We start from the raw sequence: 225,551 nt of genomic DNA on the forward strand, positions 1-225,551 counted from the left end.
GACTGCGCTCCGCCAGTGGACGTGCGCGGCCAATTTTAGGTAACAGCTGTGCGGTATCTTTCGCGCTCTGCTGTGCCACCTGCTCAGCCTTGCGCCAGACGTCCGTGAGGGATAATCCTTCGTCGGCCGCCGCACTCAGCGCCTGGCTAAACGGGTGCAGCACATCGACCAGCGTTTTGTCGCCAGGCTTGGCTTTGCCAAAGTGCATCACCCCGGAGCAAGCCTGTGATACCGCCAGCGCAACCTGCGCGGCATCCGGTTTTTCGTTGTTTCCGATAGTGATGCCCAGCGTATTCAGAATAACGCCCCAGATTGCTCCGGACGTACCGCCAGCTTCATCTGCCCAGGCGTCTGCGGCGGATTGCAGTAAAGTTCCGGCCCCGGCGCCTTGTTCCTGCGCATTTTTCGCGGCGATGCGCGCAGCGACAACCCCGCGTTCCATACCGATACCGTGGTCGCCATCGCCGGCCACGGCGTCAATGCGCCCAAGCTCTTCGGCATGATCAATAACGGTTTGCGCCACGGCGTCAATCATCTTCATGACCTTGACGGCGGCTTCTCTCGATGCCGGGCTGCCCTGCGGAATTTTTACCGCGCCGCTTTGTTCCAACTGCAACGGATCGAGCGGTTTGTGCGGAAGTACGGAACCGCGGCTAAAGGCTGGCGTGGTGGCGGGAGCGAGCCACAGGGCTTCCAGCTCGTCATCAAACCAGACGAAAGTCATCGACATCCCGGCCATATTGAAGCTGGTGACAAACTCGCCGATCTGGACATCGGCAATCACCACTTCCGCATCCTGCAACCGCTGTTGAACGTCATGCCAGAATACGAACAATTCTTCATACTTGACCGAGCCAAGGCCGTTAATAATCACGCCCAGGCGCGCACCTTTGGTTTGTGAGATGGCTTGCGGACGCTCTTCCAGCAGGGTGTCGGTCAGCATACGCGCCAGTTCGCTCGACGATACGGTGTCCAGTTCGCTGATGCCCGGTTCGCCATGAATCCCCATGCCGAAGCCCATTTTCCCTTCCGGAACGGTGAATAACGGATGTTCCGCGCCGGGGAAGGTACAGCCGCTAAAAGCCAGACCCAGTGAGCGGGTTTGTTCATTGGCGCGGCGGGAGATGGCCAAGACATCGGCCAGCGAATCACCGCGTTCAGCCGCGGCGGCAGCGGCTTTAAACACCACCAGATCCCCGGCCACGCCGCGGCGTTTCTCTTTTTCAGCGAGAGGCGCGCTGGAAACATCATCGGTGATGGCGATGGTTTCGCAGGGAATGCCTTCGGCGCGTAAACGTTCGCAGGCCAGACCGAAATGCAGAACATCACCGGCATAGTTGCCGAACATCAACAGTACGCCGCCGCCGTTATTGGCGGCGCGCGCAACGGAGCAGATTTGCTGGGCGGAAGGAGAGGCGAAAAGATTGCCCATTGCCGCACCGTGGGCCAGCCCCTGACCTACCAGCCCGGCGAACGCGGGATAATGCCCTGACCCGCCGCCTACGACGATAGCGACGCCGCCCGGTTTACTTTGGGTATTACGCACCACGCCGCCAGGAACCTGCCGCACCATTGAGGCATGCGCACTGACAAAGCCCGCCACCATTTCTTTCGCGAAGTCTGACGGTCGGTTAAAAATCCAGGTCATTTTTTCTTCTCCAGATGATGTGCATTTATTACCCCAGCCGCCATTTCTGGCCTTTGTATAACCATCACAAATGAACGCTAGCAGATCACTTGAATCAATCAAATGTTCAGTGGGTGTATTTGTGATCATGGTCGTGATTTGATGAATAAAGCTATTTTTTGCGTATTTCCCCCTTTTTAAGCCGCGTTTTTCTTGCTAAACATTATTACATGCGAACATGTAGTGAACTTTAGTTCGGTTTTGCGATCGGGAATCCCAGCCCAAACCAATCACATGAGCAATTACTGATCATAAGTTCAATGCGAACACTGTAATCCATGAGGTAAAAAATATGTTGAAAGTCGCAATCGGTGCGGATGACGCCGCTACCGGACTTAAAAACCTGGTGAAAGAACATCTGGAACAGAGAGATATTGAGGTCGTCGACTTTAGCCACGACGTGGCAGGCAATGACCAAATTTATCCGGACATCGCCTTCAATCTGGCTTCTGCGATACGCGAGGGCACATTTGAGCGCGGGATTTTGTTTTGCGGTACCGGTATCGGTATGGCGATTGTGGCCAATAAAGTTCCCGGCGTTCGTGCGGCGCAATGTCATGACGTTTACTCGGCCGAGCGCGCCCGCAAAAGCAACAATGCGCAAATCATGACGCTGGGCGCTCGCGTGGTGGGGAGCGAGCTGGCGTTAATGCTGGTCGACGCCTGGCTTGCCGCCGAGTTTGAAGCCGGGCGTTCCGGGCCGAAGGTGAAACGTATCGATTATTACGAAACGCTCATTCACCCGGACGATGCGGCCCGAGTAGATAAATAAAGGAGCCATCGCGATGACTATTCTGGAAAAACTCAAAGAAGTGACGACTGTCGTTGCGGACAGCGGCGATATTACCGCTATTCGCGAATATCATCCGGAAGACGCGACGACTAATCCGTCACTCATTTTGAAAGCCACCGCGCAGCCGCTTTATCGCCCGCTCATCGAGCAGGCCATTGCGTGGGCCTGCGCGCAGGGCGGCACGGCGCAGACGCGCCTGATCAACGCCAGCGATAAACTGGCGGTTAACATTGGCCTGGAATTGCTGCGCCAGGTGCCGGGCAAAGTCTCTACCGAAGTTGACGCCCGCCTCTCCTTTGATCGTGGTTTATGCGTGGCAAAAGCGCGCAAGCTGATTCGTCTGTATGAAGAAGAAGGTATCGATCGCTCTCGCGTGCTGATCAAACTGGCATCGACCTGGCAGGGGATCAAAGCGGCGGAAGAGCTGGAGCGTGAAGGCATCCACTGTAACCTGACGCTGCTATTTTCATTTGCGCAAGCGCGCGCCTGTGCCGAAGCGGGCGTATGGCTGATTTCACCGTTTGTCGGGCGAATATACGACTGGTATCGCGAGCATAATCTGCTGGGAGATGAAGACCCGCAAAACGATCCGGGCGTTATCTCCGTCCGCAATATATATGATTACTACAAGAAACACCGTTACCCGACGGTGATTATGGGCGCGAGCTTCCGTAAAACGGAACAGATTATCGCTCTGGCCGGATGCGATCGCCTGACAATTGCCCCCGCGCTGTTGGAAAAGCTCAACCAGATGGACGGCGATCTCGCTGTTGCGCTGGTGCCTCCGCTGAAAGGCGAGATACCGCCGTCGCCGCTGACCGAAGCAGAGTTTTACTGGCTGCACAATCAGGATCCGATGGCTGTCGATAAGCTGGCTGAAGGTATCCGTTTATTTGCTCAGGATCAGGAGAAACTGGAATCGATGCTGAGCGAACTGCTGGCAAAACAGGAGGCGGCGAATGTCATCGCGTAAGACGCTGGCTAATGCTATTCGTGCGCTGAGCATGGATGCAGTACAGAAAGCCAAATCCGGCCACCCGGGCGCGCCGATGGGGATGGCCGACATTGCCGAGGTGCTGTGGCGTGATTTCCTGAACCACAATCCGCACAACCCGTCCTGGGCCGATCGTGACCGCTTCGTGTTGTCCAACGGTCACGGCTCCATGCTGATTTACAGCCTGCTGCACCTCACCGGCTATGACCTGCCGATGTCTGAGCTGAAAAACTTCCGCCAGTTGCACTCCAGAACGCCGGGACACCCGGAAGTGGGTTACACCGCCGGAGTGGAAACCACCACCGGGCCGTTGGGGCAGGGGATTGCCAACGCGGTGGGGATGGCGATTGCCGAAAAAACGCTGGCGGCGCAGTTCAACCGTCCGGGCCACGACATCGTCGATCACTTTACTTACGCCTTTATGGGCGACGGCTGCATGATGGAAGGCATCTCGCACGAGGTGTGCTCGCTGGCCGGTACGCTGAAGCTGGGTAAACTGGTGGCGTTCTACGATGACAACGGTATCTCCATCGATGGTCACGTTGAGGACTGGTTTACCGACGACACGGCGCAGCGTTTCGAAGCCTACGGCTGGCACGTGGTGCGCGGTATTGACGGCCACGATACTGAAGTGATTAAACGTGCGCTAGAAGCGGCCCGCGCGGTGACCGAAAAACCGTCGCTGCTGATGTGCAAAACCATCATCGGTTTAGGTTCGCCGAACAAGGCCGGCACCCATGACGCCCACGGCGCGCCGCTGGGCGACGCGGAAATCGCTCTGACCCGTGAAGCGCTGGGCTGGAACCACGCGCCGTTCGAGATCCCGTCTGACATCTACGCGCAGTGGGATGCGAAAGAAGCCGGCCAGGCGAAAGAAGCGGCCTGGAATGAGAAATTCGCGGCCTATGCGAAGGCGTTCCCGCAGGAAGCGGTTGAATTTACCCGCCGTATGGAGGGTGACATGCCGGCTGACTTCGACGCGAAAGCGAACGAATTCATCGCTAAGCTGCAGGCTAATCCGGCGAAAATCGCCAGCCGTAAAGCATCTCAGAATGCGCTTGAAGCGTTCGGTCCCTGGCTTCCTGAGTTCCTCGGCGGTTCCGCTGACCTGGCGCCGTCTAACCTGACCCTGTGGTCCGGTTCTAAGCCGATTAACGAAGATACCGCGGGTAACTACATCCATTACGGTGTGCGCGAGTTCGGTATGACCGCTATCGCGAACGGTATCTCCCTGCATGGCGGTTTTCTGCCGTACACCTCCACCTTCCTGATGTTCGTGGAATATGCCCGCAACGCGGTGCGTATGGCGGCGCTGATGAAACAGCGTCAGGTGATGGTCTACAACTGGTACAAATACGTGGGCCTGAACGGCGCCATCGTGGGGATGACCACTTTCGGTGAGTCGGCTCCGGCAGAGCAACTGTTCGCGCTGTACGGTTTTACGGTAGAAAACGTGGTGGAAAAAGCGAAAGCGTTGCTGACGTAAGTCAGCCTCCGATCGCTCTGGATGCAGATATCCTGATAAACACGGGCTGATTTATCAGGATGGCAAAGCAAGAAACATAACGCTGGCAGCCCTGTTACGATAAGTAAGGAAGGATCAGCATGAACAAGCTTGTGATTGGAGTGAATACCGCGATGTTCGATGGTCTGGAAACGGACGTCGCTTTTAGTACGATAAAAAAAGCCGGATTTCGTTATGTAGAACTGGCCTACAACCAGGGCTACGTTGGCGATATGCCGCCAGCGCTTTTTGGTGAAGACAACGCCCGGCATATTCGTGAACAGCTGGAAAAACACCAGCTACGCACTCACTCGCTGGGGGCGACGATGAATATCGGGGCCGTGGATGCGGTTGCCGAATTTAGCCGCCGTATCCGCTTCGCCAATATGATTGGCGCAAAATGGATAAATATCTGTGTCGGCAGAAGCGCCGATCGGGCGCGGATTATCGCGAATCTGCGCGAACTCGCACCTATTGCCAGTGAAAATGGGTGCGTTATCTGCCTGGAAAACGGCGGCGATCCGAATTATGACGTTTTTCGTTTGGCCGACGATGGCTTTGCGCTGCTGGAAGCCGTCGGTAGCCCGGCGGTGGCTTTCAACGTTGATGCGGGTAATATCGTTTCGCTTTGCCCTGACGTGGATCCTATCGAACAGGCTATTGCTATGTTGCCGGGGGCGCAGCACTGCCATCTGAAAGATTTGCAAGTTTGCGATGGCGAAGTGCATTTCACGCCGATGGGGTATGGGCAACTGAATTATGTTCCGATGCTGAAAGAGCTGGCCGCCCTTGCTATTCCCTGTAGCCTGGAAATTCCGTTACGAATGCATCGCCAGCGCGACAGCTATCCTGTGCGCGGCGATTCGCCCATTGATCCAGCGCGGAGCCTTGAGGTACTGATTCAGTCTCGCGAGATGCTGGAAAAATGGCTTGGTTACGCTTTGCATGATGAGTAAATAAAAATCGCGCCTGAGATTAAATTCTTCGCAAAAAATGCGAGCTTATGGGCGCAATATTTTCTCTTTGAATATCGGAGGTTATTTTTTCATACATTGAGAAGGGTATGAAAACCAAGCGGTTATGGTCCTGGGAAATTATGGAAAATGGAATAATCCATATTGTGTGATTAATATAAGTTAACTAGCTGTTCTTTTGTTCAAATAAATTAAAACTTGTAACTAATGTTCATAGATTACTTAAGCTTCATTAATTAATTGCGTTTTATTTTCTTAACGATTTTTAAAACTGAAGGTTAATTATGTCTGACTCTACATTGATTCCATCACCAAATACAAAGAAGCCAACGAATTACCGCTGGGTTATCTTTGCAACGATGTTCTTCTTATTAGCCGTCAACCTGATGGATCGTATTACATTATCTATCGGGATGCCCTATATAAAAGAGGAATTTGATCTTTCACCTACCACTCAAGGTTTGATTCTTAGTAGTTTTTTTTGGTCTTACGCCCTGCTACAGGTACCGGGAGGTTGGTTACTGGATCGCTACGGCCCACGTAAAGTTATCACCGGCGCGCTGTTTGGCTGGGGGTTCTTCCAGGCCATTATCGGTCTGGCGACCGGCGGGATTAGCCTGATTCTTGCCCGTATCGGCTTGGGCGCAATGGAAGCGCCGGTTTCTCCCAGCGGCGCAAAACTGAGCTCCACCTGGCTGACGCAGTCGGAAAGGGGCCGCGGTGCGGTTATCATGGATTCCGGTAGCCCACTGGGCGTGGCGGTTGGCGGCATCATTGTCGCACACCTGATTGTGCTGCTGGACTCCTGGCGCATCACCTTCGTACTGGTCGGGATCTTTACCATGCTGCTGGGCTTTCTCGCATGGAGAGTTCTGCGCGACCGCCCCTCCGATCATCCCAAAGTGGATCAAAAAGAGGTGGAGTACATTGCCGCAGGTAACGTCAATAGCGCCACGGGAGTGGATGACTCCACGCCGACGAAAGGGCTGGGAATCAGCTGGTTTACCATGGTTGCCATCATGATTGGCCGCGCATCGTGGGGCATGGTGTACTGGGGATTGTTGACCTGGGGGCCGAGCTATCTGGCGCAGGCGCAAGGTCTGCAACTGGCCTCTATCGGTAACTCCACGTTCCTGATCTTTATCATGGGTACGCTGGGCTGCTTGTTTAGCGGTTTCTTCGTTGACTTCCTGGTGAAAAAAGGCGTCAGCCATAACGTGTCGCTGAAAAGCCTGCTTTCCGTATCAGGCATCGTCGGCCTGGGCGTGCTGTATGCCCTGTCGACGGTCACCAACCCCGATCTTGCCGTTGGTCTGCTCTCCGTCGCGGCATTCTTTATGATGTTCGGCAGCCTGTACTGGAGCTTCCCGGCCATCCTGGCGCCGAAAGATCGCGTAGGTCTGGTTGGTGGGCTGATGAATATGGCTAACAGCTGCGCCGGAATTCTGGTGCCCATCCTGGTTGGCGTTATTCTACAGGCTACTGGTAGCTATGAAAGTGTATTGCTCTATTTCGCCATCTGTGCCGGGTGCTATACCCTCGGAACACTGTGCATTAACTTCAATAAATTGCCGATTAAAAACGGCCAATTATCGTTCCAGAAATAAGGTGTCAAGAAGCATTGGGTTTCTGATGCGGACGAATAACTATTAAATACAGGATACTGATATGTCAGTTATATTACGAGTGGAGAAAGTCCCGCAGGTGTTGGCGGAAGCGTTAGCGCTCGACCACACGTTGTATGAATACAGTCAATTGTCAGCAGAAGAATTACATGCCATCGCCGGGGAAATTCAGGTGATATTAGCCAGTGGGGAGTCGAAAGTTGAAGCCGCATTGATTAATCAATTGCCGCAATTAAAATTAATCGCCGTATTTGGTGTCGGCTATGACGGCGTGGATATCCACGCCGCATTTGAACGGAATATTCAGGTCACTAACACACCGGATATTTTGACCGATGATGTTGCTGATTTGGGTATGGCTTTGATGTTAAACGTATCAAGGAGAATTAACGGCGCGCAAAAATTTATTGAGCGCGGCGGCTGGCAGTCTGGATCTTACCCACTGTCGACTAAAGTAAGCGGAGGGCGGTTAGGCATTGTTGGTTTTGGCCGCATTGGCCGTGCGGTCGCCAAAAGGGCGAAGGGTTTTGCCATGCGCATTGCCTGTTTTGATCGGTATCCCGTTGAAAGCAGCAAGGTGACGTATTATCCCGATTTGGTTGAGCTGGCGAAAAATAGCGATGTGCTGATAGTGTGTGCGAGCGCGGGTAAAGATAGCATGAAGCTAATCAATCGCGACGTACTCGCGGCGCTTGGACCGAACGGTATTTTAATTAATATCGCCCGAGGCAGCGTGGTGGATGAAGACGCGCTGGCTGAGGCCATCACCCAGGGAACGATTGGCGGAGCGGGTCTGGATGTTTTCGCCAACGAACCCCACATACCGCAAGCGTTGCTTAATCGTGATGATGTGGTGGTCACGCCGCATGTTGGTAGCGCAACGCACGCAACGCGTACGGCGATGGCGAAACTGGTGATGGATAATATTGCGGCGTTTTATTCCGGTCAGGCGTTGCTGACGCCGGTGCCGTGGCCGCGGTAAGAGAAAATCGCCCGGTAGCGCAACGCTTACCGGGCTTTCGCGCGTAAGTGCATCAGGTTTTTATTGGCGCGAACGCCAGCAATTAAAAGGGGGCCCTTGCGGAGCCCCTTACTGTATGCGCTGAGGTATCAACGCAGCGCTTCGCGCCAGGCGCCTTGCAGAAACTCACGGCACTGCCGTTCGTTATCCCACAGGTCGTCCTGGTCAGTGGTGCGCATTTCGACGGCGAGGGAAATCGGGCCGAATTCCTTCGGCAGTTCAAGGTTCATCGCGGTTCTAATGATATGCGCAGCCGTAGCGGTAGTGAGGAATCCTGGCTCGCCGAACTTCATATGATAATCGCCATAGCCTTGCGCCTGCGGGTCAAGGATCGCGTTGGCGAGATGCAGCTGTGAAATTAGCGGCGCCGCCAGCGCCAGTGATTCAGCGAGATCTTCCTGATTCAGCGCGACGTGGGCGCTGTCCCAGGCGAGATACAGTTTCGGGCAGTCTGGCCGTAGCGCCTTCATCCACTCCACGGTTTCATCGGTAGGGCCAATCAACTGGCATTTGTGCGCAAAGCGATCGAGCGGCTCCACCTGCAACAGCATATTGTCATACTGACCGACGACTTCGCCGATGCGTACCAGCGCCTCACCAAAGCCCTTTTTCGCCTCGTCGCGGCGCGCATCGCCGGGATCGCCGCCGCTCACCAGCGAAAGTTTGCTCGTGCCGCATTCTGCTGCCAGCTGTACCAGCTCACAGGCGCGGCGAATGGATTTTTCGCGCAGCTCAGAGTCCAGACTGCTGAGGTTCAGATTGTCTTTGAGTAATTCGAACGTCAGCCACTGAGTCACGTTTAATTGGTTCTGTTCCGCCACCGTGCGGATGTTTTTGGCGATTTCCGGCTGATGAATAATACCGGTTTCAAAACCCCGGTAATAACCGATGTCGGCGATTTCGCGGATGACATGCAAAATCGCTTTTTCATCATTGGCGAGCGGAAAGAAAATCTCTGCAATGTGCGCGGAAGGATACAATGTGGTGGTCATAATAATATCGCTGCCTCCTCATGAGATGGGAAAAAGTACGTCTGATGCGTGGTTGTGGTGCGTGTAAAAAAACTTCAGGGTGGAATGAACATTTTAATTTCTATTGAACATATGAACAAGCAGGGAACACCAGAAAATCCAGAAGTTTGACCTTGGTCGCACTTTACAACAGCGGAAGGTTTTGATTTCAACTCATTGAAAAAAAATTGTTTTGGCTTTTTTGATGCTCGACGCGGGTGATCGCAAGGAATAAGGAATTAATTTTGAAGGTGATTCAATAGTTATATCATTGTTCAAATGATTGGGTTTGCTGTTTTGTTATTTTGAATGAGATGGGCAACATTGATTGATGAGGCAACACGGCAACCGGTGTCATTACGGCGGCACAAAGGCTTTCCGGCACGCACCCGGATCATTTGTCGGGCTGTTCCCAACAGTTTCAGCGCCGACTCATACTTTATCCGGTATCGCCACAGTAACTGGCGGAGCCGCCAGCTTGTGTTGTTAGCGTGTCTTATTTAACGCTATACGCGACGGATGATATTCCCCGCTAAAATATTGCCATATATTATGTCATTTTGTTGATTTGTTTTATTTTTCTTTACAAATTAAACACATCTATTTTCTTGACAAAATAACGCCGCTGTTTTTATCTTTGAGCAGGAAATGGTTGTTAATAGCGCATGCTGAAGAAATAAAGATTTTTATTACTTATTATGTCGTTAGCATTAAGGTTTATGATCTGTGGGATTTGATGAATGCACGAAACCTCTTATCCAGACAAGGTCACTGCAACAGTAATTAATGAGGTATTTTAAATGAATGCTAAACGGTGGCTATATACTGTGTTTTTTTTGATGAGTATATTTTCGATAAGTACATTCGCTAAAGAACGTGAAAATTACCTGTATACTTCTTCTGATGATTTAGCAAAAATTTATCCTTTATTAACCCGCCAGGACATTACCGGGGTACAGATTGTCTATAACTGGAAGCGGTTGGAAGTCGCGCCGGGGAAGTATGATTTTTCCGTGATAGAAAAGGATCTTACTCTACTGCGGAAAATCAATAAAAAAATGTTTTTGCAGATTCAGGATCGTTTTTTTGAACCGCAAGCCCGTTATATCCCACAATATTTGTTAGACGACCCTCAATATGCTGGTGGCCTGGTGGAACAACAGGATAATCCGGGAGAAGGTAAATCGCAGGCTATAGGGTGGGCGGCGGTTCAATGGAATGATGCGTTGAGAAAACGTTATCAAAAATTGATTTCTGCCTTAGCGCAGACATTTGATGGCAGAATTGAAGGTATAAACTTACCTGAAACGGCGATTGATATAGATATCAAGCATGATAAAACGGGTTTTAGCTGTGATAAATACTATGCGGCTACGCTTGATAACTTAAAATTCACTCGCTCGGTGTTTAAAAAATCTCATGTCGTACAATATGTGAATTTTTGGCCGTGCGAATGGGACAACGATCATAAATATATGTCTCGCCTTTTCCAGTTCGCGAAAGATAATAATATAGGTCTGGGTGGACCGGATATTGTCCCTCATAAAAAGGCACAGATGCACAACTCATATCCTTTTTTTAATCGCTATAAAAATAAACTACCGTTAGTTGCCATGGCAGTACAGGAACCGACATTAACTTATATTAATCCGGTCACGCATAAAAAATTTTCCAAGGAAGAGTTTGTTGATTTCGCTGAAAATTATCTGGGAGCAGACATTATCTTCTGGAGCGTTGATTCGCCATGGTTGAGTGGAAAAAATTGAGTGAAAATTAGATCCAGACGCAGCGTTACGTTTTTTGTACAATTTGGCGTTGAATGTTCGATATCCCTCTTTCTCCTTTCATACGTGGTTTAACGGCAAGAGGTGACGAATAATGAATCGTGGTGAACTAGAACAGTTGCTGACCGATTATCCGTTAGTTAAGAAAATAAGGAATCTGGCGACGGTCGATTGGTTTAATCCCCTGATCACAACGTTACAGGAAGGGTTGCCCTTTGTCGGTCTTACCGCTACTGTGAACTGCACCAACACACCTCATATAACATTCAATGCGGGTAGATGTAAATTAGAGGATAACCAATTGTTTAAAATGCAAAAAACAGACACCAGTAGATGTCTGCTTCTTTTAAATTGGCTCCCCTGACTGGACTCGAACCAGTGACATACGGATTAACAGTCCGCCGTTCTACCGACTGAACTACAGAGGAATCGTGTGAACGGGGCGCATGATATCCGGCACCTGATGCACTGTCAATGGCAAAGTCGGCGGTAATTGTCTGACTGTTTAGGCAGTGTACAGCGCTTTCTTCACCGTGGTTAATACGTAACGGGCGCGCGATAATCGGCGCTGTTTTGCCACGCTTTGAGGCGGGTTAACGGATCCTGGCGATAAAACCCTTTAAAGCACTGGTATAGCGCGGGGAATCGTTCATCCAATAATGCCGGCGCGCTGAAGAAATACTCGGAGAGTACGGCAAAACATTCGACCGGGTCTTGAGCCGCGTAGGGATCCATGCTGGCCGCGTCTTCTCCGACTAAATCGATTTCCTCCTGCAAAGATTCCATCGCGGCATGCAACTGCTGTTCCCACTGCGCGACATCACGCAGGGCAATCGGCGGAACGCCGGTAGCGATGCCGCCGCCGCGGAGATCCAACTTGTGGGCGACTTCGTGAATAACCAGGTTAAATCCGGAAAGATCGAACGAGTCCTGAATTTCCTGCCAGTTAAGTACAATCGGCCCCTGGTCCCAGCTTTGTCCGGACTGTACTATTCTGCCGGTGTGAACCAGCCCAATATCGTCCTGCCATTCGTCATCCACCGTGAAAGGACCAGGATAGATCAGCACTTCGTGAAAGCCATTCAGGCACTCAATACCCAGTTCCAGGATCGGCAAAGAAAACAGTAACGCGATGCGCTGCTGCATTAATTCGGTTAGCGTCAATCCCTGTAATGGGATCAGGCGTTTCAGTTTCAGGAACTGATCCGCGATATTTATCAGCCGCGACTGCTCCTTGTCGCTTAACGGAGCGAGTAGGGGAATCGCCACCGCAGGCTGCCAGCGATCCAGCGCTTCAACCTGAAGTTCATTTGTTTTCCACGGCCACTTAATCATTGCTGTTGCTCGCTAAGTCATCACTTGAATCTAAAGACGATAGCTAATGCTGTTAAAATGCCTTAAAAGAGGGCATTATAGCAGCCTCTTAGACGGAGAGATGCCGGAGCGGCTGAACGGACCGGTCTCGAAAACCGGAGTGGGGGCAACTCCACCGGGGGTTCAAATCCCCCTCTCTCCGCCAACATTCAAACAGTTACATGAATGTCTTTCTGTGACAATTACCACGCTGAAGAAAATTCTTATAAGATCGCAATATCGCTTCCATCTTTAGTGTGATGGTTTGCTTTTGCTTACTTTCACAGTCCAAGCTACGCCGTGGCAACCCTTTCTTCATAACATAATCGCGTGCGGCACATCCGATTTTTTTCAATCATGTTTATAAATCGCGGCGCACCAGTACCCATAGCCCTGTTCACTTTCCTTCGTCCATCCCTGTTGTTTCAGCTGTTTCGCGCGGATAATTTATTATACCGTGCCGCATAAGTATAATTTCCATGGTCAGGCGCTTCTTTGTGAAAATTAACGGGGCGGTATGTGCCAGCCGCTAAAATAGCAGATTTCTGGATGATGACCAGGCCGGGTTGAGCCGTTATTGGTTGACGTCACGATCTTGCGAAGTTCAAAAAGTGTGATTTTTTTAACAGATTCACGCTTGAATTTTTCATCAATGCCGCCATCTTGATCAACGGACAAGCGATGCTTGCCTGATAGGTTGAGCTTTTGAATGTATCTAGCATATTCAGGAGGTTAATTATGGCACTGAGAACCTTGTCATTGTTCCCTGATGTTTCCGGTTCGCTCTTTTCCGATCGTTTTAACCGTATCGATCGGCTATTCAGCCAGTTAACTGGCGATACCCCGCTGTCGGCAACGCCGTCGTATGATATCCGGATGTTAGGCGACAACCGGTATGGGATCACGTTGAGCGTGCCCGGTTGGAAAGAGGACGAACTGGAGATAAAAACGGCGGGCGGCCGACTGACCGTGACGGGTAAACGTGAAGAGAAAAGCGAATCTGAAGAGGAAGGTTGGCTCCATCAGGGTATTAGCCGCGCCGACTTCAATATCAGCTATTCGCTGCCCGAACATGTGAAGGTGCAGGGGGCCGCGCTGGAAAACGGATTATTGACCGTTGAGCTTTATCAGGAAATTCCTGAAAGTGAAAAGCCGCAAAAGATAGCGATAGAAAGTCGCGGGAAGGCCATTGAACATCAGGCCTGATGATTATTACAGGCGGTCATGTCATTGTTCTGTATGAATATAACGTTATCCGTTGAATAAACGTTGTTAGAAGGAATGCCGGTCGGCCAGGCTGACCGGCATTTTTTTGCGTCGAGCTATCGGGCGATACGGTTGACATATAAATTTGTCGGATTGTCCGGGGTGTACTAATTTCATAGTTAATCATTACGTTACGGAGACTAATATGGGATTTTGGCGCATTGTGTTTACTATCATTTTACCTCCACTGGGCGTGGCGCTTGGGAAAGGGATAGGTTGGGCGTTTATCCTGAATATTATTCTGACGCTGTTGGGATATATCCCGGGCCTGATTCACGCGTTTTGGGTACAGACGAGAAATGACGGTATTTGAATAAGGCCTATACCGGGCGGCATGAGTCAGTCTTATCTATAAAGACATGATATTTAGCCATGTTTTACCACTAACGGGTGACGCTATCGGCGTTACCCGTTTTATGTTGCAGCCTGTCAGAATAGCCCGTTTGAGACTATTCAGTATGCAAGCAAAAATGCTATTCTGATCACATATCGTTGTCGCCATTCGCGGGGTAACACGCCTCGCAACTACCCTTGCATCATCGCTTTTATCTTTGCCGTTGGCGGTAGCCGGTAGCTGGCATTTGCTCTTTCATTCGTTAAATATTATAACCGCATGGTTTGTGTTGGCATGGCGTTTTGCCGTTCGAAGTGCGGATGTAGCAGTTATCTTTGTGGTATCGGGGAATCAAGATGGTTGATGTGCTTATCAAGGCCTTCTCGTTTGTTTTTGTCATCATTATCGGATATCTGCTGAAACAGCGCGGTGTATTACAACGTTCCGACAGCATCGCCTTGTCCAAGATCATGATGAATATTACCTTGCCGGCGGCGGTCATCACCGGGTTTGCCAGCTTTCAATTCGATCACTCGCTGTTGATCCTGGTGGCGCTGGGGCTGGGGTGTAATCTTATACTGATGGGGGTGGGGTATTGGATTGCCCGAAAAGGCCCTGATGATAAGAAAGCCTTTTATATGATCAATTCGCCAGGCTATAACATCGGTTGTTTTACCCTGCCTTATGTTCAGAGCTTTCTTGGGCCGGCCGGTATTGTCGCCACCTGCCTGTTTGATGCCGGGAACTCCATTATCTGTACCGGCGGCAGCTATGTCGCCGCCTCGCATGCCACCGGGCGTAGCGCCGGTCTGAAAAGCACGATTAAACGGCTATTTTCCTCCGTTCCGTTTGATGTTTACATGCTGCTGCTGCTTGCGGCGCTATGCGGTTTGCATCTTCCTAGTCAGATAACGTTGATCTCCTCGACCATTGGCAACGCCAATCCATTTCTTGCCATGTTGATTATCGGCATGATGCTGGAAATCAATATTAACCGGGCAGCGCTGGCGAATGTTTTTAGGGTGCTGGTTCTGCGCTACAGCATCGCTTCCGCATTCGCCGTTCTGTTTTACTACTACACGCCGTTGCCGCTGGAGATTCGCCAGGTGCTTGCCGTGGTGGTCTTTTCGCCGCTATCGTCACTGGCGCCTTTGTTTACCTCAAGGTTCAGCGGGATGTTCGCGTCCGTCTCCAGTTTTACCAATTCATTATCGGTCATCATCAGTATTACAATCATTACCACGCTGCTAACGTTGATGCAGCCATAAAAATCAGCAGGATACCTGAGCCGAAGTGAAACGCGCCTATGGCAAAGAAAGCCGGTGAGGCAACGTCAATTTGGCAGCGCCGTATAAACGGCGCTATTTATCCGATTTGATTACCCGGTTACGCCCTTGTTGTTTAGCCTGATAGAGCGCGATATCCGCGCGGTTTATTAAGGCATCCAGCGTTTCATTCTGCTGATATTCCGCTACGCCGCAGCTGATGGTGATATGAATCGTTTCGTTCTGAAACGATACCATTGTTGTTTCAATGTCATGCCGTAGGGATTCAGCTCGCTGTAGCGCATTTTCAAGATCGCAGTTATCCAGCAGCACGACAAATTCTTCTCCACCCCAGCGGCAAACCTGATCGCTATGGCGTGTGGACTGTTGCAGTATCTTCGCGATTTTTTGCAAGACTAAATCGCCGACGCCGTGTCCGTAGCGATCGTTAACCGTTTTGAAATGGTCAATGTCGAGAAGCAGTATGGAGATAGGCTGATGTTGCGCCAGCCGTTTATTGCTCAAACGTTCAAAGGAATAATCGAACGCCTGGCGATTCATAATGCCCGTCAGCTTGTCGGTCGTCGCCATCTGTTCCAGGCGACGCTGATAGCCACCGATGGTCAGCCATAGCAGGACAAGAAACAGCATACTGACGGTGATGCTAATCCCTAGGTTTTTTATCAGCGTATCGAACAACTGCCGCTCACTCGGATGGTTGCTTTGCTCGACCATTAAATACCAGCCAAACTCGGGGATCAGCCGGGTATTAAGAAATATGGGCTTATTTTGTTGCGAGTAATATTCATACGCGCCGCCGGGCATCGTGAGAATCGAGGTGGCGATCGATGCCAGCCCTGGCTGCTGTTGAATCTTCAGCGGGCGGTCATACGTTAAACCGTGTAACGTTACATTGCCGGTTTGATCAATAAAATAAATCGTGCGGTTGTAACGCTGCTCATATTTTTCAAGCAGGAGTTTGACCCGTTCAACGGGAATACCAATGCCGGTAACGCCGATGAAGTTGCCTTCATAGTCCATCACTTTGTGGTTAATAAAGATATCCATATGGGTGCGGTCTTCGGGATCGGTATTGATATCAATGCGGTAGGGTGTTTGGTCCGACAGGGTTTGAGCCTGAAAAAACCATTGGTCCTCGGGGGATTGCGCTGAAATGATGCGCTGAATTCGTTGAGGGTCGTAAAAACGTTTCGTTTTGTCCGAAGCAAAAAAGGAAAATAAGGTATCGAAGCGGCGATCAATCTCTTTCAGATAGCGAATCATCGCCTGTGAATCGCTTTCGTCATGAAGCACCCAGTCGCGGACAAAGGTATCATGCGCCATCAGCGATGAGATGAAGATGGGTTTCAGAAGGTCTTGCTGAATTTCGGAATACACGTTATCGCTGGTCAGAGGGAGCGTATTTTCTTTTATTTCGTCCTCTAGCGATTTTTTGGCGACTTCATAACTACTCCAACTGATAATCAGAAATGCGGCGAGCAGCATAACGGCAAATATCACAATTGCCCGGGTTTTATTTAGCCAGCGGGAGTGGGTTATCAATCCTATCAGCAAAGCAGTGCTCCTGATGCTGTCAACTAACGATAGGCAGGCAAAAACTTATCATTTACGTTATGGCTGCCGGTAAAAACCTTTATATTGAAGTTAAGCAGGCATGATAGGAAACATCAACAAAAAGCTCGCCCGAATGCAGCGATTTAGCGAGGCGATCGTAGAAGATGGGGAAAAAAGAGTGAATGATAAATAAGCGTTCGTTTTTAGCTGGTTATTGACCATGCGAAGAAATAAAAGTACGACATGAACGGGTGATATTTTAACGGATTATCGCGCATAGATCCGCTATGGCTGGAAGTAATGTAATGATTTGTATTTTATTGTGGTCTTACTCAATATCACTTGTGAAGACTGATAAAAGAGTGATATCAATTAACGTTGGTTACGGTAATTAAATCGGGTTGGCAATGACAACGGAAAGAAGAGAAAATAAGCAGGGCGGCCCAACTGCACTTTTATTTATTAATCAAAACGCGAGAAATGGTGATTCATCAAAGTCGCATGTGGTTCAATTATTACAATCGCATCATATAGCGGTTATTGAACCCGGCGAACAGGCGCTTGGCTCCTGCGGCGATATTATTCTCGCCCATGCTAATGATGTGGATTTTGTTATTATCGGTGGCGGCGATGGCACATTAAACTCGGCGGCTCAGGCTCTGGTAGATACCGGGTTGCCATTGGGCGTACTGCCATTAGGCACGGCAAATGACTTTGCGCGTACCCTGGGGATCCCAAGGGATTTGAAGCTGGCGGTGCAAATTATCGCGGCGGGAAATTTAAGGTCCATCGACCTGGGTGAAGTGAACGATCATCTGTTCTTTAATGTCTCCAGTATTGGGTTTTCGGCGGCACTGGCCCGCGGGTTATCGGCAAAGTCTAAAAAGCGCTGGGGAACGCTGGGGTACGCGCTGGCGGCGTTTAAATTGCTCAAGCAGAGCCGTCCTTTTAGGGTCGAAATTGAGCACGACGGGATTAAAGAGCGGGTCAGAACCGTTCAGGTTTCGGTGGGCAATGGCCGTTTTTACGGCGGCGGCATGACGGTGGAACAGACGGCCGCGCCTGACGATGGCCGGTTTGACGTCTATAGTCTGGAGATCTCCCACTGGTGGGAAATGCTGGCGCTTGTCCCTTTTCTGCGGCGGGGAACGCACGGGCGCTGGCGCAAAGTCCGCACCTTTTCCGCCACTCGCTTAACATTGCATACTGCCAAACCGCATGATATCAATGCCGACGGCGAACTCATTGGAAAAACGCCCGCGACATTTATCCTCAGGGAAAAAGCTATTCGCGTATTCGCTCCCCAAACCGGGGTAATTAATTAAACTTATATAAGTGCTAACGATGCAAACTATTATTTCCGCAATACTGGCTTTCTTTTTATTTGAACCGCTTGAAAACGAATTAAATCGCTATGCGGAATCTATCAATATGCCAAAAGAAACCGCGCAGCAGGTAATTTCATGTTTAAAGTCAGAGACGCCGAAAATTGTTGAGAAGGTTCGGTCAGATCTATGGTGGACAACGACGGCTATCCTTTCAATTTGGACGGGGGTGTCCGATGTTGAACAGATAATTACCGAGGCCGCGCCGAATTGTGTTGCGCCATTTAATAAAGTTAATAAATTAACCTGACCGATAACAATACCCTGATTCAATGTGATGAAAATTCAGGCCGGCAATCGAATTGACTGGCCCGAATTTTACTCATTTAATTTTATTCGTTATTTAAAAATGCGGAAACGTTCTTCGTCAGGAATGTAGGTTTTTTCACCCGCCGGTTGCTCAATTGAGCCAAACGGCATTTGGGCGCGTAATTTCCAGCTTGCCGGCAACTGCCACTGTTTTTTCACATCGTCATCAATCAGCGGATTGTAGTGCTGCAATGAGGCGCCCACTTTTTCCTGAGCCAGTGCGGACCACACGGAAAATTGCGCAATCCCGGTCGAATGTTCCGACCAAACGGGGAAATTATCCGCATACAGGGCAAATTTTTGTTGCAGATCTTCAATGACCTTGGTGTCTTCAAAGAACAGCACCGTACCGGCGCCCGCCGCGAACGACGCCAGCTTTTTCTCGGTTGGCGCAAACGACTCTTCAGGAACGATTTTTTTCAGCTGCTGCTTAACGATATCCCAGAGTTTTTCGTGCTGTTCACCGAACAAAATGACGACGCGGGAACTCTGGGAATTAAACGATGAGGGGCTTTGCTTAACGGCTTCGGTAACGAGCGAGATAACCCGATCTTCTGATATTGGCAATGTTTTACCGATGGCATAGATAGAACGACGATTCTTAATGGACTGCAAAAAAGCGTTACTCATGGTTGGTTCCTCTTCGCATGATTGCTTACTTCTAGCGTGTGGCACGGTTGCGTGTCGTATTAAATATATTAGTCGCCGCAGACTTCGCAGTCGGGATTTTTAAGCAATTTTATTTCACGAAACTGCATAACCATGGCATCGAGCATCAGCAGGCGGCCCGTGATAACCTTACCGTACCCGGTTAGCAACTTGATGGCTTCCATCGCCTGTAAACTGCCGATGGTGCCCACCAGCGGCGCCATTACGCCCGCTTCGACGCAGGTTAGCGCATTGTCGCCAAACAGCCGGCTGAGGCAGTGATAGCAGGGTTCGTCTTTCTGATAGGTAAAGACGCTGATCTGGCCTTCCATACGAATGGCCGCCCCGGAGATCAGCGGTTTTTTCAAATGAAAGCCAATGCGATTCAGGCGATCGCGGATAGAGACGTTGTCGGTACAATCAAGCACCGCATCGTGCTTCGCCACCAGCGCGCATAAAGCATCATCATCCAGGCTGGCATTGATCGCATCAAGCGCAAGGTGAGGGTTGATTTCCGTCAGGGCAATGCGCGCAGACTCCACCTTGGGCATCCCGATGCGGGCGTCGTGGTGTAGTACCTGACGCTGAAGGTTGGAGAGCGATACCGTATCAAAATCCAGCAGCGTCAGGTGTCCAACGCCCGCCGCCGCCAGATACTGCGCCGCCGCGCAGCCCAGTCCGCCGAGTCCGACAACCAGTATTCGCGCGGCTTTCAATTTTTCCTGGCCGTCAAAATCAAAGCCGCGCAGCACAATCTGGCGATTATAGCGCAGCGCCTCTTCATCACTGAGTTCCGGCAGCATGGTTAATGGCCTAATAGCGCATTGAAAGGTTCAATTTCGACCCATTCACCGGCCTCGACACGGCCGCGATCGGCCTCCAGCACGATAAAGCAGTTAGCCAGGCTAAACGAACTGAACACATGCGAACCCTGATGGCCGGTCGTTTTGACTTCCCATTCACCCTGGGCGTTACGGCTAAAGATCCCGCGCTGAAAGTCGGCTCGTCCCGGTGATTTTTTCAGCTCGCTGGTGGTTTTCACCCGCAGTCGGGCGGGAAAATGCCACTGTGAATGCCCTGATAAACGGGCTAACAGCGGTTGCACCAGTTGATAGAATGTCGCCACGGATGAAACCGGATTACCCGGCAGGCCGCAGAACCAGGCGTTGTGCAGTTTTCCAAAGGCGAAGGGTTTGCCGGGCTTGATGGCTAATTTCCAGAAATGGATGTTGCCCAGCTCTTCCAGTATCGTTTTGGTGTAATCCGCCTCGCCAACGGAAACGCCGCCGCTGCTGATGACCAGATCGGCGCTGCTGTCGGCTTGCCGGAACACGTTTCTCAAGGCGCTGGGATCGTCACGGACGATACCCAAATCGTTGACCACGCAGCCCAGTTGTTCCAGCATTAAGCGCAGAGCGAAACGGTTGGTGTCGTAAATTTGTCCGGCTTGCAGCGGTTGGCCGACGGGCTGGAGTTCATCGCCGGTCGAAAAAATAGCGACTTTCAGGCGGCGGAATACCTCAACCTGCGCGATCCCCAACGATGCCAGCAAAGGCAATTCCGCCACGCTCAGCTTGGTGCCGGCAGGCAATACGCTGGCGCCTTGACGGATATCCTCCCCCGCCAGACGAATATTCTGCCCTGATTTGACCTCACGGAGAAAGCGAATGCCCGCCTCGCAGACTTCGGTATGTTCCTGCATAACAACCGTATCAGCGCAGTCGGGAATCGGGGCTCCCGTCATAATGCGGATACAGGTTCCTGCCGGCCATTCACCGTCAAACGGCGCGCCGGCGAAGGATTTCCCGGCTAGCGGAAGCGGGGCGGCGGCGGACAGGTCCGCATAGCGAATGGCGTAACCATCCATCGCGGCATTGGCGAACGGGGGAACATTTATTGGCGAGGTGATTGCTCGGGCGGTAATTCGGCCTGTTGCGTCATACAGTGAAACGACCTCCGTTTCCGCTATTGTTTCAAGCTGGGAAAACATCTTTTCTCGCGCTTGTTCGAGCGTCAATAAACCTGGGTTAACGTTTTCCATCTGTACTCCATTATTTCATTTATCGCATTTCTGCCGGCAGGCGGAAATGCGTATTTTATGCCAATATTATGTCAGAGAACGCCGTCCCCTTCATCTTTCTGGAGGCGCGGCGCGTTGGCTTTTCTCACTGATTTATACTGTTTGTTTATGTTAATTAACTTAATGTTATAAAAGAAATTTTTCGAAGTTGCGATTCAGTTTCCGCTTTACATCCTACAGTGCGCTAAATATAGTCAAAAAAACGAGTTTAATGACAAACGGTTATTTGCCTGCCTGTCTGCGCGACTATTTTCGCATTCCGTTTTATATGGAGACCCACTGTTAATGACACAAACACGGCATCATCATGCGCCGCTTTCCGATCCTGCGTCAGGCTTTTTTTTGCCGGATGAGCAGGTATTATCTGTACGCGATCTGAGCGTTTATTTTGAACAGCAAGGCCAGCGGACTGATGCGGTGCGTGACTTAACCTTTGCGGTGAACAGAGGGGAGACGCTGGCGATTGTGGGGGAATCCGGATCGGGGAAATCCGTGACGTCGCTGGCGCTGATGCGGCTCGTCGAGCAGGCCGGCGGCGTTATTCACCGGGGGGAAATGCTGCTTCGCAAGCGAGACGGCCAGATATTGAATTTGAGAACCACGGCTCAATCACAGATGCGCAGGCTGCGCGGCGCCGATATGGCGATGATTTTTCAAGAGCCGATGACATCATTGAATCCGGTATACCCGGTCGGCGAGCAGATTGCCGAGTCCATCCGTCTGCATCAGGGCAAGGATCACCGCGCCGCTAAGCGTGAAGCATTACGCATGCTGGATTTGGTGCGTATCCCGGAAGCGCGCAATGTGCTGGATCGTTACCCCCATCAGCTTTCCGGGGGCATGCGTCAGCGGGTAATGATTGCGATGGCGCTCTCCTGCAAGCCGTCGCTGCTGATTGCCGATGAGCCGACAACGGCGCTGGATGTCACCATTCAGGCGCAGATCCTGCAACTTATCCGCGTATTGCAGCGGGAAATGGATATGGCGGTGATCTTCATTACCCACGATATGGGCGTGGTGGCGGAGGTCGCCGACAAGGTGCTGGTGATGTATCGCGGGGAGAGCGTTGAAACGGCAACCGCCACCGAGATTTTTACCGCCCCGCGGCATCACTATACCAAAGCGCTGCTGGCGGCGGTGCCCAAGCTGGGCTCGATGCGCGGGCGGCCCTATCCGGCAAAATTTCCGTTGCTGAACCGGGATTCATCGTTGACGGACGACAACGAGCCGCAGAATACGGTGCCGCCGCATGCCGCGCCCATTCTGCAAGTGAAGGATCTGGTTACCCGTTTCCCGGTTCGCAGCGGGATTTTGAACCGCGTTACACGGCAGGTTCATGCGGTGGAAAACGTCAGTTTTGATCTGTATCCGGGGGAAACGCTGTCGCTGGTGGGCGAGTCGGGCTGCGGGAAGTCCACAACCGGCCGTTCGTTGCTGCGGCTGGTGGAAAGTCAGAGCGGCACCATTATTTTTAACGGACAGCAGATTGACCGTCTGGCCGGTCCGACGCTACAGCACCTGCGGCGGGATATTCAGTTTATTTTTCAGGATCCCTACGCGTCGCTGGATCCCCGGATGACGGTCGGTTTTTCCATTATGGAGCCTTTATTGGTTCACGGCGTGGCGAGCCGTCAGGAGGCGGAGAAACGTGTGGCGTGGCTATTGTCCCGCGTCGGTCTGGCGCCTGAACACGCCCGGCGTTATCCCCATGAATTTTCCGGCGGACAGCGCCAGCGTATATGTATCGCCAGGGCGCTGGCGCTGAACCCCAAAGTGGTGATCGCCGACGAAGCGGTTTCGGCGCTCGATGTCTCTATTCAGGCGCAAATCGTCAATTTAATGCTTGAGCTACAGCGTGAATTCGGCGTCTCTTTTTTGTTTATTTCGCACGATATGGCGGTGGTGGAGCGAATCAGCCACCGGGTGGCGGTGATGTATATGGGGCAGATCGTGGAAATTGGCCCGCGCAGCGCGGTGTTTGAGCACCCCCAGCATCCTTATACCCGTAAGCTGATGGCGGCGGTTCCCGTTGCCGACCCATCCCGCCGCCATCGTGAACAGGTTTTATTGGTTGATGAAGTACCGAGCCCGATCCGGGCAATAGGCGATGAACCTACCACCGCGCCTTTAGTGCAGGTTGGCGAGCGTCACTTTGTCGCTCATCACCCGATTGCTGGCGCTTATTGACAGGGATTCACAAGGAGAATGTAACACGATGAAGGTTATCACTTTTAAACGTAAATGGTTACTTGCTGCCGGTGTCGCCGCTGCCATGGCAACGGCGCCAGCCTGGGCGGCCAAGGATGCGGTTATCGCTGTCGCATCGAACTTCACTACGCTGGATCCTTACGACGCCAATGACTCGTTGTCCCAAACCGTCGCCAAATCGTTCTATCAGGGGTTATTTGGTTTCGACAAGGATATGAAACTGGTCAATGTGCTGGCGGAAAGTTATACCACCAGTCCGGATGGTCTGGTTTATACCATCAAGCTGCATCCGGGCGTGAAGTTCCACGATGGGACGGATTTTAATGCCGAAGCGGTGAAGGTGAACCTGGATCGCGCCAGTAACCCGGAGAACCGACTGAAGCGCTATAACCTGTTCAAGATGATCGATAAAACGGAAGTGGTCGACGGGCAAACGGTAAAAATCACGCTGAAAACGCCGTTCTCCGCGTTTATCAATAACCTGGCGCATCCGGCGGCGGTGATGATTTCGCCTGCGGCGTTAAACCAATACGGTAAAGAGATCGGTTTCCATCCCGTCGGTACCGGTCCGTACCGCTTTGTGGTCTGGAATCAGACCGACTACGTCAAGGTTGAGAAATTCGCCGGTTACTGGAAGTCGGGCCAGCCTAAACTGGATAGCATAACCTGGCGGCCGGTCGTGGATAACAATACCCGCGCGGCGCTGCTGCAAACCGGTGAAGCGCACTTTGCGTATCCTATCCCTTTTGAGCAGGCCAAAGTGCTGGAGAAAAACGATCGGCTGGAGCTGGTCGCGTCGCCGTCTATTTTGCATCGCTATATCAGCCTCAACGTGACGCAGAAGCCGTTTGATAATCTCAAAGTACGTCAGGCGCTTAATTACGCCATCAACAAAGACGCGCTGATTAAAGTGGCGTTTTCCGGCTATGCAACCCCGGCGGAAGGGCCGCTGCCGCCCAGCATCGATTACGCGGTGAAGTACCAGCCGTGGCCTTACGATCCGGCTAAAGCCCGTGAACTGCTGAAAGAAGCCGGTTATCCGAATGGCTTTACCACCACGCTCTGGTCGTCGCATAACCACAGCACGGCGCAAAAAGTGTTGCAGTTTACCCAGCAACAGCTGGCGCAGGTCGGCGTCAAGGTTCAGGTTACCGCGATGGACGCCGGGCAGCGCGCCGCCGAGGTAGAAGGGAAGGGCGTGAAAGAGACCGGCGTGCGGATGTTCTATACCGGTTGGTCGGCCTCAACCGGGGAAGCGGATTGGGCGCTGTCGCCGCTGTTTGCGACGTCATCCTGGCCGCCGGCGCTGTTCAACACGGCGTTTTACAGTAATCAACAGGTCGATGCCGATCTGGCCGGCGCGTTAAAAACCACCGATCGGGCGGAAAAACAGAAACTGTATAAAGATGCGCAGGATAAAATCTGGGCAGATGCGCCCTGGATTTTCCTGGCGACCGAAAATCTGGTGTCAGCGAACAGCAAGAATCTGACCGGGTTTTATGTCATGCCGGATACCGCCTTCAGTTTTGATGATGCGGATCTAAAAGAATAAATCAGCCGGCAGTGACCCGGGGCGGTAGCCGCTATCGCCCCGAATTTTTGCTAAATTCCACTCACAGGAGAGCAAGTCGCATGTACGTGGAAACTTATCCATGTTGAATTATTTTATTAAACGGTTACTGGGGCTGATCCCCACCTTATTGATTGTCATGGTGCTGGTTTTCCTTTTTGTCCACCTGTTGCCGGGCGATCCGGCGCGTTTGGTCGCCGGGCGGGAAGCCGATGCCGCGGTGATCGAACTGGTTCGTCAGGATTTGGGGCTGGACAAACCGCTACCGCAGCAGTTCTGGCATTTTTTCACCAATGTGCTTCAGGGCGACCTGGGCAAATCGATGGTTTCCAAAAGACCGGTGACGGAAGAGATCGCCACCCGCTTTATGCCGACGCTGTGGCTGACCGTCAGCAGTATGGCGTGGTCGGTGATTTTCGGTATGACGATCGGCGTGGTCTCCGCGGTGTGGCGTAATGGCTGGCCTGACAGAATCGGCATGACGCTAGCGGTTTCCGGCATTTCCTTTCCGGCATTTGCCCTCGGCATGCTGTTGATGCAGGTGTTTTCCGTGGAGTTGGGCTGGTTGCCCACCGTCGGCGCGGATACCTGGCGGCACTACATTCTTCCCTCTATTACGTTGGGAGCCGCGGTCGCCGCGGTGATGGCCCGTTTTACCCGCGCGTCTTTCGTAGAGGTGATGCAGGAAGATTACATGCGTACCGCGCGTGCCAAAGGCGTGCGGGAATCGCTGGTGGTGGTGAAGCATGGTTTACGCAATGCGCTGATCCCGGTTATCACCATGATGGGGCTACAGTTTGGTTTTTTGCTCGGCGGATCGATCGTGGTCGAGAAAGTCTTTAACTGGCCGGGACTGGGGCGGTTATTGGTCGATTCGGTGGAGATGCGTGATTATCCGGTGATTCAGGCGGAAGTCCTGCTGTTTTCCCTGGAGTTCATTCTTATCAATTTGTTGGTCGATATGCTGTATGCCGCGATTAACCCTGCGATTCGTTATAAATAAAGGATGGTGAATGAAAAACTGGCGACGTAAAGCAGTGTTGTCGGCTATGCCGGTGATTAAGGAAGATCAAATTCGCACGCCGTGGCATGAGTTCTGGCGGCGTTTCCGTCATCAACATGTGGCGATGCTGGCCGGTATATTTGTGCTGCTGCTGATTATTATTGCCCTGTTTGCGCCGTATCTGGTTCCCTTTGATGCGGAAAATTACTTTGATTATGACCGCTTGAACGAAGGGCCGTCCCTGATGCACTGGCTTGGCGTGGACTCGTTGGGGCGGGATATTTTCAGCCGCATTTTGCTGGGCGCGCGGATTTCGCTGGCCGCGGGCATCCTCTCCGTGTCAATCGGCATGTTGATCGGCACGGCGCTTGGCCTGTTGGCCGGATATTATGAAGGATGGTGGGATCGGGTGATTATGCGCATCTGCGATGTGTTATTCGCGTTTCCCGGCATTCTGCTGGCGATTGCCGTGGTGGCGATCATGGGCAGCGGCATGGCGAATGTGATTGTCGCGGTGGCTATTTTCAGCGTTCCCGCGTTTGCCCGTCTGGTGAGGGGGAATACGCTGGTATTGAAGCAGCAGACCTATATTGAGTCGGCCCGCAGTATCGGCGCCTCCGACTGGACGATTATCTGCCGGCATATTCTCCCCGGGACCGTGTCCTCTATCGTGGTCTACTTCTCCATGCGTATCGGCATGTCGATCATCACGGCGGCCAGTCTCTCGTTTCTGGGACTCGGCGCGCAGCCGCCGACGCCGGAGTGGGGCGCAATGCTCAATGAGGCCCGTTCCGACATGGTGATTGCGCCGCACGTGGCGATCTTCCCCAGCCTGGCCATTTTCCTGACGGTGCTGGCGTTCAATCTGCTGGGGGATGGGTTGCGCGATGCGCTGGATCCGAAGCTGAAAGGCTAGCCGGTTGAGCAAACGATGCGAATAAAAAGCGAGGTTGATGATAAGGCGTTAACCGATAAACCATAAAGCCATTTTGTCAGCGGTTTGAAGCGCGGCCTGAGCCGCGCTATTCTGTGGAGAGAAAAATCAGAACGAGGTGCGTTTGTAGCTACGGTACTGCGGTTGCCAGAAGTTGTGCTCGATGGCTTTTGCCAGCGCATCGGCGGAGGTCACCATGGCTACCCCCTGTAACTGGGCCGCTTTACCGACTTCCAGCGCGATGCGTTTCGATACGTTCTGGATATCCTCGATATCCGGTAGTAACGCGCCTTCGCCATCGTTCGCCAGCGGCGAGCAATCTGCCAGTGAGCGGCTGGCCGCCATCAGCATACCGTCGGTAATGCGGGTTGCGCCCGATGCCAGCACGCCGAGACCGATGCCCGGGAAGATAAAGGAGTTATTGCACTGGGCAATGGGGTAAACCTTATCCTGATAGTTAACCGGCGCGAACGGACTACCGGTGGCGACGAGCGCGGCGCCGTCCGTCCAGCGGATGATGTCTTCCGGGCGGGCTTCCACGCGAGACGTCGGGTTAGACAGCGGCATGACGATAGGACGCGCGCAGTGCTTGTGCATCTCACGGATGATCTCTTCCGTAAACAGACCCGGCTGGCCGGAAACGCCGATCATGATGGTTGGTTTGGCGTTGCTGACCACTTCCAGCAGCGAGATCGCGTCGCTGGTGACGTCCCAGTGAGCCAGTTGCTCGCTTTTCTGCACCAGCTTGCTTTGGAAGTCGAGCAGGTTCGGCAGCTTATCGGTCAACAGACCGAAACGGTCAACCATAAATACGCGGGCGCGGGCTTCGTCTTCACTCAGACCTTCCGATTTCATCTGCGCGACGATTTGTTCCGCGATACCGCATCCGGCAGAGCCGGCGCCGAGGAAGACCACGGTCTGGTCGCGTAGCTGGCTGCCGGCAGCGCGGCTGGCGGCAATCAGGCTGCCCAGCGTGACGGCGGCGGTTCCCTGAATATCGTCGTTAAAGCTACAGATCTCGTTACGGTAGCGGTTCAGCAACGGGGTGGCGTTTTTCTGGGCGAAATCTTCAAACTGCAACAGCACATTCGGCCAGCGGCGTTTCACCGCCTGAATGAATTCATCCACAAATTCATAATATTCGTCATCGGTGATGCGCGGATGACGCCAGCCCATATACAGCGGATCGTTCAGGCGTTGCGGGTTGTTGGTGCCGACATCCAGCACGACGGGCAGCGTATAGGCCGGGCTGATGCCTCCGCAGGCGGTATATAGCGACAGTTTGCCAATGGGAATACCCATACCGCCGATGCCCTGATCGCCCAGGCCCAGAATACGTTCGCCGTCGGTGACCACGATGACTTTGACGTTCTGTTTGGTGGCATTCTGCAGCATATCGTCGATATTGGCGCGGTTGGGGTAAGCGATAAACAGGCCGCGAGCCCGGCGGTAAATATCGGAGAAATGCTCACAGGCTTCGCCCACGGTCGGCGTGTAGATGATGGGCATTAATTCGCTGAGGTGTTCGTCCAGCAACCGGTAGAAAAGCGTTTCGTTGGTGTCTTGTATATTGCGCACATAGACGTGCTTTTCGATATCGTTTTTGAATTCCTGACATTGACGCCAGGCGCGTTCCGCCTGTTCTTCAATTGTTTCGACCGCTTCCGGCAATAAACCATGAAGATTAAAGTTGGCGCGTTCTTCTTCTGTAAATGCGCTGCCTTTATTCAGTAGGGGAAATTCAAGAAGTATTGGACCAGCATAAGGGATGTAGAGGGGACGCTTGCTTTCATATTCTAATTCCATGACTTTTTTACTCTTTTGGTGACGGAAACGAATTTAGGTGATAATGCGAAATTATTGCAGTCCCGATCTTAAATTACCCGTAAGATATGTACAGATAATGTTAATTAAAATAGTTACATATGACTTGCATCAAAAAATATAAAAAGCTGTAACGATTCAACAGCTTTTAATTAACGTCTTTCTTAATGCGATTATTAATCGACGAAATGTAATGTGACATTTTTACAGCCTAGCTCAGTTAATATGGCTTTGGACATCGTCCATTGGCTTATAACGGCGTTACGGCGTTCGACAACGGCAGCGCGGCGTATTTCCGTGTGTTTTGCGCCAGCCAGATTCATCAGATTAAGCGCGGCCTGCAACGGGGGAAGGCTGGGATTGAATGCCGCATTTTCGGCGTAACGACCGCTATAGATAGCGCCGTCGGCCGTTTCCAATGCGACGCCGCTTATGGCCTGACTGTATGGCGCGTGGCTGCGGTTGGCGGCATCCAATGCGGCAAGGGTTAAAGGGTCATTATCCGGCAGCGTATAGGCGTGGTTGATTTCATCCATTAGCAGCGAGCTGACGTTCAGATCGACCGGGCCAAACGAGTCAGGAAGATAATGGCTGAGCAGCGTAGGTTGACGCCCCGGTAATTGAATACGCAAAGAAGACGCGGCGTTCAGTTCATTCATAAACTGCCGGCAGTGGCCGCAAGGCGTGTAGTTCACCGTTATCGAACGCAGCCCCCGCTCATTGCGCAGCCAGGCGTGGGTGATGGCGCTTTGTTCGGCATGTACCGTCTGTTGCAATTGCATCCCGCTGAATTCCATATTGGCGCCGAAATAAAAATTGCCGCTCACCCCCTGAACTACCGCGCCCACGTGGAAATGAGAAATGGGCGTCAGCGCGCAGGCGGCTGCCAGCGGTAACAGCGCAAAAGCCAGCTCATTGCTATCTAACCGGGCGGCATCGCTCAACATTTTCACCTCGCCGGCGGTCAGCATGGCGGTAAAATCCTGCCCGTCCAGAATGGGTTTAAGGGCGGATTGCAAACGGGTCGGCAACTGTTGAAAGGCGTCATTGAATCGTAGATGCATGGCGGTTTATCTCCTTGAACCAATACAGGGCACCATAATAGGAAGGCGATAGCGAATAATATAGTGATGTATATCTCGTTATTTATGAAATGATTGAAACAAATATTATCGATATGAGGTTTAGATCACATATTAGCGGAAGGTTACCGCGATTGGCGCGGGATGACGGAACGGTCTTCAAGGTTAAAGGGCCAAGCCCCTTAACCCATGTGGAAAGCCGGACGGTTATTTAAAAAACGCCAGCAGGATAGGAAAAATGAAGGGGGCGAGCAGCGAGGTAATAATCCCGCAGATGACCAGCGCCAGTGAGCTGAATGCCCCTTCCTGAAAATCGACCTCGGCGCAGCGTGCGGTGCCCAAGGCGTGTGAGGCGGTACCCATCGACAGACCGCGCGCCGCTTTGGTTTTAATGCCGACGCGATCGAACAGGCTATGGCCGGTTACGGCGCCCACGATACCCACGAAAATCACACAGACCGCGCTGATGGCGGGAATGCCGCCGATCGAACTGGCTACCGCCATGGCGATCGGCGTCGTCACGGATTTCGGCAGCACGGAGGCGGCGATTTCCGTCGATGCGCCCAGCCATAGGGCGACCAGCGTCCCGGAGATGATGGCGGCGACGCTGCCGATAAAGCAGACGCTGATGATGGATTTCCAGCGCGCCCGAATCTGGTGAAGCTGCTCATACAGCGGGAAGGCCAGGGCGACGACGGCGGGTTGGAGCAGATTGTTGAGCACTTCGCTGCCCTTAAAGTAGTGCTCATAAGGAATATGCAATAGCAGCAGCAAAGGGATGATAATGGCCATCGAAACCAGTAACGGGTTCAGCAACGATATTTTTGTCCACGCCGCCAGCTTACGGGCGGCAAAAAAGACCAACAGCGTCAGTGGCAATGACCACCATATGTAGGCGAGCATTATTCTTTATCCTTGGGTAATAACTCTTTTTCGCCAGCGATAGCATGTTCTTTCTGCATAAGCTGCGTACTGAAACCGACGACGATCATTGCAAAGAAGGTGCTGACCAGACAGGAGATGACAATCGGGCCGAACTGTTGGCTGAGCAGATCGTAATAGTTCATGACGCCCACTCCGATCGGCACGAACAGCATCGCCATATGGCGAATAAACATATGGCAGCCGGGCCTGACCCAGTCTGACGGCAGGATCTGTGAAGCGAGAAGCGCGAATAAAACCAGCATGCCAATGATGCTGCCGGGAATAACAATCGGGAGTAGCGCGGATATCGCATTGCCTGCCAATAGGCAGAGATAAATCAACGCGAAGGCACGTAAATACTGCCAGCAAAGAGTGATCGCATTACGCATGGGAAAGTCCTGATTAACTGATGGGATAATCATAACGCTAATATAATTAGTGTGCCACCGATCACAACTTCTCCGTCTCCATTAATGGGATCGCCGCATTAATCAGGGGATATTTTGTTCATTGGTTAAATAGATCTCGCTCGGATACCGCCTCGGCGATTGCATCGGTAAGCCGGCGCAACTGCTCCGGTTGAATAATAAACGGCGGCATAAGATAAATGAGTTTACCGAATGGACGGATCCATACGCCGCGCTCAACGAAAAAGTGTTGTAGCCGCGCCATATTAACCGGGCGGCGTGTTTCCACTACGCCAATTGCGCCCAGCACGCGCACATCCGCCACCGCGGGGGCATCGGATAAGGGCGTCAGCGCCTGGCGCAACTGTTGCTCGATAGCCGTGACCTGCTGCGGCCAGCGGTTCTCCGCCAGCAGCGCCAGGCTGGCGTTGGCCGCCGCACAGGCCAGCGGATTGCCCATAAAGGTCGGGCCATGCATAAAGCAGCCCGCCGCGCCGTTACTGATGGTCTCCGCCACCTGCCGGGTGGCGAGCGTGGCGGAGAGCGTCAGGTAGCCGCCGGTCAGCGCTTTCCCCAGGCACATAATATCCGGCGCGATCCCCGCATGTTCACAGGCGAACAGCTTGCCGGTCCGGCCAAATCCGGTGGCGATCTCATCGGCGATCAGCAGAAGGTTGTATTGGTCGCAGAGTTCCCGTACCTGTTGCAGGTAACGCGGATGATAAAAGCGCATGCCGCCCGCGCCTTGTACGATAGGCTCCAGCACGATCGCCGCCACCTGCTGCGCGTGTTCGGCCAACTGAGCGCGCAGCGGGGCGATATCCTCTTCGCGCCAGACACCGTCAAACCGGCACTGCGGCGCGTCGACGAACAGATGTTGGGGCAGATAGCCCTGATACAGGCTGTGCATCGAGTTTTGCGGATCGCAGACCGACATCGCGCCGAAGGTATCGCCGTGATAGCCGTGGCGCAGCGTCAGAAAACGCTGACGATTTTGTCCGCGCGCCTGCCAGAACTGCAACGCCATTTTTAGCGCCACCTCGACGGCTACGGAGCCGGAATCCGCCAGAAACACGCATTCCAGCGCCTCGGGCGTGATCTCCACCAGTTGCCGGCAAAGCGCCACCGCCTGCGGGTGGGTGATACCGCCGAACATCACATGCGACATCTGCGTCATCTGCTGCTGCAGCGCCTGATTGATGGCCGGATGGTTATAACCGTGGATCGCCGCCCACCAGGAAGACATGCCGTCTATTAGACGGCGTCCATCATCAAGCTGGAGCTCGGCGCCCTCGGCGGCGACAACCGGATAGCAGGGCAACGGCCGGGTCATTGATGTGTAGGGATGCCAGATATGGCGTTGGTCAAAGGCGAGATCGGCAGGGGTCATCATCATCTTACGTAAACTAAAATAGCACTGAGTTGGTTGACAGTATAAAGGGTTAATTTAAACTGACGAAGTGTTTTTATTTTGGAGATGCCAACATGGCAGACCGCATTCACTGGACGCTTGAGCAAGCGCAGAATCTCTTTGATAAGCCCTTTCTGGAACTGATGTTTGAAGCCCAGCAGATCCACCGCCGGCATTTTGATCCCCGGCAGGTGCAGGTGAGTACGCTGCTGTCGATTAAAACCGGAGCCTGCCCGGAAGACTGTAAATATTGTCCGCAAAGCTCCCGCTACCACACGGGAATTGAAACCGAACGGCTGATGCAGGTGGAGCAGGTTCTGGCCTCCGCCCGTCAGGCGAAAGCCGCGGGCTCGACCCGTTTCTGTATGGGTGCCGCCTGGAAGAATCCGCATGAGCGCGACATGCCGTATCTGGAAAAGATGGTGCAGGGCGTAAAAGAGCTGGGGATGGAAACCTGTATGACGCTGGGAACGCTGAACGGCGATCAGGCGGAGCGTCTGGCTTCTGCCGGTCTGGACTTTTACAACCATAATTTGGATACCTCGCCCGAGTTCTACGGCAACATTATCACCACCCGCAGCTATCAGGAGCGGCTGGATACGCTGGATAAAGTGCGCAACGCCGGTATCAAAGTGTGTTCCGGCGGCATTGTCGGTTTGGGGGAAACGGTACGCGACCGCGCGGGGCTGCTGGTGCAGTTGGCTAATTTGCCCAAACCGCCGGAAAGCGTGCCGATCAATATGCTGGTTAAGGTAAAGGGGACGCCGCTGGCCGATAATGAGGATGTCGATCCATTTGATTTCATTCGCACCATTGCCGTTGCCCGCATCATGATGCCGACGTCGTACGTGCGCCTGTCCGCCGGACGCGAGCAGATGAACGAACAGACGCAGGCGATGTGTTTTATGGCCGGCGCCAACTCCATATTCTATGGCTGCAAGCTACTCACTACGCCCAATCCCAAAGAGGATAAAGATTTGGCGCTGTTCCGCAAGCTGGGGCTGAATCCGCAGCAGACCGAGATCGAATACGGGGATAATCAGCAACAGCAGCGGCTGACGCAGCAGTTGACCACCCACGCCGATACGGACCAGTTTTACAATGCAGCCGTATAAAACAGTGCCGCCGTATAAAACAATGCAGCCGGATAAAACAGTGCCGCCGTATAAGGGACATCGCCGCTGCAAGGCGGACAAAAAAGGGCGGACGAACCCATGAGTTGGCAGCAGCGTATTGCGTTGGCGTTGGAAAAGCGCCGTCAGGATGACGCCTATCGGACGCGGCAAGCGAATCAGGGAGGGAATAGCCGCTGGTTGGAACTGGACGGACAGCGCTACGTCAACTTTTCCAGCAATGACTATCTGGGCTTGAGCCGTCACCCTGACATTATCCAGGCCTGGCGGCAGGGGGCCGAGCGCTATGGCGTCGGCAGCGGCGGTTCCGGCCATGTCACCGGCTATACCGAAGCCCACGCGCGGCTGGAACAGCAACTGGCCGACTGGCTGGGGTATCCGCGCGCGCTGTTGTTCATTTCCGGTTATGCGGCGAATCAGGCGGTGGTGGCGGCGTTGACGCAGACGGGGGACCGTATTCTGGCCGACAGGCTGAGTCATGCCTCGTTGCTGGAGGCCGCCGCGCACTCGCCGGCGACCTTGCGGCGTTTTACCCACAATGATGAAGAATCGCTGCGGCAATTGTTGGCAAAGCCGGTCGCGGGGCAAACGCTGGCGGTAACCGAAGGGGTATTCAGCATGGATGGCGATACTGCGCCGCTGGCGCAACTGCATGCGCGGTGTCGTGAACATGGCGCATGGCTAATGGTGGATGATGCGCACGGCATTGGCGTACTGGGAGATGAAGGCCGCGGGAGTTGCCGGCAGCAGGGCGTGGCCCCCGAACTCTTGATCGTCACCTTCGGCAAGGCCTTTGGCGTCAGCGGCGCCGCCGTGTTATGCGCGGATCCGCTGGCGGAATATCTGCTGCAATTTGCCCGCCATTTAATTTACAGCACCGCCATGCCCGCCGCGCAGGCCTGCGCATTGAGCGCGTCGCTGGCGTGTATTCGGCGGGGCGAGGCGTTGCGCGAGCGGTTACGGCGCAATATTGCTCTGTTCCGCGCCGGTTGCGATGCTTCCTCTTTCCAACTGATGAACTCCCAGTGCGCCATTCAGCCGCTGGTGGTCGGCGATAATGCCCGCGCATTGGCGTTGATGGCGCGTATCCGGGAGCAGGGATTGTGGGTCAGCGCGATGCGTCCTCCTACGGTTCCTCCGGGCAGCGCCCGTCTGAGAATTACGCTGACGGCGGCGCACCAGCCGGAAGATATCGAACGACTGTTAACGGTGCTGCGCCATGCTGTCTGAAGCGCACGATAAACAGGCTATTGCCCGGGCCTTTGGCCGAGCGGCCAACAGCTATGACCGCTTCGCCGCGCTGCAACGCGCCAGCGGCGAGCGCTTACTCAAGATGGTCGCGGCGCACAGCGGCTCGCAGGTGCTGGATGCCGGCTGTGGCACCGGGTATTTCAGCCGCAGCTGGCAGCAGATGGGTAAAACGGTAACGGCGCTGGATCTGTCCGCCGAGATGCTGGCTCACGCCGCTGAACAGCGCTCCGCCACGCGCTATGTGCTGGGCGACATCGAAAATCTGCCGCTGGCGGATAGCAGTGTGGACATCAGCTACAGTAATTTGGCGGTGCAGTGGTGCGATGATTTACCCGCCGCGTTGGCCGAACTTTACCGGGTTACCCGTCCGGGCGGGGCGATCGCCTTCTCCACGCTGGCGGAAGGTTCGCTGATCGAGCTGGATCAGGCCTGGAGATGTTTGGACGGCACCCGCCGGGTCAACCGGTTTTTGCCCGTGTCCGTCATCGACGCCGCCTGCCGACCCTATCGCTATCAACGCCATCAGGAGTGTGTCACCTGCTGTTTTCCTGATGTGCCGGCCTTACTCAAATCGCTGAAAGGTATCGGCGCCACCTGGTTGCATCAGGGGCGTACGCCCGGTTTGCTCAGCCGCCAGCGCCTTGAGGCGCTCGCCACGGCATACCCATCGCGGCGGGATGGCTATCCGCTCAGTTATCAACTGGTTTATGGAGTAATTTATCGTGACTAGACGCTGGTTTGTGACGGGTACCGATACGGAGGTCGGCAAAACGGTGGCCAGCAGCGCGTTGCTGCAAGCGGCTAATCAGGCGGGATATCGCACCGCCGGGTACAAGCCGGTGGCCTCCGGCTGCGATATCACGCCGGACGGGATACGTAACGGCGATGCGTTGTCGCTGCAGGCTAACAGCAGCGTGCCTCTCGACTATCAGTCGGTCAATCCGGTGGCGTTTGTTGAGCCGACGTCGCCGCATATCGTCAGCGCCGCGCAACAACGGCCGATTAAACTGGCCGAGCTTTCCGCCGGACTACGCGCGTTGGAAGCGCGGGCCGACTGGCTGCTGGTGGAAGGGGCCGGAGGGTGGCTGACGCCGCTGTCGGAGCGGGAAACTTTTGCTGACTGGGTGGCGCAAGAGCGGTTGCCGGTGATTCTGGTTGTCGGCGTAAAACTTGGCTGCATTAACCACGCCTTGCTGACCGCCAGCGCCGTCAGACAGGCCGGGCTGACGCTCGGCGGCTGGATTGCCAACGATATTTCGCCGCCGGGAAAACGGCATCGGGAGTACCTGCTCAGTTTGCAGCAGCGGTTGCCCGCGCCGATGCTGGGGGAAATTCCGCATCTGGCGAACCCCCTGGCGCGGAATTTGGCGCAGTATGTCGATCTGACGCTGCTGGCGTAACCTAAACATCCATTTCAGTCATCTAAATTAAACAGAGGATAGCGATAATAGTAAGTTTTTATCACTATCCCTCTACTGATAATTCGCCTCGTATTTATCATCGTTCGATAGAAAAAAACATCTTGAAATTCGCACTTTAGCTCTTGACAACCTTGAGTCTGCGCTTTTCCGTTCATTCCCGCCTTTACCGTTTTTAGCCTAATATTTATCAGATAAATTGCAGAAAAAAGGTGAAGAAAATCGATATCGCCACCGCCGTTATATGACGGTTGTGTTTCGGCAACTCAGGGCGGATGCGGGGTTGTGGGAGTTATCCACTATTTCTGTGGATAACCGTGTGCATTAGAGATAGAAAAGCCATGCCAGGCGAGATTTGGCGCGGGTTCCCGCCAGGTTGACGTTATTCTCTGCTTTTTCATTAATTCTTTTTTTATCATCGCGTTATTTAAAATCAAGTCCCTTTACCGTCGATAGCGCGCAGTTGCATAAATTAACAGCGGCGGCCACGCCGACACTTTAAACGCAATCACGAATCTGGGGATAAATAGCCATATTTTCACTGGTGAATTGATACTTGATGTGCTAGCAAATCCGTTCGTCGATTAATCATGCTTTCAGACAATAATTTCCTTGATGCTGTTTTTATATCCAGTATCATAAAGGTGGCAAAGTTCACGATTGATTTTCATAATAGCTGAGTGTCAATGACGGCCGTCCGGTTCCACTCATTTGCCATCCGTCCACCCATCCACGAGAAACGTATTCGACTATGAGTAAAGTATTCAAACTGAATTCCGAATTTAAACCGGCGGGCGATCAGCCGGAAGCCATTCGTCGTTTAAAGGAAGGATTAGAGGATGGATTGGCGCATCAGACGCTGCTGGGCGTTACCGGATCGGGTAAAACCTTTACCATCGCCAACGTGATTGCCGATCTGAATCGCCCCACCATGGTGCTGGCGCCCAATAAAACGCTGGCCGCCCAGCTTTACGGCGAAATGAAAGGGTTTTTCCCGGATAACGCGGTGGAATACTTCGTCTCTTATTATGACTACTATCAGCCCGAAGCCTATGTGCCGAGTTCCGATACCTTCATAGAGAAGGATGCGTCGGTTAACGAACATATTGAACAGATGCGGCTCTCGGCGACCAAAGCCATGCTGGAACGGCGTGATGTGGTGGTGGTCGCCTCGGTTTCCGCCATTTATGGTTTGGGCGATCCCGATCTGTATCTGAAGATGATGCTGCATCTGACGCAGGGAATGCTTATCGACCAGCGTGCGATTTTGCGGCGGCTGGCGGAACTGCAATATACCCGCAACGATCAGGCGTTTCAGCGCGGGACTTTCCGCGTACGCGGCGAAGTGATTGATATTTTCCCCGCCGAGTCTGACGACATCGCGCTGCGTGTCGAGCTGTTTGATGAAGAGGTGGAACGCCTGTCGCTGTTCGATCCGTTGACCGGGCAAATTATGCATACCGTGCCGCGCTATACCATCTATCCTAAAACGCACTATGTGACGCCGCGCGAACGTATTTTGCAGGCGATGGAGGATATCAAGATTGAACTGGCCGACCGCCGCAAGGTGCTGCTGGCGAACGATAAGCTGGTGGAAGAGCAGCGACTGAGCCAGCGGACGCAGTTTGATCTGGAAATGATGAACGAGCTTGGTTATTGCTCGGGCATCGAAAACTATTCCCGCTATCTGTCCGGGCGCGGTCCCGGCGAGCCGCCGCCGACCCTGTTTGACTATCTGCCGGCCGACGGGTTGTTGGTGGTCGACGAATCGCACGTCACCATTCCGCAGATTGGCGGTATGTACCGCGGCGACCGGGCGCGCAAAGAAACGCTGGTGGAGTACGGCTTCCGCCTGCCGTCAGCGCTGGATAACCGGCCGATGAAGTTTGAAGAGTTCGAGGCGCTGGCGCCGCAGACCATTTATGTGTCGGCGACGCCGGGCAACTATGAACTGGAGAAATCCGGCGGTGACGTGATCGATCAGGTCGTTCGACCCACCGGCCTGCTGGATCCGGTCCTGGAAGTCAGGCCGGTGGCCACCCAGGTGGACGATCTGCTGTCGGAGATCCGTTTGCGCGCCGCCGTGAATGAACGGGTGCTGGTGACGACGCTGACCAAACGCATGGCGGAGGATTTGACGGAGTATCTGGAAGAGCACGGCGCGCGGGTACGCTACCTGCACTCTGATATCGACACGGTGGAGCGTGTTGAGATTATCCGCGATCTGCGGCTTGGCGAATTCGATGTGCTGGTGGGCATCAACCTGCTGCGCGAAGGTCTGGATATGCCGGAAGTCTCGCTGGTGGCGATTCTGGACGCCGATAAAGAAGGTTTTCTGCGTTCCGAACGTTCGCTGATTCAGACCATCGGGCGTGCGGCGCGTAACCTGAATGGTAAAGCCATTCTGTACGGCGACAGAATTACGCCGTCCATGGAACGGGCGATTAGCGAAACGGAACGCCGCCGTGAGAAACAGCAGGCATACAACCTTGAGCACGGCATTGTGCCGCAGGGGTTGAATAAGAAAATCGCCGATATTCTGCAATTGGGCCAGCCGACCCACAAAGGCAAAGGCCGGGGCAAGAAAGCCGCCGAATCCGACGCGGGCTATCAGTTAATGACGCCGAAAGCGCTGGAACAGAAGATTCGCGAACTGGAAAGCAAAATGATGATGCACGCGCAGAATCTGGAGTTTGAAGAAGCCGCCGAATTGCGCGATCGGGTACAGGCCTTACGGGCGCAATTTATCGCCGCGTCCTGACGTCCTGAGGAATGCGGCGGGATGATGACAAACCGCTTTTAAGCGCCTTGCGCCGGGTGAATGCCGCCGTACCGCATAGCAATAGCGGCATTCCGGCGCATAAGCGCCTTATATATTAGGCGTGATCTATATCAATTTATCCCCGATTTATTAATTGGGTTATATTGGTCTGGCGCATTGATTAAATATATCTTGCAAATATTGTTTGCCAGATAAACGCTAAAACTATTTCCGCTAATCATCAATAAAAATTATCCGTTAAATATGTCTAATGATTTTTATTAAATCCCTGCTGATATTTATATAATACGTCGGGTGAAAGCATTGTTGTGTAATATTTATCATATTACTCGATCTTATTCATACCGAATGGGTACTCAGATATGTTCGTCATACTTCACGTTGCATGTACGTTGGCTGCATTACTCGGTCCTTCCCTTGCCGCGTGACTCAGCCTGTGGCTTCGCCCCTTCGGGGCCAGCGCAAGCGGCGTTCAAAACGCCATGCGTTTTGTCCTGCAACTCGAATTATTTAGAGGATATATAACGCTAACTAGATAAAAATATATTAATTCTGTGACGATGATAACAATTAATGGCAAGGATGAAATAAATTCAAATAATAATTGAAAGAAATCATGAATAGAGAGATTTTTTTCTCCAGTTTAATTTTCAAAGCGTATACCTAATCATCATATATTGAGATTTGGGATCGTTTAATTTCTATATTACCGTGATAATAACATGAGGGAAATATCATGACGCTTGAGAAAAAAATAACCCGACGCGAGGCCATAACGGGAGGGATAGCCACCGCCGGAGTCGGCGCGCTTTCACTGATGGGCGCGGCGGGCATCGCACATGCGGCGCAGCCCGCTGGCGTAGCGACGGCCGCACAGTCGGCGGGCGGCGAAGCTGAATTCGACACCGTTATCCTCGGCGCCGGTTGCGCGGGCATGGTTTGCGCCATCCATGCCGCGGAGTTGGGCTTAAAACCGATTCTGGTCGAAAAGATGTCGCGGCCGGCAGGGAATTCCCTATACGCAGGCGGAATTTTTCTGGGATTGAGTACCCGGTTTCAAAAAGAACAGGGCGTCAATGCCGAGGATAGCGAGCAGCTTTTTTATGACGACATGATCAAAATGTCGCAGGGCAAAGGCGACCCGGTATTAACGCGCTACTTTGTCCAGCACTGCAATTCCGCTCTGGAATGGCTTTCCGACGTCGTTGGTATCAAGTGGGCGAAAATAGAAACCGAAGCCTATCCGGCGCGAGGACGCAGCCATGTGGTCGACGGTCCCTCGAAACCGGGCGGCTCGCAGTTGGTGATACAACTTTTTGAGCAGCTAAAAACCAGGGGCATTCCCGTATTAACCAATACCAAGGCGCTGGAACTGCTTACGGATAACCAGTTTGCCGTCACGGGCGTTAAGGTTGTCGACAATGAAGGTATTAAATACCTTAAGGGCAAATACGGGGTGGTGATCGCCACCGGCGGTTTCCACGCCGCGGAAGATCTGGTCACCACCTATATGGGCGGATGGGCGGCGCAGATGCCGATCCGGGGATCGCGAATCATTACCGGGGAAAACCTGAATCTGACGCGGCCGCTATACGCCAAAATGGTCAATATTGACCAGTTCCACGCCGGGCCGATTTACGGTAGCGCCAATCCTTCCATTCTGGTGAACTATGGCCCGCTGGTGACGAAAGAGGGTAAGCGCTATATCGACGAAGTGAATACCTATGTCCGCGTCGCCAAGGAAACCGCCCGGCAGATAAAAGAAAATCTGGCCTTTATTATTATTGATGATGCGTCCAGAGAATCCTCCTCGACGGTGAAAGAGCGCTTTGCCCGGTACGAAAGAAACAAGGCGCCGGTGTATCAGTCCGATACCATTGAGGGTCTGGCTAAGGCGGCCGGTATCGATCCCCAGGCATTGGTTGCCACCATCAAAGGGTACAATGACGCCATCAGTAATCAGCGCACCGGCGAACTGAATCCGCCGCTGACGCTGGAGAACCCGCGGCGCATCGACAAAGCGCCTTTTTATGCCTTTCCATTCCAGGGCGGCATGACGGCCACGTTCGGCGGACCGCTGGTGAATGTAAAAACCGAAGTGTTGAATGGCGAAAGAAAAACTATCCGCGGGCTGTATGCCATCGGCAACTCCATCGGCGGACTGTTTTACGATGACTATATCGTGGGCGCGCAGCTTACCGCCGCCACCATCTTTGGCATCACCTGCGCCGAGGAATTGAATAAAAAACGTCAGGCCGGGGTGAAAGCGGCATAATCTCCGCCATCTTGCTCTGAGCATAAGAAACGGGCGGCGGCTGGCGCTTTATTGTCGCTCGTTATCGATAATTGACCGGGTACAGTGTGAAATGGACGCTGCCGGAGCGAAGCGGTAAATTAATTGCGTAGCGTAACCGGCAGAATGCTGTTGGTTACGCTACGCTAACTCGCGTTGTGTGTGCGAATTTTGTCGCCGCATACTGATGGATTTCATGATGTTAAAATACAAGGAGGCCTCATTATGAACATCGCTATACCCGGCGTAGACGTGTTGTTTGTCGCGGGTTTCGGCCCCATAGCCAAATCGCTGTCGGACAGCTATGCGCTTTACGTCGACACGCTACGTCTGCCATTGAAGCCGCTGGAGGGCAACAGCGACTATCTGGTGACCGATAAGCTGGAAGGCGTAAAACACTTTTCGCTATGGCCGCTGGAACAGGCCAGCCAATCCTGTTTCGGTCAGGATCGGTGGCCGTCAGATCTGCCGGTGCCGCAAAGTTGGCTGGAGTTTGACGTCGCCGACGTGGCCGGGGCAACGCAGGCAATCAAACAGCAGGGCTACCGGCTACTGGTTGATAACCGGCTGGAACCCTGGGGACAGCAGGTAACCCGGTTTCTCAGCCCCGAGGGCATACTGATTGGCGTAACTTATACGCCCTGGCTGCGTGAGTCCGACTGATCATCACCATCTTAAGACGATGTGCCGCGCTAGGTCGTCAATCCTTACTCTGCTCTCTGTCTGAACCCGTCAGCCCGGACCGTTGTATACGCCGGGCGGCTTCCGCCATCAGCGTTTTGCGATCGATTTTGTTGGTGCCGGCCAGCGGAAAGCGGTCAACCAGCCAGATATGGCGCGGATGCAGATAGGCGGCGCCGTGCTGTAGCGTGAATGCTTTGAGCGCTTCGCCGTCGATCTGTCGGCCGGCGCGCAATATCACCCAGGCCACCGGTTTGCAGCCTTTAATCTCGTCGGCCACCGGCACCACGCAGGCCTGCTGTACCGCCGGATGGCGCTCCAGTAGCTGTTCGACTTCGCTCGGATAGATATTTTCCCCCCCGCAGACGAACATATCATCATGTCGGCCAATAAAGGTGAAGAACCCGTCTTTGTCCTGACGGAAGACATCGCCGGTAATGTAATAGCCGTCCGCGGTAAAAGGGGCGGGGATGTCCGGCCGTTGATGATAGCCGAGCATCAGCGCCGGGCTTTTCATCTCCAGCACGCCGTAATTGGACAGTTGTCCGTCTTCGGCGCGCAGCCGCAGTTGAACCTGGGGATGTGGATAGCCGGTCGCCAGCGGCGGCAGCGGCAATCCTTGCGGGTGCGGGCCGAAAACCACCGGGCCGCCTTCGGTGGTGCCGTAGGCATTGATAATGCGCGCCTGCGGCAATAACTGACGGATTTGGTTTATCAGGCTGGCGCTCACCGGCGCCGATCCCATGCGCACCACGCGCACGCAGGATAAATCGCTTTGCGCCAGCAAGGTCTTCTCCCGCAGTATCATGGCGATCATCGGCGGTACGGCCGTCAGCCAGCTACAGCGATAGTCGTGAATGGCGCGCAGGTAGGCCGCTGCGCTGAACTGCGGCAATATGACGGTGGTAACGCGGCTAGCCAATGACAGCAGGATCAGCGCCAGCGCGTTCATATGATAAAACGGGGCGGCAATGAGTACCCGCTCATCATGCAGTTCACGCGCGGCCAGCCGGGTTCGCACCACCCACAGGTGGCTGTCGTGGCTTAGCTTGACCCCTTTGGGGAGCCCGCTGGAGCCGGAAGTATACAGCAGCAACGCGATATCATCCGGCCGGGCCTGCCACGGCGTCAGCGCGCCCTCATCGTAAAACGCGGCCAGGCTGTCGTCGCTGAAGCTGATGCGCGGCAGCGGACTGGCGATCCGCGCCAACTGTTCGCCGTCGCCGAATAGAAAGATCGCGCCGCTGTCTTGCAAAATGTGTTCAATGGCGTCGGCCGGCAGTTTGATATTGATCGGTACCGCCACCAGCCCGGCACGCATGATCCCCAGCAGCGCGGCGATATATTCCGCCGAGTTGAGCGCCAGAATGGCGACTTTGCCGCCGGAAAGAAAACCACGCGCCAGCAGGGCGCGGCCAATGGCATCGGCCTGACGATTGAGTTGCGCGTAGCTAAGCGTCTGCGCCGGACCGTCGTCGCGCGGGGCAATGAGCGCGACCTGCTCGCTGTCGCTGAATTCACTAAACAGAACGCCAAGATTGTGATTGTTCATGGCAGAAACTCAAACAGGCAATTAAACGCGGGCAGCGCCACCAGCAGCCGCTCAGGTTGTTCATTAAGCGGTAGTCCCAGGGCGTGAGCCTGTCTGGCGATCTGCTCACGATTGCCGCCGTGAAAACGCAACGCGGCAAACTGACTCTCACGCGCCGGATCCGGCGTAAGCAGACGCTGATAGCGCTTGGCGTAGTCGTCATGGTTGAGAAAAGCCAGTTCAAAGCCCGCCTGCAGCGTCCCCAGCGCCTGATAATGCCGGGCCAGCGGCGCAGGATCGTCGGTGACGACGGTGAGTCGGCCGATGTGCGTCACGCCATTGGGATGGTGTCGCCATTCATCGCGCCAGACCAGTTCAGCGGTGTGATGCTGACAGAAATAGACCCGGCCTGCGCTGAAGGTGCCTGCCGCCAGATGGGCGGTGCTAAAACGCGCCTGCCGTTGCTGTCCGTCGATATCCACCGGGCGGGAGAACGAGCGTACCGGCTGAGCGGTAAAACCGGCCTGGCGGATGGCCGCCACGCTGGCTTCAATATCCTGGCTGGCGAACACCATCCCGTCGAGCCCGGCCGGGCCTGCCAGCAGTTCCTGACGCTGTACCGGCTCGCCGGGCGGCAGCCCGAGGATTTCCAGATAGTGGCCGGCAAACATAACGAGATGATTGATGGACCCCATTGAGTGATACCCGCGCGGCGTCAGGATGAAGCCCAACTGACGCAGTATCGCCGCCGCTTGGTCGGTTGCAAATTGCGCATTAAGCACCAGATGGTCGAGAGATAAACGCATCGTCCGCTCCTCAGGCCGCGGGGGTGGCATAAAGACCGCGCCCGCTGGCAACCAGCCGTCCTTCGCCGTCATATAGCTCGGCTTCGGCGCAGGATACCTGTTTGCCGGTTTTGATCACCCGTCCGCGGGCGGTGAGATCGCCCCGGGCCGGACGGTGATAGTCCACATGCAAATTCAGCGTCGGCACACCCCGACCGGTAAAGAAGACCAGCGCCCAGTCCGCCGTCAGATCGATAAGCGCGGCGAGGATCCCGCCATGCGTGTATCCTCCGGCGGAATTGACCACCCACTCTTCACGCCAGCGCGCGGTTAATTCGATTTCCCCCTTGCCCAGGGCGGTCACTTCCAGACCGAGCCACTGGTGATAGGGACCCTGCAATAGACGCGCCTGAACATCGGCGGCGCTCAACGGTATGGATTCTGTCATTTGCGTTACCCTCAATTGTTATATTGCCACTAAGGCGTGACGATGATTTTGCCCAGCACTTCCCGATCGCGGATCAGCCGGAGTCCCTCGCTGGCCTGTTCCAGCGGCAGGATCCGATCGATCAGCGGTTCGATTTCGCCCTGCGCCACCATATCCAGCAGGGCGCTCAGGTTATCGGCATAGAAGCTGTTGGAACCCTTGATCGTCAGCTCGAAACTCCAGACATAACGCAGGTCTTCCTGCGGGTCGTAACCGGCGGTCGCGCCGCACACCAAGAGAAGACCGCCGCGCTTCAGGCAGCGTAATGAAGGGCGCCAGGTATCGCCGCCGGTGAAGTTGATCACCACGTCCACGCCGCCTTCATTGCTACGGCGCTGCGGTTTGCCGTAGGTGGCGATGGCCCATTTGGAGAAGTCGGTTTCCCGGTAGTTGACCACATGGTCCGCCCCCAGCGCGCGCAGCGCTTCGGCTTTTGGCGTGCTGCCGGCGCAGGCGATGACTTCGGCGCCCAGCCGCTTGGCCAGCACCACACAGGCGCTGCCGACGCCGCCGCTGGCGCCGAGGATCAGTACGCGGTCGCCCGCTTTGATGGTGTTGTGGGTAATCAGCATGCGGTGCGCGGTGCCATAGGCGACCGGCAACGCCGCCGCTTGGGCAAAGCTGACGTTGTCCGGCAGCGCAATCAACTGAGCGGCGTCCGCCAGCGCATATTCGGCCATGCCGCCATCGACCATCTCGCCCATCAGCCCCACGGACGGCTTCAGCGGATTGACCAGTACGCGATCGCCAATCCGCCAGCCTTCGACGTCGTCGCCGATGGCGCTGATGGCGCCCGCCAAATCCAGGCCGGGCACCACCGGCAGCGGCACGCTAATGCCCGGCATCCCGCGTACGGTAAACACGTCGTGATAGTTAAATGATGACGCGCCCACGCGGATCACCACATGCCCTGGCTGCGGCGTCGGCCTCGGATGGTTGTCGATCACCTGTAGCCGATCGAGGTCGCCATGCTGCGTGACTACCAATGCTTTCATGGTATTGCTATTGCTCACGTGATTTCTCCTGCTGGTATGGGTTATTGGGCCAGGGGTTGAATGGATTTCGCCTGTTGATAGGGACCGGTGACGAATAGGTCATCGCTCAGTTGGCCGGTGATCGCACCGCTTTCGACGAATACCTTGTGCTGCAATTTCAGCGTATCGATATCCGCCGGTTCAAACGACACCCGGTTCATGCTCTCCCAACGGCTGACATAGACTTCAGCGTCTTTCTGCGGCAGGTTGGCCTTTTGCTGTAGAATTTTGACTACTTCATCCGGGTGCGCCTGTCCCCAGCTCAGCGTGTCGCGCAGCGAGGCAATCACGCGGGCGACGGTATCAGGCTGCTTGTCGATCAGGTCGCTGCGTACGGCGCCGATGCCGATGTAAGGAACGGCGTCGCTGTGGGTGAGTTTGCGCCACTCATCGGCAAAGCTGCCCAGCGGTTTAACGTGCAGCTCATCCAACTGCGCGATGGTCACCGAGCGCAGGGCCGCGGCATCGACCTGCTTTTGCGACAGGAATTGCGCCAGCCGCGATTCGTTGCCGCCGACCAGCGAGAAATCCGCCGGTTTGATATCGTAGTTGCCGGCCAGTATGGCGCCAGCAATCACCGCCACGGACGAGCCTGCCGGAGACATGCCGATCTTTTTGCCTTTCAACTGGGAGAGTTGCGTAACGGGCGAATCGGCCGGCGCCACGAACTGCACGTCGGCTGGCTGGGTGGCGGCAAAGATTTTCACCGGCACGCCCTCGGCCGCGGTGCTGAGGATCCCCGCCAACGGGGCGCCGAACGCCAGATCGATGGAGCCGGAGGCCAGCGCTTTTACCGGCGCATTGACGTCCGGGAAGTGAATAAATTCGGCATCGATGCCGTGACGAGCCAGGAAATCGGTGCTTTCCAGCACCGCGCCATAGCCGAGACTGACGCCGCTGGTCCAGTAACCGATACGTACTTTTTCCGCCGCGGCGATATTTTGGGCAAACAGCGTCCCGGCGACCAGCAAGGCCGCAGTAATGATGTTCTTCATCGCATTATTCCTGTGTGAGTTTTTTCCAGCGGAACAAACGGCGTTCCAGGGGTTTCAGAATGCCGCCCTCAAGCAGCAACATGAGCGTGACCAACAACACCGTCCAGGCAAATACCTGATCGGTTTGCACCAGATCGCCGGCCTGACGCAGGCGATAACCGATGCCATTCGACGCCCCCAGCGTTTCGGCCACCAGCGATACGCGCCAGCCGAAGCCGAAGGCCAACCGGGCGCCGGAGAAGAAGTAGGGCAGAATGGTCGGCAGATAGATCTTCATCAGCGTTTGCCAGCGGTTCATGCGGAAACTGCGCGCCAGTTCGACGTACTGAGATTCCACGGTTTGCGCCCCTTGCCAGACATTGGTCAGGATCAGCGGCATGGCGGTCATGAACACCACGAATACCGTCGTGGCGTTGGAAATGCCAAACCAGATGATGGCGAAAATGGCCCAGATGGCTGACGACACGCTATTAAATACCGCCAGCAACGGTTCGAAGAAACGGGCCAGACGGCGGCTGGCGCCCAGCGCCAGTCCCAGCGGCGTGCCGATCAGGGTGGCGAAGGCAAAGCCCATCACCACGCGCGACAGGGTAACGCCGATGTCATTCAGCAACGTGCCGTTGCGCCACAGCAGTTGCAGCGCCAGCCAGGTTTTTTCCGGACCGGGCAGGATAAATGACGGCATCCGCAGCGCGGCCAGCCACCATATCAGCAAAAACAGCGCCAGCAGGATCAGACGCTGCGCGACCAGCGAGGACAGAGAACGAGTACGCGACATATCAAATCTCCAGACGCAGCAGGCGAATTTGCTCGCTGACCACCTGGCTGGTGGGCAAACGCGGGCGCGGCAGATCAATCGTCTGAATGTGATGAATATGTCCGGGGTGGGGTTTAAATATCACCACCCGGTCGGCCAGTACCACCGCCTCTTCCACATCGTGGGTCACCAGCACGATCGACATGCCGGTCAGACGCTGAATGCGCAGAATTTCGTCATGCATCGAGCCGCGCGTTTGCGGATCGAGTTTAGAAAAGGGCTCGTCCATCAGCAGGATTTCCGGCTCGGTAACCAGACTGCGCGCCAGCGCCACCCGGCTACGCATGCCGCCAGATAACTGATACGGCCAGTAGCGGATAAAATCGGCCAGGCCGACCAGTTGCAGCGCATCCGTTACCCGTCGGCGCCGCTCGGCCTGGCTGAGACGCAGATTCTCCAGACCGAAATTCACATTCTGCTGTACGGTGCGCCAGGGCAGCAGGCGATCCTCCTGAAACAGATAACCGATGCGCTGCCAGTTGCGGAAATGCGCGGCGTCTTCGCCTTGAATGGTCAGCGAGCCGCTATCTGCGCTCAGCAGACCGGACAGAATATTCAGCAGCGTGCTTTTGCCGCAGCCGGAGGGGCCAAGCAACGCCAGGATCTCGCCCTGATGCAGGGTTAAATCAATGCCGCTCAGCACCTGCAACGCGCCGAACGCTTTGCTGATGCCTTTGGCCTGTATCAGCGGTGTGGTCGGCGCCAGCGTCAGCGGCGATGTGGCTTGTAACAGCGCGCTCATAGTTGCAGCCTCCGTTCCAGAATCGGCAGCACGGCGCCGTCCCGGCTCAGGGTGGCGTAGACCTTTTCCAGCGTCATCGCCTGGAAGGTTTCGATATGGCGGCGGGCGATCAACTCAACCCGTTTGCTGTCACCCTGACTAAAGGCTTCAATCATGGCGTTATGGTCGTGTTTGATTTCCGGTTTGGTTTTCTGCACGTTGAATCCCAGCGCCACCAAACGCGACATCTCATCCATCAGGGTCGATAACGTGCGGATCAAATGGTTGTTGCCGGAGGCTTGCGCGATGGCCAGATGAAAACGCTTATTGGCATTCATAAAGGTATCGATCTGCTTTGAAAGCGGAGCCTGGATCTCTTCGCGGCAAGCGGCTTCCAGCCGGCGCAGTAAATCAATATCGATGCGGCCCACCGCCAGGCGGGCCGCCAGTGGTTCAAGCTGGGCGCGGATGGTGAAAATCTCTTCCACGTCCTGTACGGAGATAGGCGCTATCTTATATCCCTTGCGCGGACGCGACTGGATGAGGTTCTCATGACACAGACGCGCCAACGCCACGCGGCAACTGCTTTTACCAATGGCGTAACGCTCCATCAGCATCTGTTCGGTGACCATAGCGCCGGGCAACAACCGGCAGCACAAAACATCGTGACGAATACGCAGCCAGGCGGAGTCGCCCTGTGACAATGCGCTATTTTTTTCTGATGAAAGCGTAACCATCTGAGGATCCTTAATACAGTCTGTGAGCAGCTCACAGGTGAAGGCTAGGATGCTTAACTAGAGACAGTTTAGGAAGCAGGCTAATTATTAGCCAATAAGAAATTTGGCTATGGATATGAGGAAAAAACATCAACTGAGCAGCCTACGTCAGGAAAAATCGAACGCAGACTCGATTGTCATCCGCGAGGTATCGCGCATTTTCTGGATGCTTGCCGTTCATCAATCGATGAATGGCAAGACGATATCGGGAGTTGGCGGGAACGGGCTACTATACCGGGTTACCTCATGAATCCGGCTTTAAAGGGATAACCTTGGATTCACGTAATCCGACGTCGGGCGTTGGCGACGCCGATAAGATGGGGGCGTCAGAGCCTGTAGGACTGAACTCCGCCGTGTTCATCATAGACTTCCGTCAATGCGGATAATGCTTTTTCAATGGCGGCGTAGAGCAACTTTCTGTCGTGACGATAGGCGATATCGGCCGCTTCCAGCGGTTGCTGGATCAGAATGCAGCCGTCAGGCGCCGCCGCCGGGCCGGGCGGCATAATAATGCCATTAATGCGCCCCCGGCCAATGTGCTTTTCCATCATTTCCAGTTTCTGTTGCAGCGTCATACCGGCAGCGCTTGGGCTGAGCTCGCGGCCGAGATTATCGATATAGATAATCGGCGCGGCGGTGTGGCTCAGGGCAAGGCTGAGATCGTCGAGCAGCAGCGGCGGCATCAGGCTGGTCAGGAAACTGCCGGGGCCAATCAGAATCAGGTCGGCATCGGCAATGGCTTCCAGCGCTTCCAGGGGAGCGGTGACGGCGGGAAACAGCATTAGATCCTGCGGCAGGGTGGGGAGCTGATCGACTTCAACTTCGCCATAAACGGGATGGCCCTGTTCATCGATCGCCATCAAATCGACCGGTTGTTCGGACATCGGGATTAAGAACGCGTCCACTTTTAGCAGATTACGCAACAGATTGATGGCTTCCAATGGCCGAACGCTCAGATTATCGAGCGCTTTCAGCATCAGGTTGCCCAGATTATGTCCTGCCAGTTCGCCGTTGCCGTTAAAGCGATATTCAAACATGGCTGAGGCGACGCTCGGTGTGGTTATCAACTGATTCAGGCAGTTACGGGTATCGCCCCAGGCTATGCCGCCTTCAGCGCGACGAATTCTTCCCGTCGAGCCGCCGTTGTCCGTGGTGGTGACAATCCCGGTCAGGCGGGAACCCAGCGAGGAAAGCGAAGACATTACCCGACCTAAGCCGTGTCCGCCCCCCAGGGCGACAACCCGATCAAGATCGGCCAACGTACGTTTGAGCATAATAACCCTTATTACTGAATCAAGATGACATACCCTTCATCTTTCAAGTCGCAAGCGTGTTAGCTTGATTAACCGGTTTCCCCTGCGCCTCGAAATCTATAGGGTGGAACTCCCGCCGGTAAGGTAGCCGATTTCGCTATAAAAGGCGAAAGATCATCTCGCGGGTGTGAACTGTGACAATTCCCACGCATTATTTTCTAGTATGCTGTGCTGTAATAGTAGAGAAAAATCGTTATATATCAAAGTATATATCGCATTTTTAAGTGACTGTGCAGTGTGTTTGACGGTAGACTTTGTTACGAAAATGACGGTTCCGTGTCCGCATTATTTGACTATATTTGTCAAATAATAGACTGGAATCAAACTCCTAGCCTTGGCGCCTAAGTGATGTGTCGGTCTTGCATCATACGGCGCCCTGGCCGTGACCGTTAGCGTCACCAGGGTGCAAGGTAGAAATGCCTGCATCTCCCGTATTTGGAAAGGTGTTTATGGTTAGTCAACTGACCGATGAGTTCGCGCGCAAATTTTACTATTTGCGTCTGTCGATAACTGATGTCTGCAACTTTCGCTGTACCTATTGTCTGCCGGATGGCTATCGGCCGAATGGCGACAGTTCACGCCGCTTTTTATCTCTCGACGAAATTCGCCGGGTGAGTCGCGCGTTTGCCGAACTGGGCACGGAGAAAGTGCGCCTCACCGGCGGCGAACCCTCTCTGCGCCGCGACTTTGTCGATATCATCGCCGCCATACGTGAAAATCCGGCGATCCGCACGCTGGCCGTCACCACCAATGGCTATCGCCTTGCCCGCGATGTGGCGCAATGGCGCGAAGCCGGGCTTACCGGAGTGAATGTCAGCGTAGACAGCCTGGATCCCCGCCAGTTTCATGCCATTACCGGGCAGGACAAGTTCCAGCAGGTGATGGCGGGGATCGATGCGGCTTTCGCCTGCGGATTCAGCAAGGTTAAAGTGAATACCGTGCTGATGCGCGAGGTTAATGACACCAGCCTGCACGCCTTTCTTCAATGGATCAAGGAGCGTCCGATTCAGCTTCGCTTTATCGAGCTGATGGAAACCGGCGAGGGGAGCCGCCTCTTTCAGCAGCGCCACATTTCCGGCGACGTCATTCTCCAAAAACTATTGCAACAAGGGTGGAGCGAACAGGCACGCGCCCGCAGCGATGGCCCGGCGCGCGTATTCCGGCATGCTGATTATCAGGGTGAAATCGGGTTGATTATGCCCTATGCGCAAGATTTCTGCCTGAGCTGTAACCGCCTGCGTGTTTCCGCCATTGGCAATCTTCATCTCTGCCTGTTTGGCGAACAGGGGATCCCGTTACGTGATTTGATGGCGGACGACGATCAGCTTGATGCGTTGAAAATGCGTATTTCCGGCGGATTATCCTCCAAGAAAAAGACCCATTTCCTGCATCAGGGCAATAGCGGCATCACGCAGAATCTATCGTTTATTGGCGGTTAAGCAGCCTAAGCCGGCGATGCAATGTATTTCGTAAGGAGTCAGATATGAGCAAGGTCAGTAGCGAATTTATTCCGCTTAATATTGCGGTGCTTACCGTGTCGGATCGGCGTAGCGAAGCCGACGACACCTCCGGTGATTATCTGCGCGAAGCGGCGCAGTCCGCCGGTCACCATATTGTCGCCAGCGGCATTGTTAAAGAGAACCGCTATCAGATCAGAGCGCAGGTCTCGGCCTGGATTGCCAGCGATGATGTGCAGGCGATCCTGATCAACGGCGGCACCGGGTTTACTCCCGGCGACGTGGCGCCCGAAGCGATCGGCGTACTGTTCGATCGCGAAATTGAAGGCTTTGGCGAGCTGTTTCGCATGGTGTCGTATGAAGACATCGGCACCGCCACCCTGCAATCGCGCGCGATTGCCGGTCTGGCTAATCAGACGGTGATTTTCGCCATGCCGGGTTCGACCCGCGCCTGTCATACCGCCTGGGAGCGTATTATTCAGCAACAGCTGGATGCGCGCCAAAAACCCTGTAACTTTTATCCTCATCTGAAAAAGTAAGATAACGATGTCACAACTGTCGCATATTAATGCTGCCGGCGAGGCCTCGATGGTGGATGTGTCCGCCAAGGCCGATACCGTGCGTGAAGCCCGGGCGGAAGCCTTTGTTGAAATGGCTCCGCAGACGCTGTCGATGATTGTCGAAGGCCGCCACCACAAGGGGGATGTGTTCGCCACCGCCCGTATCGCCGGCATCCAGGCGGCAAAACGCACCTGGGAGTTGATCCCGCTCTGTCATCCTCTGCTGCTGAGTAAAGTGGCGGTTGAACTTGAGGCCCAGCCCGAACATAACCGGGTGCGTATTGAGTCATTGTGCCGTCTGACCGGTAAAACCGGCGTTGAGATGGAAGCGTTAACGGCGGCATCGGTCGCGGCGTTGACCATTTACGATATGTGCAAAGCGGTACAGAAGGATATGGTGATCGGCCCGGTGCGCCTGCTGGCGAAAAGCGGCGGCAAATCAGGCGATTTCAAGGCGGAGACATCATGATTAACGTGCTGTTTTTTGCGCAGGTACGTGAACTGACCGACACGGAAAGTCTGACGTTGAACGCGGAATACGCCACGGTGGATGATCTGCGGCTGGCGTTATGCGGGCGGGGGGATCGCTGGGCGCTGGCGTTGGAGTCCGGCAAGCTGCTGGCGGCGGTTAACCAGTCGCTGGTGGAGATGGGACATCCGTTACAGGATGGCGACGAGGTGGCTTTTTTCCCACCGGTAACGGGAGGCTGACTATGGCTGAGACGCGAATTCGCGTAAGCGAAGAGAATTTTAACGTCGGCGATGAATATCAGTGGCTTGCGCAGTGCGATGAAGATGGCGCGGTAGTGACGTTTACCGGTAAGGTGCGCAATCATAATCTGGCCCAGAGCGTCAGCGCGCTGACGCTGGAGCATTATCCCGGCATGACGGAAAAAGCGCTGGCCGAAATCGTCGAACTGGCCCGCGAACGCTGGCCGTTGCCGCGCGTCAGCGTTATCCACCGGGTCGGCGCGCTCTATCCGGGGGACGAGATCGTGTTCGTCGGCGTCAGCGCCGCCCACCGCAGCGCGGCTTTTGATGCGGCGCAGTTCATTATGGACTATCTCAAAACGCGGGCGCCGTTCTGGAAACGCGAGGCTACGCCGGGCGGAGAACGCTGGGTTGCCTCCCGCGATAGCGACGCGCAGGCGGCCCGGCGCTGGTAGCCTCCTATTGCGCCGGCTGCGACCGGATCGGCGTTTATGTGTTAGGATAAAGAAAGGCGAGGCGCACAGTCTCTTACGTATAACTTACTGCAAACAAAGGTAGCATCATGGATAGATATCCACGCTCGGGCGATTCGATTGTTGAACGCGCGCAGACAGGTCTTCAGGCCTATATGGCGCAGGTCTATGGCTGGATGACCTGTGGGTTATTACTGACGGCGTTTGTGTCGTGGTATGCCGCGAACACCCCCGCCGTACTGAATTTTGTTTTCTCCAGCCAGATTACGTTCTTCGGTTTGATCATTGTCCAACTGGGGCTGGTGTTCGTGATTTCCGGGATGGTGCAGCGGTTGAGCGGCGGCGTGGCCACCAGCCTGTTTATGCTCTATTCGGCATTGACCGGGCTGACGATTTCCAGCATTTTCATCATGTATTCCGGTGAGTCGATCGCCAGTACCTTTGTGATTACCGCCGGTATGTTTGGCGCCATGAGCCTGTACGGCTACACCACCAAGCGTGACTTAAGCGGTTTAGGCAGCATGCTGTTTATGGCGCTGATTGGTATTGTGCTGGCTTCGCTGGTGAATTTCTGGCTGAAAAGCGAGGCGCTGATGTGGGCGGTAACCTATATCGGCGTGGTGGTGTTCGTCGGTTTGACGGCGTATGACACGCAGAAGCTGAAAAACCTCGGTCAGCAACTGTCGGTGGATGATCGGGATAACTTCCGCAAATATTCGATCGTCGGCGCGCTGACGCTGTATCTGGATTTCATCAACCTGTTCCTGATGCTGCTGCGCATCTTCGGCAACCGTCGCTAATCCCGCTGCTATGACGATATCCGAAACAGAGGGTCTTGCTCTGTTTCGGAATATCTCTGCCACAAATGTTGTTTCTTCCAGAACAGGCATCTGAATACCGGTTTATTTAATGTTTTGCCATTTTTTCTCCAGAGCATCTATTTCCATTACTCCTTGCTGACTGCTTCCGTCGACAAAGAATAGGGTGGGTGTTCCGGTAATATTCATTTTCTTGCCAAGTTCATAAACGATCTTATTAGGGTCTTTGCAGTCAATGGGGGCAGTTTCTGGTTGTTTTTCATTTACCATCCAATCCTCAAAAGCAATGTCGGGATGTTTAGCACATAAAATATTTCTGGATAGCGTCCATGAAGTATCATTTAATATGTTATACATGAATGTGTATATTGTTACATTATCGATATTTTGTATTTTCTTTCTTAATAACTTGCAATATCCACAGTTGGGATCTTCAAAAACAAACAGTTTTCTTGAACCATCGCCTTTGGTGATTTTTATTGCTAAATTTAATGGAAGAGCGTTTATCTCGGCTTTACTAGCTTCCAACAGCTTTTCATTCGTATAATTGAAAAGGGTTTTTGCATTAATAATATGACCAGTTATGTAGTAATTAACGTCTATGTCTGTATAGATAATATTCTTTCCAATTTTTACTTCATATAAGCCAAGGTAATCGGTTTTTCGTACCGAATCGATAGTCGTATTATCTCCCATTCGTGTTGCAACGAGCTCTTTGACTTTATCTTCATCGCTGGCAAAAGCTTGCCCGCAAAGCAGAGTAAATAAAAAAAGGTTGATTATTATACGGTTACTATTCATTGTTCATCCTTAACGTTTACTGATTTTCACGGGAATATTATTGTTCCATGGTTAATGACTCTATGGGATCAAGTGTTGCAGCACGATAAGCAGGAAATAGCCCAGATAAAGCGAGTATTGCGACCACGGTGCCGTTAATAGGGGAAGTGATACGTTGTATAACCTAGGTCTATTCTTGCCGTATCGACCAATATTCTTGCCTCTTGTACCTGCGCTTCCAGTGATTTGATTTCAGCTCTGCTGACTTTTAATGCCACTTCCGCTTTTTCAAACTCTAGAGCAGAAGATAGATTTTTATGAAACATCGACTTTTGGCGGTGAAAATTAACTGCGTCAAGGTTGGATGTGGCGATTTTAGCGTGTAATTGCGCCTGTAAACTTTCAAGTCGAGCCTGGCTAGCTGTAAGATCGTTTTCTTGCGAGGTAGCATCTATTTCAGCAATAAGTGTATCTTTCTGTACCGTATCTCCTACCTTGACATGGAGTTTTTTTATTTGTCCGGTGACCTGTGTTCCGATATTGACGAGCTCTGAAGGAACGATAAGTGCTAATGCAGAGATGCTTTCTTGCAGATCACCTTGTTTTGTTGTGATTAATTTGTAATCCTCCCTTTTTTATTTATATTTCCGTTGAAAAAATAAATAACCATAATGCTTATTATTATAATGAATAAATAGATAATTTTTTTGTAAAAAGATATGATGCTATCCATTTCATCACAGTTCCCTTATTTTTTATATCGATTATATACAATGCAAATGACAAAAAATGATATTATTGAAATTCCTATAATAGCTATACTGAAATGGATTTTCCCGCTATCATGGAAAAAGTCTGACGCCACAATGCAAAAAGAATAAACAATTGTCGGGATGGCCAGTGAAGTCGGTTTTATTTTCTTTTGTTTTAGAATAAGTTTTAACAAAAGTAAAGGTATTAGAACGGTTATCGCATAGGTTAACAATTTTGCTGTGATTGATAATTCATATGGTTTTATAATATATAAAATCAAAAAAGGAATCACAAATAAGGCTGTAATGTAAGCTACTGGTTTGTATGGGAAATATTTCCTGTTCATAAGGCAATCCTTATAGTTAGAATTCTGTTAACTACATACAATATCGTTACACACTGATACCCCACCACCTGATGCGGCACAACTGCTAATCACAACAGCTGAACATGGTATAGATAATGTACCAACAGTAATAACAGAACCTGCGGCACAAGATACAGCCACTCCGGCGCAAAAACCAGCGCAAGCCGCACGACAAACCACAGGGTTAATTGTATCGGTATTGCAATCTCCAGATTGACATCCTGTTCCACAGTAACTTTCAGTGGTGCCACAATATCCATACTGGCTACAGCATAAGTCTCCCGCGCACATTGCACCGCCTGCTTGTTCGCCACATTGTTCAGCATAAACATGTTGTGTGTGAAGACATAAAAAACAATAATGCACTGAATAGAAAACGTAATAAGTTTTTCATGTAATTCATCCTTGATAATAACCCTGTGTCAAAATATATCCATATGTAAAAAACGTCAACTTCATTATTTTATTTTATATATACAATAATCGTATTGTCACTTTTTCATTTGAATTGCACAGTGTTTATTAATAACGGTTTTTTATACGCGGCGTCAGGCGACCTTGCGCCGGAAGATGGCGTAGGCGGCGGAACCGGTGATGACGATAATGATCAGCAACGGCCATAGGCTTTGCCAGATAATCGAGAAATCCGCGTCTTTCAGGTAGATCTGCTTGGTGATTTCAGTGAAATGGCGGATAGGGTTAATCCAGGTGGCGTTCTGTAACCACTGCGGCATGTTCTCCACCGGAGAGACATAGCCGGATAATAGAATCGCCGGCATCAGAAACACGAACACGCCGATAAACGCCTGCTGCTGGGTGGAGCAGAGCGAAGAGATAAACAGTCCGAATCCGACCAGCGACAGGCCGTAAATCAGGATGGTGGGGTAGAACAGCAGCAGTGAGCCGGCAAAAGGGATCTGATAGGCGAATATCCCGGCCAGCAGCACGATGGTGGCCTGGAAGGTGGCGACAATCAACGCCGGCACCGCCTTGCCGACAAATATCTGCCAGGTGGACAGCGGCGACACCAATAGCTGTTCCAGCGTGCCCTGTTCACGTTCGCGGGCGACCGAAAGCGCGGTGACGATCAGCACGCCGATGGTGGTGATCAAGGCAATCAGCGAGGGAACCACAAACCATTTGTAATCCAGATTCGGGTTATACCAGTGGCGGACCACCAACTCGCTGTTGTTGATTTTCGGGGTGTCGGCCGATAATTCCAACTGGTAATCCTGAACGATCTTCTGCACATAACCGGCGGCGATCTGGGCGCTGTTGGAGTGTCGTCCGTCCAGGATGATCTGGAGCGACGTGCTCTCGCCGCGGGCAATATTGCGGGAGAACTGCGGCGGAAAACGGACGATTAACAATGCCCGCTGGTTGTCCAGCGTGGGCGCGATCTCTTGCGACGCGCGCAACAACAGCACGTTGGGGAAGGCTTTGGCCTTGGCGATACGTTGGGTCAGTTCAACGGAGGCCTGACCGTTGTCTTCGCTGTAGACGGCAATCGTGGCATTGGTCACGTCCAGCGTAGCGGCGAACGGAAACAGACCAACCTGAATAATCACCGGCAGCATCAGAATGGCGCGGGTTTGCGGTTCACGCAGCAGAGACTGGAGTTCCTTGATGATTAATGTCCACAAACGATGAAACATGTTGGCTCCCTAGTCCAGTCTGCGCTGGGTTTTCCAGGCCGTGAGGCCGATGAATACCACGGCGGAGGCGATAAGAAACAGCAGGTTGATTAACAGTACGCTGCTGATGTTGCCCGCCAGAAACAGCGTTTGCAGCGTGCTGACAAAATAACGGGCGGGGATCAGGTAGGAGACGGCGCGCACCAGCACCGGCATACTGTCAATCTCGAAAATAAATCCGGACAGCATGATGGCAGGCAAAAAGGCGACGTTCAGCGCCATCATCGCCGCATTGAACTGATTTTTGGTCAGGGTGGAAATCAATAGTCCCATCCCCAGCGTACTGGCGAGAAACAGGCTGCTGATGCCGAACAGCACCAGCAGCGAGCCGCGATAGGGCACCTGCATAACGAAGCGGGCGACCACAATACACAGCACCATCGCGATCATGCCAAGAACATAGTAGGGGATCAGTTTCGCCAGCAGCAGTTCGGTGCGGGTCACCTGCGTGGATAACAGGGCTTCCATGGTGCCGCGCTCCCATTCGCGGGCGATAACCAGCGAAGTCAGAATGGCGCCGATTACGGTCATGATAATGGTAATGGCGCCGGGCACGATGAAGTGCTGGCTGATGGCCGCCGGGTTGAACCAGTAGCGCTGCTGCACCTCGATCAGTTGTTCAAACGCCTCGCCTCTGTCGCTGGCCCGCTGTTGCTGCCAGATCAGCCATATCCCCTGGGCATAGGCCTGGACAAAATTGGCGGTATTGGGTTCGGTGCCATCGGTAATCACCTGAATGGGCGCATCAACAGAGGAGCGCGCCATCTGTTCGGCGAAATTGACGGGGATGACAATCAGCCCGCGAATCCGGCCCGCCTGCATCATCTGAATCAGCTGCTGCCGGTTATCGCTAATCGTCGGGGCGATAAACGGCGATGCGGTGAAGGCGGCGGCCAAATCCAGGGCATCTTCGCTTTGCTGTTCTACCAGAATGCCGACACGAAGCCGGCTGGAATCAAGATTGATGCCGTAGCCGAAGATAAATAGCAGCAGCAACGGGATAACAAAGGCGATCAAGCCGCTACTGGGATCGCGCAGGATTTGCCGGGTTTCCTTCTGGCACAGGGCGCGCAGGCGACGCCAGGAAAAATGGGTGCTGTCTTGCTGACTATCCATGCGTGTTCTCCCGGTCATAGTCCTGGATCAGCGCGATAAACGCTTCTTCCATGGTGGGGGACGGCGTCTGTTCGTCGGCGGCCTTTTGTTTCAGGTCGTCCGGCGTGCCGGCGGCGATCAGCTTACCGTGATAAACCAGCCCGATGCGGTCGCAATACTCGGCCTCATCCATAAAGTGGGTGGTCACCATTACCGTGACGCCTTTGTTCACCATGCCGTTGATATGAATCCAGAACTCCCGGCGGGTGAGGGGATCGACGCCGGAGGTCGGTTCATCCAGAAACAGAATGTCCGGCTCATGCATCAACGCGCAGGCCAACGCCAGCCGCTGTTTGAATCCCAGCGGCAGAGCGTCGGGCGTTTGGTGATAAATCGGCTGGAAGTTAAACGCTTTTTCCATTTCCGCCATTTTATCGCGCTGGGCTTTGCCCTCCAGACCGTATACGCCGGAGAAGAAACGCAGGTTCTGTTCCACCGTCAGGTTGCCGTACAGAGAGAATTTCTGCGCCATATAGCCCAAATGCTGACGCGCTTTGCCTGAGCTGGTTTTCAGATCCATGTCCAGTACCAGCGCTTTGCCGTCGGTAGGCACCAGCAAGCCGCACATCATTTTGAAGGTGGTGGATTTTCCCGCGCCGTTGGGACCCAGCAGACCAAAAATTTCACCGCGCTGAACCTTAAAACTGACATGGTCGGTGGCGGCGAAGTCGCCGAATTTTTTCGTCAACTGCCGTGCTTCAATAACGGTTTCTTCCCCGTTGATTTCAATCACCGGCATGATTTTCGCCAGCGAGGATTCGCTGGCCGGGCCGCCGCCCAGCATATCGATAAACGCATCCTCAAAACGCGGATCGGTGTCCTTCAAGCTCTCTTCCGGCAGACCCAGAGCCGACAGCAACGCCGCCCGGTCGGCATCCGGTTGCAAAATCAGCCGTACGAACTGCCCCTGAATCACGCCGTCGCTGACCTGCGGTTGGCGCAGCGCGCGTTGCAGCAATTTGCGGTGGCTTTCGTCATGGGCGCTGACCAGCACGCTGCGGCCGGCCATCTTTTCCGTCAATTCCCGGGGTTCGCCGCGGTATAGCTGTTCCCCTTCATTGAGCAGCAGAATATCCCGGCACTGTTCGGCTTCATCCAGATACGATGTGCTCCACACGATCAGCATGCCTTCATCGGCCAGCTCATGCACCATGCGCCAGAGTTCGCGGCGGGAGATGGGATCGACCCCGACGCCCGGCTCGTCAAGCAGCAGAACGTTAGGTTGCCCCAGCAGCGTACAGGCCAACCCCAGCTTTTGCTTCATCCCGCCGGAGAGTTTTCCGGCCAGGCGTTCGGTAAAGCGGGTGAGGTCGGTAAACGACAGCAGCCGGTCGAATGTCTCCCGGCGAACGGCGCCGGTAATACCGCGCAAATCGGCATACAGATTCATGTTTTCCATGACCGTCAGGTCTTCGTACAGGCCGAATTTTTGCGGCATGTAGCCGAGGATCGCATGGAGCTGGCGATCTTGTTTTATGGGATCCAACCCCGCCACCTGTACCGAACCGCTGCTGGGGGTCAACAAGCCCGCCAGCATACGCAGCAGAGTGGTTTTCCCGGCCCCGTCCGGACCGACCAATCCGGTAACGGCCCCGCCGCGAATCTGCTCAGTGAGACTGGCAAGCGCCGGTTTGTCCTGGCCCGGAAACCGTTTTTCCAGCGCTTTTATCTCAATGCGCGCGGAAATATCATTCATGGCTGGACGCATCCTGAGCAAAACGCAACGTCACCGGCATCCCTTGACGCAGATGCTCGTCCGCATCATTCACCACAATACGCAGGCGATAGACCAGGTCGGTACGCAGATCTTCCGTTTCAACGCTTTTCGGCGTGAATTCGGCGCTGGGAGACACAAAACCGATCTGGCCGTGATAGGGCTTATCGGGGCGGCCATCGGTATAAACCAATATGCTGCTGCCCGGTACGGCACGGCCTAAATTCTGTTCGTTGATATAAGCGCGAACCCAGACCGGGCGGGTCAATGACAGGGTAAATACCGTACTTCCCGAACTGAGCATACTGCCGCTTTCCACCGCCCGGGTCAGGATGACGCCGGCGGACGGCGAGAGCAACTCGGTATCTTTCAGGTCCAGTTCGGCTTGCGCCTGTGCGGCCTCAGCCTGAGCCAGGGCGGCCTGCGCGCTGGCGATCTCCTGTGGCCGGTTGCCGCTTTCATACTGTTTCAGCTTGTCTTTGGCGCCTTGTAAGGTCGCCAATGCCTGGTTGCGGGCGGTCTTGGCATCTTCTAAGGCGTCGGCGGAAATAGACCGTCTTGCCCACAGCCCTTGCTGGCGCTGATAGAAACTGTTGGCGTAATCATAGGCCGCCTGACTTTGCACCAATTGAGAACGCACCTGTTCGATCTCTTCCCGGCGATAGCCTTCCTGCAACAAATTCAACTGCGCCTTGGCGCTGGCGACATTGGCCTGCGCCTGGCGAAGGGCATTCTGATAAGGGGCGCTATCCAGCATGGCCAGAGGTTGACCAGGCTGAATGCCGTCCCCTTCGTCCACTTTCAGATCGGCTAGCCGTCCGCCCACGCGGAATGCCAGATTCACGGAACGAATATCGACATTGCCATATAGCGTCAGCGGTTTTTCCTGCTGCTGTCGGTATTGAACGAAGCCATAAATCGCCGCCGCGATCAGGACGATAATAACAATGGCGAAAGCCAATTTTTTCTTATTCATCACGCAATTATTCCTTCATCTGTCGGGCATGATTGTCCCGCAGTCCGTTGAGGAGAATTTCAAGGTGTTCCATCAGAACCTGCTGAATGAGCGTCGTTTGCTCGTTGCCGATATCTTTCCAGCCCGCACGCAGGAGGATGGTTTCCCTGGCGACGCGAAAGGAGAGCACCTCGCCAATTAGCGCATGGGTGTGCACGATAACTTTGGGGTCATTCTGATCCAGTCCGGTATAGCGGGCGACCAACGTCGTCAGCAACCGGTGCATCGGTTCGATAACCTGCTGATGGATTAGCGGATAGGCCTCCGTGGGGGAAAGTTGTTCCCGGGTCACAATCCGGCTCAGATTCAGCGTTTCCGAACGGGTCATCAGGCGGCTGAACGTCAGAATGCCGCGTCGAAGGTACTCCATAAGCTGTTCCGACGACTGCTGATGCAGCGGGAGCCGCATAAAGGCGTCGATTTCCTCTACCAAAGGGTGGTAGGTCTGACGAATATAATCCGCTATCCAGTTGGCCACGGCCAGATAAAGCCCTTCCTTGGAGTGGAAGTGATAAGCGATAGCGGCAATGTTCTGTCCGGCGCGGTTGGCGATGTCGCGGGTGGTCGCAGCCTGCGGGCCGAATTCGCCGAATACCGCCAGCGCGGCCTCGATGAGGTGTTGTCGCGTCTGGTCGCTGCGGTTCGACGTCGTGGATTTCTGAGCCATAGGCCAACTCGATAATTTCAATCAATCATATGATTAACTTTAGGCCTGTTTTTATTAGTTTTATCGATCTCGATCACAAAAATTGCTTTTTATTGGCGTATTCGCCATTGCGTGATAGCCGTTGCCCGTTTGTCCGCCCTCATTTTCCTGACGCATAAAATTGTTATGTAAATATCTTTTTTATGTAAATGTTGTAAATTTTTATATTCAATGATAATAGTTACCATTATTAATTATCAGGTAAAACCATACCAAATCAGTGGGATAGCGTTTGGTTTTACCGCAAGGAAAGCGGTAATCCAACCTGTATGGGCGGGGGACGCTTTTATGAATAACGTCAGGGGTTATCTGGTGCTCTGTTGCTGACCGGAGACCTGTTCATTTTACCCGTTGAGTGTATAGAGGAAGGGGAAAGGCATTGAACCAGATGCGTGCTTTATTCGTCGTTATGCCATGTGCGCTGTTATCTCAGGCTTACGCGCAGGAAGGAGAAGGCAGTAGTGATGAGATGGTGATTTCGGCCTCCCGCTCCAACATCGAGCAGAAAAAATCACCGCAGGTGGTCACCGTGATCACCAAAGAGGAAATTGAGCAGCAGATGCTGATTTCCAGCGACAGTTCCCAAATTCTTAGCAACCTTTTACCTTCTTTCTCCCCCAGTCGGCAAAAAATGAGCGGGAGCGGTGAAACCTTTCGCGGGCGCGCGCCGTTGGTGATGATTGACGGCATTCCTCAGTCCAATCCGCTACGCCCAACCGGGCGGGAAATGCACACCATCGATTTTTCCATGGTAGAGCGCGTTGAGGTGATCCACGGCGCCAACGCCACCAACGGGCTGGGCGCCACCGGCGGCGTGATTAATATTATTACTCGGCGTCCCGAAAATGGTTCTTTCAATCAGCATGTCAACGTGCAGACCACCGTTCCCACGGAAAAGATCCGTGGCGAAACCGCCAGCTATAAAACCACCTATCGCGTCGATGGCCGCCAGGATTATCTCGACTATCTGTTTGCCGTCGGCTATGAAGATCAGGGGCTGTATCTGGATGGAAAAAACCGTCCCGTCGGGGTGGATAATACCCAGGGCGATCTGATGGATTCACGCGCCTATGACGTGCTGGCGAAAGTGGGGTATTGGCTGGATGACTATCAGCGGGTCCAGCTCAGCGTTAACCGCTACCGCATCAAAGGTGAGAATAACTACCTCAGCGTGGATGGCGACCGGGCGCAGGGGATCCCCACCACTTCGATACGCGGCACGCCGGAAGGCATGGCGCCGCACAATAGCGTCTGGTCAACCGGTTTGACCTACGAAAATCACGATTTGGCGGGGATGAAGCTATCCGCGCTGCTGTTCAATCAGCGCTATGAAGCGCTGTTCGGCGCCGATAATTCCGCCACCTTTCAGGACGGCGCGCTCGCCCCGGTCGGTTCACTTTACGATCAGTCCAGAGCGGTATCGTCCAAATATGGCGTCAAGCTGGCGCTGACCAAAGACGACCTGCTGAATGACAGCCTGAAAATCACCGTCGGCTTCGATACCCTGTTGGATAAAAGCAAGCAGGATCTCTATCTGACCCGGCGCACTTATGTGCCGGAAGTGGAATACACCAACTATTCGCCATTTATGCAGGCGGAATATCAGCTATTGGAACAGGTGGTGCTGCATGCCGGCGTGCGTCATGAAATCGCCAAGCTCAAAGTCGATAGCTACCAGACGCTGGCGGCCAACAACGGCGTAACCGTAGACGGCGGCAGCCCGAAATTCAATGAGACGCTGTACAACGTCGGTCTGGTCTATTCGCCGCTGGATTCGTTAAGCCTGTTTGTTAACTATTCGGAAGGATTTGGTATGCCGGACGTGGGGCGCGCGCTGCGTTCCATCAGAACGTCAGGACAGGATGTCGATAACTTCCGCAATCTGAAACCGATCGTGACGGACAACATCGAAACCGGGTTCCGCTTCGCCAAAGATCGCATAGAGCTGGAAGCCAGCTACTATCAGTCCAACTCGAAACTGGGCAGCCGCGTGGAGCCGAATGCGGACGGTATCTTTATCGCGCAGCGGGAGAAAACGCGCATTCAGGGCGTAGAGATGAGCGCCGGTTATCAGATTAACGAACAGCACAAGATCAAGGCGACTTACGCGCACAGCCAGGGCAAATACGACAGCGACGACAACGGCAGTCTTGATGCCAAACTGGACGGGCTGAACGTTGCGCCGGATCGGCTCATCACCAGTTGGTCGGCCAACTGGAACGATAAGCTCAGTTCGTTTGTGCAGCTCAACTACGCCTTCGATCGCGACTTCGACGGCAGTGATAAGGACTTTGACGGCTACATGCTGGTGGATGCGGCCGTGGGGTACAAACTTCCCTACGGTCGGGTCAATGTTGCGATCGCCAACCTGCTGAACAAGGATTACATCACGTACTATTCACAAAGCGCGCTGGTCAACGATACCCGCTACTTCTCCGGTCGCGGACGTACGCTGACGCTGGGGTACTCCCTTGATTTCTGAGGGTAAACCACGATATCGCCGCATGTGTTTCGCCGGGGCGCGGTGGTCCCGGCGGCTAATCGTGCTGCTGTTATTGCTGACGGGCGGGGCGCAGGCGTCCTCGCCCCCGCGCCTGATCCATCATGCCTTAGGGGAAACCGTGATCGGCGGCACGCCGCAGCGGGTGGTGACGCTATTTCAGGGCGCGACCGATACCGCCGTCGCACTGGGGATTAAGCCTATCGGCGTGGTGGACTCCTGGACGGAAAAACCGACCTATAAATATCTGCGTCCGGTGCTGAATGGCGTGACGCACGTCGGGCTGGAAACCCAGCCCAGTCTGGAAGATATCGCGCTGTTAAAGCCCGACCTGATCATCGCATCGCGTTTTCGCAATGAGAAAATCTATGGCCTGCTCTCGCAGATTGCGCCTACGGTGGCGCTGGATGAAGTTTTTGAGTTCAAAAAAACCGTTCAGGTGATGGGCGTGGCGCTAAACCGGGAGGCACAGGCCGATCGGCTGCTAACGGATTGGCGGCGCAGGGTGGACGGACTGCGTGAACGGCTGCTGGCGCGCGTCGGCGCGAATTGGCCGCTGAGCGTGTCGGTGATGGAGTTTCGCGGCGATCATGTGCGCAATTATTTATCCGGCAGCTTTGCCGGCTCTATTCTCTCTGAGATCGGTTTCGTCTGGCCGCAGCGCGGCGCATCGTCGCAGGGAATATTGCAAAAGCTGACCAGCAAGGAAAGTATTCCGGTGCTGGATGCCGATCTGTTCTTCTTGTTTATTCGTCCTGAAAACCCCGCCGTGCAGCAAAACTACCGTGACTGGGTGTCCCATCCGCTCTGGCGGCGGATGAACGCGCCCCGGCAGGAACACGTTTATCGGGTGGACAGCGTGGTCTGGATCCTGTCGGGCGGCATTATCGGGGCGAACAAGGTGCTGGACGACATTGAACGCCATCTTCTCGGCGCCAGGGACGCGGCGTAATGGCGAAAATGGCGATTCTGGCTTCAGGGATGGCGCTGTTGGGCGTGGCGCTGTTTGCCAGCCTGATGGCCGGGCCGACGGCCATCCCTTTCTCTGTGGTCTGGCAGGCGCTGTTCCATCACGATCCTCAGCAAATCGATCATATTCTGGTAACCACCACCCGTCTGGCGCGCACGGTGATTGCGCTGGTCGTCGGCGCCAGTCTGGCCGTCGCCGGGGCGCTGATGCAGGCGATGACGCGTAACCCGCTGGCCTCTCCCGGTCTGTTTGGCATCAATGCCGGCGCGATGTTTTTTATCGTCAGCCTTTCCACGCTGTTGCCGCTCTCCAGCCAGAGCGCGCTGACGTGGGTGGCCTACGCGGGGGCGGCGGTCGCCGGCGGCACGGTCTACTTTCTCGGCACCTTGGGTAACGGCCGAACCAGCCAGTTGCGTATTGTGCTGGCTGGGGCGGCCATCACCGCGCTGTTTATCTCTTTTACCCAGGCGCTGCTGGTGATCAACCAGGAAGGGCTGGACAGCATCCTGTTCTGGCTGGCGGGGTCGGTGGCCGGGCGCGATCTCGCCATGATCTGGCCCATGCTGCCTTATTTTGCGCTGGCCATGCTGGGTGCGCTGCTGCTGGCGCCGCATATCAATATTCTGGTGGCCGGCGATGAAATTGCCAGAGGGCTGGGGCAGCGTACGGTATTGGTTCGTAGCCTGATGGCGCTGTGCGTCATTGCGCTGGCCGGCGGCGCGGTCGCCATTGCCGGCAGCATCGGATTTATCGGTTTGATTGTGCCGCATATGGCGCGCGGCCTGTTATCCGCCGATCACCGCTGGCTGCTCCCCGGCTGCGCGCTGCTGGGCGCGGCGCTGCTATTGCTGGCCGACGTTGCCGCCAGACTCCTGATTGTGCCGCAGGAAATTCCGGTCGGCGCGATGACGGCGCTGTTGGGCGCGCCGTTCTTTATCTACCTCGCCAGAAGAGGTCTTCGTCATGGATAAGCTGTACGCCGTTCGCGTCGGCCGCTTTTCGCGCCAGTTTGCCGGACGCACGATGGCCGTCGCCGGCGTGCTGATGGTCATCACGCTGGCGGTGATGCTGTTCTCGCTGACTCAAGGCAAGGTACGGATTTCTGTGGCGGAGGTGATGCAGGCGCTGTTCGCCGCTTCGGACAGCGGTATTGATTTTATCGTCAATCAACTGCGGTTGGCGCGTATTGTGCTGGCGATGCTGGTGGGCGGCGCGCTGGCCGTGTCCGGATTGATGTTGCAAAGTCTGGTGCGCAACCCGCTGGCTTCGCCGGATATTCTCGGTATCACCAGCGGCGCGTCGGCCGCGGCGGTGGGGTTTCTGTCATTTTTTTCGACCGCGCTCAGCCAGCATTGGATGCCGCTGGCGGCTATCGGCGGGGCATGGCTGATGGCGTTGCTCATTACGCTATTGGCCTGGAGGCAGGGCGCCTCGCCGATACGGCTGGTGCTGGTGGGCGTGGGGCTGTCGGCGCTTACCGGCGCGGCCACCACCATGATGCTGGTATTCAGCCCGCTGACGACCACGCTGTCGGCCTATGTCTGGTTGACCGGCAGCGTTTACGGCGCGCAGTGGCAGGATGTGCGTTCGCTGGCGGTATGGCTGGCCGCCATACTGCCGTTTATTGTGTTACTGGCCCGGCACGTCAATGTTCACGAACTGGATGACGATCTGGCGCTGGGCGTGGGATTGCCGGTCAAAGCGATGCGGTTGGCGCTGTTGTCCGTCAGCGTGGCGCTGGCCGGCGCCGCTATCGCCTATGCGGGCGCGATGGCGTTTGTCGGGCTGGTGGCGCCTCATATTGCTAAAAGACTGGTAGGACGATCGTTCCCCGGTCTGGCTCTCGTCGCCGCGTTGGTGGGCGCGAATCTGGTTATGCTCGCCGATCTGGCCGGGCGCACGCTGTTTTTGCCGCTCGATCTGCCCGCCGGCGTGTTTGTTTCGGCGCTGGGGACGCCTTTTTTCATCTATTTACTGATTCGGCAATGCCGCTGAGAAGACGGATTTATGTGTGCGACAGAACGTTTTTCGCCCCCACCGCCGGCGATTGAAAGCCGGGGGCTGACGCTGGGCTATGATCGGCAACCTATTATCGACGCACTGGATCTCACGTTGCCCGCCAACAAGATTTCGGTGCTGGTGGGCAGCAATGGCTGTGGTAAAAGTACGCTGCTGAAATCGTTTGCGCGGCTACTGAAACCTCAACGCGGGACGGTGATGGTCGGCGGGATTGACATCCACCGGCAGTCCACCGCCTGCGTGGCGAAGAAGCTGGCGATCCTGCCGCAAACGCCGGTGGCGCCGGAGGGGCTGACGGTCTATCAACTGGTCAAAATGGGGCGCTATCCGCATCAGTCGTGGCTCCAGCAGTGGTCGTCGCAGGATGAGGGAAAAGTCGTACAGGCTTTGCAGCGCACCGGCGTGACGGACCTGCGGCATCGCCCGGTGGATTCGCTGTCCGGCGGCCAACGCCAGCGGGTATGGATCGCCATGACGCTGGCGCAGGATACGGATATCGTGCTATTGGATGAACCTACCACCTATCTGGATTTAGCCCATCAGATTGAGGTATTGGATCTGTTGCGGGAACTCAATGTGCATCAGCAGAAAACCATCGTCATGGTGCTGCACGATCTGAACCTGGCCTGTCGCTATGCGCACCACATGGTGGCGGTGCATAACCGGACGGTGTATGCGCAGGGGAAACCTGGCGACATTCTCAGTGAAGCGATGGTGAAAACGGTGTTTAACCTGAACAGCCGGATTATTACCGACCCGTTTTTCGGCACGCCGCTGTGCATTCCCTTTGGCCGTGACGCGGTTGGCGCGGATACTGATGAACGTGCGACGCCATCCGTTTAACCCGCAAGAGTGGGCGATGTTGTCCGGCGCGTTGGGGCTGGCCGTTGCCGACGGGCGGGGGCGTGACGACGCCTGTGACGCTCGGGCGTTGCTCAATCCGCAACATTCCGGGCGCTACTGGCGCGCCTGATGCCGGCGCTTAATGCGCCGTCGCTGAAAATCACCGCCTCTTTGCTGAGTAAACGCATCGCCTTTCTGACGACCGCCTCCAGCCTGTATGCCATGTCGATGTATAATAAAGGACTGGATATGTCGCTGCCCAACTGCATGCTGGAATATGGTCATGCTGGTCAACGCTGGACTTCCGGCATGCCGCTATATGATTTGTCGATTAGCGCCGCGCCGGACGGCGCAATGCGCGAGGCGTGGCGGACGCGTCAGCTTCAGCAGCTGTTTGCCGGGCATTTGACGCCGCTGTGGCGGAGCTTTTCGGCGGTGACGGGGATCTCTCCGCGCATTTTGTGGGAAAACACCGCCGTGCGTATTTTTTCCCTGTATGAGCGGCGAATGCTGGTGGCGGATGGCGAATCGGCGGCGCTATCGCAACGTATCCAGCAGGATTTTGATTATTTGGTCCACCAGGCGCCAGGCGCGGTTTTCGGCGGCGATGACAATCCGCTGACGGCGTTTTTTCGAGCGAAAACCTGGGTGCCGACGCTGGCAAAAGCGGTACGTTTTCGCCGCACCTGCTGCTTTTACTATAAAGCGTCGCAGCCGCGTGAATACTGCGCCGCCTGTCCGCTGCTGCGGCCGAAACGCAATGACGGTGATACGGAGGGCGGTAACGAGTAAAATTAACGCGTTGTTAATAAAAATCGCTTAACCTTTATAATCTCTGATACAATATCGGCAGTTATGCACCGTAGTTGTGCCCGTTCATCGTGGTTGTTGCTTACGTCGTTATTGTTGAGTTGATGGTGGCCCGGCAAACCCGTCTTATTGTCCCTCTGAAAACTACACCGGTTGTTATCCGGTCAGGGCGGATCTGGAGTTGTTTTCTATTATGTCATTTGATTCTCTCGGCCTGAGCGCCGACATTCTGCGTGCTGTTGAAGAACAGGGCTATCGTGAGCCTACGCCCGTACAGCGCCAGGCGATTCCTGTTGTGCTGGCCGGTCGCGATCTTATGGCCAGCGCGCAAACCGGTACCGGCAAAACGGCCGGTTTTACTCTGCCGTTGCTGCAATTGCTGAGCAGCGCGCCGCCGGCGAAAGGCCGTCGTCCGGTTCGGGCGTTGATCCTGACGCCAACCCGCGAGTTGGCGGCGCAGATTGGTGAAAACGTTCAGGCCTACAGCAAATATCTGCGCTTACGCTCGCTGGTGGTGTTCGGCGGCGTCAGCATCAATCCGCAGATGATGAAGCTGCGCGGCGGCGTCGATATTCTGGTCGCCACGCCGGGCCGGTTGCTCGATCTGGAGCATCAGAACGCCGTCGACCTGTCGCAGATTGAAATTTTGGTGCTGGATGAAGCGGACCGTATGCTGGATATGGGCTTTATTCACGATATTCGCCGCGTGCTGGCGAAGCTGCCGGCTAAACGGCAGAACCTGCTGTTTTCCGCCACCTTCTCTGATGAAATCAAAACGCTGGCCAACAAGCTGTTGAGCAACCCGGCCTCGGTTGAAGTGGCGCGCCGCAACACGGCGTCGGAGCTGGTGACGCAACATGTTCATTTTGTCGATAAGCGCCGTAAGCGGGAACTGCTGTCTCAACTGATTGGCGAGAATAACTGGCAACAGGTGCTGGTGTTTACCCGCACCAAACATGGCGCCAATCACCTGGCCGAACTGCTGGAAAAAGACGGCATTACGGCGGCGGCGATTCATGGCAACAAAAGTCAGGGCGCGCGTACCCGGGCGTTGGCTAACTTCAAAGACGGTTCCATTCGCGTGCTGGTCGCCACCGATATCGCGGCTCGTGGTCTGGACATCGACCAACTGCCGCACGTGGTGAACTATGAGTTGCCGAATGTGCCGGAAGACTATGTGCATCGTATCGGCCGTACCGGCCGGGCGGAGTCCACCGGGGAAGCGCTGTCGCTGGTCTGTGTCGACGAGCATAAACTGCTGCGTGACATTGAACGCCTGCTTAAGCGTGAAATCCCGCGTATCGCCATTCCGGGCTATGAGCCGGATCCGTCAATCAAGGCGGAACCCATTATTAATGGCCGTCAGGGTAATCGCGGCGGCGGTTCCCGTAGCGCCGCGCCGCGCGGTCAGTCCGGCGCGCCACGCGCTCAGGGCGAGCGTAAGAGTAACGACGGCGCCCGTCAGACGCGGCGTCCCGGCGGCAACAGCGCCGCTCCGTGGGGCAATAGCGAAGGGCAGCGTCGATCGCCGCGTCCGCAGAACCGCAGCAAACCGGCAGCTAAATAACGATAAGGAGCCTGTTGGCTCCTTAGTTTGATGACAAACCTTCCCAAACCCGTCATTCCCGCGTAGGCGGGAATCAGCCAATGGCTGTTTACGGTTTCAGCAGGAGATTCCCGCCTACTACTGCGGGAATGACCGCGCTGGAGCCGTGAAGGATGACTGATGTTGCATAGATATATTGTTGCTTACCACGCACGAAACCATCCACTTCTCTTGCATACTCAGAATTGCGTTTCGTGATGTTCTGTTAGGTTTTATTTAACCGACGCCGTAGGCGCTATCCCCCGCCGTCGCGGGCGGTAAAACATTACCGCGTTGCCCGCCAGAATCAACAGCAATCCTAAAACGTCATTGACCTGCCAATGGTAGTTTTCATATATCGTGGAGATGGATAGCGCGATCAGCGGGAACAGTAGCGTCGAATAGGCGGCCTGACTGGCGCCGATACGTCCTATCAGACTGAAATAAGCCCCAAAAGCAATCACCGAACCGAATATCGCCAGATAGAACAGCGAACCAAGATAACGGACGGTGAATTCCGGGGAGAAATCATAGCCCTGAATCAGGCTGATTATCCCCATCCACAGCGCGCCATAACACATGCCCCAGCCGTTGGTGGTCATCACGTCGCGGCCTTGTCTTTGATGCCGGGAACTGATCATATTGCCCAGCGAAAAGCTGTAGGTTCCCAGCAGACACAGCGCGGCGCCCCAGAGCAGATGCGGTTGCGCGTCCATGTTCATCAGGTCGTGCCAGAACAGCGCTACTATGCCGATAAGTCCCAGCGGCGCGGCAATCATGACGCTGCGCGTCAGGCGCTGACCGAAGAACAGCCGACTATTGAAAGCATTAAATAACACCGCCATGGAAAAAATGACCGATTCTAATCCGCTCGAAATCCAGGCGATAGCGTGATAAAAACAGATAAAGTTAATACCGAATACGCATAGTCCCTGAAGCATGCACAGCAGATGCGCCCGGCGCGACAGCGGACGAAGGCGTTTCGTCAGCGCCAGAAAGGCCAGCAGAATCACGGACGAAAGCAGGAATCGCCAAAAGATGGAAACTTCGGCGGCAACGCCGCCCTGTTGCATGCTGATGGCAATCCAGGTGGTTCCCCAGATCAGCACCACGGAAATATAGAGCAAAATATTCATTAGCAGACTCCGGTGTTTATCATGACTCCAGTATGGATTTTTGCTCCGGCTTCGGCTTTCAGCGGTTTGCGGTTAATAACAGAATCTTGCGGTTTGTTGGTAGGGAGGTGCGATGCATCAGTATAAAGCGTTCAATTCGCTGCAACAGTATAAAACGGTGCTGCGGGATACCGTTGAACTGGGTTCCGGCGTGCGTCTGGCGTCATGGTTTAACCGCAACGATCTTGTCACCCTCGAAAACGGCGACCATCACATCCTCAGCCTATACACTGCCGATGGCTATGAAAGTTATCATAAAACGCCGGATGGATGGCATAACGGCGGGGGACCGGACCGCTTCTGTCTGATGCCGAAGCAGAGCGTCACCACCTGGGATATCCGCGGCGACCTCTCTTTTGTCCATCTTTATTATGACGACAGCCATTTTCGCCGGTTGGCGGAGCAGACCTGGGATCGCAGCCCGGCTTCGATCCGCACGGAAGAGCGGATTTTCGGCGACGATGCGCAGATCACCACGCTGTACCGGCAGTTTTTACTCAACTACAGTTGGGCGGATCCGGCCAATCAACTGGCGCTGAGCAGCGCGGCAACCTTGTTGCTGATACATACGCTAAGGCAGTATACCCAGCTATAGTGGACGCTGCCGAAGGTCCGCGGCGGCCTGGCTCCGGCGGTGCTGCGCCGGGTGAAGGAGATGATGGAAAGCCGGCTTGGCGATCCTTTGACGTTGGACGAACTGGCGGCCGAAGCCGGATTGAGCGAGTTTCACTTCGCCCGCATGTTTCGTCAGAGCGAGGGCATGGCGCCGCACCAGTATGTACTGAAGCGGCGGCTGGCGCGGGCGGAGGAGATGCTGCGTCACAGTTCGCTGGCGATAACCGAGATTGCGCTAATGTGCGGGTTCAGTTCCGCCAGCCACTTTAGCCATAGCTTTAAAAGCGAGCGCGGAATGACCCCTTCCGCGCTGCGCCGAACGCTACTGCGCTGAGTCGTCTCCAGCGGCCAGTAGGCACAGATTCAACGCGACTTGATACGATTTTACAAACGACGGGACGGGCAGGAATTCAAAACGCGAATGGAAGCCTTCAGCGTCGCTTCATTGGCGTTCGCCGTCAGATCGTTAAACCCAGGCATAGCCCTGACGCCCGTCGGTGTGTTCCGGCATCTGTTGACGGTCAAAATAGCTGATAAAATCATGAACCATCAGCAGCGGGTTGACCAATACGCCTTTGGCTGACCACGATCAAGAACGTACCGCATGCGTTTCGCCTCTGTTTCTCACGGGCCGCGCTAATCTGATTTTTTTTAGCGCCGGCTACAGCAGGCTCACGCCTTCATCGTTCGGTTCGCTCCACTCCACTTGGCGCACCGTATGCCACTTGGGAAAAATCACTGGGCAAGGCCCGCCATTGGCACCCGGTATGTAAGAGACCACACCCCGTATAGGTTGATTGTCCTCGGTTTGGTTCGTTGTAGGCTTGCTCGAGCAACGGGCGGATCCACCCGAACTGTTCACGGATCATGTCTCTGGGATAGGTTTTTGTTCGCTTTTTACATTACTCATCCTTGAACAAGATCGTGAACAGGTTCAAGAATGGATTAAATTTATTGATAATTTCTTAAGCTTGACCATTAATAAAAAATGGCTTCGTTTTATTCTGGAGAATAAAGTGACATTACATAAATGTATTTTTTTATTTAAAACTGTGATAACCACTTTTTTCCTTTTGCAAAGTTCTTTTTCTTTAGCGGAACAATGTGGGGTTCAAGTTGGTGGGACAATATGTCCTGAGGGGCTATGTTGTAATGCTTATGGATATTGTGGTAGCTCAGATGGCTATTGCTGTATTAATTTAGGAAACTCAGGTTCTGGTTGCCAGATAAATGCTGGGGACTGTTATATATGTGGCCCATCAGTTATTTTTAGTACCCCCCTTCAGGCTATAAAAACTATGGTCACACCCAGAACTTCAATAAATTGTTCGAATGCTAATACCGATGCTTTTACCTTAAAAGGGCAACAGGCACTACCACAATCAAAAATTATTAATGCTTTATGAAATATATATCGGTTAAGGACGGTATTATAAACAGGAATGTTATAAATCTCGAGAAATAATAGCTCAACTTGCTAATTAAAGTAGCAATGCCATTTAGCGAAAGGCCGTAGCTTATCTTATGGAACCAACTTCACCCAGACACGGTACAAATCACCGTGATCATCCAGCGTGACATTTATTGACAATCCCCCCCTAACTCCAGATAAATTTGGGCCAGGTTTTGTAGCTGCGTATAACGGTTGATGTCCAGCGCAACCTGTGCCTGTCTGCGGGTTTCCTGCGCATCTAGCCAAAAGTTGATGGGGGTGGCCCCGTTACGATAGCGGATTTCATACATTTTTTCTGATTTCAGCGCCAGCTCCAGTAAATTATTCAACTGCTTTTCCTGTTCCAAGAGCTGAGTATGCAGCGTCAGGGAATTGTCGACAGCGGCCATGGCCTTATACAATGCCTGTTTGAAATCTATTACCCGTTGTTCATAGTCGTTGCGAGCAATTTTCACATTGATATTCATTTCACGCCATTGCAGGAAGGGCAACGTTAACCCGGCATCGGCGGTGGCAACGGGATTACGCAAAAACCGCGTCAGGCCGCTGCTACTGGTGCCGAGCGAACCGGTGAGACTGAACGCCGGATAGAGTTGTGCCCGTTGCACGTCGACATTGGCCAATGCTTCGCGCAGCCGTAATTCCAGCGCTTTGATATCGGGCCGGCATGCCAGCACGGTGGCCGGAATACCCGGATTGACCCGGGGCAGCGGCCCGCCGGGGAGATGAGCGGGGTTAATCATACTATTCCCAGTCAGGGTACCTAATAGCACTGACTGTGCGTTAAGCGCTATTTTACGCTCGCTTAACAGGGCCAGGTGATCATTCTCCTGGTTGGCGACGTTTTGCTCGGCGGCAATCATATCCAGCGCCGACACATTGCCGGCGTTAAAGCGGGCGGTCACCAATCGCAGGGAGTCCTCGGCGTGCTCAATGCTTTGCTGGCTGATAACGATGCGTTGATTTAAAAACGCGAGTTGCCAGTAGTTGGTGCTGGCATTGGCCAGCAGAGTGAGCCGGGCCACGTCCAGATCATGCTCGGTGGCTTCACGCTCCCATACCGCGGCGTCCTGCTGGCGCGCCAGCTTACCCCACAGGTCTACCTCATAACTCACGTTGACCGTGGCCGAACTACTCTTATTCCAGGGGGACGCCCGGTTCAATCGTCGATTGGCGCCGGTATCCACCTTGCCGGCGACCACCGGCTCATGCTCAATCCCCGTCAGTTCCTCGTTCAGCCTAGCACGATATATGTGCAGCACCGCCAGGGCCAGATCGTTATTCCTGGCGACGACCAGGTCCAGCCATCGCGTTAACGCCGGATCGTTGAAATCGTCCCAGTTGAAAGGCACCGATGTACCGGCCGCGCCAGCCTCCTGCCAGTGCGCGGGATAATCAATTACCGGCGGGCGGTATTCGCTACGCAAGGCATTTCCACAGCCAGTGCTGAGGATAACCGCGGTCGCTAGGCCCAGGAAGGGGATATTTTTTTTCATCTACTCTCTCGCCAGTGACAAGACCGGGTCCATCCGAGCGGCTTTACGGGCCGGCAGGTAACCAAAAATCATGCCAATAAGGGTTGAACAGCAAAAGGCGAGAACGGCTATAGGCCAGGAGACGATTGCGGTCAGTATGCCGCCTGACAGCGAAGTGAACAACGGGCCTATACCCAGAGATATGACAATCCCCACTGCGCCACCAATCAGACAGACCAGTACCGCCTCGATCATGAACTGCTGCATGATATCGCGCTCGCGAGCCCCGACCGCCATGCGCACGCCGATTTCGTGGGTCCGCTCGCTGACCGAAACCAGCATAATGTTCATCACTCCGATGCTGCCGATGGTAAGCGCGACAGACGCGATCATCAAAATCAGCATGCGAAAAGTCATTGAAGTATGCTCCGCAGCTCTACGGATTTGATCAACATTGAACAACCGGAAGTCCTGGGAACCATGACGCTGCACCAGCAGCTGGCTGATGGCGCCGACGGCCGCGTCATTGGAAACCGTGTCCTTGAGTTGCAGGATGATGCTGCTAAGGGAGGGCTTGTTCACTATGCGACGCATCACGGTGGTATAGGGCATCCAGACACCAAGAGTATTTGGATCAAAATTGTGATTGTTGTGCGCCACGCCGATAATGCTCACCGGCACGGTCCCCACGAACATCACCTGGCCCACCGGACTACCGTGGACATCGTCAAAAAGGGTTTTAACGACCTTATCCTCTATTATGGCCACTTGCCTTGCATCAAGGACATCAGGAAAATTGGCACCCTCTATAAGGCTTATCCCCTGGATGTGAAAGTAGTCGCGGCCTACGCCGGTTATCGAAACATTGGCCGATTTATCTTGAAAGCGCACAGGTTTTGAGGTTTCGATCGTGGGACTGATGCTGTTGACCACCCCCAGGCGGGTCAGCGCATCCGCATCCGCCGGCACCAGGGCGCGAAAACTTTTTGGCCTGGCAGTAGAATAATCCGCCCCGGGGAAAATGCGGACCACGTTGGTGCCAAGACCCGTGACAAATTGCAATGTGCGCTGCCGGGCGCCTTCGCCCAACCCGACCACGCTCACTACGGCCGCGATACCGAAGACGATACCAATCATGGTCAACCCCGTTCGCAGCCGGTGGGCGCTCATGGTTTTCAGCGCCATGCGCAGCGACTCCCACGTTCGGTCAAGTAAGCTTCGCCATGAGCAGGATTTGCGCCCACGCAAAGGCGGGCGCAAATCCTGCTCATGGCGAAGGGGTAGCTTCTGCCCGCTGTCGGCCACAATTTCACCGTCATGCAGTTTAATGATACGTTGGGCGCAGCGGGCGACCGCCATATCGTGGGTGACGATGACGACGGTATGCCCGCGCTGGTTGAGGCTGGTCAGTATTTGCAGCACCTCTTGCCCTGCGCTAGAGTCAAGCGCACCAGTGGGTTCGTCCGCCAGGATAATGTCCCCGCCGTTCATCAGAGCTCGGGCAATGCTCACCCGCTGCTGCTGGCCGCCGGAAAGCTCCCCAGGTTTATGCTGCTCGTAGCCCGCCAAACTCAGTTGCCCCAACAACTGCGTGGCGCGCATGCGCCGTTCCCGGCGGTCGACGTTAGCGTAAATCGCCGGGATTTCCACGTTATCCAAGGCGCTGATATCAGGCATCAGGTGATAGCGCTGGAAAACAAAGCCGATATGTTCACGGCGTAAGCGAGCCAGTTCGTCCGGGGATAAACGGGCGGAGTGGTGTCCGCCTATGAAATAGTCCCCGCGGTCGGGCACATCCAGGCACCCCATGATATTGAGCAGAGTCGATTTACCGGAGCCGGACGCGCCGGTTATCGCCACCATTTCGCCAGGGGCGATGGCCAGACTTATCCCCTTCAGCACTCGGGATTGCTGGCCGCCGTTGCTATAGATGCGGCTGACATCGCGCAGCTCGATGATATTTTTCACCGGACGGCCGCCTGGCTGCTGGCCGGGGATAGCACAATGCGTTCACCCGCACTCAGGCCGGTCAGCACTTGGATATTACTGTTATCGCTGATGCCGGTGGTGATCACGCGTGTCTGCGGGGTATTGTCTGGGCCCAGAACGAGGACTTCCTGCCGGTTGCCTGGTTTTGTCATCACCGCCTGTCGTGGGACGAGCAGAGTATTGTGGGCCTCGGCTCTGAGCAGCGACACCTGCGCCGTCATGGCAATACGGAATGTGTTGTCGGAATTAGGCACATCCAACAGCGCATTGTAATATACCGAGGGATTATCGTTGCCTGAGGATGCCTGGCTGGCGGAAAACGTATCATCCTGCATGACGGATTCCGGCGCGAGCTCGATGCTGCGTAATGTCGCGTTGTAACGTTTCTCCGGCTCGGAGAAAAGGGTGAAATAGGCCTTCTGGCCTATGGTGACATGGGTGATATCCACCTCGGATATTTGCGCTTTGATCTGCATGACATCCAGCCGGGCCAGTTTGGCGATGGTCGGCGCGGTTTGATTGGCATTCACGGTCTGGCCCTGCTGGGTAATGACAGCGATGACGGTACCGTCCATCGGCGCCAGAATTTTGGTATAGCTCAGCGCAACTTTTTTGTTATCCACTTCGATTTGCGCTTGCAGGATCTGGGCCTGCATCGCCAGAAGATCAGCACGGATGGTGGCAAGGGTGGCTTGCGCGCTTTCATAATCCTGCTGAGAGCTGGCCTCATCGCTCAGCATTCTTTTTTGCCGCCGGAACTCGGCTTGCGCCTGCTTCAGCGCGGCTTGTTTAGCCAACTGCTGGGCGTAGGCGACGTTGAGCGCGGCTTCGGCATTACGTAAATCGTTACGCTGCTGCAGGTCATCTATTTCGGCAATGAGCTGGCCTTTATGGACCTGATCGCCGACTTTGATTTTCAGCGATTTCACTTGGCCAGAGACCTGTGCGCCGACATTGACCCGTTCGAGAGCGTCCAGTTTTCCGGCAGCCAAGACCACGTTTTCAATATCACCGGCACGAACCGGCGCGGTGATATAGGTTAACGGCGCTGGACGCGGCCAAAAATAGCCGAACAAAGCAATAGCGATGAGGACCGCGCCTATCAGGGCAATAGCACGCCGACAACGCTGGGAGAATTGCATCACAATATATCCAGCTCCTTAGGTCATTTATGGACTAATATCGGGCGCTTCAATCCTGCTTTTCATCATGAAGTAATGCTTTTATCATGATCGCACGATACGTTTTGGCGGCTCGTGAGCGACCCGTTTATGAAATTTTTCGGGAGGCCCGCCTTATCTGTTCTGTGCAATGAGAAAGAAAAAGTGGCACCTCAATGAACAAAAAAATGTAAAAAAATTATCTACCTCACACATTGGTCACCGTGATATGGTCCCAAGTCCCCGCCGGTGCGGAAGATTACAAGCGGCATTGGACCGGGCAGAGCATCGTGCGCACAAATCACATCGCCAAAGGGCCGGGAGATTGCCATTGATGGAGGAGGCTTTTTGGTCACCTTTGTATTGGTTGGTCACTCTATCAAGACAAAACTGTTATTGTGAAGTTCAGTTACTAATTGTCTATTTTACTTATAGATATCGGATAATGAGCACGTTGTAGATGGGTTCATGTATTATCCTACGGGACTAATGACCTGAGGCTTTGTTGATGGCACTGGTCAACGTCATTTGATCCGTGGCACCAGGTACAACAGTTATAGTGTTTATATTACCACCCGAGACAGGCATAATAATAAAAGCAGGCGTCCCGGTAAGGCCGAGTTTATGCGCTAATGAATTGATGTTGTCGATAGTTGCTGTGGTTCGTGCCAGCTCCGATGGCGTTGGGATGGGGATCCCCGCTTTTTTGAGAACATCCGCGATATCTTTATCGGTCAGGGCACCTTCATTATGGCCTGTTTTGTAAATGGCATTGTGGTAAGCCAGATAGTCTGCTGAAGCTCTATCTTGCCAAATTGACAGACCGGTTTGCGCGGCGGTGGTAGACGCTTGCCAACGGCTACCGAAAATCGGCCATTCTTTGAAAATAAATTTCACATTGGCATTCGCCTTCATGACATTTTCAACAATGGGCGCCATCTTATTACAATAAATGCACTGATAATCAAAAAATTCAATCATCGCGACCTATGCGTTAGCCGGTCCGACACTGGGGGTATTTTTATCTGTCAGCAATGCTTCCTGATTATCGAGAACCATTTTAGTCAGAGCTACTGCTTGGCGCAGGGTCTCTTGTTCCTGTAATTTTTGGCTGACTTGGAGTAATATGTCAGGATGAGCCAGAAGGTAATCAGCCGCAATTTTTCCAATCTCGGCTTGCTGTGTTGCGTTGAATGCAGGTGCGGTATCCTCAGCGTAGGCTCCATGAAATGTACCGAAGCATGTGGCCACAAAAAAAAACATGTTGCAGTTTTATTGTCACTGCGTTTCTCCTTAGCAAAGTCAGTTTGACGGCGCAAGCTAACCATTTTGATTAAACCGAAATAATGGCAGATAAACATTTCGACCCGATGCAGAGTGGCTAAAAGAAAACAACAACCGATCTGCCTTCATATGAATTTTCAATATCTGAGTCATAACTGCTGCTGCAATTCCACTATATTATTAGCGAAATGCTATAACCATTCTTAATGCATTACTAAATAGCCACATGGACACCGACCCAATGCAAGCGTGGGCGTTCCTTTTCTCTGACAATGTAGTCACAAACATATATTCGGCTTCGATGAGCCCTGATGAACAGCCGTACTCTCTGGCCTCATTATCGCCATAGCTTCTGACAGCCAAGTTATTTGCCAGGTTCACAGAGAATCGGTTCTACCTGTCAGTACATCAACTCTTTGACTTTACTTAAAAATGCATATCACTTCGAGACATAAATAGTTTGCTGATTGACCAGTGCCCAAGCCATTCGCGTATTCTTGTTTGCCAGAGCGACAACGGCTTTGTTCACGCCACTTCGGGCTATTATTCCCTTGAGCCAGCGTTGCAGGTCGTTACATCGTTCATCGGGAAGGTTACCGATTCGATACACCACTGAGCGGGCGCCATGGATAAGAAGACCGCGCAGGTAAGCATCACCCCGTTTTGTTATGCCCAACAGTTTAACTTTTCCACCACTGCTGTGCTCCTTCGGGACCAGTCCCTGATAGCTGGCAAAATGCCGGTCGTTTTTAAAATCCGAACTGTCCCCCAGTGCAACCGTCAGAGCGGATGCGCCCAGGACACCAATGCCCGGTAAACTTTGTAAGCGGGTTGTATCTTCATTCAGTGATCCGATATGCTCAAGGCGTTTATCGCGTTCTTTTAATCGCTGCTGATATTCCCTGAGTTCCTGCAATAACTCATGAAATAACTGCCGGCTCATTGCCGTCAGTTCATTTTTTGCGTCTTCCAGATAATCGGGCAGACATAACGCTATTTTGTGCGGCCCTTCCGGTATGGTGATACCGTATTCCAGCCCTAATCCTCGTATTTGATTGATGAGAGCAGTTCTATTTTTCATCAGACTCTGGCGAACCCGGTGCAGGCATTGCATATCCTGCTGCTCCAGGTTTTTTTCCGGTACATAGCGCATCCCTGGACGGCTATCAGCTTCAACGATGGCGATGGCATCATTTTTATCGTTTTTATTCCCCATTCTGAACGGGGCAACATGCTGGGGGCTGATTTGTTTAACATCATGTCCGTATTTTCTGAACTGACGAGCCCAGTAATTTGCACTACCGCAGGCTTCCATGACTATCCTTGACGGTGGTTGCTGAACAATGAAAACCATCAGTTTTTCACGGATGATCAGCTTGTTGGCTTTTATCTGTCCTTGCAAAGTGGCAATGTGTAATTGAAAAACTCGCTTTGCCAGATCAATTCCGATAATTGGTTCCATTGGACACCTCTTTCATTTTGCTGTTGGCACACACTGACAGCATGGCTCATTGAAGCCGATTGTGGGGAGGTGTCCATTGCGCTGATGTGCGGGTTCAGTTCCGCCAGCCACTTTAGCCATAGCTTTAAAAGCGAGCGCGGAATGACCCCTTCCGCGCTGCGCCGAACGCTACTGCGCTGAGTCGTCTCCAGCGGCCAGTAGGCACAGATTCAACGCGACTTGATACGATTTTACAAACGACGGGACGGGCAGGAATTCAAAACGCGAATGGAAGTTGTGCGCGCCGGTAAAGAAATTCGGCGTCAGCAATCCCTTCGCGGAAAGCGCCGCGCCGTCCGTGCCGCCGCGCATGGGCGTAACTTTCGGCTGAATCGCCAGCTTATCCAGCGCGGCGAACAGCAGGTCGATGGCGCGGCGATCGTCGGTAATGGCGTTGCTGATATTGCTGTAGGTATCGCTAATGGTGAAGGTGACGTTGCCGGTAGGGTATTGGCGGCCGATCTTCGCGGCGGTATCGGCAATCTGCTGTTTGCGCCGCTCGAACGAAGCCAGATCGAAATCGCGTATGGAAGCCTTCAGCCTGGCCTCGTTGGCGTTCGCCGCCAGATCGTTAAACCAGACATAGCCCTGACGCCCGTCGGTGTGTTCCGGCGTCTGTTGACGGTCAAAATGGCTGATAAAATCATGGGCCATCAGCAGCGGGTTGACCAATACGCCTTTGGCTGACATCGGGTGGGCGGTCACGCCGGTAAAACGGATTTCGGCGGCGGCGGCGTTGAAGTTCTCGTACACCACTTCACCCAGTTCGCAGCAGTCAATCGTGTAGGCGAAATCCACATCAAAACGTTTAAGATCCAGCGCCTTCGCCCCGCGCAGACCGATCTCCTCGTCCGGCACGAATGCGACCACGATATCGCCGTGCCGCATATCGCTGGTCAGGTTCTCCAGCAGCGTCATGACCACCGTGACGGCGGCTTTGTTATCCGCGCCCAGCACGCTGGTGCCGTCGCTGAAAATAATATCCTGGCCGACATACGGCATAATTTCCGGGTGTTCCGCCGTGCGCAGCCAGATATCCCGTTCGCGGTTCAGACAAAGATCTTCACCGGTAAAGTGTAAGGTCTGGGGATGAATGTGGGGCGATAGCCCGACATCCACCGTATCGATATGCGTAATAAAACCGATGCGCGGCGCGGAAGGGCAATTGCCCGGTTTTACCGCGGTAACGGTGGCATGTTCATCAATAACGACATCTTTCATACCGAGTTCGCGCAGCTCTTCCGCCAGCATTTTCGCCATGTCGTGTTGCTCTGGCGTGCTGGGTAAAACCGAAGAGGCGGCATTGCTTTGGCTGGTCACGGCGAGATAGCGATAAAAACGCTTGCTGAGCTGACTGGCCAGATGGTAAGTCATAACGCATCCTTCATTTTTCATTACATGGGTTATTTTATATCGTAGCCTAATTATGTTATTTGTTAACTACCTAACTGCATTTGGCGGTGTCGTTTGCCGCTTTGAATCAGGCAATATGTAGGTAAGTGATTTTTTATTTATCAGGGTATGTAGCATAAAGAGAGGCTGGGATGAAAAGTTTGGTGACGCGGTTAACGCTGTCAGCATTGACGTTAGCGATGGCTTCGGCGGCTTCGGCTAACACGTTGGTATTTTGTTCAGAAGGTTCGCCGGAAAACTTTAACCCGCAGTTGTATACCTCCGGCACCAGCGTAGATGCCAGCGCGGTGCCGGTTTATAACCGCCTGGTCGATTTCAAAGTGGGCACCACGGAGCTGCTCCCGAACCTGGCGGAAAGTTGGGATGTCAGCGAACAGGGTACGGTTTATACCTTCCATCTGCGCAAAGGCGTGAAGTTTCAAAGCAATAAATACTTCAAACCCACGCGCGACTTCGGCGCCGACGACGTTATCTTTTCGTTTATGAGGCAGAAGGATCCCCAACATCCCTACCACAATGTCTCTAATGGCAATTACTCCAATTTTGAAAGCCTGGAGTTCGGCTCGCTGATTAAAAGCATCGACAAAATTGACGACCATACGGTGCGCTTTACGCTGTCTCATGCCGAAGCGCCCTTCCTGGCGGATTTAGCCTGGTACTTCGCCTCGATACTTTCCGCGGAATATGCCGACGCGATGCTGAAAGCGGGAACGCCGGAGCGCGTGGATATGAACCCGATCGGCACCGGCCCGTTTGAACTGGCGCAATATCAGAAAGATTCGCGCATTTTGTATAAGGCGTTCCCGGAATACTGGCAAGGCAAGGCCAAGTTGGATCGGCTGATTTTCACTATTACGCCGGATGCCTCCGTGCGTTATGCCAAACTGGAAAAGAACGAGTGTCAGGTCATGCCGTTCCCGAATCCGGCCGATCTGCCGCGCATGAGAGGGAACCAGGATATTACCCTGATGCAGAAAGCCGGCTTGAATACCGGGTTCCTGGCTTTCAATACGCAGAAAGCGCCGCTGGATAATGTAAAGGTGCGCCAGGCGCTGACCATGGCGATCAACAAATCCGCCATTATCGAAGCCGTGTTCCAGGGAACCGGGACAGCGGCGAAAAATCTGCTGCCGCCGGGCGTATGGAGCGCCGATCAGGATCTGAAAGATTATGACTACGATCCGGAAAAGGCCAAAGCGCTGCTGAAAGAAGCCGGTTTGCCTGAAGGCGCCACGATTGATTTGTGGGCGATGCCGGTTCAGCGTCCGTACAACCCGAACGCGCGCCGCATGGCGGAAATGATTCAGGCGGATTGGGCGAAAGTGGGCGTGCAGGCGAAAATCGTCAGCTTCGAATGGGGTGAGTACCTGAAGCGGGTGAAAGGCGGCGAACACCAGGCCGCGTTGATGGGCTGGACCACCGCGACCGGCGATCCGGACAACTTCTTCGGACCGTTGTTTAGCTGTACCTCTGCCGATGGGGGTTCCAACTCATCGAAATGGTGCTATGCCCCGTTTGATAAGATTATTACCGAAGCCCGTACTTCTCAGGACCATAATAAACGTATCGAGCTGTACAAACAGGCGCAGCAAATTATGCACGATCAGGCGCCCGCGGTGATGATTGCCCATTCGACGATCTTTGAACCGATACGCAAGGAAGTGACGGGGTATGAGATCGATCCCTTCGGCAAACACATTTTCTATCAGGTTGATGTGAAGAAGTAAGCTGAACGTCATTCGAATTCGTTCGACGGCGGGGATGGGAATTTGACTTCATCCCCGCGCTTTTTCCGTTGCGTATCCCTTACAATGAACAGTACCATTGCGTGCTTTTTTACTGGTCTGTTTTTGTAACCGAGTAGCGTTATGCGTATTCTGCTTGCCCCGATGGAAGGGGTTCTCGACTCTCTGGTGCGGGAACTTCTGACTGAGGTTAATGATTATGACCTGTGCATCACCGAGTTCTTACGGGTGGTGGATCAGCGCCTGCCGGTTAAGTCTTTCTATCGCTTATGCCCGGAATTACATCATGCCAGCCGCACGCCGTCTGGTACGCCGGTGCGCGTCCAACTGTTGGGGCAATATCCGCACTGGCTGGCGGAAAACGCCAGCCGGGCGGTTGAGTTGGGATCCTATGGCGTCGATCTGAACTGCGGCTGTCCGTCCAAACTGGTCAACGGCAGCGGCGGCGGGGCGACGTTGCTCAAAGATCCGGAATTGATTTATCAGGGCGCCAAAGCGATACGCGAAGCGGTGCCCGCGCATCTGCCGGTGACGGTGAAGGTGCGTCTTGGCTGGGATTCCGGCGACCGGCAGTTTGAGATTGCCGATGCGGTGCAGCAGGCGGGCGCGACGGAAATCGCCGTGCATGGGCGCACCAAAGAGGATGGCTACCGAGCGGAGTGCATTAACTGGCGGGCCATCGGCGAAATACGCCGCCGTTTAACTATTCCGGTGATCGCCAACGGCGAAATCTGGGACTGGCAAAGCGCGCGGGCGTGCATGGCGGCGACCGGCTGCGACGCCATCATGATTGGCCGGGGGGCGCTTAACGTGCCGAATCTGAGCCGGGTGATCAAATATAACGAACCGCGTATGCCCTGGACCGAAGTCATGCTGCTGCTGCGAAAATACGTCCGCTTGGAAAAGCAGGGCGATACCGGTCTGTATCATGTCGCCCGTATCAAGCAGTGGCTGGGCTATCTGCGTAAAGAATATACCGAGGCCTCGTCGCTGTTTAGTGAAATCCGGGCGCTGAAAACCTCGGCCGATATTGCGCGGGCGATCTGTAAAAAGGGATAAGCCTATATCGTACGCTCCGCTAGCCGGAGCAGCATATTGCGCCGTGTGTGGAATACCGTTTGTCGCTTTATGGTATGGCGCTTATTATTTCACTCAACCAGTCTGAAAACGTGAATTTGATAAGGGAACTGAAAATGTTGCGTAATAACCCTGTGGCCGAAATGCTGGCAACCGCATCAACGATTGTGCTGGACGGGGCATTGGCCACGGAACTGGAAGCGCGTGGCTGCGATCTGACCGATCCGCTCTGGTCGGCGAAGGTACTGATTGAAAATCCCGCTCTGATTTATCAGGTTCATCTCGACTATTTTAACGCCGGTGCGCAATGCGCCATTACGGCCAGCTATCAGGCGACGCCGCTGGGTTTTAAGGCGCGCGGATTGAGCGAACGGCAGTCGCTGGAACTGATTAAAAAAAGCGTACAGCTTGCCGCTCAGGCGCGCGATGAGTATCGCCGAACTCATCCTCAGGCCGGAAACTTGCTGATTGCCGGCTCGGTGGGGCCATATGGCGCTTATCTGGCGAATGGATCGGAATATCGGGGAGACTACGCGTTGCCGCAGGCCGAAATGATGGATTTTCACCGCCCGCGTATTTCGGCGCTGCTCGATGCCGGGGTGGATCTTCTTGCCTGTGAAACCATGCCGTCGTTCGCGGAAATCAAGGCGTTGGCCGAATTGCTGAAAGAATTCCCACAGGCGTTGGCCTGGTTCTCCTTTACGCTGCGCGATAGCGCGCATCTGAGCGACGGCACCTCATTGAAAGAGGTGCTGTCGTTACTCAATCTCTGCCCGCAGGTTGTCGCCGTCGGCATCAATTGCATCGCGCTGGATAACGTGACCGCGGCATTGACGCAGCTTTCCGACGGGACATCGCTGCCGCTGGTGGTCTATCCCAATTCGGGCGAACACTATGATGCGGCGACCAAAACCTGGGACAACCACGGTGATAGCGCCTGTTCTCTGGCGGCGCATTTGCCTGAGTGGCGGGCGGCCGGCGCAAAACTGATTGGCGGCTGCTGCCGGACTACGCCGGCGGATATCGCCGGTATCGCCCGATTCTGTCAACATGCGGGTAAGGAGAGCGCCGATGAGTGTTGATAGCAACGTTCGTCAGCAATATGAACAAGCAAGACGGCGTGTTGCAGCGGCGGCGCCTGTAACGTTGCTGTCTATCGATGAACAGCAAACGACGGTCGCCTGCGGAACAGGGCCGCAGCCGGAATCGATCCTCCATTTGAGGTTGGGGTTCAAAAAAACGGCGCAAGCCTTTTTTAAACACCTTCCTCCCACGCCGGATGAAATGGAACTGGCGATTATGACCGTTGAAGACGACGTGATGGCGATTCGTCACGACCTTCCCGTCGGCTCATCGCTGTTTTGTTTCGATCCCGAACTGGCGGTTATTGCGCGGCTCTCCGGCGCGAAGGAAGATGCCGATGGCTGGTTATTGCCGCTGGAGAGTATGGAACAAACGTTCAAACGGCTGGAGCGGGTCATGCTGGGTAGCCCCGCCTCCTGGGAAGGGATTCCGCTGGAGAGCGCATTCTCCGCCAGATTGCTTATTCTGCGCGAGTTTATGCATCATCACGGTTTCGATGATGTGCGCATATTGGCGACGGCGCCGGTTACGTAAATACCTGCATTTTAATCCGCATGTCGCGCCCCAAATCGCGCCTGATACCGATCGGACGTATGCTGACGAGGATAATAATGGGGTGTCGTTTTAAAAACTTAATTATTTTATCATTTAATATTCCCCTGCCTATTGAGATGACAATTCAATGCTGTTAGTTGGGGATTTTTATATTCTAAAATTCGTTATGGGTCATTTAAATTAATTTTATTGTTATATAGGCCATCTGATATATTTCCGGTTTGATCAAGCGGGAGCTTCGGCAAATAAACAAATAGGCTTATGAAAATATTGAACTAACTAATGAATAACGGTAACAGGATAGGGTAATTGGCCGTTTTTTACGTTTTGGTTACTATTATGGCCGGCGCGACAGGTTATGAACCGGATGTTGAGCGGTAGCCGATGAAACCGCCTCGCTGCATGCCTGAGGTCATAAACGTTATGCCCGGTCCGCCTCCATTTCGTACCGGCAGGGGACGAACCCGGCCTTATTCTCGCCGGTATTGTCAGTATATCGGCCTTCGGGCGGCCGAATGTTCATGGTGCGGACGCGTGGTTTAATGTGCGGACATTTTTCGGACAAAGAGAGTTGATATGTTGGGCCGGGCGTCCCATAGTGCTTACAGCTGATCCTGTAAGGAGAAAGAACATGGTTGAACATTTCGTAGGGAAATACGAAGTTGAATTGAAATTTCGTATCCAGGATATCGTGATATTTCGCGATACACTCTTTAGCCATCATCCTGAAGCCTTTATTTTCGAGAATAAAGAACACGATATTTATTACGACGACGTTGATAATGGCTTGCTAAAACAAAATATTAGCATGGTGTTGCGGCGAATGGAGCCGTCAGGGATCAAGCTTTGGATCGTCAAAGGGCCGGAGGCGGAGCGCTGTGAAGCGGTGAATGTTGAATCGTTCGAAAAGACGGACAGCATGCTGCAAACGCTGGGATATAAAGCAATTTATGAAATTGGCAAAACGCGTAGCGTTTATTTCCTGGATACTTTCCATATTACGCTGGATTATATTGAATCCCTCGGCCACTTTGTTGAAATATCCGTAATGACGGATGATGAGACGCAATTGAATCTTCTGAGGGAACAATGTGTTGAATGCGCGCTTCGCCTTGGCCTATCAATGGATAATATTGAAACCCATTCATATCGCCAATTGCTGGGTTTTTAACCGCCAGGATCGCCTTTTATCTTTCAAGTGCAGGTATGTGGATTTCCCACGTTCCTGTACTTGAAATCTATTGGGTATTAAATATGTCTCTTCTGTCTTTTTTATGTTATTTCAATGTTAAAATTTAAGCCCATCTGAAATTATTTCATCACCAACCTTTGCGCATCGATCCCCATAATCCTGCTGAAAGGATCCATCACCATAAAATTCGTCTTCCGCTCTTCATCTTTCTGATGATTTTCTTTAAAAATATAATTCAAGAAATTTCTAAATATATGATCAAGTTAAAATTTTTGAATGAAAATTCGCGTAGGATTTAAATCAATACGGTATGTCCATGATACGGAATGATTAATTTTCTGTATGTATCAAACCGTGTTAGATAAAGGTTGAATCGTCTAATAGACGTTGTCATTTGGAATTCCATAGGGATGAGGACGCTTTTTATCTGCGAAAAACTTGTTCTACATAGCATAAAGCAACCTCTGCGGTATTTTCTGCGGTAAGAAGATAATGAAACTTGTTCCAATAAATGGATTTCCTAATTGGAAATAACAAAATATAGGTTCATATCATGAAGAAAAAAGTCCTGCTATTGAGCGCGCTGGCATTCGCTTTTTCCTCAGTCGTTCATAGTGAAACGACTGATTTGGTCATTATCGGCGCGGGTGGAGCCGGCATGTCGGCAGCCATTGAAGCGCATAATCAGGGCGCAAAAGTGATATTGCTGGAGAAAATGCCGTTTGCCGGCGGGAATACCGCGCGGGCAGAGGCTGGGTTAAATGCGGCCGGCACGGAACTGCAAAAATCCAGAGGCATCAATGACAGCCCTGAAATGTTCTATGAAGACACGATGAAAGGGGGAAGAAATATTAATAACCCTGAAGTGGTGAAAACGCTGACGGAACATGCGAAAGACTCGGTTATTTTCCTGAAAGAGAATGGCGCCGACCTGGCGGATTTGACGCGCACCGGCGGTTCTCGCGTCGACCGTACCCACCGTCCTGCCGGAGGGGAGCCAGCAGGCAGTTTTATTGCGACGGCGTTGATCAAAAAAGTGAAGGCGCTGGACATCGATCTGCGCACCAATACTTCCGCGACCGATATCGTCCAAAATGACAAGGGTGAAGTCACGGGCGTGAAGGCTAAGGGGAAAGACGGAAAAGAATTCACCATTGATGCCAAGAAAGTGATGATCACGTCAGGTGGTTTCGGAGCTAACTTTGACATGATCAAACAATACGATCCCAAACTGGTCGGTTTTAAAACCACCAATGCGCCAGGCTCCCAGGGCGACGGTATCAAGATGGCGACCAAGCTGAATGCCAAACTGGTGGATATGGAATACATCCAGATTCACCCTTCAACCGTTCCCGGTCAAGGCATCTTGATTACAGAGGCGGTACGCGGCGACGGCGCGATCATGGTCAATGAAGGCGGCAAGCGTTTTGTGAACGAACTGCTGACTCGTGATGTGGTTTCACAGAGTATCCTCAAACAACCGGGTGCTCATGCCTACCTGATTTTTAATGATGATCTGGTCAAGCAGAATCAGGCCACGCAATCCTACTTTAAGCAAAAACTGGTTGCCGAAGGGAATACGGTTGAGGAATTGGCCAAAGCCATTAACGTTGATGCTACCCAACTGGCGCAGACCGTCAGCACTTACAGCGGCTATGTTAAAGCCGATAAAGATGATGAATTCGGTCGTGACAGCATGAAGCTTGCCCTGGACAGCGGCAAGTATTATGCCATTGAAATCACTCCCGGGATTCACCACACCATGGGCGGGATTGCGATCAACAACAAAGCTCAGGTGTTGGACGTGAACGGCAAGGTGATCCCGAACCTGTTTGCCGCCGGTGAAGCGGCCGGTGGGGTGCACGGCGCTAACCGTCTGGGCGGCAACTCGTTGGCGGATATCGTTACCTACGGCCGTATCGGCGCCGATGAAGCCGTTAAAGAGATCAAAGCGGGCAAATAATTGCTTATACCGTTCACTTAAATCTGATGTTGGGGGGAATAACGACGCTGAGGTGTCCGCAGGGATGCCTCGCGTTCGTTGTCGCCCCCTACGTCTTTTATCAATAGAAATAATAGAAGTCTGCAGTTACTGAACCTCATGGAGCTTGAGCCGTTTTTTTACGGTAAGAAAGGATGATGGAAATCATTTCAATAAATTGAGTTTTTATTGGAAATAACAATACACAGGTCCATTCATCATGAAAAAACAAATTTTATTATTGAGTGCGTTGGCATTGGCTTTTTCCTCCGCGGTCCACTGTGAAAGTACCGATCTGGTCATTATCGGTGCGGGCGGCGGCGGTATGTCGGCAGCCATTGAAGCGCACAACCAGGGTGCGAAAGTCATATTATTGGAGAAAATGCCGTTTGCCGGGGGCAATACCGCCCGGGCGGAAGGCGGATTAAATGCCGCCGGCACGGAATATCAGAAAGCAAAGGGCATTGATGACAGCCCGGAGCTGTTCTATCAGGACACAATGAAAGGCGGCAAACAGAAAAATAATCCCGAGCTGGTCAAAACATTAGCCGAACATGCGAAGGATTCGATTCTTTTTCTGAAAGAAAACGGTGCGGAACTGTCGGATGTCACCAGAGCGGGGGGCGCCAGCGTTGACCGTATCCACCGTCCAATGGGCGGCGAACCGGCCGGCAGTTTTATTGCGGTGGCGTTGCTGAAAAAAGTTAAAGCGCTGAATATTGATCTTCGCACCAATACCTCTGCGACAGAAATCCTGCAAGATGATAAAGGCGCGGTAACCGGCGTGAAGGCCAAGGGGAAAGATGGGAAAGAATTCACCATTGATGCCAAGAAGGTGATGATCACCGCCGGTGGTTTCGGCGCCAACTTCGATATGATCGGGGAGTACGATCCCAAACTGGTGGACTTTAAAACCACCAATGCGCCGGGCGCCCAGGGCGAAGGGATCAAAATGGCGCAGAAGCTGAACGCCAAACTGGTGGATATGGAATATATCCAGATCCATCCGACCACGGTTCCCGGCCAGGGGATCCTGATTTCAGAAGGCGTCCGCGGGGATGGCGCGATTCTGGTCAATGAACAGGGTAAACGCTTTACCAATGAACTGTTGACCCGCGACGTCGTCTCTCAAAGCATTCTGAAACAGCCGGGCAAACACGCTTATGTGATTTTTAACGACGCTCTGGCTAAACAGAATCATACGATCGAAACCTACTTTAAACAGAAACTGGTGGCTGAAGGAAATACGGTCGAGGAATTGGCTAAAGCGATAAATGTTGATGGAAAACAATTGGCTCAGACCTTCAGCGCCTATAGTGGCTATGTGAAAGATAAGAAAGACGCCGAGTTTGGACGCGATAGCCTGAAGCTCCCTCTGGATAGCGGAAAATATTACGCTATTGAAGTGACGCCGGGCATCCACCATACGATGGGGGGGATCGCGATCAATACCAAAGCCCAGGTGCTGGATGTGAATGGCAAGGTGATCCCGAATCTGTTTGCCGCGGGTGAAGTCGCGGGCGGAGTGCATGGCGCCAACCGTTTAGGCGGCAATTCGCTGGCCGATATCGTCACTTATGGCCGAATCGGCGCCGATGAGGCAGTGAAGGAATTAAAAGCAGGCAAATAATCAATTGAGGACTTGATCCCAAAATCCATCCTGGCTCGTTGTTCAGGATGGATGAGTGGTTATATTGGTTCTACTGGCAGGATCGCTGCTTGTCGTGAGTTTTAGATGGCTTTTTTTATGTGTAATTAACTTATGGGAAAGTTATGAAAAAATTAATTCCGGCCGTAGTGGCCACTTTAGCGCTTTCGTTCTCTTTTGCCGCCGCCGCCGAGTATAAAGATGGTACCTATACCGGGAAAGCGCAGGGTAAAGAAGGGGAAGTCGAAGTTTCTGTGGTTGTTGAAGGTGGCAAAATCACCAACGCCGAAGTCGTCAAACATGAAGACACCGAAGCGTTGATGATGGGGGTTATTGATAACGTGGTGCCGGAGCTGATCGAAACTCAGGATCCTGACCAGGTGGATGCGGTAACTGGAGCCACTATGTCAAGTAATGGGGTCATTAACGCCATAAAAGAGGCGCTGGAGCAGGCAAAATAATTGGTTAGCTCGTGTCGAATCACCAGTCTGTAAACGTACGATTACAGACTGGTTGTTGCAGAAAGTCATTGCCGGGTAATGTTATTGCCTGGCGATGGCCGTTAGCCAACGGTGGAATGCGGCAATATGCGGCTGTTCAAGCGAAACCGCCGGATAAACAAGATAATAAGCCAACGCGCTCTTCATTCCCTGTTCAAAGGGGACAATCAACAATCCTTCCTCAATCAATGACGCAACGAACGATCGCCTGACCAGCGCGACGCCCAATCCCGCTTTTGCCGCATCAACGGCGCCATTGCTATCGGTGAATACCGGGCCTAACCGGCTGATTGATGAGTCCACGCCTGCGGCGCCAACGCCAGACTGCGTGTCTTACGAATAAGCAGTGTAACGCCCAACGCGTCTTCAGGCTCGCAGCGCCGTTTTACTTGGCGTGCTCTTTTTACAGGCAAGGATGACATTGTTCATGTTGGCCGGGATGGGGGCTATTTTCATCGGGCTGATCGCGATTGACGGCCGATTGCTGGTTCGTTTGCGCAACAGAAAGCCGGATTCGCCCACGCCGAAAACCAGGGATGTCTGATCGGCGAACCGAGCAAAAGGCGGCAGAGGTTACTCACCGGTTTTCTCAACTCACTCGATATGCTCCAGTGCGGACAAAAAAGGTTGCCATTGTCACTGGCTGAGCCCGAAGATGCGCTCCACCGCCGCCATTTCTGCCGTTAGCCAGTTACAGAACGCCTGATAGCGGTCGTCGCTTTCGATGGGGCGAGCCGACAACAGAATGTACTGGCTTCCGTCCGCTTGAAAGGGCGCCAGTCTCTCCAGTCGGCCATCCGTCAACTCCTGTTCAACCATAAATAACGACGCGATAGCGACGCCCAGTCCGCTTTCGGCGGCCTGCAACGTCAGATAGAAATGCTCAAAATAGCGGTTCTGCGCCATCTGCTTCGCCGGTGGCGGCGGCACTTGGTTTCGCCAGATATTCCAGGCATCGGGACGTGATGAAGTATGTAAATGCGTGCTCAGCCGTTCGTGATGATCCTGCCGCACTGAACATACCGGGGCGGTATATTCGGAAATTATCCGCTGGGAAAAATAGTGTTTATCAAAGACGAAATCATCCCGCCGCAGCGCGATATCGATCCGGCTCTGCTGTATATCGATAGCGCCGCCGGCGGCCAGCAGATGAATATCAATGTCCGGATGCGCCTGCTTAAAAGCCGGTAGGCGAGGGATAAGAAAACGCATGCAGAGCGTTGGTTCGCAGGAGATGGTCAACGGCGCGTGGATCTCCGACGACAGTTTTACAATGGTCTCGGCGACCAGCGCCACGGCGGCGCTGCACACGCGGTGCAGTTCACGGCCTTTCGCTGTCAGGCGGATACCTCTGCCATGGCGTTCAATCAACGGAAAACCCAGATGCGCCTCCAGCGCTTTAATCTGTTTACTCACGGCGCCATGAGTAACGTATAAATCCCGCGCGGCATCGGTCATGCTCTCTCTTTTACCCACAACGTCAAAGGTATGTAATAGATTGAGCGGTGGAAGTTTTTTCGTCATTGGTGAGCATTCGTCACAAGTGGGTGTGAGTTATTATCGATTTTCCTCCCGGCCATTTCCACTTATTACTTTGCCTCGGTGTTATTAATAATTGACTGAGGGTAGGGAGAATATGACCGAATTTTTAGCGGTAATGATCATCACTTGTCTGGCGGTAATCAGTCCGGGCGCCGATTTCGCCATGGTGACGCGCAACAGCTTAACGGGCCGCAGAAAGGCGGGGATACTGACGGCATCGGGTATTGCGCTGGGGGTGTTGGTGCACGTTGCCTACACGTTGTTAGGCGTGGCGGCGATCATGAGCCAGACGCCGCAGCTTTATGCCGTTATTAAATATCTCGGCGCGACTTATCTGCTCTATCTCGGTTACAAGACCTTTACCAACACCAGGCCAGATATGGTCGATATGGGCGGGACGAATAACGCAAAAAGCGGCTGGCGCTATTTCCGCCAGGGATTTTTTACCAATGCCTTAAATCCCAAAACCACGTTGTTTGTATTAAGCACGTTCCTGCAGGTCGTTAATCCGCAAACGTCCTGGCTATGGCGGCTGGGCTATGGCGCATTTATGTCATTGGCGCATTTTGCCTGGTTCAGCCTGGTCGCATTATTTCTCACGACGCCATTGCTGCAGGAAAAGATCCGTCGCGGCTATGCCTGGATTAACCGGATTGTCGGCTGCGGCTTAATGATTCTGGCTGGCATGATGGTCTTACCCTGATTGCACGCGGCAGTCACCGGGCGTAGGATTATCCGAGTCTGTATTTTCAACGCTGAGTATATGAATTTTATGGAAAATTATCTCATTATCATTCGCCACACGCCGTCCTGGGTATGGATCTTACTGGCTTACCTAATCTATGCCGGCATAAAAGCCCGTCAGCCAAGACAGCAGTCCCTGCGCCGTTTGCTGGTGTTGCCGATTATCTTTCTATGCTGGGGGGGATTTTCAATTTTACATACTCTCGTAGCGCGGGAAGTCGCTGTCGCTGGCTTTGTGTTGGCCCTGATTGCCGGAGTCGTCCTGGGCTGGATGTTGGGGAAGGACGCCGGCGTCTATCGTGCCGACCTCCAGTGTTTTGAGCGCGCAGGATCGTCCGTGCCGTTGTTATTAATGCTGTTGACCTTTTGTCTGCGATTCTATTTTTCCGTCCAGTTGGCGAGGTTTCCCGAGTTAGCCAACAGCGTCGTCTTTTGTGCGTTGTCTGGCGCCGTCGGCGGTATCACCGGCGGGATATTCAGCGGCATCGCGCTTCGTCTGTTAAATCAGATGCGCGGAACTCACCCGGCTTCCCTTTAACCCGGTCAAACTGCATCCGGGCGCCGCTTTTGTTAAACTTTGTCACAAAGCTTTTACTGCTGCATGAGTGCGCCCTGATTGTCGGTAAATTATAATGCGCCTGCCCATCTCTTTTTATTTAACAGAATACTGTTTAAGCCACTGAATAATGAGTAAAAAACACAAGCTCTCTTTACTTGGCATGCTGTTGTTGTCAACCAATATGCTGGTTTCCCCGTTGGTCATGGCAAAAACGCCGGCGAAATCAGCGGTTGCCGCCCATCAGGAAATAGCCTCCGGCAGCGCCATGGTGGTGGATTTACGTGACGATCACATACTCTATTCCAGTAATCCGGATGTCGTGGTGCCCATCGCTTCCGTGACCAAACTGATGACGGCGCTGGTGGTGCTGGATGCCAATCTGCCGTTGGACGAGACGATCTCCGTTGACATCAGTCACACGGAGGAGATGAAAGGGGTTTATTCTCGCGTGCGGCTGAATAGTGAAATCAGCCGCCGTGATATGCTGCTGTTGGCGCTGATGTCATCGGAAAACCGTGCCGCCGCCAGCCTTGCTCATCATTATCCCGGCGGCTATCAAGCGTTTATTGCCGCGATGAACGCCAAGGCCCGCGCATTGGGGATGATGCACACGCGCTATGTCGAGCCTACCGGATTATCCATCAATAACGTTTCGACCGCGCGCGATCTGACGAAGTTACTCATCGCCAGCAAACAGTATCCTTTACTCAGCCAGCTCAGCACCACGCAGGAAAAAACGGTAGCGTTTTCTCACCCGGCATACAGCTTGCCGTTCCGTAATACTAACTATCTGGTTGGCAAACCTGATTGGAATATTCAATTGACTAAAACGGGCTTTACCAATCAGGCCGGGCACTGCCTGGTGATGCGCACCATTATCAATCAACGACCGGTGGCGCTGGTGGTGCTGGATGCGTTTGGCAAATATACGCATTTTGCCGATGCCAACCGTCTGCGGAAATGGATGGAAACCGGCAAAATCAGCGATGTTCCCGCCGTGGCGTTAAGCTACAAGAAACAGAAGGCGCTGGCTTCGCGACAGCCGCAAGCCATGGCGAATGTAGATACGGAGTAATAGCGATTTTTTACGCAGGGACAAACAAAATGAGAGAAATATTTTGAGTCGTTTGATGTCTGAAATATCTCTAAAATGGTCGTCCCTGCATAGGCCGGTTTTTTAGTCACGACTCTGTCGATCGATCGTTTGCGGGGATGGCGTCAGCCCTATCCCCGATACGATAGCTTCCGTTAAGCGCGGGCTCTTAAATCTTCTATGACTTCTCCAGCTTTGAGCATATCTTCTTCGTGCTCCTGTTCACGCCAGGGCTCCGCCAACGCCTGTTCCAGCCAGTTTTTCATGGCCGGTTGGGACAGCATATGTTGACAGTAGGCGGCGACTTGCGGCGTGACGGGCAACTGATAGGTGCGGATACGGAACACGACCGGCGCAAAGAAGGCATCGGCGGCGGAAAAATCTTTCCCTGCCAGAAACGATCCGCCAAAACGGCTTAAGCCTTCCTGCCACAACTCGCAGAGTCGTTTGATATCGTTGTTCAGTGCCGGGGAAATGTCTTTTATTTTGACCTTCACGCCGCAATTCATGGTGCAGTCGCCGCGCAGTGCGGTAAAACCGGAATGCATCTCCGCCGCGGCGCAGCGCGCCCAGGCGCGGGCCTTGGCATCGGCGGGCCACACCCCCTTATGCTGTTCGGCCAGATATTCGGTTATCGCCAGAGAATCCCAAACGGTGGTATCGCCATCAATCAGACAAGGCACTTTCGCGGAAGGAGAGAACGCCTTGAACGCCGGATTCGCCCCGGCGGAGACAAACGTCACCAGCCTTTCCTCAAACGGAATGGATAACGCTTTTAACAATACCCATGGACGCAGTGACCAGGATGAGTAATTTTTATTGGCGATATACAACTGATACATGTCTTATGCTCCATACGATAACGGAACGCTATAATTAGCACGGAAAGTGTCGCGGATCATCCTAAAGATATAGCGCAGAAAGGGCGCCAATGAGTAAGGCGCATACCGGAATGACATCAGGCGAGGATCGTCTGCTGGCATCGCGCCTGAAGCGATGCCAGGGCGGGTTTATCGGCGGCGGCCGCATCGGTGATAATGATATCTATCTCCGCCATGGTGGCGTAAATAATCCGGCTGGTTAGCCCGATCTTGCTGTGATCCGCCATAATAATCCGCGTATTGGCGTGTTGTACCATTAAACTCGCGACGGCGGCTTCATGGTGCGCAAAGCTACTGGCGCCTGATTGACTGGATAGCCCCACCGGGGATAACAGGGCGACATCGGCGCGGTAACGCTGAAGTTCGCTGATGGTTAAATCACCGCAGGTGGCCTGAGCCGCGAGTCCCATGTTTCCGCCGAGTAAAATCACCTCATGGCGCAGCTCGGTTTCGGTCGCCGTCAGCTTAAGCGCCACGTTCAGGCTGTTGGTGATAACGGTCATCCCCGGCATCGACAAGAGTTCATCAGCCAGCAGCGAGGTGGTGCTGCCCGCGTCGATGAATAACGTTTGCCCCGCCTTTAGCTGACGCACCGCCGCGCGGGCGATGGCCTGTTTCTCGCGTTCGCGGACCGTATTACGCACCGATAACGGCGCTTCCGGCTCCTGCGACGTCGCCACGATACCGCCATGTACGCGGCGCAGGGCGCCCATCGCTTCCAGCTTGAGAATATCCCGTCGCACGGTCTCCCTGGATACGCCAAGGTGTTGAATAATTTTCTCGGTGCTGACCCGGTTTAATGTGGACAAAAGGGCACGAATACGATGTAAACGAGTTTCTTCTAACATGAATATCGGTTCTCAGGATTAACGGACCAGACAAAGATGCATCCAGCGCTCCTGTCGGGAGATAAAATTCCGGCGTCATTATAGTCACAAATTCCGTAATACAAGCAGAAAAGGCCGCTGTTTATGCTGGGCGGCCTCCTCGTCCTTTTGCATTCAGATCATTGGATATTAACGCCCGCGCAGTCAGGAATACTTTACACAATATTATTTCATTTTGTGCTGTTTTTTGTATTTGTGCATTTTATTGCTTTTGATGTATGGTGATGCCCATATTCTAACCGCTCCATTCATTTCAGTTGTCGATCTTGCGGCAGTAATGGAACCGGCCTTAACCCTAATTAATTGTTTATAATGGAGTTGTCATGGCGATACGTTCAACCATTATGGATACCAATAGCTTTCGCGCGGAACACGCCGATGCGCTGGATGCGGATATTCGTAACCTGACCGAGAAGCGCGGTCAGCTGCTTGGCGAGTCTTATCGGTTGTTTTATCGCAATCCGGTGCATTTGGTGCGCGGCAAGGGGCAATATCTTTGGGATGCGGCCGGCGATCAATACCTTGACGTGTATAACAACGTCGCCAGTATCGGTCATTGCCATCCGGCGGTGATTGAGGCGGTGCATCAACAGATGAGCCTGTTGAACACCCACACCCGCTATTTACATGAACGTATTTTAGACTATTCCGCCGATCTGCTGGCGACGATGCCGAATGAAATCAATAAAGCGATGTATATGTGCACCGGATCCGAGGCGAACGATCTGGCAATCCGCGTGGCAAGAGCCTACAGCGGCGGCAGCGGGATCATTGTCAGCCGCGAAGCCTATCACGGCACCAGCGAACTGACCTCCGGCGCTTCGCCCGCGTTGGGCAGTGGGCAACCGCTCGCCGCCACCACGCGTCTGGTGCCCGCGCCCGATCGTTATCGGGTGGATGCGCCGGACCTGGGCGTATGGTTCGCCAATGAGATACAAAAGCAGATTGATGATATGACCGCCAACGGCATTAAGTTCGCCGGTTTTCTGGCCGATTCTATCTTTTCATCCGATGGCGTCTTGCCGGGGCCGGTCGGCTATCTGCAACCCGCCATCGATGTGGTGCATGCCAACGGCGGCATTTTTATTGCCGATGAAGTTCAGCCCGGATTTGCCCGCACCGGCGACAGTTTCTGGGGCTTCGCCCGGCACAATGTAGTGCCGGACGTGGTGACGATGGGCAAACCGATGGGTAACGGCATTCCCATCTCCGCGCTGTTGGCTAAAGCCGATGTGCTGGCGGCGTTCAGCGATGCCATCCCTTACTTTAATACCTTTGGCGGCAATCCGGTTTCCATCGCCGCCGCGCAGGCGGTCTTACGCGTGATCAGAGAGGAAAACCTGCAGCAGCATAGTCTGGTTGTCGGCGAAAAGCTGCGCCGGGAGCTTGGCTATTTGGCGCAGCGGCACGAATGCGTCGGCGATGTGCGCGGGGCCGGGCTGTTTATCGGTTTTGAGCTGGTCAGCAATCGCGAGAGTAAAACACCGGATAAACAATTGGCGCTGGATGTGATTGAACGGCTGCGCGCCGAACGCGTTCTGACCTCGGTTGCCGGGCCGCACGGCAACGTATTGAAACTGCGACCGCCGCTGGCTTTTCAACAGCAGGATATCGATTGGCTGGTTGGCGCGCTGGATAAGGCGCTGCCTCAGTAAGCGCCGGTTTTCCCAACGATTAACCTCCACGGAACGGGCGCCTCTGCGGGCGTCCGGCTCCGGCGTTCCCTACAATATCCTCCATCGCCCACCCGGTTATACGATCGGGTGGCGTTCGCTTACTGCCTGATACGGTTGAGATCTGCCGGGCGCCGCGAAAGGAATGTTCATTCTGCGCAACGCATCGCATTATTCTTACAGTTTTTATTAAATGAATCGTAAACAAATACACTATTATTACGCGCTGTGTATTCGAGTATGTTGGCGCTGTAGGTGAGTCGTTATTCTCACCATGCCGGTTTTCACGGCGCATTGGCTAACTGATTTTTTCAAACCTGTCTTGTGCTTCAGTGAGTTACCCTGATGCCTGGATTGATAGGGTCTGTATAAAAGAATGAAATGGCTTACTTCACTGACGATTGCAATTGGACTTGCCTGTAACCCTGTATTTGCCCAGGAAATCGCTTCCGCCCCTTTGTCTGTTACAACGTCACATCAGCAGCGGGATGCGTTTGTTACTGATTTAATAAACAAAATGACGCTGAGTGAAAAAATCGGACAGCTCAGATTGATCAGCGTCGGGACGGATAACCCGAAAGCGGCGATTCGTGAAATGATCAGAAATGGTCAGGTCGGAGCCATTTTTAATACGGTTACGCGGCCCGATATCCGTGCTATGCAGGATCAGGTCATGCAGCTCAGCCGTTTGAAAATTCCCCTGTTTTTTGCTTACGACGTGGTGCACGGCCAGCGCACCATTTTCCCCATTGCGTTGGGGCTGGCATCCAGTTGGGACATGGATGCCATCGCGCTAAGCGGGCGGATTGCCGCCTATGAAGCCACGGAAGACGGCTTGAATATGACCTGGGCGCCGATGGTCGATATTACCCGCGATCCTCGCTGGGGACGGGTCTCTGAAGGTTTCGGCGAAGATACCTGGCTAACCAGTAAAATAGCCGGCGTAATGGTGAAAGCGTTTCAGGGGGATGACGTGACGGCGCGCCATTCATTGATGACCAGCGTGAAACACTATGCGCTTTACGGCGCGGTTGAAGGCGGCCGAGATTACAACACGGTGGACATGAGCCCCCAGCGAATGTTTCAGGATTATATGCCGCCCTACAAAGCCGCCATTGATGCGGGCAGCAGCGGCGTGATGGTGGCGCTGAATTCCATTAACGGTACGCCGGCCACGGCCAATAGCTGGTTGCTGAAAGATATTCTGCGCGACCAGTGGAAATTTACCGGGATCACCATTACCGACCATGGCGCGATTAAAGAGCTAATTAAACATGGGGTGGCGAGTAGTCCGCGCGATGCTTCCCGTCTGGCGTTGAAATCCGGCGTGGGTATGAGCATGAGTGATGAATATTTCATGCGCTATTTGCCTGAACTGGTCAAGAGCGGGGCGGTGAGCGAGCGGGAAATCGATGAAGCCTGCCGCCAGGTGCTGAACGTAAAATATGACATGGGGCTGTTCCAGGATCCCTATCGCCATCTGGGGGCGGCGGATTCCGATCCCGCCGATACCAATGCGGAGAGCCGTTTACATCGTCTGGAAGCGCGCGACGTTGCGCGCAGAAGTCTGGTTTTGCTGAAAAACCGCCTGCAGACGCTGCCGTTGAAAAAACAGGGAACCATTGCCGTTGTCGGGCCGTTGGCCGACAGCAAACGCGACACCATGGGGAGCTGGTCTGCGGCCGGCGTAACCAAGCAGACGATCACCGTTTATCAGGGCATTAAAAATGCGGTGGGCGATAAAGCCCGCATTGTGTATGCCAAAGGCGCGAATGTCAGTAACCATCAGGGAATTATTGATTTTCTTAATCTGTATGAAGATGCCGTTCAGGTCGACAAACGCTCGCCGCAGGTGATGATTGACGAAGCGGTGCAGGCGGCTAAACAGGCTGATGTCGTGGTTGCGGTGGTGGGGGAAGCGGCGGGTATGGCGCATGAAGCTTCAAGCCGCACCAATATTGATCTGCCGCAAAGCCAGAAGGCGCTGATCGCTGCTTTGAAAGCGACCGGTAAACCGCTGGTGTTGGTGTTGATGAATGGGCGTCCATTGGCGCTGGTGCGGGAAGATCAACAGGCGGATGCGTTGTTGGAAACCTGGTTCAGCGGAACCGAGGGGGGTAATGCGATTGCCGATGTCCTGTTCGGCGACTATAACCCTTCGGGCAAACTGCCGATGTCCTTCCCACGCTCCGTTGGCCAAATTCCAATCTATTACAACCATTTACCGACCGGCCGTCCCTATACGCCGGAAAACCCCGGCAAGTACACTTCTCATTATTACGATGAGGCGAACGGGCCGCTCTATCCGTTTGGTTATGGCCTGAGCTATACCACGTTCAGCGTTTCGGATGTTCGCTTATCCAGCCAGACCATGAAGCGCGATGGCGCGGTAACAGCCAGCGTAACGGTTAAAAATACCGGCGATCGGGCGGGCGAAACGGTGGTACAGCTGTACTTGCATGATGTGGTGGCATCCATCAGCCGACCAGTGAAAGAACTGCGAGGCTTTCAGAAAGTGATGCTGCAACCCGGCGAATCACGTACCGTCAGCTTCCCCATCGAACCGGATGCGCTGAAATTCTACAATGCCCGCATGCAGCAGGTGGTGGAGCCTGGTCAATATGAGGTATTTATCGGCTTGGATTCACAACGTGTGAAAAGTCAGCATTTCACTTTGTTATAGAACCGCCGCGCAGCCATCGGCGGCCAGTGTTGCCGACGGTGGCTATGGCTGAGGGAGAGGATATGCCGTTAACGGAAGTTATTCTGGTTGATGAAAACGACAGGCCGACAGGCGTGATGGAGAAGCTGGCGGCGCATGAGCAAGGCGTAATGCATCGTGCGATTTCCGTTTATATCTTCAATTCCCGGCACCAGCTATTGCTGCAACAGCGGGCCAACGGAAAATATCACAGCGGGGGATTATGGAGCAATACCTGCTGCGGTTACCCGTCTCCCGGCGAGGAGACGCTGCCGGCGGCCCATCGCCGTTTGTATCAGGAAATGGGGCTGCGGTGCGCGCTTACCGCGATGTTTACGCTGACCTATCGCCTGCCGCTGGAAAACGGGTTGATCGAACATGAATTCGGGCATGTCTATTTCGGTATGACGGATGATATCCCCGCTGCCGATCCCGATGAAGTCGGAAAATTTCAGTATCTTTCGCTGGAACAGGTTAGACGGCAAATGGATGCTTCGCCGGAAGCCTTTACCGACTGGTTTAAGCTGACATTTTCGCGTATTCCGGCCTATTGGGCGCAATTTCATGCCGCGCAGAATGGCGGCGACGCTGCGGCGGGGAAAGATTAACCGCCGTGCACGATGATGATGTAACCAACCAGCATCATGCCGCCGATCCCGCCAAGGGCGCAGAGGGCAAATAGCCCGATAATCCCTGCTTTGCCTAAGTTCATCTGGTTATCCTTTGGTTAATTCCCCCGGATTATACCCTAAATAATTCGCGTTGCGAGAAAGCCGACGCCCCGGCATCTATGACGCTGAAGAAAGCCTTCAGTGATGAAACAGGAGCGCTAAACCAAAGACGATCAAAATGACGCCGGCGCCGCGCTCGATCGGATTCAGATAACGCTCAAGCCGCTGCTGTATCCGCGGCAGCGTAATCAGCATGGCAAGCAGCAGATCCCAGCCGAGTACGATGGAAAACATCCAGACCCCGCTGAATATTTGCTGAATAGGGGTGACATGCGGGCCAAGAATGGTGGTCATCAGGCTGATGTAAAACAGGATGTTCTTGGGGTTCAACAGTGCGGAGCCCAGCCCCAGCAGAATTTGCCGGGGAAACTCGGGACAGTTGCCGGCCAGCTGTGCAGGTGTCGCCAGATGCGGCGCAGGGCTTTTCAGCAGTTGATAACCAATCCATAACAGATAACAGGCGCCGCTCAATTCAACGATCGTAAAGAGCCGCGGCGAATGCTGGATGCCCGCCCAACCGATTATCGCCAGAAAAATATAAAGGCCGTTTCCCAGCGCGATACCGAGGCAAATGCCGGCGCTGCCCCGCAAGCGGTAGCGAATCGCATAGGCGGTGAGCAGGAAAAAATCCGGGCCGGGGCTCAGTAAAGCAATAAAATGAGCCAGCGCCAGCGCCGGGAAATTATCGGGAAAGAGTGTACTGATGTGCATAATGCCGGGACCTCGCAGAGTAATCGAGGTCAGTCTAGGCATTTGATATCGCTATTTATTGTCAAATATTGATCGGGCCAGCCGATATTGTCCGGGCGTGGCCGCCGTGTATTGCACGAAGATTTTATGGAAATGGCTCTGATCGCAAAAACCGCTCTGATAGCCGGCATCGGCCAGCGGCGCGCCCTTTTTCAGCAGACTCTTGGCATATTCCACGCGCGCATTATTAAGAAATGCCATGGGGGTAATGCCGGTATGGCGGCGAAAATGGCGCACAATGGTTTCCCGCCGCAGATTTAACTCATCCGCTAATGTTTCCAGCGACGGCGCTCCCTGCAAGTTGCTGAGCAGACGCTGGCGTACATGCTGCGCCGTCAGTTGGGCCAGGGCGGAGGAGGCCGGCTGTGCATCGGTTTGTCGAAGCGGAACGCAATATTGCTGTAACAGCGGCGTTATCAACGCATTCAGCGTTTGCCGGGCGGCGGCGATCTCTGCGCGATGAAGTTGGCCGATCAGATGCAGATAACCGGCAAACAGCGCGGGGTCGCGCAGCCTAATACAGCGGCAGTACAGTGAGTAGACGGGATATCCGCATATTTCCGACAGTTGTTTCAGGCACCATTGCGTATCCAGATACAGCATGTGATAGCTGCGGGTCTGGCCCGGTAAGGGGTTGCAACTGTGAGGCTGCCGGGGATCGATGAAAATCAGATCGCCGGCCTGCAAGCGGTGCTTTTCCCCGCGGTAATGACAGATCGTCGAGCCCTGTTCGATAGCGCCGATAGAGAACTGCGCATGGCTATGCGTTTTATAGCCTTGGCTGCTGCGCCAGGTGGAACGGCTCTCGACATAAGGAAGCCGCGGGGAAAACCAGTATGACTGTTCGATAGTATGAACGGATGACATAAGAGCCTTCATCTTTCGGGGCGCCTGCCCTGAATTATCATTGGCGCCAAAACATAGGCTTACCCTAACCGGCGGTCCGGATTTTGTCGAGAGGGGAATGTGCGGCGATATCGGCTGACGTTACGGACAGTCTGTGGGACAATACCCGCCAGATTGACTGAATACAGAGAATGCATGGCGCTGTCCCCCGCAATAAAGCAGCAGATTGGCCAATGGTATAAGGCGCTGCAACAACAGATTCCGGATTTTATTCCCCGCATACCCCAACGACAGATGATTGCTGAAGTGGCAAAAACGCTGGCGGGGGACTATCCGCGCCATTTAGCCATCGAAGCGCCTACCGGCGTAGGCAAAACGCTCTCCTATTTGATTCCCGGTATCGCGGTCGGCAGGGCGGAAGAAAAAACGCTGGTGGTCAGCACGGCCAATGTGGCCTTGCAGGATCAAATCTTCAGCAAAGATTTGCCCTTGCTGCAAAAGTTTATCCCCGAGTTGACATTCACCGCGGCATTTGGCCGCGGACGCTATGTTTGTCCGCGTAATTTGGCCATGCTGGCGACGGATGTGGATGCGCAGGGGGATTTAACCCTGTTTCTGGATGATGAACGGGTGCCGTCGAGCCGCGAAGAGCAAGGAAAATGCGCGCGTATCGAAAAGGCTTTGCAAAGCTATGCCTGGGACGGCCTGCGCGATCACTATCAGGAGTCGATTGACGACGGCCTGTGGCGAAAACTCAGCACCGATAAAGCCAACTGCCTTGGGCACAATTGTCACTATTTCCGCGAATGTCCGTTTTTTATCGCCCGCCGCGAAATTGAAAATGCCGATGTGGTGGTAACCAACCACGCATTGGTGATGGCGGCAATGGAAAGCGAGTCCGTGTTGCCGAATCCTAAAGATCTGCTGCTGGTGCTGGACGAAGGGCACCACATCCCCGATGTGGCGCGCGATACGTTGGAAATGTCCGGCGATATCACGCCTGACGCCATAACGTTGCAACTGGAGCAATTGGTGCAGCAGATCGGGCTGTGTATGTCGCAGTTCGCGCCGAAGTCGCCGCCGCGGCTGGCGCACAGTGAACGGCTGACCAGCCATTGCGAAGAGATGCGTGAGACGGTGGGCGCATTGGCGCAAATGTGCGGACTTTTTTTGCCGCAAGAGGGCGGCGAAGCGGAGTATCGCTTCCCGATGGGTAAAATGCCGGATGAAATGCGCGCAAGCTGTACCCGGTTATTTAAGCTGACCGATAGTCTGCGCGCGTTAACGGAGTTCATGCTCAACGATCTCAGCGAAAAAACCGGGAAACACGATGTGGTGCGTTTGCATCATGCGCTGTTGAAAATGAGCCGGCTGCTGGGCTATCTGGAGGCGTTAAGCAAACTGTGGCGTCTGGCGGCGATGGAGAAATCGTCCAATGCGCCGGTATCCAAATGGCTTACCCGCTATGTTCGCGACGGTCAATCGCATCTGTCCCTGCACTGTGCCGGGATTCGAGTGTGCGACCAGCTTGAAAAATTGTTATGGGATCATGTGCCGCACGTGGTGGTGACATCGGCGACGCTGCGATCGTTGAACAGTTTCTCGCGTTTACAGGAGTTATCCGGCCTGAGCGAGGACGCCGGGGATCGTTTCATGGCGTTGAGTTCGCCGTTCAACCACCGTGAGCAAGGGCGGTTGGTGATCCCGAAAATGCGTTATGAACCGCTGATGGCAAATGAGCCGCAGCACATTGCCGAAATGGCGCGCTTTTTCCGCTCGGAGCTGCAACAGGGCAAGCATCACGGCCTGTTGATGCTGTTCGCCAGCCAGCGGGCGATGCAGCTTTTCCTGACTCAGGTCGCCGATTTGCGCTTGATGCTGCTGGTGCAAGGGGATAAGCCGCGTTATCGGCTGGTGGAACTGCACCGCCAGCGCGTGCAGCAGGGGCAGACCAGCGTATTGATCGGCCTGCAATCCTTTGCCGAAGGATTGGATTTGAAGGGCGATTTACTGTCTCAGGTGCATATCCATAAAATCGCCTTCCCGCCCATTGACAGCCCGGTGATTCTGACGGAAGGCGAGTGGTTGAAAAGCCTGAAACGTCATCCGTTCGTGGTGCAGAGTTTACCCAGCGCGTCATTCAATCTTATCCAGCAGGTCGGTCGCCTGATCCGCAGCCATGAATGCTTCGGTGAAATCGTTATTTACGACCGCCGCCTGTTAACCAAAGGCTATGGCGCCCAGTTGCTTGCCGCCTTGCCCGTTTTCCCGATCGAAGAACGGGCGATGCCGCAGGGCGATTAGCTATCGTCGTGATCGGCGCGCCGCTGCTGATACGGATATCAATATGAACTCCGCGCCTTTAACCCGCCATCGGCTGTCGCCGATGCTGACTCAGTTTGCGATATTGTTGGGGCGACATGCCGATCTATTTATTAAAGGTACTGTAGTAGCGGCTGCCGGAGCGGCTATTTACGTTACTCAGCCGCAAGAAAAACATGCTATTTTCGCAGATAAGCTATTAACTATACCCAGAGACTGCAACGCGCGGGCGGAGATGAAACCGCGCGTTGAAAGATAAAGGGGAAAATCGCGCTGAATGAGGGGCTGCATGAATTACACCAACGTGATTAAAGAGGTCGGACGCGGTAAAAATCATGCCCGCGATTTGGACCAGGAGACCGCTTATCAGTTGTATCGCCAGATGCTGAATGGCGAGGTGCCGGAGCTTGAACTGGGCGGACTGCTGATTGCCTTTCGCATCAAGGGGGAATCCGAAGCGGAAATGCGTGGTTTTTATCAGGCGATGAATGAACAGGTTCTTCACCTGCAGCCGCCTGCCGGGCGTTCGATGCCTATCGTGATCCCCAGCTATAACGGCGCAAGAAAGCAGGCCAATTTGACGCCGCTGTTGGCGCTTCTGCTGGCGAAGCTGGGTTTCCCCGTGGTGATCCACGGCGTGATGGAAGATCCGACCCGCGTCATCAGCGCCGAAATATTGCATCATCTTGGCATCGTCGCGGCGGAGAACGCCGCGCAGGCGCAGGCGCGGCTTGATGCCGGCGAGCCGGTGTTTATCCCGATTTCGCTGCTGTGTCCGGCCATCGATCGTCAGTTGCAGTTGCGCTGGCGCATGGGCGTTCGCAACAGCAGCCATACTCTGGCGAAAGTCGCCACGCCGTTTAGGGAAGACGATGCCCTGCGGATCGCCAGCGTATCCCACCCGGAGTATGTTTCCCGCGTCGGCACTTTCTTCAGAGATATTGGTGGCCGGGCATTGCTGATGCATGGCACGGAAGGCGAAGTCTATGCCGCTCCTCAACGCTGTCCGGAAATTCACTTTATTCATCAGCAGGACACGCAGATTTTGCAACTGCGTCAGGAGATAACGGTCGCCCCGGACGGTTTGCCCATCGCGAAAGATGCCGTAACAACGGCGCGCTGGACAGCGCAATGTCTGGCGGGAGAGACTGCCTTACCGCACGCGATTCGCCTGCAGCTGGCTTGCTGTCTGGTGGCGACGGGGGAAGCGCCGACGATGGAACAGGCCGTGGCCAGCGTGAGAAAACGATTGGGCTGAATCCTCCCGAAGCCAGTTTGAACCAGGGCGTGTCGCGTTCCGCGAAGGGGCGCCCGGTCAGGGAAACAAGACACTTGCAACCATAAGGGGTAGAGAAGGAATATGATGCAACAGAGTGTAGATTATTTTAATGCGCTGAACCGTGACTATCTTGCCGTTCACCAAACCAAAGAAGATCTGTTCTGGCAGTTGTATATGGGAACCGGAAGCGATGATGTTTCCGCCCGGTTTTCCCATGCTGAAAATGCTTATAAACGTTTTATTTCCCAGCCGCAGCGGCTGGTTGAATTACGTCAGCACATTGCCGCGGTGGAAAATAGCCCGGTAAATGACAAGCGGCAGGCATTACTGCATGGATTGCAAGGATGGTATCGGTTCTTTGACTGCAATGTGATTGAAGATCCCGAAGCGCAAACGTTGATGGAAGCGATCATCGCGGCGGAAAGCGCGCTGTTTGAAAAGCGTAAAACCTATGAAATGACGCACCTGGATGCACAAGGCCAACGGGTTGCCGCCTCATTGGGCGAATTGCTGACCAACCAGGCGACCAATGATACGGAAGCCTATCGGCAGAGCTCGCAACAGGCGTTACGCGATCTGGAGCAGTGGCTGTTGCATAACGGTTTTCCTGAATTGGTCAACCTGCGTAACCGCTTTGCCCGCCAGATGGGATATCGCAACTATTTTGATTACAAGGTGAATAAAACCGAGCGGATGACGCCGGAGCAGCTTTTCGCCATTCTCGATCCTTTTGAAGAGCAAACCCGGGAAGCAAACGCACGCAGCCTGAGAGAGTTGGCGGCGGCCAAAGGACAGCAGGCGTTGGAGCCGTGGAATATTCGTTACGCCAGCGCCGGCGACGTCACGCGTCAGCTCGATCCCTATTTCCCTTTCGCCGCTTCGCTGGCGCGTTGGATAAACAGCTTCAAGCGTCTGCATATCGGCTTTAACGGCGCGGAAATGCAGCTCGATCTGCTGGTGCGCAAAGGCAAGTACGAAAATGGCTTTATGCATGGCCCGGTTCCGCCTTTTGTTGACCAGGGAACATGGATCCCGGCGCGCATCAATTTTACCAGTCTGGCGAAGCCGGATCAGGTCGGCAGCGGCGCCACAGGGATTAATACGCTGTTTCATGAAGGCGGACACGCCGCGCACTTCTCCAATATTCGCCAGAATGCGCCGTGTTTTTCGCAGGAGTTTCCCCCTACATCCATGGCTTATGCGGAAACGCAATCCATGTTCTGCGACAGCTTGCTGACGGATGCCGATTGGCTGAAACGTTATGCGAAAAACGGGCAGGGCGAGACGGTCCCTGATGCGCTGATCCGCGCCAATATCAGCGCGCGCCAGCCGATGCGCGCGTTTAATGAACGGCATATTCTGCTGGTGCCCTATTTCGAATGGCAACTCTATTCCTGGGATGACGAACAACGCACGCCAGAGGCGATAAGCAAGCTGGCGCGCGATACCGAACAACGTATTCTGGGCATCAGCGGCAGCCCCCGGCCGACGATGGCTATCCCGCATTTATTATCAATGGAGTCCGCCTGTTCTTATCAGGGCTATCTGCTGGCGTTAATGGCGGTGGAGCAGACCAGACACTTCTTCCTGCAACGCGACGGCTACCTGACGGATAACGCGGCGATTGGCCCCGACCTGGCGCGGCATTACTGGGCGCCGGGCAATAGCGTCAGCCATGATGATACTCTGCGCAGCCTGACGGGAGAGGGATTTAATCCCGCTTACCTGGCGCAGGCGTGCAATCTGACGGTGGACGATGCCTGGAAACTGGCCGAGGCGTCGATCGTTCAGGCGCAGCGGCGTCCTCAGCCGGCGGCGGATTTCGATTTAGCCGCGCGGATTCGGGTGGTGGATGGCAGCCGTGTGATTGCCGATAACGAACAGGGTGATGACGTGATGTGCCGGGATTTCTCTGCGTTTATCAAGCGGGAATATCCCCGCTAATCGATAAATGAAAGGGGGCTTTCGCCCCCTTCAGACTGATGACAAAGCCCCTAATATACCCCTGTCATCCTTCACGGCCCCAGCGCGGTCATTCCCGCAGTAGTAGGCGGGAATCTCCTGCTGAAACCGTAAACAGCCATTGGCTGATTCCCGCCTACGCGGGAATGACGGGTTTGGGAAGGTTTGTCATCAACTCCCCTCAATATTTTTGCTCAGGATTAGGATACGTGTTGCAGGAACTCACGTAAGCGATCGCTCGGCGGATTGGTGATCAACATTTCCGGGTCGCCATCTTCAGCGATGCGGCCTTTATCGATGAAAATCAGCCGCGACGCCACCTGATGCGCAAAGCCGACTTCGTGAGTCACGATGACCATCGTCATCCCTTCTTCCGCCAAATCCTTCATTACCGTCAGCACTTCATGACGTAATTCGGGATCCAGCGCCGAGGTCGGCTCATCAAACAGCATCAGCTTAGGTTTAACCGCCAGGGCGCGCGCAATAGCGACACGCTGTTGTTGACCGCCGGAAAGCTCGGAAGGGTAGTGGTGCGCCCGTTCGGACAACCCGACCTTGCTCAATAGCTCTTTCGCCAGCTTTTCCGCTTCAGCCTTACTGGCGCCGCGTACCCGGATGGGGCCGAATGCCACGTTTTCCAACGCGGTCAGATGCGGGAATAGGTAAAACTGCTGAAACACCATCCCGGCTTCCTGACGGATCAGGCGCTCATCGACACGCGGATCGTTAACCTTCAGGCCATCGACAATCAGTTCACCGCTGGTGATTTCTTCCAGCTTGTTAATACAGCGCAACAGCGTAGATTTACCGGATCCCGACGGGCCGATAATGACTACCACCTCACCCTGATTAATTTTCAGATCGATGTCATGTAAAACTTTCGTCTGACCAAAATGTTTGGAAACGTTTTTAAATTCAATCATATAATCTTAAGTCTTCTTTCCAGACGACGTAGGATGAAGCTGAGTATCAGTGTGATACACAGATAAATCACCGCTACCGCACTCCAGATTTCCAGCGCGCGGAAATTACCGGCAATAATCTCCTGACCGGATCGGGTCAGTTCCGCCACCCCAATGACAATAAACAATGACGTGTCTTTGATGCTGATGATCCACTGATTACCCAGAGGCGGCAGCATGCGGCGCAACGCCAGCGGCGCGATAACATAACGCAGCGTATCCCAGCGTGATAATCCCAGCGCCAGACCGGCTTCACGGAAGCCATTATGGATAGACAGCACCGAGCCGCGGGTGATCTCCGCGATGTAAGCGCCGGAGTTGATCATGATGGTGACCACCGCCGCGGTAAAGGGATCGATACGTACCGAGGTAAAAATCATTGGCAGGGCGAAGTAAATGAACATCACCTGTACCACGATGGGCGTACCACGGATGATTTCAATAAATACCAGTGCGATACGGCTGGAAAACCAGCCGCCGTAAGCGCGGGCAAAGCCCGCGAGAACACCGATAACCAAGCCGCCAAGCAGACCCAATACCGAGATCAGCAGGGTCATTTTCGCCCCTTCTAACAACAGGGGCAGAGAAGGCCAGATGGCGCTCCAATCAAACTGCATGGAATATCTCCAGATAAAATCGGCAATTACTTAGGTTCTACACCAAACCACTTTTTGTAGATCTCAGCATAGGTGCCGTTTTCTTGCAGTGTTTTCAGCGCGCCGTTCACTTTATCGCGCAGATCGCTGCCTTTCGGGAAAGCGATACCGTATTGTTGCGCCTTGATGGACTCCCCTACCGCTTTGAACTGAGCGTTGCCGGCGGTTTTAATGAAGTAAAGAATATTCGGCGTATCGTGCAGCACGGCATCGGCACGGTTGGTGCCTAATTCCATGTAGGCGTTATCAATGTTCGGGAACTGGCGCAGGTCTTTGGTTTTAATGTTGGCCTTCGCATAATCAACGGAACCGGTGCCGCTTTTCACCGCGACGACTTTCCCGTTCAAATCTTTCTCACTCTTGATCTCGTTATTATCGGCTTTCACCATAACCAGCAGGCCGCTGTTGTAATAACCGTCAGAGAAATCGATTGCTTTTTTACGCTCATCAGTGATGGTGATACCTGCCAGCGCGACATCCACATTGCGGGTTTGCAGTGCAGGAATGATGCCGCTGAAATCCATCGGCTTCAGGCTATAGCTCAGATTGAGTTGTTTGGCGATGGCATCCCAAAGATCGATGTCGAAACCAACGTACTTGTCGCCTTGTTTAAATTCAAAGGGCACGAAGGCGGTATCCGTCGCGACAATGAGCTCTTTTTCGGCGGCGTGGCTGGAGATGCTCATGGTCAGCGTCAAGGCGGCCAAAGAAGCTTTCAATAGTGATTTCATTCAATCCTTCCTAGTTTTACCGGTTGTGATAAGTTTTTTGTTTTGCGGCGATATTCATATCAGAACAAAACATAAAGAATTTTAAAACAATGTGTTATTTGCAATTGGTTTAATTTTGTCTATCGTCGTTAATAACCTTATAAATAACATGGTTTATATTTCAATGTTATTGAACAAGACGATGGCTATGATTAACGAATTTACCTGGGGGAAACAACCATTGATTATCGTTATGGCTGATTCCGGCGGCCAATTGCTAATTTTTTGAGCGCTTATTCCGACATTATGAAAAGTTCAGGCGCCGGGATGCCTCAGAGGGACGTTTGACGCGAGAAAACAAAAAGAGCCGCCGAAGCAGCTCTGATATACTCGCCATACCTTAAGTCGCATGTGTCTTTACACGACAGTCGGCAATAGCCTTATTCGATGTTGGATTCAATGAACCACAGGGATTTATCCAGATCGCGCGATGCGGCGGTCAGGATATCGGCGGTATCTTCATCTTCCGCTTTGGCAATGCCTTTACGCGTTTCGTTCGCTACGATGGCATAGCGTTCAGCCAATGCTTTCAGGTGATCCTGCACATTGTGAATGTCGACCGGATAGCTTTTCAGCGACGTTTTTTCATTGACAATTTGTGTAGTGCCCAGGGCAACGCCACCTAACTGAACGATACGTTCAGCCATGGTGTCTTGATGGTCGGTGATTGCGGTACGGAAACCATCAAGCATTTCATGCACAGCGATAAAATTGGCACCGCGCATGTTCCAGTGAGCCTGTTTGGTGATCAACGATAAATCAATGAAATCTACTACCAGTTGACTTAACAGCTTGATGGTAGAGGTTTTTAGTTCTTCATCCAAATCGTTACGAGTGTAGATAAGCTCAGAAGATGCGGATTTTACCAATTTAGCGGTACGCATAATATTGTCCTCTCTATTTAATTGTTCGTAATTTTACTGTTCAACGGGGTTAATTATAGCAGCAACCAGACAAAACATTGGAAAGAATCACCTATCGAATGAATAGATATAGCACATATAAAAGTAACTACTTATAATTTAGCGCTTTTCTAATTATTTGCTTTTTATAAACTTAATTCAATCCTGCGGCGACGGCCGTCGGTCTGACGCACAGGGTGATTGATTGAATATCATTTGTATTTACACGGCCTATTCGTTTATGTCAATCGCCAATGCAGATGATAATTATTCTATATAACAACGGTGATGATTATTTGTATTTTTCATGACAGTCATTAAAGAATAACATTATTGTAACAGTGACGGGATCCGCTATGAAAATTAACGTGGTAGGCACCAGCGGCAGTGGAAAATCGACGATTGCCAAAAGATTGGCGCAGCGGCTGGATGTGCCGTATATAGAAATGGATGCCTTGTTTTGGCGGGAAAACTGGCAGGAAACGCCGGATAGCGAGTTTTTCCCTCGTCTTGAAACCGCGTTGGCGCAGGAACACTGGGTGCTTGACGGCAATTACAATCGAACCCGCGAGATCAAATGGCGTGAAGCCGATTTGGTTGTCTGGGTGGATTATAGTTTTATCCGCACGCTTTATCAGGCGCTCAGCCGGGCCTGGCGACGGTCTTGGCGTAAAGAGGAAATATGGACGGGGACCGGCAATCGGGAGCAGTTCGCACGCAGCTTTTTTAGCCGGGATTCGATCCTCCTATGGACAATCAAAACCTATTCTAGGAATCGTAAACGCTATCTGGCTGACTTATCCAACCCGCGTTACCGGCATATACGTTTTATACAACTGCGCTCTCCACGGGAAAGTGATGCTTTTATAAGTCGCTTGCCAAAGAATACGGCTTATTATGATTATGGCGCAGAGTGATTATTTTGCTGGTTAGCTTATTCGGTTGATTTTATCGTAATGGTCGCGCCAACGGACGCCGTAATAATAAGAGCGAGCGCCGTCCACTGGATGAAAGATAAATGTTCGCTGAGGAATAACATGCCGGAAATAGCGGCAACCGCCGGCTCCAGACTCATTAATGTACTGAACGTTCTGGCTGGAAGACGAGTTAATGCGATCATTTCCAGAGAATAAGGCAGGGCTGTGGAAAAAATAGCCACGGCAATGCCAATGGGTAATATTGAGGATGAGAATAATACCGTATTGGAATAGAATAAACCGATTGGACAAAATATCACCGCCGCAATAAGCGAACCAATAGCAACGGTTTCGGGACCGTGATTGGCGCCGGCTTTTCGCCCAAAAAGAATATATAGCGCCCAGCAGGCGCCGGAGCCCAGCGCGCATATAGCGCCGAGCGGATCGACATTACCGATATTGTGTCCCAGCGGTAATAAAAACCACAGTCCCAGAATGGCCAGAATAACCCATAAAAAATCAATTGCCCGCCGTGATGATAACATGGCGACGGCAAGCGGGCCGGTAAATTCCAACGCCACGGCAATGCCCAGCGGAACCGTTCTCATCGAAAGGTAAAATAGAAAATTCATTCCGCCCAGCATGGCGCCATAAATTAATAGCGGCAATCGGTTTCCACTGAGACGTACGCGCCACGGTTTGAAAATAAGGCAGAGGATCAGCGCGCCGATGCTGAGGCGCAGCGCCGTCATCCCGGTAGCGCCGACCAGCGGGAACAGCGACTTAGCCAGGGCTGCGCCGCTCTGAATCGACACCATCGATACAATAATGAGAACAACGGAAAATAATACGGATAAACGCGGAGAGGATAAGGTCATGCTTCCGGCCTTAATGAACGGTAAAAAAGCGGCAGACATCAAAAAAACAGTGCCGCTAGACTGACCAATTGTAAATGATTTTCCCGGACAGTGCTTACGTTTTTTGACTTTTATTTACGCGATATTTAATTGATTTATTTTTTTTGAATGAGTCAGCGTGAAAATCAGACAAAGATTTAAGAATTTTCTGTTTTAAATATTTTATTTGAATTAAAATTCATTCTTGATAATGACAGCTAAAATCCAATGTAATTAATATGATAGGGAGTTTCTGACAATATTGGTTACATCAAAGTCATAATTGAAAAATCTTTATCAGGCGGCAAGTTTATCCGTTCTTTGTTATATTTAAGGCGTTAGCTATCCTCTCATTAAGTTGAATTCGAGGCTTTATAATGAAGAAAATTGTGTGTCTTTCAGCAGTGGCTTGTTTATTAAGCATGAGTGCCGGTTCGGCAATTGCCGGTCAAAGTACGGTTTCCGCTGGTTATGCTCAGGGTGATGCCCAGGGCGTTGTCAACAAAGCCAAAGGCTTTAACCTGAAATACCGTTACGAGTGGGACAACAACCCGCTGGGTGCGATTGGTTCTTTCACGTATCTGGAAGATAGCAGCACCAATTCCGGTTACTATAACAAAGGCCAATATGTCGGTATTACCGCCGGTCCCGCTTATCGTTTGAATGATTGGGCGAGCATCTACGGTGTTGTTGGTCTGGGTCATGGTAAATACACCCATAACGCCAGTAACGGGTCTGACAACAAAAGTAATGACGACTACGGCTTTAGCTATGGCGCCGGTCTGCAATTCAACCCGATCGAGGATGTTGCGCTGGATGTCGGTTACGAACAGAGCCGTATCCGTAGCGTTGATGTCGGCACCTGGGCTGTTGGCGTCGGTTACCGCTTCTAATCAGCGCCGAGCTTTAGGCATGTTTCCTAAAGTTTGACGGTTAAAGATGTTTATCAAATCCGCCTTTCCCGAGGCGGATTTTTTTTGCCCGTTGGCGCGCCGGCCGCGTTTATCTCTATATCCGCCTAGCCGCGCGAGGTCAGACGACCGCCCGGTATTTTCCGCTGTTGACGTTCACACCAGACGGTGAATATGCCGGCTCCGGCGACGATCGCCGCGCCAACGACGGTTGTGGCGCTGGGAATGCTGCCCAGAAAACAGTAGCCGATCAGCATCGACCAGACCAGCGTGGTGTATTCGAACGGCGCCAGCAGCGAGGCATCGGCGTAGCGCAGGCTAAGGGTCATCAGAATTTGCGCCATGCCGCCGAAGAAACCGCAGCCGATCAGCAGCGCCAACTGCGGCGGCGTCGGCATGCGCCAGCCAAAGAGCGCGGATGCCAACCCGATGCACATCGTCATCAGCGAAAAGTAGAGCACAATGGCGCCGGGATTCTCTTTGCCGGTAAGAAAACGGATCTGTACCGACGAGGTCGCCGAACACAATGCGGCCAGCAAAGCGAAAATCACGCCAAGCGCCGAGGCGGCGTCAGCCGTTGATTTGCCGATATTTAAATGCGCCGAAAGCATAATGAGGATGCCGGAAAAACCGACAATAACCGACAGCCAACGGTAGAGACGCACGTTTTCCTTTAACAGGATCACCGCCATGACGACGGTAAATAGCGGCGCGGCGTAGCCGATCGCGGTAGCGTCGGCCAGTGAGATATAGATCAGCGCCATATAGTTAAAATACATTCCGCCGGTGCCGGAAAAACCGCGAATCAAATGGCCGAAAATATTTTTGGTCTTAATGGATTGCAGCATATTGCCCTGATATCTCAACCATATCAGCAAGGGGAACAGCGCGATAAACGAGCGGAAAAAAACCACTTCTCCGGTGGGAATCTCTCCATTAAGACCTTTTACACAGGCGAGCATCAACGTGGCGCAGAGCGCGGCCATTATTTTCAGTAACACGCCTATTCTTGAATTCATTACCGGCTTTGACTCCTGTTGATATTCGAATTGCCGCATTCCCGGCGGCGGGAACAGGCTTCTACCATAGAGTCACCGGATATGAGGTGGTTAAGATAATTTTGTTCTGTCCGAATAGTTTTTTCTTATCGCCGCGGCGGTCATACAAATTCACTATTGCTACAAAAAGTTTCCCTCTTATACAGGCCGACGGCTTGTTTATATAGTCGGGTTGTTATGTTGAGAGATGGTGTCTTGTTGCTGCAAATAAATGACTCCCGCTATGCGCCTTCTGTTTGCGGAATACAAAGAAAGATCGGAGAAATGCTGATGAAACTGAAGTTACTGTCTTATGCCGTACTTGCTTTGCCGATGATCATGGCGTGGTCGCCCGCCCAGGCGGATGTTCTGGCCGATATTCAGTCGCGCGGACAGTTGAACTGCGGCGTTTACTCTGATGTGCCGCCGTTTTCTTCGCCCGACCCGAAAACGCGCGAACTGGTGGGGATGGATGTTGATTTGTGCCAGGCGCTGGCCGAAAAGATGGGCGTGAAGGCCAACCTGATGCCAACGTCCGTTGAAGCGCGGATCGCCGTCATCGTCACCGGACGGGTTGACGTGCTGATCGCCAATCTGGCGTACACCAAGACCCGTGGTAATCAGATTCAATTCAGCGACCCCTACTATGTGGCGAAAGAGATGCTGCTGGTGAAAAAGGACAATGTTGATAAGACTCGCGCCGATTTCAAAGGCAAACGCATCAGCGCCAACAAGGGAACCACATCCGAACAGTCTATCCATCTGGCCGGTGGCAAAGCCGTGACGTTCCAGGATGCGGCGTCGGCTTTTTTGGCGCTGGAGCAGAATAAGGTCGTGGGTTTCGTCACCAATACCATGACCGGCATCAAAATGATTTCTCAGGCGCAAAAAGACGGCATCGAACTGGGGATGATTAAAGAACCGATGGCGCTGGAGCCGATCGGCGTCGGCATGAAAAAAGACGAACCGGCGCTGTTGGCTAAGGTTAACGCCAGTCTGAAAGCGATGGACGATGACGGCACTATCGACAAAATTTGGGATAAGTGGATTGGCCCGAACACCGAATACAAAATGGTGCGCGAGGAGAGAGTACAGCCGCTATCCGAACTGAAATTCGAACCGCTGGAATAATATGACCATGCTGTCTGGAGAAGTTTGCGCGCAAACCGCCGTCGGGTTTGGTGGTCAGGGAGGGCAGGTGAAAATTTCAACCATCGGCAGTCGCGCCTATTTAGTGGAAGCGCCCGGCGAGTTTGATTTACCGTCGCAGCGGCGGATCTGGGCGTTGGCTGCGGCGCTGGAGCACGGCGACGATATCGAAGCCCTGATTCCCGGGGTAACCAATCTGCTGGTGTTGTTTAAACATACCCCCGCGGATGTCGAGGCGACCCGCGCCCGTTTGCTGGCAAGCTGGGAGCAGGCGCAGGATGTCAGTTATGTCGGCAAGTTGATTGAAATTCCCGTCTGCTATGGCGGCAAACATGCCACCGATCTCGATAGCGTTTGCCGCCATACCGGGTTATCCGCGCCGGAAGTCATACGCCGTCATTATCAAGGGCGATATACGGTGTTTGCATTGGGCAGCGCGCCTGGATTCGGTTATCTGCACGGCCTCGATCCGTCGCTGGCGACGCCGCGCAAGAAAGTGCCGTCGCTGCACATGCTGAAAGGCACGGTAACGATCGGCGGGATGCAGGCCGGCGTGTCCGTGCTTACCGGCCCCAACGGGTGGAATGCCATTGGCTACACGGATATCACGTTATTTGATCCTGCCGCCGAGACGCCGGCGCTGATGGCGCCCGGCGATTGCATTCGTTTTCTGCCGGAAAGGATTGAGCTGTGATTGAAGTATTGAAAACCGGGCCGTTGAATACCGTACAGGATTTGGGGCGCAGCGGATTTCGCCATCTTGGGGTATCGGTCAGCGGGGTGATGGATCCGCTGGCGCTGCGCGTAGGCAACTTACTGTTGGGAAATGAGGAAAATGCCGCCGGGGTGGAGATTCAGTTCTTCCCGTTCCGGGCGCGCTTTCTGGCGGATACCGCGATTGCGCTGACCGGCGCGGACTGCCGCGCGCTGCTGGACGATACCCCGCTGCCGTCATGGTGGGCGCACCAGGTCCGGGCCGGCCAGCAACTGGAGATCCGTTATCCGCCGCACGGGGCCAGGGGTTACCTGTGCGTTGCCGGCGGCATTGACGTGCCGTTGGTGATGGGATCGCGCAGTACGGCGCTGCGCGGCGGTTTCGGCGGTTGGCAGGGACGGCCGCTGCAAAACGGCGATCGGTTGCCGATCGGCCGGAGCGAAAATCGGCCGTTGCCTGCCGGCGGCATGGGCGTGGAGCCCCCAGAGGTGGCGCTGGCGGCGTTTTTCCCGCGCACGGATGAAGGCGTGCCGCAGCTACGCGCCATCCCTGCCGGGGAATACGGGCTGTTTGCGGCGGATGCCCGGCGTTTCTGGTCGCAGCACTGGGTGGTGTCGCGGCAAAGCAATCGCACCGGCTATCGCCTGTCGGGCGAGCCGCTGCGGCCGTCAGCGGTGGTGGAGATGCGCTCTTACGGCCTGATCCCGGGAATTGTGCAGGTGCCGCCGGCCGGGGAGCCGATCATTCAGCTTAGCGATGCCAATACCGCCGGCGGCTACCCGAAAATCGCCGGCGTGATTGAGCACGATTTGTGGCGGTTGGCGCAGATACGGCCGGGGCAAGCGATCCAACTGATCGAAAGCGATACGCAGGAAGCCATCGCGGTGGAGCGGGCGGTTGACGTCTATCTGGCGGCGCTGCGGCGCGATGTCCCCCAACTGGCGCAGGTCGCTTGCGGTTTATGACGGTGTGATGAACAAAGGAACAGAACATGAAAATTGATGTGAATTCTGACATGGGAGAGGGTTTTGGCGTGTATCGTCTGTGCGACGACGACGCGCTGATGCAGGTTGTCTCTTCCGCCAACATCGCCTGCGGCTTTCACGCCGGCGATCCGAACATCATGACGCACATGGTGCGGCTGGCGAAGGCCAACGGCGTAGGCATCGGCGCGCATCCGGGATTGCCGGACCGTCAGGGATTCGGGCGTAAAGCGCTGCCGTTCAGCGCGGATGAAATCCGTCAGCAGGTGCTGTACCAACTGGGCGCGCTTTGCGCTATCGCCAAAGCGGAAGGAACGAAAGTGGCGCACGTCAGCTTTCATGCGGCGATGGGCAACATGATCAATGGCGATCTGCCGCTGGCTTTGCAGGTGATGGAAGCGATAAAAAGCATCGATTCCGGGTTAATTATCTTTTCGCAGCCCGATACCTATGTGGAGCAGGCCGCGCAGCAATGCGGCCTGCAAACGCTGACCCTGTTTCTGGCCGATCGCGCCTATGACGCCCAGGGGCAACTGGTGCCGCGCGGCATCGCCGGATCGGTCATTACCGATGAAGCGGCGGTGCGCGCCCGCGTGCGTCAGTTCTTGCTGGAAGGAACGGTGACCACCTTCGATGGCCAGCTTATCGCGGTACGGGCCAGATCGATTCTAATCCACAGCGATACGCCGGGCTCGCTGGAGCTGGCGCGTATCGTCAGAAGTGAAATCGAAGCCAATGGCGGTATCGTGGCGCCGGCCGCCGAGGTGGCGGCGCAATAATCTGATAGGTGTCCATGAGGTGGTTATGAATACCCGACGGCTTAAATCATTTATCACTATTGTGGATATGGGCAGCATCACCCGGGCGGCGGATGCTTTGTATATCGCCCAGCCGGCGTTGAGTCAGCAGATTGTCGCCCTGGAAACCCACTTCAAACGCAAATTGTTGATACGCAGCCAACAGGGCGTGGTGCCGACGGAGGCGGGCAAAGTGCTGTATAGCCATGCCAATGCCATTCTGCGCCAACTGCGGCAGGCGGAAATCGAGGTGCAGGAGGTCGGTCAGCGGCTCATCGGCCGGGTGTCGGTGGGGCTGGCACCGTTTAGCGTCGCGGCCACGCTGGCCATGCCGCTGTTCGCCGAGATGCGTAAGCGTCATCCGGGCGTGTTGCTGCATCTGGTGGAAAGCGTCGGGCGGCCTTACAGCGAGCTGATCGTGAATGGGCGTCTGGAAATGGCGCTGATCCACGGCACCGGCGGCATCAAGGGATTGCACTATGAACCGCAACTGGTGGAGGAGTTTTTCCTGGTGGCGCACGAGGATTTCGACATGGACGATGATGGCGCGCCGCTAACGCTTGAACAACTGGGCCCGCTGCCGATGCTGTTGCCGCCATCATACAATTTTGTTCGTCGCGCCGTGGAGCAGGCGTTCAGTCAGCAGCAGGTCGACCTGAACATTATCGGTGAGCTGGAGGCGGTGAAAAGCATTTCGAAAGCGGTGGGGGCGGGATTGGGCGTAACCATTATGCCGAAAGCGATCGCCGAGCGTATTCAGTCGGAATCGCCGTCGGTGATCGTGCGCTCCATTGCCTCGCAGTCCATGGAGGAGACGCTGTCGCTGTGTGTTTCAGACCGTTCGCCGCTGTCCGAACCGGCAAGCGCGGTGCGCGATCTGCTTATGGAGTTGACGTCTGCGCTGTAAGAACGGTGACGGCATAGTGGCGATCGTCCTGGGTATTTTGATCTTTAAACGAGCGGCATGACGGCTACAGCATGGCTTCTTTGCGGCAATTCACCAGCAATTCGGCGATGGACAGCGTATTGGGCAAGCGCAACAGCAGCTCGACCATCTCGGCGAGATCGGCCGGTTGCGTCATCTCTTCGCGGGTGATTTCCGTTTCGCCCGCCGTCATGTCGGTGGCGATATAGCCGGGGCAGAGCGCCGTCGCCCGCACGCCGCTATCCCAACACTCCTGTCGGATGCCGTGCGTGAACGCCACCACGGCGAACTTGGTCATGGCATAGCCGACGTTACTGCCTACCCGGCGTCCGGCCAGCGAGGCGACGTTAATCACCCTGCCGTTTCCCGCCGCGATTAAAAAGGGCAGCGCGGCGCGGCTCAGACGTAGCGGGCCTTTGACGTTGATGCGCCACATGCTGTCCAGCGCTTCCTCGCCCTCATCCAGTACGCGTACGCGCGGGTTGATGCCGGCGCAGTTGATCAGGGCGTCAATGCGGCCCAAACCGGCCGCCGTTTGCGCCACCCACTCTTCGCCGGAGCCGTTCTGTTCCGCATCGTAATGAAAGATATGCAGCCGTTCCGTACCGGCAAGCGCCGACGGATTGCGCACGCCCGCCGACACGGTAAAACCGGCCTGCAACAGCCGTTGTACGATGTGGCAGCCGAGGCCGCGCGAGGCCCCGGAAACCATCACCACGCGCGGGTGAGTATCCAGCATCTTGTACTCCTTATTGCATATTGGCGCAGAAAGCCGCCAGACGATCGCACCCCTCCGCCAGAACTTCCATGCTGGTGGCGTAGGAAATACGGAAATACGGGCTCATGCCGTAGGCGGCGCCCTGCACGGTAACGACATGCTGCTCTTCGATCAGCGCCATGACGAAATCCATATCGTTGCCGATATAGCGGCCGCCCTGCGTGGTTTTGCCGATATAGGCGGCGATATTAACGAACAGGTAAAACGCGCCTTGCGGTTTGTGGCAGCTCAGGTTGTCGATGGAGTGCAGCCGCTCCAGTACATAATCGCGGCGCTGGCGATAGATTGCCGCGCGCTCTTTAAGCAATGTCTGCGGTCCGTCAAGCACCGCTACCGCCGCGGCCTGCGCCAGGGTGCAGATGCCGCCGCTGTTCTGCGTGTTGACGTTGCTCATGGCTTTGATCAGATCGCCGGGGCCGCCGCAAAAACCCAGCCGCCAGCCGGTCATCGAATAGGCTTTGGAAACGCCGTTCACCGTCAGCACGCGATCCAGCAGGCGCGGCTCGACTTCGGCGATCGTATAAAACACGGCATCGTCGTAGATAAGGTGTTCGTAAATATCGTCGGTCAAGATCCAGATATCGGGATGGCGCAACATCACGTCGGCGATGGCCCGCAGTTCTTCCCGGCTGCAAACCGAGCCCGTTGGGTTGCTGGGGTAGTTGAGCAGCAGCCATTTGGTCTTGGGGGTGATGGCGGCTTCCAGATCGGCGGGCAGCGGTTTAAAACCGTTGCTTTGCGTGCAGCGAACCGGCACCGGCGTGGCGCCGGAAAATTTGACGATATCGGCGTAGCTGATCCAGGAAGGCGACGGGATCAGCACTTCGTCGCCAGGGTTGCAGGTCGCCATGATGGCGTTGAAAATAATCTGTTTGGCGCCGCAGGCGGTCAGGATCTGGCCGATCGGGTAATCCAGATGGTTGTCGCGCTTGAATTTGCGTTGGATCGCCGCCCGCAGCGCCGGGGTGCCGTCCGTCGGCGGGTAGCGCGTATCGCCGGCCAGCGCGGCGGCATACGCCGCTTCAATGGCGTGTGCCGGCGTGGGAAAGTCGGGCTCGCCGGTGGACAGGCCGATAACGTGCACGCCCTGAGCGGCAAGATCCCGCGCCTTCTGGGTCATGGCGACGGAAGCGGATACGGTGACATTTTTTAAACGATCGGCTATTTCAGGCATGGCGCGGATATTCCAAAAGTCAAAGTGGGTAAGCCGCCGCGGCAAGGAGGGGCGAGCAGCCAAATAAACGTTGTGACGCGAGGTCAAAAAAAGAGTACGAGGGAATGGCGTATTCAGGCCAATAGCGCTTTGTTGTGGTGACATAACGGAAAACAATGTATGAGCGTTTTACCGGGCATTGATGATGCGCATGATGGGTTTTCGGCGCGGCGTATTTAGCCTGAAGAGTCCACCGCAAAAATACCTTGTTGATGTCTTTATATTTAACATACTGATATTAAATATAAATTCAGTGTTTGAACCGTTCACTCCATGGCGTAAGAAATTACGCTGAGGTGGACGACCCCGCGAATGAGCAGCATGGATGCTGCTCAAGCTAGTGTCGCGTCGGGAACGCGTCACTGGCGGTTCGAAAAAGGGGACGGCCGCCGAAGGTACCGCGTCAGCGGCGTGATTTCAGCCACAAGCCTGGGTTCGTAGGGTGGTGGCGATTGAACCACCCTGCGTCGGGCGCGTGCTACGACGTAGCAGGGAAATAACGGCTTTATCGCGCACGAAATATTCTCCGATGTAGCATATCCAATTTATGGGGATCAATCAGAAAGTTAGCCGGAACAGCGTTATTTATTATCTATTGGATAAAGTTATTAATATTCCGTCATAACAAGACCACATCCCGGCATAGTGAAAAAGTATTATTGTTTGCGGCATTCGCCACTTTATTGTCTGGTGAAAAGAAAAAATAACCGATCACGCTGTATTAACCGATTGACGTCATATACCCATGTACCCATTCCTGTTTCCACGCGTAGCCGCCGATAGGGCGATCGTGCGTTTTGTTTCATATAGAAATAAGTTTGCCTACAGGAAAATTGATGACCAATATTGTTGCTGCGATTAATCGTTCAAAAAAGTTAATAAGCTGGCAGTCGCCTTCCTTATTGATTATTCCTTTATTGGTATTTCAGCTTTTTTTCTTTTTTACCCCGGCTATCCGGCTAATGCTTTTTAGCCTCATGACGCAATCGCCCGCCGGAGAAATCGGCGCGCCTTATACGCTATCCCACTATGTGCATTTTTTTGAAGTGGCCCTATACAGCAAAGTATTGTGGACCACATTGCGCATTAGCGTGATGACCTCTCTGATTGCCGCGGTGCTGGCCTATCCGGTTGCCATCGTGCTGGTGCGGGGAAGCGCATGGTTCTCCCGTATTCTGACCTTAATCATTATTGCGCCGCTGGCGGTGAGCGTGGTGGTGCGCGCCTATGGCTGGCAACTGATTCTGAATAACGGCCCCAGCGGTTTAATTAACTATGTGTTGTTGCATCTGGGCATTATCGAACGCCCGAATGCGCTGATGTTTACCGAATGGGCGGTGGTAATCGGCTCGCTGCATATCTTCTTTCCCATGATGGTATTACCGCTGGCATCGGCGCTGGGCAAGATCGATCCCAATCTGCAATCCGCCGCCAGCACGCTGGGCGCGCCGCCCTGGAGCGTCTTTCTGCGCGTAACGTTGCCGCTTAGCCTGCCGGGGCTGGTGGCCGGCATGACGCTGGTTTTCTCTCTGGCGGCCGGCTCTTATGTGATTCCCGCGCTGGTAGGCGGGCCGCAGGCCCAGATGCTGGGCAATCTTGCCGAACAGCAGATCGTTTCGGTGTATGACTGGCCGTTCGGCGCGGCGATCGCCACCATTCTGGTCCTTATCGTCATTACCGTGAATACCCTGTCGATGAAATTGCTTGGCGGGCGTCGCCTGCATGGAGAGGCCAAATGAGCAATAGTTTGCGCGGCTTTACCGGCGGTCTGCTTTACGTGATTACCGCGTTTATGCTGGTTTTCATCCTGACGCCGATTTTGCTCATCGTGGTGATTTCATTCTCGGACGGCTATTTCGTCAGCTTTCCGCCCACGGGTTTTACGCTTGATTGGTACGGCAAAGTGCTGGGCAACAGTGAATTCATGGAAGCCCTGTTATTCAGCACCTTGTTGGCGATAGGCACGACGCTGCTGTCGTTGTTGCTCGGCGTGCCGGCCGCCTTTGCGCTGGTGCGCGGCAAGCTGCCGTATGCTTCGCTGTGCAAAGGGCTGTTGCTGTCGCCGCTGATTTTCCCGGTGCTGATTACCGGTCTGGCGCTGTTGCAACTGTTTTCCAGCTACGGCTGGGGCAATGTCAAATTGAATCTGCTGCTGGCGCATACCGTAGTGACCTCGCCGTATGTGGTGAGAACGGTATTGACCAGCCTGGAACTGGTGAACCCCAGTCTGGAAGAGGCCGCCCGCACGCTGGGCGCCAGCCGGTTCGCCACCTTTCGCCATGTGGTGTTTCCGCAAATCGCCCCCGGCGTGGTATCCGGCGCAATCTTTTGTTTCATGGTGTCTTTCGATAATTACCCGGTTTCCATGTGGTTGGCCGATTCGGCCAATACGCCGGTGCCGGTGGTGCTGTATCGCCAGATAGGCACGGTGTTTGATCCATCGGTAGCGACCATGTCCACCCTGATTATTTTACTGGCAACACTGGTTGTCGTCGCGCTGGAACGCCTGGTTGGGCTGCGCCGCGCCATGGCGGCATAGTCTTTCAATTCCACCAGAAGAGGCATGGAGAAGACCATGAAACGACGTACATTTCTGCAAGCGATGGCGGCAACGGCCATGTTGCCTTACCTGAATACCAAAGCGTATGCGGCGGACCGCATATTGCAGGTCGGCGTGTATAACTCGGCGCAGGGCGCTCTGATCAAAAAAGAGGTGGCGCCGGTTTTCGAGCGCGACTATCAATGCCGGGTGTTAACCACCGAGGGGCCGACGCTGGCGAATATCGCCGCGCTGCGGGCCACCAAAAACAAACCGGTGTATAGCGTGATGTCAATGGATGATATCGGCGTACCGCAGGCGAAAGCCGAAGGGTTGATCGAGCCGTTATCGGCGGATGAGATCCCCAACCTGAAAAGCGTGTTCGACCGTTATGTGCTGGGCGACAGCTACGGCGTAGGGTTTTCGGTATCCATGGCCGGACTGTTTATCAACACCGGCATGATGCAGCCGATTAACAGCTACGCCGAAATTTTCGATCCGAAGTATGCCCGTCAGATCATCCTGAATACGCCGAAAAACACCCAAAGTATCCTGATGCTGATTGTCGCGGCGGCTCTGGCGACCGGCAAGCCGCTGCATGAAGCGCAGTATCTGATCGATCAGGGATGGGAAAAGCTGGCGCAGCTGAAGCCGAATGTGATGACGGTTTACGATAGCGAAGCGCAGGTGATGATGGTGGCGCAAGGACAGGCGATGATTGGCGGCATCGAATACTCTAAAGCGATTTATCCGCACACGCAAAAAGGCGTGCCGCTGGATATGACCTATCCGCAGGAGGGCGCGTTTACCGGCATCAACGGTTTGGCGTTGGTCAAAGGCGCGCCGCAGCGCGAATTGGGGCTGGCGTGGATCAATCGGCTTCTAGAGCCTTCGGTGCAGAAAATGCTGGCGGAAGCGACGCTAAGCGCGCCGACGGTGCGCGGCATCGAATTTGACGCCGCAACGCTGAAATATCTGGCTTACCCGGAAAGCCGCATGCAGGAGTTGAACTTGTTTACGCCGGACTGGAGCTATATCATCCCGCGCCGCGCGGAGTTGCTGGAAAAATACAACCAGACGTTCAGCGGTTGAGGTCATTATGTTGAGATCGTTTGAAGTCCGTCTGGACAAGCTATGCAAGCATTATGGCAAAACGGCGGCGGTGGATGATGTTTCGCTGGTGGTCGATGCGGGTGAGATGCTGGCGTTGCTCGGCCCCAGCGGCTGCGGAAAAACCACCTGTTTGCGCATGATCGCCGGTTTGGTGGCGCCGACCGGCGGCGATATTCTGGTTGGCGGGCGTTCGATTATCGGCACGGCGGTGCACCGGCGCAATGTCGGCATGTTGTTTCAGAACTACGCGTTGTTCCCGCATATGACGGTGGCGGAAAATGTGGCCTTCGGCCTGAAAATGCGCGGACAGTTAAAAGCGGAGTTTGCGGATAAAGTCGCCAGGGCGCTGGACATGGTGCAACTGAAATCCTTTGGCGATCGTCTGCCGTCGCAGCTTTCCGGCGGCCAGCAGCAGCGGGTTTCGCTGGCGCGGGCGCTGGTGATCGAACCGGATATGCTGTTGTTGGATGAACCGCTGGGCGCGCTGGATAAAAGCCTGCGTGAAAGCATGCAGTTGGAGATCCGCAATCTTCAGCAGCGGTTGGGGCTGACCACGATTATGGTGACCCACGATCAGGATGAAGCGTTGACCATGGCCGATCAGATTGCGGTAATGCAGGGCGGTAAGCTGGAACAGATTGCGCCGGCTGCGGAGATTTATCGTAAACCGGTTAACCGCTTTGTGGCGGGATTTATCGGCGCCTCTAATTTTCTGCCCGCGCGTATTGAGCAACGCCGCCAGGACGGAAGCGCCAGGCTGGTTACGCCGGCGGGATTGCAGCTCGACGCGACGCAGTGCGCCGTCTCCGGCGAGCGGGCGGTGGTGACGGTACGTCCGGAAGCGATTGCTTTACGGCCGTTAACGGATGGCGCGGCGGTCGCCGAGATTAATTGCGTGGCGGCAACAGTCACGCAAGTGGTGTATCGCGGCTATATGCTGCATTACACGCTGCGGTTGAGCGGCGGCGAGGAGATGATAGCCTGGCGGCAAGCGCAGGGTGAGAGCGCCGACCAAATCTACCCGGTCGGTTCTGCGGTTTGCCTGTCCTGGTCGGCGGAGAGTAATCACCTGATCGCCGACATATGATGTGCCTTAACGTTTCACCTTTGTGCCACAACTGTGCAATATCCCTCTGTGCGGCGATGGCCGCTAGGGTGAGACGGGTTATTAACAAAAGGCATATTCTTATCTATTTTTTTGATTTATAAGTGTTTTAACTTTTTTTCCTCCACGGGAACATCTTGGATAAAGGCTGATGGCATAGATATTGCCTGTTTTAAAGTCGGGCTTATCATTTTGTGGAGGCAAACATGAATCTCCGTCGTCTTAAATATTTCATTAAAATTGTTGACGTGGGTAGCCTGACGCAGGCCGCCGATATCCTCCATATCGCACAACCGGCGCTGAGTCAGCAACTGGCGACGCTGGAAGGGGAAGTCAATCAGCAACTGCTGATACGCACCAAGCGGGGCGTGACGCCGACTGAAGCGGGCAAGACGCTTTATACCCATGCCCAGGTGATTTTGCGTCAATGCGATCAGGCGCAAAGCGCCATTAATGGCTCCGGGCAGTCGTTGTCGGGAGAAGTATCGGTGGGGCTGGCGCCGGGAACGGCTGCACAGCAACTGGCGATCCCGCTGATGGAAGAGGTTAATCGTCAATATCCCGGGATCCTGATTTATTTCAATGAAAACTTCGGCACCACGCTCAGCGAACTGATTATGAGCGGCCGTATGGATATGGCGGTGATTTACGGTAACCGTGAAGTTCACGGTTTGCGTTTCCTGCCGTTGATGAAGGAAGAACTCTATTTTATCTGTCCGATGAGTCTGGGCGCCGCGCGCAAAACCATCCCGCTGGCCGAGGTGGTGGGCTATGACCTGTTCTTACCGCGCATCTACAACATTATGCGCAAGCTGCTGGATGAGGCGTTTGTGCAGCAGAATTTGGCGTATCGGGTGAAGTGTGAAATCGAATCGCTCACCACGCTCACCGGCGCGGTGACGGCGGGGATGGGCTGTACCGTCCTGCCGGAATCGGCCGCGCGGAGCATGGTGAAATCCGCCAATGTCTGGATGGCGAAAATCGTCGATCCGGATATTCAGGCGCCGCTCTCCTTCTGTACTTCCGACCATTTGCCGCTGTCGCAGCCTGCCGAAGCGGTGAAAACCATTTTGCTGTCGCTGATGGCAAATCGCACCGTGGATAACCGTCCGTTGACGCTGGTGGGGTGATAAGCGCCGCTTATCTACGCACAGCGAAACCCTCTTACCCGATAGCGATAACCGCGCGTTACAGTGTGGTTATCGTGCGCGGGCGACGTTGCCGTATCGTCAGAGGGTAAGCGGAATATCATGAAAGATAATGCTTTGAATTTGAATGAATTGCGTCAGATTGCACGCAAAATGCATCAGTCCGGCCTGTCCGGTATCGAAATCCGTAATTGTCATTACCAGGTTCGATTGGCCTATGCGCCGCGCCACTCAATCGCCCCGGCGGCCATGCCGGCCGGCGGCGCGCTGGCTGTCCCCGCCGCGCCGACGACGGCACGGGCGATGATGCCGGGCTATGTGCTATTGCACCATCCCACCAATGAGAAACCCTTTACCGCAGTGGGTGAGTCGGTGGCGAAAGACGCGCTGCTGGCGCTGATTAAAGTGGGGCTGGTTTATTTGCCGCTGCTGAGTCCGGCGGCGGGCGTGGTGGCGTCTCTGGCGGTGGCGCATGGCGACCGCGTGCAATACGACAGCGAAATTATGACTATCCGGACCGCGTTATAAGACCCCCTTATCACCTCACATGGTTTATGTCTTATGCCGGCCACCGTTTAGTGGATACAGTCATATTACACATGATTTCCGGCGTTAATCAGTACCAGACCGGAACCGTTACAGGAGAGGCGAGATGCCATTTTCAGATTATAAAACCGCACTGGTCACCGGGGCTTCCGCAGGAATGGGGGAGGCGATCGTCGAGCGTCTTTGCCGGGAAGGCATCACCGTTCATGCCGTGGCGCGCCGTAAAGAGCAGTTGGCCGAACTGGCCGCCCGTACCGGCTGTATTCCACATGCGATCGACGTCAGCGATCTGGACGCGTTGACGCGCCTGTGCGCTGAAATCGATGTGGATATTCTGGTGAACAACGCCGGCGTTTCCCGTCCGGGATCGATCCTTAACGCCGATGAGGAGGCCATCGATACTCAGGTGGACGTCAATTTGCGCGCGGTGCTGCATCTTTGCCGTCTGCTGGTGCCCGGCATGATGGCGCGTGATTGCGGCCATGTTATCAACATCACGTCGATTGCGGCGATTTATAACTTCGGCGGCAACTCGATCTACCACGCCACCAAAGCCGGCGTACATGCGCTTTCGCGTCAGCTGCGGGTGGATTGTTACGGCAAGCGGGTGCGCATCACCGAAATCTGCCCCGGCAGGGTGGCGACGGATATTTTCGGCAACGTGATGGGGGATCAGGAAGCAGGCCGTCGGCAGTTTATCGATGGTTTTGAATTACCGCAGGCGAAAGATATCGCCGATACGGTGGCTTTTGTGCTGGCGGCACCGGTGGCGGTCAACTTCGGACATATCGAAATTACGCCGACGCTACAGGTGCCCGGCGGTCTGTCTACCATGCGGCCGGGCGAACAGGCGTAGTAAGCGCGCTGGATGAAATACGGGAGACGTAATGATGACACTCGATTTTGGCACCGTTTTTTCCGAACGCTATGCGCAGATGCTCATCGATGGCATGGTGCTTACCCTTAAACTTGCCGTCGGCTCCTGGGCGCTGGCCATGATTTTGGCGCTGATGCTGGTCGCCATCCGCCTGAGCCAGCATCGTTATGCGGTGCTGATGGTGGCGGCGTTCGTCTCTTATCATCGCAATGTGCCGACGCTGGTACAGCTGATGATCTGGTATTTCGCCATTCCGACGCTGCTTCCCGAGTCTTTACAGATCTGGCTGAACGAGTATAACGCCGAGTTTCTGTTTGCCATGATGGCGCTGGGTTTTTGCCAGTCCGCCTATTTTTCCGAGGATATCCGCAGCGGCCTGCGGGCGATCCCCGACGGACAGAATGAGGCCGCGCGAGCGCTGGGCATGAGTTATATCCGCGCCATGCGCTCGGTGATTCTGCCGCAGGGCATTCGTAATGCGCTGCCTTCGCTGATCAACCATACGGTGCTGCTGTTTAAGAATACCAGTCTGGCAATGGTGATCGGCGTCGCGGAGTTAACCTATGTTACCCGCGAAATCGAAAACTATACCTTCCGCACCTTCGAATCTTATTTGATCGCTTCGGTTGCCTACCTGCTGTTTTCTCTGGTGCTGATGGGCGTTGGCGCGTTGCTGGCGCAGCGTTTCCAACGGGTGTATGCGAGGTAATCCCATGTTTGATGTCGTGACTATTTTGCATGATAACTGGATGCTGTTTCTGGTCGGACAGTTTCCCAACGGCCCGCTCGGCGGGGTGATCTGCACCTTGGTATTGTCGCTGCTGGCGGTGGTGCTGGCGTTTCCGGTCGGCGTATTGCTGGGGATGGCGCGCATCTCGCCATTTCGCTGGCTGCGCTGGCCCGCGGCGTGCTGGGTTTATCTGCTGCGCGGCATTCCTCTGCTGATGGTGGTGTTCTGGACCTATTTCTGCGTGCCGTTGCTAATCGGCCATAACATCAACGGCTTCACGACGATGCTGTGCACGCTGGTGATTTATGAGAGCGCCTACATCGCGGAGATCGTGCGCGGCGGTATTCAGGCGCTGCCCGGCGGGCAATATGAAGCCTCCCGCGCATTGGGAATGGGCTATATCCGGGCGTATTGCGCGGTGATTTTGCCGCAGGCGCTGTACAACACGCTGCCGAGCCTGGTTAGCCAACTGGTGTCGATCATCAAGGACAGTACGCTTGGCTATGTGATTAACGTGCCGGAGCTGACTTTCGCGGCAAATCAGGTCAATAACCAACTGCTGACGAAACCGTTTGAAGTGTTTGCCATCGTTGCGCTGGGTTACTACGTCATCTGTTTCAGTCTGACTAGGCTGGCGAATTATCTGGAGGAACGTATTGCGCGCAAACGCCGCAATGAGGGGAGTTCGGTTCCGGAAAGCGAAAACGCCATGCTGTTAACCGAAGCGCAGTCACAAGAAGGAGTTCGAGGATGAGACCGATAATTTTGTTCAACAAAGTTAACAAATGGTATGGCGATTATCAGGCTCTGACCGATCTGAATGCCGAGATTAAAAGCGGCGAGGTGGTGGTGGTTTGCGGTCCGTCCGGTTCCGGGAAATCGACGCTGATCCGTACCGTTAACCGCCTGGAGCCGATCAATGACGGGCAAATTCTGTTTGACGGCATGGATATTCACGGCAGCAGCGCCCGCTTGAACCAACTGCGTACGCGTATTGGCTTTGTGTTTCAGAATTTCAATCTGTTCCCGCATATTTCGGTGCTGGATAACATCATATTGTCGCCGGTCAAAGTGCTGGGCATCAAGCGTTCGCAGGCGAAACAATACGCGGGAGAATTGCTTGAACGCGTCGGTCTGTCTCATAAGGCCAATGCCTATCCGGCGCAGTTATCCGGCGGGCAGCAGCAGAGGGTGGCGATTGCCCGGGCGCTGGCGATGAAGCCGCCGGTGATGCTGTTTGACGAACCGACCAGCGCGCTGGATCCGGAAATGGTGGGCGAAGTGCTCAGCGTGATGCGTAGTCTGGCGCAGGATGGTATGACCATGATGTGCGTCACCCATGAGATGAACTTCGCCCGTGAGGTGGCGGACACCATCTGGTTTATGGATCAGGGTGTTATCCTTGAAAAATCCACGCCGGAGAAATTTTTCACCGCTCCTGAGCATCCCAGGGTACGGCGTTTCCTCAGCGATCTGCGTCAACACTGATCGGCGGCGTCCGGCTGGATAACGGCGGGGAGGCGATCCGGTCGAAGCCTGCTTTTGTCACTCCTGCCTGCGTAGCGTGGCTTACCGGTTATATGCGCGGATATAACCGTTCATTTAACGTGCGCCGGCATTTGATCTCGATAGCGCCACAGCCAGCGCCCGCTCGTCATGCGGCGATAGTAAAAGAAACCGCGAACGATCCAGTCCAGAAACATCCCCATCCATACGCCGATAACGCCGAATCCGAGCATAACGCCAAGAATATATCCGGCGATAATCCGGCATCCCCACATGCCGGCCACCGCGATCCACATGGTATAGCTGGCGTCTTTTGCTCCTTTTAGCCCGGCGGGCAATACCCATGAAGCGGCCCAGAAGGGCGTAAACAGGGCGTTGAGCCAAATGAGGTGTTTAGCCACTTCAATCACTTCCGGTTCATCGGTATAAAACGACGCCATAAATTTTGCGCTTGGGATGGAAAGAATGGCCAGCAGGCACAAACCAATATTTGAAAGCCAGAAAATGTAATTCAGTTGCCGGATAGACTGCATGATTTGCCCTTTGCCTAACCGCGTACCGACAATGATGGTAGAGGCCGAGGCCAGGGAGTTACCGGGCAGGTTAATCAAGGCCACAATGGAAAAGGCGATGAAGTTCCCGGCAATGACCTCTGTTCCCATACCGGCGACAAAACGCTGCGTGATCAGTTTGCCGACGTTGAACATGACCGATTCAACGCTGGCGGGAATACCGATGCTGAGAACCTCATATAAAATAGCGGAGGTGAAAGGGGCAAAGTAGGATTTAAAGGGGATTCGCAGCGCGCCCTTGAAGCCGTGCATCAGCGTCAGAATGACGAATAGCGCGCCGATATAACGGGAGATGGTGATCCCGATGCCTGCGCCGATAAAGCCGAAGCCGTCCCAGGAATAGAAGCCATAAATCAATAGGCTGCTGATGACAATATTGAGAATATTCATTCCGATATTAATGACCATCGGCAGTTTGCTATTCCCGGCGCCTCGCAGCGCGCCGCATCCTACCAGGGCGACCGCCAGAGCGGGATATCCCCAGACCGTCCACTTCAGGAAGATCAATGCCAGACTTTTGACATTATCGTCCGCCTCACCGGCAATCAGATCGATAATTTCGGAGCCGGCAAATTCGACCAATATCACCAACAGAAACGACACCAGTACCAGCAGGGATATGGATTGGCGAGAGGCGGCTCTGGCCTGTTTTCTATTGCGCTGGCCCAGACTGAATGCCACGACGACGGCGGTGCCCAGAGCGACGGCGGTAAAAAACGCGATAATCAGCATGTTAAAACTGTCGGCCAGACCAACGGCCGCCATCGCTTCTTTGCCCAGCCAACTGACAAGAAAGGTACTGAATACGCCCATCAGGACGACGCACAGACCCTCAATGAAGATGGGAAAAGCAAGCGGAGAAATCTCTCGCCAAAATAGGACACGGTTTGAATAGCGTTTCTTATACCACTCAGTGTCTTTCAACTTTGTCATGAAACGGTCGTGGTTATATCCCAAAGTTTCCCCGCAGATATTTCATAATGGCAACGTAACGAAGCGGCCATCCAGTAAATGGCGTCATTGATGCAATGGATAATCTATGCAGAAAGCAGGTTGCCAATGAGCGACCTAAAATTAGCGCAGTGTGGCGTGCTATGACCTGATGGCCGGGCGATGGTTTGAATAACCATCGGTATCTGTTCAAATACGCATGATTTTGCCGGGCGCACGCCATTAATTTTTCGAAAAATTCGAGATTTATTCAACAGAGTAGCAGTAGCCGGATTGATGCTCCAGCATAGATTCGATAGTCAGCGATGAAAATATTCATCCTAACGATTGAGCTATTTTATCCTTATGAAAATTGTGTCAACGCGGGTCGCACGCATGTTTCTTCTCATCGCATCCTGCGAAGCGTTAGGCAAACCAGCGGTGTTCGTACGATAAATTATTCATAGATACAACAGTATGTTACGGTTATTAATATTGAAAAATGAAAAAAGTGGAGAGTAGCGTATGAATATTGCAAACTCTTTTGCCTGGAGGGGGAATTGCATACTGAACTGGATGATGGCCGCACGTTCACGCTTACGCCGGGTATGAGTTATCAGGTCGCGGACAATGCAGAAGCGCACCGTTCCCACACCGAAATCGGTGCCCGGCTTTTTGTCGTCGACTAAATTTCTTACCAACAGGCAAGTAGCAACAAAAAAGCCGCTCCTGCCAGGTCGTGAATCCCAAAATTTTCCGGCTGTAAACGGGTATCCCGATAGATAACAGGCAACAAAAAACCCGCAAACTCAGTGAGAATGCGGGTTTCTGTGGGGTTTCCGGTAGTAAACGATACTTACCGAATATGTATTTGGTCGGCACGAGAGGATTTGAACCTCCGACCCCCGACACCCCATGACTCAGGGCTGATTCTGTTCTATCCCGCGCTGCGTCTGGCTTTGACTGTGTTTGTATGTGTATGCAAACAGTGCTTTTTTTGCGAAATATGCATCATATACATCAATGGGTTACGTTTGGTTTTTCCATCACCCTGTTTTGATTTCAGCGTGTGGAACAGCTACCCAATCCAGGTGATTCTGCGTATAAATTCTGGTTGATTTTGCGTCGCTGTGAGCCATCCGTGCCTGTGGGTCAATTCCCTGGCGTTCAAACATGAATGCCGCCAAAGCACGTATTTCGTGAAATGTTGGTCGCTCTGCTGGTGGATATTCAGCGGCCACGCCAAGCCGGTCGCGCAGATCTGAAAACGCACGACTCAAATAGTTCGGGCTGACCTGGGTAGGGTGATTGACGTCTTTGCTAATTGGGTTGCTGTTTTTCTCTGGCAACCGATGCACCACATATGGGCTGGCCACATTATCTCGACTGTCATCAATGATGCGCTTAAGCTCGTTGCCAATAGGGATGGCTATGTGAGACGCTTCTTTTTTGTGTACTTTTTGTCGATGTATATAAAGAGTTCCATATGTTCCGTTTTCCGGTTCATCGCTCCATACACATCCACATATCCCTTCGCGCGGACTCTTTATCGAATACCGGATCCGGGATACTTCCAGCCGTGCCTGTGTCGTTTGTAATGAAAGGTCCATTGCGGTCCTCAGCCACGGATCTGCTGCCGCGCGGATTTTCTGGAAATTCTCTATAGAAAGGCGCCGCCGCTTTTTCCCTTCTATTCTGCGCATTTTTTTGCGAGCTGCGGAATTATCAAACATCAATGATTCATCGACTGCATAACTGAACAACTTTTTTAGAAAACTGACTTTACGGTTTTGTACGTTTGCAGATGCGTTGGCATGGTAATGTTGGATGTATGCATTAACGTGCTCCAGCTCGATATCACATGAAGCGATATCAGAGAAAAACGCTTTCACGCGTGCAGCATCGTTATTCCAGTCCGCCAGAGTATTGGAGGATGGTTTTTCATCAGCGATGGCTCTGGTCATGATTTTATCAACATGATTGGAAAATGGCAGGCTTTCACCCACGCGCCCGCCGGAATCCCTAAGCAGGGTTTCGACGGATACGTTTAATTCAGGGCGCATTTGATAGTTGTATTCACGAGCAATCGCAATCGCTATCGCCCGATCTTTCCCTATACTCTTTTTCTTGCCGGTAATGAGTGTGAATCTGTAAATACCCGTGCTTTTATCAAAATAAAGATGATCGGGAAGCGCCCGATTTTCGCGTTTTCGTGGGCGAGCAGCCATTTCATTCCTCATTAATTAACTGCATAACGGCCTGAGAAACGGTAGCATCTACTCCCCATTTTTCAGATGAATACACCCATACAGAACCGTTGATAATTCGTCCCCGTAGACAACCATTCTCAATCCATTTTTTAATAGTTCTGTTATCCGGCAACGAATCAAATTCAAATTCGCGTTTAGCCCAATTGCTGGCTTTCATTAATTTGTCGCTGCTGTTGGCGCGTAAAGTAATTTGACCTCTCATAGTCACTCCAGAGGGCTACGATAATTCGATAGCCATTTGAAAATTTATTTTACAGAATCAGTTTTAGGCGGGAGGCTTTCGCCTCCCGGCATCTTAACTGGCGATATATTCCGGCCTCATATCACACAAGGTTACGGAGAAACCCTCATATAGCTCATCAGACAAATGTCGTTTTGCCGCCGCCAGTTTCTTTTCCAATGCCGCGAATTGCTCTGCCGCGTCTGGCTCATCAGGTTGGGGCAGGGAGTTAATCTCCGCTTCGATACTGTTGCGTGCATTGACCAGGTGATAACGCTGTACTGCCTTGGCTTTCAATTCGGTGAATAGTGCGGCGCCGAGGGTTGATTTTTGCGTTTCAATATCCGCACGGATGGCCTTAGCCTGATCCACGTCATTCGCTTTATCTATCTGATTGCGGAACTCATCGGCCAGAGATTCAATATTACTGGCGGGCTCCTGAAAGTCCGCCGTGGTTCCTGGTTCGGCGGCGGATGATTCCGCAATCTCTTTCAGGCTGACGTGTGCCGTATTTGCCGGCGTGATGTCCTTTTCATTCCGCTCTTCGAGTTCATCAGGAGTGTATACGCCCAGAATCACGTCTGGGCAGTAAAGCCGAGACCAACGTTTTACAGCCAGGTATGCCAACTGCTGGCGGGGATCATCAGCCCACAATGTGGAATTTCGTACGCGAGCCTGAGCAAGGAACAACTCCAATTCTCTCTGCTTATCTTCGCCCTTGAGTGTCGCCCATATTCTGATCCCAATACCTTCCTCATCGGCCAGATTCCAGCCTGGAACTCGGTACTCTTTCCCTTTATCGTTTTTACGGATCGCAAAGCGCCCGATAATCTTTTCCCAGGGGCCAAACCATTCGTATTCAAACCGGTTGGACAAAACCCCACTGCGCGAAATTACAGCGTTAACCAGTTGCGCTTCATAGCCCAGCACGCCATTAATCAGATGTGTTTTCTGCGCGACCGCAAACGGGTTCATCTGCCAGTGTGCGGCTTGCATCGCCACTGCCATGCAGTCAGCTTGATTGCCCTGTAAATGAGCGGGAACCGTGGCCGCGCCCTGAGCCATGATCTGCGCGAATGCGCTGATTGCATTCAGATATTGCGAGTCAAACAGCGCAACGTTTGAGTTAACCACAGTGTTTTGATCATTTAGAGATATAGTCGTGTTTTGCATTATTTCCCCCTTATGCCCCACGCAGTGCTTCAAGGCGACGCAGGTCAAAATCATTCAGTTCGTCGGTGTAGTCTTCGGTTACCGGCGCCGGCCAGGTGTCAGAGTCATAGGACTCGGCAATTTCACGCATGGTTTTCTGATATTCAAGGCGCCCCAAATCAAGAAGGTCGGCAGAGGCTTCAATAACGGCAATCCAGTGATAGCCTTCATCCTTGTTGACGAATATCCAGAAGAACTGATCGAGCGCGGCCACATCGCAATACATCGCCGCGGACAGGTGATAATCCCGCTCAATAATTTCCCGGTGTAGTTTCGCGCGCAGTGCATCACGCTTAACGTTCCACATGCTGATCGTTTTCAAGTCAGCGGCGATACGCAGCCCATCGATCTCAATCTCAAGGTCTGGGCGAACGCGAACTTCCAACCCGGTTTCCTCGTCCATACCGAAATAGCTTACTTCCACAGCACGGCTTGGATGGCGCAGCAGCATTCCGGACGTTGGGTGCGCCAGCAATGCTTCCTGAATGGCCAGTGCTGTTTCAAGCTGCTGCCGGGTAACCAGAATTTTGTTTCCTGGGTTATCACGCCATGCGTCCAGCAGCTCGTCAGCGAATATTGCGTCCGGTTTTACGGCTTTAACTGCCTGGATTAGATCCGCTTTTGTACCGGAAACTTTCAGCGGTGCTGGTTTCTGCGCTTCCTGGGCTACCAGCTCAGGATTAATGATTGCCAACTGATCCAGTAACGTATCCCGGCTGCCGCTGGTTTTAACCTGCGTGGGCAGGGTGGCGTTGTATTCTTTGATGCAGGCTTTCATTGCCGCGGCGGTTTGCTTCTGACCTTCTTCAATGCGCTGATATTCTGGCGGCAGCGCCATGTAACTCTGGCCTGTTTCGTCGGCAGATGCGCCAAGCGGTAGCTGAGTGGGCAGGGTGGCGTTGTATGCCTCCAGCAACGCTTTGATCTCGTCAGCGTTCAGTTGCGGAGGCAGGCTAGTGTTGTGTTCATCGATAAACGCTCGAATGGTCGCCGTGGTGGTGAACGCACCTTCCGGAATTTTAGGCTCAACGCTGAACTCGTCGCCCAATTTCTCCGGCTCTAACGCTAGCGCATGGACCAGATTCCCCATATCGAGAACTTTCGAACGTTCTTTTTCGATGGCTTTTGCTACGTGGCGAGCGTTGAAATACATCAGGCTGACGCGAGCGTCCTTTACCTGCGTGCTGCTGATGCCGTTTGCCGCGTGGTAAACCTCATTTGGAATGCCTTCATAGCGCCCAGGTTCAAAATATTCCGGCACCTCAGATTCTCGGGGAATATTTTCTGGAATATTTTGTTGTTCCGTTTGTTGTTCGCTGTCATTCACCAGTGCGCTTAAATTAGGGTGTTCGGTCACAGCTTTGGAAAATGCTTCCGCCATGGTTTCCGTTCCGGCATCCTGCATATCCGCATGCGAGTTTTCATTTGTCGATACCGGATCACCAGCTTCGACTTGCAGACTGTCATTCGTTTCAACCTGCACATCGCCACCCTCCGCAGAATGATTTTCCGGTTTTTTTTCCTCGTTTGAGGTGGTTTGTTGGGCATCCCCCATCAGGCCATCAATAGAGAACGCGCCGCCGCCGAGGTTTTTTATTTCTGGCTGCTGGTTGTTGGTGGTGATCGCTTCACCGGTTGCCGGCAGATGCCGAGCCAGCGCCAATAACTCTGGAGACGGGTTCACGTGATCCGATTCCGTAAGGTTGGCATTGATGTATCTCTGGAGAGAGGCCGGCATTTGGGTAATATCTGGATTTACACCGCGGATAAGTGCAAAAATTGCCGCGCGAGAAAAATCCAGGATGCCGGGCATATTGCGCAGTTTCTGGCTCCACGTTTTAAACGGTTCTTCCCTGTTTGCGATAACTTCTTTTGCGCGGCGATAGATTGGCCCGGGAATTTCGTAGATGTCGAAATCCATCGGCAATGTAGCCATTGCGATCTCTTTATCCAGCATATCGAGGGTATGCTCATATTCTGGTGAACGATCGGTTTTATTGCTGCCGCCGGCGTTAGTGTCTGCATCTGTGCGCTTCATGTTCTGTTTTGCAAACCACTTCGCGGTAATGTCATCGCGGCACGGCGTGCCGGCGCTTTCGTTGTTGTGTGCGTTAATCCATTCTTTGGCAAATGACAGCAGGTGTCCGACATCAGGCGTTTTTCCGTCAGCCGGCCAGATAGACTTGATATCGCGGATCAGTTCGAACAGCGTTTCCGGGAAACAGTGCTGTAGCTGGAGCAGGTCTTTTGCGTTATTCATCGCCAGCAACAGGTTTTGCGGATAGATGGCATCCATATCATGTTGCAATTCTCTAATTTCACCCTGCTGACCAGCGAACAGTTTCGTGAATGATCCATACAGCCACGCGCCGAGAACGCGCTGGGTAAAGGTCGCCTGGTCGATAGTGATTGTGCCGGCGGCATCACCAGGCGCAGTTGTGGGCTGCACGCCGGCAGTGCTGGCTTGGTCATCTTGAATGTTGGTTGATTTCGGTTCAGCTTCGGGGATTTTTCGCCACGTACGCTCATCATCCGCGAGCTCGTAACGGTCGCACCAGGTGTCATCCAGAACACCTTCTTCCGGCAGATCATCAAATACGGGAAAGTCGGTGCGGATAGGGAGTTGGTAATCGGCGCCGCGACCGGTTTCGATCTCGGCGTCTTCCAGAATATTAAGGATTTCCCGGTTGCCGCGGGATTCGGATTTAGCGCTGAACCAGCAGAAAAGGCTTTTTGCGTCCGCTTTGGCCTTGGCCTTGATCAGGTATGCAAATTCGATCATTGCGTTTAAGCTCCTTTGGATTGTACAATCCCCGGCAGCTAATGGTTGCCGCCTCAGGGTAGTGGTCATTGGTCAAAACTCGATTCCGGTAAGCTTTGGTCGGCGAACCGGGTACTTAGCCCGCCTTGCGCGGGCTTTGTGCTTTAATGAACTGTTGGAAACAGACTGTCCGAAATGGACTTTTTGTACTGCTGGTAATCCGCGCCGAATGCTTCATCCGACTCTTTGATGTTGATAGCCAAATCAGTGATGCGATCGATCGCACATACGGGGCAATCAAATTTGCCAAGAACGTAGTCACCACCGACGATGACAGTTGTATTGCCGCCTTCAACTGTGTGGATGACGCCAGAAATGGCGCGGTCGCAGTTGAATAACGCGACTGTTTTATTGACGACTTCAAGACTCATTTCGATGATTTTCATTTTTTCGTCCTAGGTTGTTGGTTGGTCAAAACTCGATTGTTTTCGCTGTAGTGAAAAAGTGGCGGATTGGAAAGGGAAAAAACCGCACCGCCGAAAGGCTACACACAGCAATTTTCACAGCTATCACGGTCCTAACGTGATGGGGTTGTGGTGGCCGGTCCTATTTCAATCCCGACGCTCTCGATGCGCTTCTCAGTCCAGCGGCATTACCCGGTCCTTAGCTCCACGCATTCACCACAACTGAAAGGGCACTTGCCACGTTTGGCATCGCAGCACGTATGGGTTAGGTTATGAGCCTGTCATACGCCAGTACCCTTACAGTTGGGTGCTCCGTAACGTGGAGCGGACGCCGGTCTACTTCCCTGGTGTCACTGCCGTCGAGAGTGCTGGCATCTCACCTTCCAGATAACGCCCTGGTCGACTGGCGGCACTGTTTTATCCGTGGTTTATCGAGGACGCAGGCTGACCCCGTTTACGCGCCATCGGACGGCCTTAGCATTGACTCTCTATGCGTCAGGAGAACACACCGCATCAACGGTGGAGAGCGTTCCAAATCGAATTTAGTTGCCGGTTACGTCTCCGGGCCGGGCTTTCACCGTTCGTGTAGCTTTTCCCTGGTGCCGGCAATAAGCCAACAATGGCAATTGGTCAGAACTCGGTTACTTAATTGCAGGCTGTTGGTCGTCAGCCCTGATAATCCCCTCTACGGGGAAGCATTCGCCATGAACACGCTGTTCGTACGCGGCCTGTTCGCAATCCCGTTCTGATTCGTAAATCTCTAACACTGCATCCTGGCAATGGCTGCCAAACGTGCAGACGGTGATGACTAATGCGTACAGTGTCTCCATCCGATAATTTCCTTTCCTATTGCCCTCGCCATGATGCGATTTGCTGCATCCCATTTTTTACTGTTGCGCTGAACCTGAGCCCGGCGGGCCAGTTGCTGCGCTCTGCGTAATTTCCGGTGGTTAATCATCATCTAAACCAACCTGGCGTTTTAGCCGCGCATCATCAGCATCAGATTCGGGCATGGCTGCAGTGATGCGATGCCACAAGAAATATGCACCAACTGCCCAGTCTCGATACAAATCAGAACCCGAATCAGCGCAACTCTTTGAATTAGCCATAAACCCGGTAATTTGCTGGGTGGCAATTCGCGTTATCTCTTCGTATGTCAGAGCGTTTGCCATTTCATCCCCTTTACCCTTATCGACGGGTCGTCGGAACGTTGATACCTGCTGCGCGATTACTTCAATTTCAGCAACTGCCGTCATGTTCTTACGCCTCGGGCTGGCTACTTGGTCACCGTGCAGATACGAAGTAACTCGGGGTATTGCTTCGTATGGGTCTGGCTGGTGGCGTTGCTGCGTTGAGGTTATTAAATCACTGGTTTATATTATTGTCAATCATGGATTCAAATGAAAATAAATCTAGGGTTTATTTGTATGGAGAAGGATTATCCGAAATGGGATAGGTAGGGGTAGGGGTAGGGGAAGAACAGAAACTACAGGCACAAAAAAACCCGCATTCGCGGGTTGGTTGTCATTTCAATTAGATTAATTTACAGGCTTCACTCTACCATACGTCGCATTCAGTGTGGTGTCGTACAGCACCCCACCTGAGAAAATGAATACGTGTTTCTGGTTACCCGTATAGCCACCATAGCTATTTTTTGCGTTAACAAGGACAGGAATCACATACCCATAGGTTACTCCTCCGCCCGAAGGTGCCCACGGACCGTCCTGCGCATAACCTTTAAATGTTGGCAAAAAACTATATTGTGCGCTGTATGGATCTTTAAGCGTCGCCGCAAAATGACTCTTTACCAAATCTTGGTAATTATTGGGCAACTCGCCGTAGCTTGCTGAAGAGATCTGGGCGGGTGATGGGGGTTGCTGTGTTGCACATCCAGCCAAAGCTAAAGAAGCCATTAATATGCTAATAATTGCTATTTTTTTCAATTCTCTACCCTCGTAAGTAACAAACTATTACATGATATCACTGGGCATAAGAAGGGTAAAAAAAATCCCGCCGGGGCGGGATGGAGTATTGACACAAAAAACCAGCACGGGGCTGGGAGAGGAGATTAATTACAAGCAGTTAACTACAGTAGTAACATCAGTCTCTAGTGCATCAATTTGCGCTTTGTTAGCCTGTGTAGCCATACCGTATATTGTATAGCTTTTATGCTGAAGTTTGCTAAGAGGAGATCCTTCGTGAGTTATGATTGCCGCTAATGTGTTGCCATCTTTAACGTTTTTAACCCTTTCATCTAGCTTCTCATCGGTAAATAAATGGGGGTGAGTTTTCAAAAGATCGATAGTAATTCTTTTTATCTCTTCAGCGTGTGATTTGAATGCTTTTGCTGCATCGCGTTCGTTTGTTCTTGACCGGTTTTGGACGAATACATGGAGTTTGGGTAGTGTAATAAGGTTTTGATTTGCTTCCTTATTAAAATCTAAAAACATTTCATCTTGTTCGGATTTATCGATTGATACCCCATAAATCAGCTTCACAAGATTTTTTATGCCGCGTATTGATGCGGCATCAGCTGTGCAAGGGATTATGATTCTATTTGATGCAACAACACCAAGTTCGGTATAGCTTGCGAAGCTTGGATTACAGTCAATGAAAAATGTTTTTGCTCTGTCTGAAACGTTTTTGTCAGTTTCGAATGAGGCTATCAGGTCAACTAAAAGAGAGCGACTTTTTTTCCATGCTTCTTTCACAGGCGATGAGCCAATATGGGAAATTAATCTCGAGCAAATATCAAGATCTACATCTCCTGGGAGTATGTATAGATTCTCCGGCATTTTGTCGTTAACAGTGTATGCGCGAACAAAATATGATGATTCGTTTCCAAGTCGAGACAAGGGCGAATTACTAAATCGCTCCTTGATGTATCCTGCTATTGTAGCGTTTCTATCACGCAGATTATTTAGATTTTCTTCTCCGGTGCCGTTTCCACCGAGAATTATCTCTGATACGTTAGATTGTGGACAAGCATCGATGACTACAACATCTTCCTCAGGATTGGCAATAGCATACTCAACTGCAAGGTTGTAGGTTAAAAATGTTTTCCCAACTCCTCCCTTATTATTCCAGACTAAATATTTCTTATTGCTTTCAATCATTTCTGGCGCTCCGCCCACAATTTTAGCTTGACTTTCCATCATTATCATGTCCTGTGCGTAATTGTCTATAAAATCGTTAAGCGGCGACGTAAGTACTGCAAATTGTTTTGAATTTTCTTTTCCAAGGAAAACTTATCAGGCCGCCGCCTACCAGTTCTTATCCTAGTCTCTTCATCGTAAATGTGCTGTGACTCTTTCAGGATCCCGTCCACATACTCAATCTTTTCTACACCGTTTCGCCATTGTTATTGAATAGCATGAACAATTATCGAAACGACACAACCAAGAAAACTTCCTGTCAACAGCGTTGCCTGGAACAGAGCCATGTAAGTAGGTGATTTCATCATCCGGCAGTATTCCCTAACCTCTCGATCTCCCATCCCTATATTTCGCATGTGCACGGCTGTCTAGTAGAGTTTTTGGGATATAAAATAAAAAGCGATAAAGAAAGTAATGACGTAGCATGAAATGAAAAATAATAAATAAATTATGGTATTACCCACTATGTCAGGTTGGATATCTTGGCTACACGAACCGTACCTTATCCTCTACTTGCCACGCCTGTAATTTTGCAATTATCGTTGTTACTCAGCTGGCTTATACCTACCTCTGAGGTACTTCTCCACATACTCGTCGATTTCTTTCAAGCGAGTCTGGAAGAGGGTAATCATCCGTTCGCGTTCAGCTTCTGGTAACTGGCGATACAGGTTAAGCATCTTTATTTCGTCGCTGCTTAACCCGGTTGACTCTTCGACGTTCTCACCCAGCAACCAGGAGACAGAGACACCTACCGCATCCGCGATGGAAATGGCTGATTCTTTACTGATTTTCCCCTTTTTGAACCAGCCGTTTACCGCCTGAGGGGTAACCCCGGCTATGCGAGCCATTTCAGCTTTACTGATCCCTCGATCACTGATTTCAGACAGCCTGGAAATCAGTGTGGGGTTTGTTTCTTCCATTTTTCTCATGCCTCTATTGTAAACGATAAGTTTACCCACTCAATATATCTACACTTTGCATTTTATATAAATCTGTGGTTTACTTTTCTTGTCATATACAGGAGGAAGAAGATGACCGCTCTTGACAAAGCAATTCAATCGGCTGGTTCCGCAAGGAAACTGGCATCAGATATTGGCGTTACAAGCATGGCCGTTAGCTATTGGAAAAACCGTGATAATGGTGTTGTTCCGCCCAGGCACGTACTGCCAATTTTTAGTCTTACCGGCGTTACCCCCCACGAACTGCGCCCAGATCTTTACCCAAACCCAACTGACGGCCTACCCAAGGAACAGGAGGCATAAATGCAAACCATCTCTTATCAGGATGATAACTACGCCAATCCGGGATTATTGAAATCAAAAAATCAATCTTCTCGCCGAGCTGGCGCCGCTGGCCATGTTGCCGTTCGTGAAGCTGTAGAGGCATGGCAGAAAACATTGCCGGGCAGGGCACAGGAAACCATCGCGCAGCTGGTGGTGGACGAATGGCGCCGTCGTGGCGGCCGCGGCCTGCAATTAGGTGATTCTACCCGCAATAACAGACAAAACATTTTCCGCTGGCTGGATAACCCGTTCAACTCGCGGCGCTACGCCGGGTATGTCGCGCAGCTGGCGCCGGTAATTGCAGACGTAATGCCGATCGAGATTGCCCGCCAGTACGGATTGAAGAAGGGCAAGACAAAAGCGGAACTGGTGGCCGCCGCGTCGCGCGAATGTTCTGAGGCGAAACAGGCGGCGTTATTAGAAGCGCCATTACACGTTCTAGAAAAAGAGGTGAGGGAAGGGATTGAATCGCTAATGCGTCTAATGCCGATGGATAGCTGGGGGCCGGTCCTTAGTGGCGTAGCCACCATGCTGGGGCAATGTTTTTAATCGAGTTTTGACCAATGAACCATCAAGAATTTATTGCAAAGCACGTCCGGGAGGATTTGCTGGGAAAAGGTTACACACCAGGAGCGGCCCAGGGGGGGGGTAGACAAGGCGCTGGAGTATTACCCCCGAGTCTCCCAGTCCAGCGGTAAAGGCCGGATGATTGATGACTGCCTGCGAGAGGGGCGCTTATGGGCGGAAAAGTACAGCCTTAAGCCAAATAAGGGGAAGGGCGCGCCGGCGCGTAACAGGCGGTAACGAGTTTTGACCAATAAACATTACGAAGGAACCCAGCTATGAAAGAGCGCGGGATTATTTTTAATGGCCATGCAAGTTGGCAGGCCACAGCGTGTAGCTGGGGCATCATGCATCGCCGCAGTGAGGGCGATTAATGGCTTACGAATGGATCAAGGTCGAGGTGATCACGCCCGACAAGCCGGAAATTTACCAACTGGCCGAAATATTGAACATCGACCCTGATTCCGTGTTGGGAAAATTGATCCGTATCTGGGCGTGGGCCGACCAGCAAACGATAGATGGTAACGCAAATTGTAACGCTGCGAGCGTTACAAAAAACGCCATTGATCGTATCGCTTTTTTGCCTGGATTTGCTGACGCGCTATTACAGGTGGGGTGGTTAAGAAACGAGGGTAACACTTTGGTCTTTCCTAACTTCGATAGGCACAACGGTAAATCATCTAAAAAACGGACACTTACAAACAGGCGCGTTACAGAACACCGCAAAAAACCACCAAACGGTAACGCAAATAGTAACGCTACGAGCGTTACATCAGCGTTTCAAAAAGCGTTACCAGAAGAAGAATTAGAAGAAGAAATAAAAGATAAACCCCCACACATAACGCGCGAGGAAAATTTACCTCCTGCTGAAAATAATGGGCTGCCGGAATACATACCGGGTGTCGATGAACCGATCGGTAAATTCCCGATGTTCTCAGGTTGGACCCCATCCCTGGATTTCCGACAGCGTGCAGCACTGGGGGGAATCATCCTGGCGGAAGACTACCAGCCAACCGAATTGGCATCGTTTGTCATGTACTGGCAGCCGGAGGGGAAGGCATTCCACCAGCTCCAGTGGGAGCAGAAATTCGCCCGACACATCCAGCAGGAGCGGAGCAGGGCGGGTAAACAAAAAACCGGAGGTCCAAATGCAAAACCGCAATCAAACACCCCCAGCAGTGGCGAATCCCGCGCCATGCAGAAATTCCGAGAGGCCCAGGCCCAGCGATACGGACCTGATTTTGTCCAGCCTGTGGGAGGCGATGATCGAGATATACACGGATCGTTGGATAACCAAGAACGGGGCGGTAGCGCCTTCGGCCTGGATCGCGACGATTGGTCATCTGACTGAGGCGCAGCTTACCAGGGTGATTAACCGCTGCCTGGAACGCTGCGCTGCCGGCAACACCTGGCCGCCAGACCTGGCTGAATTCATGTCGCTGGTAACCGAGTGCGGCGCCAATCCGTTCGGGCTGAACGTCGATGACGTGATGGCCGAGTACAAGCGCTGGCGAAACGAGTCATACCGGTATTCCGGCAGTGAGAAATTCCCGTGGCGCCACCCGGTTTTGTATCACATCTGCATCGAGATGCGCCGGGCCGGCGTTGAGCGTCGAATGACAGCGGGGGAGTTGGAACGCCTGGCAGAGCGTCTGCTGACGAAATGGGTAAAAAACGTGAGTAACGGGATGAGTATTCCGCCGATTCGCCGGCAGCTCGCGGCGCCGAAACACCCCGCAGGGCCGACGCCCGCCCAACTGATGCACGAAGAGTACCTCCGCAAGAAAGCGGCAGGATTGATTTAACAACAATCGAGTTTTGACCAATGACCAGAAAAATGACCACGCAACAGCGAGTTGCACGCTACATCCGCATGAAAGAAGGCTTAACTCCGGCGGAGTTGGCCCGTTGTCTGAACCTGACTACCCGGGAAGTAAGCCACGCCATTGATACGTTGAAAAAGGCCGGTGTCATTCAATCAATTGGCTCATGCCGGAAAGCGAAATATTACCCAGCGGGGAAAGCTGAAATAGCGTTCGGTGTTCATCCGGCTCAGGCCCGGCTTAACAAACTTTTGGCGGAGGTCCGGGTATGAAACCTGATATGTCTACGGCCGTGATGATCGAAATCATTCGCTCCATGGCCGCCAATAATCAAATGCCGGAAGAGCACTTTTTGAGTGCTGTAGCCGCTCGAATTGAACGACTTTTGTCTTCTGAATCCGGCAGCTCTCTGGAGCTAAACAGCATCAGGGCCATGATAGATATTCCCGTTACTGAATCTGTGCAGGCTGGCGTCGCTAAAGAGCTTACCCGATTGAATACGGAAATATTGGCGATTCGGTCGGAATTGTCAGGACAGCAAAAGCCGGAGCCGTTCATGTATGGAATCATGACGCCGGATGGCAGAGCATATTTGGAGGAAATGTGCGTAAGTAATAATCCAGAACTCCTGGAAAGTGAGGTTGATTATCTAAACGAAGATGACGGTATAGCGGAAGGAGAATCCAAATATTCTGTCATCCCACTCTATGCCGAGCTGCAATCCGTAAGGACGGTAACGCATGACTGACACCGTACCGATTCTTGATATGTGCTGTGGCAGCCGCATGTTCTGGCATGACAAAACCGACGAGCGTGCTGTGTTCATGGATATCCGCAACGAACAGCACACGCTGTGTGACGGCCGGCATCTGGCTATTAACCCGGACATTATCGCTGATTTTCGTGCGCTGCCGTTCCCGGATGAATCATTCCCTGCTGTTGTGTTCGATCCCCCGCATCTTGAACGTGCGGGGCCGAACGGCTGGATGCGTAAAAAATACGGCGTATTGAACCCCGATACGTGGCGCGATGATTTGCGTGCCGGATTCAGCGAGGCGTTCCGTGTTCTGCGTCCGTTGGGCATGCTGGTTTTTAAATGGAATGAAACGCAAATACCAGTTAGCGATGTTTTGTCTCTGACCAATGAAAAACCGATGATCACGCAGAGGGTAGGAAAAGGCGACAAAACCCACTGGATGCTGTTTCTAAAAGCTGGCGCGGATCCGGCTGGCGATGATGATGTCCTTTTGTCATACGCCACCCGTCGGATCATTGAACTTGAATCTCTGTTGCTGGTGGATGCGCCGGAAACAGTATGGCCTGCGGAAGTGGAAATGGTCTATTCACAAATCGAACGCGCCGGGGAATTACCGGCGCACCATCAGCGCCGCTTACACCATCACATCAATCGCATGTGGCTGGAGAAAATGCCGGTACCGGAAATCGTAAAAGCGGCCCATTCGCTGGCCGACGCGATGGAGAATTACGCGTGAAAGAAATCATCGTAGACAATTTTGCCGGTGGCGGTGGGGCTTCAACGGGCATTGAGATGGCGATCGGGCGTAGCGTTGATATCGCGATTAATCATGACCCTAACGCGATCGCGATGCATACGACAAATCACCCGGATACGCTGCATTATTGCGAATCGGTGTTCGATATTGACCCTGTGGCGGCGACTGGTGGGCGTCCGGTAGGGTTAGCTTGGTTCAGTCCAGACTGCCGACATTTCTCCAAAGCCAAAGGCTCTAAGCCAGTGAAAAAGGAGATTCGAGGCTTAGCGTGGATTGTCCTGCGCTGGGCGCTGGCGGTGCGCCCGCGCGTGATGATGCTGGAAAACGTTGAAGAGTTCAAAACTTGGGGGCCGCTACTGACCGACGCCGATGGCACACAACGGCCGGACCCGGCGCGCGCCGGGGAAACGTTCGCGGCATTCGTCGGTATGCTAAGCGTTGGCATACCGGTAGATCACCCGGCTCTGGCCGAAGTATGCGAGTTTCTGGAGATCGCGCCCGGTAGCGAACAGGCCCAGCAACTGGTGCGTGGGCTGGGGTACAACGTCGATTATCGCGAACTGCGAGCTTGCGACTACGGCGCACCGACCATCCGTAAACGCTTTTTCATGGTAATGCGCTGTGATGGCAATCCGGTTACATGGCCGGAAGCGACGCACGGCGATCCAAAATCCCCAGCAGTGCTGGCGGGTAAGTTGAAACCGTGGCGAACTGCGGCGGAGTGTATCGATTGGTCAATTCCTTGCCCATCTATTTTCGAGCGCAAACGCCCGCTGGCGGAAAACACATTGAAGCGTATCGCCCGCGGTATTCAGCGATTCGTGCTCGATAATCCGACGCCGTTTATCGTGAAGTGCAACCACACGTCGACGAAAACCCGTTATGAATGCTTTCGCGGTCAGCCACTGGATGAGCCGCTGCAGACGATTACCCGCACTCCTGGCTTTGCTGTTGTTACACCTCATTTAACGAAATTCCGTACTGGTGCGACCGGACAGGAAGTGACGGAACCTATGCCAACAGTTACTGCTGGTTCGTCCAATCGTCCTGGCGGGAACGGCCACGCTCTAGGTATGGTTGAAGCGAAACTGACACCGTTCATTGCTGGTGCTGGTGGGCCAAAGTATTCAGCCAAACCGCGTTCAGTCGAGCAGCCGATGCATACGCTCTGCAATACCAACCATTCTTGCCTTGTTGCGCCAGTTATTGCGCGTATCGGCCAAACCGGGTTTGGTGGAGATCGCATGGCATACGATGCAATAAATCCGCTGACGACGGTAACGAGCAAGGCGGAACATTTGCTGGTGGCCCCGGTCATTGCCCGCCAGTTTGGAAACAGTGTAGGCCACGGCGCCGACGAGCCAAACGGGACGATCACGGCGGGCGGTGGTGGGAAAAGCCAACTGGTTTCGGCGTTTCTCGCTAAGCACTACGGCGGTAATTATACCGGTTCTGGTGCCGCAATGGATGAGCCTGTACATACCGTTACGACAACGGATCATCATGCGCTGGTGTCGTCTCATTTGATTAAACTGCGTGGAACATGCAAGGACGGTCAACTGGTCACCGAGCCGATGCCGACTATTACCGCAGGTGGTCTGCATATCGGAGAAGTACGTGCTTTCTTGCTTAAGTATTACGGCAACGAGAAGGAAGGGCTAAACATCAATGATCCGCTGCACACTGTCACCAGTCGCGATCGCTTTGGCCTGGTTACTGTCGAGGATGTCGATTATCAGATCGTCGATATCGGCATGCGCATGTTGCAGCCGCATGAGCTCTACGCCGCGCAGGGCTTCCCGTCCTGGTACATCATCGATCAGGATTACCGCGGCGTGAAATACGCGAAAGATAAGCAGGTGGCACGTTGTGGTAATGCTGTACCGCCGCCGTTCGCCGAAGTGCTGGTCCGCGCCAACCTGCCGGAAATGTGCGTTAAAAAACAACAAGCGGCTTAATTCCTTGGCCCTTTTGGGCCTTTTTTATTTACATTCAGAAATATCTCAGGCAATAATATACTGTACATATAAACAGTATTTTGTGAGGGACCAAGTGGCCAAAGTACAAGAAAAATTACCTGCCACAGGATATGCAGTCATTCGCTGCCGCGATAAAGTAGTGGTAGCGAAGTTTATGGAGTTCCCTGACTGTGAGCGTGCATTGATGTACAGGAATGGCGATTTGGTGTCATTTATGCCGCTGCAACCTAATGAAATCATAGGTACACCAACGCTATTCACACAGATGTTGGAAAAAGCTGGATATCGCGTTTGCTCCCCTGATAAACTTTCTTAGTCAGCCTGAACACCTGACACCTGCTGCGCCACTGGAGAAAAACCAATGGCGCATACTTACACCGAAAATCCCCATCGACTGACGTTTAATGACGCCAGCGATTTCGTGCATTCAGCGCTCATCCTGCGGGGTGGCGTATGAAACAGCAATTCCACCTCGCAAGCGAAAGCGTCAAGCTAAACGCCATTAATTTTATTCGCCAACTGCCTGTTGACCAAAAACGTCCGCTGGTAGTGGACATTAAAGAGCCGGGACGAACGGCGGAACAAAATCGGAAGATGTGGCCGCTCCTGAAAGATCTTTCTGACCAGGTAGTTTGGTTCGGCAATAAATACGACACCGACGATTGGAAAGACCTGATCACCGCGATGGTGGCAAAGTCTAAAAAGCAAGAGCAACGCATGGCACCCGGCCTGGATGGTGGGGTTGTGATGTTCGGTCAGCGTACCAGCAAAATGAGTGTTTGCCAGATGGTGGAGGTTATCGAGGCGATTTACTGGTTCGGCACTCAGCAGAATGTGAAATTTAGCGAAAAATCCAAGCTGGAAATAGAGTGGGCGAAACGTTGGGGTGAGCGGCATGGCTAAATTACCCCGGCGTAAATGCAAATCATGCGGTCAGTGGTTCCATCCGTCTCGTGGCGGCCAGATCGTCTGTTCGTACGAGTGCGCAGCCGCGTACGGCAAAGTTCAGACGGAGAAAGCCCGCCAGCGCGCACAACAGCAGGAAAAACGAAAACGGCAGGAAGAGGCGAGAGCAGATCGCCAGCAGACCAGAGCCCGCAAGCTGGCACTGAAAACCCGTAACGACTGGAAACGCGAAGCTCAGGCAGCTTTTAATCGTTATGTTCGACTGCGCGATGCAGGACAGCCCTGCATCAGTTGCGGTGCTCTGCCGGCGCCGAAATTCGGCGGGACAATGGACTGCGGGCATTATCATACGCGCGGCGCGCGCCCGTGGCTGGCGTTCAATCTGCACAATACGGCTGCGCAATGTGTCCGGTGTAATCGTGACAAAGCCGGAGCACAAAAAGCCTTTGAACAGGGACTGATTGATCGCATCGGCCCCGATAAGGTTGAAGCCCTGAACTGCAACAACACGCCACGAAAATTCGACATCGAATATTTCAAACGCATCAAATCCATTTTCACCCGCAAGGTCCGATCGCTTGAGCGGCGGCGCGCCTGTCATCAGGAGGCAGCTTGAGAACTGTTCAGGATAAATCATGGCAAACGTTGGCATGCGCTCCGCGGCGTTCGTATCTGGGAAAATATCGACGACTTACTCCATCACAAGATCGGTGGGTGCGCTCACTGCTAAATCACTGGGGATCATTTTATGGTGGTAGCGGTACAGAGCATCTTTCTGGCGGCGGTATGTGGCCGCAATTAATGACTGGCTGGAGTTGTGAGCAACAGGAAAAAATAACGACTGTATTAGCTGGTCTACGTGAAATCGGGTATCAGGGAGATACTTTGCTTATTATGGCTAAAAAAATTCTTTGGCCTAAAAGAACGCTGGGGGATCTGATTGGTAATGCTGGTGACGAAGAGGACGCGGCATTCATGGAACGAATTATTCTCCAGTCATTTAGCAAAGACAGCCCGGTCTATGAGATTGGCCGTGATTACTACACTTGGAATAAATCTATTGCTGCTATGGCTCGCTGGCTGAACTACAAGTACGCCCCATTTCTGACAGAAAAGCAGTGTGCTGATCGAGTTCGCTGGTGCATAGAATTGTTCAATTCTGCCGTCTATTTCACTCTATTTGACGAATTATGCAGGGAAGATGCAGAAATTAGCGAAAAATAGTTGCAAACAAGTTTTTAAATTGCATAATTGTAGTACGCTTTAGCGAAGCTGTATCAAGAAGCGACAGAATTTCAGAAACCCGCCATCGGTGTGGGCTTTCCATCAAAAGCGCTGGACGTGCTTAAACTCAAAAGAGGGTTTAGCATGTCTGCCAATTTTAAATCTCAAGCTGAAAAATTCATCAAACTGAAATCCATTGAGCCGTTTAACCATCTTTATTTCGATATTGCGGATGTCGTGATTCTTGAAGTTGGCAGCGATGGTAGTGTTTATGTAGAACTCAATGGCATGTTTCGAAGATGGTATAACGCTGATTTTGTCAAATCGTTTCCCGCAACAAAATCTCAAGCAAAGGAATCGAAAGGCCACTGGATGCCTTATAGGATGAGAGAAATGTTATAGTGGGCCGCCGCACGACAGCCCACAACCTTTATCCTCTGGCTATCTCTTTTCTGGCTAACTCAGATAGAAATGCCGAACGGTTTTTATAATGCCCGTTTTGCTCAATGTAGCGGTCAATCGCAGTAATGAGATTACCGGGCATAGTGAGATTGAACTTAACGGCTTTGGTTTCGTATTTCGTCGGATCGATTTCGACCAACGCCATGAAGCCGTTATCTGCTGTTAGACGTTCATCACCGATATAATCAGCCGGATCGAGTGGGGCGGGAACATGCCCGCCTTGTTCTGTTAATACTTCCATGTGTTGGCCGAACGCTGTCTCAGCATCACGTATGGCACCTTCCAGCGTGTCGCCTGCAAAGAAGCAGCCGTCAACGTCTGGAAAGTAGCCGTCATACGCGCCGCTGTCAGTTTTAAAGATAAAGAGCGGATAAATCATTTTCACCTCACAAAGTTTAGATGATGCGCGTTGCAGAGAGGGGCGGCTTTCGCCGCTCCCTGTTATAACAATTTGAGACCTGATATCTCTTGAGCCTGTCGGATAACCCCTTTTGAAGAATCCTTTCTGGGGTGGGGTATGGTGATAATCTTCCTTACTCCCGGTTTACTCAGCGTTACATGACTTCCTGTTTGTCGCTGCTTAACCCATCCGTCAGCCTCTAACCGTTTAATTAACTCCGCACTTTGCATCAATCCTCCATCTCGTTAACATGTGGGTATAATACCCACCAAGAATGATGATGTCAATACATTTGTGGGTGTAACACCTACGATTATTGTCAATGCGTTTACCCAAATCACTATGCGTTAAGTAACTCCACGCATAAGACAATTATCAAGGCTCGCTTCAGCGGGCCTTTTCTTTTCCTGTAAATCACACACAGCGCCCCGTAAAACGGAGGTGAGGTCATGAGACGAATGAGCACGATATACAGCAGATTATCGTACGGAACAGGTGCTGGGTTAACTGGTGCTGGCGTGTCAGAAAAGACGTATTCCGCCGCAACCAGCCCAAGCGGTTCTTGGTTGATAGTTGAAACAATTTCCGGATTAACACTCAGCGATTGGGCAATCATCGTCGGCATCATCTGTACCGCGGGGACGTTTGCTGTCAACTGGTATTACCGACGCAAGGAATTTCAGTTGAAATCAGGTGATGTCTGATGAATAAACGTAAAATTGCCGCCGGTGTCGTTTGCTCTGTAGCTATCGCCATTTCTACGGTTTTGTCATGGGGTAACGTCCGCACAGATAGGGATGGGCTTGAATTGATTGGTAACGCGGAGCAATGCCGCCGCGATCCGTATATTTGTCCAACTGGGATTGCAACTGATGGGCTGGGGAATACGCACAACGTTTATGCAGGGAAAACGGACGAACAGATAGCGCGTGATTGGGAGCGAAACATTCTGGAAGCCGAATCCTGCGTTAATCGGTACGCCAACGGAAAAAAGCTACCGGATGGTGCATTCAGCGCAGCGGTGAGTATCGCTTTTAATGCTGGCTGCCCGACGATGCAGAAATCGACGATGTTCCAGCTATTCCGGGCAGGAAATATTCCGGCCGCGTGCGAACAGTTCCCGCGCTGGGTATACGGCGGTGGAAAGAAACTACCGGGGCTGGTTATTCGGCGAGATAAGGAGCGGGCGTTATGCCTGTCATGAACATTATCCCGATCACGTTCCGGGATGCCTGTCAGTTCGTCGCCGAGTTACATCGACACAACAAACCGCCGCGGGGCCATAAATTCAGCATCGGGTTGCAGGATGATACGGGATCGTTGGTTGGCGTAGTGATGGCCGGGCGCCCGATAGCGCGGCATCTCGACGACGGGCTAACTCTTGAGGTAAACCGGACCTGCACGGACGGCACACAGAACGCCAATTCTATGCTGTATGGCGCAGTGCGTCGGGCAGCGTGGGGAATGGGATACCGGCGAATCATCACGTACACTCAAGCTGATGAGTCGGGGGTATCGCTTCGCGCAGCTGGTTTTGTGCTGATTAAAACGCTTCCGCCCCGCGGGAGTTGGGCTGAATCCAGCGTGAAGATGCGAGAAAAGCGCGATCTTGTCGGCAGTGGCGGGGTAGAGCGTCGATTGTGGGAGGTCAGAAGGGCATGTCTATCCTACCAAGCTGGAAAATAACAGCTCTGGCGCTGGTGTCTGGTATCGCTATCGGTGGCGCATTTTGCTGGTGGATCACATCAACGAGCTATGACGCCGATATAGCCGTATTGAAAAGCCAGCAAGCCGAACAGTTGAAAGTTATATCTGATCAAGCCACGGCAGACAGTGAAGCCGCTCGACAACGCGAACACGGTTTCCAACAGCAAATAGCGACACTCGACGCCGAACGAACAAAGGAACGGGAAAATGCGAAACGTGAAGCTGACCGTCTACGTGCTGATATTGTCAGCGGCCAGCGCAGGGTGCAGTTCGCCAGTGCCGCCCTTGCAACCTGTGAGCAATCAGCGGGAGCAGTACGCAGCGCCAGCGGCTTGGGTAATGCAGCCGCCGTCCAACTCTCTGCAACTGCTGGACGAAACATTCTCGATATCCGAACAGGAATAAATGACGACCAGGCTAAGCTGCTTTACCTGCATGAGTACATCAGGGCGCTACAGGCTCAGGGCGCAGTGGCGAAATAGAGAATTATTGTAATCAAAGATTGCTGTTCAAGATCCCGTTGGTTTTATTGAAGATGTCATGTAACTTTCGAATAATTACGTTGGATTTCTCTGCATCTTCATTGTAATCAATGGGAAGAACATTTGCCGTCATGGCTATATTATTCCGGTTTTGAATCAAACCAACCTCTACGTTGTCTTTTTTAAGCCACCACTGGATGTGATTGGATGGAGAATGCTCAAGTTTCCATCCATCGAGGAGTTCCTGAGTTTCACAATAGGCCAGAACATCAAAAATGTTCTTATCCGCATCGCAATCAATGTGTGCACAAATTAGGTCGTCAGTCCAATCACTCATAATCAGTACCTCGTCATGTAAAGTTATTAGGCTTTATCGGCAATAAACTTAAAAACTTAATAGAGAGACCATCATGGCAAAACCGGACTGGGGCGAGCTTCAGCAACGGTTCCTGTCCGATCATGCCCAAACGACATTAATAGCAGGCATTCACTGAGTGCCTGTGATAATGCGGTTTATTCCCACATGTGAGGAAAACTTACTGATATATTGCATTACAGCGTTTCCGTATGTTTTAATTACCTTAAAAGAATTCATACTCATGCCTAGTTGGGATGAGATTATGTACAGGCGTGTGCGGCTTCTTCCTTAGACTGATTTTCACGGCTTCTGTTGTTGGTATTGATGAGAGCTTAACCTCGTTTGCAATATCGTTCTTACTTGCGGAAGTTATCAGTGTCGTTGCGGAGTTTACCGTTAAGGAGGGTTCAATTATGGGTAAAATATTATTGAGCAATACTATCTCAGCTGTCAAAAACAGTCTGGATGTAAGCCGCAGTTTCAGGCTTAGCCTGCTGATGAGCTTGTGAGACCCAAGCGAAAACAACACGATCTGATTGCGCCGCCCTCGGGCGGTTTTTTATTGCCATCACCATGCCTATTTATGAGTGAACAGCGTAATGGCCTATACTCCTCCATATCAACAGGAGGAACCATGTCACACAATCTAGGTGATTTATCACGTGAAGGACGCGACAAGGTTAACGTCGATATAGCAGCATCAGGCGTGGCGTATAAAGAGCGGATGAACATGCCGGTCATTGCTGAGCAGGTAGAACGCGAACAGCCTGAACATCTACGTGAGTATTTCCGTGAGCGTGTAGCGCACTACAGAGAAGTGAGCAAACAGTTCCCACGCGGCACTGATTCGGTCTATCAGCAGATGGCTGAGGTTAATGGTAAGAAGTAAAAGATTACAATCAGGTGCGCGAGATGGCTTAAACGTGACACCGATAGAGCTGGCCCGAGGTTTCGGTAAAACTGTTAGAGGGTATGGCCCATGGGTTCGAATCCCATCCTGATTACCAACACTAGCCCTGGCATCTGCCGGGGCTTTTTGTTTCCAAAATCATTACGCCAAGGCATAAGCATATGAGTTATCAACGCTGCACCTATTGTGGCTCACAGCTTCACACTGTTGCCAACTGTCCCAAAACGTGGGCAGGTTCATCACGCCGCGCTAACCTCCGCTGTGGCTACTGTGGTGCACAGGGGCACACATCAAGCGCCTGTCCGCACAATGCAAGCAGTGCCAATCGCAGGCGGTTGAATGATGATTTCTATTTGGATTGATTGGAGGACTCATGCGATTAACTGTTCTTGATGATGATCCGGGGCAAAAGATAAGGATTGGAATAGATCGCTATCGCGTGTGGCTTGATGATAAAGAAGTGCGCCATTGCCTCACCGCAGATGATGATAAAGGTGAAGTTATTTCGATTGTGACTGATGAAAATGGCTGGATGGTTGCGGAGAACGGTGAAGTAAAACGGCGCACTCGGTACGGTCAAGTGAGGATCGAACCGTGGGAAAACTAAAGCCATACGGCAGCAAATGGCAGCGCTCACGCATTGAATTCCTACGCGCCAATCCACTATGTGTCATGTGCCAGCAGGCTGGCCGGTATGAGCCAGCTGTTGTCGTTGACCATATCAAACCGCATAGGATGCATGAGGCCATGACATCGGAAGAAATGGCAACAGCCCAGCGGTTGTTCTGGGACAGAAAGAACTGGCAAGGGTTATGCAATCCACACCACAACTCAACGAAGCAACGCATGGAGAAGAGCGGAAAGGCAGTAGGGTGCAATGAGGATGGACTACCGCTTGATCCGAATTCCCATTGGTTCAAATGAGAATGACTATCAAATGATGGTAAATGAGAATTATTATCGACATCAAGAGGGGGAGGGCGGGTCGAAACTCAGAGTCTTTTGCCCTCAATGACCGACCACCGTCCTTTTTGTGCACAACCGCGAAATGAAAAGTTTTTTTCTGGGAGGTTCCGATGGCAGGACGACGCCCGAAACCGACCCATCTTAAGGTGGTTACCGGCAATCCGGGTAAACGCAAACTGAACAATAAAGAACCACTGCCCGCTCGTGAAATCCCCAGCCCACCCTCACATCTTTCAGATTGGGGGAAAACAGCCTGGGGACGAGTAACTGTACTTCTTGATGGAATGGGGGTGCTAACGGTAGCGGATGTTTTTGCACTAGAACGTTTGTGTGACATCTACGCCGACATTCTTCAACTGCGTAACACCATTGCTGACGAGGGGAGAACGTACACGGTTCAGACCGAGGGGGGATTTTTAATAAAAGCAAATCCCGCCGTCGCAATGTTAGCTGATGCCGATCGCCGTTTTAAAAGTTACTTAGTTGAATTCGGCCTGACCCCAGCCGCCAGAACGAAGGTAAAAGTTGATGGTGGAGAAAAAGAAGAAGACCCGCTCAACCAGTTCTTCGGTTGATCTTGCAACTCAATACGCACTCGACGTCACATCGGGTAAAGAGATTGCAGGTCCAGATATTCGAAACTCCTGCAAACGCCATCTTAATGATCTGGAGTCCTGCCATGCGCGGGGGTTGAATTGGGATATCGAATCGGCTCAGCGTGCGATCGATTTCTTTGCAAAAGTTCTAAAACTGAACGGGGGGGAACACGAAGGACAGCCGTTCATTCTTTTGCCATGGCAGTGCTTCGTTGTCGGCTCTATTTTCGGTTGGAAAAATTCAGAAGGATATCGCCGTTTCCGCATGGTGTATGTGGAGTCAGGAAAAGGTTCTGGAAAATCGCCATTGTCAGGAGGCGTAGGCCTTTATTGCCTGGTGGCAGATAGGGAACCACGCGCAGAAGTTTATGCAGCGGCAACGAAAAAAGACCAGGCAATGATCCTCTTTCGTGATGCCGTGGCGATGGTTGACCTGTCGCCCGCGTTGGCGCAGCGCATTCATAAGTCAGGCGGGGCGGGCAAGGAATGGAACCTTGCATTTCTGCAAACCGGCTCATTTTTCAGACCTATCAGCTCCGATGATGGTCAGTCCGGCCCACGCCCACACTGTGCATTGATAGACGAAGTACACGAACATAAAAGCAATCAAGTCGTGGAAATGATGCGTGCAGGCACGAAAGGCCGCAGGCAGGCATTGATTTTCATGATCACCAACAGTGGTCACGATAAAACCAGTGTCTGTTACGATTATCATGAGTACGGGCGCAAGGTTGCAGATGGTTCAATAGAAGATGACAGTTTCTTCTCGTTTATCTGTTCGCTCGATGAGGGTGAGGATCCGTTTCAAGATGAGTCATGTTGGAAAAAGGCCAATCCGTCCCTGGGACATACGTTCGGTGAACGCTATTTGCGCGAACAAGTTACCCAGGCCCGCGGCATGCCAGCAAAAGAAAGCATTGTCCGCAGGCTAAATTTCTGCCAGTGGGTTGATGCTGATAATCCGTGGATGAGCAGTGATGTCTGGATGGGATGCGAGTCCGATTTTAGACTAGAAGATTTGCATGGAGAAGAGTGTTACGGCGGTCTGGATCTGTCCGGGACGCGTGACCTTACTGCGCTGGCGCTTTATTTCCCCCGGTTAAAACGCCTGCTGGTGGAATTCTGGACGCCCAAAGACACCTTGTCTCACCGGGCAAAAACAGATCGAGTTCCCTATGATGTTTGGGAAAAGGCCGGATACTTGCATACTACGCCCGGGAAGGCTGTGAAGTATGGTTTTGTGGCTGAACGTATTGCAGAACTGGCTCTTCGTTTTGATATCCGGAAGATCGCCTTTGACCAGTACCGCATTAAGTACCTGGAGCCTGAACTGGAGGAGGCGGGCGTAACCGTTCCGTTGGTTCAGCATGGTCAAGGATTTTATAAAGCGCAGGATTCAGGGTTATGGATGCCTCATTCGATCGAGATTTTCGAAGGGCTACTTGATGATAAAGAGGTCATCATAAAAACTAATCCGTGCTTGCGCTGGAACGCGGCTTCGGCGGTTCTTGAGTCAGACCAGAAAAATAACCGAATTTTTGCCAAGAAAAAAAGCACGGGCCGTATTGATGGTGTTGTTGCCTCGGCGATGGCGATCGGCTGTGCAGAGCAGCCCGATGATGATGACGGCGATATCAACGACTTTTTCAGCGATCCAATCATAGTGTGAGCCTCCATGAATAAAGAGAAAAAGCCTGGCGTGGTGAAAAGCGCTATTAGCCGATGGCTTGGCATACCCATTGCTTTGACGGATGGCGAATTCTGGTCGGCGTTTTATGGCGCGGAGTCAGCTGCAGGGAAAACGGTCACTGTAGATAAAGCACTGCAGTTATCGGCGGTCTGGTCATGCGTCCGCCTACTGTCGGAAACTATTGCTACGCTGCCGGTCGGTTTTTATGAACGGACAGCAGACGGGCGGCAGTCTGCCAACGATCATCCCTTGTATGAACTGCTGCACAATCAGCCGAACGCCGATATGACGGCCGTAGAGTTCTGGGAAATGATTATGGCGGGGTTGCTACTGTGGGGAAATGCTTACGCAGAAATAGATCGCACAGGGAAACGCATCACTGCACTCATTCCACTACGCCCCGAACGAATGAAGGTCGAATTGAGCAGCAATGGTGATCCGATCTACACCTACAGGGATATAACTGGTGGCAGGACTCGCAGGATAGACGAATGTGACTTGATGCACGTCCGGGCATTCAGTACGAATGGCATCGTCGGCCTGTCACCGGTGAGTTACGCACGGGAAACTCTGGGGTTATCTATGGCTACCAATGAGGCGAGCTCCAAGATATTTGCTAACGGTATGCGTCCCAGTGGGGTTCTTTCCATGGATCAAATATTGAAGAAAGAACAGCGCGATGAAGTGCGGGAAAGCCTGGTGAAACAATTCTCGGGCTCAATGAACACGGGGAAAATGATGGTGCTGGAGGCCGGAATGAAATTCCAACCCATCACCATGAACCCGGAAGATGCGCAGATGTTACAGAGCCGAGCATTCAACATTGAGGAAATCTGCCGCTGGTTTCGTGTTTGGCCCGGGCTCATCGGACACAACGCTGCAGGTCAAACGATGTGGGGCAGTGGTGTCGAGCAGATGCTCATCGGATTTCTTACGTTCTCATTGAGACCGTGGCTAACGCGGATCGAACAATCTGTTCGCCGGAGTTTGCTCATACCTGGAGAGCGTAATCGTTATTTCGCGGAGTTTTCTATTGAAGGTTTATTACGTGCAGACAGCGCCGCGCGCGCAGCATTTTATTCAACTATGACGCAAAACGGCCTCATGACCAGAAACGAGGCTCGGGGAAAAGAAAATCTTCCACCTCACTCAAGTGGCGATCAGTTGACCGTCCAGTCAAATCTTCTGCCGTTAGATCAACTGGGTAAAACCGGTGACAGCGAACAGGCAAAAAACGCCCTGCGTGAATGGCTGGGCATCAAATCAGAGGAGAAACCGGAATGCACCGGAAACACGCAGCCTTAAAAATTAAGGCGTTCAATTTCGACATAAAGGCCGTCAATGATGACGGCCTTTTTTCTGGGTACGGATCGGTGTTTGACGTGGTGGATAGCTACGGTGAGGTTGTTGCGCCTGGCGCGTTTGTCGACAGTATCGCCGAGGCAAAAAATAAGGTCCGCACGTTTCCAGTCCTCTGGCAGCATCGCACCGCCGAACCCATCGGAAACTGGAACATCGACAGCCTGAAAGAAGATACGTATGGGCTTTTTGGTGAAGGTGAGTTGTGGATGGACGATGCGGCATATGCCAAAACCGCCTGGCGTGGCATGAAGTCACGAGCCATTACCGGGTTGTCCATCGGCTACTACGTTCGTGAATCCAATTTTGACGAAAAAACCCGAATTCGAACGCTGACGAAGCTGGATTTAGTTGAAATCTCCATCGTAACAGTACCAGCCAATGATGAGGCCCGTATTGACGTGATCAAGTCGAAATTGGCTCATGGCGGTTTACCTACATTACCCGAATTTGAGCAGCTCCTGCGTGAGGCAGGCTTCTCGAAAACACAGTCTGCGGTGATCGCCAATCGCGGACTGTCGCACCTGCTTGACCGGAGTGAGTCCGGGGGCGAAGACGGCGAAACCAAAGCGGCTATCGCGGCCATGAGCCAGCGACTCAGCCAGTTTTCTCTCCCTAAAATCCTTTAAGGAAAAATTATGTACCAGAAGAAATCCGCGGAAGACCAGCCGCAAAATATCGGTGAAATCTCAGCGCAACTCAATCAGGTTATCGATCAGGTAAAGAGCTTTGGCGAGGATATTGCCAAAAAAATGCAGAATGGCGAAACAGTGACGCAAGAACTTAAAACTCGCACTGACGAAAGCCTGACCCAAATGAGTGAGCTTAAAGAGCGCCTTACTGAACTGGAGCAAAAATCGGCGCGGCGCCAGAATGATCAGCCAGCGGAACAGAAATCACTGGGACAACTGGTGGTGGAAAGCGAGGCATTCAAAGGCATGGACAGTTCTGCCCGTAAAAGCATCCGGGTGAAACTGGAACAGAAAGACATCATGAACGTGCCGGCGACGACGGGAATTGGTGTCAGTGCGACAAATAGTCTGGTGGTATCCGATCGTGTCCCGGGGATTGTTGCTCCGCCGGAACGTACTATGACCATTCGAAATCTGCTGATGCCAGGCACAACTGGCTCTAACAGCATTGAGTATGTTCAGGAGACTGGTTTTACCAATAATGCCGCCCCGACTGCCGAAGGTGTGAAAAAGCCCCAGTCCGATATCACCTTTGAACTGAAAACTGCGCCCGTACGAACCATCCCGCATTTTTTCAAAGCCTCCCGGCAGATTTTGGATGATGCACCTGCGCTGGCCAGTTACATCGATGGCCGCGCCCGTTACGGATTACGTTATGCAGAGGAATTGCAGTTACTCAGTGGTGACGGTACTGGCGCGAACATTCTGGGAATTTTGCCGCAGGCTGCGGAGTTCTCCCCGTCACTCACCCTGACGGGCGCTACGCCGATTGACCGTTTGAGACTGGCTATCCTCCAGTCGGTACTGGCGGAATATCCGTCTTCTGGGTTTGTTCTGAACCCGATCGACTGGGCGGGTATCGAGCTGACGAAAGATGGCGAAGGTCGTTACATTATCGCTCAGCCGGTAAACGGCAGTGTTGCCCGTCTGTGGGGCTTACCGGTAGTAGAAACTCAGGCGATTGTTCAGAATACGTTCCTGACTGGCGCGTTTAATCTGGCGGCCCAGATCTATGATCGGCAGGAGATTGAAGTATTGCTGTCCACGGAGAACGAAGACGACTTTGTGAAAAACATGGTCACCATTCGTGCTGAAGAGCGCCTGGCGCTGGCCGTTTACCGCCCGGAAGCGTTTGTTACCGGTACGGTGACGGCACCGTAATTGATTTGCATCAGGGCCGCTCACGCGGCTCTTTCTTTTGGAGAATCGCATGAGCAGAGCGACAAAAAAAAGTGTGGGTGATGAGGCCAATGCCACTGCAGGTGATACAGCCCAGATTTCAGGAGGGGACGTTTCTGTCCAGCCACTACGCCGGTTCATGGACGGGGATGTGTTTCGCACTCCGCATGATGAACCATTTACGGTGTCACGCCTGCGGGCGGCAGATTTACGCGCGAATGGGTTGGTTGCCATCGTAAGCGATATTCCATCAAACAAAATGTCCCAGCAGCCTGAAACGAAGGGGTGAGTATGTCCGCCGTGTCCATTGAAACAGCGATGCATCATCTGCGGCTGGAGGATGACACAGAACTGGATTTGGTTAAGGGCTATCTGGATGGGGCGGAGGATTTGGCAATGCAGTACCTGAATCGGCGATTCTATCACGATCGGGAAGCGCTGACCTCCGCTGAAGAGAATGGAACGGCTGGCGATCGTCCTATTGTTATTACCCCATCCATTCAGATTGGCGTGTTACTGATACTCACAAACATCAATGAGAATCGTGGTGACTTGCCTGGTGAGGGGATACCTGCTGCTGCCGTCCGTTTTCTTGAGCCATACCGAATCAACATGGGGGTATAGGTTGTCATGAAAGTTGGAGCATTGCGCCACCGCGTAACCATTCAGAACTTCACAACAACCCGCGACGCTGGCGGACAGCCGATTGAGGTATGGAGTGAAGGTGCGACAGTATGGGCCGAGGTCGCCCCTATCAGTGGCCGTGAACTGGTTGCCGCTGGCGCGGTATCTGCCGAGGCAACAATTCGCGTGTGGATGCGTTTTCGTCGCGATGTCACGGCGGCATCTCGCTTGTTGTGTCGTAATGGCCCGTTCGCCGGATTAACGCTGGATATTATCGGTCCGCCGATCCCGGACGGCAAATGCACCCGGCTGGAAATATTGTGTAAGCAGGGGGTGAAACGTGATTGATTTTAGTCTCGATTTTTCTGGTCTGAACGATATCGCCAAAGATTTGGAAAATCTGAGTCGTGCGGAAAACAACAAGGTTTTGCGTGATGCGACTCGCGCTGGAGCTGATGTTCTGAAAGAAGAGGTTATCGCCCGAGCTCCTGTTCGCACTGGGAAAATGAGTAAAAACGTTGTGGTGGTGACCCAAAAGTCACGGCGCCGCGGCGAAATCTCATCCGGCGTACATATTCGTGGTGTTAACCCGAATACCGGGAACAGTGACAACAAAATGAAAGCCAGCAATCCGCGTAATTCGTTTTACTGGAGATTCGTTGAAATGGGTACGGCCAAGGCCCCTGCGCATCCGTTTGTTCGCCCGGCGTTCGACACAAGGCAAGAAGAGGCCGCGAATGCCGCCATTGCGCAAGCTAATCGCGCTATCGACGAGGTATTGAGTAAATGACCGAAACCGACATTTACCCGTTAATCTCCGCGCTGGCGGGCGGTAATGTTTATCCGTATGTCGTCCCGCTGAACAGCGAGGGTGAGCCAGCCATTTCACCGCCGTGGGTTGTGTTCTCTTTTGTATCCCAGCCGTCTGCTGATGTGCTGTGCGGCCCGGCAGAAACAACATCATCCGTTCAGTTTGACGTTTACGCGAAAACTATCGCACAGGCACGGGAAATTCGTGGCGAGGTCATCGCGGCATTGTCGCCTCTCAGTCCTGGTAACCAGATGTTAACGCATGGGAATGATCCTGATACTGGATTGTACCGCGCTACAGCAGAGCTACAGTTCGTCGACTAACTCATACACCATCACCATCCCAACCCGCCATTGAGCGGGTTTTTTATTTGGAGAAAACCCATGACGAGTAAATATGAAAAAACGCAGGGTACGCAGATCAGTGTGTCTGCCAGCGCCGCCACCGAAGCTAACCCCGCTGGCGCCACATGGCAGGGCATTAACTGTTCCACTAAGGAAATCAGTTATACCGGCGGACAGAAGTCGGATATTGATGTGACCACGTTGTGCTCTGAAGAACAGGAAATGACGAATGGTCTTGCCGCGCCGGCAGAGGTCACGATTTCCGGCAACTGGAGCAAAGACGAAGAAGGTCAGGAGACGTTGCGTACGGCTTATGACACAGATGCGTTGCACGCCGTCAAAGTGGTTTTCCCTTCTGGAAATGGTTATGCGTTTCTGGCCGAAGTCCGCCAAAACAGCTGGAGCGTATCAACTGCTGGTGTTGTTACCGCATCGTTCACGCTGCGACTGAAGGGTAAACCTGTACCAATTTCTGCGTAATGGCGGCTTCGGCCGCCTTTCTTTTTTTCTGATAACTGGAATAAATGAAATGGTAAAGAGGGTGTCACAGACATTACGCGATCTGGCATTGGCGCCAGGGGCTGGATTTCGCACAAAAACGATTCCCGTCCCTGAGTGGAATGGTGTAAAGGTCACGTTGCGCGAGCCATCGGCGAATGCATGGTCAAGAGCGAGAAAACTTCTTGCTGATGCAGGGGATGCGGATACAGAAATCGATGAAGACAGAGTCCAACGGGGTTTAAAAGCGGATGTGGTTCTCTTTATCGATATCCTGCTTGATGAATCTGGCTCTCTGGTTTTCAGTGAAAATGATGTTGACGAATTAGCATTGAAGTTCGGTCCGGTTCATACGCGATTGCTCCGGCAGGCATTGGCATTATCAAACCTGAACGAAGAGGACGCTAAAAAAAAGTAGCCGCCCCGAGCGTGTTATTCTTAATGTCGTTGGCGCTTCGCATGGGCCGCACACTAAATGAGTTATCCCAATCCATGCCCGCCTCTGAGTTACTCATGTGGATGGAGTATGACCGGATAAATCCTATCAGCGATAGGCGTGGCGACATACAGGCCGCACAGATAACTTCAGCTATCTACAACTCTCACGGTTGCAAGGTTTCATTAGAGGAGGCGATCCTTCAGTGGAATGAGCCAGAGGAGAGAGATTCGCCTGATGGTCTGGAAAGCTTTCTGGGGGCGCTGGCTACATAACGTTATATGGCGGCCCCGATAGTGATTTCCGGGTTAACTGGTGGTAACTTGTAACCACTTGTTACTGATGGGGATCGAAGTGAAAAAGATAACTATTTTTATAACAACCATTTTGCTGTCTGGTTGTGCCATTGATATGTCAAGAGACAATGAACTTAATTATATTAATGGGATTTCATATAAGCAAAAAGGAGAATATGAGTATATAAAACAGTATAAAAAGATATATTATAATTCAGATGCTTCTATGGAAAAAATAAAAATCTGTGCTCTTAGGAATGTGACAAATAGAGACGTTAACCTTAATGATTCATCTAAAAGCTTTGTCGGGTCATATACTGGGAACTATTATAATATTAATTCATCATCAAAAGTAAGTGGTGGTGATGTTGTCTCCCTTTCTGGAGAGAAAACGTTGGTTATCAATGGCTCTACAGGGTATGCTTTTGATTCTGGAATAATATCTGTTAATAGAGTTGTTAGATTTACCCTTGATATTTTGAATGCAGATAAAACCTTAGAATATACATTTAGTAATATTCAACAAGCTCAAACCGAGACCGGATATCTGCCAAATGACGGATTTAATGATATAGGTACATGGAAAGGTGCTGCTGCAGCACAGGCTGTAAAGTCCTTGGAGGATGTGACTAAAAATATTGATGATTGTTTGAAAATATAAAAACAATAGTTAACTTTTATACAACCCACTTCGGTGGGTTTTTTATCGCCCGGAGAAAATCAAATGGCAACCCTGCGTGAATTAATTATCAAGATTTCGGCTAATTCCACTTCATATCAGTCAGAGATTGCTCGCGCATCGCGTATGGGTGCAAATTATTATAAAACGATGGAGTCCAGCGCGGATCGGCACAGTACAGCAATAAAACGCAACCAGCTTGCATTGAAGGAATTAACCTCCCAGTTTCAAAGTACCCAAGCAATGGCAACTCGTGCATTAGGTGCTATTGGTGGCGCGTTTGCCGTTGGGGGTATGATCAGTACCGCCGATGAATGGGGGCAAATTTCATCACGCATCAAAATGGCCACTGAGTCTGGGGCGGAATATGGTGTTGTTCAGCAACGTCTGATGGAGATTAGTGACAGAACATATAAAAGCATTAATGAACAGGCGGAATTGTTTATTCGCAGTTCTAATGCAATGAAAGAACTGGGTTACTCAACATCTGGCACCATTGACTTCATTGACTCCATATCCAGCGCATTAACTATTAATGCTGCCAGCGCCCAAAAGGGCGAAAGTGCAATTAATGCATTGTCCAAGTCTATGGTTGCGGGAAAGGTCTCGGGCGATAACTGGAATACGGTAATGGAGGTGATGCCGACCGTCATTGGTGATATTGCCCGTTACTTAAACATTACGGAAACAGAGGTTAAGAAACTGGCCGCAGCGGGTAAATTGTCTATGGGGCAATTTGCTGATGCCGTCATTGCCGCCCGCACCGAGAATGCCAAACTGGCTGAAGATATGCCAACAACGGTAGGTGATGCCATCACAAAGCTATCAAACCACTGGAAGGCGTATATCGGTGATGCGAACAGCGCGACGGGTACAACACAGGCCATGGCTGATGCCATTGGGCTGGCTGCTGATAATATCGATCTGCTGGCAACGGCAGGCGCGGCACTGGCTGGCGGGGTAGCGGCCAAATACCTGCTGACAATGGCAAATAACGGCAAAAATGCGGCAAAAGAAATTCTGTCCGCCAGAGCCAGCCAAATTGCCTTGGCGGATGCGCAACTCCAGGCTACGCAAACCCTCCAATATAAAGCTACTATCGAGCGCCGAGCAGCCCAAGCGGCGGCAGAGTCAGCCGTTGGGGCGAGTAACCAGCGTTTAGCTACTCTTGCTCTGGTTCAGGCCCGAAATAAAGAAACGGTCGCTATCAATGCAACCGCAGTCGCGCAAACGCGGTTGAATGCCGCAACAAATGTTTGGAGAGGGCTTGGCTCGGGGTTACTGGGAATTTTGGGCGGGCCGGTGGGATTGGCCGTCACTGCGGCATCTGTTGCGGCCGGCTTTTTACTGATGCATGACAGTGGTGAGCAGGTCAAGGAAAGCCTGATTAACATGCAACAGCCGGTTGCCAGCCTGGTTGAGCAATATCGGGCGTTGGGGGATGTGCAGAAAACGTCTGCATTGCACGAGTTGAACAAAAAGCTCTCGGAATCTGATGAGGCGTTGCGTAAATCAACAGACACGCTCCGCGATTACGCCGAGGCACTGGTAACTACGTGGGTAGGTGGGTCCGAATACAGTTCTCCAGTACCGGTTATCAGTAGTGATGATCAGCAATCCCTGGATACATTTATCAGATCACTGGGAGAAATAGAGGGCAGTGCGGGGGGGATAAAAAATGTTGAAGGGTATCTGCAGGCCAACGTTAACGCGTTTGCAGATAGCGCCCGTCTGACTGACGATCAGCGTGATCGCCTGCAAAATTTGACGCTAGCCTATGTGCAAGGACGGATAAAGGTAGAGGAATATACCGAAAAGTTGCGCGAGGTAACCAGCGTCACTCAGGATGCAGCGGCAGCGAATCGTCAGTTATCTGCATCACTGAGTATTGATTTTTCGAAACAACTCACTAGCGCTAACCTGGCACTGGACGTTTCGGCGCTGGCGGCAAAAGGTGCGACTAAAGAGGCCGACTTGCTGCGTGGAGCCTATGCGGCCGCTGGCGAACAGGCATCCGCTTTGGCACCAGAAATTCAAAAGATTGTTGCCGCGGGTGGAAATATTGATGTGTCTCCCGGACTTGAGGGTGTGCGTGATTGGGTACAGATACAGGTCAAAATTCAGGAAAATAACGAACGCGCCAAAGAATTCGCCTCTTCAATAAAGACTGGTGCCAGTGAGACAAAAAAACTTGGCGAGGCATACGATAAATTAATCCAGCAGCAACGGCAGCAGATCGCTTTGCACGGGCAGGATAGTGAATTAGCCAAAACTCGCTATCAACTAGCAAACAGTGAGCTAATGGTATTGAGCGAGTCACAGAAAGCGGTGATTGAGCGCAATGCCACCGAGTTAGACAGACTTAATACGCTCGATAAATATAAGTCTCTGATGGAGCAATTACGGACACCGGAAGAACAGGTTCTGTCTGTGACTAAAGAACGTTTGGAGCTTCTAAAAGCCGCCACGCCAGCGGCTGAGGAATACCGGGAAGCATTGGACAAGATATCAAAATCCACGGTAAGCGAAGCGCCGAAATTTGGCGGTCTTGATGCATCTATTGGCGGCGCCTCTGGTGAGCTAATCAGGGTGGCGGATGCCGAAAAGGAATTGCAAAAATGGCATGACACTCAACTTGCAATGCAAGAAAAGTTGCTTAAAGAACAAGAGGGATATGAACAGGCTTACGCTGATCGCATTGTTGAAATTGAACAGAAAACCGCTGATAAAAGGCAATCCATTCAGTCAGCCTACACATCCGCATCTTTAAGCATGATATCAACACTAACCAGTGATGCAGCTAGCCTACTTTCAACGATGGGTGAAGAGGGAAGCGCGGCTTATAAGGCAATGTTTATTGCCAGTAAAGCAGCGTCAATTGCTCAGGCAATAATCAATACTGAAGAGGCTGCCACCAAGGCAATGGCTCAAGGTGGAACTTTATTCGGATTACCAATGGCAACGGTTATCCGTGGTGCGGGTTATGCATCAGTAGCCCTTATGGCCTCAACCACCATTGCCGGTATGGCACATGACGGTATTGATAATGTTCCCCGCGAAGGCACTTGGTTGCTCGATAGAGGCGAGCGCGTTGTTGATGCACGTACCAATGCGGATTTGAAGGGGTATCTATCCAGCAAACTAACCAGCGCCGGAGACAGCGCAACCACTAACAATGGTGGCAACGTGATTATCCATCAGAATATATCCGTCTCTGGCAGTGGTGATAAGGCGCTAGCGTCGGCGATGGAGCAAGCGGCCAATAAAGGGGCTACCGATGGGGCTTCACTGGCCCGTCAGCAATTATTGCAGGATTTCCAGACTCGCGGACAGGCACGACGATTATTGGGCGTTTAATCCCATTTAATAAAGATTATTGCAGGAGATATTTATGCAAGAGAAATTCGTTATTAAAAATACCGCCGGTTTATATATCGGAAATATGATTATCGGCACTGATGTAACGTTTGTGCTGAAACTCGAATTAGCGAAGACATTTGCTAATGATGTAGCAGCAAATGATTTTATCGAAAAGAGCGGCCTGGCTGATGTTGAAGTTAAAAAGGTCAATGTAATTACTACGATTGGAGAGGTGTGATTATGAATGATACTAACAACGCCATTTTAAAATCCGCCGCCATTGGCGATGGTGTTATCCATGCGAATAAACTGCGTGAAACAGAAGAACAGCGCCGCATTACAGCGATTGAAGAGCGGGTTGTTGCGCTTGAATCTGCGCTTTCGGGAGGAACTATTACTGCAACCCGTATATTGAAAATTGAAGCTAATGGTTGCGCAGGATAACCACGCAACCGGTTTATTAATTGATGTCTTTAAAATTTGTGAGGAAGTTAGCTAGATTAAGCACGTGTTTGTCATCTTTTTGAAGCTTTAATTGTTCAAGTAATGCTTTCTTTTCAACGGGATTAAATCTTGTGAAAAATAAAGCAAGAGTGAACCTCAAAGCCAAGATCTCTTCACCTAAAGATTGAAGAGAGGAACCATCAATAGAATCGGCAAACTGAATATCTTTGTCACTCATTTTTATTTCCTTAATCCGAAGGTAATCAGCCATCTCCTCCGGGGTAAACGCCTGCGCTCATACGCGGGCGGGCTGATGGGTTCCCTTGTGCTGTGCGTAATGTTTTTGCTTTTACGTTAGCCCTACAACCACGGGCTGTATAGCCTGATATTTGATCAGTTTTTCAAGCGAGGAAACATGCCTGACGTTATCGACTGGCCAGATGCTCTTGTTCCTTCATCATTAGGCTGGCGGCTGGAAAGCAACTCAAAATCATTCCGATCGCCATTCAACGGGGCGACGCAAACAGTTCGTTATCCCGGCTCCCGCTGGCGCTGCACTCTGTCATTGAACAATATGCCTGACGATAAATCCCGACGCGTAGAGGCGCTGGTGGCGTCGCTTGATGGTGAATACGGCAGAGTTAAATTGTGGGACTACGGACGGAGAGGCAGAACGCCAGCAGGATCGCCGTTGGTCGCTGAATCCGGGCAAACAGGAACAGAACTGAATACATACGGCTGGACGCCCGGCACAATAGTTCTGAAAACAGGTGATTACATCACTGTTAATGATGAATTGAAAATCATTGTGGCCGATGCCGTCAGTGATGGAAACGGTTTTTCTGTTATCAATATTGCGCCCATGCTGCGATCCTCACCGCCCGCCGACTCCCCAATAGAGATACAGAAACCCTACGGCATTTTCAAACTGATTGATAACGATCAGGGTGTAATGAATCGCGTTCCTGGTGTTTTTACAAGTACCAGCATTGAACTTGAGGAGGCGTACTAATGCTGTATTCACCATTTTCCGAGGAAATGGCCGATCTGCTGTCCAGGGATCGTGTAACGGCAGCGGTCGCCGGGAAGATTCATTTTAAATCTGGTACCACTTATGCCCATACCGGCACCGGACAGTTAACGCTGGGTGGTGAAGTTTATTACGGCGTTGGCATGTTTGGCTCTATTGATGACGTAAAAGAGGAGCATACAACCAGCCCGACACAACTCAAATTAACGTTAACGGGACTGGACACCAGCCTGATTGCAAAAACCATGAATGAGTCATGTGTGGGCCGCAATGCTGAATTGTATATCGTGGCATTGAGTGATGAGGGAGTACCTCTGGGGTACGAATTGATATTCAAGGGGCGGATATCATCAACCGGTATCAATGCCGGAGATAATAATACCGTTCAATACACCGCATCAAATGTCTTCGAAGACTGGCAGCGACCGTTTCCCGGACGATTTACCGATGAATCTCACCAGTCGGCATATCCCGGCGATCGGATATTCCGTTATGTCGCCCAGATGGCCGAACGCTCTATTTACTGGGGCAGTAAAAAAGACGCGCCGGGATTCACCTATCAGTGAGGTAGTTATGCGCCGTTATGATTGGCAAAAACAATTGATTGACGTGATCCGGGCCGCTGAAAAGCGGCCTTTTTCATGGGGTAAAAATGACTGCCTGCTGTTTGCCGCTGATTGCGTAGCCGCCATGTGTGGGCAGGATTTCGCTGCCCAATATCGTGGAACCTATGACAATGAGGTCGGCGCGAAAAAAGTATTACTGAAAACACACGGAACGCTGGAAAAAGCGATTGGCTCCTGCCTTACAGAAGTGCCGGTAAAACAGGCCCAGCGCGGTGATGTGGCAATTATTAATAACAATGGTAGCCGGTGTGCGGGGATCGTCTGGATCGGCGGCGTTTTTGCGATGGGTATTAATGGTGTGGTGCTGATGCGTGAACGTCCATTGAGCGTGTGGAGAGTTGAATAATGCCTGCTGCTATCCCGATTGTTGCAGCGGTTGCTGCTGGCGCGGCGGCTGCGGCTCAAATGTATGTTGTTGCTGCGGTAATCATGATCGCCGGTACGGTCGCATCAATGCTGCTGACAAAAACGCCAGGTGTTGACAACTACCGTAGCCAGTCAGAGCGTAAACAAGTATTGCGAGCCGCTGCCAGTCCTAAAACTGTTGTTTATGGCAAAACCATGTCGGCAGGGACACTGTTCTTTTCTGAAGAGCAATCTGGTGAACAAGACGATGGTGAATTGCTGTACCTTGCTATAACTCTCGCTGGCCATCCGTTATATCGAATCGGCGACATCTATCTTGCAGACGATCTGATTGGAACTTATGGCGGTAATGTCGGGTATGAATTTCATAACGACCGACAGACGGCAGACCCGTACTTGCTGGAAAATGCCCCGTCATGGAAAGACGATATGATCGGCAAAGGAGTCGCCTGGCTGCGCGTCACGCTGAAATTTGACTCTGAAAAATTTCCCAGTGGGATACCGAATATTAAGGTCGAGAAGTGGGGCTGGGAGGTTTATGACCCTCGCACTGGTGACACCGCCTGGAGTGATAACGCGGCGCTGGTCATCCTGCATTACTATCGTTATTACTTGAAAGTACCCGATTCGGAAATTAACTGGGAACAGTTTGAAGTTGCCGCAAACATTTCAGACGAATCAGTCATCCGTGGTGATGGTAATACTGAGCGCCGTTACACCATAAACGGCGAGTTTGATCTGAGCGAGAACAAATCAGCAATTCTTGATGACATGCTGGCATCATGTGCAGGCGAGCCAACGTACATCGGCGGGCGTCATGGCTTGCTTGTCGGCGCATATTACGGCCCGGCCGTTGAGGAAATTCACGAAGGGCAACTGGCGGGCGATATCGAGATCATGCCGGAGGTTTCCCAGTCTGACCGGGTAAACACGATTAACGGCACTTTTATCGATCCTGAACAATCCTATTCAGAGGCAGATTTTCCGGCCGTGTCGGTGCCTGAATGGGTTGCAGAAGACGGCGTTGAAATATCTCAGGATATGAAGCTGCGCTTTGTTATCAGTGAGTTCCAGTCTCAGCGCCTGGCTGATATCAAGCTGAAGCGTGCACGCGTCGCGCGTACAATTAATCTGCCAATAAATTTGAGCGGCTACCGCTACCGCCCAGGTATGTACGTTAAATTGTTTTTGCCATCGCTGGGTATTGATGGTGTTGAAATGCGTGTAGCTGACTGGCAGTTCAGTATTCAAAACGGTGTAAAACTTACGCTGAAACAAGAGGGCGCGGATGTTTGGAATGATGCGATTGGCAAACTGATAGATCGTGCTCCGCTGACCAACCTCCCTAATGGTGCGCCGGGTGCGCCAGAAAACCTATCTTATTCTACACAGATCATTGCAGACGTTGTTCAGGGACTGTTGACATGGACGACGCGGGAAACAGTTGCACACTACAATGTGCTGTTTATCCAGAATGGTGAGACGATCTACACCGCTCAGGTTCCCGGCACGCAATGCCGTGTGACTGGACTACCGGAGGGTGAATACATAGCGGAAGTTCGCGCAGTCGCGATGAATGGTGCCCAATCTGTTCCTACCTCCATCACGTTTAAAATCAATTCGCCGGCCGCGCCAGATCGTGTTGATGTAACGCCGGGGTTATGGTCTGTTGAGTTGCATCCGCGAGTTATTGCAGGACTTCCAGTTGGTACCGTGTTTGAGTTCTGGTTTTCAGTGGATCGTTTGAGCGATATCAGCTTGGTTGAAACCAATGCCAACTATCTGGGGCGGGGGGCGTCATACACCAAAGTTGGGCTGAAAGAGGTCGGGAAGGTTTACTGGTTCTATGTGCGTAGCGTGAATTCATATGGCGCATCTGCATTTGTAGAAGTTGGCGCCAGTGTTGACAGCGATGTGGCACCGATATTTGAAGAAGCTGTCGAGGTGGTTTTTGAAACAGACGCGTGGAAATCTTTAACTGGTCAGGTTGACGAGCAGGGCAATAACATCAGTCAATTGAAGGATGGTGTAGATGCCCTGGCACTTGGAGTTATCGAAAACACACTAAACATTACTGAAACCCGTAATCAGCTGAATGACGCAGTTGAGTCTATCAGCACAAACATTACGAACACTCGTACAGAACTGGAAGCCGCTGATGCATATCTGACTCAGCGCGTTGATGGATACATTGCTGAAAACGATGGACGTGTGGCGCAGGTCATCAATGATGTTACCACTGTAAAAAATGAGCAGGAGGTACAGGCTCAGGGACTGGATGCCGTTGTTGCCAAATCTGATGATAACGCAGCGCTGATCGCCAGCGAAATAACTGCACGTATTGCCGGTGATGAGGCCAACGCGCAAGAAATCGCGACAACGAAAGCGACAGTAGCTGACAACACCGGCCGGATCACGTCTGTTGAACAGGCCCAGGCAACAACCGATAGTGCCGTCGCAGCTGTAAAGCAGGACATCGTTGCACAGACAGGGCGCATTGACGGGCATGACCAGTCCATATCCCATTTAACGACTGAGCAACAGTCTCTGGCGAATCAGCAAGAAACAACGGCCAGCGCTGTAACGGGCCTCACGTCTGAATTCAACAGCAACAAAGCCGAAGTTAATCAGTCGCTGCAAACATTGGCGACAAATGACGCAGCACAAGCGCAGATGATCAACGGTCTGCGTGCAGACACTGACGATAACAGCGCTGCTATAACTGAGTTGTCAGAAACAGTGACGGGGCAGGGCAGCAGCCAGGCCAGCGTTAAACAATCATTAGAGGCGCAGGCGCGGGCTCAGATTCAGGATGCGTTAAACGGCACGGAGGAAGCGCAGCAGCGCCGCCAGAATGTTGCCAAAATCACCACTCAGCAGGAGGTGCAAGCCGATGAGCAACAGGCGTTGGCGAGGGAACTGACGCAGATTGAGACCGGGTTTAACGGCCAAATTGCATCAACTAACGCAGCATTGCAGCAAGAGTCGCTGACGCGCAGCACAGAAACAGCGGCGCTCAGTCAGCAGACAAATGCGCTTAGTGCTCGCATGAGTAATGCCGAGTCCGATATTGACGGAACCGCTGATGCGCTATCAGCAACACAGGCAACGGTGACGCAGCAGGGGCAGACAATCACGTCTCAGGGCCAGTCTATCAGTCAGATGTCTGCAACTATTAACGGTGTTAGCGGCGTTGCTAATGACGCACAGAGTAAAGCAAACGCTAACGCTACGGCGTTACAGCAGACGAACGCGACGGTCACTCAACACGGAAACACATTAACGGCCCAAGCTACACAGATTAGTCAGATTACGGCCAGTGTTAATGGAGTATCAGCGGAAATCAATGACGTCAGCAGTATTGTTAATGGCATTGATAATCAACTGAGCGCGTTCCGTACAATTAAAATCGCCGTGGATGCAAATGGTCGTCAATATGTCGCCGGTATCGGTCTTGATGTCTCTAATTCAACGACAGGGATGCAGTCAAATATTATTTTGTTAGCCGACAGAACATCAATAATGACAAATGCCGGCGGTACACCGACGATGATATTTACGACGCAGGGTACTCAGGCAATTTTGAATAGTGTGATCATCGGTGATGCGACAATTAATTTTGCAAAAATTGCCAATGATATTCAATCATCAGTCATGGGGGCGAATGGTCAGCCGCTATGGAAACTGGATAAAAATGGTTCCCTTACCATGGTGGGCCCCAATAGCGGTGATGGCTATCTAACAATAAACGGTAATCTGCTACAGGTATTCGACGGAACAGGGTTCTTGATAGCAAGATTTGGGATATGGAGTTAATTTTATGCCATCAGGCTTACAAATATTTAATAAAAACGTTGCTAACCCTAGCATTCCGATACTGGATATTACGTCGCGCTGTCTTAATGTTCTTGGAGAGATTAGCACCGGTCTATGGGCCGGTCGTAACACGTGGGATCATCCGCCTACTTACTATGAATCGAGCAATTACACCAGTGAAAACATATTCACGTGGAGAACTATCACAGTGCCGGAGTTTTCCCTAGGCGACCCCTATTATAACGTTAGTCTGAAACTGTACGATGCAATTTTTAATCCTAACAATCAACCGGTCCAGAATTGGTTGATACCTGGCGTTTTCTCAAGTGTGGCCTCCTTGCAGGCGTGGGCTAGGGGCGAAAATATGAATATTTACCACTCTATTTGTACTCCTGACGTTGAAATCACCGGAACTACACTCAGATATAGATATATGCCAGAGTGGAGGGATAACATTCCTGGCGACTATAACGGTATCATGATAGGTGGATTTAGAATAACGTATGGGGTTATCTGATGCCTGGCGGAACTCAAGTATTTAATAAAAGCAGAACGTTACAGCTCACAAATAATGACTTACCGTATGTTTTGTTAAAAAGTATGAGAATTACCAGTACAGCTCAATGGAATAATCAGGATCAAATAAGTTCATTGTCTAATCCAAAATTTACATTGCCTCAAAACATTCAAATTTATAGCGATATTATTTTTTTTATACGTGCAAATGGCTTTGATGCAAGGTGTACTGTCGATCCCTACGGCGGCGTATTTAAATGGCATGACTTAGTGTTACAACCTGGTCAATACATTGACATATATGCATTTTCGCGATTTAGACCAACCATACAAAGCACTCGTGGTATGCAATTATTTTATCCGGGGAAAGGATTGGTTTTCGATGGCTCATGGTATCTTCTGAATATTGAAAAAGTGTACACCATACCAGCATATAAACCGGATTACTCAGCTAACGGAGGAGTAACTACATATAATATAGCAACCGAATACACAGATGCTAATTACGCAGTTGGCCTGTCCACATTTAAACAAATTCATCATAAGTTTAGCGGTGCCGGCGGTCTTTTATCTACGCAGTTACAGAATTGTGTGTGGATGCAAGGAAATACCATAAAAGTGAATTACGTCCCTTTATACTCTGACGTAACAGGAGGATGGACGGGAATAATAGGGTTTGCGCAAAGTAGTGCAACATACGCCTACGTGATTAACACTACAAATTTACCTCTTCCATATAGCATCAATTAACTAGCCGCCTTGTGCGGTTTTTTCGTCTGGAGAAAAATTATGCCAACTTATCGGACAGGCACCGCCACGCTTACTAATGGCTCAAAAACAGTAACTGGTTCGGGAACACAATGGGCTAATGCAATTAACGGCGTATTTCCGGGAATGATGTTTATTGGTCCAGATGGGAAAATAAACATTATTGCCACTGTCGCGAGCAGTACGTCATTAACGCTGGAGGATAATTACACAGGTTCCACGGCCAGTGGGCAGGCGTACAAAATCATTACGACATATGAGGGTGATATTAGCCAGTTCTCAGCACGTTTTACTGCGCTGTTAGCGCGTTTTGAGGGTAATTCTGACGTTCTCTACACCTGGCTGACGTCTACTGCTGCGACAATGACGTGGACGAAAGCTGATGGCACGACTGAAACAGTAGCGACGTTATCAGCGATAACAGCAACTGTTCCAGTCGCTCGTGGGGGAACTGGTGCAACGACAGCTGCGCAGGCTCGCGCAAACCTGGGTTTGGGTTCAATAGCTGTTTTGAATTCTCCTTTGCCGAAAGCGAATGGAGGCTCAGGCACAGTACTGGGGGCGTTCGGTAATCTGGAGCCGCATGCAGAAACAGATATGGCATCATTACTTGCATATCTGGCATCAGCGGATCAGAGAAACAATCTGGCCGGGTCTGTTTCTGTAAACAATGTCTGGAAAACAGTACTTAGCGTTAGACATAGGGCGGGTCTTACCGATGGGACTGCCTACGGGTGTGTACTCGTAGATGAAGGTATGACAACGGTGGGATACGGAAATAACTTCGCCCTATATAAACAAGTAGCAAATACGTGGCTCGCGCCAGTGTATTTGTGGCATAGCGGCAATTTAGTTAAGCAAGCTTCGACAACTGATGCTACAGCGGGCGCTGTCATGATTAACGGTGCTTGGGGGCTTGGTTCCGCCCCTCTTACGTTCCCCAACGCAAACAATGCGATGAATCTTTCGACAAGTAGCCCGTTGTTTATTCGTTCATCTGCTGTCTCGTCAGAAAATTCTAATTGGCCGACCTCTGCTATAGCATGGAGAGGAATACAGATCCCGTGGGATAGCGCAGCGAGATCTCAAATTGCTATCGGATATTCAAGTAACGATGTTGGATTATATGTAAGAACGAGAACGGCAGCAGGGAATGAAAGTCCGTGGTATCGAGCACTAACAAGCAATATATATACTGTTGATGCAAACGGATTTATTAAAACTGCCTCACCGGTGGTTAAACTTTTTAGCGATGGTTCTATTGAAGCAAACGATGAAGCAACAGGCGTAAAGGCAGAGAAAATAGGAATTGGTGAATATTGCATTGCGGGATGTTTGGGATTTAATTCTGATCCGGCGTGGGGAGGAATTGACGGCGGCATCGAAATCCCTCTTGATACCAATAAACAACCTCTTATCTGGATTAATTCGACCGTTGAAGCTGACGGCTCAATAATCATCCGCACATATCATCGAACCCATCCCAACGCGCCGAAATTTGCACAAAATAATATTGATAGCGTGGAAAACGGCCAGCCGATCGATATACCGGCCGGCCGCTGGATTGATGTGCGTGTTCAAATGCCTGGTTCTGATGAAACAGAGTCATTGTTATCTGAGCCATCAGAATCAATGTCTGAATAATCTGGTTCTGGCGCTGCTGGCATAGATAAACGTAGGTCTATCCAGCGCCCAGCAGGTATATCGATCGGCTCACCGGCCACAACATTTCCTGTCTCAACATCAAACCGGCGCCCACTGACACGCACAGTGATGTCGCCATTCTCTGCCGTCTCTAAGTCAACAAAACAGAGACGGTTGCCGTTCACGTCTTGCGGGATTTCAATTGTCCAACCTGATTCCGCGAGCCCTAAGGAACCCGTAACGAGATAAACGCCCGTATCTTGGCGCTCCGCCGTTACTCCTTCTGCCTCATTATTTACGGCCCCACACCCAGCTATATTAAAACCAACTGACCAATTGTCTAACATTTGTTCAGGGGTGTTAGCAAGACGCAATATTGGTGATGCTGATTTTAGGAACCCATTCGAATCGACCGTGTACTGATTGGATAGCAAAACATTTAGCCACCCGTTATTCATACTGGATCTACGTGTATGGACTCGCATACGCACAGCTGCGAGCGATGGAGCGCACAATACAACAGTAGTCGCTGATGCTGAGCCATCAACATTAAAAGCCGCATGATACCCTGTCCACGCCACATCATTAGTGGGAAACCCGGTATTGCCACCAGTAGATCCGATAAACCCGCATTGAGGGGAACTAACAAACGCATCGAATGATGAGGATGTCCTATTAATGCCTCCGACACCCCAGGCACCGTTAATCATGACAGCGCCCGCTGTAGCATCAGTTGTCGAAGCTTGCTTAACTAAATTGCCGCTATGCCACAAATACACTGGCGCGAGCCACGTATTTGCTACTTGTTTATATAGGGCGAAGTTATTTCCGTATCCCACCGTTGTCATACCTTCATCTACGAGTACACACCCGTAGGCAGTCCCATCGGTAAGACCCGCCCTATGTCTAACGCTAAGTACTGTTTTCCAGACATTGTTTACAGAAACAGACCCGGCCAGATTGTTTCTCTGATCCGCTGATGCCAGATATGCAAGTAATGATGCCATATCTGTTTCTGCATGCGGCTCCAGATTACCGAACGCCCCCAGTACTGTGCCTGAGCCTCCATTCGCTTTCGGCAAAGGAGAATTCAAAACAGCTATTGAACCCAAACCCAGGTTTGCGCGAAAAACGCGATAAAAATACAATCAGTAATTTCAAGGAATTGCGAAATGCTGATCGGCTATGCGAGGGTATCAACAGGGGATCAAAACCTCGATTTACAGAAAAATGCGCTGGACCGCGCAGAATGTGAACAGATATTTGAGGACACGGCCAGCGGCAAAAACGCTAAGCGCCCTGGTTTGCGTCGAGCAATTCGCCGGTTGAAACGCGGAGATACGCTTGTTGTGTGGAAACTAGATCGGCTGGGCCGTAGCGTGCGTGACCTGATAACGCTCGTATCCGATTTGCAGTCCCGCGGCATTCACTTTCGCAGCCTTACTGACAGCATCGACACGTCGACGCCAGCCGGCCGATTCTTTTTTCACGTTATGTCAGCATTAGCAGAAATGGAGCGGGAATTAATTATTGAGCGCACTCGCGCCGGTTTAGCCGCAGCAAGAGAGCAGGGTAGGATCGGTGGCCGCCGGCCGGTCATGACACCGGATGTTATCGACCATGCCCGGCTTATGCTGGCGAACGGCGCAACACGACGTCAAGTTGCGGAGATTTGCGGCGTGACGGTGAAAACGATTTATAAATATTTCCCTGCCGGTAATTGATCGCTATAACCGATCAATTAACCCAAATCGATCTGTATAAACGTTTATAAAATATACAGCACTGGTGCCATGATTGTGGTGATGAAAAACTATAAAAACGGCACTAGGGGAAGCGCCCATCGGTAACTCGATGGGCTTTTTTATATGTAATCAAGCAAAAAACGACAGGCGTCCAGCGATGATGTCGAGCGCGTCTTCAAGAGTAGGAACAGGATCAATATGAATCGCTGGCGCCTCTTTCTCCTCGACGCGAACTACAACGTAGAATCCAGAATCTTCGATAACTGCATACGACCCGGCAGGGCATGTTGTCAGTTTATCGTTGTCGTTGAGTACGCAGATCGTCGTTCCCTGATAATCGATTTGTCTCATTTTTTTCGGATCCCCTGTCAGTCGTTTTACCATCATTTTACCATTTTTTTACCATCGGCAAATTGAAGGCGAAAAAAAACCAACCGCAAGAGGTTGGTTTTTCTGGGGAAATTTGGTCGGCACGAGAGGATTTGAACCTCCGACCCCCGACACCCCATGACGGTGCGCTACCAGGCTGCGCTACGTGCCGATGCTATGGGCGCTTATACTACCTTTTATTGTCCTGATTGCAATAGCTAAACCGAACGACTGCTTTAGATTTAGGCAGTTAGTTGGCAATAAAACGCCTTTCATTCGTTAGTACCTGTAAAAGCAAGGCAAGCTGTGGTTTTTCATTGCTTAATCGGCGGCCGTCACGATCGTAAGCGCGGTAGTTCCCATTATTTTCCAGCATAATGATGTTCTCTGGCGTGGTAATCATTAAATCGCCGCCGTTACCGTTCGCCAGCCAGTTATTGCGGCGCTGGGCGGAAAACAGATCCTCGCCTTGGGAATAATCATCCGCCGTATTATTAACGTGCAGCAAACGCTGCATCAGCGTAGTCATGACGTCTTTGTTGTCCGTCATTTTTGTAATCGTCTGCGCCGGTGTATCCGGCCAGTGAATAATGAGAGGCGTTTGCCACAGCGAACGACGGAACACCTGTGCCTGATCGTCGGTTCGAAGGCTTTTGGGCATGGTTGTGATCACGACGACGGTTTTATCCAGTACATTTTTCTCCTGCAGCGTACTGATAATCCGGTTCACCTGCCGATCGATATTCTGGAGGTCGATGTTGTCGCGCGGTGTGGGAAGTTCTCCCGCTTTTCCCTTTGATGACGTACTGTTTAACTCAATATAAGAGAACCAAGGCGCAGTGTTGTTATCGTTGTCCAGCCATTGCCGCCATTGTGAGGTAATCGCTTCGTCACTCTGTTCCTGAGGCGTCGGGAGAGAGAGGTCGGACAGTAAAGCCTGACGATAAAGCGGATTATCAAAACCATTGGTGGAGAACAGGCCGAATTGATAGCCTTGCTGACTGAGTGCCGTTATCAGCGCCGAAGGTTTACGAGCGCTCAAAATACCATCCATGTACGTTGTCGAGATCCCGTAGAAAAGATTAAATAACCCGGAGTTGGGCTGTGTGCCTGAATCATAATGATCGCTGAAGCGGATATTCTGCTCAGCAAAACGCGTCAGGTTTGGCATGCCGCCTGGAATGTTATCGAGCGAGGTGTCGTCAATGACGACGACCAGCAGATTATACCCGCTGCCACTGTCACGGAATGTAATGTCGTTCAGTGGATATTCCACCGTCATCGCTTCAGGATTTCCCTGCTGCTCCAGGCGGCGTTGATACTCTTGCGCATCAAGCAGGCCATGTTTTTCCAGAAAACGGCGCGCGGTCATGGGATAAGACAGCGGCAGATTGGCTCTTTGCATGGTAATCGGGCGATAAAAGTTCGCGTCTGCCCAGATGTACATCAGGTGCGAAGCAAAGAAAGCTGAAATAAAAACGCCGGCTAAAGGTTTGCCAAAACTGCGGCGACTAAGGCTGCGCAGTTTCTGCCAGCACCAGGTGCCGAATAGCATCTCCACCATGAAAATAAGCGGAATGCCGATAAACATAAGCTGCCAGTCGCGGGCGAGTTCGCTTTGATCCGGGTTAACGACTAATTCCCAGACGGTGGTGTTGAGATGAAGGTGAAAACGAGTGAAAACCTCAATATCGACCAGAAGCAACGTCAGACCGGCTGTCGCCAACGCTGCGGAAAGGAAACGCAGCAATCGCTGAGACATGACAATAAAGGTTAGCGGGAAAATGATCAGCAGATAAACGGCAAACCCGATAAAGCTGAAATGCCCGAGCCAACTGACCAACGCATAAATTCTGCCGAACAGTGAGGAAGGCCAGTCGACAACAAACAGATAGCGGCTACCCAGCCCCAGGCTGAGCAAAATGTTAAACAATGCGAACCAGTGTCCCCAACTGATCATCTGGGAAACTTTTTCACGGTAGCGCTGACTGTTGGTTACCATAAGTTGGTCAAAAATTAGTGAGCTTTATCTGCGTTTTTAATTGAAGCCTGCAACGCTTCGGCAAAAGAATGTGCCAAAACCTGACGTTGAGCAGGGGCGACGCTGGTATTAATCAGGTTAGTCACCATATTGCCCAGAACCATTAAAGCAAGATCGGTTGGGGCATGATGCTTTTCCAGGACGTTGACCAGATCGGATAGCAGTAGTTCAACGTGTTCGTCACTGTAACGGGATGATTGTGGCATAAAATAGCGTATCTCAAGCTGTTAAAGTCACATATCTTACCGTATAGGCTCAGCCTTTTCCGCACTTTTATCATTTTAGACCGGTTGTGCGTTTACAAAGATGAAGCTCGGCTTTTGGGTTGCAGGTATATCGGTTCGGTGTTTGAATACGTTCCTTGCCAAAAGGAGAGTTTATCATGAGTCTGGATATCGACCAGATTGCCCTGCATCAGTTAATTAAACGCGACGAGCAAACGCTGGAAATGGTGTTGCGTGATTCATTGTTGTCGACCAATGCAACAGTGGAAGAGATGATGGCCGAATTGCATCGCATCTATAGCGCCAAGAACAAGGCTTACGGCCTATTTAATGAGCAAAGTGAGCTGGCGGATGCGCTCAGGGCTTGCCGTAAAGGGGATGAGGATTTTCTGGCGTTCACGCGCGCGGCCACAGGACGCCTGCGTGACGAACTGGCCAAATATCCCTTTGCTGAAGGCGGTATTGTTCTGTTTTGTCAGTACCGGTATCTGGCCGTTGAGTATTTGCTGGTTGCGGTTCTCAATAGCTGCAGCAGTATGCGGGTTAATGAGCAGCTAGATATCAGCAGCACGCATTATCTGGATATCAATCATGCGGATATTGTTGCGCGCATCGATTTAACCGAGTGGGAAACCAATCCTGAATCAACCCGTTATCTGACCTTTCTGAAAGGTCGGGTAGGGCGTAAGGTTTCCGATTTCTTTATGGATTTTCTGGCGGCGTCCGAAGGGTTGGATACCAAGGCGCAAAATCGCGGTCTGCTGAAAGCCGTCGATGAATATTGTGATGATGCGCAATTGGACAAGAATGAGCGTCAGAACTATCGACAACAGGTCTATAGCTATTGCAACGAGCAACTGCAATCAGGCGAGGAAATTGAACTGGCGGCGTTGTCTCAGGACTTGCCTCCACTGGGTGAGAAAACATTCCAGCAATTTTCAGCCGAACAGGGATATGAGCTGGAAGAGAGTTTTCCTGCCGATCGCAGTACGTTACGGCAATTAACCAAGTTTGCCGGAAGCGGTGGCGGCATTAGTCTTAATTTCGATGCGCTATTACTGGGTGAGCGCGTTTTTTGGGATCCGGCAACCGATACGTTGACCATAAAAGGAACGCCACCGAATTTGCGTGACCAGTTGCAGCGGCGTTTAACCGGCAATAAGCAGTAAAACGCCTGACGCGTGGGCCGCCGTTGGCGGTCCAAAACGGCTATCCTGCCGTTTTGTCGAACCCTGACGAGGCTTTTCAACCGTCCATCACGTATAAAGACAAAAGGCCCTGACTTGCGTCAGAGCCTTTTGTCTTTATATGGCGGTGAGGGAGGGATTCGAACCCTCGATACGTTTTCACGTATACACACTTTCCAGGCGTGCTCCTTCAGCCTCTCGGACACCTCACCGGGGGTTGCCGCATAAGTGACAACGGGGCGCTACTATAGGCAGTCACTCTACTTCGGTCAAGCAGTATTTGATGGTTTCAGCGCGTCTGGTTAAGCATTGAACGCTAATGCGGTAAGATGGTCTGGTATAAGGAATAATCACGCCGCCAGTCATGTTAATCGTATGTGCATGGCACATAAAAAAGCCACAGATCGCGAAACGACCTGTGGCATGCTTTAGTCTCGTTCTTTAGGCCAGCAGACCTTTGATATAACTGCTCAGCGCTTCGTCTTTGCTATTGGCAAAGAAGTATTCCTGGAATTTAGGACCGCTGATGGCGCCTTTCAGCAATTCTTGATCGATGCCTTTCAGGATAGTGATCAGATCTTTGTAGGCGACCGCTTTAACCGTATCGAGAATCTTCTTGTTACGCTGTTCGGAAACAACGCGTTCGCGTGGATAACCCTGGCCACCTTCGCATTCGAACAGTTTTTCGAATATATATTGCAGATTCAGCTCGGCTCCCCAGCCAAAGCCTTTGGCGAATGGCAGGGAGATCGCATTACCGTCGTTGATCTGCGCGAATAGATAACCATCGGAAGGATCAACCACCAGACCGCAGATCACGCCGGGGAAGGAGTTACAGGCCAGCATCGCGCCGGAGCCCGTGCCACAGCCAGTAACAACGTAATCAGCCGCGCCGGAGTTCAGTAAAATGGCCGCCAGAATGCCGTTTTGTACATAAGTCAGAGGGGCGCTATCTTCAGCAGAGTATTGACCGTAGTTGAAAACGGTGTGGCCCATAGGTTCAACAACTTTGGTCAAGCTAGCAGCAATCAGTTCGTTCTTAGCTGCCTGGCTATTTTCGTTAATCAGAGCAATTTTCATGTTCTTTCCTTTTTTGTGACGAGCAACTACATTTTTTAAAACTGCATTTCAATTTACTTGATGCAGTATACCGTTTACAAAATAAAGCGCAAATCGTCGCAGCAAAGATTGCGGCATAACGCGTAGAACGTGATGAAAAACACTTCCAGACTTTTCATTGATATACATAACCTGACAAAAAATCGTCTCCCAGGTTTTACTATTGAAGATACATCGTAAGTACCTGTAGTGCTATTTCCTTGAGGTGGAAAATGAATAACTGGATACAACAGATTCAGGGTCTATTGAACTCTGGTAGCGCTAAACCGGCTAATCATCAAAACGGAAGTAACGGTAATCTGGGGGATATGTTGAAACCCGCGGCGTTAGGGGGGCTTGCCGGCGTATTGTTATCGAATAAATCCGCCAGAAAAATCATGGGGTCGTTAGGCAAGAATGCATTAATTATCGGCGGCAGCGCCGCTGCCGGCGTTGTATTGTGGAACCAGTATAAGAAACGCGTACGGGATACGCATCAGGACGATCCGCAGTTTGGCGTGCAATCATCCTCCGACGATGCCCGAGCTCGGCGTCTGATCCAGGCGCTGGTATTTGCCGCTAAAAGCGATGGTCATATTGATGCCTCAGAGAAGCAGCGCATCGATGAAAATATCCAGCAATTGCAATTGGGTCATGAGGCACAGCGTTGGGTACAGGATGCCATCGAGCAACCATTGGATCCGGAGTTGTTAGCCAAAGACGTTAAGAATGAGGAAGAGGCGTTGGAAGTTTATTTTCTGAGTTGCGCGGTAATTGATGTTGACCATTTTATGGAAAAAAGTTACCTGGACGCGTTGGCAACCTCGCTTAAGATCCCGCAGGATGTCCGCCAGTCGATCGCAAGTGAGATGAATCAGCAAAAGTAAGCAAAGCGGGGTTGCTTGCGGATAGGAGAATGCATCGTGGGCGAAGCGCCATCAGGTTTTCGCCCACCGATAAAATCAGAAGGAACTCGTATCCTTGAATAAGCCGACTTTCAGCTCATCAGCGGTATAGATTAAGTGTCCGTCTACCAATACTTCGCCATCGGCAATCCCCATCACTAAACGACGGTTGATGACGCGTTTGAAATGAATGCGATAGGTGACTTTTTTTGCCGTAGGCAAAACCTGTCCGGTGAATTTAACTTCACCTACGCCCAGTGCGCGGCCTTTCCCTTCGCCACCTAGCCAGCCCAGATAGAAACCGACCAGTTGCCACATGGCATCCAAACCAAGGCAGCCAGGCATCACCGGATCGCCGATAAAATGGCAACCAAAGAACCACTGATCAGGGTTGATATCCAGTTCCGCTTCCACATAGCCTTTCCCATGATTACCACCGTCTTCGGTCATTTTTACGACCCGGTCCATCATAAGCATATTGGGCGCCGGTAACTGTGGTCCCTGAGGGCCAAATAGTTCACCACGGCTGGAGGCAAGAAGGTCTTCTTTTGTATAGGATTCGCGTTTATCTACCATGTTCTCTGTAAGCCTTGTTTTAGTGAAGCACGCAGGTTAGCGTACAGATGTACGCTGAGCAAGTCTGTTACGTCTGGTTAAACCAGTTTGATCAACGGAAAAACCAGGGAAAACGTCGACGCTCCTGTGGGTTTAATTGTCCGATTCGTTCACGGATCGCAGACAGCAAATTAGGCTGATGAGCATCGTCGTACGCCAAATTTGTCAGCAATGATATTGCTTCCGGTGCGGTTTCCACCGGGAACAGATGAAATTTTCCTTCGCGGACAGCAGCAATAACCTCTTCATGCAGACATAGGTGTCGAAGATTCGCCGCCGGCAGAACCACGCCTTGTTGACCTGTCAGGCCTCGACGCCGGCATACTTCAAAGAAGCCCTCAATCTTCTCATTTACGCCACCGATAGGCTGAACGTGGCCGAATTGATCGACAGACCCGGTTACGGCAATCTGCTGATTAATCGGCTGCAAAGCGAGAGCACTGATTAAGGCGCTCAGTTCAGCCAATGAGGCGCTGTCGCCGTCTACTTCACCGTAAGATTGCTCAAAAACGATAGAAGCAGAGAACGGAAGTTGCTGATCCAGCTCCAGCTCAGATATCAGAAACGCCTGCATAATCATCATGCCTTTGGCATGCAGATTCCCGCCAAGTTCCGCCTTGCGTTCCACATCGGTGAATTCGCCATCGCCAGGATGAACGACACAGCTGATGCGCGTCGGCTCCCCAAATATAATAGGGTGGCCGGGGTACTCTAGCACTGAAAGTCCATTGACTTGCCCAATGACATAACCATCAGTTTCGATCAGTATTTGGCCCTGCTCAATTTCATCTTGCATACGCTCGCGCAGATAGCCTTCCCGCCAGCGACGAGCGGCGACGGCGTCAACAAGCGTTTGCGCGGTGATTTCCTGGTTTTGTGCATATAGCGCGGCATACTTAAGCTGCTGAGTCAGCCATAGCGGGCATAGCGGCAGGAAGCCCTGATCCCCACTGTAACGCACCGCCTGGTTGAAAAATTCGGGCCAGGCATCGGCGGACAGCAACGGGAGATGATTTTCCCGACACAGTGAGTTGATGTAGGCACACCAACGTTCCATATCTTCGGCTTCAATAAGCTGCAATTGCGCTTCAAATTCACCGTAAACCGAGCAATCGCTTAATTCCGGTTCGATATCATGAATATCCCCTAAACTTTCCCTGTCCCCCAGAATGATTAAGCGGATATTCATCGGCATTGGCGGGATGTCGATAGGGAGAGGGGTACGCTCATCGGGAGAGAGCCAACGATATACCCCTTCGGTCATAATCTGCTTTAGACGTAACCACATTAATGGTTGAGCCAGTAACGATCTGGCTGTGAGAATCAACGTACCGCCATTCACCTTATGAATTAATCCAGGCGTAAGCGTCACTTGCCCTTGAAAGGAACGGATACACCCAAATAGCTGCTCAGGTTCAATCCACTCCTGATAGCCGCTGGCGCTCTGTGATGCAAAATTGTCCGTTGATTGTGTTGCCGGCTGAACCTGGACAGTAGAACCTTCAACAGTATATTTACTGCCGAACACCGCGTCGTTTTTAGGCCTTATGGCATTTACGGCACGCTCAATCAGTGCCAGGTACTGACCATCCTCCAACGCCTTCAACAGCATAAAACGTGAAGGTGAGCGTGGATGGCAAAACAGCGTCAAACTGTCGGCCAAACGCGGCTGAATATCAGAGAATTCAGCGGAAGCAAGTTGGTCGGCCTGGGCGAATAAGGTTTGATAAGGCGTATAGTCGGGCAGTAAATGCTGCCATGCAAGTCGGTTACTGGTCAAAGTATCAAATAGCGTCGTCTAAAGGAAAAGCGTGATTATACAAGAATAATGCAGGCTGCACATGGGGAGAGTCATATGAGGGGGAAGGACTGCTCTTAATTAGCTTGTTTTGTGCAAAAAATAGTCTTAAAAATAATCAGAGGACAGTGAAAGTCAGAGAAAAACTGTTATGCTACTATTTACGTTACGCGGTCACTGAAGAAATTAGTATGAAATATCAACAATTAGAAAATCTTGAGTGCGGATGGAAATGGAAATATCTGGTGAAAAAACACCGTGAAGGTGAAGCGATCACGCGATTCTTGGAGCTAAGTGAAGCGGAAGAAGCGGTGAATGCACTACTGCAAATGGAAAACCAGCCGGTAAAGGTGTTGGAATGGATTGACCAATGCATGAACCCTGCGCTGGAAAATCGCATGAAGCAAACCATTCGGGCCCGGCGTAAACGTCATTTTAATGCGGAGCATCAGCATACCCGCAAAAAATCAATCGATCTGGAGTTTCTTGTCTGGCAGCGTTTAGCCGCATTAGCGCAGCGGCGCGGCAGTACGTTGTCGGAAACCATTGTGCAATTGATTGAGGATGCGGAGTATAAAGAAAAATATGCCAGCCAGATGTCATTGCTCAAGCAGGATCTCAAAGCGATTCTAAACAAAGAAAGCGATTAGCTATTCGCCGACTTTATGAGTACCTGATAAATAAAAAAACCTCGCCGAAGCGAGGTTTTTTCTTTGTGGATAAACTTAAGCCTGAGGCTGAGTTACCACGTCTTTGATGCCACGAACTTCGATCTCTACACGACGATCAGGAGCCAGGCAGTCGATCAATGCAGCGCGAGGTTTCACGTTGTCACAGGTAGAACCGGTAACAGGGTTGGATTTACCTTGACCGCGAGCAGAAATCTTGTCTGCAGGGATACCTTTGGAAACCAGGTAGTCAACAACGGTCTGAGCACGTTTTTCAGACAGTGTCTGGTTGTACTGTTCGGAACCTAAACGGTCGGTGAAGCCCAGAACTACGACTGAACCGTCTTTCGGATCGAGGGTGCTCAATTGAGAGTACAGTTGATCCAGTGATTGCTGACCTTCTGCTTTCAGTGTGGATTTGTTGAAGTTGAACAGTACGTCTGACTTCAGGGTGAAACGTTTGGTTTCAACAACTGGAGCCGGAGCAGGTGCCGGAGCAGGTGCTACGTAGTCATCTTCTTGACCGAAGCGGTAAGACAGACCAACACTCATCAGCATGTTATCAGGACGAGCGCCAACGGTAGACGCGTCACCAATATTGCTAACCCACTGATAGTCTACGCGAGTAGCCCAGTTTTTATTGATAGCGTATTCGACACCTACCGCCGCCAACGGAGAAACACCGGTGTCATCTTTGTCCAGACCCTGGCCAGCATTGGTGCCATTGCTATCCGCACGCCAGAACATGCCGCCTAAACGCGTGTAAACGTCCAGGTCAGGCAGTACTGGGTAGCTGAGTTTGGCAGCGAGCTGAATGCCCTGAGCTTTGAAGCTAGCGCTATCAGTATTTGACGTTGCTGAGCCAGCGTATTTGATACGGCCCAACCAGTCGTAACCCAGCTCAAAACCCAAATAAGGGTTAGCCTGGTAGCCCAGGAACGCACCAGCGCCTAATTTGCTTTTGATTGGGTTGTTGTTGATACCTTCATAACCGTTTCCGTAGAAACCAGTGTCATGAAATTGGGAAACACCCAGTTTGCCACCGGCGTACCAGGTGTCATCTTTTGGTGCGGCTTGGGCTACGGTAGCGAAGCCAGCCAGTGCCACTGCAATTGCGATAGCTGTTTTTTTCATTTTACGCCTCATTATCATCCAAATCGGCAATTAACACGGAAGGTTAATAGACCTTTGGTTAAAAACCTTTAGCAGGAGACTTTGCTCTTATTTATTACTCACTACCAAGTATATTGGCGTTATAAAAGAGCAACTCCAGCGAGTCAAAGTCTACAACGTGATGAGAAAGTTACAAGTATGATGTGATTCGTATCATAGATAAATTAACGATTCATACATACTTACTAACAAATAGTAGATGATTTTGACAGTTATCAATGCTTTTCTACTATAAAAAAACATACCGCAGGGCTTGATAAAGCTGGCTCAGCCGGGAAATATTCTGGTTATCCCGCGAAACGGGTGAGAAAATTCTGAATTTACTTAATGATACAATATTGGGTGAATTTTTAGACTGGAAAACAGTCTATGTGCGCCGCGATTCGTGTTTTCCGGTCTCATAATAAAACCATAAGTGTTTCCTGATTGAGCCGCCAGGCGTAATCTTACTTTTTCTTCTTCGGTCAAATCATCCGGTAACCAGCATAATACCGCGCTATAATTTCCTGTCAGCAGAGCTTTTTCCATGGCATCAACCGTGAATAAAGGATTGATGTGATTCAACTGAACGCTTTTGTCTAATGGCAGCCCTGACTGCTGTAACCATGGACGACTGAGCTTCTGTTGGGGGGACAACCAAAGTAACCAGCGTGACTGTGCTCCTAACTGTTGTAAAAGTGGGAGCAATAAATGCGTAACTATGGGTTGGTCGGCGTTATACACGATTTCACTGATAACTCCGCCACAGGATATTGAAGACGCCGCCGCTAATGGGTTACCGGAAAACGGTGACGAATGAGCATGGTAAGAACGATGTGGTAAGGGGCGCATAATGAGTTCTCCGCACAGATTGCTGTATGGATATACAGTATCCTTGGCGCGAGTGAAAATCAACCTAATTTTTTCAAAGCGCTTCGCATATTCGGCATGCAACGCGCAACAAGCTCATTTTGTGTTTGAAGACGCTTTTACCCTGTGATTAATTACTTGTTCCTGTTACGAATATTCCAGTTGACAGGGCAGGTTATTCAATACTAAGGGTCACAGTAATGAAACATTTATGCGAAAAAAGGATTTTGCAGTCTAAGCATTATTTTGCATCTTTAGGGGACATAACATCTCGTTCCCAATTTGGTGGTTACAGTATCGCAGCAAATAAAATTATTTTTGCTCTGGTGTCAGGCGGTGAACTCTACCTGCGCGCCAGCAAGAAAGATGAACAGTACTTTCATGATCGTAATATGCCTCACCTTATTTACACTAAGAGAGGCATGCCGGTTCCGTTGAATTATTATCTTGTCGATGAATCTCTATGGGAGAATACGACGCAATTATTGCGCTATGCCAGAATGTCTCTGTCAGGAGCACAGCAGGATAAAGCGGCTAGAAATCAGTGTGTGCGCTTAAAAGATTTGCCTAATCTCAATCATGATCTGGAGCGTTTGCTGTGGAAAGTCGGCATAAAAAATATTGACGAATTACAGCAATATGGGGCCAAAAGCAGTTATTTGAAATTACGGGCGATCAGTGCGAATCTGAGCGTTAATATCTTACTGGCGCTGGCCGGTGCAATATGCGGTATGCATCAGGCGGCACTGCCGACGGGTATTCGTAATGAGCTGCTGGAATGGTATGAAAGCAATGTTGTGCCTTCTTTCAAAAGACACAAACATTGATTCGGCCCGGTCCTGCCGACAGATGATTTTTATAGTTGAATCATGTCATTTTTTAATTGGGTGAGTTCGGGTAATAGCTCAATGAGCAAGCCAATTTGTTGAAGAACCAATAGTTCTTTACTATCCGGTTCCGCTGACAGGGATTGAATGCGGCTGGTTATCACGTTCAGTCCCTGACTTACTTTCAGTTCTTCTTTCTCGTTGCGATGCAGCGCATCTTCCACATAGTGGACCGCGTCATCCAGTAATTGCAGGATTTCAGGCGATGAAATCTTTTCGCGATGAGCGCCTAATGTGGAGATGTAGCTGAGTAAGGTGTGATTGAGGCACATCAGGCGGAAGGCGCTGTCCATTTTATTTCGAATGGCGTGTGGTTCCGACGACATATTGGAAACCACGGACGCTAATTCCGCATCGCAGTTATGGGCGTCGCGTCGGGCAACACGGTAAGTCAGGCTATTATCTTTTCCCTGGTGGTATTGCACCATGATCGCATCCAGATAGCGGCAATTCGCACTCAATGTTTTATTGATAACGGCCGGTAGTCCGCGAAAACGCCAGTCCGGCCAGATAAAACTTACCGCTATCCAGGCAATGGCGCATCCGAGCAGGGTATCGATTACGCGTGGCGCAGCGACTTCAAAACCTTCACCGAGCAGATTGAAACATAACAGCACCAGCAACGTAATGAACATGGTGGCATGGGCATATTGCACATGACGAAAAGCAAAAAACAGTACGCCGCTAATCACGATAAGCGTCAATTGTCCTTCAATTGACGGCACAAAATATAAAATAGGCAGCCCCAGTAAAATCCCGGTCAATGTGCCGATGATGCGCAGCGCCAGACGACGCCGTGTAGCGTTATAGTTAGGCTGACAAACAAACAAGCTGGTCAGCAGTATCCAATATCCATGCCGCATGCCTGTAAGCTGAATAAGAGCATATCCGCTGCAAAGCAGGACCGACATCCGAACCGCATGGCGAAATAGCGCTGATTGAGGGGTCAGGTGGCGGCTGATTCGCAGCCGGATATCGCTCAAGCCGGTAATTTTATCATCGGCCAGCGTATTTTCCGGATTGCTTTCTTGCTCAATGCTTTGTTCTGATTCAATGGTCGATAGCTGCGCGTCGATCGCACGCAGGTTATTCAGCAAATATTGTAACGCCTTGATTTGTGAAGAATCGGTATGATTGCTTTCGGCAATGCGCATTATTGCCAGTTCAAGATGAACGAAAGCGTGTTCAATCCTGCTATCATGCTGATATTTCTGGTGAAATAAAATAGATTGCGCTAGCTCTTGGCAAGCGCGAGCCTGCATTGAGAGTAATCGTTGAAAGCGGAACAGCACATCGCTATAGCGGAATTTTTCACGTAACTGCGAGTAATTCACGTGAGAGGAACTGGCCCGTTCATGGATGTCCTGGGCGACAAAATAGTAATGTAACGTACGACGCGTGCTTCTCTGGCCGCGATCGCCGCGCAGGCGGGTCAGCAATGAAGACTTTGTCTGGTTCAGGGTCGCCACCACCTGGCTGTTGACCATGGTGACGTCGATCAGCGGTTTATTCGAATCTTCTTCAAGGTCGGGATCGAAGAGGTTGGCTTTGGCATCAAGATAGCGCGCAAGCTGCTGATAACACTGCGCCAGGTTGTCCTGTAGCGGCCGGATAGGGAAGATCAGATGCCCGAGCAGCGTGAGCAGGTTGTACCATAATGCGCCAATCAGCAACATGATGGGTTGTTGATACCAGGTATCATAAAGCGAAATGCCCAGCATGGTGTATACCGCAATCAGCAGTGCACCAAAAGCGATGGTGGCGTAACGCTGCCCTAGCGCGCCGAGCAGGATAAAACCCCAGGTAGATAACGCGAGCCCGATGCCAAATAGCCAGGGATAGGGAAATAGCAGTTCGATTGAAACCGATGCAATGAGAAAACAGAACAAGGTAATAAACAGGTTACGTAAACGCCCGGTCAGTCTATCGTCAAGATCGGTTAATGCGGCGGCAACCACACCCAGCGTAAGCGGGATGGTTGACGTCGGCTGGCCCAGCCACCAGGGAACGGCTGCCGCACCGGCAAGCGCAATAAAAATGCGGATGTTATACAGCCAACTGCTGTTATAAACGTAGCGGCGGATCCCGGGGGCGAATGCGAACAACGATGTATCCTCTGACTCAGTTAACGATAGTGGCGGCGGGCGTTTTCTTCTCTGGCTGCCTGGGCCATTTCTACTGGCACCACTCGACGGCCGACCGGCCACAGTGCGATGGCCGCGATTTTGAAATTGGCGATACCCACAGGAATACCAATGATAGTGATGCACTGCGCAATCCCGGTGATGATATGCGATAGGCATAACCACCAGCCGAAGAAAATAAACCAGAAGATGTTCAGTAGCGCCCCGCCGGCGTTTAAAATGGCATTCCTTCCATCCGGGCGGAGTTCGTCAACGTGAATAGCCTCGTTGCCATAGGGCAGAAAAGACAATTTGGTGATTTCCCAACATGAGCGAGTCAGCGGCAGAGTGAATATCAGCAGTACACTCACCACCGTAGCGAGAAGCCAGGATAGCGTGGTGAAAAAACCACCCAGCACGAAATTAAGGATATTCAATACGGCGCGCATAAATTCTCCAGTGTTTCCAGAACAAGCAAACTCTATGATGATAAACGAATTATTACATTAACTATCAAGATATCCTAACCTGTTTTTAAGGCTAGAGCGTAAATGCAGATAACAGGTAAACTACGATAATGGGCGATCAAAATCTCACAATATTCATGGCGCAAATATAATGGAGCTTAAATCAACATCGTTAGGTAAACATTTGGCGCAGCACCCCTATAACCGGGTGCGGCTGCTTAACGCGGGCGTCGAAGTGAGTGGCGATAAACATGAATACATTATCCCGTTCAACCAGCTTTTGAATATTCATTGTAAAAGAGGGCTGGTATGGGGAGAGCTGGAGTTTGAGCTCCCGGCAGACAAAGTTGTGCGTTTACATGGTACCGAGTGGCAGGAAACACAAGCCTTTTACCGTTATTTACTCAACTCCTGGCAATCCTGGAGCGAGGAGATGAGCCTGGTGAGCGCGGAGGTATTGCAAAAACAGGCGGACGAAATTCATACGCTGGAGCAGCAGGATAACTGGTTTGACCGTAAGGCATTGGTGCAATTGCAGGAGAATATTTGCAATACGCTGGCGTCGCTTCCGTTGCCTATCGCCCGGCTTGATGAATTTGCGATTTGCCGGGATAACTACCAGCTTTGTCAACAGTGGCTTGAGCGCGGCGCCAAGCAGCGTACCGAATGCAATCAGAAATGGATGGAACGAACGCTGGCGGCGCAGCAGGATTTCTTTCAGTCGGTAGAAACGACGGCATTGAATATCGCGCAATGTAAAGCGGTAATGAATGGAGAAGAGGCGGTATTGGTGCTGGCCGGGGCCGGCAGCGGTAAAACGTCAGTCTTGGTGGCTCGCGCCGCTTGGTTAATGCATCGCAGGGAGGCTATTCCAGAACAGATTCTGCTGCTGGCCTTTGGACGAAAAGCGGCGGAGGAGATGAATGAACGTATTCAAGCCCGGTTACACACGAAAGATATCCAGGCGAAAACCTTCCATGCCTTGGCGCTGCACATCATTGAGCAATCCAGCCGTAAAGCGCCGATGATCAGCCAGTTGGAAAGCGATGGTAAAAAACGTCGTGAACTGCTGATACGAAATTGGCAACAGCAATGCTCGGAGAAAAAGGCGCAGGCCAAAGGTTGGCGTCAATGGCTGACGGACGAACTAGGGTGGACTCTCCCCGACGGCGATTTCTGGCGCGATCAGGCTTTGGCCGAACGTTTGGCCGGGCGTCTGGAGCGCTGGGTTGGGCTAATGCGCATGCATGGCGGCAGCCAGAGTGAAATGGTGGAACAGGCGTCGGATGATATCCGCCCGTTATTCCAGCAGCGAATCCGGCTAATGGCGCCGTTGTTGAAAGCCTGGAAGAAAGCATTGAAAGATGAGAATGCGGTGGATTTTTCCGGCCTGATCCATCAGGCGGTAAATTTGTTGGATAAAGGACGTTTTATCAGTCCGTGGAAGCATATCCTGGTGGATGAATTTCAGGATATTTCGCCTCAGCGTGCGGCCTTGCTGTCTGCTTTACGCAGGCAAAACAGCAGGACATGCTTATTCGCGGTCGGTGATGACTGGCAGGCCATTTATCGCTTCAGCGGAGCAGAGCTGTCGCTGACAACGGCTTTTGAACAAAATTTTGGCGTCAGCGAGCAGTGTGCGCTGGATACGACCTATCGATTTAATGAACGCATTGGCGAAGTTGCCAATCAGTTCATTCAGCAGAATCCCCATCAACTCAAAAAACCGCTTAATAGCTTGAGTAAAGGGGATAAAAAAGCAGTAACGATCCTTCCACAGGAACAATTGGAGCCTTTGCTGGACAAATTAAGCGGCTTCGTTAAGCCGGATGAACGTATTCTGGTGCTGGCCCGCTATCATCATCTACGCCCTACGGTGCTGCAGAAAGCCACGACAAAATGGCCGAATCTGCATATCGACTTTATGACGGTTCATGCCAGCAAAGGCCAGCAGGCCGAATATGTCATTATTGTCGGCATGTATGACGGAAAAGACGGATTCCCTGCGCCGGCACGAGAGTCCGTTCTTGAACAGGTGCTTTTACCCGCGCCAGAAGATTTTCCCGACGCGGAAGAGCGGCGTTTGCTATATGTCGCATTGACCAGGGCCAAGCACCGGGTGTGGTTATTGCAGGATAGTAAAAACCCGTCACTCTTTATCGAACAGTTACGTAAGCTAGGCGTGCCATCACAGCGTAAACCTTGATGGAAACATGCTCAACAGGCTGACGGTGTCGCGTCGGCCTGTTGCGACACACATAAATGTGCGAATGCGGTTACTTTAAACGATCTTTAAGATAACGTTGATAATCAGGGATGGCTATTTCGACAGGGTGTCTAAACAGTTCGGAATTAATCAGGAAGTCGGCTGTTGAGCGGTTCGTCGCCACCGGAATATTCCAGACGGTGGCCAGCCGCAGCAATGCTTTAACATCCGGATCGTGCGGCACGGCGTTAAGGGGATCCCAAAAGAAAATCATCAAATCTATTTTCCCTTCAGAGATCAACGCACCAACCTGTTGATCGCCGCCCATTGGTCCGCTCAGCATGCTCTTGACAGGAAGGCCGGTATTCATCTGAATCAAATTACCGGTTGTACCTGTGGCATAAAGCTTATGTTCGGCAAGCACCGCCTTATTGGTTTCGACCCAATTCAACAGTGATTGCTTGCAGTGGTCATGCGCGACCAGGGCAATATGTTTATGTGCGGCGATAGTGCGGGTGGTGTACTCCATGGTTACGTCCTTCATCGGTAGGGTATAGCTGTCGGTGTGGTGAAAAACAGATTACGGAAACCCTGTTTCACTGCAAAGTGATAAAAAGAAAAAATGAGAGCGCCCGCCAAAAATCTCATGTCATTACTCGTAGAATCACCGTGTTAGTGACTCAGTGTGTATCTTTTTCATGCACCCAGTGAAGAAATCGTTGTTGGGTTTCTTTATCAGCCTTTTGAAACCAATACCGCATAATTGCAAATAACGTGCTGGAGGGAGTTGGGTCGTCGTCTAGCGTGTCCGTCATCGGCCAACCTTCTGGTTGACCAGTTTTTACGGCCGAGGGGATTGTCGCAAAGCGCGCGACAGACGCTTTATGATTTGCCGAGTTATATTCAGATATCTTTTTTTCTACATTATGAGCCAACTCGTCGTCGGTAATGTTCAATATGTCGAAGCGAGTGGGAATGATTTGATGACGTCCATCTATCAACTGGTAATTGGGTTGTTGATCAAATTTTTTACGTTCCTGACTTGTTTCCAACGACGGAAATTTAAACGAAACGGACTCAAGGTTTTGGGCGTCGAATGTCGCAATCAGAGCAGGGGACGTGTAGGTTATCTGGGAATTGCCTGTTGCCGCACCGGCGATTTTCACTACTTTAAAAAGAATTTGATGTTGTCCGTTGTCAAGCTCAAGGCTATCCGCGCCTTTTAAAAGCGAACTGGATACTTTCTGCCCGTCCACCACAATAAGATCGATGTTCTGATCTAATTTCAGCGTGGTTGCGATGGCTGGCATGCATATACCTGAAATGAAAAGGCACGCAATGGCAAGGCCTAATTTCATTAATATCCCCAAAAGTCTATTTATTCGAGTATTGTTGAGCAATTATCGGAATGTGTCAAAGATTTCAATTTGCAACATGGCGTTATTATTTATGATGATTGTAACGAAATCTCTCCCGCTTAAATTCTTGTTTTTCCGTTATAAAATATTTTAAATCAATATGATAATTCCCACCTTTATTGAAAAGTGTACGATACTTCGTAGAGCGTAACGTAAAAGGTACTGACCATGATGAAAGACAGCGATATTGAATCCGTACTTAAAACAGTAAAAACCATTGCACTTGTGGGGGCTAGCGAAAAACCGATGCGGCCAAGTTATGGCGTAATGGCTTATTTGCTTGAGCAGGGTTATGAAGTGATACCCGTTAGTCCTAAATTAGCAGGGCAAACTTTACAAGGACAAAAAGTTTACGCCAGCTTGAATGATATCCCACAACATATTGATATGGTTGATGTATTTCGTCAGCCAGACGCGGCTTACGATATTGCTAAAGAGGCAATCGACATCGGCGCTAAAGTATTGTGGTTGCAACTCGGCGTCGTTAATGAGCAAGCTGCCGCTCTGGCTCGCAATGCGGGACTGCAAGTTGTGATGGATCGCTGTCCTAAAATTGAAATTCCACGTCTGGGATTAGAAAAATAGAGCCGATCGCATTTACCGGTTTTAACGCCACAACCGGTAAATGTTGATGGATCAGTCTATATATGAATCAATGGCGCAGCTGGGGCGCCCGGCGTTGAATGACCTTTGACAATTCCTCTAATGAGGGATGCTCGTCCTGATATGGTTCTTCTTTCATCAGTTGGGCTTCTGCCAGATATGTATGAATAGGTTGCCCTTCATCATCTTCCATTACGACATGATACCAGGGGGCGGTTCGCAGCGTATCGTGAGCGTTTAGTTCTTCCCACTTGGGTGCTTCTAATGAATATTCGGGATCGATATCGATAACGACACCCGGATACCCCAGAAGTTTATGACGAATCTGCTGCCCGATTCCAAATTTACAGATGATCATATAATCTCCTGAGAAATCTACAACACTCTCTAAATGGGGTGAGCTTTCAGTTTTTTCAAGTGGTGCGAACAGTGCGCAAGCTTATTTTTTGCACAGAATGCTTCGGTTGAATACTATGATATTAGTATGTGTCATTTTTAGGCCGATACCATCGGATGAATAGCTGGCCGCTTCATATAGACAAAGGCCGATAATGATTAAAAGAAAATAGGAGAGGGGAGATGCCGACAGTATCCGTAGCTGCCTATGTTTATGGGATGGTTCAAGGCGTTGGCTTCCGTTATAGCACGCAGCACCGGGCCAAGCAGCTAGGTGTTAACGGTTATGTGCGCAACAGTGACGATGGCAGCGTAGAAGTTATCGCCAGTGGCGAGCATCAGGCTGTTGAACTGTTGGTTGAGTGGTTGAAACAAGGGGGGCCACGTAGTGCCAGGGTGGAAAAGGTCCTCACTGAGCCACATGGCAAAGCGGATTATAAAGGTTTCAACATTCGCTATTAACGTCTATATGCATTTGACTGGCTTGGGCAAACCAGCAATTTTGGTCGCTTGTTTCGCCGGGCCTTTGGGGAATAATCGATACAGATAGCGGCTATTGCCCTTTTCTTCACCATACTTTTGCGCCATCGCTTTGACCAACATGCGAATGGCGGGCGATGTATTAAACTCTACATAAAATGCCCGAACAAACCGGACCACTTCCCAGTGCGCATCTGTAAGCGAGATACCTTCCTGTTCAGCTAATACCGAAGCTAAAGCCTCGTTCCAGTCAGTGCTGTTCATCAGGTATCCCTGAGCATCCGTTTCAATGATTCGGCCTTCAAACTCCAACATATTTCCTCGGGCGTAGTGCGACATCGCGCCAGTTTAACAAAAATTTCTTTCGCTAAGAACAAAACAAAAGCCCCGCGGGGCGGGGCTCTCATCATTCATTGGCGATAATCAATCGTTACGCATAATGCCCAAAATGCTTAACAGGCTGACGAAAACGTTATAAATCGAAACGTAGAGGCTGACTGTCGCCCGAATATAGTTGGTTTCACCACCGTGGATGATGTTACTGGTTTCCCAAAGAATCGCACCGGCGGAAAATAGAATAAACAGTGCGCTAATGGCTAAATGCAGCGCCGGGATCTGCAGGAACAGGTTCGCGATCACGGCGACTACCAGTACGACAAAGCCAGCCATCAGCATGCCAGACAGGAAAGACATGTCCTTACGGGTAGTTAGCACATAGGCCGAACAGCAGAAGAACACCAGCGCCGTACCGCCCAATGCAAGCATAATGATGTCGCCGGAACCGGCTGATATCAGCATACTCAATAGCGGACCCAGCGTGTATCCCATAAATCCCGTCAGCGCAAAGGCGGCCAGAATACCCGCAGGGCTATTTGCCAACTTGTGAGTCAGGAACATCAGACCATAAAAACCGACCAGCATTAAGAGCAGGCCGGGCGCAGGCAGATTCAATGCCATGCTGGCGGTTGCTGTGACAGCGGAAAATCCTAATGTCAGCGATAGCAGGAAATAGGTATTACGTAATACCTTATGGGTGCTAAGCAACGAGCTTTCGCGAGTTGACGAAACAATAATACGATCCATATTAGCGACTCTCTCTTTCAGGGGGCCATTATCCAACATCAAAGAGTAAATAGTTACCACACGTTATTAAAGGCGTTTTACCCTTCTTTACGCGGTAAGTTGATATATTTATGAACATTATGGCGTTTTTGCGCTCATCTGAATCATAAGAGGCTATTTTTCAGGCAATTGAACACAATGATGCTTTACAAGGCTCAACTCTCTGTTTATAGTGCGCGTCATTGCGGAGGAGTGGCCGAGTGGTTGAAGGCACCGGTCTTGAAAACCGGCGACGCGAAAGCGTTCTAGAGTTCGAATCTCTACTCCTCCGCCAACCAATTCAACGGGTTAGCTTAGGCTAGCCCGTTTTTTTTGGTGATTTGGAGTACACACTTGGAGTTACCTCTTGTCTGAAATGAATAATTATTCTTTATCAAGTGTTGGCGCGATCTTGCTTTTCAGTCGTAGACCAGTACTTGGCTCCCTGTTTTATGCCTGCTGAAAAGCTGTTTGTCTCTATTCTCTGAATTGCCCCATGCTTTCTTCTAGTTAAGTCATTAACTTGTTGATGATGCGATTTAACATACCAAGATGATGACTTATGCTTGGTAAAAACGCCTAAATTCACATAATAATCGGTATCATGTTGCTACATAGATGTTCTGCTTGATGGAGACATGTAAGCCATGAGTTGTGAATCCTGCGCTGACCTTTGCGTTAAATATGTGATCCGTACACCCAATGACTTGCGCAAAGCCATCCGAATAGCCGCTCAAAATGTGCAAGATGGCACAATTACGGAAATAAAGGCTGATCCAGATTGGAATCAATTTAGTTTTGAAGAATGTGCGAAAACGATGTGCTGGGGCGATATCGTCGCTTACCAGTTCGTCTGTAACCGTTGTGGACAACGATTTACGCTGGGAGCTGAAACTTACCACGGTAGCGGTGGAAGCTGGGAACCCGATAAGGGGAAACACCCTATTATAGATTAGGCAGGAACAGAAAATGAGCCCGCTACTCAAATGAGAAAATCTGGATTTCTCTATGTGGGAAGAGGTACCGGAAAGTGTACGCATTGCCTGAGAGATGGCTTTGCGATAAAGAAGAGGCTGAACTGTAATCTGATTTATTCAACAAATCCTCTGAGTGCACTAAAACAGTATCTGGCGTGTTGCTAATCTGTGAATGCTTGGAACAGAGTATTAACTAATATGGTAAATAAAATATAATTGGGTGTTGTTATTATTATCGGTCATACGTATTTATAGCTGAATATGTATCGCCTTTAATATATCTTCAATATGATTTTTTGCTCGTTTGAGTAATAACGTCTTTTCACTTTCGGAGTATTTTTTATCTATTAGACGTTCTTTGATTTCCCTATATGATTTTAAATGTTTACGGAACTCTTCTTTTTCATTCTGATCTAGACAGATGATGGCGTTTTTAATCACACTGAATTGAACCTTTTCCGCCAAGTTAAGTTTTCCAGCATCAAGCTCTCTGTGCCTTTCTTCAAAAAATAAGACCAGAGGCTCAACGAGCCGGTTTCTTTCCCTTTTTTGTTTGTTTTTTCTGTATATTATAAAAACAACATAAAACATGATTGTTAATATAATAATGGTATATATAAACAGTTTAGCCTCCAATTATTAACATTATGTTACAACTTTAAACATAGTTAATTTATCAGAATTAATTTTACAGATCCAGACCAGTTTTATTATTTAAGCGCTAATATTTAGCCGTAGGGAAAAGCAGGGTTGTTACCCGCTCATCGTTTCTGATTGTATATTTCGTGAGATTTTATAGCGTATCTTTATTTGGCGCGAGTCATGGACACATGCTTGATGGCTACAACGCAGCATGAACATTTTCTTCTTCTTGTTCGTCTGTTTGTTGGTTTATCTCAAATGTTCAGGCGATGGAAAGTGTTCTGGAGCGTTTACGCCGGCGACTACTGAGCTACCTGATCTTCATCACTCATCTAAAGCCCATGCACCGCAATCCGAAACTGACTACGATATTTGGCTTAAAGAAGAAAATGTATTAAATGATCCTAATCTTAGCCTTGTAGAACAACAGCAATATATGCTCGCTCCAGACCCTAAAAGCCGACGACGCTCAACGCCGGGATTCCGTTGCCATTCTGACCGCCAGCAATGCCAGTACGCTCCCCATTACCCAGCGCTGGAATATTCCCCATCTGGGATGATGCGTAAGAAAACATGCGATAGAACCCGCCATGATGGCTATCAGCGCATTAACGAATACGCTGATGGTAATCTGGGTAATCCCCAGTGTGGCAAATTGCACAAAAACGCTGCCCTTAGCCGGATCAATAAACTGTGGCAAAAGCGAAAGGTAGAGTACGGCGGCTTTCGGATTCAGCAGATTGGTGAATAACCCCATGAGAAATAATTTGCGCGGGCTGTCTTTAGGTAAATCCCGCACTTGAAACGTTGCATTGCCGCCGGGACGAAGCGCCTGCCAGGCCAGCCATAACAGGTAAATTGCGCCAGCAAAACGAATAGTGTCATAGGCGTAGGGGACGGCCATCACCAATGCGGTAAGACCAAAAGCCGCGCAAAGCATATAAAAGATGAAGCCCAGGGCAACGCCGCCCAGAGAAATCAGTCCGGCAATCCGACCTTGGCAGATGGAACGAGAAATCAGGTAGATCATGTTCGGTCCCGGAACCAGCACCATACCTAAAGCGATAAGGGCAAAAGCGACATAATTGGCAGTATCAGGCATCAAGGAACCTCACATGTGTATAGAATAGATAGGGGAAACATATAACAATATCTCCTTGGATTAGCGAACGATAAGACGAAAACCGAGAATGCCCATCACACATCCGCTCATTCGATCCAACGATGCTTTATAACTTAGATAAATGTGGCGTGGTTTGTTGGCTGAAAGTACATAGGCAACAAATCCATACCATAGCAAGTCAATCAGAAATGCGATGATGGGGAGTGCAATGTATAGGAATACGGGGATTTTATGGCTCAATACCGCGGCAAAAATGCTGCCGAAAACTATCGCGGTATTCGGGTTACTCAACTGGGTAAGCAATCCGGTAATAAATGCTTTCCCGAAACTCATTTCTGCGGCGAGTGACGTATCAACGGTCAATGGCGTCCCAGCCCGACGAAACATTTTTATTGCCAGCCAAATCAGATAGAGGCCGCCAGCCGTTTTTAAAATCGTGTACAGCCATGGAACCAATGTCAAAACTGAATGGAAACCCAGTAACGCGATAGCGGCGAAAATCAGGCATCCTGCTCCCATACCGAGAGCTGAACCCATGGCGGCCTTACGTGATGAGGCCACCGCTGTTCTGGCGACTAAGATAAAGCTTTGTCCCGGACTCATTGCACCCAGGAGAATTGCTCCTGATATGGTTAAAATAGTCAGTACCATACTTTCCACATCAAGCCACCTTGTTTGGAGGTTAAGACGTTTGCTGGTGTACAAATTTTGTAGATCTATCATCAGAATATATTGGGCTCGCCGTTTTGGGAACCCATTCCAGATGGATTGATGCGATTTCATCACTCCTGGCAACACGATAGATGTGTAAAGCACACAGGAAATAGTGACGGAATGTCCGGCGGATTGAGGCAATATTCAACGGCAATCACGCATACTCAATAAAAGTGAACGAGATCATGGTACTGAATGGCAAGGCGAGCTAGTCTTTTTCTATGAACGGTTCACAAAGAAAGAGGCTGTCATGTATAAAACTATTTTAGTGCCTGTTGATATTGAAGAAGATGAATTAACCAAAAACGCACTAATCCATGTGGTAAAACTGGCAAAAGCGTCCGATGCCACGGTGCATCTTTTTCATGCGCTGCCGGATGCTTCGGCGTTTTTGTCCGCTTATTCTTTCGGCATAAAAGAGTTTGAGAATGAAGCCGTTGTTGAAGCTAACGAGAAGCTGAAAGATCTCATTAAAACGATCGATCTTCCTGCTTCTCGTCTGTCATTCAGCGTGAGTTTCGGTACGCCGCGTGACGAAGTTCTGCAACTGGCGGAAGAAATCAATGCCGATCTGATCGTCGTGGGTTCTCGCCGGCCGGATGTAAAAACCTACTTGCTTGGATCGAATGCCGCCGCGATTGTCCGGCATGCTAAAACATCGGTATTGGTCGTTCGTTAGTTTGATATTATCCGGCTTATTCCTGTCGTGTGAAATAAGCCGCTGTTTCACCTTAACTGACTATCCTTGCTGCCGCGGCGGTTATAGCCGCTGTTGAGGATATTTTTCTTATCAAGCTCTTCCTGACATTCGATACAATATCGCACTCCGGGCAAGGCTTTACGACGGGCCTCGGGAATTTGGACGCCGCATTCATCACAGTAGCGCGCACTTTCCCCGTTATTGAGCTGGCTACGGGCATGTGCGATGGCATCATCCACGGTAGCATCGATTTGATCCTGAACGGCTCCATCATTTGACCAGCCACTAGCCATGATTACCTCCAGAAAATAGTGGACCTTTTCTTAGTATTGGGGGGATTTGGTACGATTCAAGAATAAATACGGCAATGAGCTTGATAAAAGCAAACACAAATGCTGCCAATGCGATGCGCATTGCGTCGGAATAGCATTCAGGATCTGTTGGCGTCAGCCAGATTCACTGTCGTAGCGATCGGTATATTCAACGCGCGCAATCAACTGGTCGATGTTTCTATCTGAAAACACTTCTATGCCGTGTGCTTTCAGCAGTTCCGCCGTCACGCCATTTCCTGGCGTTTGCGTACCGTCAAACTTTCCGCTGTATATCACGTTGCTGCCGCAAGATGGGCTTCCTTCCGTCAGTAACGCAAAGCGGCATCCATGCTGTTCAGCCATTTGCAAGGTTAACCAGGCACCTAAAATATAGCGTTCAGTGACATCCTCGCCGCTCGCTTCCATTACTCTGGCGCCTTGTGCGATTACCGCGTTTCCGTCCCGCGTGGGAATAATTTCCGCGGAAGGGCGAGGGGTGGCGAATCCGGCGGCCAGTTCGGGACAAAACGTTACCAGGCGGGACTGCTTTCGCCACTGCGCAAGATACGCCTCGACAGATTTTTTCGCAGAGCCGTTATAACGGACAGGGAAGCCAGACAGGCAGGCGCTAATCAGGATTTTATTCATGGGCGGGATATTGCGTAAATATAGTTATCATAGCTGGGTTGATTGCAAGCGCAAGTACTCTTCAGCATGGATTGGACTTACTAAAAAATAGAAAAAAGTAAAACGACAGGAAAACTTAACGGCCAGGTTAGTCCTATTAACAACGATGTCAGGATCCTAATAAGCAGGGAGTTGTCTCTGCTTAGCAGGAAGGTGACGAATAGTGAAATAGCGAAACCGATGAAGTAAATGAGCTTAATTGATTCCCACAAGGTCTGGTGTGGCACGTTTGTGTCCTTTTATTCCTGATGCGTCTGCATTCTATGCCGTTAATATTTTATGATCAATTTTTTAACCCATTGATTCCATAATTGCGTCTTTAGTCTGGTGTTCCACTTACCAGGCCGATGGGGATTGACGCATCAAGCCAAGGCGTTATCTACATCTATCGGCTAACGAACTTATTCTGAACTACAGTGAGATGGTTTTTTGATTTCACAGGAGCATTTTTATGAAAATGGCGCTCGGGCCAGTGGCCTTGGCTATCATCCTGTTTTGTTCGCCAATTCATACTATGGCGCAGCCACATAAGATTTCTGATGAGCAGGTCAAAGAACTGATTATTCAAGAATCAATTTCTTCTTATCCGGGCCGCTGTCCTTGTCCTTATAATGTTGCTCGTAACGGGAGTCAGTGTGGTAAACGCAGCGCATGGAGTCGGGCTGGAGGCTATGCGCCAATTTGCTATAAAAACGAAATTTCGACACAAATGATGGCTGAATGGAGGCAGCAAAAGGAGCGCTAGTTGTATTTCTTAGGAGAGGAAATAAACTATTAATGTGCTTAGTGGAAAATGATTAGCAGATTAATCATTTGGTCAGAATATGACAGAAATATTAAATTTTTATTTCAGTATGGACATTGTTTAAGGACTATCATAGTTTGTTGTTTTATCCCACGAGAAAGGTAATAAAATGAGTGAGATATCTAGCCTGTCACTGAAGATCCCATTGGATCTGAAGGAAAAGATTAAAGCTGCAGCATTGGAAAACGGTGTTTCGATTAGTGCTGAGGTGAGTGCAAGGTTGCTACTAAGCTTTGATGATGGTGAAAAATCGTACTCATCTTCAACGGAAGTGGTAGATAATCAAGGCATCAAAGAGGAAGAAGAAACGCAGCTAACACCAAAAGAAATCAAAAAAATCAGAGCGTTACTTAAAGCTAAAGGCTCCTCAAAGAAAAAGTAATCTCCGCGTATTTTATCAGGCATGCTATACCATAACGCCCATGCTGTTACTCGTTGTGATATAGCAATGCTGCTCTTCGATAACTAAAATCAAGATTTGCGATATAATTCAGTAAGGTTCCTCCGTTTTTTGCCGATAAATGCTATTCACATCATTCGTGGAGGCAATTATGTTAATGGGAACTCTTAAAGAAACACTGATTTTTGTACAAGATGACGGCATCGGTTGTCATCGGTACGAGATCTACAAGAGTGACCATCAAGGTGGGTATTTTGCTGTTATATACGTTCAGAAAACCGTTTTACTTGATGATGTGACGGTTGTCACCTGGGTCATTGATAATCCACACTGGCATATGAAATCGCATTATATCCCCAATGCCCGTATGGAATGTGAATCTCACTGGAAAGCAACATATCGTATCTTAATAGCTTGATATAAATTGATATAAGCAGTAAAGGGCATAAGGAATTATGCCCTTTACTGCTTTTTTTAATAAAACTCACCCTTTAATGCGTATGTTATACGTGAAGTTTTCGGTTCAAATATCATGTTTTTAATTGCTCATGAATTCAAACTCTGAGGTTTGTTTTTTTATTAGTTACCTCCGGTTATCATTATAAATGAATGAATAATGAAAAACCGATCGCTTAAACAAATATATAAAGGGTGAAATATAATTGAAGGCGATATAAAGATTATTGCCGAGGCGTTGATACCACTTTGGACCGATGAGAAATAAGTGGGTAGCTCCTCTTTGCGTTGATGACCGCCATTGCTCTCTTCAATGGCGGTTTGGGGCTGGATATGATGAGAGATCTCTGACGTGCTTAGGAAATAGTCGTTGGCGCAGTCGCGCGATTTAAACGCCAGCGAATGACATCAATCAACATGAATAGCACTAGGCTGATGCCCATAACCGGTAAACAGACGGCCAGCAGGGCGGTAACGACAAGCAGTAGTAGTCTGGGGACAAGCGGGATTTGTAATAGCGCCCGGGTTAGCGTTTGAACGGGATCGAGGCCGCCCTGATGTTTTGGCCGCCGAATCCACCACATCCGGTATCCCCAGACAATGAGTGCGCACAGCCCAAGTCCGAAGGCGGCCAGCACTAGCTGATTGGGTAAACCGAACAGAACGCCCATATGCGCATCGACTCCCCAACGGGTCAGTTTGGCTGCCAGCGGGAAAGTCGAAAAATCCGTTTTGTCGACGATCTCTAGCGTCGCGGGGTTAACTGAAACGGCATCAACCTGTGTTGGCCATGCGCGATCAATTTCAGCGACCGTCCACGCCTGATTGGCTTTACCGGCTGGTCTTATCTCTATCTTCTGTGCATCAATGCCCGCGTTTCTGGCTGCGGCTAATACCCGATCAAATATTTCCGGTGAATGTTCCCGCTCCAGCGGTTGAGAGACCGGCATCGAAGCGTGATGCTCAGCGTGCTCGTCCGCGTGCATATGTTCATGGGCTGACATCGGCTCGTTGATGAGCTGTGTATTTACCGTGGGTGTTTGCCAGCCTAACAGGTTGCGTACCACGGAGATATTTTTACCGGCCCACTGTGACCAGGTTAGGCCGGTTGCGGAAAAGAACAACATACCAACCATCAGACATATGCCCAGGGTTGTATGCCAGTAGCGTAATCGTCGCCTTTGTCCCGCCGGTGTTCGGCTCGTTTTGTTTTGTCGCCGTTTGTGGGGTGGAGTTGAACGACGGGTCGTCCCCCAGATAAGTAATCCCCCCAACGCGGCTATCCATAGCCAGGATGCGGCCAGTTCACTGTAGTTGCGCCCAATATCGCCAAGCAATAATCCCCGATGCAGGTAATCAAGCCAGGTGCGGAATGGCAGAACCCCGCTAGTGCCATAAACCGTTTCATCGCCGCGAATTTCCAGTGATATGGGGTCAATAAAAATAGCCCTGTTTTCAGACGGTCCCAGTTCGCGGCTGGTAAACATCACTCTGGTGGTTTCACCTTGTCCGGACGCAGGTCGAATGGCGGCTAATCGGGTCTCATGCTGATGCCCGAGTGCCGCTTGGGCGACGGTAATTTGATCTTCCAGTGAGTGGGGAACGCCATGACTTTCGGTAAAGAGTTGATGTGCGTAAAGCCGGTTTTCAATCTGCGGCGTCAGCACATATAGCGTTCCTGTGAGTGCGGCAATGAAGATAAACGGCCCAACAAAAATACCAATATAAAAATGAAGACGAATCAATAGGGCAAGCATCGCGGCACGTGGCGATACGGTATCTGATGACACGCCTTGAGATAACGGAGCCTCGGGCAGTAATGTTCCCTGAGGCGAAGAAGCTGATGATGCCTGATTTTTAAGATGCGGCATAAAACCTTCTGAAGTCGGTTGGCAAAAATGACCAAGCCAAAAGCGATATCCGAAAAGAATATTGCAGCCAGGTTTGCTTTATAAATGCTAGGCCTATCGGCGTATATTCAATAAGGCGGCGCGCGTGGAATCGGGGAGGCAAATCTCTCGATCAGGATAACGCAGGATAGGCATAGGGTGATGCGCAGATGGGATATATCGCGCCATAGCGCAACGGTGATTCCGTTGATATCGGGCAGCGCGGGGGTATAAGAAAAAAGAGCGCAATAGCCGCAGGCGCCGTGATCCGCTATAGAGGCGGGATTAGGCGATGTGGAATTACTACTATGGGTATGAGCGCCAGACATTCCATGCATGGCATGATGGTGTTCTGCTGCAGGCGCCGATGCGCTCAGGGTTTGGGCGGCGTTACGATCGCAATGAGCCAGCGTTTGTGAAATCACTGGTGCGATGGAAATGGTTAATATGGCGAAGATACCGAACCAGGCCGGGAAACTTCGCTGCCGTAACGGGGGCAAAAGCATAAATATGGCGTTAAAGCGCTGTCGGATTCAGTGTCGCACACTGTACCCTATTTATTTTGATTTTGTTACATAAATGTTTTTTGGGGGCGAATGAAAAGGGATATGGCGGTTTCCGCCTGAAAATGACTCAGCCCGGTAAACGGAATATTCCTGAAGTCAGGACGTGGGGGTATCCGATATAGTGAAGCGTGAAAACATTAAATACGCATCAAGACTTTTCTTCCTATGCGGTTGGACAAATGACGCTTTAATGGTTTCGAGCCTCGAGGCGGTTACCGATATTGTTAAAGTTGGGGTAGTGGGGGGGCTTTTATGTATTTTTATGTAAATACGGGAATGATTACGATGTGAGCAGGGTCGAAAGACTTTTAGAGCGGGAAGTAAAATGTTATCTGTTTTCCATTTTTTATTCGGTCTATCATCTATTGGCGTTCTGGTTGCCTAAACGCTGACCTATTATGATGAATCATATTGTTATCAAGTTGTCGGAAAGCTAACTTATCCATTAATATGGATTTTAATTGATTGAAGCACACGAACAGGGGGAGTTGTGCTGGTTAAAAAACTTGGGTCTAAACAGCGGGCCGCAGGCCTTTGCTGGTTTTCAGCGATAGCCGTGTTGTCTTTAAGCGCAGCACCGGCGTGGGCATTTACTATTAACGACGTAGCGCAACAAGCGGAGGCGTTGGCAGCTAAAGGTTTCGACGCACCAAAAAGTAATCTTCCAGCACAATTCCGTGATATGAAATTTGCTGATTACCAGCAAATTCAGTTCAATCAGGAAAAATCTTACTGGAACTCGTTGCAGACGCCATTCAAACTGCAATTTTACCATCAGGGTATGTATTTCGACACGCCGGTAAAAATTAATGAAGTCACTGCTACAACGGTAGATGAGATTAAATATTCAGCAGACTACTTCAATTTTGGTTCAGTCAACCATGATCCCGAAACGGTGAAGAACCTTGGTTTTGCCGGTTTTAAAATTCTCTATCCAATTAATAAAGCGGATAAGAATGATGAAATTGTCAGCATGCTGGGCGCTAGTTATTTCCGGGTAGTAGGCAAAGGGCAGATTTACGGTCTGTCTGCTCGCGGATTGGCGATTGATACCGCGCTGCCTTCCGGGGAAGAGTTTCCGCGTTTTCGCGAGTTCTGGATTGAACGTCCTAAACCCGCTGATAAGCACCTGGTGATTTATGCCCTGCTGGATTCGCCGCGTGCGACCGGGGCCTATCGCTTTGTTATTTATCCGGGGAGCGACAGCGTTGTTGACGTTCAGGCCAAAGTATACCTGCGGGATAAGGTCGGTAAGCTGGGTGTCGCTCCGTTAACCAGCATGTATCTGTTTGGGCCCAATCAGCCGTCTCCAACGCTGAACTACCGTCCTGCATTACATGATTCTAATGGTCTGTCGATTCATGCCGGTAACGGCGAATGGATTTGGCGCCCGTTAAATAATCCTCGGCATCTGTCTGTCAGCACCTATGCGGTAGAAAACCCGAAGGGGTTCGGTTTATTGCAACGTGGTCGCAATTTCTCCTCGTATGAGGATCTCGATGACCGCTATGATCTGCGCCCAAGCGGCTGGATCGAACCGAAAGGCGACTGGGGTAAAGGTAAAGTTGAGCTTGTTGAAATTCCAACAGCCGATGAAACCAACGATAACATCGTCGCGTTCTGGACTCCGGACGTTTTACCTGAAGCCGGTAAACCTCTGGAAATGGCATACCGTCTGCGCTTTACCAGCAATGAGGAACAGCTGCATTCGCCGGATATCGCCTATGTTCAGCAGACCCGACGCTCCACCGGCGATGTCAAACAGTCTAATCTGATTCGCCAGCCCGATGGCACTATCGCGTTCATCGTGGATTTTGTTGGGCCGTCATTAAAAGAGATGGATGAAGCGACGCCGGTCACCTCACAGGTAAGTATTGGCGATAATGGCGAAGTTGTTGAAAACAGCGTCCACTACAACCCGGTAACTCATGGCTGGCGTTTGACACTGCGTTTGCGTGTGAAAGATAACAAACAGCCAACAGAAATGCGGGCTGCATTGGTTAATGGTGAAACAACATTGACTGAAACCTGGAGCTATCAGCTACCTGCTAATGAATAAGTCAACTTCTCCTCTCGATTATATCGAGAAATTGCCCTTGTCTGCCGAGCAGGCAAGGGCGCTGCGCGAAAAACTACCAGCATCAGAGCCTATCGATCAGTCCGCATTGCATCAGGTATTGTCTGATGGCTATCAGGTCAAGAGCCATTCAGAAGACGATGTTGCGCTGAATTCGGTTCACTCTCGTTTGGAGATGGCTTGGCCTGATGGTCTGAATAACGGCAAGCAATTGGGCAAAGATACCGAAGGGCGGACAGCATTGCAGGCGATGCCTACGATCACGCGTTCTTCCATGTTTCCTGATGTCTGGCGAACAAATCCGCTGGCTCGCTGGTGGGAAAGTTTGCTGGGGCGAACGGTACCGCCTCGCCACCACTATCATGACGCCAGCCCGGAAGAAACCATCGCGGAAAACAGATGGCGGATGGTCGGTACTCTGCGGCGCTATGTCCTGCTGGTTCTGACGCTTTTTCAGACGGCTGTCGCAACGTGGTACATGAAAACCATTCTGCCTTATCAGGGTTGGGCGTTGGTCGATCCGTTTGAAATGGCCCATCAGCCATTGATGCAGTCATTTCTACAACTGCTGCCATATGTGTTGCAGAGCGGCATTCTTGTTTTGTTTGCGGTTTTGTTCTGCTGGGTTTCGGCCGGTTTCTGGACGGCGCTGATGGGATTCCTCCAGTTGTTGATTGGTCGGGATAAGTACAGTATTTCTTCGACTACGGTTGGTGATGAGCCCCTCAATCCCGAGCATCGCACTGCGCTGATCATGCCTATCTGTAATGAAGATGTAGAGCGTGTTTTTGCCGGCTTGCGCGCGACCTATGAATCGGTGGAAGCGACCGGAGCGCTCGATCATTTTGACATTTATGTGCTAAGCGACAGCAACGATCCCGATACCTGCGTCGCCGAGCAAAAAGCCTGGATGGAGCTTTGCCGTGACGTAGGCGGAGCCGGGCGGATCTTTTATCGCCGCCGCCGCCGCCGCGTAAAACGTAAGAGCGGCAACATTGACGATTTCTGCCGTCGCTGGGGCAGCCAATACAGCTACATGGTTATTCTGGACGCCGACAGCGTTATGAGCGGTGAATGCCTGACGTCACTTGTCAGATTGATGGATGCGAACCCCAATGCGGGTATTATCCAATCCTCGCCGAAAGCGTCCGGTATGGATACGCTGTATGCGCGTTGCCAACAGTTTGCCACCCGTGTTTATGGCCCGCTGTTTACGGCCGGGTTGCACTTCTGGCAGTTGGGCGAGTCCCATTACTGGGGACACAACGCCATTATTCGGGTGAAGCCGTTTATTGAACATTGTGCTCTGGCGCCGTTGCCGGGCGAAGGGTCATTTGCAGGCGCCATTCTTTCGCATGACTTCGTAGAAGCCGCCTTGATGCGCCGTGCCGGGTGGGGCGTCTGGATTGCCTATGATCTGCCGGGCAGCTATGAAGAATTACCGCCCAACCTGCTGGATGAACTGAAACGCGATCGTCGCTGGTGTCATGGTAACCTTATGAACTTCCGGCTGTTTCTGGTCAAAGGGATGCATCCGGTTCACCGTGCCGTATTCCTTACCGGCGTGATGTCTTATTTGTCCGCGCCGTTGTGGTTTATGTTTTTGGCGCTATCAACGGCTTTGCAGGTTGTGCATACCTTGATGGAGCCCCAGTACTTTCTGCAACCCAGACAGCTATTCCCCGTCTGGCCGCAGTGGCGGCCGGAGTTGGCGATCGCGTTATTCTCAACAACATTGGTATTGCTGTTTTTACCGAAATTGTTAAGCGTGATCCTGATTTGCGCCAAGGGGGCGAAGGCCTATGGCGGCGCTTTCCGACTGGTTCTTTCGCTGCTGATGGAAATGATATTCTCCGTTCTGCTGGCGCCGGTTAGAATGCTGTTTCATACCGTTTTCGTCGTCAGCGCATTCCTGGGGTGGTCGGTACAGTGGAAATCCCCTCAGCGTGACGATGATGCGACGCCTTGGGGTGAAGCGTTTGTTCGCCATGGTTCTCAATTAGTGCTGGGACTGGTTTGGGCGATAGGCATGGCGTGGCTGGATCTGCGTTTCTTGTGGTGGCTGTCGCCGATTGTCTTCTCACTGATTCTTTCGCCATTTGTCTCTGTTTATTCCAGCCGGGCCTCATTGGGTTTGGGCTGTAAACGAGCCAAGCTGTTATTGATCCCTGAAGAGTATGATCCGCCGCGTGAACTGGTGGCGACCGATACCTACTGGCAGTTGAATCGCCAACATAAGCTGGATAATGGCTTTATGCAGGCGGTGTTCGATCCTTCGATTAACGCTCTTGCCAGTGCGATGGCGACTGCCCGTCATCGTTTCAGTCAGGTGATCGAGGATGCTCGTCAGCGGAACGTCAATGACGCGCTAAGCCGAAAACCGGAAGAGGTTGACGATAATCAGCGTTTGACGCTGCTGAGCGACCCGGTAACGATATCTCGTCTTCATTATCACGTATGGCAGAAGCCTGAACAGTACGCCGCGTGGTCCGAGTATTATCGGAAATTACCATCGCCGTATATTAAGGAATAATGTCCTTTTGCATCTAATAGAAAAAAGCAACGGTTGGTGCCGTTGCTTTTTTTTGTCCGTGATTGACCGATCGATAAACCCTATCTTCACGCTAATTACGCCGATGCCTAACCTTCCGGCCTATAACTACGATTGAATCATTACCGGGATATAAATCGCTAATCTCCCGGCAGCTCAAGTTTCGAGGTGCGAAGCTGTAAACATCGCCAGGAATAGACCACGTTCGCCAGAACGACCAACGCGGTCACGATAAATACGGCCCGGAAACCGTAACTTGCTGAAATGGTGGCGCCTATTATTGGGCCGGTTACATTACCAACATCCCGAAATGACTGGTTATAGCTGAATATCCGTCCGGCAATGTGATTGGATGAATGATAAATCAGTAATGTTTGCACCGCGGGCAGTAACGCGCCATCTGCGGCGCCTAACAGGAAACGGAGTGCGCCCAACTGCCAAGGCGTTTGAACGAATGCCATGGGAATCAGCAATAGGACGGAAACAATCAGCATGGCGATCAAAATACGCTCCGGGCCAATTTTGTCCCCAAGCTTGCCGAGTCTCGGAGCGCTGATCAGCGCGGATACGCCGGGGATGGCGGCAATCATTCCACTAATAAAAGCCAGGTTCTGAGTGTGTCCGGCTAGATCGCGCACGAATAAGGTTAGTATTGGGGATATTGAACCGGTAGCAACCTGGATAATCAACGTCGTAACAAACAGACTTAAAACCAGCTTGGGACTTCTTAGCGATGTCATTACCTGCCGACCGCTTAACATGTCTTTTTTACGGATAGAGGTGAAACGCTCCTGAACATAAAACAGTGTGATCAGAAAACAGATAAACAGCACAACGGCGGTAACGAAAAATACCGGACGCAACCCATAGGTATCAGCTAAATAGCCGCCAATTAGCGGGCCGATCAGCGCGCCGCTGACGGCGCCGGTCGACAACGTTCCCAGCGCCCATCCACTTTTGTTCCGTGGCACCTGGGTGGCGATCAACGCATTGGCATTCGGCACAAAACCGCCCAGAACGCCGAGAGCGGCGCGCAGGAACAGAAATTGCCATATGTTTTGCGCCAGCCCCATGAGCACCATAACAATGCACATGCCCAGCGCCGATCGCAGTAGCATCAGTTTGCGGCCTTTGCGGTCGGCAAGACGCCCCCAAAAAGGGGCGGCGATAGCGGAAAAGAGAAAGGTGATGCTGAAAACCACTCCGGACCACATGTTCAACGCTTCATGTCCGGTGACGCCAAGCAGCTCAACATAGAGAGGAAGAAACGGCATGACCAGACTGAAGGCGGCACCGGTAAAAAAGCAACCTAACCAAGCGACATAAAGATTACGCTTCCAATCAATAGGCTCCGATTCAGGGGTCATAAATTTCCGATAACGTGGTTGGTGTTTCAATCCTCACATTGCGATCTTTGGTTGAGGATAAACAAATTACATAGCAGACAATCTATTAAGTATGTGCCGCTTAAAAGATATCAGCAAGACGATCATCATCAATCTGTAAGAATTCAGTCTGTTTTCAACGGGCAGCGTGGTTGAATAAGATCTCATTCACGCCGGCTGACGTGAATGAGGCGGATGTGAAATTAATAGAGCGAGGGTTCGCCTTCTGGACGCGTTTTAAAACGACGGTGCAGCCACATATATTGATCGGGCGCTAATAGAATATTTTGCTCAACGATTTTGTTCATCCAGGCGGCCGTTGCCGTTTCGTTTTCCAAGGGAACGTCTAATTCCGCCGGCTGAATCAACAGTTCGTATCCCTTGCCCTTTGGCAGACGGCGCGGCACGAAGGGTACGATAGCAGGTTTGGCGGTTTTAGCTAAAATGTAACTTCCCACCGTCGTCGCCGCCTTATTCACAGCAAACAGCGGGACGAATACACTGCTGCGGGGGCCATAATCGTGATCGGGCGCATACCAGATAATCTCCCCCTGTTTAAGCGCCCGAATCATGCCTTTAAGATCCTTTCGGTCCAGCATGGATTTGTTTGAACGCATTCTTCCCCAGGTCTGCAACCAGTCGATCAACTTGTTGTCGTTGGGGCGATAAACCCCGATCCCCTCATTTTTTATTCCAAAGATGCGGGCGCCGAGTTCCAAGGTCAGAAAATGCAGGCCGATCAACAATACGCCGCGATGTCCCTCTCGCGCCTGCCGAATATGCTCAATGCCTTTCACCGTGAACCAACGTTCTATACGCCAGTCAGGCCAGAACCACGCCATACCGGTTTCCAGTATCCCCATTCCGACGGCTTCAAAATTTTTTCTGACGAGTCCATTTCGTTCAGCCTTCGGCATATCCGGAAAACAGAGTTCAAGGTTTCGGGTGGTAATTTCAACGCGCCGCGGCAGCAGACGCATGGATAAATGACCGAGACCGGTGCCGATAAAATAAAGCAGCGGATAGGGTAGCAATACCACCAGGTAAAGCGCGCCAATACCCAGCCAGGTTAACCAATAGCGCGGGTACAATAGTGAACGATTAAAAGTGGGGAGTTGTGTCATGGCCTCAGTATCAAATTCTGGTGCTGTTAGGCACTCAAACCGTTAAAAAGAATAAATGGAATTTTCACTCACAGGATAGATTATTACGGCACTTTCATAGGAAAACAAATTTGCGACGTGCTATAGCCTGATTTTTATACAAAAAATGAGCGGGCATATAATGATAACATTTGCCATCGACAGTGTGTAACCATTGCTGCCATTGATAAAAACGCTCTGATTATATACTGAAGCGAATCCCCGCCGGTATGGCGGGGAGCTAGGGTTGGTTTTACCGTTTGAATATCCCTCTGGCGTAACCTGGCTCACTACGCCAGTATTGGGGCGGCGCCGTTACCTGGGCGCCCAATCTGGCCGCGGCATGCCAGGGCCAGCGTGGATTAAAGAGAATAGCGCGCGCCAGTGCGACAGCGTCGGCTTCGCCGGTTCCCACGATGGCTTCGGCCTGTTCTGGTTCGGTGATAAGCCCGACGGCGATGGTGGTAATGCCGACCTCCTGTTTGATCCTTTGCGCATAGGGCACCTGATAGTTTGGTCCCGGATGAATTTGTTGTTCCGCCGAGAGGCCGCCGCTGGAGACATGAATGAAATCACAGCCCAAAGCATGTAATGCTTGGCTAACCTGAACGGATTGTTCCAGATCCCAACCGCCTGCGACGCCGTCGGTTGCCGAAATTCGCACCCCTACCGCTTTATGCGCCGGGAATACCTGGCGCACGGATTTATAGACCTCTAATACCAAACGCATCCGATTTTGCAGCGAGCCGCCGTATTCATCCGTCCGGTGGTTTGCCAGTGGTGATAGAAACTGGTGCAATAAATAGCCGTGCGCGGCATGAAGTTCGATCAAATCAAAACCGAGGCGATCTGCCCGCTTGGCGGCGTCGACAAAGGACGCGATCAACTGGTTAATTTGCTGGCGCGTCATTGCCAGGGGCTTATCGTCCTTTTCATTATAGGGAATGTCTGATGGCGCGAGCGTTTGCCATCCCCCTTGCTCTTGCCGAAGAGCGGCGCGCCCGCCCCAGGGGACATCGGTGGATGCCTTGCGTCCGGCATGGGCCAGCTGGATCCCCAACGGCATATCCGAGTGTTTTTTTACCGCCTGAATAACGGTGGCTAGCGCTTTCTCCGTTTCACTATCCCATAAGCCAAGGTCTTTGGGCGATATGCGTCCTTCGGGGGCAACGGCGGTGGCTTCAACGATCAACAGCCCTGCGCCTGAATGCGAGAGATTACCCAAGTGCATGGTATGCCATGCTGTCGCTTTACCCTCTTCGGCGGAATATTGGCACATCGGCGCGATGATAATGCGATTAGGGAGCGTGAGTTTACCGAGAGATACTGGCGAGAATAGTTGACTCATATGATGACCTTAGATTGTGATATCTCTATGGGGCATGGAGAGTACCGATCCAGATTAAAATAGAGGGGTAGCCTTCTTACGGAAAAAACACTATTTCACATTTCACGGTCGATTTCACATCCTGACTTAAGTTCTGCTATCAGGTATGATGCCGGGCCGTATCATCCGCCAGGTTAAACGCGGCGGTGAAGACTAATGATTAAACCTCAATGACGACAGGAAAGTACACCATGCCAGTGTTACATAACCGGGTGTCCAATGAGGAACTGAAGGCGCGAATGCTTGCTGAAACCGAGCCGCGAACGACAGTTTCTTTTTATAAATATTTTACGGTCGATGAGCCGAAAGCGTTCCGCGATCGGCTGTATACCCAATTTGAGCAGTTAAAGGTATTTGGCCGGATCTACATCGCGGCGGAAGGGATTAATGCTCAAATCAGCGTGCCTAATAGCCAGTTTGATATGTTTAAAACGGTATTATTCGGCGCGCATCCCGCTCTCGATAATGTTCGGTTGAACATCGCGTTGGACGATGATGGAAAATCGTTCTGGGTGCTGCGGATGAAGGTGCGTGAACGCATTGTAGCCGATGGCATTGATGACCCGACGTTTAACCCGGCGAATGTCGGCCAGTATCTGAAAGCCGAGCAGGTTAATGCCATGGCTGACGATCCCAATACGCTTTTCGTTGATATGCGCAATCACTATGAATACGAGGTCGGACACTTTGCAAATGCGTTGGAGGTTCCTTCGGATACTTTCCGTGAGCAACTTCCGATGGCGGTGGATATGCTCAGGCATGAGCAGGATAAAAATATCGTGATGTATTGTACCGGCGGGATCCGCTGTGAGAAAGCGAGCGCTTATATGCTGCATCACGGTTTTAAGCACGTCTATCACGTTGAGGGCGGGATTATTGAATATGCTCGCCAGGCAAAAGCTCAGGGACTGCCGCTGAAGTTTATTGGCAAAAACTTTGTGTTTGACGAGCGGATGGGGGAAAGAATTTCTGATGACGTTATCGCGCATTGTCATCAGTGCGGCGCGCCTTGTGATGCCCATACCAACTGCCGTAATGAAGGCTGCCATCTGTTGTTCATCCAATGTCCGGCGTGTGCGGAAAAATACGAAGGCTGCTGTAGCGTCAACTGTCAGGAAGAGCGTCGACTGCCTCTGGCGGAGCAACGCGCTCGGCGCAGCGGTCGAGAAAATGGCATGAAAGTGTTCAATAAATCCAAAGGGTTATTGAAATCCACATTACACATTCCAGCCCCTGTTGGCAAAGAGGGGGCGAAGTAGCGAAACTAAAAAGCCCTTTCATCAATGGAAAGGGCTTTGAGTATCTAGCATTGATCGATTATTTCTGGCGAACGCCCTCGACAGAAATAATCAATTGAACCTCCTGGGAGGCCGGACCCAAATCCTGGGTAATATTAAAGTCTTTCAGCTTGATCGTCCCTTCCGCTTCAAAACCGGCGCGATAATTACCCCATGGATCGTCGCCCTGACCGATCAGTTTTGCCTCTAGCGTCACGGGCTTGGTTACGCCGTTCAGGGTCAGGTTACCGGTAATGTCGTATTCATCGCCGTCTTTTTTCACCGCTGTGGAGGTGAATGTCGCCTGAGGAAATTTGGATACATTCAGGAAATCCGCACTACGGATATGCTTGTCGCGCTCCGCATGATTGGTATCGACGCTATTGGTATTGATGGTGACATTCACTTTATCGGCAGCAGGATTGCTTTCATCAAAAGTAAACGTCCCGTCAAAATCGTTAAAGCCGCCATAAATCCAGCTATAGCCCAGATGGTTAATGCGAAACTGGATAAATGCGTGTTGGCCTTCCTTATCAAACTTGTAATCGGCGGCTAAAGCCGATCCGGCAGAGGCAAGTAAGGATGCGGCGGTCAGGCCCAATAGTGTTTTCTTCAGCATCGGTGTTCTCCATTAATTCATAAAGTTAAGGGATGTTGCGGCCCAACATCCGTTTCAACGTCGTATCACCATCTATGAAGTGGTGCTTTAAGGCGGCTAAACCGTGCAGAGCTGACAGCGCTACCACCACCCAGGCAAGATAAAGATGCACGGTACCGGCAATATCGGCTTGGTCCGTCAAACCTTCTAATGTCGCTGGCACAGAAAACCAGCCAAAAACTGAAATGGGTTGCCCTTCGGCCGTGGAAATCAGATATCCACTGATTAATATCGCGAATAGAACAACGTAAAGCGCAATGTGCGCCAAAGTGGCGCTGATGCGAGTCAGGCGTGAATAACTGCTTAATGGTTGCGGCGGCGGGGAAATAAAACGCCAGATCACGCGGAATATCAAGACGGCAAAAAGCAGTACGCCGATACCTTTATGGATTTCGGGGGCGCGGTGATACCAGACATCATAGTATCCCAATGTCACCATCCACAGCCCTAAGGCAAACATACCGTAAACGGTTAATGCGACGCTCCAGTGGAGGAGAATACTGATATGACCATAACGAGATGAGGTGTTACGCCAAAACATAGCTATGACTCCTTATCAGGTAACTCGTACAATTTTGCAAACTTAAACATGTCTAAACATAAAAGC

General features: G+C 51.9%; 230 protein-coding genes, 6 tRNA genes, 6 pseudogenes and 1 riboswitch (1 of these 243 only partly in view). Of the genes and pseudogenes, 139 read left to right on the forward strand and 103 right to left on the reverse strand.

From position 1 onward, the window contains the following. Positions 1-1,648, reverse strand: the 5' portion of a protein-coding gene (locus ACN28R_RS04320; protein ID WP_095833695.1) for a dihydroxyacetone kinase family protein. It extends 113 nt beyond the left edge of the window; the window shows 1,648 of its 1,761 coding nt (coding positions 1-1,648); its start codon is at positions 1,646-1,648; its stop codon lies beyond the left edge, outside the window. Positions 1,649-1,979: 331 nt separating this feature from the next. Between ACN28R_RS04320 and rpiB the strand changes: the two genes are divergently transcribed. From rpiB to ACN28R_RS04350, 6 genes are all read left to right on the forward strand, one after another. Continuing rightward, on the forward strand, positions 1,980-2,459 hold the full coding sequence (gene rpiB / locus ACN28R_RS04325) for a ribose 5-phosphate isomerase B (protein ID WP_048638312.1): 480 nt from the start codon (positions 1,980-1,982) through the stop codon (positions 2,457-2,459). 13 nt (positions 2,460-2,472) lie between these two features. After that, entirely contained in the window at positions 2,473-3,453 is a 981-nt protein-coding gene (gene tal, locus ACN28R_RS04330; RefSeq protein ID WP_095833696.1) for a transaldolase, read from the forward strand. Then, the gene (gene tkt, locus ACN28R_RS04335; RefSeq protein ID WP_095833697.1) at positions 3,440-4,960 is read left to right on the forward strand and encodes a transketolase; all 1,521 of its coding nucleotides are present in this window, start codon (positions 3,440-3,442) and stop codon (positions 4,958-4,960) included. Before tal ends, tkt begins: the two co-directional genes overlap by 14 nt. Before the next feature lie 119 nt (positions 4,961-5,079). After that, positions 5,080-5,934, forward strand: a complete 855-nt coding sequence (locus tag ACN28R_RS04340) for a sugar phosphate isomerase/epimerase family protein (protein ID WP_095833698.1) — start codon at positions 5,080-5,082, stop codon at positions 5,932-5,934. A gap of 377 nt (positions 5,935-6,311) precedes the next feature. After that, positions 6,312-7,559 (forward strand): MFS transporter, encoded by a 1,248-nt coding sequence (locus tag ACN28R_RS04345; RefSeq protein ID WP_231604177.1) that lies wholly within the window; start codon positions 6,312-6,314, stop codon positions 7,557-7,559. A 61-nt stretch (positions 7,560-7,620) separates the two neighbouring features. Next, positions 7,621-8,559 carry a 2-hydroxyacid dehydrogenase gene (locus ACN28R_RS04350; protein ID WP_095833699.1) on the forward strand — a complete coding sequence of 313 codons (939 nt, stop codon included), beginning with the start codon at positions 7,621-7,623 and terminating at the stop codon, positions 8,557-8,559. A 128-nt stretch (positions 8,560-8,687) separates the two neighbouring features. Here the strand turns inward: ACN28R_RS04350 and ACN28R_RS04355 are convergent, their stop codons facing one another. Further along, on the reverse strand, positions 8,688-9,590 hold the full coding sequence (locus ACN28R_RS04355; RefSeq protein WP_095833700.1) for a sugar phosphate isomerase/epimerase family protein: 903 nt from the start codon (positions 9,588-9,590) through the stop codon (positions 8,688-8,690). 818 nt (positions 9,591-10,408) lie between these two features. Between ACN28R_RS04355 and ACN28R_RS04360 the strand changes: the two genes are divergently transcribed. Together ACN28R_RS04360 and ACN28R_RS04365 are read left to right on the forward strand one after the other, a co-directional pair. Then, positions 10,409-11,374 carry a hypothetical protein gene (locus tag ACN28R_RS04360; protein ID WP_375153865.1) on the forward strand — a complete coding sequence of 322 codons (966 nt, stop codon included), beginning with the start codon at positions 10,409-10,411 and terminating at the stop codon, positions 11,372-11,374. A gap of 112 nt (positions 11,375-11,486) precedes the next feature. Beyond that, positions 11,487-11,756: a hypothetical protein gene (locus ACN28R_RS04365; RefSeq protein WP_095833701.1), complete on the forward strand. Its 270-nt coding sequence runs from the start codon at positions 11,487-11,489 to the stop codon at positions 11,754-11,756. On the opposite strand, the gene ACN28R_RS04370 is transcribed toward ACN28R_RS04365, so the two are convergent. Continuing rightward, a tRNA-Asn gene (locus ACN28R_RS04370) sits at positions 11,745-11,820 on the reverse strand. The two genes, ACN28R_RS04365 and ACN28R_RS04370, sit on opposite strands and share 12 nt — an antisense overlap. A gap of 109 nt (positions 11,821-11,929) precedes the next feature. After that, complete coding sequence (mtfA, locus tag ACN28R_RS04375) at positions 11,930-12,727, reverse strand: DgsA anti-repressor MtfA (protein WP_095833702.1); 798 nt, start codon at positions 12,725-12,727, stop codon at positions 11,930-11,932. A 94-nt stretch (positions 12,728-12,821) separates the two neighbouring features. On the opposite strand from mtfA, the gene ACN28R_RS04380 reads away from it, so the two are divergent. Beyond that, positions 12,822-12,911 (forward strand) — tRNA-Ser (locus tag ACN28R_RS04380). 338 nt (positions 12,912-13,249) lie between these two features. Here ACN28R_RS04380 and ACN28R_RS04385 read toward each other — a convergent pair. Further along, complete coding sequence (locus tag ACN28R_RS04385) at positions 13,250-13,423, reverse strand: hypothetical protein (protein ID WP_183096784.1); 174 nt, start codon at positions 13,421-13,423, stop codon at positions 13,250-13,252. A 60-nt stretch (positions 13,424-13,483) separates the two neighbouring features. On the opposite strand from ACN28R_RS04385, the gene ACN28R_RS04390 reads away from it, so the two are divergent. The 3 genes from ACN28R_RS04390 (at position 13,484) to ACN28R_RS04400 (ending at position 15,613) form a co-directional block, all read left to right on the forward strand. Then, on the forward strand, positions 13,484-13,951 hold the full coding sequence (locus ACN28R_RS04390) for an Hsp20 family protein (RefSeq protein WP_095833703.1): 468 nt from the start codon (positions 13,484-13,486) through the stop codon (positions 13,949-13,951). A gap of 205 nt (positions 13,952-14,156) precedes the next feature. Continuing rightward, on the forward strand, positions 14,157-14,324 hold the full coding sequence (locus ACN28R_RS04395; protein WP_048638385.1) for a YqaE/Pmp3 family membrane protein: 168 nt from the start codon (positions 14,157-14,159) through the stop codon (positions 14,322-14,324). A 377-nt stretch (positions 14,325-14,701) separates the two neighbouring features. Next, the gene (locus ACN28R_RS04400; protein WP_048638386.1) at positions 14,702-15,613 is read left to right on the forward strand and encodes an AEC family transporter; all 912 of its coding nucleotides are present in this window, start codon (positions 14,702-14,704) and stop codon (positions 15,611-15,613) included. 93 nt (positions 15,614-15,706) lie between these two features. Here ACN28R_RS04400 and ACN28R_RS04405 read toward each other — a convergent pair whose 3' ends face one another. Continuing rightward, on the reverse strand, positions 15,707-17,116 hold the full coding sequence (locus ACN28R_RS04405) for a sensor domain-containing diguanylate cyclase (RefSeq protein WP_095835727.1): 1,410 nt from the start codon (positions 17,114-17,116) through the stop codon (positions 15,707-15,709). A gap of 476 nt (positions 17,117-17,592) precedes the next feature. On the opposite strand from ACN28R_RS04405, the gene ACN28R_RS04410 reads away from it, so the two are divergent. After that, positions 17,593-18,510 carry a lipid kinase gene (locus ACN28R_RS04410; protein ID WP_095833704.1) on the forward strand — a complete coding sequence of 306 codons (918 nt, stop codon included), beginning with the start codon at positions 17,593-17,595 and terminating at the stop codon, positions 18,508-18,510. A 19-nt stretch (positions 18,511-18,529) separates the two neighbouring features. Next, a complete protein-coding gene (locus tag ACN28R_RS04415) occupies positions 18,530-18,820 on the forward strand; it encodes a hypothetical protein (protein WP_095833705.1) in 291 nt (96 codons plus the stop codon). An 89-nt stretch (positions 18,821-18,909) separates the two neighbouring features. On the opposite strand, the gene ACN28R_RS04420 is transcribed toward ACN28R_RS04415, so the two are convergent. From ACN28R_RS04420 to moeA, 3 genes are all read right to left on the reverse strand, one after another. Further along, positions 18,910-19,509: a nitroreductase family protein gene (locus tag ACN28R_RS04420; RefSeq protein WP_095833706.1), complete on the reverse strand. Its 600-nt coding sequence runs from the start codon at positions 19,507-19,509 to the stop codon at positions 18,910-18,912. 68 nt (positions 19,510-19,577) lie between these two features. Then, positions 19,578-20,330: a molybdopterin-synthase adenylyltransferase MoeB gene (gene moeB, locus ACN28R_RS04425; RefSeq protein ID WP_095833707.1), complete on the reverse strand. Its 753-nt coding sequence runs from the start codon at positions 20,328-20,330 to the stop codon at positions 19,578-19,580. A gap of 2 nt (positions 20,331-20,332) precedes the next feature. Further along, on the reverse strand, positions 20,333-21,568 hold the full coding sequence (gene moeA, locus ACN28R_RS04430; RefSeq protein WP_095833708.1) for a molybdopterin molybdotransferase MoeA: 1,236 nt from the start codon (positions 21,566-21,568) through the stop codon (positions 20,333-20,335). A 324-nt stretch (positions 21,569-21,892) separates the two neighbouring features. Here moeA and gsiA point away from each other — a divergent pair, with 324 nt between their 5' ends. The 4 genes from gsiA (at position 21,893) to gsiD (ending at position 27,304) form a co-directional block, all read left to right on the forward strand. Then, positions 21,893-23,794: a glutathione ABC transporter ATP-binding protein GsiA gene (gene gsiA, locus ACN28R_RS04435; protein ID WP_095833709.1), complete on the forward strand. Its 1,902-nt coding sequence runs from the start codon at positions 21,893-21,895 to the stop codon at positions 23,792-23,794. Positions 23,795-23,822: 28 nt separating this feature from the next. Beyond that, positions 23,823-25,367, forward strand: coding sequence for a glutathione ABC transporter substrate-binding protein GsiB (gene gsiB / locus ACN28R_RS04440; protein ID WP_048638394.1), 1,545 nt, complete (start codon positions 23,823-23,825; stop codon positions 25,365-25,367). Between the two features lie 100 nt (positions 25,368-25,467). After that, positions 25,468-26,388: a glutathione ABC transporter permease GsiC gene (gsiC, locus tag ACN28R_RS04445; protein ID WP_095833710.1), complete on the forward strand. Its 921-nt coding sequence runs from the start codon at positions 25,468-25,470 to the stop codon at positions 26,386-26,388. Between the two features lie 10 nt (positions 26,389-26,398). Beyond that, complete coding sequence (gsiD, locus tag ACN28R_RS04450) at positions 26,399-27,304, forward strand: glutathione ABC transporter permease GsiD (RefSeq protein ID WP_095833711.1); 906 nt, start codon at positions 26,399-26,401, stop codon at positions 27,302-27,304. A 126-nt stretch (positions 27,305-27,430) separates the two neighbouring features. On the opposite strand, the gene ACN28R_RS04455 is transcribed toward gsiD, so the two are convergent. The 5 genes from ACN28R_RS04455 to bioA all read right to left on the reverse strand — a co-directional run bounded on the left by ACN28R_RS04455 (position 27,431) and on the right by bioA (position 32,949). Further along, complete coding sequence (locus ACN28R_RS04455) at positions 27,431-29,128, reverse strand: NAD-dependent malic enzyme (protein WP_048638399.1); 1,698 nt, start codon at positions 29,126-29,128, stop codon at positions 27,431-27,433. A gap of 194 nt (positions 29,129-29,322) precedes the next feature. Next, complete coding sequence (gene cdd, locus ACN28R_RS04460) at positions 29,323-30,210, reverse strand: cytidine deaminase (protein WP_095833712.1); 888 nt, start codon at positions 30,208-30,210, stop codon at positions 29,323-29,325. A 225-nt stretch (positions 30,211-30,435) separates the two neighbouring features. Then, positions 30,436-31,131 (reverse strand): CidB/LrgB family autolysis modulator, encoded by a 696-nt coding sequence (locus tag ACN28R_RS04465; RefSeq protein ID WP_048638401.1) that lies wholly within the window; start codon positions 31,129-31,131, stop codon positions 30,436-30,438. Next, positions 31,131-31,541 carry a CidA/LrgA family protein gene (locus ACN28R_RS04470; RefSeq protein WP_048638402.1) on the reverse strand — a complete coding sequence of 137 codons (411 nt, stop codon included), beginning with the start codon at positions 31,539-31,541 and terminating at the stop codon, positions 31,131-31,133. The genes ACN28R_RS04465 and ACN28R_RS04470 overlap by 1 nt, the downstream gene beginning before the upstream one ends. A 118-nt stretch (positions 31,542-31,659) precedes the next feature. After that, positions 31,660-32,949, reverse strand: coding sequence for an adenosylmethionine--8-amino-7-oxononanoate transaminase (gene bioA, locus ACN28R_RS04475; RefSeq protein ID WP_095833713.1), 1,290 nt, complete (start codon positions 32,947-32,949; stop codon positions 31,660-31,662). Between the two features lie 95 nt (positions 32,950-33,044). Here bioA and bioB point away from each other — a divergent pair, with 95 nt between their 5' ends. The 7 genes from bioB to ACN28R_RS04510 all read left to right on the forward strand — a co-directional run bounded on the left by bioB (position 33,045) and on the right by ACN28R_RS04510 (position 42,510). Next, positions 33,045-34,085, forward strand: a complete 1,041-nt coding sequence (gene bioB / locus ACN28R_RS04480; protein WP_095833714.1) for a biotin synthase BioB — start codon at positions 33,045-33,047, stop codon at positions 34,083-34,085. Positions 34,086-34,184: 99 nt separating this feature from the next. After that, positions 34,185-35,333 carry an 8-amino-7-oxononanoate synthase gene (bioF, locus tag ACN28R_RS04485; protein ID WP_095833715.1) on the forward strand — a complete coding sequence of 383 codons (1,149 nt, stop codon included), beginning with the start codon at positions 34,185-34,187 and terminating at the stop codon, positions 35,331-35,333. Then, positions 35,323-36,084, forward strand: a complete 762-nt coding sequence (gene bioC, locus ACN28R_RS04490) for a malonyl-ACP O-methyltransferase BioC (RefSeq protein ID WP_095833716.1) — start codon at positions 35,323-35,325, stop codon at positions 36,082-36,084. The genes bioF and bioC overlap by 11 nt, the downstream gene beginning before the upstream one ends. Continuing rightward, complete coding sequence (gene bioD / locus ACN28R_RS04495) at positions 36,077-36,754, forward strand: dethiobiotin synthase (RefSeq protein WP_095833717.1); 678 nt, start codon at positions 36,077-36,079, stop codon at positions 36,752-36,754. The genes bioC and bioD overlap by 8 nt, the downstream gene beginning before the upstream one ends. A 769-nt stretch (positions 36,755-37,523) precedes the next feature. After that, positions 37,524-39,533: an excinuclease ABC subunit UvrB gene (gene uvrB, locus ACN28R_RS04500; protein ID WP_095833718.1), complete on the forward strand. Its 2,010-nt coding sequence runs from the start codon at positions 37,524-37,526 to the stop codon at positions 39,531-39,533. A gap of 757 nt (positions 39,534-40,290) precedes the next feature. Further along, on the forward strand, positions 40,291-41,829 hold the full coding sequence (locus ACN28R_RS04505; RefSeq protein WP_095833719.1) for an FAD-dependent oxidoreductase: 1,539 nt from the start codon (positions 40,291-40,293) through the stop codon (positions 41,827-41,829). A 243-nt stretch (positions 41,830-42,072) separates the two neighbouring features. Beyond that, positions 42,073-42,510: a VOC family protein gene (locus ACN28R_RS04510; protein WP_095833720.1), complete on the forward strand. Its 438-nt coding sequence runs from the start codon at positions 42,073-42,075 to the stop codon at positions 42,508-42,510. Between the two features lie 37 nt (positions 42,511-42,547). Here ACN28R_RS04510 and ACN28R_RS04515 read toward each other — a convergent pair whose 3' ends face one another. The 9 genes from ACN28R_RS04515 to yvcK form a co-directional block, all read right to left on the reverse strand. Next, complete coding sequence (locus tag ACN28R_RS04515) at positions 42,548-44,080, reverse strand: class I adenylate-forming enzyme family protein (RefSeq protein ID WP_095833721.1); 1,533 nt, start codon at positions 44,078-44,080, stop codon at positions 42,548-42,550. After that, positions 44,077-44,865: a VOC family protein gene (locus ACN28R_RS04520; protein WP_048638409.1), complete on the reverse strand. Its 789-nt coding sequence runs from the start codon at positions 44,863-44,865 to the stop codon at positions 44,077-44,079. The genes ACN28R_RS04515 and ACN28R_RS04520 overlap by 4 nt, the downstream gene beginning before the upstream one ends. 10 nt (positions 44,866-44,875) lie before the next feature. Next, the gene (locus ACN28R_RS04525; protein WP_095833722.1) at positions 44,876-45,292 is read right to left on the reverse strand and encodes a PaaI family thioesterase; all 417 of its coding nucleotides are present in this window, start codon (positions 45,290-45,292) and stop codon (positions 44,876-44,878) included. A 29-nt stretch (positions 45,293-45,321) separates the two neighbouring features. Beyond that, positions 45,322-46,344, reverse strand: coding sequence for a quinone oxidoreductase family protein (locus tag ACN28R_RS04530; protein WP_236840183.1), 1,023 nt, complete (start codon positions 46,342-46,344; stop codon positions 45,322-45,324). Positions 46,345-46,367: 23 nt separating this feature from the next. Then, a complete protein-coding gene (locus ACN28R_RS04535; protein ID WP_095833723.1) occupies positions 46,368-47,360 on the reverse strand; it encodes an ABC transporter substrate-binding protein in 993 nt (330 codons plus the stop codon). Between the two features lie 4 nt (positions 47,361-47,364). After that, complete coding sequence (locus tag ACN28R_RS04540) at positions 47,365-48,138, reverse strand: ABC transporter permease (protein ID WP_095833724.1); 774 nt, start codon at positions 48,136-48,138, stop codon at positions 47,365-47,367. Between the two features lies 1 nt (position 48,139). After that, a complete protein-coding gene (locus ACN28R_RS04545) occupies positions 48,140-48,919 on the reverse strand; it encodes an ABC transporter ATP-binding protein (RefSeq protein ID WP_095833725.1) in 780 nt (259 codons plus the stop codon). Then, positions 48,916-49,635: a GntR family transcriptional regulator gene (locus ACN28R_RS04550; protein WP_048638414.1), complete on the reverse strand. Its 720-nt coding sequence runs from the start codon at positions 49,633-49,635 to the stop codon at positions 48,916-48,918. The genes ACN28R_RS04545 and ACN28R_RS04550 overlap by 4 nt, the downstream gene beginning before the upstream one ends. Positions 49,636-50,000: 365 nt before the next feature. Beyond that, the gene (yvcK, locus tag ACN28R_RS04555) at positions 50,001-50,948 is read right to left on the reverse strand and encodes a uridine diphosphate-N-acetylglucosamine-binding protein YvcK (RefSeq protein ID WP_095833726.1); all 948 of its coding nucleotides are present in this window, start codon (positions 50,946-50,948) and stop codon (positions 50,001-50,003) included. 352 nt (positions 50,949-51,300) lie between these two features. Next, positions 51,301-51,449: riboswitch (molybdenum cofactor riboswitch) on the forward strand. Here yvcK and moaA point away from each other — a divergent pair. From moaA to ACN28R_RS04585, 6 genes are all read left to right on the forward strand, one after another. Next, positions 51,437-52,426: a GTP 3',8-cyclase MoaA gene (moaA, locus tag ACN28R_RS04560; RefSeq protein ID WP_095833727.1), complete on the forward strand. Its 990-nt coding sequence runs from the start codon at positions 51,437-51,439 to the stop codon at positions 52,424-52,426. Its footprint overlaps the riboswitch before it by 13 nt. Before the next feature lie 44 nt (positions 52,427-52,470). After that, positions 52,471-52,983 (forward strand): molybdenum cofactor biosynthesis protein B, encoded by a 513-nt coding sequence (gene moaB / locus ACN28R_RS04565; RefSeq protein WP_048638417.1) that lies wholly within the window; start codon positions 52,471-52,473, stop codon positions 52,981-52,983. A gap of 7 nt (positions 52,984-52,990) precedes the next feature. Continuing rightward, entirely contained in the window at positions 52,991-53,473 is a 483-nt protein-coding gene (gene moaC / locus ACN28R_RS04570; protein WP_095833728.1) for a cyclic pyranopterin monophosphate synthase MoaC, read from the forward strand. Beyond that, the gene (gene moaD, locus ACN28R_RS04575) at positions 53,470-53,715 is read left to right on the forward strand and encodes a molybdopterin synthase sulfur carrier subunit (RefSeq protein ID WP_048638419.1); all 246 of its coding nucleotides are present in this window, start codon (positions 53,470-53,472) and stop codon (positions 53,713-53,715) included. Before moaC ends, moaD begins: the two co-directional genes overlap by 4 nt. 2 nt (positions 53,716-53,717) lie before the next feature. Then, positions 53,718-54,170: a molybdopterin synthase catalytic subunit MoaE gene (gene moaE, locus ACN28R_RS04580; RefSeq protein ID WP_095833729.1), complete on the forward strand. Its 453-nt coding sequence runs from the start codon at positions 53,718-53,720 to the stop codon at positions 54,168-54,170. Positions 54,171-54,277: 107 nt separating this feature from the next. Beyond that, entirely contained in the window at positions 54,278-54,988 is a 711-nt protein-coding gene (locus ACN28R_RS04585; RefSeq protein ID WP_048638421.1) for a Bax inhibitor-1/YccA family protein, read from the forward strand. A 102-nt stretch (positions 54,989-55,090) separates the two neighbouring features. Here the strand turns inward: ACN28R_RS04585 and ACN28R_RS04590 are convergent, their stop codons facing one another. The 8 genes from ACN28R_RS04590 to ACN28R_RS04625 all read right to left on the reverse strand — a co-directional run bounded on the left by ACN28R_RS04590 (position 55,091) and on the right by ACN28R_RS04625 (position 63,151). Next, a complete protein-coding gene (locus tag ACN28R_RS04590; protein WP_095833730.1) occupies positions 55,091-55,807 on the reverse strand; it encodes a DsbC family protein in 717 nt (238 codons plus the stop codon). A gap of 134 nt (positions 55,808-55,941) precedes the next feature. Further along, positions 55,942-56,400 (reverse strand): efflux RND transporter periplasmic adaptor subunit, encoded by a 459-nt coding sequence (locus ACN28R_RS04595; protein WP_095835729.1) that lies wholly within the window; start codon positions 56,398-56,400, stop codon positions 55,942-55,944. 574 nt (positions 56,401-56,974) lie between these two features. Continuing rightward, the gene (locus ACN28R_RS04600; protein WP_183096803.1) at positions 56,975-57,232 is read right to left on the reverse strand and encodes a hypothetical protein; all 258 of its coding nucleotides are present in this window, start codon (positions 57,230-57,232) and stop codon (positions 56,975-56,977) included. A gap of 222 nt (positions 57,233-57,454) precedes the next feature. Then, positions 57,455-58,561 carry an ABC transporter permease gene (locus ACN28R_RS04605; protein ID WP_095833733.1) on the reverse strand — a complete coding sequence of 369 codons (1,107 nt, stop codon included), beginning with the start codon at positions 58,559-58,561 and terminating at the stop codon, positions 57,455-57,457. A gap of 9 nt (positions 58,562-58,570) precedes the next feature. Beyond that, positions 58,571-59,716 (reverse strand): ABC transporter permease, encoded by a 1,146-nt coding sequence (locus tag ACN28R_RS04610; protein WP_048638423.1) that lies wholly within the window; start codon positions 59,714-59,716, stop codon positions 58,571-58,573. Continuing rightward, positions 59,709-61,451 carry an ATP-binding cassette domain-containing protein gene (locus tag ACN28R_RS04615; RefSeq protein WP_095833734.1) on the reverse strand — a complete coding sequence of 581 codons (1,743 nt, stop codon included), beginning with the start codon at positions 61,449-61,451 and terminating at the stop codon, positions 59,709-59,711. Before ACN28R_RS04615 ends, ACN28R_RS04610 begins: the two co-directional genes overlap by 8 nt. After that, positions 61,444-62,445: a secretion protein HlyD gene (gene hlyD, locus ACN28R_RS04620; protein WP_095833735.1), complete on the reverse strand. Its 1,002-nt coding sequence runs from the start codon at positions 62,443-62,445 to the stop codon at positions 61,444-61,446. The genes ACN28R_RS04615 and hlyD overlap by 8 nt, the downstream gene beginning before the upstream one ends. A gap of 7 nt (positions 62,446-62,452) precedes the next feature. Then, entirely contained in the window at positions 62,453-63,151 is a 699-nt protein-coding gene (locus ACN28R_RS04625; protein ID WP_095833736.1) for a CerR family C-terminal domain-containing protein, read from the reverse strand. Positions 63,152-63,578: 427 nt separating this feature from the next. On the opposite strand from ACN28R_RS04625, the gene ACN28R_RS04630 reads away from it, so the two are divergent. From ACN28R_RS04630 to rhlE, 8 genes are all read left to right on the forward strand, one after another. Continuing rightward, positions 63,579-65,672: a TonB-dependent receptor gene (locus tag ACN28R_RS04630; protein WP_095833737.1), complete on the forward strand. Its 2,094-nt coding sequence runs from the start codon at positions 63,579-63,581 to the stop codon at positions 65,670-65,672. A gap of 61 nt (positions 65,673-65,733) precedes the next feature. Next, positions 65,734-66,642, forward strand: coding sequence for an ABC transporter substrate-binding protein (locus ACN28R_RS04635; RefSeq protein WP_375153872.1), 909 nt, complete (start codon positions 65,734-65,736; stop codon positions 66,640-66,642). Beyond that, positions 66,642-67,631, forward strand: coding sequence for a FecCD family ABC transporter permease (locus tag ACN28R_RS04640; RefSeq protein WP_095833739.1), 990 nt, complete (start codon positions 66,642-66,644; stop codon positions 67,629-67,631). Before ACN28R_RS04635 ends, ACN28R_RS04640 begins: the two co-directional genes overlap by 1 nt. Continuing rightward, complete coding sequence (locus ACN28R_RS04645; protein WP_048638430.1) at positions 67,624-68,655, forward strand: FecCD family ABC transporter permease; 1,032 nt, start codon at positions 67,624-67,626, stop codon at positions 68,653-68,655. The genes ACN28R_RS04640 and ACN28R_RS04645 overlap by 8 nt, the downstream gene beginning before the upstream one ends. A 12-nt stretch (positions 68,656-68,667) precedes the next feature. Further along, entirely contained in the window at positions 68,668-69,522 is an 855-nt protein-coding gene (locus tag ACN28R_RS04650; protein WP_095833740.1) for an ABC transporter ATP-binding protein, read from the forward strand. Next, positions 69,497-69,652 (forward strand): hypothetical protein, encoded by a 156-nt coding sequence (locus ACN28R_RS04655; RefSeq protein ID WP_236840184.1) that lies wholly within the window; start codon positions 69,497-69,499, stop codon positions 69,650-69,652. Before ACN28R_RS04650 ends, ACN28R_RS04655 begins: the two co-directional genes overlap by 26 nt. After that, positions 69,652-70,314, forward strand: coding sequence for an IucA/IucC family C-terminal-domain containing protein (locus ACN28R_RS04660; RefSeq protein ID WP_236840185.1), 663 nt, complete (start codon positions 69,652-69,654; stop codon positions 70,312-70,314). Before ACN28R_RS04655 ends, ACN28R_RS04660 begins: the two co-directional genes overlap by 1 nt. A 211-nt stretch (positions 70,315-70,525) precedes the next feature. After that, positions 70,526-71,899: an ATP-dependent RNA helicase RhlE gene (rhlE, locus tag ACN28R_RS04665; protein WP_048638433.1), complete on the forward strand. Its 1,374-nt coding sequence runs from the start codon at positions 70,526-70,528 to the stop codon at positions 71,897-71,899. 251 nt (positions 71,900-72,150) lie between these two features. Here rhlE and ACN28R_RS04670 read toward each other — a convergent pair whose 3' ends face one another. After that, positions 72,151-73,053 carry a DMT family transporter gene (locus ACN28R_RS04670; RefSeq protein ID WP_095833741.1) on the reverse strand — a complete coding sequence of 301 codons (903 nt, stop codon included), beginning with the start codon at positions 73,051-73,053 and terminating at the stop codon, positions 72,151-72,153. A gap of 112 nt (positions 73,054-73,165) precedes the next feature. Between ACN28R_RS04670 and ACN28R_RS04675 the strand changes: the two are divergent. Continuing rightward, a pseudogene (locus ACN28R_RS04675) lies at positions 73,166-74,041 on the forward strand (AraC family transcriptional regulator). 83 nt (positions 74,042-74,124) lie between these two features. Here ACN28R_RS04675 and ACN28R_RS04680 read toward each other — a convergent pair. Both ACN28R_RS04680 and ACN28R_RS04685 read right to left on the reverse strand, forming a co-directional pair. Next, positions 74,125-74,290: pseudogene (locus ACN28R_RS04680) on the reverse strand (peptidase T); the annotation flags it as partial. After that, positions 74,283-74,576: pseudogene (locus ACN28R_RS04685) on the reverse strand (transposase); the annotation flags it as partial. The pseudogenes ACN28R_RS04680 and ACN28R_RS04685, both read right to left, overlap by 8 nt. Between ACN28R_RS04685 and ACN28R_RS04690 the strand changes: the two are divergent. Further along, positions 74,532-75,113 carry a hypothetical protein gene (locus ACN28R_RS04690; protein ID WP_183096805.1) on the forward strand — a complete coding sequence of 194 codons (582 nt, stop codon included), beginning with the start codon at positions 74,532-74,534 and terminating at the stop codon, positions 75,111-75,113. The pseudogene ACN28R_RS04685 and the gene ACN28R_RS04690 overlap by 45 nt on opposite strands. Positions 75,114-75,288: 175 nt before the next feature. Here the strand turns inward: ACN28R_RS04690 and ACN28R_RS04695 are convergent, their stop codons facing one another. From ACN28R_RS04695 to ACN28R_RS04720, 6 genes are all read right to left on the reverse strand, one after another. Further along, positions 75,289-76,656 carry a TolC family protein gene (locus ACN28R_RS04695; protein WP_095833743.1) on the reverse strand — a complete coding sequence of 456 codons (1,368 nt, stop codon included), beginning with the start codon at positions 76,654-76,656 and terminating at the stop codon, positions 75,289-75,291. Next, positions 76,657-78,603 carry a MacB family efflux pump subunit gene (locus ACN28R_RS04700; RefSeq protein WP_095833744.1) on the reverse strand — a complete coding sequence of 649 codons (1,947 nt, stop codon included), beginning with the start codon at positions 78,601-78,603 and terminating at the stop codon, positions 76,657-76,659. Then, positions 78,600-79,766 carry an efflux RND transporter periplasmic adaptor subunit gene (locus ACN28R_RS04705; protein WP_048638438.1) on the reverse strand — a complete coding sequence of 389 codons (1,167 nt, stop codon included), beginning with the start codon at positions 79,764-79,766 and terminating at the stop codon, positions 78,600-78,602. Before ACN28R_RS04705 ends, ACN28R_RS04700 begins: the two co-directional genes overlap by 4 nt. 504 nt (positions 79,767-80,270) lie before the next feature. Then, positions 80,271-80,765: a DsbA family protein gene (locus ACN28R_RS04710; RefSeq protein ID WP_231604186.1), complete on the reverse strand. Its 495-nt coding sequence runs from the start codon at positions 80,763-80,765 to the stop codon at positions 80,271-80,273. A gap of 6 nt (positions 80,766-80,771) precedes the next feature. Further along, positions 80,772-81,047, reverse strand: coding sequence for a hypothetical protein (locus tag ACN28R_RS04715; protein WP_236840186.1), 276 nt, complete (start codon positions 81,045-81,047; stop codon positions 80,772-80,774). A gap of 460 nt (positions 81,048-81,507) precedes the next feature. Next, positions 81,508-82,530: an IS110 family RNA-guided transposase gene (locus tag ACN28R_RS04720; protein ID WP_095833745.1), complete on the reverse strand. Its 1,023-nt coding sequence runs from the start codon at positions 82,528-82,530 to the stop codon at positions 81,508-81,510. Between ACN28R_RS04720 and ACN28R_RS04725 the strand changes: the two genes are divergently transcribed. After that, the gene (locus ACN28R_RS04725; RefSeq protein WP_257790302.1) at positions 82,486-82,710 is read left to right on the forward strand and encodes a helix-turn-helix domain-containing protein; all 225 of its coding nucleotides are present in this window, start codon (positions 82,486-82,488) and stop codon (positions 82,708-82,710) included. The two genes, ACN28R_RS04720 and ACN28R_RS04725, sit on opposite strands and share 45 nt — an antisense overlap. Here ACN28R_RS04725 and pepT read toward each other — a convergent pair. Next, positions 82,699-83,943 carry a peptidase T gene (gene pepT, locus ACN28R_RS04730; protein ID WP_048638440.1) on the reverse strand — a complete coding sequence of 415 codons (1,245 nt, stop codon included), beginning with the start codon at positions 83,941-83,943 and terminating at the stop codon, positions 82,699-82,701. The genes ACN28R_RS04725 and pepT overlap by 12 nt on opposite strands. 170 nt (positions 83,944-84,113) lie before the next feature. On the opposite strand from pepT, the gene ACN28R_RS04735 reads away from it, so the two are divergent. From ACN28R_RS04735 to ACN28R_RS04770, 8 genes are all read left to right on the forward strand, one after another. Then, the gene (locus ACN28R_RS04735; protein WP_095833746.1) at positions 84,114-85,709 is read left to right on the forward strand and encodes an ABC transporter substrate-binding protein; all 1,596 of its coding nucleotides are present in this window, start codon (positions 84,114-84,116) and stop codon (positions 85,707-85,709) included. Between the two features lie 141 nt (positions 85,710-85,850). Continuing rightward, entirely contained in the window at positions 85,851-86,786 is a 936-nt protein-coding gene (gene dusC, locus ACN28R_RS04740; protein WP_095833747.1) for a tRNA dihydrouridine(16) synthase DusC, read from the forward strand. Between the two features lie 134 nt (positions 86,787-86,920). Further along, a complete protein-coding gene (gene mmuM, locus ACN28R_RS04745) occupies positions 86,921-87,886 on the forward strand; it encodes a homocysteine S-methyltransferase (RefSeq protein ID WP_095835730.1) in 966 nt (321 codons plus the stop codon). Next, positions 87,876-88,421 carry a hypothetical protein gene (locus ACN28R_RS04750; protein ID WP_048638443.1) on the forward strand — a complete coding sequence of 182 codons (546 nt, stop codon included), beginning with the start codon at positions 87,876-87,878 and terminating at the stop codon, positions 88,419-88,421. Before mmuM ends, ACN28R_RS04750 begins: the two co-directional genes overlap by 11 nt. A 652-nt stretch (positions 88,422-89,073) precedes the next feature. Further along, positions 89,074-89,613: a class IV adenylate cyclase gene (cyaB, locus tag ACN28R_RS04755; protein ID WP_048638444.1), complete on the forward strand. Its 540-nt coding sequence runs from the start codon at positions 89,074-89,076 to the stop codon at positions 89,611-89,613. A gap of 574 nt (positions 89,614-90,187) precedes the next feature. Then, positions 90,188-91,597: a flavocytochrome c gene (locus ACN28R_RS04760; RefSeq protein ID WP_048638445.1), complete on the forward strand. Its 1,410-nt coding sequence runs from the start codon at positions 90,188-90,190 to the stop codon at positions 91,595-91,597. Between the two features lie 238 nt (positions 91,598-91,835). After that, positions 91,836-93,245, forward strand: coding sequence for a flavocytochrome c (locus ACN28R_RS04765; protein WP_095833748.1), 1,410 nt, complete (start codon positions 91,836-91,838; stop codon positions 93,243-93,245). A gap of 143 nt (positions 93,246-93,388) precedes the next feature. Continuing rightward, a complete protein-coding gene (locus ACN28R_RS04770) occupies positions 93,389-93,724 on the forward strand; it encodes an FMN-binding protein (RefSeq protein WP_048638447.1) in 336 nt (111 codons plus the stop codon). Between the two features lie 81 nt (positions 93,725-93,805). Here ACN28R_RS04770 and ACN28R_RS04775 read toward each other — a convergent pair whose 3' ends face one another. Further along, positions 93,806-94,066 carry a LysR substrate-binding domain-containing protein gene (locus ACN28R_RS04775; protein WP_095833749.1) on the reverse strand — a complete coding sequence of 87 codons (261 nt, stop codon included), beginning with the start codon at positions 94,064-94,066 and terminating at the stop codon, positions 93,806-93,808. Between the two features lie 112 nt (positions 94,067-94,178). On the opposite strand from ACN28R_RS04775, the gene ACN28R_RS04780 reads away from it, so the two are divergent. Then, the gene (locus tag ACN28R_RS04780; protein ID WP_257790303.1) at positions 94,179-94,307 is read left to right on the forward strand and encodes a hypothetical protein; all 129 of its coding nucleotides are present in this window, start codon (positions 94,179-94,181) and stop codon (positions 94,305-94,307) included. Positions 94,308-94,399: 92 nt separating this feature from the next. On the opposite strand, the gene ACN28R_RS04785 is transcribed toward ACN28R_RS04780, so the two are convergent. Beyond that, positions 94,400-95,287, reverse strand: coding sequence for a LysR substrate-binding domain-containing protein (locus tag ACN28R_RS04785; protein ID WP_095833750.1), 888 nt, complete (start codon positions 95,285-95,287; stop codon positions 94,400-94,402). A 112-nt stretch (positions 95,288-95,399) separates the two neighbouring features. Between ACN28R_RS04785 and ACN28R_RS04790 the strand changes: the two genes are divergently transcribed. The 3 genes from ACN28R_RS04790 (at position 95,400) to pbpG (ending at position 97,683) form a co-directional block, all read left to right on the forward strand. Next, positions 95,400-96,008 carry a LysE family translocator gene (locus ACN28R_RS04790; RefSeq protein ID WP_095833751.1) on the forward strand — a complete coding sequence of 203 codons (609 nt, stop codon included), beginning with the start codon at positions 95,400-95,402 and terminating at the stop codon, positions 96,006-96,008. Positions 96,009-96,077: 69 nt separating this feature from the next. After that, on the forward strand, positions 96,078-96,587 hold the full coding sequence (locus tag ACN28R_RS04795; protein WP_095835731.1) for a DUF6622 family protein: 510 nt from the start codon (positions 96,078-96,080) through the stop codon (positions 96,585-96,587). 148 nt (positions 96,588-96,735) lie between these two features. After that, complete coding sequence (gene pbpG / locus ACN28R_RS04800; protein ID WP_095833752.1) at positions 96,736-97,683, forward strand: D-alanyl-D-alanine endopeptidase; 948 nt, start codon at positions 96,736-96,738, stop codon at positions 97,681-97,683. Positions 97,684-97,856: 173 nt separating this feature from the next. Here the strand turns inward: pbpG and ACN28R_RS04805 are convergent, their stop codons facing one another. Both ACN28R_RS04805 and ACN28R_RS04810 read right to left on the reverse strand, forming a co-directional pair. Continuing rightward, a complete protein-coding gene (locus ACN28R_RS04805) occupies positions 97,857-98,543 on the reverse strand; it encodes a glutathione S-transferase family protein (protein ID WP_095833753.1) in 687 nt (228 codons plus the stop codon). 116 nt (positions 98,544-98,659) lie between these two features. After that, positions 98,660-99,430 (reverse strand): DeoR/GlpR family DNA-binding transcription regulator, encoded by a 771-nt coding sequence (locus ACN28R_RS04810; RefSeq protein WP_095833754.1) that lies wholly within the window; start codon positions 99,428-99,430, stop codon positions 98,660-98,662. A gap of 362 nt (positions 99,431-99,792) precedes the next feature. On the opposite strand from ACN28R_RS04810, the gene ACN28R_RS04815 reads away from it, so the two are divergent. The 3 genes from ACN28R_RS04815 to idi all read left to right on the forward strand — a co-directional run bounded on the left by ACN28R_RS04815 (position 99,793) and on the right by idi (position 104,451). Beyond that, positions 99,793-101,124 carry an aspartate aminotransferase family protein gene (locus ACN28R_RS04815; RefSeq protein ID WP_095833755.1) on the forward strand — a complete coding sequence of 444 codons (1,332 nt, stop codon included), beginning with the start codon at positions 99,793-99,795 and terminating at the stop codon, positions 101,122-101,124. Between the two features lie 394 nt (positions 101,125-101,518). Continuing rightward, positions 101,519-103,825 carry a beta-glucosidase BglX gene (gene bglX / locus ACN28R_RS04820; protein WP_095833756.1) on the forward strand — a complete coding sequence of 769 codons (2,307 nt, stop codon included), beginning with the start codon at positions 101,519-101,521 and terminating at the stop codon, positions 103,823-103,825. Between the two features lie 62 nt (positions 103,826-103,887). Further along, positions 103,888-104,451 carry an isopentenyl-diphosphate Delta-isomerase gene (gene idi / locus ACN28R_RS04825; protein ID WP_095833757.1) on the forward strand — a complete coding sequence of 188 codons (564 nt, stop codon included), beginning with the start codon at positions 103,888-103,890 and terminating at the stop codon, positions 104,449-104,451. On the opposite strand, the gene ACN28R_RS23860 is transcribed toward idi, so the two are convergent. The 3 genes from ACN28R_RS23860 to ACN28R_RS04835 form a co-directional block, all read right to left on the reverse strand. Further along, entirely contained in the window at positions 104,448-104,555 is a 108-nt protein-coding gene (locus ACN28R_RS23860) for a membrane protein (protein WP_048638457.1), read from the reverse strand. The genes idi and ACN28R_RS23860 overlap by 4 nt on opposite strands. A 97-nt stretch (positions 104,556-104,652) precedes the next feature. Beyond that, complete coding sequence (locus ACN28R_RS04830) at positions 104,653-105,327, reverse strand: LysE family translocator (RefSeq protein WP_236840187.1); 675 nt, start codon at positions 105,325-105,327, stop codon at positions 104,653-104,655. A gap of 9 nt (positions 105,328-105,336) precedes the next feature. Then, positions 105,337-106,191: an AraC family transcriptional regulator gene (locus tag ACN28R_RS04835; protein WP_095833759.1), complete on the reverse strand. Its 855-nt coding sequence runs from the start codon at positions 106,189-106,191 to the stop codon at positions 105,337-105,339. Between the two features lie 174 nt (positions 106,192-106,365). Here ACN28R_RS04835 and dinG point away from each other — a divergent pair, with 174 nt between their 5' ends. After that, positions 106,366-108,474 carry an ATP-dependent DNA helicase DinG gene (gene dinG, locus ACN28R_RS04840; RefSeq protein ID WP_048638459.1) on the forward strand — a complete coding sequence of 703 codons (2,109 nt, stop codon included), beginning with the start codon at positions 106,366-106,368 and terminating at the stop codon, positions 108,472-108,474. Positions 108,475-108,532: 58 nt separating this feature from the next. Here dinG and ACN28R_RS04845 read toward each other — a convergent pair. Next, a pseudogene (locus ACN28R_RS04845) lies at positions 108,533-108,637 on the reverse strand (transcriptional regulator MelR); the annotation flags it as partial. 144 nt (positions 108,638-108,781) lie between these two features. Here ACN28R_RS04845 and ybiB point away from each other — a divergent pair. Both ybiB and ACN28R_RS04855 read left to right on the forward strand, forming a co-directional pair. Next, positions 108,782-109,750, forward strand: coding sequence for a DNA-binding protein YbiB (gene ybiB / locus ACN28R_RS04850; protein ID WP_095833761.1), 969 nt, complete (start codon positions 108,782-108,784; stop codon positions 109,748-109,750). A 105-nt stretch (positions 109,751-109,855) separates the two neighbouring features. After that, entirely contained in the window at positions 109,856-111,715 is a 1,860-nt protein-coding gene (locus ACN28R_RS04855) for a M3 family metallopeptidase (protein ID WP_095833762.1), read from the forward strand. A gap of 218 nt (positions 111,716-111,933) precedes the next feature. Here ACN28R_RS04855 and glnQ read toward each other — a convergent pair whose 3' ends face one another. From glnQ to dps, 4 genes are all read right to left on the reverse strand, one after another. Continuing rightward, entirely contained in the window at positions 111,934-112,656 is a 723-nt protein-coding gene (glnQ, locus tag ACN28R_RS04860; RefSeq protein ID WP_048638462.1) for a glutamine ABC transporter ATP-binding protein GlnQ, read from the reverse strand. Next, the gene (gene glnP, locus ACN28R_RS04865; protein WP_048638463.1) at positions 112,653-113,312 is read right to left on the reverse strand and encodes a glutamine ABC transporter permease GlnP; all 660 of its coding nucleotides are present in this window, start codon (positions 113,310-113,312) and stop codon (positions 112,653-112,655) included. Before glnP ends, glnQ begins: the two co-directional genes overlap by 4 nt. Before the next feature lie 26 nt (positions 113,313-113,338). Further along, a complete protein-coding gene (gene glnH, locus ACN28R_RS04870; protein ID WP_048638464.1) occupies positions 113,339-114,082 on the reverse strand; it encodes a glutamine ABC transporter substrate-binding protein GlnH in 744 nt (247 codons plus the stop codon). Between the two features lie 419 nt (positions 114,083-114,501). Beyond that, positions 114,502-115,005 carry a DNA starvation/stationary phase protection protein Dps gene (dps, locus tag ACN28R_RS04875; protein WP_095833763.1) on the reverse strand — a complete coding sequence of 168 codons (504 nt, stop codon included), beginning with the start codon at positions 115,003-115,005 and terminating at the stop codon, positions 114,502-114,504. Positions 115,006-115,379: 374 nt separating this feature from the next. On the opposite strand from dps, the gene ACN28R_RS04880 reads away from it, so the two are divergent. After that, a complete protein-coding gene (locus tag ACN28R_RS04880) occupies positions 115,380-115,940 on the forward strand; it encodes a shikimate kinase (protein ID WP_095833764.1) in 561 nt (186 codons plus the stop codon). Between the two features lie 17 nt (positions 115,941-115,957). On the opposite strand, the gene rhtA is transcribed toward ACN28R_RS04880, so the two are convergent. Next, positions 115,958-116,818 (reverse strand): threonine/homoserine exporter RhtA, encoded by an 861-nt coding sequence (rhtA, locus tag ACN28R_RS04885; protein ID WP_048639899.1) that lies wholly within the window; start codon positions 116,816-116,818, stop codon positions 115,958-115,960. Between the two features lie 395 nt (positions 116,819-117,213). On the opposite strand from rhtA, the gene ompX reads away from it, so the two are divergent. After that, on the forward strand, positions 117,214-117,729 hold the full coding sequence (ompX, locus tag ACN28R_RS04890; RefSeq protein WP_048638468.1) for an outer membrane protein OmpX: 516 nt from the start codon (positions 117,214-117,216) through the stop codon (positions 117,727-117,729). Between the two features lie 125 nt (positions 117,730-117,854). On the opposite strand, the gene ACN28R_RS04895 is transcribed toward ompX, so the two are convergent. Then, positions 117,855-118,766 (reverse strand): DMT family transporter, encoded by a 912-nt coding sequence (locus ACN28R_RS04895; RefSeq protein WP_048638469.1) that lies wholly within the window; start codon positions 118,764-118,766, stop codon positions 117,855-117,857. Positions 118,767-119,075: 309 nt separating this feature from the next. Here ACN28R_RS04895 and ACN28R_RS04900 point away from each other — a divergent pair, with 309 nt between their 5' ends. The 5 genes from ACN28R_RS04900 to nac (ACN28R_RS04920) are packed head-to-tail and all read left to right on the forward strand — an operon-like array spanning position 119,076 to position 123,335. Beyond that, on the forward strand, positions 119,076-119,915 hold the full coding sequence (locus ACN28R_RS04900) for an ABC transporter substrate-binding protein (protein ID WP_048639900.1): 840 nt from the start codon (positions 119,076-119,078) through the stop codon (positions 119,913-119,915). Between the two features lie 7 nt (positions 119,916-119,922). Beyond that, positions 119,923-120,627, forward strand: coding sequence for a 5-oxoprolinase subunit PxpB (gene pxpB / locus ACN28R_RS04905; RefSeq protein ID WP_236840229.1), 705 nt, complete (start codon positions 119,923-119,925; stop codon positions 120,625-120,627). After that, entirely contained in the window at positions 120,624-121,613 is a 990-nt protein-coding gene (locus tag ACN28R_RS04910; protein WP_095833766.1) for a 5-oxoprolinase subunit C family protein, read from the forward strand. The genes pxpB and ACN28R_RS04910 overlap by 4 nt, the downstream gene beginning before the upstream one ends. Positions 121,614-121,639: 26 nt before the next feature. Further along, complete coding sequence (locus ACN28R_RS04915) at positions 121,640-122,410, forward strand: 5-oxoprolinase subunit PxpA (protein ID WP_095833767.1); 771 nt, start codon at positions 121,640-121,642, stop codon at positions 122,408-122,410. Positions 122,411-122,435: 25 nt separating this feature from the next. Then, positions 122,436-123,335, forward strand: a complete 900-nt coding sequence (gene nac, locus ACN28R_RS04920) for a nitrogen assimilation transcriptional regulator NAC (protein ID WP_048638472.1) — start codon at positions 122,436-122,438, stop codon at positions 123,333-123,335. A gap of 64 nt (positions 123,336-123,399) precedes the next feature. Here nac (ACN28R_RS04920) and ACN28R_RS04925 read toward each other — a convergent pair whose 3' ends face one another. Together ACN28R_RS04925 and ACN28R_RS04930 are read right to left on the reverse strand one after the other, a co-directional pair. Then, a complete protein-coding gene (locus tag ACN28R_RS04925; RefSeq protein WP_220701106.1) occupies positions 123,400-124,092 on the reverse strand; it encodes an SDR family NAD(P)-dependent oxidoreductase in 693 nt (230 codons plus the stop codon). A 10-nt stretch (positions 124,093-124,102) separates the two neighbouring features. Continuing rightward, on the reverse strand, positions 124,103-125,305 hold the full coding sequence (locus ACN28R_RS04930; protein WP_095833768.1) for a pyridoxal phosphate-dependent aminotransferase: 1,203 nt from the start codon (positions 125,303-125,305) through the stop codon (positions 124,103-124,105). A gap of 875 nt (positions 125,306-126,180) precedes the next feature. On the opposite strand from ACN28R_RS04930, the gene ACN28R_RS04935 reads away from it, so the two are divergent. The 10 genes from ACN28R_RS04935 (at position 126,181) to ACN28R_RS04980 (ending at position 134,890) form a co-directional block, all read left to right on the forward strand. Next, on the forward strand, positions 126,181-127,083 hold the full coding sequence (locus tag ACN28R_RS04935; RefSeq protein WP_048638475.1) for an ABC transporter permease: 903 nt from the start codon (positions 126,181-126,183) through the stop codon (positions 127,081-127,083). Next, on the forward strand, positions 127,080-127,883 hold the full coding sequence (locus ACN28R_RS04940) for an ABC transporter permease (protein WP_048638476.1): 804 nt from the start codon (positions 127,080-127,082) through the stop codon (positions 127,881-127,883). Before ACN28R_RS04935 ends, ACN28R_RS04940 begins: the two co-directional genes overlap by 4 nt. 36 nt (positions 127,884-127,919) lie before the next feature. Next, the gene (locus ACN28R_RS04945; RefSeq protein WP_082153060.1) at positions 127,920-128,975 is read left to right on the forward strand and encodes an extracellular solute-binding protein; all 1,056 of its coding nucleotides are present in this window, start codon (positions 127,920-127,922) and stop codon (positions 128,973-128,975) included. A gap of 7 nt (positions 128,976-128,982) precedes the next feature. Next, entirely contained in the window at positions 128,983-130,083 is a 1,101-nt protein-coding gene (locus ACN28R_RS04950; RefSeq protein ID WP_095833769.1) for an ABC transporter ATP-binding protein, read from the forward strand. 224 nt (positions 130,084-130,307) lie between these two features. After that, a complete protein-coding gene (gene nac / locus ACN28R_RS04955; protein ID WP_048638478.1) occupies positions 130,308-131,231 on the forward strand; it encodes a nitrogen assimilation transcriptional regulator NAC in 924 nt (307 codons plus the stop codon). A 120-nt stretch (positions 131,232-131,351) separates the two neighbouring features. Then, positions 131,352-131,777 carry an acetyl-CoA carboxylase biotin carboxyl carrier protein gene (locus tag ACN28R_RS04960; RefSeq protein ID WP_095833770.1) on the forward strand — a complete coding sequence of 142 codons (426 nt, stop codon included), beginning with the start codon at positions 131,352-131,354 and terminating at the stop codon, positions 131,775-131,777. 124 nt (positions 131,778-131,901) lie between these two features. Continuing rightward, a complete protein-coding gene (locus tag ACN28R_RS04965) occupies positions 131,902-132,651 on the forward strand; it encodes an SDR family oxidoreductase (protein WP_095833771.1) in 750 nt (249 codons plus the stop codon). A 34-nt stretch (positions 132,652-132,685) separates the two neighbouring features. Continuing rightward, the gene (locus tag ACN28R_RS04970) at positions 132,686-133,381 is read left to right on the forward strand and encodes an amino acid ABC transporter permease (protein ID WP_048639903.1); all 696 of its coding nucleotides are present in this window, start codon (positions 132,686-132,688) and stop codon (positions 133,379-133,381) included. Between the two features lie 4 nt (positions 133,382-133,385). Next, positions 133,386-134,156, forward strand: a complete 771-nt coding sequence (locus ACN28R_RS04975) for an amino acid ABC transporter permease (protein ID WP_095833772.1) — start codon at positions 133,386-133,388, stop codon at positions 134,154-134,156. Further along, positions 134,153-134,890, forward strand: a complete 738-nt coding sequence (locus tag ACN28R_RS04980; RefSeq protein ID WP_048638482.1) for an amino acid ABC transporter ATP-binding protein — start codon at positions 134,153-134,155, stop codon at positions 134,888-134,890. Before ACN28R_RS04975 ends, ACN28R_RS04980 begins: the two co-directional genes overlap by 4 nt. A 110-nt stretch (positions 134,891-135,000) precedes the next feature. Here the strand turns inward: ACN28R_RS04980 and ACN28R_RS04985 are convergent, their stop codons facing one another. Continuing rightward, positions 135,001-136,413 carry an EmmdR/YeeO family multidrug/toxin efflux MATE transporter gene (locus ACN28R_RS04985; RefSeq protein ID WP_095833773.1) on the reverse strand — a complete coding sequence of 471 codons (1,413 nt, stop codon included), beginning with the start codon at positions 136,411-136,413 and terminating at the stop codon, positions 135,001-135,003. 536 nt (positions 136,414-136,949) lie between these two features. Here ACN28R_RS04985 and ACN28R_RS04990 point away from each other — a divergent pair. After that, positions 136,950-137,099: pseudogene (locus ACN28R_RS04990) on the forward strand (DHCW motif cupin fold protein); the annotation flags it as partial. A 357-nt stretch (positions 137,100-137,456) separates the two neighbouring features. Here the strand turns inward: ACN28R_RS04990 and ACN28R_RS04995 are convergent. The 10 genes from ACN28R_RS04995 to ACN28R_RS05040 all read right to left on the reverse strand — a co-directional run bounded on the left by ACN28R_RS04995 (position 137,457) and on the right by ACN28R_RS05040 (position 147,421). Then, positions 137,457-138,638 (reverse strand): phage integrase Arm DNA-binding domain-containing protein, encoded by a 1,182-nt coding sequence (locus ACN28R_RS04995; protein ID WP_095833774.1) that lies wholly within the window; start codon positions 138,636-138,638, stop codon positions 137,457-137,459. Position 138,639: 1 nt separating this feature from the next. Continuing rightward, positions 138,640-138,882 carry a hypothetical protein gene (locus ACN28R_RS05000; protein ID WP_095833775.1) on the reverse strand — a complete coding sequence of 81 codons (243 nt, stop codon included), beginning with the start codon at positions 138,880-138,882 and terminating at the stop codon, positions 138,640-138,642. Between the two features lie 93 nt (positions 138,883-138,975). Beyond that, positions 138,976-140,073 carry a RecT family recombinase gene (locus ACN28R_RS05005; protein WP_095833776.1) on the reverse strand — a complete coding sequence of 366 codons (1,098 nt, stop codon included), beginning with the start codon at positions 140,071-140,073 and terminating at the stop codon, positions 138,976-138,978. Positions 140,074-140,083: 10 nt separating this feature from the next. Continuing rightward, positions 140,084-142,894 (reverse strand): RecE family exodeoxyribonuclease, encoded by a 2,811-nt coding sequence (locus tag ACN28R_RS05010; RefSeq protein ID WP_095833777.1) that lies wholly within the window; start codon positions 142,892-142,894, stop codon positions 140,084-140,086. A 143-nt stretch (positions 142,895-143,037) separates the two neighbouring features. Beyond that, positions 143,038-143,319 (reverse strand): DNA breaking-rejoining protein, encoded by a 282-nt coding sequence (locus tag ACN28R_RS05015; protein WP_095833778.1) that lies wholly within the window; start codon positions 143,317-143,319, stop codon positions 143,038-143,040. A gap of 659 nt (positions 143,320-143,978) precedes the next feature. Then, positions 143,979-144,167, reverse strand: coding sequence for a DUF1482 family protein (locus tag ACN28R_RS05020; RefSeq protein WP_095833779.1), 189 nt, complete (start codon positions 144,165-144,167; stop codon positions 143,979-143,981). 120 nt (positions 144,168-144,287) lie between these two features. After that, positions 144,288-144,593 carry a hypothetical protein gene (locus tag ACN28R_RS05025; RefSeq protein ID WP_095833780.1) on the reverse strand — a complete coding sequence of 102 codons (306 nt, stop codon included), beginning with the start codon at positions 144,591-144,593 and terminating at the stop codon, positions 144,288-144,290. Between the two features lie 282 nt (positions 144,594-144,875). Beyond that, entirely contained in the window at positions 144,876-145,280 is a 405-nt protein-coding gene (locus tag ACN28R_RS05030) for a hypothetical protein (protein ID WP_095833781.1), read from the reverse strand. 129 nt (positions 145,281-145,409) lie between these two features. Then, complete coding sequence (locus ACN28R_RS05035; protein WP_095833782.1) at positions 145,410-146,495, reverse strand: ParA family protein; 1,086 nt, start codon at positions 146,493-146,495, stop codon at positions 145,410-145,412. A gap of 542 nt (positions 146,496-147,037) precedes the next feature. Beyond that, on the reverse strand, positions 147,038-147,421 hold the full coding sequence (locus ACN28R_RS05040) for a helix-turn-helix domain-containing protein (protein ID WP_095833783.1): 384 nt from the start codon (positions 147,419-147,421) through the stop codon (positions 147,038-147,040). A 102-nt stretch (positions 147,422-147,523) separates the two neighbouring features. On the opposite strand from ACN28R_RS05040, the gene ACN28R_RS05045 reads away from it, so the two are divergent. From ACN28R_RS05045 to ACN28R_RS05105, 13 genes and pseudogenes are all read left to right on the forward strand, one after another. Further along, positions 147,524-147,754: a transcriptional regulator gene (locus tag ACN28R_RS05045; protein WP_095833784.1), complete on the forward strand. Its 231-nt coding sequence runs from the start codon at positions 147,524-147,526 to the stop codon at positions 147,752-147,754. Continuing rightward, on the forward strand, positions 147,755-148,324 hold the full coding sequence (locus ACN28R_RS05050; protein WP_095833785.1) for a toxin YdaT family protein: 570 nt from the start codon (positions 147,755-147,757) through the stop codon (positions 148,322-148,324). 388 nt (positions 148,325-148,712) lie between these two features. Continuing rightward, positions 148,713-149,690: a DnaT-like ssDNA-binding domain-containing protein gene (locus tag ACN28R_RS05055; protein ID WP_095833786.1), complete on the forward strand. Its 978-nt coding sequence runs from the start codon at positions 148,713-148,715 to the stop codon at positions 149,688-149,690. Continuing rightward, a complete protein-coding gene (locus ACN28R_RS05060) occupies positions 149,602-150,144 on the forward strand; it encodes a replication protein P (RefSeq protein ID WP_236840188.1) in 543 nt (180 codons plus the stop codon). Before ACN28R_RS05055 ends, ACN28R_RS05060 begins: the two co-directional genes overlap by 89 nt. Positions 150,145-150,176: 32 nt before the next feature. After that, on the forward strand, positions 150,177-150,434 hold the full coding sequence (locus ACN28R_RS05065; protein ID WP_183096791.1) for a winged helix-turn-helix domain-containing protein: 258 nt from the start codon (positions 150,177-150,179) through the stop codon (positions 150,432-150,434). Further along, positions 150,431-150,910 carry a hypothetical protein gene (locus ACN28R_RS05070; protein ID WP_095833788.1) on the forward strand — a complete coding sequence of 160 codons (480 nt, stop codon included), beginning with the start codon at positions 150,431-150,433 and terminating at the stop codon, positions 150,908-150,910. Before ACN28R_RS05065 ends, ACN28R_RS05070 begins: the two co-directional genes overlap by 4 nt. Continuing rightward, positions 150,903-151,379: pseudogene (locus ACN28R_RS05075) on the forward strand (class I SAM-dependent methyltransferase); the annotation flags it as partial. The gene ACN28R_RS05070 and the pseudogene ACN28R_RS05075, both read left to right, overlap by 8 nt. A 272-nt stretch (positions 151,380-151,651) precedes the next feature. Beyond that, entirely contained in the window at positions 151,652-153,634 is a 1,983-nt protein-coding gene (locus tag ACN28R_RS05080) for a DNA cytosine methyltransferase (protein ID WP_095833790.1), read from the forward strand. 94 nt (positions 153,635-153,728) lie between these two features. Continuing rightward, on the forward strand, positions 153,729-153,971 hold the full coding sequence (locus tag ACN28R_RS05085) for a hypothetical protein (RefSeq protein WP_095835734.1): 243 nt from the start codon (positions 153,729-153,731) through the stop codon (positions 153,969-153,971). Between the two features lie 137 nt (positions 153,972-154,108). After that, positions 154,109-154,558, forward strand: coding sequence for a recombination protein NinB (locus ACN28R_RS05090; protein WP_095833791.1), 450 nt, complete (start codon positions 154,109-154,111; stop codon positions 154,556-154,558). Further along, positions 154,551-155,177 (forward strand): recombination protein NinG, encoded by a 627-nt coding sequence (locus ACN28R_RS05095; protein ID WP_095833792.1) that lies wholly within the window; start codon positions 154,551-154,553, stop codon positions 155,175-155,177. Before ACN28R_RS05090 ends, ACN28R_RS05095 begins: the two co-directional genes overlap by 8 nt. Beyond that, a complete protein-coding gene (locus ACN28R_RS05100) occupies positions 155,174-155,785 on the forward strand; it encodes a hypothetical protein (RefSeq protein WP_095833793.1) in 612 nt (203 codons plus the stop codon). Before ACN28R_RS05095 ends, ACN28R_RS05100 begins: the two co-directional genes overlap by 4 nt. A 144-nt stretch (positions 155,786-155,929) precedes the next feature. Continuing rightward, on the forward strand, positions 155,930-156,187 hold the full coding sequence (locus ACN28R_RS05105) for a hypothetical protein (protein ID WP_095833794.1): 258 nt from the start codon (positions 155,930-155,932) through the stop codon (positions 156,185-156,187). 28 nt (positions 156,188-156,215) lie between these two features. Here ACN28R_RS05105 and ACN28R_RS05110 read toward each other — a convergent pair whose 3' ends face one another. Beyond that, the gene (locus tag ACN28R_RS05110) at positions 156,216-156,626 is read right to left on the reverse strand and encodes a type II toxin-antitoxin system HicB family antitoxin (RefSeq protein WP_095833795.1); all 411 of its coding nucleotides are present in this window, start codon (positions 156,624-156,626) and stop codon (positions 156,216-156,218) included. Between the two features lie 62 nt (positions 156,627-156,688). Further along, a complete protein-coding gene (locus ACN28R_RS05115; RefSeq protein ID WP_095833796.1) occupies positions 156,689-156,877 on the reverse strand; it encodes a type II toxin-antitoxin system HicA family toxin in 189 nt (62 codons plus the stop codon). Between the two features lie 219 nt (positions 156,878-157,096). On the opposite strand from ACN28R_RS05115, the gene ACN28R_RS05120 reads away from it, so the two are divergent. The 4 genes from ACN28R_RS05120 to ACN28R_RS05135 are packed head-to-tail and all read left to right on the forward strand — an operon-like array spanning position 157,097 to position 158,836. Next, the gene (locus tag ACN28R_RS05120) at positions 157,097-157,351 is read left to right on the forward strand and encodes an HP1 family phage holin (RefSeq protein WP_095833797.1); all 255 of its coding nucleotides are present in this window, start codon (positions 157,097-157,099) and stop codon (positions 157,349-157,351) included. After that, positions 157,351-157,851 (forward strand): lysozyme, encoded by a 501-nt coding sequence (locus ACN28R_RS05125; protein ID WP_095833798.1) that lies wholly within the window; start codon positions 157,351-157,353, stop codon positions 157,849-157,851. Before ACN28R_RS05120 ends, ACN28R_RS05125 begins: the two co-directional genes overlap by 1 nt. Beyond that, complete coding sequence (locus tag ACN28R_RS05130) at positions 157,848-158,333, forward strand: XF1762 family protein (protein ID WP_095835735.1); 486 nt, start codon at positions 157,848-157,850, stop codon at positions 158,331-158,333. The genes ACN28R_RS05125 and ACN28R_RS05130 overlap by 4 nt, the downstream gene beginning before the upstream one ends. Continuing rightward, entirely contained in the window at positions 158,306-158,836 is a 531-nt protein-coding gene (locus tag ACN28R_RS05135; protein ID WP_095833799.1) for a lysis system i-spanin subunit Rz, read from the forward strand. Before ACN28R_RS05130 ends, ACN28R_RS05135 begins: the two co-directional genes overlap by 28 nt. 13 nt (positions 158,837-158,849) lie before the next feature. Here the strand turns inward: ACN28R_RS05135 and ACN28R_RS05140 are convergent, their stop codons facing one another. Next, positions 158,850-159,173, reverse strand: a complete 324-nt coding sequence (locus ACN28R_RS05140; protein WP_095833800.1) for a hypothetical protein — start codon at positions 159,171-159,173, stop codon at positions 158,850-158,852. Between the two features lie 655 nt (positions 159,174-159,828). Here ACN28R_RS05140 and ACN28R_RS05145 point away from each other — a divergent pair. The 21 genes from ACN28R_RS05145 to ACN28R_RS05245 all read left to right on the forward strand — a co-directional run bounded on the left by ACN28R_RS05145 (position 159,829) and on the right by ACN28R_RS05245 (position 174,078). Continuing rightward, entirely contained in the window at positions 159,829-160,083 is a 255-nt protein-coding gene (locus tag ACN28R_RS05145) for a DNA polymerase III subunit theta (RefSeq protein WP_095833802.1), read from the forward strand. 8 nt (positions 160,084-160,091) lie between these two features. Next, positions 160,092-160,201: transfer RNA gene (locus ACN28R_RS05150), tRNA-OTHER, on the forward strand. Between the two features lie 276 nt (positions 160,202-160,477). After that, on the forward strand, positions 160,478-160,711 hold the full coding sequence (locus ACN28R_RS05155; protein ID WP_095833804.1) for a hypothetical protein: 234 nt from the start codon (positions 160,478-160,480) through the stop codon (positions 160,709-160,711). Then, positions 160,699-161,028 (forward strand): HNH endonuclease, encoded by a 330-nt coding sequence (locus ACN28R_RS05160; RefSeq protein WP_095833805.1) that lies wholly within the window; start codon positions 160,699-160,701, stop codon positions 161,026-161,028. Before ACN28R_RS05155 ends, ACN28R_RS05160 begins: the two co-directional genes overlap by 13 nt. Positions 161,029-161,180: 152 nt before the next feature. Beyond that, on the forward strand, positions 161,181-161,645 hold the full coding sequence (locus ACN28R_RS05165; protein ID WP_095833806.1) for a phage terminase small subunit P27 family: 465 nt from the start codon (positions 161,181-161,183) through the stop codon (positions 161,643-161,645). Beyond that, on the forward strand, positions 161,599-163,335 hold the full coding sequence (locus tag ACN28R_RS05170) for a terminase large subunit (RefSeq protein ID WP_095833807.1): 1,737 nt from the start codon (positions 161,599-161,601) through the stop codon (positions 163,333-163,335). The genes ACN28R_RS05165 and ACN28R_RS05170 overlap by 47 nt, the downstream gene beginning before the upstream one ends. Before the next feature lie 6 nt (positions 163,336-163,341). Further along, positions 163,342-164,661, forward strand: a complete 1,320-nt coding sequence (locus tag ACN28R_RS05175) for a phage portal protein (RefSeq protein ID WP_095833808.1) — start codon at positions 163,342-163,344, stop codon at positions 164,659-164,661. Then, positions 164,637-165,344: an HK97 family phage prohead protease gene (locus ACN28R_RS05180; RefSeq protein WP_095833809.1), complete on the forward strand. Its 708-nt coding sequence runs from the start codon at positions 164,637-164,639 to the stop codon at positions 165,342-165,344. The genes ACN28R_RS05175 and ACN28R_RS05180 overlap by 25 nt, the downstream gene beginning before the upstream one ends. A gap of 9 nt (positions 165,345-165,353) precedes the next feature. Further along, the gene (locus tag ACN28R_RS05185; protein WP_095833810.1) at positions 165,354-166,568 is read left to right on the forward strand and encodes a phage major capsid protein; all 1,215 of its coding nucleotides are present in this window, start codon (positions 165,354-165,356) and stop codon (positions 166,566-166,568) included. A gap of 49 nt (positions 166,569-166,617) precedes the next feature. Further along, positions 166,618-166,875 carry a hypothetical protein gene (locus ACN28R_RS05190; RefSeq protein ID WP_095833811.1) on the forward strand — a complete coding sequence of 86 codons (258 nt, stop codon included), beginning with the start codon at positions 166,618-166,620 and terminating at the stop codon, positions 166,873-166,875. Positions 166,876-166,877: 2 nt separating this feature from the next. After that, complete coding sequence (locus ACN28R_RS05195; protein ID WP_220701763.1) at positions 166,878-167,210, forward strand: head-tail connector protein; 333 nt, start codon at positions 166,878-166,880, stop codon at positions 167,208-167,210. Between the two features lie 6 nt (positions 167,211-167,216). Then, positions 167,217-167,558, forward strand: a complete 342-nt coding sequence (locus ACN28R_RS05200; protein ID WP_095833812.1) for a phage head closure protein — start codon at positions 167,217-167,219, stop codon at positions 167,556-167,558. Next, positions 167,551-168,000, forward strand: coding sequence for an HK97-gp10 family putative phage morphogenesis protein (locus ACN28R_RS05205; RefSeq protein WP_095833813.1), 450 nt, complete (start codon positions 167,551-167,553; stop codon positions 167,998-168,000). The genes ACN28R_RS05200 and ACN28R_RS05205 overlap by 8 nt, the downstream gene beginning before the upstream one ends. Then, positions 167,997-168,344, forward strand: a complete 348-nt coding sequence (gene gp17, locus ACN28R_RS05210; protein ID WP_095833814.1) for a tail completion protein gp17 — start codon at positions 167,997-167,999, stop codon at positions 168,342-168,344. The genes ACN28R_RS05205 and gp17 overlap by 4 nt, the downstream gene beginning before the upstream one ends. Before the next feature lie 60 nt (positions 168,345-168,404). Then, complete coding sequence (locus tag ACN28R_RS05215) at positions 168,405-168,845, forward strand: phage tail tube protein (RefSeq protein WP_095833815.1); 441 nt, start codon at positions 168,405-168,407, stop codon at positions 168,843-168,845. A gap of 61 nt (positions 168,846-168,906) precedes the next feature. After that, on the forward strand, positions 168,907-169,281 hold the full coding sequence (locus ACN28R_RS05220) for a phage tail assembly chaperone (RefSeq protein ID WP_375153866.1): 375 nt from the start codon (positions 168,907-168,909) through the stop codon (positions 169,279-169,281). Between the two features lie 23 nt (positions 169,282-169,304). After that, positions 169,305-169,574, forward strand: coding sequence for a phage tail assembly protein T (locus tag ACN28R_RS05225; RefSeq protein WP_095833817.1), 270 nt, complete (start codon positions 169,305-169,307; stop codon positions 169,572-169,574). Positions 169,575-169,653: 79 nt separating this feature from the next. Continuing rightward, the gene (locus ACN28R_RS05230) at positions 169,654-170,256 is read left to right on the forward strand and encodes a hypothetical protein (protein ID WP_145957962.1); all 603 of its coding nucleotides are present in this window, start codon (positions 169,654-169,656) and stop codon (positions 170,254-170,256) included. A gap of 63 nt (positions 170,257-170,319) precedes the next feature. Then, the gene (locus ACN28R_RS05235; RefSeq protein WP_095833819.1) at positions 170,320-173,631 is read left to right on the forward strand and encodes a tape measure protein; all 3,312 of its coding nucleotides are present in this window, start codon (positions 170,320-170,322) and stop codon (positions 173,629-173,631) included. Positions 173,632-173,665: 34 nt separating this feature from the next. Then, on the forward strand, positions 173,666-173,872 hold the full coding sequence (locus tag ACN28R_RS05240) for a hypothetical protein (RefSeq protein WP_095833820.1): 207 nt from the start codon (positions 173,666-173,668) through the stop codon (positions 173,870-173,872). Positions 173,873-173,874: 2 nt separating this feature from the next. After that, positions 173,875-174,078: a hypothetical protein gene (locus tag ACN28R_RS05245; protein ID WP_095833211.1), complete on the forward strand. Its 204-nt coding sequence runs from the start codon at positions 173,875-173,877 to the stop codon at positions 174,076-174,078. A 16-nt stretch (positions 174,079-174,094) separates the two neighbouring features. On the opposite strand, the gene ACN28R_RS05250 is transcribed toward ACN28R_RS05245, so the two are convergent. Continuing rightward, a complete protein-coding gene (locus tag ACN28R_RS05250) occupies positions 174,095-174,316 on the reverse strand; it encodes a hypothetical protein (protein WP_145957947.1) in 222 nt (73 codons plus the stop codon). Between the two features lie 177 nt (positions 174,317-174,493). Here ACN28R_RS05250 and ACN28R_RS05255 point away from each other — a divergent pair, with 177 nt between their 5' ends. From ACN28R_RS05255 to ACN28R_RS05280, 6 genes are all read left to right on the forward strand, one after another. Further along, positions 174,494-175,090 (forward strand): hypothetical protein, encoded by a 597-nt coding sequence (locus tag ACN28R_RS05255; protein ID WP_095833213.1) that lies wholly within the window; start codon positions 174,494-174,496, stop codon positions 175,088-175,090. Continuing rightward, on the forward strand, positions 175,090-175,674 hold the full coding sequence (locus ACN28R_RS05260) for a hypothetical protein (RefSeq protein WP_095833214.1): 585 nt from the start codon (positions 175,090-175,092) through the stop codon (positions 175,672-175,674). Before ACN28R_RS05255 ends, ACN28R_RS05260 begins: the two co-directional genes overlap by 1 nt. Positions 175,675-175,681: 7 nt before the next feature. Beyond that, complete coding sequence (locus ACN28R_RS05265) at positions 175,682-176,080, forward strand: DUF6950 family protein (RefSeq protein WP_095833821.1); 399 nt, start codon at positions 175,682-175,684, stop codon at positions 176,078-176,080. Beyond that, positions 176,080-179,916: a phage tail tip fiber protein gene (locus tag ACN28R_RS05270; protein ID WP_095833822.1), complete on the forward strand. Its 3,837-nt coding sequence runs from the start codon at positions 176,080-176,082 to the stop codon at positions 179,914-179,916. The genes ACN28R_RS05265 and ACN28R_RS05270 overlap by 1 nt, the downstream gene beginning before the upstream one ends. A gap of 516 nt (positions 179,917-180,432) precedes the next feature. Then, entirely contained in the window at positions 180,433-181,182 is a 750-nt protein-coding gene (locus ACN28R_RS05275) for a hypothetical protein (protein ID WP_095833218.1), read from the forward strand. Between the two features lie 39 nt (positions 181,183-181,221). Next, the gene (locus ACN28R_RS05280; protein WP_095833824.1) at positions 181,222-182,844 is read left to right on the forward strand and encodes a phage tail fiber protein; all 1,623 of its coding nucleotides are present in this window, start codon (positions 181,222-181,224) and stop codon (positions 182,842-182,844) included. Here the strand turns inward: ACN28R_RS05280 and ACN28R_RS05285 are convergent. After that, on the reverse strand, positions 182,778-183,992 hold the full coding sequence (locus tag ACN28R_RS05285; RefSeq protein ID WP_145957963.1) for a phage tail fiber protein: 1,215 nt from the start codon (positions 183,990-183,992) through the stop codon (positions 182,778-182,780). The two genes, ACN28R_RS05280 and ACN28R_RS05285, sit on opposite strands and share 67 nt — an antisense overlap. 24 nt (positions 183,993-184,016) lie before the next feature. Here ACN28R_RS05285 and ACN28R_RS05290 point away from each other — a divergent pair, with 24 nt between their 5' ends. Continuing rightward, entirely contained in the window at positions 184,017-184,568 is a 552-nt protein-coding gene (locus ACN28R_RS05290; RefSeq protein ID WP_095833825.1) for a recombinase family protein, read from the forward strand. 150 nt (positions 184,569-184,718) lie between these two features. Here ACN28R_RS05290 and ACN28R_RS05295 read toward each other — a convergent pair whose 3' ends face one another. The 4 genes from ACN28R_RS05295 to ACN28R_RS05310 all read right to left on the reverse strand — a co-directional run bounded on the left by ACN28R_RS05295 (position 184,719) and on the right by ACN28R_RS05310 (position 187,205). After that, positions 184,719-184,940 (reverse strand): hypothetical protein, encoded by a 222-nt coding sequence (locus ACN28R_RS05295; protein WP_095835737.1) that lies wholly within the window; start codon positions 184,938-184,940, stop codon positions 184,719-184,721. A 113-nt stretch (positions 184,941-185,053) separates the two neighbouring features. Further along, a tRNA-Pro gene (locus ACN28R_RS05300) sits at positions 185,054-185,130 on the reverse strand. 78 nt (positions 185,131-185,208) lie between these two features. Next, positions 185,209-186,960: an LPS biosynthesis-modulating metalloenzyme YejM gene (yejM, locus tag ACN28R_RS05305; RefSeq protein WP_095833826.1), complete on the reverse strand. Its 1,752-nt coding sequence runs from the start codon at positions 186,958-186,960 to the stop codon at positions 185,209-185,211. 14 nt (positions 186,961-186,974) lie between these two features. Next, positions 186,975-187,205, reverse strand: a complete 231-nt coding sequence (locus tag ACN28R_RS05310) for a YejL family protein (RefSeq protein WP_048638486.1) — start codon at positions 187,203-187,205, stop codon at positions 186,975-186,977. Between the two features lie 176 nt (positions 187,206-187,381). On the opposite strand from ACN28R_RS05310, the gene yejK reads away from it, so the two are divergent. Next, positions 187,382-188,392, forward strand: a complete 1,011-nt coding sequence (gene yejK / locus ACN28R_RS05315) for a nucleoid-associated protein YejK (RefSeq protein WP_048638487.1) — start codon at positions 187,382-187,384, stop codon at positions 188,390-188,392. A gap of 140 nt (positions 188,393-188,532) precedes the next feature. Here yejK and ACN28R_RS05320 read toward each other — a convergent pair. Both ACN28R_RS05320 and ACN28R_RS05325 read right to left on the reverse strand, forming a co-directional pair. Next, a tRNA-Ser gene (locus tag ACN28R_RS05320) sits at positions 188,533-188,622 on the reverse strand. A 229-nt stretch (positions 188,623-188,851) separates the two neighbouring features. Continuing rightward, on the reverse strand, positions 188,852-189,490 hold the full coding sequence (locus tag ACN28R_RS05325) for an RpiB/LacA/LacB family sugar-phosphate isomerase (protein ID WP_095833827.1): 639 nt from the start codon (positions 189,488-189,490) through the stop codon (positions 188,852-188,854). 251 nt (positions 189,491-189,741) lie between these two features. On the opposite strand from ACN28R_RS05325, the gene ACN28R_RS05330 reads away from it, so the two are divergent. Next, on the forward strand, positions 189,742-190,395 hold the full coding sequence (locus ACN28R_RS05330; protein ID WP_095833828.1) for a tellurite resistance TerB family protein: 654 nt from the start codon (positions 189,742-189,744) through the stop codon (positions 190,393-190,395). A 75-nt stretch (positions 190,396-190,470) separates the two neighbouring features. On the opposite strand, the gene fabA is transcribed toward ACN28R_RS05330, so the two are convergent. After that, on the reverse strand, positions 190,471-190,989 hold the full coding sequence (fabA, locus tag ACN28R_RS05335; RefSeq protein ID WP_048638490.1) for a bifunctional 3-hydroxydecanoyl-ACP dehydratase/trans-2-decenoyl-ACP isomerase: 519 nt from the start codon (positions 190,987-190,989) through the stop codon (positions 190,471-190,473). A gap of 91 nt (positions 190,990-191,080) precedes the next feature. Further along, entirely contained in the window at positions 191,081-192,808 is a 1,728-nt protein-coding gene (locus tag ACN28R_RS05340) for an AAA family ATPase (RefSeq protein WP_048638491.1), read from the reverse strand. Positions 192,809-193,017: 209 nt separating this feature from the next. Here ACN28R_RS05340 and matP point away from each other — a divergent pair, with 209 nt between their 5' ends. Then, positions 193,018-193,476, forward strand: coding sequence for a macrodomain Ter protein MatP (gene matP, locus ACN28R_RS05345; RefSeq protein ID WP_048638492.1), 459 nt, complete (start codon positions 193,018-193,020; stop codon positions 193,474-193,476). Positions 193,477-193,551: 75 nt separating this feature from the next. Here the strand turns inward: matP and ompA are convergent, their stop codons facing one another. Beyond that, positions 193,552-194,628, reverse strand: coding sequence for a porin OmpA (gene ompA / locus ACN28R_RS05350; protein WP_048638493.1), 1,077 nt, complete (start codon positions 194,626-194,628; stop codon positions 193,552-193,554). Positions 194,629-194,991: 363 nt separating this feature from the next. Beyond that, entirely contained in the window at positions 194,992-195,498 is a 507-nt protein-coding gene (gene sulA / locus ACN28R_RS05355) for an SOS-induced cell division inhibitor SulA (protein ID WP_095833829.1), read from the reverse strand. Between the two features lie 218 nt (positions 195,499-195,716). Between sulA and ACN28R_RS05360 the strand changes: the two genes are divergently transcribed. Continuing rightward, entirely contained in the window at positions 195,717-196,343 is a 627-nt protein-coding gene (locus tag ACN28R_RS05360) for a TfoX/Sxy family DNA transformation protein (RefSeq protein WP_048638495.1), read from the forward strand. A gap of 29 nt (positions 196,344-196,372) precedes the next feature. Here the strand turns inward: ACN28R_RS05360 and yccS are convergent, their stop codons facing one another. Together yccS and ACN28R_RS05370 are read right to left on the reverse strand one after the other, a co-directional pair. After that, the gene (yccS, locus tag ACN28R_RS05365) at positions 196,373-198,508 is read right to left on the reverse strand and encodes a YccS family putative transporter (RefSeq protein WP_095833830.1); all 2,136 of its coding nucleotides are present in this window, start codon (positions 198,506-198,508) and stop codon (positions 196,373-196,375) included. Positions 198,509-198,528: 20 nt separating this feature from the next. Next, positions 198,529-198,975, reverse strand: coding sequence for a YccF domain-containing protein (locus ACN28R_RS05370; RefSeq protein ID WP_048638497.1), 447 nt, complete (start codon positions 198,973-198,975; stop codon positions 198,529-198,531). 169 nt (positions 198,976-199,144) lie between these two features. On the opposite strand from ACN28R_RS05370, the gene helD reads away from it, so the two are divergent. Beyond that, complete coding sequence (gene helD, locus ACN28R_RS05375) at positions 199,145-201,199, forward strand: DNA helicase IV (protein WP_095833831.1); 2,055 nt, start codon at positions 199,145-199,147, stop codon at positions 201,197-201,199. Positions 201,200-201,269: 70 nt separating this feature from the next. Here helD and ACN28R_RS05380 read toward each other — a convergent pair whose 3' ends face one another. Continuing rightward, positions 201,270-201,728, reverse strand: coding sequence for a methylglyoxal synthase (locus ACN28R_RS05380; RefSeq protein WP_048638499.1), 459 nt, complete (start codon positions 201,726-201,728; stop codon positions 201,270-201,272). A gap of 151 nt (positions 201,729-201,879) precedes the next feature. Beyond that, positions 201,880-202,557 carry a DUF2057 family protein gene (locus tag ACN28R_RS05385; protein WP_072065875.1) on the reverse strand — a complete coding sequence of 226 codons (678 nt, stop codon included), beginning with the start codon at positions 202,555-202,557 and terminating at the stop codon, positions 201,880-201,882. A 231-nt stretch (positions 202,558-202,788) separates the two neighbouring features. Here ACN28R_RS05385 and ACN28R_RS05390 point away from each other — a divergent pair, with 231 nt between their 5' ends. After that, positions 202,789-203,202 (forward strand): CoA-binding protein, encoded by a 414-nt coding sequence (locus ACN28R_RS05390; protein ID WP_048639905.1) that lies wholly within the window; start codon positions 202,789-202,791, stop codon positions 203,200-203,202. Between the two features lie 67 nt (positions 203,203-203,269). On the opposite strand, the gene hspQ is transcribed toward ACN28R_RS05390, so the two are convergent. Continuing rightward, a complete protein-coding gene (hspQ, locus tag ACN28R_RS05395; RefSeq protein WP_048638500.1) occupies positions 203,270-203,578 on the reverse strand; it encodes a heat shock protein HspQ in 309 nt (102 codons plus the stop codon). Positions 203,579-203,799: 221 nt separating this feature from the next. Here hspQ and yccX point away from each other — a divergent pair, with 221 nt between their 5' ends. Further along, the gene (gene yccX, locus ACN28R_RS05400; protein WP_048638501.1) at positions 203,800-204,078 is read left to right on the forward strand and encodes an acylphosphatase; all 279 of its coding nucleotides are present in this window, start codon (positions 203,800-203,802) and stop codon (positions 204,076-204,078) included. 3 nt (positions 204,079-204,081) lie between these two features. Here the strand turns inward: yccX and tusE are convergent, their stop codons facing one another. Further along, positions 204,082-204,411 carry a sulfurtransferase TusE gene (gene tusE / locus ACN28R_RS05405; protein WP_048638502.1) on the reverse strand — a complete coding sequence of 110 codons (330 nt, stop codon included), beginning with the start codon at positions 204,409-204,411 and terminating at the stop codon, positions 204,082-204,084. A gap of 108 nt (positions 204,412-204,519) precedes the next feature. Next, on the reverse strand, positions 204,520-205,179 hold the full coding sequence (gene yccA / locus ACN28R_RS05410; RefSeq protein ID WP_048638503.1) for an FtsH protease modulator YccA: 660 nt from the start codon (positions 205,177-205,179) through the stop codon (positions 204,520-204,522). 225 nt (positions 205,180-205,404) lie between these two features. Between yccA and ACN28R_RS05415 the strand changes: the two genes are divergently transcribed. Continuing rightward, a tRNA-Ser gene (locus tag ACN28R_RS05415) sits at positions 205,405-205,492 on the forward strand. Positions 205,493-205,844: 352 nt separating this feature from the next. Continuing rightward, positions 205,845-206,153, forward strand: coding sequence for a hypothetical protein (locus tag ACN28R_RS05420; RefSeq protein ID WP_048638504.1), 309 nt, complete (start codon positions 205,845-205,847; stop codon positions 206,151-206,153). A gap of 270 nt (positions 206,154-206,423) precedes the next feature. On the opposite strand, the gene ACN28R_RS05425 is transcribed toward ACN28R_RS05420, so the two are convergent. The 3 genes from ACN28R_RS05425 to ACN28R_RS05435 form a co-directional block, all read right to left on the reverse strand. Further along, positions 206,424-206,810, reverse strand: a complete 387-nt coding sequence (locus ACN28R_RS05425) for a hypothetical protein (RefSeq protein ID WP_048638505.1) — start codon at positions 206,808-206,810, stop codon at positions 206,424-206,426. Positions 206,811-207,285: 475 nt separating this feature from the next. Beyond that, positions 207,286-207,918 carry a LysE family translocator gene (locus ACN28R_RS05430; protein WP_095833832.1) on the reverse strand — a complete coding sequence of 211 codons (633 nt, stop codon included), beginning with the start codon at positions 207,916-207,918 and terminating at the stop codon, positions 207,286-207,288. Positions 207,919-207,978: 60 nt separating this feature from the next. Beyond that, entirely contained in the window at positions 207,979-208,599 is a 621-nt protein-coding gene (locus tag ACN28R_RS05435; protein ID WP_372490566.1) for a LysE family translocator, read from the reverse strand. A gap of 304 nt (positions 208,600-208,903) precedes the next feature. Between ACN28R_RS05435 and ACN28R_RS05440 the strand changes: the two genes are divergently transcribed. Further along, positions 208,904-209,332 carry a universal stress protein gene (locus tag ACN28R_RS05440; RefSeq protein ID WP_048638507.1) on the forward strand — a complete coding sequence of 143 codons (429 nt, stop codon included), beginning with the start codon at positions 208,904-208,906 and terminating at the stop codon, positions 209,330-209,332. 47 nt (positions 209,333-209,379) lie between these two features. Here the strand turns inward: ACN28R_RS05440 and ACN28R_RS05445 are convergent, their stop codons facing one another. From ACN28R_RS05445 to ACN28R_RS05455, 3 genes are all read right to left on the reverse strand, one after another. Then, complete coding sequence (locus ACN28R_RS05445) at positions 209,380-209,646, reverse strand: DksA/TraR family C4-type zinc finger protein (RefSeq protein WP_048638508.1); 267 nt, start codon at positions 209,644-209,646, stop codon at positions 209,380-209,382. Positions 209,647-209,799: 153 nt separating this feature from the next. Next, entirely contained in the window at positions 209,800-210,312 is a 513-nt protein-coding gene (locus ACN28R_RS05450) for a 2-thiouracil desulfurase family protein (protein WP_048638509.1), read from the reverse strand. 80 nt (positions 210,313-210,392) lie between these two features. Next, positions 210,393-210,578 (reverse strand): GhoT/OrtT family toxin, encoded by a 186-nt coding sequence (locus ACN28R_RS05455; protein ID WP_072065876.1) that lies wholly within the window; start codon positions 210,576-210,578, stop codon positions 210,393-210,395. A 224-nt stretch (positions 210,579-210,802) separates the two neighbouring features. Here ACN28R_RS05455 and ACN28R_RS05460 point away from each other — a divergent pair, with 224 nt between their 5' ends. The 3 genes from ACN28R_RS05460 (at position 210,803) to ACN28R_RS05470 (ending at position 211,974) form a co-directional block, all read left to right on the forward strand. Continuing rightward, entirely contained in the window at positions 210,803-211,096 is a 294-nt protein-coding gene (locus ACN28R_RS05460; protein WP_095833833.1) for a hypothetical protein, read from the forward strand. 169 nt (positions 211,097-211,265) lie between these two features. Continuing rightward, positions 211,266-211,538: a hypothetical protein gene (locus ACN28R_RS05465; RefSeq protein WP_095833834.1), complete on the forward strand. Its 273-nt coding sequence runs from the start codon at positions 211,266-211,268 to the stop codon at positions 211,536-211,538. Positions 211,539-211,707: 169 nt separating this feature from the next. Beyond that, on the forward strand, positions 211,708-211,974 hold the full coding sequence (locus tag ACN28R_RS05470) for a hypothetical protein (RefSeq protein ID WP_095833835.1): 267 nt from the start codon (positions 211,708-211,710) through the stop codon (positions 211,972-211,974). 394 nt (positions 211,975-212,368) lie between these two features. On the opposite strand, the gene ACN28R_RS05475 is transcribed toward ACN28R_RS05470, so the two are convergent. Next, the gene (locus ACN28R_RS05475; RefSeq protein WP_095833836.1) at positions 212,369-213,883 is read right to left on the reverse strand and encodes a PepSY-associated TM helix domain-containing protein; all 1,515 of its coding nucleotides are present in this window, start codon (positions 213,881-213,883) and stop codon (positions 212,369-212,371) included. Between the two features lie 107 nt (positions 213,884-213,990). Then, a complete protein-coding gene (locus ACN28R_RS05480; RefSeq protein WP_095833837.1) occupies positions 213,991-214,407 on the reverse strand; it encodes a DUF2946 domain-containing protein in 417 nt (138 codons plus the stop codon). A gap of 610 nt (positions 214,408-215,017) precedes the next feature. Here ACN28R_RS05480 and ACN28R_RS05485 point away from each other — a divergent pair. Together ACN28R_RS05485 and mdoH are read left to right on the forward strand one after the other, a co-directional pair. Further along, positions 215,018-216,526, forward strand: coding sequence for a glucan biosynthesis protein G (locus ACN28R_RS05485; RefSeq protein ID WP_236840231.1), 1,509 nt, complete (start codon positions 215,018-215,020; stop codon positions 216,524-216,526). Further along, positions 216,519-219,077, forward strand: coding sequence for a glucans biosynthesis glucosyltransferase MdoH (mdoH, locus tag ACN28R_RS05490; protein WP_095833839.1), 2,559 nt, complete (start codon positions 216,519-216,521; stop codon positions 219,075-219,077). The genes ACN28R_RS05485 and mdoH overlap by 8 nt, the downstream gene beginning before the upstream one ends. Positions 219,078-219,235: 158 nt before the next feature. Here the strand turns inward: mdoH and mdtG are convergent, their stop codons facing one another. From mdtG to ACN28R_RS05505, 3 genes are all read right to left on the reverse strand, one after another. After that, complete coding sequence (gene mdtG, locus ACN28R_RS05495) at positions 219,236-220,462, reverse strand: multidrug efflux MFS transporter MdtG (protein ID WP_095833840.1); 1,227 nt, start codon at positions 220,460-220,462, stop codon at positions 219,236-219,238. Between the two features lie 221 nt (positions 220,463-220,683). After that, entirely contained in the window at positions 220,684-221,604 is a 921-nt protein-coding gene (locus ACN28R_RS05500; protein ID WP_048638518.1) for a Kdo(2)-lipid IV(A) acyltransferase, read from the reverse strand. Between the two features lie 271 nt (positions 221,605-221,875). Further along, positions 221,876-222,970 carry an NADH:flavin oxidoreductase/NADH oxidase gene (locus tag ACN28R_RS05505; RefSeq protein WP_095833841.1) on the reverse strand — a complete coding sequence of 365 codons (1,095 nt, stop codon included), beginning with the start codon at positions 222,968-222,970 and terminating at the stop codon, positions 221,876-221,878. A gap of 230 nt (positions 222,971-223,200) precedes the next feature. Here ACN28R_RS05505 and trhO point away from each other — a divergent pair, with 230 nt between their 5' ends. Continuing rightward, positions 223,201-224,268, forward strand: a complete 1,068-nt coding sequence (gene trhO, locus ACN28R_RS05510) for an oxygen-dependent tRNA uridine(34) hydroxylase TrhO (protein ID WP_048638520.1) — start codon at positions 223,201-223,203, stop codon at positions 224,266-224,268. 58 nt (positions 224,269-224,326) lie between these two features. On the opposite strand, the gene ACN28R_RS05515 is transcribed toward trhO, so the two are convergent. Together ACN28R_RS05515 and ACN28R_RS05520 are read right to left on the reverse strand one after the other, a co-directional pair. Continuing rightward, positions 224,327-224,902 carry a YceI family protein gene (locus ACN28R_RS05515; RefSeq protein WP_048639906.1) on the reverse strand — a complete coding sequence of 192 codons (576 nt, stop codon included), beginning with the start codon at positions 224,900-224,902 and terminating at the stop codon, positions 224,327-224,329. Between the two features lie 28 nt (positions 224,903-224,930). Beyond that, positions 224,931-225,485: a cytochrome b gene (locus ACN28R_RS05520; protein WP_048638521.1), complete on the reverse strand. Its 555-nt coding sequence runs from the start codon at positions 225,483-225,485 to the stop codon at positions 224,931-224,933. Positions 225,486-225,551 lie beyond the last annotated feature (66 nt).

This window comes from Brenneria goodwinii (assembly GCF_002291445.1).
GTDB lineage: Bacteria > Pseudomonadota > Gammaproteobacteria > Enterobacterales > Enterobacteriaceae > Brenneria > Brenneria goodwinii.

What these genes read in the sequence shown, in the direction of transcription:
- rpiB (WP_048638312.1), top strand. Translation starts at nt 1,980, where the DNA reads ATGTTGAAAGTCGCAATCGGTGCGGATGACGCCGCTACCGGACTTAAA.
- tal (WP_095833696.1), top strand. Translation starts at nt 2,473, where the DNA reads ATGACTATTCTGGAAAAACTCAAAGAAGTGACGACTGTCGTTGCGGAC.
- tkt (WP_095833697.1), top strand. Translation starts at nt 3,440, where the DNA reads ATGTCATCGCGTAAGACGCTGGCTAATGCTATTCGTGCGCTGAGCATG.
- ACN28R_RS04340 (WP_095833698.1), top strand. Translation starts at nt 5,080, where the DNA reads ATGAACAAGCTTGTGATTGGAGTGAATACCGCGATGTTCGATGGTCTG.
- ACN28R_RS04345 (WP_231604177.1), top strand. Translation starts at nt 6,312, where the DNA reads ATGTTCTTCTTATTAGCCGTCAACCTGATGGATCGTATTACATTATCT.
- ACN28R_RS04350 (WP_095833699.1), top strand. Translation starts at nt 7,621, where the DNA reads ATGTCAGTTATATTACGAGTGGAGAAAGTCCCGCAGGTGTTGGCGGAA.
- ACN28R_RS04355 (WP_095833700.1), bottom strand. Translation starts at nt 9,590, where the DNA reads ATGACCACCACATTGTATCCTTCCGCGCACATTGCAGAGATTTTCTTT.
- ACN28R_RS04360 (WP_375153865.1), top strand. Translation starts at nt 10,409, where the DNA reads ATGAATGCTAAACGGTGGCTATATACTGTGTTTTTTTTGATGAGTATA.
- ACN28R_RS04365 (WP_095833701.1), top strand. Translation starts at nt 11,487, where the DNA reads ATGAATCGTGGTGAACTAGAACAGTTGCTGACCGATTATCCGTTAGTT.
- mtfA (WP_095833702.1), bottom strand. Translation starts at nt 12,727, where the DNA reads ATGATTAAGTGGCCGTGGAAAACAAATGAACTTCAGGTTGAAGCGCTG.
- ACN28R_RS04390 (WP_095833703.1), top strand. Translation starts at nt 13,484, where the DNA reads ATGGCACTGAGAACCTTGTCATTGTTCCCTGATGTTTCCGGTTCGCTC.
- ACN28R_RS04395 (WP_048638385.1), top strand. Translation starts at nt 14,157, where the DNA reads ATGGGATTTTGGCGCATTGTGTTTACTATCATTTTACCTCCACTGGGC.
- ACN28R_RS04400 (WP_048638386.1), top strand. Translation starts at nt 14,702, where the DNA reads ATGGTTGATGTGCTTATCAAGGCCTTCTCGTTTGTTTTTGTCATCATT.
- ACN28R_RS04405 (WP_095835727.1), bottom strand. Translation starts at nt 17,116, where the DNA reads ATGCTGCTCGCCGCATTTCTGATTATCAGTTGGAGTAGTTATGAAGTC.
- ACN28R_RS04410 (WP_095833704.1), top strand. Translation starts at nt 17,593, where the DNA reads ATGACAACGGAAAGAAGAGAAAATAAGCAGGGCGGCCCAACTGCACTT.
- ACN28R_RS04415 (WP_095833705.1), top strand. Translation starts at nt 18,530, where the DNA reads ATGCAAACTATTATTTCCGCAATACTGGCTTTCTTTTTATTTGAACCG.
- ACN28R_RS04420 (WP_095833706.1), bottom strand. Translation starts at nt 19,509, where the DNA reads ATGAGTAACGCTTTTTTGCAGTCCATTAAGAATCGTCGTTCTATCTAT.
- moeB (WP_095833707.1), bottom strand. Translation starts at nt 20,330, where the DNA reads ATGCTGCCGGAACTCAGTGATGAAGAGGCGCTGCGCTATAATCGCCAG.
- moeA (WP_095833708.1), bottom strand. Translation starts at nt 21,568, where the DNA reads ATGGAAAACGTTAACCCAGGTTTATTGACGCTCGAACAAGCGCGAGAA.
- gsiA (WP_095833709.1), top strand. Translation starts at nt 21,893, where the DNA reads ATGACACAAACACGGCATCATCATGCGCCGCTTTCCGATCCTGCGTCA.
- gsiB (WP_048638394.1), top strand. Translation starts at nt 23,823, where the DNA reads ATGAAGGTTATCACTTTTAAACGTAAATGGTTACTTGCTGCCGGTGTC.
- gsiC (WP_095833710.1), top strand. Translation starts at nt 25,468, where the DNA reads ATGTTGAATTATTTTATTAAACGGTTACTGGGGCTGATCCCCACCTTA.
- gsiD (WP_095833711.1), top strand. Translation starts at nt 26,399, where the DNA reads ATGAAAAACTGGCGACGTAAAGCAGTGTTGTCGGCTATGCCGGTGATT.
- ACN28R_RS04455 (WP_048638399.1), bottom strand. Translation starts at nt 29,128, where the DNA reads ATGGAATTAGAATATGAAAGCAAGCGTCCCCTCTACATCCCTTATGCT.
- cdd (WP_095833712.1), bottom strand. Translation starts at nt 30,210, where the DNA reads ATGCATCTACGATTCAATGACGCCTTTCAACAGTTGCCGACCCGTTTG.
- ACN28R_RS04465 (WP_048638401.1), bottom strand. Translation starts at nt 31,131, where the DNA reads ATGCTCGCCTACATATGGTGGTCATTGCCACTGACGCTGTTGGTCTTT.
- ACN28R_RS04470 (WP_048638402.1), bottom strand. Translation starts at nt 31,541, where the DNA reads ATGCGTAATGCGATCACTCTTTGCTGGCAGTATTTACGTGCCTTCGCG.
- bioA (WP_095833713.1), bottom strand. Translation starts at nt 32,949, where the DNA reads ATGACCCCTGCCGATCTCGCCTTTGACCAACGCCATATCTGGCATCCC.
- bioB (WP_095833714.1), top strand. Translation starts at nt 33,045, where the DNA reads ATGGCAGACCGCATTCACTGGACGCTTGAGCAAGCGCAGAATCTCTTT.
- bioF (WP_095833715.1), top strand. Translation starts at nt 34,185, where the DNA reads ATGAGTTGGCAGCAGCGTATTGCGTTGGCGTTGGAAAAGCGCCGTCAG.
- bioC (WP_095833716.1), top strand. Translation starts at nt 35,323, where the DNA reads ATGCTGTCTGAAGCGCACGATAAACAGGCTATTGCCCGGGCCTTTGGC.
- uvrB (WP_095833718.1), top strand. Translation starts at nt 37,524, where the DNA reads ATGAGTAAAGTATTCAAACTGAATTCCGAATTTAAACCGGCGGGCGAT.
- ACN28R_RS04505 (WP_095833719.1), top strand. Translation starts at nt 40,291, where the DNA reads ATGACGCTTGAGAAAAAAATAACCCGACGCGAGGCCATAACGGGAGGG.
- ACN28R_RS04510 (WP_095833720.1), top strand. Translation starts at nt 42,073, where the DNA reads ATGAACATCGCTATACCCGGCGTAGACGTGTTGTTTGTCGCGGGTTTC.
- ACN28R_RS04515 (WP_095833721.1), bottom strand. Translation starts at nt 44,080, where the DNA reads ATGAACAATCACAATCTTGGCGTTCTGTTTAGTGAATTCAGCGACAGC.
- ACN28R_RS04520 (WP_048638409.1), bottom strand. Translation starts at nt 44,865, where the DNA reads ATGCGTTTATCTCTCGACCATCTGGTGCTTAATGCGCAATTTGCAACC.
- ACN28R_RS04525 (WP_095833722.1), bottom strand. Translation starts at nt 45,292, where the DNA reads ATGACAGAATCCATACCGTTGAGCGCCGCCGATGTTCAGGCGCGTCTA.
- ACN28R_RS04535 (WP_095833723.1), bottom strand. Translation starts at nt 47,360, where the DNA reads ATGAAGAACATCATTACTGCGGCCTTGCTGGTCGCCGGGACGCTGTTT.
- ACN28R_RS04540 (WP_095833724.1), bottom strand. Translation starts at nt 48,138, where the DNA reads ATGTCGCGTACTCGTTCTCTGTCCTCGCTGGTCGCGCAGCGTCTGATC.
- ACN28R_RS04545 (WP_095833725.1), bottom strand. Translation starts at nt 48,919, where the DNA reads ATGAGCGCGCTGTTACAAGCCACATCGCCGCTGACGCTGGCGCCGACC.
- ACN28R_RS04550 (WP_048638414.1), bottom strand. Translation starts at nt 49,635, where the DNA reads ATGGTTACGCTTTCATCAGAAAAAAATAGCGCATTGTCACAGGGCGAC.
- yvcK (WP_095833726.1), bottom strand. Translation starts at nt 50,948, where the DNA reads ATGCTCAAACGTACGTTGGCCGATCTTGATCGGGTTGTCGCCCTGGGG.
- moaA (WP_095833727.1), top strand. Translation starts at nt 51,437, where the DNA reads ATGGTTAGTCAACTGACCGATGAGTTCGCGCGCAAATTTTACTATTTG.
- moaB (WP_048638417.1), top strand. Translation starts at nt 52,471, where the DNA reads ATGAGCAAGGTCAGTAGCGAATTTATTCCGCTTAATATTGCGGTGCTT.
- moaC (WP_095833728.1), top strand. Translation starts at nt 52,991, where the DNA reads ATGTCACAACTGTCGCATATTAATGCTGCCGGCGAGGCCTCGATGGTG.
- moaD (WP_048638419.1), top strand. Translation starts at nt 53,470, where the DNA reads ATGATTAACGTGCTGTTTTTTGCGCAGGTACGTGAACTGACCGACACG.
- moaE (WP_095833729.1), top strand. Translation starts at nt 53,718, where the DNA reads ATGGCTGAGACGCGAATTCGCGTAAGCGAAGAGAATTTTAACGTCGGC.
- ACN28R_RS04585 (WP_048638421.1), top strand. Translation starts at nt 54,278, where the DNA reads ATGGATAGATATCCACGCTCGGGCGATTCGATTGTTGAACGCGCGCAG.
- ACN28R_RS04590 (WP_095833730.1), bottom strand. Translation starts at nt 55,807, where the DNA reads ATGAATAGTAACCGTATAATAATCAACCTTTTTTTATTTACTCTGCTT.
- ACN28R_RS04600 (WP_183096803.1), bottom strand. Translation starts at nt 57,232, where the DNA reads ATGCTGAACAATGTGGCGAACAAGCAGGCGGTGCAATGTGCGCGGGAG.
- ACN28R_RS04605 (WP_095833733.1), bottom strand. Translation starts at nt 58,561, where the DNA reads ATGTTTCATCGTTTGTGGACATTAATCATCAAGGAACTCCAGTCTCTG.
- ACN28R_RS04610 (WP_048638423.1), bottom strand. Translation starts at nt 59,716, where the DNA reads ATGGATAGTCAGCAAGACAGCACCCATTTTTCCTGGCGTCGCCTGCGC.
- ACN28R_RS04615 (WP_095833734.1), bottom strand. Translation starts at nt 61,451, where the DNA reads ATGAATGATATTTCCGCGCGCATTGAGATAAAAGCGCTGGAAAAACGG.
- hlyD (WP_095833735.1), bottom strand. Translation starts at nt 62,445, where the DNA reads ATGAATAAGAAAAAATTGGCTTTCGCCATTGTTATTATCGTCCTGATC.
- ACN28R_RS04625 (WP_095833736.1), bottom strand. Translation starts at nt 63,151, where the DNA reads ATGGCTCAGAAATCCACGACGTCGAACCGCAGCGACCAGACGCGACAA.
- ACN28R_RS04630 (WP_095833737.1), top strand. Translation starts at nt 63,579, where the DNA reads ATGCGTGCTTTATTCGTCGTTATGCCATGTGCGCTGTTATCTCAGGCT.
- ACN28R_RS04640 (WP_095833739.1), top strand. Translation starts at nt 66,642, where the DNA reads ATGGCGAAAATGGCGATTCTGGCTTCAGGGATGGCGCTGTTGGGCGTG.
- ACN28R_RS04645 (WP_048638430.1), top strand. Translation starts at nt 67,624, where the DNA reads ATGGATAAGCTGTACGCCGTTCGCGTCGGCCGCTTTTCGCGCCAGTTT.
- ACN28R_RS04650 (WP_095833740.1), top strand. Translation starts at nt 68,668, where the DNA reads ATGTGTGCGACAGAACGTTTTTCGCCCCCACCGCCGGCGATTGAAAGC.
- ACN28R_RS04655 (WP_236840184.1), top strand. Translation starts at nt 69,497, where the DNA reads ATGAACGTGCGACGCCATCCGTTTAACCCGCAAGAGTGGGCGATGTTG.
- ACN28R_RS04660 (WP_236840185.1), top strand. Translation starts at nt 69,652, where the DNA reads ATGCCGGCGCTTAATGCGCCGTCGCTGAAAATCACCGCCTCTTTGCTG.
- rhlE (WP_048638433.1), top strand. Translation starts at nt 70,526, where the DNA reads ATGTCATTTGATTCTCTCGGCCTGAGCGCCGACATTCTGCGTGCTGTT.
- ACN28R_RS04670 (WP_095833741.1), bottom strand. Translation starts at nt 73,053, where the DNA reads ATGAATATTTTGCTCTATATTTCCGTGGTGCTGATCTGGGGAACCACC.
- ACN28R_RS04695 (WP_095833743.1), bottom strand. Translation starts at nt 76,656, where the DNA reads ATGAAAAAAAATATCCCCTTCCTGGGCCTAGCGACCGCGGTTATCCTC.
- ACN28R_RS04705 (WP_048638438.1), bottom strand. Translation starts at nt 79,766, where the DNA reads ATGCAATTCTCCCAGCGTTGTCGGCGTGCTATTGCCCTGATAGGCGCG.
- ACN28R_RS04710 (WP_231604186.1), bottom strand. Translation starts at nt 80,765, where the DNA reads ATGATTGAATTTTTTGATTATCAGTGCATTTATTGTAATAAGATGGCG.
- ACN28R_RS04715 (WP_236840186.1), bottom strand. Translation starts at nt 81,047, where the DNA reads ATGTTTTTTTTTGTGGCCACATGCTTCGGTACATTTCATGGAGCCTAC.
- ACN28R_RS04720 (WP_095833745.1), bottom strand. Translation starts at nt 82,530, where the DNA reads ATGGAACCAATTATCGGAATTGATCTGGCAAAGCGAGTTTTTCAATTA.
- pepT (WP_048638440.1), bottom strand. Translation starts at nt 83,943, where the DNA reads ATGACTTACCATCTGGCCAGTCAGCTCAGCAAGCGTTTTTATCGCTAT.
- ACN28R_RS04735 (WP_095833746.1), top strand. Translation starts at nt 84,114, where the DNA reads ATGAAAAGTTTGGTGACGCGGTTAACGCTGTCAGCATTGACGTTAGCG.
- dusC (WP_095833747.1), top strand. Translation starts at nt 85,851, where the DNA reads ATGCGTATTCTGCTTGCCCCGATGGAAGGGGTTCTCGACTCTCTGGTG.
- mmuM (WP_095835730.1), top strand. Translation starts at nt 86,921, where the DNA reads ATGTTGCGTAATAACCCTGTGGCCGAAATGCTGGCAACCGCATCAACG.
- ACN28R_RS04750 (WP_048638443.1), top strand. Translation starts at nt 87,876, where the DNA reads ATGAGTGTTGATAGCAACGTTCGTCAGCAATATGAACAAGCAAGACGG.
- cyaB (WP_048638444.1), top strand. Translation starts at nt 89,074, where the DNA reads ATGGTTGAACATTTCGTAGGGAAATACGAAGTTGAATTGAAATTTCGT.
- ACN28R_RS04760 (WP_048638445.1), top strand. Translation starts at nt 90,188, where the DNA reads ATGAAGAAAAAAGTCCTGCTATTGAGCGCGCTGGCATTCGCTTTTTCC.
- ACN28R_RS04765 (WP_095833748.1), top strand. Translation starts at nt 91,836, where the DNA reads ATGAAAAAACAAATTTTATTATTGAGTGCGTTGGCATTGGCTTTTTCC.
- ACN28R_RS04770 (WP_048638447.1), top strand. Translation starts at nt 93,389, where the DNA reads ATGAAAAAATTAATTCCGGCCGTAGTGGCCACTTTAGCGCTTTCGTTC.
- ACN28R_RS04780 (WP_257790303.1), top strand. Translation starts at nt 94,179, where the DNA reads ATGACATTGTTCATGTTGGCCGGGATGGGGGCTATTTTCATCGGGCTG.
- ACN28R_RS04785 (WP_095833750.1), bottom strand. Translation starts at nt 95,287, where the DNA reads ATGACGAAAAAACTTCCACCGCTCAATCTATTACATACCTTTGACGTT.
- ACN28R_RS04790 (WP_095833751.1), top strand. Translation starts at nt 95,400, where the DNA reads ATGACCGAATTTTTAGCGGTAATGATCATCACTTGTCTGGCGGTAATC.
- ACN28R_RS04795 (WP_095835731.1), top strand. Translation starts at nt 96,078, where the DNA reads ATGGAAAATTATCTCATTATCATTCGCCACACGCCGTCCTGGGTATGG.
- pbpG (WP_095833752.1), top strand. Translation starts at nt 96,736, where the DNA reads ATGAGTAAAAAACACAAGCTCTCTTTACTTGGCATGCTGTTGTTGTCA.
- ACN28R_RS04805 (WP_095833753.1), bottom strand. Translation starts at nt 98,543, where the DNA reads ATGTATCAGTTGTATATCGCCAATAAAAATTACTCATCCTGGTCACTG.
- ACN28R_RS04810 (WP_095833754.1), bottom strand. Translation starts at nt 99,430, where the DNA reads ATGTTAGAAGAAACTCGTTTACATCGTATTCGTGCCCTTTTGTCCACA.
- ACN28R_RS04815 (WP_095833755.1), top strand. Translation starts at nt 99,793, where the DNA reads ATGGCGATACGTTCAACCATTATGGATACCAATAGCTTTCGCGCGGAA.
- bglX (WP_095833756.1), top strand. Translation starts at nt 101,519, where the DNA reads ATGAAATGGCTTACTTCACTGACGATTGCAATTGGACTTGCCTGTAAC.
- idi (WP_095833757.1), top strand. Translation starts at nt 103,888, where the DNA reads ATGCCGTTAACGGAAGTTATTCTGGTTGATGAAAACGACAGGCCGACA.
- ACN28R_RS23860 (WP_048638457.1), bottom strand. Translation starts at nt 104,555, where the DNA reads ATGAACTTAGGCAAAGCAGGGATTATCGGGCTATTTGCCCTCTGCGCC.
- ACN28R_RS04830 (WP_236840187.1), bottom strand. Translation starts at nt 105,327, where the DNA reads ATGCCTAGACTGACCTCGATTACTCTGCGAGGTCCCGGCATTATGCAC.
- ACN28R_RS04835 (WP_095833759.1), bottom strand. Translation starts at nt 106,191, where the DNA reads ATGTCATCCGTTCATACTATCGAACAGTCATACTGGTTTTCCCCGCGG.
- dinG (WP_048638459.1), top strand. Translation starts at nt 106,366, where the DNA reads ATGGCGCTGTCCCCCGCAATAAAGCAGCAGATTGGCCAATGGTATAAG.
- ybiB (WP_095833761.1), top strand. Translation starts at nt 108,782, where the DNA reads ATGAATTACACCAACGTGATTAAAGAGGTCGGACGCGGTAAAAATCAT.
- ACN28R_RS04855 (WP_095833762.1), top strand. Translation starts at nt 109,856, where the DNA reads ATGCAACAGAGTGTAGATTATTTTAATGCGCTGAACCGTGACTATCTT.
- glnQ (WP_048638462.1), bottom strand. Translation starts at nt 112,656, where the DNA reads ATGATTGAATTTAAAAACGTTTCCAAACATTTTGGTCAGACGAAAGTT.
- glnP (WP_048638463.1), bottom strand. Translation starts at nt 113,312, where the DNA reads ATGCAGTTTGATTGGAGCGCCATCTGGCCTTCTCTGCCCCTGTTGTTA.
- glnH (WP_048638464.1), bottom strand. Translation starts at nt 114,082, where the DNA reads ATGAAATCACTATTGAAAGCTTCTTTGGCCGCCTTGACGCTGACCATG.
- dps (WP_095833763.1), bottom strand. Translation starts at nt 115,005, where the DNA reads ATGCGTACCGCTAAATTGGTAAAATCCGCATCTTCTGAGCTTATCTAC.
- ACN28R_RS04880 (WP_095833764.1), top strand. Translation starts at nt 115,380, where the DNA reads ATGAAAATTAACGTGGTAGGCACCAGCGGCAGTGGAAAATCGACGATT.
- rhtA (WP_048639899.1), bottom strand. Translation starts at nt 116,818, where the DNA reads ATGACCTTATCCTCTCCGCGTTTATCCGTATTATTTTCCGTTGTTCTC.
- ompX (WP_048638468.1), top strand. Translation starts at nt 117,214, where the DNA reads ATGAAGAAAATTGTGTGTCTTTCAGCAGTGGCTTGTTTATTAAGCATG.
- ACN28R_RS04895 (WP_048638469.1), bottom strand. Translation starts at nt 118,766, where the DNA reads ATGAATTCAAGAATAGGCGTGTTACTGAAAATAATGGCCGCGCTCTGC.
- ACN28R_RS04900 (WP_048639900.1), top strand. Translation starts at nt 119,076, where the DNA reads ATGAAACTGAAGTTACTGTCTTATGCCGTACTTGCTTTGCCGATGATC.
- pxpB (WP_236840229.1), top strand. Translation starts at nt 119,923, where the DNA reads ATGCTGTCTGGAGAAGTTTGCGCGCAAACCGCCGTCGGGTTTGGTGGT.
- ACN28R_RS04915 (WP_095833767.1), top strand. Translation starts at nt 121,640, where the DNA reads ATGAAAATTGATGTGAATTCTGACATGGGAGAGGGTTTTGGCGTGTAT.
- nac (WP_048638472.1), top strand. Translation starts at nt 122,436, where the DNA reads ATGAATACCCGACGGCTTAAATCATTTATCACTATTGTGGATATGGGC.
- ACN28R_RS04925 (WP_220701106.1), bottom strand. Translation starts at nt 124,092, where the DNA reads ATGCTGGATACTCACCCGCGCGTGGTGATGGTTTCCGGGGCCTCGCGC.
- ACN28R_RS04930 (WP_095833768.1), bottom strand. Translation starts at nt 125,305, where the DNA reads ATGCCTGAAATAGCCGATCGTTTAAAAAATGTCACCGTATCCGCTTCC.
- ACN28R_RS04935 (WP_048638475.1), top strand. Translation starts at nt 126,181, where the DNA reads ATGACCAATATTGTTGCTGCGATTAATCGTTCAAAAAAGTTAATAAGC.
- ACN28R_RS04940 (WP_048638476.1), top strand. Translation starts at nt 127,080, where the DNA reads ATGAGCAATAGTTTGCGCGGCTTTACCGGCGGTCTGCTTTACGTGATT.
- ACN28R_RS04945 (WP_082153060.1), top strand. Translation starts at nt 127,920, where the DNA reads ATGAAACGACGTACATTTCTGCAAGCGATGGCGGCAACGGCCATGTTG.
- ACN28R_RS04950 (WP_095833769.1), top strand. Translation starts at nt 128,983, where the DNA reads ATGTTGAGATCGTTTGAAGTCCGTCTGGACAAGCTATGCAAGCATTAT.
- nac (WP_048638478.1), top strand. Translation starts at nt 130,308, where the DNA reads ATGAATCTCCGTCGTCTTAAATATTTCATTAAAATTGTTGACGTGGGT.
- ACN28R_RS04960 (WP_095833770.1), top strand. Translation starts at nt 131,352, where the DNA reads ATGAAAGATAATGCTTTGAATTTGAATGAATTGCGTCAGATTGCACGC.
- ACN28R_RS04965 (WP_095833771.1), top strand. Translation starts at nt 131,902, where the DNA reads ATGCCATTTTCAGATTATAAAACCGCACTGGTCACCGGGGCTTCCGCA.
- ACN28R_RS04970 (WP_048639903.1), top strand. Translation starts at nt 132,686, where the DNA reads ATGACACTCGATTTTGGCACCGTTTTTTCCGAACGCTATGCGCAGATG.
- ACN28R_RS04975 (WP_095833772.1), top strand. Translation starts at nt 133,386, where the DNA reads ATGTTTGATGTCGTGACTATTTTGCATGATAACTGGATGCTGTTTCTG.
- ACN28R_RS04980 (WP_048638482.1), top strand. Translation starts at nt 134,153, where the DNA reads ATGAGACCGATAATTTTGTTCAACAAAGTTAACAAATGGTATGGCGAT.
- ACN28R_RS04985 (WP_095833773.1), bottom strand. Translation starts at nt 136,413, where the DNA reads ATGACAAAGTTGAAAGACACTGAGTGGTATAAGAAACGCTATTCAAAC.
- ACN28R_RS04995 (WP_095833774.1), bottom strand. Translation starts at nt 138,638, where the DNA reads ATGGCTGCTCGCCCACGAAAACGCGAAAATCGGGCGCTTCCCGATCAT.
- ACN28R_RS05000 (WP_095833775.1), bottom strand. Translation starts at nt 138,882, where the DNA reads ATGAGAGGTCAAATTACTTTACGCGCCAACAGCAGCGACAAATTAATG.
- ACN28R_RS05005 (WP_095833776.1), bottom strand. Translation starts at nt 140,073, where the DNA reads ATGCAAAACACGACTATATCTCTAAATGATCAAAACACTGTGGTTAAC.
- ACN28R_RS05010 (WP_095833777.1), bottom strand. Translation starts at nt 142,894, where the DNA reads ATGATCGAATTTGCATACCTGATCAAGGCCAAGGCCAAAGCGGACGCA.
- ACN28R_RS05015 (WP_095833778.1), bottom strand. Translation starts at nt 143,319, where the DNA reads ATGAAAATCATCGAAATGAGTCTTGAAGTCGTCAATAAAACAGTCGCG.
- ACN28R_RS05020 (WP_095833779.1), bottom strand. Translation starts at nt 144,167, where the DNA reads ATGGAGACACTGTACGCATTAGTCATCACCGTCTGCACGTTTGGCAGC.
- ACN28R_RS05025 (WP_095833780.1), bottom strand. Translation starts at nt 144,593, where the DNA reads ATGACGGCAGTTGCTGAAATTGAAGTAATCGCGCAGCAGGTATCAACG.
- ACN28R_RS05035 (WP_095833782.1), bottom strand. Translation starts at nt 146,495, where the DNA reads ATGATGGAAAGTCAAGCTAAAATTGTGGGCGGAGCGCCAGAAATGATT.
- ACN28R_RS05040 (WP_095833783.1), bottom strand. Translation starts at nt 147,421, where the DNA reads ATGAGAAAAATGGAAGAAACAAACCCCACACTGATTTCCAGGCTGTCT.
- ACN28R_RS05045 (WP_095833784.1), top strand. Translation starts at nt 147,524, where the DNA reads ATGACCGCTCTTGACAAAGCAATTCAATCGGCTGGTTCCGCAAGGAAA.
- ACN28R_RS05050 (WP_095833785.1), top strand. Translation starts at nt 147,755, where the DNA reads ATGCAAACCATCTCTTATCAGGATGATAACTACGCCAATCCGGGATTA.
- ACN28R_RS05055 (WP_095833786.1), top strand. Translation starts at nt 148,713, where the DNA reads ATGGCTTACGAATGGATCAAGGTCGAGGTGATCACGCCCGACAAGCCG.
- ACN28R_RS05060 (WP_236840188.1), top strand. Translation starts at nt 149,602, where the DNA reads ATGATCGAGATATACACGGATCGTTGGATAACCAAGAACGGGGCGGTA.
- ACN28R_RS05065 (WP_183096791.1), top strand. Translation starts at nt 150,177, where the DNA reads ATGACCACGCAACAGCGAGTTGCACGCTACATCCGCATGAAAGAAGGC.
- ACN28R_RS05070 (WP_095833788.1), top strand. Translation starts at nt 150,431, where the DNA reads ATGAAACCTGATATGTCTACGGCCGTGATGATCGAAATCATTCGCTCC.
- ACN28R_RS05090 (WP_095833791.1), top strand. Translation starts at nt 154,109, where the DNA reads ATGAAACAGCAATTCCACCTCGCAAGCGAAAGCGTCAAGCTAAACGCC.
- ACN28R_RS05095 (WP_095833792.1), top strand. Translation starts at nt 154,551, where the DNA reads ATGGCTAAATTACCCCGGCGTAAATGCAAATCATGCGGTCAGTGGTTC.
- ACN28R_RS05105 (WP_095833794.1), top strand. Translation starts at nt 155,930, where the DNA reads ATGTCTGCCAATTTTAAATCTCAAGCTGAAAAATTCATCAAACTGAAA.
- ACN28R_RS05110 (WP_095833795.1), bottom strand. Translation starts at nt 156,626, where the DNA reads ATGATTTATCCGCTCTTTATCTTTAAAACTGACAGCGGCGCGTATGAC.
- ACN28R_RS05115 (WP_095833796.1), bottom strand. Translation starts at nt 156,877, where the DNA reads ATGCAAAGTGCGGAGTTAATTAAACGGTTAGAGGCTGACGGATGGGTT.
- ACN28R_RS05120 (WP_095833797.1), top strand. Translation starts at nt 157,097, where the DNA reads ATGAGACGAATGAGCACGATATACAGCAGATTATCGTACGGAACAGGT.
- ACN28R_RS05125 (WP_095833798.1), top strand. Translation starts at nt 157,351, where the DNA reads ATGAATAAACGTAAAATTGCCGCCGGTGTCGTTTGCTCTGTAGCTATC.
- ACN28R_RS05130 (WP_095835735.1), top strand. Translation starts at nt 157,848, where the DNA reads ATGAACATTATCCCGATCACGTTCCGGGATGCCTGTCAGTTCGTCGCC.
- ACN28R_RS05135 (WP_095833799.1), top strand. Translation starts at nt 158,306, where the DNA reads ATGTCTATCCTACCAAGCTGGAAAATAACAGCTCTGGCGCTGGTGTCT.
- ACN28R_RS05140 (WP_095833800.1), bottom strand. Translation starts at nt 159,173, where the DNA reads ATGAGTGATTGGACTGACGACCTAATTTGTGCACACATTGATTGCGAT.
- ACN28R_RS05145 (WP_095833802.1), top strand. Translation starts at nt 159,829, where the DNA reads ATGTCACACAATCTAGGTGATTTATCACGTGAAGGACGCGACAAGGTT.
- ACN28R_RS05155 (WP_095833804.1), top strand. Translation starts at nt 160,478, where the DNA reads ATGCGATTAACTGTTCTTGATGATGATCCGGGGCAAAAGATAAGGATT.
- ACN28R_RS05165 (WP_095833806.1), top strand. Translation starts at nt 161,181, where the DNA reads ATGGCAGGACGACGCCCGAAACCGACCCATCTTAAGGTGGTTACCGGC.
- ACN28R_RS05170 (WP_095833807.1), top strand. Translation starts at nt 161,599, where the DNA reads ATGGTGGAGAAAAAGAAGAAGACCCGCTCAACCAGTTCTTCGGTTGAT.
- ACN28R_RS05175 (WP_095833808.1), top strand. Translation starts at nt 163,342, where the DNA reads ATGAATAAAGAGAAAAAGCCTGGCGTGGTGAAAAGCGCTATTAGCCGA.
- ACN28R_RS05180 (WP_095833809.1), top strand. Translation starts at nt 164,637, where the DNA reads ATGCACCGGAAACACGCAGCCTTAAAAATTAAGGCGTTCAATTTCGAC.
- ACN28R_RS05185 (WP_095833810.1), top strand. Translation starts at nt 165,354, where the DNA reads ATGTACCAGAAGAAATCCGCGGAAGACCAGCCGCAAAATATCGGTGAA.
- ACN28R_RS05190 (WP_095833811.1), top strand. Translation starts at nt 166,618, where the DNA reads ATGAGCAGAGCGACAAAAAAAAGTGTGGGTGATGAGGCCAATGCCACT.
- ACN28R_RS05195 (WP_220701763.1), top strand. Translation starts at nt 166,878, where the DNA reads ATGTCCGCCGTGTCCATTGAAACAGCGATGCATCATCTGCGGCTGGAG.
- ACN28R_RS05200 (WP_095833812.1), top strand. Translation starts at nt 167,217, where the DNA reads ATGAAAGTTGGAGCATTGCGCCACCGCGTAACCATTCAGAACTTCACA.
- gp17 (WP_095833814.1), top strand. Translation starts at nt 167,997, where the DNA reads ATGACCGAAACCGACATTTACCCGTTAATCTCCGCGCTGGCGGGCGGT.
- ACN28R_RS05215 (WP_095833815.1), top strand. Translation starts at nt 168,405, where the DNA reads ATGACGAGTAAATATGAAAAAACGCAGGGTACGCAGATCAGTGTGTCT.
- ACN28R_RS05225 (WP_095833817.1), top strand. Translation starts at nt 169,305, where the DNA reads ATGTCGTTGGCGCTTCGCATGGGCCGCACACTAAATGAGTTATCCCAA.
- ACN28R_RS05235 (WP_095833819.1), top strand. Translation starts at nt 170,320, where the DNA reads ATGGCAACCCTGCGTGAATTAATTATCAAGATTTCGGCTAATTCCACT.
- ACN28R_RS05240 (WP_095833820.1), top strand. Translation starts at nt 173,666, where the DNA reads ATGCAAGAGAAATTCGTTATTAAAAATACCGCCGGTTTATATATCGGA.
- ACN28R_RS05245 (WP_095833211.1), top strand. Translation starts at nt 173,875, where the DNA reads ATGAATGATACTAACAACGCCATTTTAAAATCCGCCGCCATTGGCGAT.
- ACN28R_RS05250 (WP_145957947.1), bottom strand. Translation starts at nt 174,316, where the DNA reads ATGAGTGACAAAGATATTCAGTTTGCCGATTCTATTGATGGTTCCTCT.
- ACN28R_RS05255 (WP_095833213.1), top strand. Translation starts at nt 174,494, where the DNA reads ATGCCTGACGTTATCGACTGGCCAGATGCTCTTGTTCCTTCATCATTA.
- ACN28R_RS05260 (WP_095833214.1), top strand. Translation starts at nt 175,090, where the DNA reads ATGCTGTATTCACCATTTTCCGAGGAAATGGCCGATCTGCTGTCCAGG.
- ACN28R_RS05265 (WP_095833821.1), top strand. Translation starts at nt 175,682, where the DNA reads ATGCGCCGTTATGATTGGCAAAAACAATTGATTGACGTGATCCGGGCC.
- ACN28R_RS05270 (WP_095833822.1), top strand. Translation starts at nt 176,080, where the DNA reads ATGCCTGCTGCTATCCCGATTGTTGCAGCGGTTGCTGCTGGCGCGGCG.
- ACN28R_RS05275 (WP_095833218.1), top strand. Translation starts at nt 180,433, where the DNA reads ATGCCTGGCGGAACTCAAGTATTTAATAAAAGCAGAACGTTACAGCTC.
- ACN28R_RS05280 (WP_095833824.1), top strand. Translation starts at nt 181,222, where the DNA reads ATGCCAACTTATCGGACAGGCACCGCCACGCTTACTAATGGCTCAAAA.
- ACN28R_RS05290 (WP_095833825.1), top strand. Translation starts at nt 184,017, where the DNA reads ATGCTGATCGGCTATGCGAGGGTATCAACAGGGGATCAAAACCTCGAT.
- ACN28R_RS05295 (WP_095835737.1), bottom strand. Translation starts at nt 184,940, where the DNA reads ATGAGACAAATCGATTATCAGGGAACGACGATCTGCGTACTCAACGAC.
- yejM (WP_095833826.1), bottom strand. Translation starts at nt 186,960, where the DNA reads ATGGTAACCAACAGTCAGCGCTACCGTGAAAAAGTTTCCCAGATGATC.
- ACN28R_RS05310 (WP_048638486.1), bottom strand. Translation starts at nt 187,205, where the DNA reads ATGCCACAATCATCCCGTTACAGTGACGAACACGTTGAACTACTGCTA.
- yejK (WP_048638487.1), top strand. Translation starts at nt 187,382, where the DNA reads ATGAGTCTGGATATCGACCAGATTGCCCTGCATCAGTTAATTAAACGC.
- ACN28R_RS05325 (WP_095833827.1), bottom strand. Translation starts at nt 189,490, where the DNA reads ATGAAAATTGCTCTGATTAACGAAAATAGCCAGGCAGCTAAGAACGAA.
- ACN28R_RS05330 (WP_095833828.1), top strand. Translation starts at nt 189,742, where the DNA reads ATGAATAACTGGATACAACAGATTCAGGGTCTATTGAACTCTGGTAGC.
- fabA (WP_048638490.1), bottom strand. Translation starts at nt 190,989, where the DNA reads ATGGTAGATAAACGCGAATCCTATACAAAAGAAGACCTTCTTGCCTCC.
- matP (WP_048638492.1), top strand. Translation starts at nt 193,018, where the DNA reads ATGAAATATCAACAATTAGAAAATCTTGAGTGCGGATGGAAATGGAAA.
- ompA (WP_048638493.1), bottom strand. Translation starts at nt 194,628, where the DNA reads ATGAAAAAAACAGCTATCGCAATTGCAGTGGCACTGGCTGGCTTCGCT.
- sulA (WP_095833829.1), bottom strand. Translation starts at nt 195,498, where the DNA reads ATGCGCCCCTTACCACATCGTTCTTACCATGCTCATTCGTCACCGTTT.
- ACN28R_RS05360 (WP_048638495.1), top strand. Translation starts at nt 195,717, where the DNA reads ATGAAACATTTATGCGAAAAAAGGATTTTGCAGTCTAAGCATTATTTT.
- ACN28R_RS05370 (WP_048638497.1), bottom strand. Translation starts at nt 198,975, where the DNA reads ATGCGCGCCGTATTGAATATCCTTAATTTCGTGCTGGGTGGTTTTTTC.
- helD (WP_095833831.1), top strand. Translation starts at nt 199,145, where the DNA reads ATGGAGCTTAAATCAACATCGTTAGGTAAACATTTGGCGCAGCACCCC.
- ACN28R_RS05380 (WP_048638499.1), bottom strand. Translation starts at nt 201,728, where the DNA reads ATGGAGTACACCACCCGCACTATCGCCGCACATAAACATATTGCCCTG.
- ACN28R_RS05385 (WP_072065875.1), bottom strand. Translation starts at nt 202,557, where the DNA reads ATGAAATTAGGCCTTGCCATTGCGTGCCTTTTCATTTCAGGTATATGC.
- ACN28R_RS05390 (WP_048639905.1), top strand. Translation starts at nt 202,789, where the DNA reads ATGAAAGACAGCGATATTGAATCCGTACTTAAAACAGTAAAAACCATT.
- hspQ (WP_048638500.1), bottom strand. Translation starts at nt 203,578, where the DNA reads ATGATCATCTGTAAATTTGGAATCGGGCAGCAGATTCGTCATAAACTT.
- yccX (WP_048638501.1), top strand. Translation starts at nt 203,800, where the DNA reads ATGCCGACAGTATCCGTAGCTGCCTATGTTTATGGGATGGTTCAAGGC.
- tusE (WP_048638502.1), bottom strand. Translation starts at nt 204,411, where the DNA reads ATGTTGGAGTTTGAAGGCCGAATCATTGAAACGGATGCTCAGGGATAC.
- yccA (WP_048638503.1), bottom strand. Translation starts at nt 205,179, where the DNA reads ATGGATCGTATTATTGTTTCGTCAACTCGCGAAAGCTCGTTGCTTAGC.
- ACN28R_RS05420 (WP_048638504.1), top strand. Translation starts at nt 205,845, where the DNA reads ATGAGTTGTGAATCCTGCGCTGACCTTTGCGTTAAATATGTGATCCGT.
- ACN28R_RS05430 (WP_095833832.1), bottom strand. Translation starts at nt 207,918, where the DNA reads ATGCCTGATACTGCCAATTATGTCGCTTTTGCCCTTATCGCTTTAGGT.
- ACN28R_RS05440 (WP_048638507.1), top strand. Translation starts at nt 208,904, where the DNA reads ATGTATAAAACTATTTTAGTGCCTGTTGATATTGAAGAAGATGAATTA.
- ACN28R_RS05445 (WP_048638508.1), bottom strand. Translation starts at nt 209,646, where the DNA reads ATGGCTAGTGGCTGGTCAAATGATGGAGCCGTTCAGGATCAAATCGAT.
- ACN28R_RS05450 (WP_048638509.1), bottom strand. Translation starts at nt 210,312, where the DNA reads ATGAATAAAATCCTGATTAGCGCCTGCCTGTCTGGCTTCCCTGTCCGT.
- ACN28R_RS05460 (WP_095833833.1), top strand. Translation starts at nt 210,803, where the DNA reads ATGAAAATGGCGCTCGGGCCAGTGGCCTTGGCTATCATCCTGTTTTGT.
- ACN28R_RS05465 (WP_095833834.1), top strand. Translation starts at nt 211,266, where the DNA reads ATGAGTGAGATATCTAGCCTGTCACTGAAGATCCCATTGGATCTGAAG.
- ACN28R_RS05470 (WP_095833835.1), top strand. Translation starts at nt 211,708, where the DNA reads ATGTTAATGGGAACTCTTAAAGAAACACTGATTTTTGTACAAGATGAC.
- ACN28R_RS05475 (WP_095833836.1), bottom strand. Translation starts at nt 213,883, where the DNA reads ATGCCGCATCTTAAAAATCAGGCATCATCAGCTTCTTCGCCTCAGGGA.
- ACN28R_RS05480 (WP_095833837.1), bottom strand. Translation starts at nt 214,407, where the DNA reads ATGCTTTTGCCCCCGTTACGGCAGCGAAGTTTCCCGGCCTGGTTCGGT.
- mdoH (WP_095833839.1), top strand. Translation starts at nt 216,519, where the DNA reads ATGAATAAGTCAACTTCTCCTCTCGATTATATCGAGAAATTGCCCTTG.
- mdtG (WP_095833840.1), bottom strand. Translation starts at nt 220,462, where the DNA reads ATGACCCCTGAATCGGAGCCTATTGATTGGAAGCGTAATCTTTATGTC.
- ACN28R_RS05500 (WP_048638518.1), bottom strand. Translation starts at nt 221,604, where the DNA reads ATGACACAACTCCCCACTTTTAATCGTTCACTATTGTACCCGCGCTAT.
- ACN28R_RS05505 (WP_095833841.1), bottom strand. Translation starts at nt 222,970, where the DNA reads ATGAGTCAACTATTCTCGCCAGTATCTCTCGGTAAACTCACGCTCCCT.
- trhO (WP_048638520.1), top strand. Translation starts at nt 223,201, where the DNA reads ATGCCAGTGTTACATAACCGGGTGTCCAATGAGGAACTGAAGGCGCGA.
- ACN28R_RS05520 (WP_048638521.1), bottom strand. Translation starts at nt 225,485, where the DNA reads ATGTTTTGGCGTAACACCTCATCTCGTTATGGTCATATCAGTATTCTC.